This is a genomic window from Pseudomonas pergaminensis, assembly GCF_024112395.2.
Classification (GTDB): Bacteria; Pseudomonadota; Gammaproteobacteria; order Pseudomonadales; family Pseudomonadaceae; genus Aquipseudomonas; species Aquipseudomonas pergaminensis.
The window spans coordinates 1,377,768-1,606,267 of sequence record NZ_CP078013.2 but is presented as its reverse complement, the minus strand read 5'-3'; the positions used below and the strand labels follow the sequence as shown (position 1 = coordinate 1,606,267).

Genomic DNA, 228,500 nt, shown 5'->3' with positions numbered 1-228,500 from the left:
CGTCAACCCGGCTCATTCGTTCCCCGCTGCACCACCCACGCCAACGGCAACGTCACCAACAACACCCCCGCCAATACCGTCACGGCCACCGGTACGCCCAGCGTATCCCCCACCCCGCCAAACACCACCGGCGCCAGCGCACCGCCACCAATCGTGCCGGTGTAGAACACCGCAAATGCCTGCTCCCGCTTACCTCCACCCGCCAGGTCAGGCACGGCGCCGTACAACACCGACGACGTGCCATTGAGCACCAGTCCCAGCAGCGGCAACATCACCATCAGCGCGGTCAGCGGCACATACACCGCAGCGACGATCAGCAAGGCCGTGCTGCTTTCCGTCAGCCACACCGTCCTCATCATGCCGATGCGCGCGCCCAGGTAGCCGCACAATAACTTGCCGAACGCGCCACCAATAAACAGCAGGGTCAGGGCCAGGCCAATACCGGCCGTGCCCGCCCCTTTGGCTTGCAGCAAAAACGGCAGGAAGGTGAGAAAACCCATGCGCACGGCGCTGTCGAGAGTGCCAGTGAGGATCAATGCGCGCAGACCGCTGACAGAGCCGACTCCGGTAGAGGACTTGGTTTTTTGGGTCGCCACCGAGGCGTCCGGCTGGCTGGGAATCAACCACCACAACAGCCCCGCCGCCGCCAACCCCAACAACCCGAGAAGCGTAGCACTGGCGCGCCAACTGATGACCGTGAGCAACAAGCCGACCAGACCGGGAACCAGGGTCTTGCCAATGTCACCGGCGAAGTTGTACTGGGACAAAGCCTGCTTGATGCCGCCACCGTCCTCGTAAGCATCGCTGATCATCGAGGATGCCAGCGGGTGTTGCGTGCTTGCCCCCAAGCCGCCCAGCAAAAGCGCCAGCAGTAACATCACCAGTCCAGTGGCTTGACCCGCCACTAGATAAGCCGCACCGGCGAGCGCGGTTCCGCCAACCAGCAGCGGTACACGGCCCCAGCGTTTTGCCGCGCGGCTGGCCATAAGCTGGAATACGGCCATCATTCCTGAATAGGCCCCGCGCAGAAGTCCAACCTGGGCGTAGGACAGCGCGAACTGCGTCTGCCAGATCGGCAGCAGCACGTAGATGACGTCGGTAAGGCCATCATGCACGGCGTGGGCGCTGCAGCCAGCGATCAGCGTGCGGCGACGGGTTGACGAGGCGGGGGCGGGCACGGCGACGGTGTCGTTCATGGTGTCGGGATCAGTTCAGGTTTAGGGGGCTTCCAGCCGGTCAGGGCGATCAGCAAGGTCAGTATTTGGAAGGTGATAATCAGCACCACACACCCGGCCCAGCCCCAGCGCTCCCAGATCAACGCCGGGACAATCGCACCGCAACTGCCCCCCAGGTAATAGCACGTGAGGTACACGCCCACGGCGCCGGCCTTGTTGTCGCGGGCGGTAGCGGCGGTGAAGGCGTTGGCCGCCGCCTGGGCGAGAAACACACCAGTGGAACTGAGGGCCAGGCCCACCACGATGCACCACAACGAGGGCACCAGTGTCAGCGCTGAGCCGCTGATGCCGAGCACCGCGGCCACGCTCAGCAGTTCAGCGTGAGGTCGGGATTTGCTGAGGCGTCCGGCGATGGGAATCACGATGAGCGCCAGCAAGAACACCATGTAAAGCGTGCCCAACGCCGCAGGCCCGAGGTTGAATGGCGGTAATCCCAGGTACAAACCTGCGTAGGTAAACGCTGCAACTTGAGAGAACAACACGCAAAAACCGACAGCGTAAGCCGCCAGCAAGGGCTTGCGAAAAACGACCGAGAATGAGGACTGAACCCTCACCGAGCGCACACGACTGACAGGCAACAGGAATTGAATAAACCCACCCACCATCAGGCTCAGCACTGCCAGCAATTCAAAGGCTTCGCGCCAGCCTACGTATTCAGTCATCACCCCTGTGACAAAGCGCCCGGCGAACCCACCCAGCACCGTACCCGCCACATACAGGCTGGTGACCTCCGTTACCGTGCCGCCGCTCCAGCGGTCGCCGATATAGGCCACGCTGGTGGCAAACACCACCGGGATCAACATGCCTTCGACAAATCGCCACACCAGCACTTCGGCAAAGCTGTCGGCATAGGCGGTCATCAAGGCCGGCACCGCCAGCAGCAAGGCCGCCACGCTGATCACCGTGCGTTGCTCGAAACGGCCGGTCAGCCGGCTGACAAACGGCGCAGTGATCGCCACGGCCAGCGTCGTTACGGTGATGCTCCACCCCGCTGCCTTGGCGCTGATGTGAAACTGCGCGGCAAACGTCTGGAGAATGCTCTGGGTGGCATACAGGTTGAGGAACGCCGCGCAGCCACACAGGAACAGGGCAAGACGGGCACAATGCAGGCGCGGTTTCATGAAACCTCTCGTTTTATTTTGTGAGGTCTTTATAGAATGGCCGGCGGGTCCTGAACCAATACCGATTTCGGACCGATCAATACCCAAGGACCAGGATGCTCGACCTACGCAAGCTGCGTTACTTTCTGACGGTCGCTGAAGAACTGCACTTCGGCCGCGCCGCCATTCGCCTGCACCTGGCACAGCCGCCGCTGACGCGGCAGATCTCGGCGCTGGAAACGGAGTTGGGCTTCAAGCTGTTTGATCGCACCAGCCGCAGCGTCACCCTCACCGCCCAGGGCCGATCGTTCCTGCCCTACGCACGCAGCGTGCTGGAGCAGGTGGAATTGGCGCAGGTCATCGCCGGGAAGCTGGCGGCGGGCACTGCGGGGCAACTGGCACTGGGGTATGTCAGCTCGATCGCCCTGTCGGATTTGTTCAGCCAGGCGATCCAGGCATTTTCCCAGCGGTTTCCCGATGTGCAGTTGACCCTGGTGGAATGCGCCTCCGGCAGCCTGGGCGCGCACGTTGCGGACGGGCGGCTGGATATCGGGCTCAGTCGCCTGCTGCCACAGGGCGAAGAGGTGCATGCGCTGTCCCTGGGCGAAGAGCGCTTGGTGGCCGCCGTTTCCAGCGACAGCCCGCTGGCCCGTCAACCCAGCATCAACCTGGCGCAGCTGAGTGCCTACCCGTTGATTTTATTCCCAGCCGATTATGGCTCGGGGCTCAACCAGTCCATCGAACAGCTTTACCGCCACCACGGCCAGCCATTACGCCCAGGCCCGACCGGGCGTCAGATCACATCGATCATTGCGCTGGTGGCGGCCGGGCAAGGGGTGGCGTTGGTGCCGGCGTGTACGCAGAGCCTGATGAATAAAGGCGTGACTTACCGGCCGTTGGTGGAGGGGGATGCGTGTGCGCAATTGTTGGTGCTGACCCGGGCTGAAACAAAAAGTGTGCTAGTTGATGAGTTTCTCGCCGTCATTGCACAGATCGATGAATAGGTACTGCACCACCCGGAAGAAAAAAGCCGTTTGGGGTTCCTGGCGTCGGCAGCGCTGAAAGTGCTTCAGCAGGAACATTGATTAAGCCTATCCCTACAGGAACAAGAATATTCGCCTATCACTATGGGATACGCCTTCCCCAAAAACAGGACAACCCAGAATGCTCCCGCGCGGACAAAAAACGTCGAGGCCGGTCTTTAGAAAAGTCGTGGGGCTGGTGCTGATCATTCCACTGCTGGCCCCACTGATACCCTTGCCCCCCATAGGTCTCGGACGCCTTGTATCAATAGCGACCGTTGCCGGGTCCATCTATGGCGCGTGGTACGCAAGGCAGCATGCCAGTCGAGGTCTGACAATCGGCGCGACCATCATCGCTCTACTCAACCTTGGCTCACTGGTCGCATTGTCGACGCCCTCGATAGTCTGGTTTATCTTCCAGGTCTCCTGGGTCTATGGGTCGGGCAATTGGATTCACTGGCGTTTTTAGCCGCGTGGAACTCCATCGCAAGAAACAGGGTTCCCCCACGGTTTACAACACGGACAGTGACGCCATACAGCGTCAAGGATCAGGCCCATGCCCTACGAATACAAACTCATGCCCTCCCCCGTCGGCCAACTGACCCTGGTGGCGCGCAACGGCAAACTCGGCGCCATCCTGTGGGAAACCGAGCGCGCCAACCGTGTGCGTTTGGGTGAATTGCGCGAGGCCAATGACAGCCCGGTGCTGCTGGAAACCGAACGCCAGTTGCAGGAATACTTCGCCGGTACGCGCAACCAGTTCGAGCTGGAGTTGGACTTTTCCGGCACCGACTTCCAGAAGCGGGTCTGGCAGGCACTGCTGACGATTCCTTTCGGCGAGACCCGCAGTTACAGCCAGATCGCACAGCAGATCGGCAACCCGAAAGCCGTGCGCGCGGTGGGCGCCGCCAATGGGCGTAACCCGATATCGATCATTGCACCGTGCCACCGGGTAATCGGCGCGTCGGGCGGGTTGACCGGGTTTGCCGGGGGGCTGGAAGCCAAGCAGTATTTGCTCGCGCTGGAGGGCACGGGCCAAGCGGAGTTGGCCTTCTGAGGTAGCCGACGACAAAAACGTACAACTTTGTTCACCCAGCCAAATGTAAAAAGAAATTTCAAAGATTCCCTGCGGTCCATTAATTCATCACCTCTTCCAAAGGAAAAACGGTCATGAAATTCTCCGCAGTCTCCCAATCCCTGTCCCGTTGGGCGGGCAGCCCACGCACGTTCTACGCGGCGGTGGCGTTGATCCTGGCGTGGAGCCTGAGCGGGCCGTATTTCCACTACAACGACACCTGGCAGCTGATCATCAATACCTCGACCACCATCATCACGTTCCTGATGGTGTTCCTGATCCAGAACACGCAGAACCGCGACAACGACATCCTGCATATCAAGATTGATGAGCTGCTGCGCGTGTCCAAGGATGCACAGAATGCCGTGCTGAGCCTGGACGGGCTCGACCGTAAAGAACTCGAGAAACTGCGCAAGGAATACTGCAGCATCGGTGCGACGGGGAGCGTCAGCCTCAACAGCAGTTGCGGCGAGCACGCCGACGATGCTGCGCAGATCAAGACCGATTTGAACCAGGCATGAAAAAACGGCGGTTGGAGAAGCACCAACCGCCGTTTTTCAGTTCAGGTGACAGGCTCAACCGTCGCCTTGATGACCCTTGCCGTAGGTCGATGCCAATGCACGGGCTTTCTGCAGACGCTCTTCCAACTTGGGCAGCGTCTCATCCACCAGGGCTTTTATTTCTGGCACATCCGACGCTGCACCTTCCTTTTTGAACAGGGCGATGGCGTCCTCGTTTTCCTTGACCTGTTGCGCCGTGTAGGCCGCATCAAAGGAGTCGCCGTCCTTGAGTTCGGGCATCAGGGTTTCGGCTTTGTCGACGATCTTCTCGCGCGGCGCGACAGGCAGGTCGAGCTTCTTGGCGATGGCCGCCAGGTGCTGGTTGGCCAGGGTGCGCTCGTTGATCACCTCGATGGTGTAGTCCTTGATTTCCTGGGACGAGGTCTTGGCGTGGGCCATGCGACTGGTTTCGATATCGGCCATGCCTTTGGCCGAAGCCTGCTCGATGAATTCAGCAGGCGACTGGGCGAAAGCATTGCTGGCGCCGAGGCCCAGCAGCATCGCGAAACTGGCGGTGCGTAACCGGATAGCCATGCGGCTCATGATGGGTTCCTCCAGGGTAAAAATAGGTGCGGGGGAACACACCCCGCCCTCAATTCGAATTTTCAGGGCGGCAAAGGTTTAGAAAAAACTCGCCAGTGCGACGAACGGTCATCATCAAATCAGGCGGGTTTGCTGCCAAACAGGCCTGGCAATGCATGCGCTAGAGCGTTGATGGCGAAACCGATAAACATCACCCCGCAGAGTCTGGTGATCAGGATTTCATGGCGTTGATACACCGTGCGCACCCGTTGGGCACCGACCACACCGATCAGGATCGCGTAGGCCAGCAGCCCGCCGACAAAGCTCAGGAAGATCAGCGACGGTAGCATCGACCAAGTCAGCAACTCGGCACGGCTGGACAGCAACGCCGTGAATGTCGCCACCGCCACCGGGTACGCCTTGGGGTTGGTCAGGCCAAACACGATGCCATGCCAGAACGGATGCCGTGCAGCCCCTTGAGGCGCATCGCTGCTGCGGCGCTGGGTTCGGATCGCGCGCCAGCCAAGCCAGAACAAATACAGGCCACTGAGCACACCAAGCACATCAAACGCACTGCTGCCCACTTCCCGCGCGCCAACGATGGCGATCAGCGCTGTCGAGCACCACACCACGTCTCCCAGCAGGTGCCCGCACAGGAACCCTGCGCCGGCACGCCGGCCACGGGCGGCGCCGATGCCGAACACGGCCAACACCCCCGGCCCCGGCGTAATACCGTAGATAAAACCTGAAGCAAGCACGGCGAGCAGCAAGGATGGGGTCATGGGCGTGACTCAGACAGAGGGTTGAACAGTGAAGGGATTCTGCACGTTCCCGTGCTACGGGTAAAACTTCATTCCGGCATAGGGCTTGGCGCGACACGCTTGCAACCGCGAGGCCAGGTCGCCGACATGGGCTTCGAGCTTGTGGCCGTCCGGGTCGAGAAAATAGAACGAGGCACCTTCACTGCGGTTGTCGCGCCACTCCTGCACATCGCCCGCACGCAGGCGTGCCACCAGTGCACTGAAATCATCTGCAGCCACTGTGAACGCGTAATGGGTGTAGTCGGCCGCCGGCTGCGCAGTGCGCAATGGATCGAGCGACAAACATAACCACAGGCTCGGTAGCGAGAGGTAGGCGCCGGCGTCCCAGGTGGCGTCAAGTTGAAGTTGCAACAGTTGATGATAGAAGCGGACGCTGCGATCCAAATCGGTGACAGCGAGGGTGAGGTGGTTGAAGCCAGAAAGCATGGTGTTGTTTTCCTGTCAGCGGTGGCCTTTGGACAATACACCCTGCACCTGCCCAATTAACCACTGCAACCCCGAATCCCCTCCCCGGCGTGCGTGCCACGCCAATTCAAACGCAAACGATGGAATATGAAAGGGCGGCGGTACGGCCAGCAAGTGCTGGTGATCAATATTCAGCAAGCCACGCGTCGAGACGGTGAGGATCAGGTCGGTGCCTTGGATCAACTGCGGCGCTACGCCCCAGTGCGGCAGGCTGATTGCTACGTGTCGACGTTCACGAATCGCCGTCAGTGCCCGCTCGATTTCCGGTGTGCCGCTGCCACGCATTTCCAACAAGACATGGGGCCGTGACAGGTAGGTGGACAGATCCAATGTGCCGCTTGGCGACAGGCTGTTGCGGTCCACCAGGCAGATGTAGTGCTCGTCGAACAACGGCGTAGTACGCAGTTCTGCGGGCATGTCGGGGAAGACCCCCGCCGCCAGGTCAAGGTCGCCATTGAGCACACCTTCCACCATGCCTTCACGGCTGGCCTGGATAATTTGCAGATCGATACCTGGCGCTTCACCGCGCAGCATCCGCACCAGGTCGGGTAGGAAAATCGCCGCACTGTAGTCAGACATCGCCACACGAAACCTGCGTTTGGCCGACGCCGGGTCAAAGCGATTTGGCGCCAACAGGGCCTGCACCTGCGCCAGGGCCTCAGCCAGTGGCGCGGCCAACTCCAGCGCGCGAACCGTCGGCACCAGGCTACCGCCCTGGCGCACCAGCAGCGGGTCACCCAGCAGGTCACGCAAACGCGCCAGCGCATGGCTGACCGCCGGCTGGCTCAGGTGCAAGCGCTCGGCGGCACGGGTGACGTGTTGCTCGGTGAGCAAGGCGTCGAGGATCACCAGCAGGTTGAGGTCGATGCGGCGCAGATCATTCATCAGCTGCATGCTCGGCATAAGAACTTGGAATTTAAATTTGCGCGACGAATAGCCTAGAGTCCAGCAAAACCTCTGGGAGAGTGGACATGACGACATTGCATTGGGTGGGCCTGTTGGCGCTGGCGGTCGTCGCCGGGGCGGTGGTGCCGTTTCAAAGTGCGATCAACGCCAACCTCGGGCGCGGGCTCGGTCATCCGTTGTGGGCCACCCTGGCGTCACTGCTGGTGAGCATCATCGTGTTGCTGCCAGTGATTCTGGCCATGCGCTTGCCATTGCCAAGCCTGGCGTTTATCAGTCAGGCGCCGTTGTGGATGTGGGCCGGCGGCGCGTTTGGCGTGTGCTTTATTTCCCTGGCGTTGATGCTGCTCCCCAAACTGGGCGCGTCGGGGTTTATCGCGCTGGCCATGGCCGGGCAGATTCTGGCCTCGTTGGTGCTGGATCACTTCGGCCTGTTCGGTCTGGTGGAGCGCCAACTGACAACGCCCCGTGTACTGGGGGCGTTGTTGTTGATGGGCGGGGTGGCATTGATTCAGTTCAGCGCCACACCGGCCCGAGCGTTGGCCGCCGCTGGCTGATCAGCCTTTATCGAGCGTACGCAGTTTTTGCGGCAGGCCCCACAGCAGCAGCGCCGCCGCCAACAGCGCGCACACGCCGATCACATACAGCGCCGGGGTGGTGCTGCCGGTGAGGTCCTTGATGCGTCCCACCATCACCGGGCTGACAATGCCACCGAACTGCCCGAGGGTATTGATCACCGCAATACCGCCCGCGGCGCCTGCCCCGGCGCCGGCCAGCAACTTGGGTGGCAGGGTCCAGAAGGTCGGGATCGAGGCGATGATGCCCGCGCCCAGCATGCCCAGGGCAATAATCAGAAAGGTCGTGTGGTCGGCGAAAATGCCGGCACTGAAGAAGCCCACTGCCCCCAGCACCACTAGGCCGCAGACAAACTTGCGCCGCTCGCCGGTGGCATCCGACAGCCGCCCGATCACCACCATGCTGATCGCGCCGCACACATAAGGAATCGCCGTGAGCAGGCCGATCATCACCGGGCTCTGGGTACCGGCGCTGCGGATCAATTGCGGCGCCCAGAAGTTGAGGCCGTAGGACGCCACCTGGATCAGGAAGTAGATGAAGCCGAGCATCAGGAACCCAGGAATGCGGATTGCTGACAGCAGCGAGCCCCCGTGCTGGTTCGGCTCATGCTTGGCGATGCGACTGGCCAGCAAGGTTTTCTCCGCGGGTGTCAGCCAATGGGCATCTTCGATGCGGTCCTTGAGCAGCGTCAGCACCAGGAAGCCCAGGCCGATGCACGGCAAGCCGCCGAGCAGGAACAGCCAATGCCAGCCGCGCATCTGCAACACGCCGTCGAGGTGCTCCAGCACCAAGCCGGAGAACGGTGCGCCCACCAGGCCGGCAAAGGCCGACGCCAGGAACAGCATCGACGTGATGCGCCCACGGAAGTGCTGCGGGAACCACAACGTCAGGTAATACAGCACGCCGGGCGCAAAACCTGCCTCCATTGCGCCGATCAGGAAGCGCAGCACATAGAACTGCCATTCTGCCGTGACAAACACCATGGCTGCCGTCGCCAGCCCCCACGACATCATGATCCGCGCAATCCAGCGCCGCGCGCCGACCTTGTACAGCATCATGTTGCTTGGCACTTCGAAGATCACGTATCCCACCACGAACAACCCGGCGCCCAGGCCATAGGCGGTGTCGCTCAGGCTTAGGTCCGCTTGCAACTGGAACTTGGCAAAGCTGATGTTGATACGGTCAAAAAACGCGAACAGGTAGCACACCATGATCAGTGGCATCAGGCGCCAGGCGACCTTGCTGACCAGGGCTTTTTCGGCATCGATTTCAGCAGCCGGGCGCGCGCCGGCCTCCAACGTATTAGTGCTCATGGTTTCTCTCCAGCGGGCTGCTCACAGGCGCCCGATTGTTTTTGTTGTCTGGTGCGGTGCTACAGCGTGGCGATGTAGGCCGGCGGCGGATGCAGGTCGCCATTGCGCCCGGCCTTGGCCACCTGGCCAGGCAGTTCATGGCCCAACAGGGCCGGCAGACGGCGGGACATGTGCAGCAGGTGCGGCAGGTCGATGCCGGTGTGAATCCCGACCTCTTCGCACAGGTTGACCAAATCTTCAGTGCAGATATTGCCCGACGCCCCCGGTGCGAACGGGCAGCCGCCCAAACCGCCGAGCGCCGCGTCAAATCGACGGGCACCGGCCTCATAAGCGGCCAGCACGTTGCATAAACCCAGGCCGCGGGTGTTGTGAAAATGCAGGGTCAGGTCGCTGGCGGATACGCGCTGCAACACGCGCTTGACCAGGCGTTCCACTTGGCGTGGATTGGCCATGCCCGTGGTGTCGGCCAGGCTGATGCCCTGGATGCCCAGTTCAAGGTAAGCGTCAACGAATTGCAGCACGCGGTCTTCATCGATCTTGCCTTCAAACGGGCAACCGAACGTGGTGGCGATGCTGCCGTTGAGCCTCACAGGGTGGTCGGCGGCAACGCTGACGATCTCGCCAAACGCCGCCAACGACGCTTCACAGCGCATGCGCATATTGGCCAGGTTGTGGGTCTGGCTGGCGGACATCACCAGGTTCAGCTCGTCGGCACGGGATTCGATGGCACGCAGGGCGCCCTTGAGATTGGGGATCAGTGCGACATAGATAACACCCGGCTTGCGTTGGATGCCCTGGAACACTTGCTCGCCATCGCGCAATGCCGGAATGGCCTTGGGCGAGACGAACGAACCGGCTTCGATCCGTGAAAAACCGGCCAGGGAAAGCTGGTCGATCAAGGCGATCTTGTCCGCCGTTGCGACCCAGGTCGGCTCGATTTGCAGGCCGTCACGCGGGGACACTTCCTGCACGATCAGCGGGTCTGAATAGTCGGTGATCATTGCACCACTCCCGAGGTTTTCAGGCGTTGGATATCGGCGCCGGCCAGGCCCAGGCTGCCAAGAATTTCGTCGGTGTGTTGCCCCAGGGACGGGCCCTGCCAGTTCACGCCGCCAGGGGTGTCCGAGAGTTTGGGCACGATGCCGGGCATCTTCACCGACACACCGCCAGGCAACTCGGCATTGAGCAACATGTCACGCGCCTGGTAGTGCGGGTCACTGACGATATCCGCGACGGAGTAGATGCGCCCCGCCGGTACCTCTGCGGCTTCAAGCGCGCCGAGCACGTGATCGATGGGCAGGCTGCTGGTCCAGTGGGTGATCGCGGCGTCGAGCAGACCGCTTTGGGCGGCGCGCCCATCGTTGTGGGCAAACTCGGGCGCTTCGGCCAGGTCGGCGCGACCAATAGTGTGCATCAGGCGCTTGTAGATCGGGTCACTGTTGCCGGCGATCACCACGTAGGCACCGTCGGCTGTCAGGTAGGTGTTGGAGGGCGCAATGCCCGGCAAGGCACCGCCGCTGCGTTCGCGCACATGGCCAAGCATGTCGTATTCCGGCACCAGGCTTTCCATCAGGTTGAACACGCTCTCGGCCAGCGACACATCGACAATCTGCCCGTCGCCCTGCCCCGTCTTGACCCGCAGCAGCGACATCAGCGCGCCGATCACACCGTGCAACGACGCCAGGGAATCGCCCAGGCTCACGCCGACCCGCGCCGGTGGCGAGTTGGGGTTGCCAGTGGTGTAGCGGATACCGCCCATGGCCTCGCCGATGGCACCAAAGCCAGGGCGGTCGCGATACGGGCCGGTCTGGCCGTAACCGGAGATGCGCACCAACGTCAGCTTGGGGTTGAGAGCGTGCAGCACGTCCCAGCCGAGGCCGAGTTTCTCCAGGCCGCCGGGGCGCAGGTTTTCAATCAGCACGTCGGCGTCACCGAGCAATTGCTTGATCAGGTCCAGGCCTTCGGGCGACTTGAGATCCAGCGCCAGGGACTTTTTGTTACGCGATTGCAGGTACCACCACAGCGACGTGCCTTCGTGCAGCTTTCGCCATTTGCGAAGCGGGTCACCTTGGCCCATGGCCTCGATCTTGATCACCTCGGCGCCAAACTCGCCCATCAACCGGGCGGCGAACGGCGCGGCAATCAGGGTGCCGATCTCGATCACCTTGATACCGCTCAAAGGAGCCGTCATGGGGTGTACCTCTTATTCTTGGAATGTGACGCCAAGACTAGAGGGCAGGTGCAGGATAAATCCAACCGTCAGTTGGCAAGGAGCGTTCGCCAAACGCGAACACATTTGTACGAATCGGCTGACGGTCGATGAGTCCCTTGCGTGCTGCGGCGATTAAAGATCGCCATCGCCGGCAAGCCGGGCGCCTACAGGGGACCGCTGAGGTAGTCGAACAGCAGACGACTGACCGGGGACAACTGCGTCTTATCGCGCACCACCAGGATCAGACTACGGTCCGACCAGTCGTCCGTCAGCGGTACGGCATGCAGGCCCAGTGCGCGACCAAACAACTCGTAGGCCTTTTGTGGCAGGATCCCAATGCCCATGTTGGCCTGGACCATCCGGCACATGGCGTCGAACCCCGGCACATGAATGCGCAGGCGCAGCATCTTGCCCGCCTCGCGCGCGGCCGCATGGGTGCGCATATTGATGGAGCTGGCGGCGTGCAGGCCGACGTAATCGCTGTCGAGGGTTTCACTGAACGCCAGGGTTTCACGCTCTGCCAACGGGTGATCCGCCGGCATCAGCACCACCAGTTTGTCGCGTCGATACGTTACGCTGGGCAGGCCTTTGATGTCGGTGTCACTGGAACAAATCCCAAGGTCCGCCACGCCATCCAACACACCTTGAACCACACCTTTGCTGGGACGTTCTTCCAGGTCGGTTTTCACTTCGGGGTGCAGTTCGGAAAAGCCCCGCAGGTCTTCCGGAAGAAACTGAATAATTGCCGAAAGGTTGGCCAGCATTCGCACATAGCCGCGCACACCATGGCTGTGTTCGCCCAGTTCCAGGCCCATCTTCTCGACGTTGAACAGCATCTGCCGCGCATGGTGCAGCAAGGTTTCACCGGCTGCCGTCAGGTCCATGCCCTTGGCGCGGCGCACGAACAGGGTGACGCCCAGCACCTGCTCCAGCTCCATCAAGCGCTTGCTGGCAGCCGACACTGCAATGGCCTCACGGTTGGCAGCACGGGTGAGCGTGCCTTCCTCGAACACCGCCACAAACAACTGCAGCGTGATCAGGTCCAAGCGACGCACCAGACTCTTGTGCAACATCAGCGACGCTCGCTGGCCAGCCGATTGATCTCGGCCTGCTCCACCACCGGCTGCGGCGCACCCTGGCTGGCAGCCTGCAACATCGCCCGGCCTACGGTCTCGGTGCTCACCACCCAGCCTGGTTTCAGCCGCCGCACAAACGACAGCAATGGCCCGAGTACCGAATAAAACGACTGATACAACGGCGTCTTCGACCGCACGCCATGCAACGGCTGGATCACCCCAGGCCGAAACAGATACACCGCCTTGAACGGCAGGCGCAGCAAGGCATTCTCGGTCTTGCCCTTGACCCGCGCCCACATCGATTTACCCGCCTCGGAACTGTCGGTACCGGCACCGGACACATAGATAAACGTCATGTGTGGATTGAGCCGCGCCAACGTGCTGGCAGCGACCAGAGTGAGGTCATAGGTGAGGTGGGTGTACTTGACTTCATTCATCCCCGCCGATGAAACACCGAGGCAAAAGAAACACGCGTCAAAGCCTTGCAACAGGTTTTCCAGAGGCTGGAAATCCAGCATATCGCCGTGCAACACCTGGTGCAGCTTGCCGTGCTCCTGGGTCAAGGGCGTGCGGCCAACGGCGACGACTTCCTGAACGTCAGCGGCCAACAGGCACTCACGCAGGACACCCTGGCCGACCATGCCGGTGGCGCCGAATAACAGAACTCTCATAGGGGGGACCTCAGCGGCAAGCCGCAAGCTTCAAGCTCAAGTTGAGCACATCCAGCTCGTAGCTTACCGCTTGCAGCTTAAGGCTGCCCCTATCAAAACGCGTTGCGAAAGATCTCCTCGATCTGCCGCTGATCCGCCCGCCGAGGGTTGGTCAGGCCGCAGGCATCTTTCAGCGCGTTGGTCGCCAGCAAGGGAATGTCCTGCAACTTGGCGCCCAGTTCGCGCAATCCGGCGGGGATTTCGACGTCGTGGGCCAGGCTGCGAATGGCGGTGATGGCGGCCTGGGCCCCCTCTTCGTCGGTGATGCCCTTGATATCGGCGCCCAGCGCACGGCCCACATCGCTCAGGCGTTTGGCGCAGACGCTGGCGTTGAAGCTTTGCACATGGGGCAGCAACACTGCGTTGCACACGCCGTGGGGCAGGTCGTAGAAACCGCCCAGTTGGTGGGCCATGGCGTGCACGAAGCCCAGGGACGCATTGTTGAAGGCCATGCCGGCGAGGAACTGCGCGTAGGCCATGTTTTCCCGGGCGGCCTTGTCGCTGCCGTCGCGGACCGCCAGGCGCAGGTTCGCGCTGATCAGTTCGATGGCCTTGATGGCGCAGGCGTCGGTGATCGGATTGGCGGCGGTGGACACGTAGGCTTCGATGGCATGGGTCAACGCGTCCATGCCGGTGGCGGCTGTCAGGCCCTTGGGCATGCCGACCATCAGCGCCGGGTCGTTGACCGACAGCAGCGGCGTGACGTTGCGGTCGACGATGGCCATTTTCACGTGGCGGGTGTCGTCGGTGATGATGCAGAAGCGAGTCATCTCGCTGGCGGTGCCGGCGGTGGTGTTGATGGCCACCAGCGGCAGTTGCGGTTTGCTCGATTGGTCGACGCCTTCGTAGTCGCCGATATGCCCGCCGTTGGTGGCGCACAGGGCGATGCCCTTGGCGCAGTCATGGGGCGAACCGCCACCCAGGGACACCACAAAATCGCAGGCGCTCTGCTGCAGTAGCGCCAGGCCGTTCTCGACGTTTTCCACGTTGGGGTTGGGCTTGGCGCCGTCGTAGATCACCGAGTCAATGTCCTGCATCGCCAGTTTCTCGGCGATCATGCTCGCGACGCCCGCCTTGGCCAGGCCGGCGTCGGTGACGATCAATGCTTTGCGAAAGCCATAGTTGCGGATGGCGGTCATCGCTTCGTCGAGGCAGTCGGTGCCCATGATATTGACGGCGGGGATAAAAAAGGTGCTGCTCATGGCGAATCCTCAGAGGCTTTATGCCTACAGCATCAACCTGCGCCAGCCGCCGTATCTTGATCAGGATCAACGCCAACCCGTGATAAAGTCACCGTCCAGCCGATTTCGAGTAGACCCGCCGCAATGAAGGATTTCCAGGATAGTGACGCCCACCTTGAAGACTGGAGCGCCCTGCGCGCTGCCCACGACTTCAGCGGGATTCTGATCGGCAACGGCGCAAGCCGCACGATTTGGGAAGACTTCGCCTACGACTCACTGTTCGAAAACGCCCGCACCGTCGAAGAAAAGCCCCTGAGCCAATCCGAGCTCAGCGTGTTCGACGCCTTGCAAACCCGCAGCTTCGAGCAGGCGCTGGGCGCGTTGAAGACCACCAGCCGGGTCAACAAGGCCCTGGCGGTCAGCTCGGCGGCGCCGCGCAATCGTTACTACGCGATCAAGGAAGCGTTGATCAACACCATCCACGCCGTGCATATCCCGTGGCGCCTGGTGCAACCGTCGACGCTGGCGACGATCAACAGCGAGCTGGCGAACTACCCCACGGTGTTCACCACCAATTACGATTTGCTGAACTACTGGGCGATCCTGCACGCCCCCGGCATCGACGATTTGTTCCGCAGCGCCGACGCCAGCTTCGACCTGCGCAATACCCGTACCGACGCCACGCGCATCTTGTACTTGCACGGCGGCCTGCACCTGGTGCGTAACCTCGACGGTACCGCGCGCAAGTTGCCGACCACTGACAGCACCTTGCTCAGCAGTTTCGCGATCAACAACACTATCAAGACCCTGGACGACGTACCGCTGTTTGTCAGCGAGGGCAAGGTGGAAGAGAAGCTCAAGACCATCCGCAGTTCGGATTACCTGTCGTTCTGCTATGAGCAGTTGCTGAGCCATGAGGGAGCGTTGTGCCTGTTCGGGCACGAGCTGGGACCGCAGGATAAACACCTGGTGGACGCGATTCGCCAAGCCAATGTGACGACGCTGGCGATCTCGGTGTCGGGGCGCAGCGATGGGTTTATTCGTCAGCAGAAGCGGCGGTATTCGGAGTTGTTTGAGGGGGCTGGGGTGGCGCTGAAGTTCTTCGCGGCGCGTACGCACCCATTGGGCAATCCAGCGCTGTCAGTGCCTGTCGAACGCTGATTTTATAGGCGACGTCGATCCAATGTGGGAGCTGGCTTGCCTGCGATACAGGCACCTCGGTCTGTCAGCTGAACCGAGGTGATGCTATCGCAGGCAAGCCAGCTCCCACATTGAGTGTGTTCGCAACACGCGCGCGACATCATTCTTCCGAGCTGTGCACCACAACCAGCAATTGCGCCTGCACCGGCCCCACCGAGCGCAACCGATGAGGCTTCTGCGCATTGAAGTGCAGCGCATCGCCCCGCTCCAGGATCACGCGCTCGTTCATGAAATCCACTTCCACCTGGCCTTCATGCACAAACAGAAACTCTTCGCCCAGGTGCTCCTTGAAGGTCTTGTCGGTGAACTCCGCCGGCGGGTAGATGATGAACGGCAGCAGGCTGCGTTCGCTGACCTGATGGGCCAGCACCGCATAACCCGGTGATGTGTCCGGCCGCTCATGGCTGCGCACCAGGCTGTAGCTGTCGAGGCTGACGCTGTCTTCGCTGAACAACTCCTCGACCTTCACGTTCAACGCCTTGGCCAGTTTGAGCGCGGCGGCAATCGACGGCGTGTTGAGCCCGCGCTCGACCTTGGACAGGTAACTCTTGGTCATCCCGGACTTTTCGGCCAGGGCCTCCAAGGTGACGCCAAGTTTTTTTCTCAATAATTTCAAACGGATAGACATGCGCTGCGGTTAATCCATGCAGTAAGCGATGAGCTGTGCTTGCCAATGACACAAAGTGTCATATAGCATCGTTAGTGTCATTTGCAGCTACCGAGGGCACCCGATATGGCCAAGACATTAGCACTCCCGAAAGACCAACTGGTCAAGCAAGCACTGACCCAGATGCAAAACACCCTGGCGGATAATACGTGGACCGACCGGCAAAAGCTGGCGTTGACTTGCCGCATCCTCTTCGAAAACGGTCACGACTCCGGCCTGGCCGGGCAGATCACCGCGCGCGGGCCGGAACAGGGCACCTATTACACGCAGCAACTGGGCCTGGGTTTTGATGAGATCACTGCCAGCAACCTGTTGCTGGTGAACGAGGATCTTGAAGTGCTGGAGGGCCATGGCATCCCCAACCCGGCCAACCGTTTCCACAGCTGGGTGTACCGTGGGCGGCCGGATGTGAACTGCATCATTCACACGCACCCCACGCACATCGCCGCGCTGTCGATGCTGGAAGTGCCGCTGCAGGTGTCCCATATGGACCTCTGCCCGCTGTACGAAGACTGCGCCTTCCTGGAGGCCTGGCCGGGTGTGCCGGTGGGCAATGAAGAAGGTGAAATCATCACCACGGCACTGGGCGACAAACGCGCGATCCTGCTCTCGCACCACGGCCAGCTGTCCACCGGGGCGAGCATCGAGGAAGCCTGTGTGATCGCGCAGTTGATCGAGCGCGCGGCCAAGTTGCAGTTGCTCGCGATGGCAGCCGGCACCATCAAGCCAATCCTGCCGGAACTGGGGCGCGAGGCCCATGACTGGATCTCACGGCCCAAGCGCCAGGGCGCCGCGTTCAACTACTACGCCCGGCAGAACCTGCGTCAACACGCCGATTGCCTGAACTGACTTGCCTATTTTCGACCGGAGACCGTCCATGTCCAGCCCAACCATTCACGGCATCATCGGCTACACCATCACCCCGTTCAGCGCCGACGGCCAACGCATTGACCTCGACGCCCTCGGCCGCTCCATCGACCGCCTGATTGACGGCGGCGTGCACGCCATCGCGCCACTGGGCAGCACCGGTGAAGGTGCATACTTGAGCGACGCCGAGTGGGATGAAGTCAGCGCCTTCAGCCTGGCGAAAATCGCCCGGCGCGTACCGACCATCGTCAGCGTCTCGGACCTGACCACCGCCAAAGCCGTGCGCCGCGCCCGTTACGCCGAGGCCAATGGCGCCGATGCGGTGATGGTGCTGCCGGCGTCCTACTGGAAGCTCAGCGAAGCGGAGATCCTCGCCCACTACGCCGCGATCGGCGACAGCATCGGCGTGCCGATCATGCTCTACAACAACCCGGCCACCAGCGGCACGGACATGTCGGTGGATTTGATCCTGCGCATCCTCAAGCAGGTGGCCAACGTGACCATGGTCAAGGAAAGCACCGGGGATATCCAACGCATGCACCAGTTGCATCGCCACAGCGATGTGCCGTTCTACAACGGTTGCAACCCGCTGGCGCTGGAAGCCTTCGCGGCAGGCGCCAAGGGCTGGTGCACGGCAGCACCGAACCTGATCCCAGAGCTGAACCTGGCGTTGTATGAGGCGGTCTTGGCCAATGATCTGACCAAGGCGCGAGAGCTGTTTTACCGCCAGTTGCCCTTGCTGGAATTCATCCTCAAGGGTGGCTTGCCCGCGACGATCAAGGCCGGGCTGCGTCTGACCGGTCTGGAAGTGGGTGATCCACGTTTGCCAGTGTTCCCGTTGGGTGACGTGGGGATCGAACAACTGAAAGCACTACTGCGCTAACCCACGATCCCCTGTGGGAGCGGGCTTGCCCGCGAATGCAGTGTGCCAGCACCGGATAAATCGACTGACACACCGCTTTCGCGAGCAAGCCCGCTCCCACATTTTTTGCTGTGTACATCCGTAAAATAGAGACAAATGACAATGGTTCTCGATACCATTCACGACTTTCTCTAAGTCGTGCTTCGTCAAGAAGGATATCCATGTCTCGTCCCAAGCCCGACCCGTTGTCGGCCGATGCCTTTCGCGGGTTCTATACAGATATCCTGTATTTCCTGCGCAAACGCACGGACAACGCCAGCGACGCGGCGGACATGACCCAGGATGTCTTTACTCAGTGGCTGGACTACCGCGACCGGGCCAAGGTCGAGCAGCCACGGGCGTTTCTGTTCCAGATGGCGCGCAACCTGCTGCGTGATCACTGGCGCAAACAGAAGGTACGGCAGACCGCCCACTTTGACCCCGCCGAAATGGACGCCGAGCCGGTCACCGACGAGCAAAACGATCCCATGGCCGCCGCTCAACGCTTGCAACGCCTGGAACAGTTGAAAGAAGTCCTTGCTGAACTCTCGCCCCGCAGGCGAGAAGCCCTTATGCTGCACCGCTTCGAAGGCTTGAGCCAGGCGCAGATCGCCGAGCGCATGGGCATTTCGACCAGCATGGTGGAAAAGCACATCGCGTTTGCCCTGCTGCACTGCAAGCGACGCCTTCAACACGAACCCGGCACGGAGCAGCCAGAATGAACCGCCTGAGCGACACCGACGCCCTGGACATCGAAGACCGTGACGCCATTGATGCCCAAGCCGCCAGTTGGTTTGCCCGCAACCGCAATGACGCGGGGCGCGCCGACCGCAAGGCTTTTGCTGCCTGGCAAGCCGAGCCTGCCCATGCCCGCGCCTATGCCGAATTCGAACAACTGTGGGCAGACCTCGCCCAGTTGCAGCAACTGAACAAACCCGTGGCGCTGCCCCAGCGCAAACCGTCGGTATGGCGCCCTGCCCTGGCCGTGGCCGCCGCCCTGCTGTGCGCGGTGCTGGCCACTCATATCGGCGCGCCGCGCGAGCTTTATCACACTCAGGTAGCGGCCCATGCCAAAGGCATGCGCACCCTGGACCTGCCCGATGGCAGCACCTTGTACGTGAATGCCAACACCCGCGTGCGGGTCGATTTCAGCGCGTACCAGCGCATCGTGCACCTGGACAAGGGCCAGGTGTACATCGAAGTGGCCGCCGACAAGGAGCGGCCGCTGTTCGTGCAAGCAGGCGAAGCCCGTGTGCGCGTGGTCGGCACTGGCTTCGATGTACGCCGCAGCCAGCAACAACTGGTGGTCAGCGTCGCCCATGGGCAGGTCGCCTTCGAGCCGGATGCAAAAAGCCCCGTGAGCCTGTTGGGTGCACAGCAACGCGCGATCTACAGCTATGCCAAGGGCACGTTGCAGCAGCAAACCCTCACCGCTGAAGAAGTCGCCGACTGGCGCAGTGGACACTTGTCGTTTCGCAACCGCGAACTGGCCAGCCTGATCGATGAATTGAGCCTGTACCGCCCCCAGGCACCGCTGCAGGTCAGCAGCGCTGTGGCCCACCTGAAGGTCTCGGGCAATCTGGATGTGAATGATCCCGACGCCCTGCTCAACGCCTTGCCCGCCCTGTTGCCGGTAAAAACCGTGGCGTCGGCCGATGGCATCATGAGGATCGAACCGAGCAAATAACCCGACTGAATTCTTATTTGAGAATATTTTGCATCCGCAGGTGTGGATTTTTTTCCCTACCCCGTCTTCCTCCGGTCTGTACCTGATACGCACACCTTTTTGGCCATTTGGCCGCACCGGGGGATTTCATGTTTCGCGCGCCTTGCCACGCTTCGCACCTGTTTCTTCGACCGACGCTCATTGCCACTTGCCTGGTGTTCAGCCTCACTGCCCAAGCCGAGACATTCAAGCTGCCCGCCCAGGCACTGGCCACGTCCCTGAGCCAGGTGGCGCAACAGGCACAGATCCAACTGCTGTTCGACGAAGAGCTGCTCAAGAACGTGCATGCCCCTGCGCTCAATGGTGACTTCACACCAGAAGTGGCGATTCGTACCCTGCTGAAAAACGGCGAGTTCACCCTGATCAAGGTTGGCAGCACCTATGTGGTAAGACCCGAAGAGGCCAAGACCACCAATAGCGGCGTTGTTCAACTGGATGCACTGAGCGTGATCGGCACCGGTAACCAGGTCGACTCCATCACCGTGGGCCGCTCCACCCTGAGCCAAGCGGACATCGACCGCTACCAGCCCGATAACATTCCTTCGCTGTTGCAGACCCTGCCCGGGGTATCGATGGGCGGCTCACCCAAGCCGGGCGGCCAGACCATGAACATCCGCGGCATGGGCGATGCCGAAGATGTGCCGATGACCGTGGATGGCGCGGCCAAAAGCGGTTTCGAGCGTTATCAACAAGGCACCATCTTCATTGAGCCCGAGTTGATCAAAAGCATTGAGGTGGAGAAAGGCCCTTACTCGCCATTTACCGGTAACGGCGGTTTTGGCGGCACGGTCAACATGATCACCAAGGACGCACCCGACCTGCTCAAGGACGGGCAAAATGCCGGGGCGATGGTCAAATACGGCTACGCCAGCAACACCCACGAGCAGGTCTACACCGGCGCTGTGTATGGCCGCACCGACGACGGCCGCATGGATGGCCTGGTCTACCTGACCAAGCGCGACGGCGACGACCTCAAGCTGGCCGACACTCCGCCCGACCCGCGCAACCAATACCCGATCAACCCCAAACGCTTGCCCAACAGCGCGCAGGATGTCGAAGGCCAACTGTTCAAGTTCAACGCGTATTTCACCGACGAACACAGCATGGGCCTGTCTTACTCACGCGCCCAAAGCCAACGTATGACGCCGTTCTCGGCAAAGTCCTATCCATCACCCCCGACACAATCGGCTATCGACCGCTACGGCTACGCCACGGCCGTATCACGCTTCCTGGCCGACCGCGACACGGTGGACACCACCTGGTCGAGCAAGTACGAATACCACCCACTGAACAACCCGCTGATCGACCTGAAGCTGAGCTACTCGGAGTCCAATACCGACCAGACCGATGAGCGCGCCGAGAATGCCGTCATTAGCCTGGCTACCGGTGGACGCAAGATGGATACTTCCTACAAAGACCGCATCCTCGAACTGCGCAATACCAGCCTGCTGACCACCGGCGCGTTGGAACACGCGGTGACCACGGGCGTGCAGATCCGCAAGCACAAGCGTGAAACCGAAAGCTGGATGCCGGGTGCAACCTACAACACCGCCAGATACAACTATGGACACTTCCAGCCGTATTTCATGCCCCACGGCAAGGTCGATAGCAACGCGTTCTACATCCAGGACGCGATTACCCTGGGCGACGTGACCATCACGCCGTCCCTGCGTTACGACCACGTGCGCAACCGCGGCGAAGCCAACGATGCGCCGTACTACAGCAACCCGGACCCAAAAGTGGGCCACGACTACAGCGACCGTACCTACACCGGTTGGTCGCCACGCCTCGCTGCGTTCTGGAACGTGACCCCGGATGTGGCGTTCTTCGCCAGTTGGAACCGCACGTGGCGTGCGCCGGTGATCGATGAACAGTACGAAGTCCAGGGCGCTATCAGCACCCGCAGCGCCACCAGCCTGAACCTCGACCCTGAGCGCATTACGGCGATTACCGCGGGCAACGTCACCAACTTTTCGGGGCTCTTCACCCGCGAGGACAACCTGCAACTGCGCACCACGTTGTTCCATAACCGCATCGAAGACGAAATCATGAAGGCCACCGGCATCGGCTGCGAACGGCAACTGACAGTACCGGGCAGTATCGATTCGGTATGCAGTGACGCGGCATCCAGGACCAACTATCGCAATGTGGGTGGCATGACCATCAAGGGCTTCGAGTTGGAAAGCTACTATGACTCGACCTACCTGTTCGGTTCCCTGACTTACTCCTGGGCCACAGGCAAGCGCGACAACCCCTACACCAATCCCTGGGCGACCAACCTGCACGTATGGGCGCGGGATATCCCACCGGCAAAATGGGTGGTGGTGCTGGGTACCAAGATCCCGAGCTGGGACGCGCAGGTGGGCTGGCAGGGCCAGTTCGTACGCAAGACCGATCGCGTGCCCACCGATGTTTACGCGGGCGGTTTGAACTCCAGCATCGGCGACTTTATCTACGACCAGACGGAAAACGCCAGCTACGACACACAAGGCCTGTTCGCCAATTGGAAACCCCAGCAGGCCGGTCTCAAGGGCACAGAGATCAACTTCACCGTCGACAATCTGTTCAACCGCTTCTACCAACCTGCACTCAGCGGTGAAGGTGTCTACAGCCAAGGCCGCAACGCCAAGATCAGCATCACGCGCTTCTTCTGAAAAAACTGTACGGATAAATCCGCACCCAGCTGTAGGCCCGCAATCGGCGGGGGATGTGGCTAGATGGGCTTCCCTTGAAGCCCTCTAGATTTCGGTTCTTCCCCATGAGCTCGCGCGAAAACACCGGCATGGCCCTCGGCCTGCTGGGCGTCATCATCTTCAGCCTGACACTGCCCTTCACCCGTATCGTGGTGCAGGAAATCCACCCGTTGCTGAACGGCCTGGGCCGTGCGCTGTTCGCGGCGATTCCGGCAGCGGCGCTGTTACTGTGGCGCCGCGAACGCTGGCCCACCTGGCGCCAGGTGCGCGGGCTGTGCCTGGTGATCGCGGGGGTGATTCTCGGCTTCCCGGTGCTGTCGGCCTGGGCCATGCAAACGTTGCCGGCGTCCCATGGCGCGCTGGTCAACGGCCTGCAACCGCTGTGCGTGGCGCTGTATGCGGCGTGGCTGTCCCATGAGCGGCCGTCAAAAGCCTTCTGGGCCTGCGCGGCGCTGGGCAGTGCGTTGGTGTTGAGCTATGCGCTGATCACCGGGGCCGGCAGCATCCAGGCAGGTGACTTGCTAATGCTGGGTGCGATTGCCGTCGGCGGCCTGGGCTATGCCGAAGGGGGTCGCCTGGCCAAGGAAATGGGCGGCTGGCAGGTGATCTGCTGGGCGTTGGTGCTGTCAACGCCGGTGCTGATCGGCCCGGTGTGGTACCTGGCGGCGCAGCATCAGGGCGCGGTGTCGATGCGTGCGTGGTGGGCGTTTGGCTATGTGTCGCTGTTCTCGCAGTTCCTGGGCTTCTTTGCCTGGTACGCCGGGTTGGCCATGGGCGGGATCGCGCGGGTCAGCCAGATCCAGCTGTTGCAGATCTTCTTCACCATCGCGTTTTCGGCGTTGTTCTTTGGTGAACACATCGAGCCGATCACCTGGCTGTTTGCGTGTGGGGTGATCGTGACGGTGATGCTGGGGCGCAAGACGACGGTGCAGCCAGCCCCCATCATCAAGGCTGGCTCAGTCTAATGTGGGAGCTGGCTTGCCTGCGATGGCGGTGGTGACTGACACACCGCTATCGCAGGCAAGCCAGCTCCCACAGAGGACCGTGTTCACTTCAATTCAGGTAGCCATCGGCGCGCAGCAGGGTTTCCAGGCAGTGTTCGGTGATGTGGTAGAACGCTTTCAGCTCCTGGATTTTCTCCAGTAACTGCTCATTGTCCACCGGCTCGGCGCGCTTCACGGCAAGAATCATCTTGTTCTTGTTGGTGTGCTCCAGCGAGATGAATTCGAACACCTTGGTTTCATAGCCACAGGCTTCGAGGAACAGCGCACGCAAACTGTCGGTGACCATTTCCGCCTGCTGGCCCAGGTGCAGGCCGTATTGCAGCATGGGCTTGAGCAGCACCGGGCTCTGGATTTGCAGGCGGATCTGCTTGTGGCAGCACGGCGAGCACATGATGATCGACGCGCCGGAGCGGATGCCGGTGTGGATGGCGTAGTCAGTGGCAACGTCGCAGGCATGCAGGGCGATCATCACGTCCAGCTCGCTGGGCGCCACGCTGCGCACATCGCCACACTTGAACACCAGCCCAGGGTGTTCCAAGCGCGCGGCGGCGGTGTTGCACAGGGTCACCATGTCTTCACGCAATTCGACGCCCGTCACCTCGCCCTCGGCCTTGAGGGTGTTGCGCAGGTAGTCGTGAATCGCAAACGTCAGGTAGCCCTTGCCCGAGCCGAAGTCGGCAACGCGCACCGGCTGGTCCAGCTTCAATGGGGACGAGGTCAGCGCGTGGCTGAACACTTCGATGAACTTGTTGATCTGCTTCCACTTGCGCGACATCGACGGGATCAGCGCCTGCTTGGCGTCGGTGACGCCCAGGTCGGCGAGGAACGGCCGGCTGAGGTCAAGGAAGCGGTTCTTCTCGCGGTTATGCTCGGCCGACGGCGCTTCGCGCAATTGCTGCGGTTTACTTTTGAACAGTGAGCTTTTGTTTTTCTTGCTGTATTCCAACTGGGCTTCGTCGGTCAGTGACAGCAGGTGAGCGTTCTTGAACCGCGCCGGCAGCAGCTCGGCAATCGCCGCAACAGCGTCGGCCACTGGCAAATTCTTGGTGATATCGCGGGTCTTGTAGCGGTAGACAAAGGACAGGCACGCCTGCTCCTTGACCGTTACCGGCTTGATGATCAGCCGCTGCAGGTCAGCCTCGTCACCGACGTATTTGGCCAGCACCAGCTTGATAAAGGCATTCTGCGCGAGGCTTGCACTGAGCAGTTCAATGAACTGGGCGTGATGATCCGGTTGAGCAGTGACAGACATGAACAAAAACGCCTCGGGCAGGGAATGCCGGGCATTTTAGGGGGGATGGGGCGTCAGGGCACGGAGTTATTTGATCAACGGTCAATCAGCAGCCCCCCTCAAATGTGAACACTGGATGATGTGGTGTTCACAAAGGGGCTGGGTGTTGCCTGGATTATTCGAGTACGACCAAGCGATTCGGTAGTTCATTACGGGTTTGGGTCACCGGCACATGCACCTTGAGCAACTCGCCACAGGCTTCAATGCAGCTGATAAACCCCGCCAGTGTCTCGCCCTGCTTCACCTGCTGGGTAAACGCCGTGACGATCGAATCCCAACTGCTGTCATCCAGATGCTTGGAGATGCCGTCATCCACCAGGATCTCCACGTACCGCTCGGCCTCGCTGACAAAAATCAGCACGCCGGTGCTGCCCAGCGTGTGGTGCAGGTTCTGCTCCAGGAATTGACGGCGCGCCAGGTTCGACGCGCGCCAATGCCGTACCGAGCGCGGGATCAGGCGGGTGGTGACCTTGGGCAAACGGAACACCAGGCACAACACGATGAACGTCGCCCATTGCGCCAGCAGCAAGGTGTACATGGTCAGGTAGCCCGACAGGTAATGCACCACACCCGGCACCACCAGCGCGATCAGGCTGGCCCACAGCAGCGGGATGTAGGCGTAGTCATCGGCGCGGGCGGCCAGTACGGTCACCAGTTCCGCGTCGGTGGTTTTTTCCACCCGGGCGATCGCCTCCGCGACTTGGCGCTGCTCGTGTTCAGTCAGTAATGCCATGGTTGTAATTGCTCTCTAATTATTGTCATCACCAGCCGCCTGAAGCTCCACCGCCGCCGAAGCCGCCCCCGCCGCCCCGGAAACCACCGCCACCTCCCCCGCCGCCACCGCCGCGTCCGCTGCTGCTGAGAATCGCCAGCAGGATCGCGCCCACCGGCAGCCCCAGACGATTGCACAGCCACAACACGCCGATCAGCAGGATAAACAAGCCGATGGAAAACCCCGGATTATCCTTGGCAAAGTTGGCGTCCGCCACATGCGCCGGCACGGCCAGTGGTTCGCCGCCCACCACTTGCACCATCGCCGCCACACCGTCGCTAATGCCCTGGCTGAAATTGCCGGCCTTGAACTTGGGTGCAATCACCTGGTTGATGATCACCCACGACTGCGCGTCGGTGAGCACCCCTTCCAGGCCATAGCCGACTTCGATGCGCAATTTGCGCTCATCGCGCGCGACGATCAACAGCGCACCGTTGTCCTTGCCCTTCTGGCCGATGCCCCACTGGCGGCCCAACTGATAACCGAAGTCCTCAATGGGCACGCCCTGCAGGTCAGGCACGGTGACCACCACGATCTGGTCACCGGAGGTCTGCTCCAGCGCCTGCAACTGCTGTGTCAGCTGCTGGCGCGTGGTGGGGTCGATCATCTCGGCGGTATCCACCACCCGCCCGGTCAGCGCCGGGAAGGTCAGCGCCGCCTGGGCCATGCCCACGCAGGCCAACAGCCACAGCGCCAGGCCTATCCGTAATAAACGCATCGACACCTCAGTGCAGCTTTATTTGAACTTCACTTGCGGCGCTTTATCGGCGTCGGCACTGGTGGCCTCAAACGTGGCGCGGATCGGCAGGTCGCTGTACATCACGCTGTGCCACAGGCGGCCCGGGAAGGTGCGGATTTCGGTGTTGTAGGCCTGCACCGCCTGGATAAAGTCGCGGCGCGCCACGGCGATACGGTTTTCGGTGCCTTCAAGCTGGGATTGCAGGGCCAGGAAGTTCTGGTTGGCTTTCAGGTCCGGGTAGCGCTCGGACACCACCATCAAACGGCTGAGTGCGCCGCTCAAGCCATCCTGGGCTTGCTGGAACTGCTTGAGTTTTTCCGGGTTGTCGAGGGTGCTGGCATCCACTTGGATCGAGGTGGCCTTGGCCCGCGCTTCGATGACGGCGGTCAGGGTGTCCTGTTCATGGGCGGCATAGCCCTTCACCACTTCCACCAGGTTGGGGATCAGGTCGGCCCGGCGCTGGTACTGGTTCTGCACCTGGCCCCAGGCGGCCTTGGCCTGTTCGTCCAGGGTCGGGATGTTGTTGATGCCACAACCGCTCAGCACCGTGCCGATCAATAGCAAAACCGCGGCTTTCAAGCCCCAGCGGTAACCTTGTGCTGCTTGCATGGTGTTTCTCCTGCCCAATCTTGATGGAATGTGACGACTCACCCTATACACCACGCGCTTGGGGCATAATCCGCCACCACTGGCATGCATTGAGCCAATCAGCTACAAAGATGCCCAGCGCGAAAAAGAGTTCAGAGTGTGCTGCATTTATCTGAACAACACCCGAACAACAATAGACGCTCCCCACATTTTGGCCGCCAGCGTTCCCTGGATGCTGTGCAGTGAGCCGAAAAAGGATATTCATGAAAAAGCTGTGTTTGCTCGGCCTTGTTGCCACTCTGGCCAGTCACCCCGTATGGGCAGAAACAAAGCCTGCTGCGCTTAAAGACAAGGACGCCTTCGTCAGCGACCTGCTCAAGCAGATGACCCTGGATGAAAAGATCGGCCAATTGCGCCTGATCAGCATCGGCCCCGAGATGCCCCGCGAGCTGATCCGCAAGGAAATCGCCGCCGGCCGCATCGGCGGCACGTTCAACTCCATCACCCGCCCGGAAAACCGTCCGATGCAGGACGCGGCCATGCGCAGCCGCTTGAAGATCCCGATGTTCTTCGCCTACGACGTGATCCACGGCCACCGCACCATTTTCCCGATCAGCCTGGCCCTGGCGTCCAGCTGGGACATGGAAGCCATCGGCCGCTCCGGGCGCATCGCCGCCCAGGAAGCCGCCGCCGACAGCCTCGACATCACCTTCGCGCCGATGGTCGACATCTCCCGCGACCCACGCTGGGGCCGCACCTCCGAAGGGTTCGGTGAGGACACCTACCTGGTCTCGCGTATCGCCGAAGTAATGGTCAAGGCCTTCCAGGGCGTAAGCCCCGCGAATGCCGACAGCATCATGGCCAGCGTCAAGCACTTCGCCCTGTATGGCGCGGTGGAAGGCGGCCGTGACTACAACGTGGTCGACATGAGCCCGGTCAAGATGTACCAGGACTACCTGCCGCCATACCACGCGGCGATCAAGGCCGGCTCCGGCGGCGTGATGGTGGCGCTGAACTCGATCAACGGCGTGCCCGCCACCGCCAACACCTGGCTGATGAACGACCTGCTGCGCAAGGACTGGGGCTTCAAGGGCCTGGCCGTGAGCGACCATGGCGCGATCTTCGAGCTGATCAAGCACGGCGTGGCCAAGGACGGGCGTGAAGCCGCCAAGCTGGCGATCAAGGCCGGCATCGACATGAGCATGAACGACTCGCTCTACGGCAAGGAGCTGCCGGGGCTGCTCAAGTCCGGTGAAATCGAGCAGAGCGACATCGACAACGCCGTGCGCGAAGTGCTGGGCGCCAAGTACGACATGGGCCTGTTCAAGGACCCGTACCTGCGCATCGGCAAGGCCGAGGATGACCCGGCCGACACCTACGCCGAAAGCCGCCTGCACCGCGCCGATGCGCGCGACATCGCGCGCCGCAGCCTGGTATTGCTGAAAAACCAGAACAACACCCTGCCGCTGAAAAAATCCGCCACCATCGCCCTGGTCGGCCCGCTGGCCAAGGCGCCGATCGACATCATGGGCAGTTGGGCCGCCGCCGGTAAGCCGGAGCAGTCAGTCACCCTGCTCGACGGTTTGAACGCGGTGATCGGCGAGAAGGGCAAGATCATCTATGCCCGTGGCGCCAACATCACCAACGACAAGGCCGTGGTCGACTACCTGAACTTCCTCAACTTCGATGCACCGGAAGTGGTGGATGACACCCGCCCTGCCCAAGTGATGATCGACGAGGCGGTCAAGGCTGCCAAGGATGCCGATGTGGTGGTCGCCGCCGTGGGCGAGTCCCGTGGCATGTCCCACGAATCTTCCAGCCGCACCGACCTGAACATCCCGCAGAGCCAGCGTGACCTGATCAAGGCCTTGAAAGCCACCGGCAAGCCGCTGGTATTGGTGCTGATGAATGGCCGTCCCCTGTCGATTCTCGAAGAGACCCAACAGGCCGATGCGATCCTGGAAACCTGGTTCGCCGGCACCGAAGGCGGCAATGCCATCGCCGACGTGCTGTTTGGTGACTACAACCCTTCGGGCAAGCTGCCGATCACCTTCCCACGTTCGGTGGGGCAGATTCCGACCTACTACAACCACCTCACCATCGGCCGGCCGTTCACGCCGGGCAAGCCGGGCAACTACACCTCGCAGTACTTCGATGACACCACCGGCCCCCTGTTTCCGTTCGGGTATGGCTTGAGCTACACCACGTTCGGCCTGTCGGACATGGCGCTATCGTCCACCACACTGAACAAGACCGGCAAGCTCGACGCCAGTGTCACCGTGACCAACACCGGCAAGGTGGACGGCGAAACCGTGGTGCAGTTGTATATCCAGGACGTGGCCGGTTCGATGATCCGCCCGATCAAGGAGCTGAAGAATTTCCAGAAGGTCATGCTCAAGGCCGGTGAAGAGCGCACCCTGCACTTCACCATCACCGAGGAAGACCTGAAGTTCTACAACACCCAACTCAAGTTCGCCGCGGAACCGGGTGAGTTCAATGTGCAGATCGGACTGGACTCCCAGGACGTGCAGCAACAAACCTTCGAACTGCTCTGATCTAAAGCTGTAAACACAGTCCATGTGGGAGCTGGCTGGCCTGCGATAGCGGTGGAAAATTCACCACTGCTCTCGCAGCATAGGTATCAACACAACGTTGTTCCCCCCCCCAACACCAACCACGATGCGAAGCGAGCCGCTCTTGCTCTTGCTCTTGCTCTTGCTCTTGCTCTTGATCCTGCTTTTGATCTCAGGCGCCCCGTCAAACACGCTGGCCGGAATTCGACAGGGATTTGGGGGGTAAACCGGCAGGGATGCCGGTTTAGCCGCCCCGCGCCATGGATGGCGCGTGGCGGCGGCCCCCCAAATACCTGTCGGATTACGGGCACACCGAGCCTAGGCGAGGTGCCGAGTGTTGGGGCAAGAGCGTTTTGCTTACTTTTGCGCTTTTCAAAAGTGAGCCGCCGTAAGGGCGGAACCAACAGCAGCCTTTACCTAAATAACGGATATGTACCCGATCAGATCCAACATCCAGGTCGGCTGTCAGGCCGCCTTCGCGAGCAAGCCCGCTCCCACATTTTGATCGCGGGGCAACAGTTGTAGAGTGGTTGGCTGTCAGGCCGCTTTCGCAGGCAAGCCAGCTCCCACATTTGGATCGCGGGGCGACAGTGAGTTTGTAGTCGGCTGTGAGGCCGCCTTCGCAGGCAAGCCAGCTCCCACATTTTTGGATCGCGGGGGCGACAGTTAGTTTGTGGTCGGCTGTCAGGCCGCCTTCGCAGGCAAGCCAGCTCCCACATTTTTGGATCGCGGGAGGACAGTTAGATTGTGGTCGGCTGTGAGGCCGCCTTCGCAGGCAAGCCAGCTCCCACATTTTTGGATCGCGGGGGGACAGTGAGTTTGTGGTCGGCTGTCAGGCCGCTTTCGCAGGCAAGCCAGCTCCCACATTTTTGGATCGCGGGAGGACAGTTAGATTGTGGTCGGCTGTGAGACCGCCTTCGCAGGCAAGCCAGCTCCCACATTGGATTAGCGGCGCTCTCGCTAACCCCGTCGGTCGAGCAAATTCACCACCAACCGATCAATCCACCCCCACACCCGCTGCTTCACCCGCCGCCACAACGGCCGCGACTTCCACGCCTCCAGGCTCACCGCCTGGCTCTGCTCGAAATCCCGCTCGAAACTGCCCTCCACCGCCCGCGTCAGCTCAGGGTCCAGCGCTTCCAGGTTGGCTTCCAGGTTGAAACGCAAATTCCAGTGGTCGAAGTTGCACGAGCCGATGCTCACCCAGTCGTCCACCAGCACCATTTTCAAGTGCAGAAAGCACGGCTGGTATTCAAAGATCTGCACACCCGCACGCAGCAAGCGCGGGTAATAACGTTGCCCGGCATACCGCACGGACGGGTGATCGGTACGCGGGCCGGTAAGCAGCAAGCGCACATCGACGCCGCGCCCGGCGGCACGGCGCAAGGCACGGCGCACGCTCCAGGTCGGCAGGAAGTACGGAGTAGCCAGCCAGATACGCTGCTGGCTGCTGTTCAAGGCGCGGATCAGCGATTGCAGGATATCCCGGTGCTGGCGGGCATCGGCATAGGCCACGCGCCCCAGGCCTGGGCCGGTGGCCGGCACCTTGGGCAAACGCGGCAAACCGAAATGAGTGGCGGGCTTCCACTCACGGCGCGCGGCATTGGCGTGCCATTGGCGATCGAACAGCGCCTGCCAATCCAGCACCAACGGGCCACTGATCTGCACCATCACTTCATGCCAGTCGGCGGTGTCTTGCCCCGGCGTCCAGAACTCATCTGTTACACCCGTGCCGCCGACCACTGCGATTTCCTGGTCGATCAGCAACAGCTTGCGATGGTCGCGATACAAGTTGCGCATCCAGCGGCGCCAACTCAGGCGATTGTAGAACCGCAACTCCACGCCGGCGTCGGTCAGGCGTTTGCGCAGCCCGAGGGTAAACGCCAGGCTGCCGTAATCATCGAACAGGCAACGCACCCGCACACCCCGCTCGGCGGCCTGTACCAGGGCCTTCACCATGGCTTCGGCGCAGGCGCCGGCCTCGACCAGGTACAACTCCAGGTCAACCTGGTGTTCCGCCCGGGCAATGCCCACCAGCATCTGCGGGAAAAAATTCGGCCCGTCGATCAACAACTCGAAACGGTTGGCGCTGCGCCACGGGAACACCGCGCCGCTCACGTCAGCGCGCCGTAAAAATCAGCACCGCACCCACCGGCACCGACAGGCTGATCGACTTGAGCCCCGCCGCCTTACGCAGCGCCGCCACACCCGGCGCCAGGTCAAAGTCCTCGGCATGCACCACCAGCGGTTCCAGGGTTACCACTTGGAAACGCCGGTCATCCAGGCGTGTCGCCAGCAGTTCGGCGCTGTAGGTCTGGGTCTTGCCGTGCAGGGTCACGGATACTGGCAGGCGCAACTCCAACTGCGCGCCAGGCGCCAGGTCGTTGATAGGTTGCAGATTGATCTGCGCGTTGATCAGCGCATTGGGGAACGTCTTGATCTCGAACAGTTGATTGCGCATACGCTCATCGCGAAGCGGTATGCCGCTGTTGACCGACTCCAGCTCCACCTCCAGTTGCGCCGCGCCCTTGCTGTCGACCTTGCCGTGTAGCACCAGGAAGCGATGGACTTCAGCGATCTCGGTGTTTTTGGTGGTGACGAACGACAGGCGCGAGGACTCGTTGTCCAGGTACCAATCGGCGTGGGCAGGCACAGCGGCGCAGGTCAACAGTGTGAAAGCCAGTGGTTTGACATTGAACATAAAGACTCATGAGGCAAAAAACCTGCACGAACCTTAACTGCGCCGTGTGCCGGGCGCAATGGAATGGGTCGGTGGCGTGTCAGGGATTGAGGCGACAACCCTGGCGGTCGCCTAGCCATCGTGCACTGTGCGTACGCCCTAACCCGCTCGCCGTCACTTCACTGCGCTCCGGGTTGTCGCTGAACGCGCTGGTCGGCACGTACTGCTTCACATACCCCCGGCAATATTCGGCCGGGTTGTTCGCCACGTACCGGCACGAGCAGTACTCCTTGGCGGTGTAGGCCGCGATGATGTCGGGGAAGGCTTGCAGGTTGACGCGCTCATGCCAGATCCACCCCAGCAGGGCGAGCAACAGCAGCAGAAACAGGCTGGTAAACGGACGACGACGGATCATGGCTGCACCGCCGCCAGCACGCGTTTGAGCAGTTCGTTATGGCGATAGCTGCCGTCGCGGTCATCGCCGTAGCGCACGATCACCAAGTGTTCGTCGGGCATCACGTAAAGCGCCTGGCCCCAGTGGCCGAGGGCGGCGAAGGTGTCGGCGGGGGCATCGGGCCAGGGACGTGATGCGCCTTGATTGAGCCACCAATGGCCACCGGGGACGGCTTCGTCCTGGCCGGTTTTGTATTTATCGAACGGCTGGCGGTTGAAGGCGATCCAGTCTTTGGGCAGCAGTTGTTGATCACCCCAGCGACCATTGCTCGCCATCAGCAGGCCGACACGCGCCAGGTCGCGGGCGGTGAGGTAGGCGTAGGAAGACGCGACGAAGGTTTCGTCGGCGTCGGTCTCCCAGGTGGCATTACGAATGCCCAAGGGTTTGAACAGCGCATCCCACGGGTAACTCATATAAGCCTTGTGACCGAGCATGCCTTTGAGGGCAGCGGACAACAGGTTGGTGTCGCCGCTGGAGTAGCGAAAGACCTGGCCCGGGGCGCTGGCCGCCGCGGTGTCTGCGGCAAAGTCGGCCATATCAGCGCGGCCGCGGGTGTAGAGCATTGCCACCACCGAGGATTTCAACGGCGCGTATTCGTAGTCTTCCTGCCAGTCGAGGCCCGAGGCCCAGTGCAGCAGGTCGGCCATGGTCACGTTCGGATGCTGCTTCATCGGTGGATAGAAACGCGCCACCGGGTCGCTGAGTTTGAAACGGTTATCGCCGTAGGCCACGCCTAATACGGTGGCCATCAGGCTTTTACTGATGGACCAGGTGAGGTGCGGCGTGCTGGCGGTGGTGGGCGCTGCATAGCGTTCGTAGATGACCTCACCCTCACGGATCACCAGCAACGCGTCGGTGCGAATGCCTTGGCGGGTGGCGTCGTCGCGCGCCGGGAACGCGTAGGCGTCCAACGCATCGACAGCAGGGCCCGTGAGCGGTGTGCCCTTGGCCCATTCCTTATCGGGCCAGGTTTCGGCGTGAGCGGCAACGGTGACAAACAGCAGGGCAACACACAACAGGCCTCTGACCATGGACGCAAACTCAAGGGGGCATTCAAGCCCGCGAGCCTAGCCGAGGGTGATGACAGATTTGCGACAGGGATGGCTGTCATCCAAGCGTCACCATAACTTCATGGAGATGACACCGAGGCTACATAGCCTGACTTTGGACAACAAAGTCGACCGGCCGAAATCGTGGCCGGCACTCGGAGACTCGCCATGACTCAGATCGCCCGCATCAGCGACACCGGCAATGAACGCCGTCTGCAAGCCGAACGCCTGGTTGGCGCGCAGGCGTTGCAGGAAGCCCAGGCCCTGCGGTTCAACGTGTTCAGCGGCGAGTTCAACGCCAAGCTGAAAGGCGCTGAGCTGGGCCTGGACATGGATGACTATGATGTTCACTGCAGCCACATCGGCGTGCGGGATTTGAACAGCGGTCGACTCGTCGCCACCACCCGTTTGCTCGACCACCAGGCGGCCAGCACCCTGGGCCGGTTCTACAGCGAAGAAGAATTCAGCCTGCATGGCCTGCTGCACTTGCAGGGCCCGATCCTGGAGATCGGCCGCACGTGCGTCGACCCGGCCTACCGCAACGGCGGCACCATCGCCGTGTTGTGGGGCGAATTGGCCGAAGTGCTCAACCAGGGCGGCTACAGCTACCTGATGGGCTGCGCAAGCATCCCGATGCACGACGGCGGCATCCAGGCCCACGCGATCATGCAGCGCCTGCGCGAACGCTACCTGTGCAACGAACACCTGCGCGCCGAACCGAAAAAACCACTGCCGGCGATGGACCTGCCGTCCAACGTGATTGCCGAAATGCCGCCGCTGCTCAAGGCCTACATGCGCCTGGGTGCGAAGATCTGCGGCGAACCGTGCTGGGATGAAGATTTCCAGGTGGCCGACGTATTCATCCTGCTCAAGCGCGATGAGTTGTGCCCGCGTTATGCCCGCCACTTCAAGGCGGCCATGTAATGAGCCGCTTGCGCGTGTACGGGCGCATTGCCCGGGTACTGTTGGTGGTGGCGCTGGGCCTGAGCATGGCCAGTGTGTTTGGTGTGTTCGAACGACTGGGCATCGCCAACTCGATGGTGCGGCGCCAGCGTTGGTCACGCTTCTTCATGGCGCGACTGACCCACGCCCTGCCCTTTCGCGTGACGGTGCACGGTGAGTTGCCGCAAACCCCGATGCTGTGGGTGAGCAATCACGTGTCGTGGACCGACATTCCGCTGCTGGGCATGGTCACACCGCTGTCGTTTCTGTCCAAGGCCGAAGTGCGCACCTGGCCGGTGGCGGGCTGGTTGGCGGCCAAGGCCGGTAGCCTGTTCATTCGCCGGGGATCGGGTGACAGCCAGCTGATCCGCAAACAGATGACGCGCCATTTGGAGCAACAGCACCCGCTGCTGATGTTCCCGGAAGGCACCACCACCGACGGACGCAGCCTGCGCACCTTCCACGGGCGCTTGCTGGCCAGTGCGATCGATGCGCAGGTGTCGCTGCAGCCGGTGGCGATCCGTTATCTGCGTGACGGCCAAGTAGACCCGCTGGCGCCTTTTATTGGCGACGATGATTTGCTCTCGCACCTGATGCGCTTGTTCGCCAACGACCAGGGCGATGTGGAAATTCACGTGCTCACGCCGATTGCCTGCGCCGGGCAAGAACGCGCGGCGCTGGCGCATCAGGCGCAGCAGGCGGTGCAGAGGGCGTTGTTTGGGCCGTTGCCGGAAGCAGAAGAAGTTGATGCACGGCCGGCATTCGCCGCTTGAATTAAGTGAACACCGATCAAAATGTGGGAGCTGGCTTGCCTGCGATAGCGGTGGGTCAGCAATGCATGTATCAACTGGCAGGCTGCAATCGCAGGCAAGCCAGCTCCCACATTCAGACCTCAGTAGTCAGTTGAGCTTGGGCAAATTTTTGCAGTTCTGGATAGAACAACCGGAAGTCTTCGCTTAGCGGCTCATAAAGTTGACGCAACTCCTGCATCGCAAACCCCAACGCCTCCGGCTGTGTAAGCCGCCGCGAAATCCCCCGCAGCACCTGCTCCATCACCGCAAATTCTCGATACGAGCCCAACCAATCATCCGCTGCCATATAGGGCGCAATCTGCGCCAGTCGCCCGGGCAATTGCGGCTCGGCCGCCAGCACCCGGTACACCTGCGACGTGAAGCGCTCCAGCGGCTGGTCGGCATAGAGCGTCCAGTCCCGTGCCAGGCAGTGGTCGAAAAACACATCCAGGACGATCCCGGCATACCGCCGGCGAGTCAGGCTAAAGCGCGACAACGCCGCATCGACCAACGGATGGCTGTCGGTAAAACGGTCAATCGAGCGATGCAACTGGATAGCCGCTTCGATTTGCGGGCTGAACTGGCCCTGCAGGCGGCCTTTGACGAAGTCGCCATACAGGCTGCCCAGCAGTTGCGCAGGAAGTTGGCCGCCCAGGTGCAGATGTGCGAGATAATTCATGGCGCGCAGTCTATCACTGCCGTTAACGTATCGTTATAACCCGATATACCGATTGAGCCTAGGCTCAGATCAAAATCATATTGGTATATCGGGATAGACCGATTTAAAGTTCGCCTCATCGCGATATAACGCTTTACGAAACCGAGCACCTGCCATGTCCATCGACCTCGACGAAATAATAAAAGCCCTGGCACACCCAGTACGACGAGACATCCTCACCTGGCTGAAAGACCCAAAGGTGCAGTTCCCCGAGCAACTGCACAACCACGAATACGGCATCTGCGCCGGGCAGATCGATCAGCGCTGCGGCCTGTCACAGTCGACCGTATCGGCCCATCTGGCCACATTGCAACGGGCGGGGTTGATCAGCAGCCAGAAGGCTGGCCAATGGCACTTTTTCAAACGCAACGAGGACACCATCCAGGCCTTCCTCGCGGCGCTCATCACTGAACTCAGCGCTGACGACAACGCACCGCTGTAACAAGGAAACGCTAATGCCCCTCTCGCTACTCATACTGGCCCTCAGCGCCTTCGCCATCGGCACCACCGAGTTCGTCATCATGGGCTTGTTGCCCGATGTGGCGACGGACCTGGGCGTATCGATTCCCGGCGCTGGCTGGCTGGTCACCGGCTACGCCCTGGGCGTGGCCATCGGTGCTCCCTTCATGGCACTGGCCACCGCCAAGCTGCCACGCAAGGCGGCCCTGGTAGCGTTGATGGGGATCTTCATTATCGGCAACCTGCTCTGTGCCCTGGCCAGTGACTACAACGTGCTGATGTTTGCCCGTGTCGTTACCGCGCTGTGTCACGGTGCGTTCTTTGGTATTGGTTCGGTGGTCGCAGCCAACCTGGTGCCGGCCAACAAGCGTGCCTCGGCCGTGGCCCTGATGTTCACCGGCTTGACCCTGGCCAACGTGCTCGGTGTACCGCTGGGTACCGCACTCGGCCAGGAAGCAGGCTGGCGCTCGACCTTCTGGGCAGTGACGGTGATTGGTGTGGTGGCGTTGATCGGCCTGATCCGCTTCCTGCCCGCCAAGCGTGATGAAGAGAAACTCGACATGCGCGCCGAACTGGCGGCCCTCAAGGGCGCCGGCATCTGGCTGTCGCTGACCATGACCGCATTGTTTGCCGCGTCCATGTTCACCCTCTTCACCTATGTCGCGCCGCTGCTCGGCGATGTCACCGGCGTGTCGCCCAAGGGCGTGACCTGGACCCTATTGCTGATCGGCCTGGGCCTCACTGTCGGCAACATTATCGGCGGCAAACTCGCGGACAAGCGCCTGGCGGCAACCCTGATCGGCGTGTTCATCAGCATGGCAGTGGTCTCCACGGCACTGACCTGGACCAGCATCGCTGTGATTCCGACTGAAATCACCCTGTTCCTGTGGGCCACCGCCTCGTTCGCCGCAGTGCCTGCGCTGCAGATCAACGTAGTGACCTTCGGCAAGGCCGCACCGAACCTGGTGTCCACCCTGAACATCGGCGCGTTCAACATCGGCAACGCCCTCGGAGCCTGGGTGGGCGGCAGTGTAATCGCCCACGGTTTCGGCCTGACCAGCGTGCCGTTGGCCGCAGCGGCCCTGGCGATTCTCGCGCTGGTGGTGACCCTGATTACTTTCCGTCAGAGCGGCGATGCCGACCTGGCCCCTGCGACCAACTGATCCACTTCAAAGACAAAGGTGCTTTCCCCATGACGACTATTTTCGATCCAATCAAACTGGGCGACCTGGAACTGTCGAACCGTATCATCATGGCGCCGCTGACCCGCTGCCGTGCCGATGCCGGTCGCGTACCCAACGCGCTGATGGCCGAGTACTACGTGCAACGCGCTTCCGCCGGGCTGATCCTCAGCGAAGCCACCTCCGTGACGCCACTGGGCGTGGGCTACCCAGACACCCCGGGCATCTGGTCCAACGATCAGGTGCGCGGCTGGGCCAACGTCACCAAGGCCGTGCATGGCGCGGGCGGCAAGATCTTCCTGCAACTGTGGCACGTGGGGCGTATTTCCCATGAGTCGTACCTGAACGGCGAAACCCCGGTTGCACCGAGCGCGATCCAGCCCAAAGGCCACGTCAGCCTGGTTCGCCCACTGGCCGACTACCCGACCCCACGCGCACTGGAAACCGCTGAAATCGCCGACATCATCGACGCCTACCGCACCGGCGCCGAGAACGCCAAGGCCGCCGGTTTCGACGGCGTGGAAATCCATGGCGCCAACGGCTACCTGCTCGACCAGTTCCTGCAGAGCAGCACCAACAAGCGCACCGACCAGTACGGCGGCTCCCTGGAAAACCGTGCACGCCTGCTGCTGGAAGTGACCGACGCCGCCATCGAAGTCTGGGGCGCTGGCCGCGTGGGTGTGCACCTCGCACCGCGCGCCGACTCCCATGACATGGGCGACGACAACCTGGCGGAGACCTTCACCTACGTCGCCAGTGAATTGGGCAAGCGTGGCATCGCGTTTATCTGCTCCCGTGAGAAAGAAGGCGCCGACAGCCTCGGTCCACAACTCAAGAAGGCTTTCGGTGGCACCTACATCGCCAACGAACGCTTCACCAAGGACAGCGCCAACGCCTGGCTGGCCGAAGGTAAAGCCGATGCCGTCGCCTGGGGTGTGCCGTTCATTGCCAACCCGGATTTGCCAGCGCGCTTGAAGGCTGATGCGCCGCTCAACGAAGCACGTCCAGACACCTTCTATAGCAAAGGCCCGGTCGGCTACATCGATTACCCGACGCTGGCGCTGTAATGTAACGTGCTGAAACGAGAAAGCCCCGGCTCGCAGGAACCGGGGCTTTTTCATGGGCCAGGAAACACTCCTTCACAGCCCTGCAACAAAATCGCTACAAAATACTTAGTCGGCTACCTATCAACCGCCCGCCAGCCCGTATATAAAGTCACCCCACCTATCAGGCAAAAGGACGATTGACGGTCCTTGGGCTTTACTGTTGACACAACCTGATGCAATTACGCATTTTGTCTTAATTGCGCAGGCTTGGGCTCCAGCGCAGCATGTCCAGCCCGGCATCCACCCAGCGCTCGGCCTCCTGATGCAGTTGGAAGCTGTCGGGCACCAGGAGCCACTGGCCGATCAGACCGTTGATGTAGGCGTGGATGCACACTGCGCCACGGGCAGTGTCGAGATTTTCCGGAAGTTGCCCGCGATGGACCGCGTTACGCAATGTCAGGCCGATGCGCAGGTTGCACTCCAAGCTGTGGGTCTGACGCTGGCGGCGCATGTCGCACATTTCATCGGTGAATTCGCACTTATGGAACAAGATCTCGTTGATGCGCCGGGTTTTCGGGTCCAGGGCTACTTGATGAAACAAATGAATCAACAGCTTGCGCATGCAGCCCAGCGGGTCGAGTTCATCCTCGCTTTCACTGGCCCTGGCCAGTTCATCCAGCGGCTCATGCAGGGTGTCGAGCAGCGCCTGCAGCAAATCGGACTTGTTGCTGAAATGCCAATAGATAGCACCCCGCGTCACACCGGCCAGTGCGGCGATATCCGCCAGCGTGGTCCGCGCAACGCCGCGCTCGTAAAAGGCCTGCTCGGCGGCTTCGAGAATCTGGCTGCGCGTTTCCTGAGCTTCCTCTTTGGTGCGACGAACCATGGCAGTAAAACCTCAATCAGGGTACTTGGGACTATCGGTAACGCAGATTTAATAGGCGGTAACGATGATCTGAATAATTGTGGGACGGCACCGTCATGGGCACCGAACGTACTAAAATCGAGGCTTTGGGCGTTGCTTTGTCAACATTCCGCGAAGCCTGTCAAGAGTTTACAAACAACCATGAACGTAAGTATATTGCGTAGCAAGCTACTTATCTACTCACAGCTTGTTTTTTACCCTTCCACACTTCTTGTGCGCACCCTGCGCGCCTGACCCGAGGATCTTCATGCAACTTAAGCCAGCTGTTACCGCTCTGGTCACTGCCGTCGCCCTGGCATCGCTGCTCAGCGGATGTAAAAAGGAAGAAGCGGCTCCGCCCGCTCAAACCCCTCAGGTCGGCGTGGTCACCATTCAACCGCAAGCCTATACCCTGACCACCGAGCTGCCAGGCCGCACCACCGCCTACCGCATCGCGGAAGTTCGCCCACAGGTCAACGGCATCATCCTCAAGCGCCTGTTCAAGGAAGGCGCGGACGTGAAGGAAGGGCAACAGCTCTACCAGATCGACCCGTCGGTGTATGAAGCCACCCTGAAAAGCGCACAGGCCAGCCTGACCCAGACCAAATCCATCACCGACCGCTACAAGCAGTTGGTCGATGAGCAGGCCGTGAGCCGCCAGGAATACGACACCGCTGTCGCCAACCGCATGACCGCGGAAGCAAACGTTCAAACGGCCCAGATCAACGTGCGCTACACCAAGGTGTACGCGCCTATCTCCGGGCGTATCGGCCGTTCCTCGGTGACCGAAGGCGCGCTGGTCAGCAATGGCCAGGCCGACTCCATGGCCGTCATCCAGCAACTGGACCCGATCTACGTCGACGTCACGCAGTCTTCGGCCGAAATGCTGAAACTGCGCCGTGACCTGGAAAGCGGCCAACTGGAAAAAGCCGGCGCCAATGCCGCCAAGGTCAAGCTGACCCTGGAAGACGGCAGCGACTACGGCCAGGACGGCAAGCTGGAGTTCTCCGAAGTGTCGGTTGACCAGACCACCGGTTCCGTGACCCTGCGCGCCGTGTTCCCCAACCCTGACCACACGCTGCTGCCGGGCATGTTCGTGCACGCCCAGTTGCAGGCCGGTGTGAACAGCAAGGCCATCCTGGCACCCCAACAAGGCGTGACCCGTGATATCAAAGGTATCCCGACCGCCATGGTGGTGAACAAGGACAACAAGGTCGAGCAGCGTCAACTGGTGGCCAACCGCACTGCCGGCGCCTACTGGCTGGTGGAAAAAGGCCTGAACGCCGGTGACCGCGTGATCACTGAAGGCCTGCAATTCATCAAGCCGGGCATCGAAGTCAAGGTCAAGGACGCCGACAACGCCAAGCCTGCCGGTTCTGCTCCAGCTCCTGCTGCCGCTGCTGGCCAGGGGGAGTAACCCATGTCGAAATTTTTTATCGACCGTCCCATTTTCGCCTGGGTAATTGCCCTGGTGATCATGCTGGTCGGGGCACTGTCGATCCTGAAGTTGCCCATCAACCAATACCCGGCCATCGCGCCAACCGCCATCGACATCCAAGTGACCTACCCAGGCGCGTCCGCACAAACCGTGCAGGACACCGTGGTGCAGGTGATCGAGCAACAGCTCAACGGTATCGACAACCTGCGTTATGTCGCCTCGGACAGTAACTCCGACGGCAGCATGACCATCACCGCGACGTTCAACCAGGGTACCAACCCGGACATCGCCCAGGTTCAGGTGCAGAACAAGCTGAACCTGGCGACCCCACTGCTGCCGCAAGAAGTGCAGCAGCAGGGTATCCGCGTGACCAAGTCGGTGAAGAACTTCCTGATGGTGATCGGTCTGGTGTCGGAAGACGGCAGCATGACCAAGGACGACTTGTCCAACTACATCGTGTCCAACATCCAGGACCCGATCTCGCGTACCGCGGGCGTCGGTGACTTCCAGGTGTTCGGTTCGCAGTACGCCATGCGTATCTGGCTCGACCCGGCCAAACTGAACAACTACCAGTTGACCCCGGTAGACGTCAGCACCGCGATCTCGGCCCAGAACGTACAGGTGGCCACCGGTCAACTGGGCGGTTTGCCTGCCCTGCCCGGCACCCAGCTGAACGCGACCATCATCGGCAAGACCCGCCTGCAGACTGCCGAAGAGTTCGGCAAGATCCTCATGAAGGTGAATGCCGACGGTTCGCAAGTGCGCCTGCGTGACATCGCCCGCATCGAACTGGGCGGCCAAAACTACAGCATCAGTGCACAGTTCAACGGCAAGCCGGCTTCCGGCATGGCGATCAAGCTGGCATCGGGCGCCAACGCCCTGGACACCGCCAAGGCCATCCGTGCCACCGTGGCGTCCCTGGAACCGTTCTTCCCACCAGGCATGAAGGCGGTGGTGCCGTATGACACCACGCCAGTCGTAACCGAATCGATCTCCGGTGTAGTCCACACCCTGGTCGAGGCGATCGTGCTGGTGTTCCTGGTGATGTTCCTGTTCCTGCAGAACTTCCGCGCCACCATCATCACCACCATGACGGTACCGGTGGTATTGCTGGGTACCTTCGGGATCCTTGCCGCGTTCGGCTTCACCATCAACACCCTGACCATGTTCGGCATGATCCTGGCCATCGGCTTGCTGGTGGACGATGCCATTGTGGTGGTGGAAAACGTCGAGCGGGTCATGGCCGAGGAACACCTGTCGCCGAAAGAAGCGACGGTGAAATCCATGGGCCAGATCCAGGGCGCCCTGGTGGGTATTGCCCTGGTCCTGTCGGCGGTACTGTTGCCGATGGCGTTCTTCGGCGGCTCTACGGGTGTGATCTACAAACAGTTCTCCATCACCATCGTTTCGGCCATGGCGTTGTCGGTACTGGTTGCCCTGATCTTTACCCCGGCCTTGTGCGCCACCATGCTCAAGCCGATCGACCCGGAAAAGCACGGCCAACCCAAGCGTGGTTTCTTCGGCTGGTTCAACCGCACCTTCGACCGTGGCGTACTGAGCTACGAGCGCGGCGTGGGCAACATGATCAAGCACAAGTTTCCTGCATTCTTCGTGTACCTGATCATCTTCGCCGGCATGATCTGGCTGTTCACCCGCATTCCAAGCGCGTTCCTGCCAGAAGAAGACCAGGGCGTGATCTTCGCCCAGGTGCAGACCCCGGTCGGCTCTTCGGCTGAACGTACGCAGAAAGTCATCGACGACATGCGCGCCTTCCTGCTCCACGACAAGGAAGGCGAGCCAGGCGAAGGCAAGGCTGTGAAGTCGGTATTTACAGTAAACGGCTTTAACTTCGCCGGCCGTGGCCAGAGTTCGGGCCTGGCATTCGTGATGCTCAAGCCGTGGGATGAACGCGATTCGTCCATGTCGGTATTCGAGGTTGCCAAGCGTGCCCAGGGTTACTTCTTCGGGGCCTTCAAGGACGCTATGGTATTTGCCATCGTGCCGCCTTCGGTTCTGGAATTGGGTAACGCCACCGGTTTCGACGTGTTCCTGCAAGACCAGGGCGGTGTCGGCCACGAAAAACTGATGGAAGCGCGCAACCAGTTCCTCGGTGCGGCAGCGCAAAGCAAGATCCTGGCCGGTGTGCGTCCCAACGGCGTGAACGATGAGCCGCAGTACGAGCTCACCGTCGATGACGAGAAGGCCAGTGCCCAAGGTATTTCGCTGTCGAGCATCAACCAGACCCTGTCGATTGCCCTGGGTGGCAGCTACGTCAACGACTTCATCGACCGTGGTCGAGTGAAGAAGGTGTACGTGCAAGGCGAGGCCGCTGGCCGCATGTCCCCGGAAGACCTGGACAAGTGGTACGTGCGCAGCGACTCCGGGAAGATGGTGCCGATGTCGGCCATCTCCTCGGGCAAGTGGATCTTCGGTTCGCCGAAACTCTCGCGCTACAACGGTGTAGCGGCGATGGAAATCCTCGGTACCCCGGCTCCGGGCTACAGTACCGGTGACGCCATGGCCGAAGTCGAACGTATCGCCAAGGAACTGCCGGCGGGCGTGGGTTACGCCTGGACGGGCCTGTCGTACGAAGAACGTCTGTCCGGCTCCCAGGCGCCTGCGTTGTACGCCCTGTCGCTGCTGGTAGTGTTCCTGTGCCTCGCGGCCCTGTACGAAAGCTGGTCGATCCCGATCGCGGTGGTACTGGTCGTGCCGCTGGGCGTGGTGGGTGCGTTGATCGCCACCAGCATGCGCGGGCTCTCCAACGACGTGTTCTTCCAGGTGGGCCTGTTGGTGACGGTGGGCCTGGCGGCGAAAAACGCCATTCTGATCGTGGAGTTCGCCAAAGAGCTTCACGAACAGGGCAAAGGCATCGTCGAGGCGGCCATCGAGGCGTCGCGCATGCGTCTGCGGCCGATCATCATGACCTCCATGGCGTTCATCCTCGGCGTACTGCCGCTGGCGATCTCCTCGGGCGCCGGTTCAGGCAGCCAGCACGCGATCGGTACCGGCGTAATTGGCGGTATGATCACGGCCACTGTCCTGGCGATCTTCTGGGTGCCATTGTTCTTCGCAACCGTATCCGCTGCTGGCGAACGTAAAAAGACTGACACTACTGAAACTCCTAAAGAGGCTGGCCAATGAGCAAGTCGCTACTTTCCCTAGCCGTCACGGCATTCGTGCTCAGTGGCTGCTCGCTGATACCTGACTATCAGCGCCCCGAAGCGCCGGTGGCCGCGCAGTTCCCGCAGGGGCCGGCGTATTCGTCGGCCCAGGCGCCGAACCAGGCCGCTGCCGAGCAGGGCTGGAAGCAGTTTTTCCATGACCCTGCCCTGCAACAGCTGATCCAGACCGCGCTGGTGAACAACCGTGACCTGCGCGTTGCGGCCCTGAACATCGACGCGTATGCCGCGCAGTACCGCATCCAGCGTGCCGACCTGTTCCCGGCCGTGTCGGCCAATGGCAGCGGCAGCCGCCAGCGTGTGCCGGCCCGTGCCTCGCAGACCGGCGAAGCGAACATCACCAGCCAATACTCGGCCACCCTCGGGATCAGCTCCTATGAGTTGGACCTGTTCGGCCGCGTGCGCAGCCTGAGTGAAGAAGCGCTGCAGAAGTACTTCGCCACTGAAGAAGCACGCCGCAGTACCCAGATCAGCCTGGTGGCCAGCATGGCCAATGCCTACCTGACCTGGCAGGCCGACAAGGAACTGCTCAAGCTGACCCAGGACACCCTGGGCGCGTTCGAGCAGAGCTTCAAGCTCACCTCGCGCAGCAACGAAGTCGGCGTGGCCTCGGCCCTCGACCTGAGCCAGGCGCGCACCTCGGTGGAAAACGCCCGCGTGCAACTGGCCCGGTATACCCGCCAGGTTGCCCAGGACGAAAACAGCCTGACCCTGCTGCTAGGCACCGGCCTGCCGGCGAATATCGCCAGCAAGCCGCTGTCGGATGACCTGCTCAGCGAAGTGCCGGCCGGCTTGCCGTCGGACCTGCTGCAACGTCGCCCCGACATCCTGCAGGCCGAGTACAACCTCAAGGCCGCCAACGCCAATATCGGCGCGGCCCGTGCAGCGTTCTTCCCGAGCATCAGCTTGACGGCCAACGCCGGCACCCTGAGCCCGGACCTCGGCGGCCTGTTCAAAGGCGGCTCGGGCACCTGGTCGTTCGCCCCGCAGATCAACATCCCGATCTTCAACGCCGGCAGCCTGCGCGCCAGCCTGGACTACTCGAAGATCCAGAAAGAGATCAACGTGGCGAACTACGAGAAGGCGATCCAGACCGGCTTCCAGGAAGTCTCCGACGGCCTCGCCGCGCGTGAAACCTACAAGCAGCAACTGGAGGCCCAGCGTGGCTTCGTCGCGGCCAACCAGGATTACTACCGCCTGGCCGAACGTCGCTACCGCATCGGTGTCGACAGCAACCTGACGTTCCTCGATGCCCAACGCCAGCTGTTCAGTGCCCAGCAATCGCTGATCACCGACCGCCTGGCGCAGCTGACCAGCGAGGTCAACCTGTACAAGGCCCTCGGCGGTGGCTGGAACGAGCAGACCGCGAAGAACGAGCCGTTGAAAGAAGAAGCACCGGCGTTGAAGTTGTTCTGATAGCGCTGTTGTAAACAAAAAAACCGCTTCCCTCACCGGAAGCGGTTTTTTTATGCCTGCCTTTTAATACCACCGAAACACCGCTATCCCCGGCAAGCCGTTTCCTATAAACCTGCGAGGCTTTACCACCTTGCTTTCTCTTCAACCTTTCAGGGTAAAATTGGTAACAGATTCTTACAGACCACAGAGGGAGCTTGTCGTAATGATCGTAGGAATCGACCTGGGAACCACCAACAGTCTCGCTGCAGTCTGGCGCGGTGACGCCGCCGAATTGGTGCCCAATGCCCTTGGCCAGTTGCTGACCCCCAGCGTGGTCGGGCTGGATGATCAAGGCCGTGTCCTGGTAGGCCAGGCTGCCAAAGAGCGCCTGCACACCCACCCGCACCTGACCACTTCGCTGTTCAAGCGCTTCATGGGCAGTGCCACCGAAGTGCGCCTGGGCGACCGCTCGTTCCGTCCGGAAGAACTCTCCGCGCTGGTGCTCAAAAGCCTGAAGGAAGACATCGAGCGTACGTACGGCCACACCGTTACCGAAGCCGTGATCAGCGTGCCCGCGTATTTCAGCGACGGCCAACGCAAGGCCACGCGCATTGCCGGCGAGCTGGCGGGGCTCAACGTTGAAAAACTGATCAACGAACCCACCGCTGCCGCCCTCGCTTACGGCCTGCATCAGCGCGACAAAGAAACCTCGTTCCTGGTCTTCGACCTCGGCGGCGGCACCTTTGACGTGTCGATCATCGAGCTGTTCGACGGTGTGATGGAAGTCCGCGCCAGCGCCGGCGACAACTTCCTTGGCGGCGAAGACTTCGACACCCTGTTGCTCGAACATTTCGTCGACAGCCAGCGCAACGCCCAAGGCTTCCCGCCCACCAGCAGCGTGCTGCAAGCCCTGCGCCGCGAAGCCGAACGGGTGCGCAAAGCCCTGGGCCAGGACGACAGTGCCGAATTCGCCCTGCGTGTCGACGGCCAGCAATGGGTGAAAACCATCACCCAGCAGGAACTGGCCAAGCTTTACACACCGCTGCTGGAACGCCTGCGCGCGCCGATTGAACGGGCCCTGCGTGATGCGCGGATTCGTGTCGGCGACCTGGATGAAATCCTGTTGGTGGGCGGTACCACGCGCATGCCGTTGGTACGCAAACTCGCCGCCGGTCTGTTTGGCCGCTTCCCGTCCATCAGCCTCGACCCGGACCAGGTGGTCGCCCATGGCGCCGCGATCCAGGCGGCCCTCAAGGCGCGCTCTGCGGCACTGGAAGAAGTGGTGCTGACCGATGTGTGCCCTTACACCCTCGGTATCGAAACCTCGAACCAGTACGGTGGCCATATCGAAAGCGGGCACTACCTGCCACTGATCGAACGCAACAGCAGCGTGCCGGTGAGCCGCGTCAAAAGCGTGGTCACCCTTCACGACGACCAGACCCGCGTACTGCTCAAGATCTACCAAGGCGAAAGCCGCCTGGTCAAAGACAACATCGAACTGGGCCAACTGGATATCCCAGTGCCCAAGCGCAAAGCCGGTGAAGTCTCGCTGGATGTGCGTTTCACCTACGACAACAACGGCCTGCTGGAAGCCCAGGTGAGCATCCCGCTGACTGGCGAGCAGCACTCGCTGGTGATCGAGAACAACCCAGGCGTGCTCAGCCCGGAGGAGATCCAGCAACGCCTGCAAGCCTTGGCGCAGTTGAAGGTTCATCCGCGCGACCAACAGGTCAACACTGTACTCACGGCGCGCCTCGAGCGCCTTTATCAGGAAAACCTCGGCGAACTGCGCGAGCAACTCGGGCATTGGGCCGCGCAGTTCCAGCAAGTGCTCGACACCCAGGACGAGCGCCGCATCCGTGAAGCCCGCAGCGAACTGACCCGTCAACTTGAGCAGCTCGACAACGGGTTCTGGCGCTGAGGAAACACGACATGGAGTGTTGGACCGTACTGCAACTGCCGGAAGACGCCGACGAGCGCACCATCAAGCGCACCTATGCGCGGCTGCTGAAAAGCTGCCGGCCGGATGACGATGCTGCCGGCTTCCAGCGACTGCGCGAAGCCTATGAAGAGGCGCTGGCCTACGCACGCTGGCGGGTTGACGCCGAAGAAGAGCAAGAGAGCGTCCAGGCGCCGGTGGCCGAAGCAGCCTACGGCAACCTGAATGACCTGGCCGAACTGATGAATATCAGCCAGGTCCGCCCTGCGCTTTTCGAGACGCCTGCACCCGACCCGGCCCAGGCGTTGCTCGACGGCCTCAACGCGCACAACCTCGACCACCGCTGGGCCCAGGCCCTGCAACAGGGCTGTACCGATGCATTCCAGACCGGCCTGTTGCGTCATTGCTTCGAAGCGCCGGGCGAGCGCAGCGCCATCGCCCGTTGGGCGGTGCAACACCTGGAATGGCTGACGCCGTGGCAACAGGTGACCATGACACCATGGCAGCACGAAGCGCTGACCGGCGAGCTGCTGCAGGACTACCGCCGCACCCTAGAGGAACGGCTGGAGCAAAAGGCCGAGCGCGAGTTCATCACCCAGCTCACGCACTACAACAACCAGCCGTGGCTGCGGGTGTTCGACCTGCAACAGCAGTGGCAACGCATCATCCTGCACCTGCTCCACGACACCACCTGGAGCGTGCCGTTGTTCGAGCGGGTGTGCCAGGCGTTCGGCTGGGACGACCAGAAAGGCGTGTTCCCGGAGCCGGCGTGGATGTGGCGCGAACTGGTGTCGCGCTGTGAGCAGGAAAGCTTCTACACCCACTTGCAGGAGAAGGCCCAGGACCCGCGGCGCACCTCAGCCGATGCCCTGGCGGCGCGCCTGTTACTGACGCCCATGACCGCCACCCAACACAAACGCATGATCGACGGGTTTGGCGAAAACGAGTGGAATGCCAGCCAGCACTTGGCCGAAACCCTGACCTGGCGCTACCCGCAACTGGTCGAGCGCTTGCCTCGGGCCGACCTGTTCTTCTGGCGCAAATACGTACCCCGGCCGATTTACACCCAGGTGTTCATCCGACTGTGGGCCCTTTTCGCCCTGGGGCTTGGCCTGAGTATCGCCCACGACAAACCCGACCGGATGGATGGGATGTCGCTGGTGATTTTCATGCTGATGGCGTTTGTGCCAGCGGCCATTGGCTTTCGCGTCACTCAACTGTGGGCCTCAATGAGCTCTACCTACCGGGTGGTGGATGTGTGGCTGAGCGAGTACCTGATCCCCAAGCGGCTCAACCCCAACGACTACTGGCTGGTGATTCGCCACGGCGTGCCACAGTTGGTCATGCTGGGAGCCTGCGGCTTGATGCTTGGCGTGCTGGGCATGGTCACCTACGCCGGCATGGTCCTGATCAACCTCCTGCACAAAAAACGCATCGGTCACATGAGCGTTAAATTCAGCCAAGGCTACCCGTGGCTGAATGGCTTGCACTGGGCCTTCTGGAGCCCGTTGCAAGCGATGTTCCTAGTGGTGATGGTGGCGCTGATCGTGGCTGCGCAGCACTACTTGCCGCAAGTGCCCTGGACCCACTTCGACCTGCCCAAGCGCTAACCCCTCATGCCGGGCCCGAGCGCCCGGCAACTTGCGTTCGATCATCGCCCACAACCCGCTCTCCCCCACTTTCATCGCCCCCGCACCGCCGCGCACCATGGCCGCCACCTGCATAAACCCAATAACAACAGGTCCGACACCATGAGCACTTTCCACCCGCGCCGGCTGCTGCTGGCTACCGCTGTCGCCAGCCTTGCCCTCCCCGTTGTCGCCGAGGAGCACGGCTTTCTCGAAGACGCCAGCGCCAACCTCAACCTGCGCAATTTCTTCTTCAACCGCAATTACACCAACCCCACCAAGGCCCAAGGTGGCGCGCAGGAGTGGACGCAGAGTTTCATCCTCGACGCCAAGTCCGGCTTTACCCAGGGCACCGTGGGGTTCGGCGTAGATGTGCTGGGGCTGTATTCGTTGAAGCTGGATGGCGGACGCGGCACCGGCGGCACCCAGCTGTTGCCGCTGGACCATGACGGCCGCCCTGCGGATGAATTCGGACGGCTGGGGGTGGCGTTCAAGGCGCGCATTTCCAAGACCGAAGTGAAGGTCGGCGAATGGATGCCGGTGCTGCCGATCCTGCGCTCGGACGATGGCCGCTCCCTGCCGCAGACCTTGCGCGGCGGGCAGATCACCTCCAAGGAAATCGACGGCCTGACCCTCTATGGCGGCCAGTTCCGCGCCAACAGCCCGCGTGACGACAGCAGCATGAGTGACATGTCGATGTTCGGTAAAACCGCGTTCACCTCCGACCGCTTCAACTTCCAGGGCGGCGAGTATGCGTTCAACGACAAGCGCACCCAGATCGGCCTGTGGAATGCCCAGCTCAAGGACATCTACAGCCAGCAGTTCGTCAACCTGATCCACAGCCAGCCCATCGGCGCCTGGACCCTGGGTGCCAACCTCGGCTTTTTCTACGGCAAAGACGACGGCAGCGCCCGCGCTGGCAACCTGGACAATAAAACCTGGTCCGGCCTGTTCTCCGCCAAATACGGCGGCAACACCTTCTACGTCGGCCTGCAAAAGCTCACCGGCAACAGCGCCTGGATGCGCGTCAACGGCACCAGCGGCGGCACCCTGGCCAACGACAGCTACAACAGCAGCTACGACAATGCCCAGGAAAAATCCTGGCAAGTGCGCCACGACTACAACTTCGCCGCCCTCGGCGTGCCCGGCCTGACCCTGATGAACCGCTACATCAGCGGCAGCAACGTGCACACCGGCACCCTCACCGACGGCAAGGAATGGGGCCGCGAAACCGAAGTGGGCTATACCGTGCAAAGCGGCGTGGCCAAAAACCTCAATGTGCGCCTGCGTAACTCCAGCATGCGCCGCGACTACAGCAACAATGAGTTCGACGAAAACCGGTTGATCGTCAGTTACCCGATAAGCCTGCTGTAAACCATCATTGACCTTGCTGTATGGTGCGCGCCTGCCGCTGCTGAGCTGAATCAGCAGCGGCTTTCATTCGAGCCCGCGCACACCATGAAATCCTTCGCTTATGCGTCCGCCCTCCTAGCCCTGGCCCTGAGCCTCAGCGGCTGCATCGGCGCGCCCATTGCCCTCACGCCGCAAACCGAGCAACGCCTGCAAGCCCAGGCGCCGATCCGCTTCCTGCTGACCTTCGATGACGGCCCGAGCGCGTCGGGCTACAACAACCCGAGCCGGTCGGTGATCGCCGACCTGGCGCAGAACCCGGTGCTGCCGGGGATCAAGGCGGTGTTCTTCTTGCAGACCGAAGCAGCCCGTTCCGGCGGCAGCGCAAGGGGCCGCAAGACCATGCAGCGCGAGTATGCGGCCGGTCACATCCTGGCCTTCCACACGGCCACGGGGTTTCACACCAACCACCGCTGGCTGAACGATGCCGAACTGGAAAGCACCCTCAGCCAAGGCGCCGCCGATATTGCCGCGATCACAGGCGCGCCGCCGGTGCTGGTGCGCCCGCCGTTCTGGAATTACGACCGCCGTACCTTCGCCGCTTACCAGCGCCATGGCATGCACGTATTACTGACGGACCTGAGCGCCAATGACGGCAAGATCTGGGGCTTCAACGGCAGCCCGCGCCGCCGGGCCAATTTATACCGGCAACTGTCGGTGGTGCGCGAGCGCATTGCGTTGGGTGAGTTGCCGACAGTGGACGGGGTGATACCGGTGGTGGTGACCTTCCACGACATCAACCGCTACACCGCGCGGCATATGCAGGAGTACTTGCAGATCCTGCTGGACAGCGCCCGGATCAACGGCATGAAGACTGCCGCCGAGCCCTTCTACACCGACACCGCCCAGCTACAGCGCGCGGCGTTGGCGCGTACGGTCAAGGAGGTGAGTGAAGAGGTGCATCTGCCAGGCGTGTGGAATTGGGTGTGGGACGCCGACTCCCACTGATTTTTGAAACCCTGTAAAGATTAACTGTGGGAGCGGGCTTGCTCGCGAATGCGATGTGTCAGTCAGCACAGGTATTAACTGAACCACCGCTTTCGCGAGCAAGCCCGCTCCCACATTTTGACTGTATTTCAACTCAGTCAGCCTAGCGCGACTCGATACCCAGCTCATCCCACACCGACTCCGCCAAGTGGAACGTGGCATTCGCCGCGGGGATCCCGCAGTAGATCGCGCTCTGCATGAGCACTTCCTTGATCTCGGCGCGGGTCACGCCGTTGCTGGCGGCGGCGCGCAGGTGCAGCTTGAGTTCTTCGCTGCGGTTCATGCCGATGAGCATGGCGATGGTGATCAGGCTGCGGGTATGCCGTGGCAGGCCGGGACGGGTCCAGATATCACCCCAGGCGTGGCGGGTGATCATTTCCTGGAACTCGCTGTTGAACTCGGTCAGGGCATTGAGGCTGCGGTCGACATGGGCATCGCCCAGCACTTCACGGCGCACCTGCAGGCCCTCGGCATAACGTTGTTTCTCGTCCAAAACAAATTCTCCGTATTCAAATCGATTACTTGTGGTGAGCGGGCTTGTCCCGCGCTGGGCTGCGCAGCGGTCCTTAAACCTGATAACTCCGGGCTCATCTGAAAAGGTGTGTTGCCTTCATTGGGGACGCTTCGCGCCCCAGCGCGGGGCAAGCCCGCTCACTACAGTAGGCGCCCTTGCCACAGGTTTAGTGCGCCAGCAGAAATTCCAGCACACGGTCACTGAACGCCGCGCCCGCCTGTACGTTCGACAGGTGCGCCGCATAGAACTCGGCGTACTCGGCACCCTGCACATGGTTTTGGATAAAGTGACCGCCGGCCGGCGGTGTGACGGCATCTTCAGTGCCGGCAACGATCAGGGTCGGGACTTTGATTGAAGCCAGTTGCTCACGGAAATCAGCATCACGCACCGCCGCACAGTTGGCGGCGTAACCTTCAGGCGAGGTCGCTGCGAGCATGTCGGTGATCTGCTTGGCCTGGTGTGGGTTGGCCGCCGCGAAATCAGCAGTGAACCAGCGCGCAATCGATGCGTCGCGCAGCGCGACCATCGCTGCCGCGCCATCACGCAGCACCATCTCGATGCGCGGGTTCCACACTTCGGGCGTGCCGATCTTGGCGGCGGTGTTGCACACCACCAGGCGCTGCAGGCGCTCGCCCGCGTTGATGCCCAGCCATTGGCCGATCAGGCCGCCCATGGACAAGCCGCAGAAATGTGCACGTTGAATATCCAGCGCATCCAGCAACGCGATCACATCGCGACCCAGTTGCTCGATGCTGTAAGGACCCGCCGTGACCAGAGACTTGCCATGGCCACGGGTATCAAAACGCAGCACGCGAAAATGTTGGGTAAAGGCCGGAATCTGGATGTCCCACATATGCAGGTCGGTGCCCAATGAATTGGACAGCACCAGCACGGGCGCATCCACGGGCCCATCCAATTGGTAATGCAGTTCGCCATCGGCGAGATGTACAAATGCCACGGTGGTCTCCTCAAGCAAAGTGTTCGGCTACAGCGCGGGTGACCCAGGTTTGCGCCAGGCCCAGGTAATGGGCCGGGTCGAGCAGGCGGTCCAATTCGGCCGCTGACAGCTCGGCAGTGATCTGCGGTTCATCCGCCAGTACCGCACGCAAGTGCCGCCCCTCGGCGACAGCACGCTTGCAGCATTGCTCCAGCAGGTGGTGTGCCGTTTCCCGGCCCAGTCGCTGGGCGAGCACGATGCTCACGGCTTCAGCCAACACCAGGCCCTGGGTCAGGTCGAGGTTTTGCGCCATGCGCTGCGGGTCGACTTCCAAGCCTTCGCTGACCAGCAAAGCCTGTTGCAGTGCACCCGACACCAGGCGACAGATCTCCGGCAAGGTTTCCCATTCGGCATGCCACAGGCCCAGGCTGCGCTCGTGTTCCTGGGGCATGGCGCTGAACATCGTCGCCACCAGGCCCGGCACACGGGTGGCCGTGCTGATCAGCACGGCTGCGCCCACCGGGTTGCGTTTGTGCGGCATGGTGGAAGAACCGCCCTTGCCCGGCGCCGAAGGTTCGAAAACTTCCGCCGCTTCGGTCTGCATCAACAGGCTGATATCGCGGCCCAATTTACCCAGGCTGCCAGCGATCAAACCGAGCACGCTGGCGAGTTCGACCAGGCGATCGCGCTGGGTGTGCCAGGGTTGCTCGGGCAGGCTCAGTTGCAACTCCGCTGCCAGCGCCTGGGCCACGGGCATTGCCTGCTCGCCAAGCGCTGCCAGGGTGCCGGACGCACCACCGAATTGCAGCACCAGCAGGCGCGGCTTCAGCTCTGCCAGGCGCTGGCGACTGCGGGTCACGGCCCCCAGCCAACCGGCGATTTTCATCCCCAGGGTGACCGGCGTCGCATGCTGCAGCCAGGTCCGCCCCGCCAAGGGCACACCGGCATAACGCTGGGCCTGGCTGGCAAGAATGTCGCCCAGGCGTGCCAGGTCCGTTTCGATCAATGCAACCGCTCGCCGCAGTTGCAGCACCAGGCCGGTGTCCATCACATCCTGGCTGGTCGCGCCCAGATGCACGTAGCGCTCGGCCCCGGCATCTTCACTGGCAATCAACTTGCCCAGCGCCTTCACCAGCGGAATCGCCGAATTCCCCGCCGTGGCAATCGCCACGCCCAGGGCATCCACGTCGTACAGCGACGCCAGGCATGCCTGGGCGATGGGTGCGACAGCCGCCTGGGGAATCAAGCCGACCTGGGCCTGGGCCCGGGCCAACCCGGCTTCAAAATCCAACATGCCCTGCAAGCGTCCCTGGTCGCAGAACACCTCGGCCATGCTGTCCGCCGTGAAGTAAGCGTCGAACAATTGATTGCTCGTGCGCAGTGTCATAACCCTTCCCTTACAAATCGTGGTGCAAGTACGCCGCCTGTTTCGGCAAGCGCAAGCTGAACAGGAAGGCCACCGCCATCATGGCGGTGACGTACCAATAGAAAGTGTTTTCCATGCCCATGGACTTCAGGCCCAGGGCCACGTATTCCGCCGAACCCCCGAAGATCGCGTTGGCCACCGCATACGCCAGGCCAACGCCCAGGGCGCGCACTTGCGGCGGGAACATTTCGGCTTTCACCAGGCCGCTGATCGAGGTGTAGAAACTCACGATGGCCAGGGCCAGGGTGATCAGCACAAAGGCCAGGAACGGGCTGCTGACGGTTTTCAGGCTGAGCAGGATCGGCACCGTGCACAGGGTGCCCAGCGCGCCGAACCACAGCATCGAGTTACGACGGCCGATCTTGTCGGCCAGCATGCCGAACAGCGGCTGCATGCACATGTAGAGGAACAGCGCGCCGGTCATGATGTAGCTGGCGGTCTTGGCGTGCATCCCGGCGGTGTTCACCAGGTATTTCTGCATGTAGGTGGTAAAGGTGTAGAAAATCAGCGAGCCACCGGCGGTGTAGCCGAGCACGGTGATAAACGCCGCCTTGTGGTCACGGAACAACGCGGCGATGCTGCCGGCGTCCTTGTCCTGGCGGGTTTCCTTGCTGGTGGTTTCCTTGAGGGTGCGACGCAGCAGCAGCGAGATCACTGCCGCAATAGCGCCAATCACGAACGGAATCCGCCAGCCCCAGGCGCGCAATTCTTCTTCGGTGAGGATCTGTTGCAGGATCACCACCACCAGCACTGCCAGCAGTTGCCCGCCGATCAGGGTCACGTACTGGAACGACGCGAAGAAACCGCGCTGGCCCTTGAGCGCGACTTCACTCATGTAGGTCGCGGTGGTGCCGTATTCGCCCCCCACCGACAGGCCCTGGAACAAGCGCGCGACCAGCAGCAACGCCGGCGCCCAGGCGCCGATGTCCTTGTACGTCGGGAGGAAGGCGATGACCAGGGAGCCGGCACACATCATCAGCACCGAGATCATCATCGAATTCTTGCGGCCATGTTTATCGGCCACCCGGCCAAACAGCCAGCCGCCGATAGGACGCATCAGGAAACCGGCAGCGAACACACCGGCAGTGTTGAGCAGTTGGACCGTGGGGTCGTCCGACGGGAAAAACGCCGGCGCAAAGTAGATGGCGCAGAAGGCATAGACATAAAAGTCGAACCATTCGACGAGGTTGCCGGAGGAGGCCCCGACGATCGCAAAAATCCGTTTGCTGCGTTCTTCTCCGGTGTAGTGACTCGTTGTTGTTGTCATGATTTTTCACTCAGTGGGAACGTGTGTAGCCTAGACATACTTTGCAACAAGCTCGTTCCGCAACAAGACTTTTAGGTATGTCGTGCCTGTGAGGGCCTCTTCGCGGGCAAGCCCGCTCCCACAGTTGACCGCATTCCAGAGTTGAAACTCGATCGAATGTGGGAGCGGGCTTGCCCGCGAATGCTCTCAAGCCAACTCAATAATCAAAGAACACTGTTTCCCGGTCTGTGCCCTGCAAAATCACATTCCACTGATGCACACCCTCTGCATCCTGCTTGGCAATCAAGGTTTCGCGCCGATCTGCCGGCACACACGCCAACAACGGGTCATCCCCATTCAGCGCCTCACCGTCAAAGTAAATCCGCGTCAGCAAGTGCTTCACCAAGCCCCTGGCAAACACCAGCACCACCAGGTGTGGCGCCTGGGTCGTGCCTTTCAGGCCCGGCACAGCGCCCGGCTTGATGGTGGTAAAGCGAAACCGCCCTTCGGCATCCACCGGCACCCGGCCGAAGCCTTCGAAGTTCGAGTCCAGCGCTTTGTCCTGCTCATCTTCGGGATGGTCGTACTTGCCGGCGGCGTTGGCCTGCCAGACTTCGAGCATGGCGTCATTGACGACATCGCCGTTGCCATCCACCACCAGCCCGCTGATCGCCACACGCTCGCCAAGGGTGGCGGCCACGGTGAGGTCTTCGCGGTTCAGCCAGGTCAGGCCGATGTGGTAGTACGGCCCGACGGTGTGGGACGTGGTCGCGTTGAGTGTCATCTCATTTCTCCATCGGCGTGGCGTCGCGGCCGCGCAGGACGATGTCCCAGCGGTAGCCGAGGGCATAGGAAGGAATGGTTTTTTCCAGGTCGAAGCTGGCGATCAAACGTTGCTTGGCCGAAGTGTCCGGCACGCAGTTATAGATCGGGTCGTATTCCAGCAGCGGGTCGCCGGGGAAATACATCTGCGTCACCAAGCGCGTCAGCACACTCGGGCCGAACAGCGAAAAGTGGATATGCGCCGGGCGCCACGCGTTGTGGTGGTTGCCCCACGGGTAGGCGCCGGGCTTGATGGTCTGGAACTGGTACCAGCCATCGGCGTCGGTGACGGTGCGGCCGGTGCCGGTGAAGTTCGGGTCCAACGGCGCGTCGTGCACGTCGCGCTTGTGGTTGTAGCGGCCGGCGGCGTTGGCTTGCCAGATCTCGACAAGGATGCCCGGCACCGGCAGGCCGTTTTCGTCGAGCACACGGCCGTGGATGATGATGCGTTCGCCCTGGGGCTCGCCTTCATGCTGGGCGGTGAGGTCGTTGTCCTTCTCATTGACGCGCTCGGCGCCGATGGTCGGGCCGGTAATTTCCGACAAGGAATGGGGCAGGAACACCAGGGGCTGCGACGGCGAACGCAGGTTCGTCGACTGGTAGGCCGGGTGCAGGTAATCAGGTTGAGTGCCCGCTTGCGGGCGCCGGTATCCGGGCTTGTCACTCATGGAGCAATCCTCTCTTATTAGATGCGTTCAATCGCCAGGGCCAGGCCTTGGCCAACACCGACACACATGGTCGCCAGGCCTTTGCTGCCACCGGTTTTTTCGAGTTGGTGCAGGGCCGTCAGCACCAGCCGCGCGCCGCTCATGCCCAGCGGGTGGCCGAGGGCGATAGCGCCGCCATTCGGGTTGACCTGGGGCGCGTCGTCGGCGATGCCCAGTTCACGCAGCACGGCCAGGCCTTGGCTGGCGAAGGCCTCGTTGAGTTCGATCACATCGAAATCGGTCACGGCCAGGCCAAGGCGCTCGACCAGCTTACGCACCGCTGGCACCGGGCCGATGCCCATCACGCGCGGTGCGACACCGGCGCTGGCCATGCCCAATACGCGGGCGCGGGCGGTCAGGCCATGTTTCTTGACCGCTTCGGCGGAGGCCAGGATCAGCGCCGCCGCACCGTCGTTCACGCCCGAGGCGTTGCCAGCGGTGACGGTTTTGTCCGGGCCGTTGACCGGTTTTAGCTTGGCCAGGGCTTCCAGGGTGGTGTCACGTGGATGCTCGTCGTGCTCCACCACGGTTTCGCCTTTTTTATGCGCAACCCGCACCGGCACGATCTCTTCGGCGAAAAAGCCGGCGGCCTGGGCCGCAGCGGTGCGTTGCTGGCTGCGCAGGGCGAAGGCGTCTTGGTCGGCGCGGGACACCTTGTAGTCGTCGGCCACATTGTCGGCGGTCTGCGGCATCGCATCCACGCCGTACTGCGCTTTCATCAGCGGGTTGATAAAACGCCAGCCGATGGTGGTGTCTTCCAGCTTCATGTTGCGTGAGAACGCCGCGTCGGCCTTGCCCATCACGAACGGCGCGCGGGACATCGACTCGACGCCACCGGCGATCGCCAGTTCCATTTCGCCGCTGGCAATCGCGCGGAAGGCCGTGCCGATCGCGTCCATGCCCGAGGCGCACAAGCGGTTGAGGGTCACACCCGGAATGCTTTCCGGCAGGCCCGCCAGCAACAGCGCCATGCGCGCCACGTTGCGGTTGTCTTCGCCGGCCTGGTTGGCGCAGCCGAGGAACACTTCATCGACGGCCTGCCAGTCCACAGAGGGGTTACGTTCAATCAGGGCCTTGATCGGCAGCGCCGCCAAATCATCGGCACGCACGGTGGACAGGCCACCGCCGAAACGGCCGATGGGGGTACGAATGGCATCACAGATAAATACGTCGCGCATCAGGCTTCTCCCGGCGCTTGGCCATGGGCGGCCGCGGTGCGTGCTTCAAGGTCACGCAGGGCGGTCAGCTCTACTTCAGTCGGTTCGGCGGTGGTGTCGACCTGGTCGGCAAAACGAATCGCCCAACCGGTGGCCGCCACCACTTGCTCACGGGTCACGCCAGGGTGCAGCGCGGTGACCACGAATTCATGGGTGCCCGCTTCCGGTTCCATAATGCACAGGTCGGTAATGATCCCTACAGGCCCCGCGCCCGGCAGACCCAGGCGTTTGCGCGAGTCGCCGCCTTCGCCGTGGCCGACCGAGGTGATGAAGTCCAGTTTGTCGACAAACGAACGCGCCGACTGCTTGAGGATGATCAGCACGCTCTTGGCCGAGCCAGCAATTTCCGGCGCCCCACCGGCACCCGGCAGGCGCACTTTGGGCTGGTGGTAGTCACCGACCACGGTGGTGTTGATGTTGCCGAAGCGATCGACCTGGGCCGCGCCGAGAAAGCCCACATCGATGCGCCCGCCTTGCAGCCAATAGCGAAAGATCTCACCGGTCGGTACGACAGTGTCGGCGGTTTCCGCCAGTTCACCATCACCGATGGACAGCGGCAGTACCGACGGTTTGGCGCCAATCGGGCCGGACTCGTAGATCAGCACCACATCCGGCGACGAGGTCAGGCGCGCCAGGTTGGCCGCCTTGGACGGCAGGCCGATGCCGACGAAGCACACGGAGCCATTCTTGAGGCGACGCGCGGCGGCGACGGTCATCATTTCATTGGTCGAGTAAGCCATTACTTGGCCTCCTGCGCGGTGGCCAGCTTGGCCTGGAATTCGGTGAAGTCGGCAGTGCCGTGGATGTATTCGTTGATCCAGGCGGTAAAGGTCTCACGGTCGCGGGCGATCGGGTCCCACGCCTGGTAGAAGCGATTGTCACGCTCGTTGTAGCCGTGAGCGTAGGACGGATGCGCGCCACCGGGAACATGGCACACCGCAGTCAGGGCCCAGGTCGGCAGCACGCAACTGTTCATGGGCGCGTTGAGGTCGTCGACGATTTCCTCGACGGTGACGATGCAGCGCTTGGCCGCCAGGGCCGCTTCCTTTTGCACGCCAAGGATGCCCCACAGCAACACGTTGCCCTTGCGGTCGGCTTTTTGTGCGTGGATCACGCTGACATCCGGACGCACCGAGGGCACCGCCGCCAGCACTTCACCGGTGAACGGGCAGGTCACGGTCTTGATCAGTGGGTTGACCTTGGGCAGGTCGGAACCGGCGTAGGCACGCAGCACCGCAAAAGGCAGGCCTGATGCACCGGCGACATAGGCATTGGCCAGGTCGGCGTGGCTGTGCTCTTCAATTTCCAGCGGTTGCGGCCATTGCTTCTCGACCGCGTCACGCAGGCGATGCAGGGAGCCCACACCTGGGTTGCCACCCCAGGAGAAAATCAACTTGCGGGCGCAGCCAGCACCGATCAACTGGTCGTAGATCAGGTCAGGCGTCATACGCACCAGCGTCAGGTCTTTCTTGCCCTGACGAATGATTTCATGACCCGCTGCCGTAGGGATCAGATGGGTGAAGCCTTCCAGCGCGACGGTATCGCCGTCGGTCACGAATTGCTTCACCGCGTCATGCAGCGCGAGGATTTCAGCCATGGGGTTCGGGCTCCCAGTGTTGATCGAAAAAGGCGCTGAGGTGGCGCCGAAGTGCTTGAAGATTAAGCCGGGGAAATGGGCCGAACAATCCGATAATCGACTCAGTGTTCGATTATCGAACGGATTGTTGCCTGGCTAATAATCTGGAGGAACGCGGTCAATGTGGGAGCTGGCTTGCCTGCGATGGCATCGCCGCAGTGTCACTTGCCTAACGAGTCGCCTGCATCGCAGGCAAGCCGGCTCCCACCGGAAAAGCGGCCATGATCAGGTAGCATCGGCGTGGCTGACCATTCCTTTGATAACGACAGCGGCCGTGGCCAACGCGGCGGGGATCACCAGCGCGGTGAGCACCTGCTCGAAGTTCCAGCCCAGGCCGAGCAAGGTCGCGCCCATCCATGCCCCCAGGATCGCGCCGAAGCGGCCGATACCCAGCATCCACGACACGCCCGTGGCGCGGCCCTGGGTCGGGTAGAAGCGTGCGGCCAGGGACGGCATCGCCGATTGCGCACCGTTGACGCACATCCCGGCCATCAGCACCAGGGTGGCAAGCAAGGTGATATTGCCCAGGCTCTGCCCTACTGCGTAGGCAAACACCCCGGCCAGCAGGTAGAACGTGCCGATGACCTTGTGGGGGTTGAAGCGGTCCATGGCCCACCCCACGCCCACCGCGCTCAACACGCCGCCGAACTGGAACAGCGCGCCGATGAACGCCGCTTGTTCCATGCTGGCGCCGCTGTCGCGCATCAGGGTCGGCAACCAGCTGGTGAGCAGGTACACGATCACCAAACCCATGAAATAGGTGAGCCACAGCAGCAAGGTGCCGGCGCTGTAGGTGCCGGAGAAGATCACCGCAAACACGTTGCGCGCCTTGACGGTTTTCTGCTCGGGGACGCTGAAATGGCTGGCCTGGGCAACGATAGAGGGCTCGATGGGGGACAAGGTTTTGCGCACCTTGTCGGTCCCCCGGTTACGCACCACCAGGTAACGCGCCGATTCCGGCAGCCACACCAACAACACCAACGCCAGGATCAACGGCAGGATGCCGCCGATGAGTAGCAGGCTGTGCCAGCCGAACGCCGGGATCAGCTTGGCCGAGATAAACCCGCCCCCGGCCATGCCCAGGTTGAAGCCGCAGAACATGCTGGTCACCAGCAGCGACTTATGGCGTTCGGGGGTGTACTCCGACAGCAGCGTTGTCGCATTCGGCATGCCCGCGCCCAGACCCAGCCCGGTGAGGAAGCGCAGCACCAGCAGTTGGTCGACGTTGCTGCTGTAGGCCGAGGCCAGGCTGAACGCGCCAAACACCAGCACCGCGCCCACCAGCACCACTTTGCGACCGAAACGATCCGCCAGGGGGCCAGAACCCAGCGCGCCGAAGACCATGCCGATCAACGCGGCGCTCATCACCGGGCCGAGGCTGGCGCGGTCGATGCCCCAGTCCTGGGACAGCGCAGGCGCGATGAAGCCCATGGCGGCGGTGTCGAGGCCATCGAGGAACACGATCAGGAAACACAGGATCACCACGCGCCACTGGTAGCGTGACAGTGGCTGGGTGTTGATGAAGGACTGGACGTCCAACGTAGTACCGACAGAGGGCTGATTCATTATTTTTATTTCCACACCGATGGCGGGCTGACGACCTGGGGTCGTCGTTATTATTGGACGGCGCTCAAAGCGCTGCCGCACATTAATAAGCCAGGGGAAACAGCGTCAATTGACCAAACCGGGATCTGTGCGGTCACCGAACAGCTTAGGCAAACAGCTGCGCGCTCAACTCGCGGCTGGCGCTGAGCATGCTCGGCAGGAAGCGTTGTTCCAGCTCGCCGCGGCTGACCCGGCCGGCGTGGGTGCTGACGTTCAACGCAGCCAGCACCTGGCCGGAGGCGTCATAGACCGGCACGGCAATGGAACGCAGGCCCTGTTCGAGCTCCTGGTCGACGATGCACCAGCCCTGCTGACGCACTTGTTGCAGGCATTCGAACAGCGCCTCGGGCGTGGTCAGGGTGCGGCTGGTCTTGGTTTGCAGGTCGGCATGGTCGAGGTAATCCTGCAGCGAGGCGTCGTCCAGCGCCGCGAGCAGGATGCGGCCCATGGAGGTGCAATAGGCCGGCAGCCGGCCACCCACCGACAGGTCCACGGAAATCAGGCGCTGAGTGGTGGCCGAACGGGCGATGTAGAGAATGTCGTCGCCTTCGAGGGTGGCCATGTTGCAGGCTTCGTGGAGTTGCTCGCTCATGCGGTCCAGATAAGGCTGGGCCGACACCGCCAGCGGCGTCGACGACAGGTAGGCGTGGCCCAGGGTCAAGACTTTGGGCAACAGCGAATAGGTCCGCCCGTCGGTGGTGGCGTAGCCCAGCTTGATCAAGGTGTGCAGGCAACGGCGCACGGCGGCGCGGGGGATTTCGGTACGGTGGCTGATCTGCGCGATGGTGAGGTGGCGCTTGCGCTCCTGAAACGCCTGCACCACGGCCAGGCCACGGGCCAGGGAGGTCATGAAGTCCGGATCACCGGTAAACGCCTGGATGCGCTTGGCCGGCGAAGCAACGATCGGCGGCGCCACTGACGCGAAGGAATTGCGCAATTGATCGTTCATGTCGGGATCCTTTCTCTTATTGTCAACCGCAGGGAGGTTTGGCTGCTATTACAAGCCGCGTCAGCCGGGATGCACAAGGCAGGGCCAACAACATTGTGCGATTATCGGACGATCAATCGATTATCGCAATTTGCCGGCGGACAGCCATGGCTGGGGTGCAGGGCTGTTTGAAATTAAGCGGTGCTTAATAACCTCCGAAGTTGCGTGAATTTATGACGCCAATATTTGCGCAGGTACCCAAGGGGCCGTGTAACAAAACGCTCACACAAAGTTGATGGTTTTTAACTTTATGCTGATAGTGTTATTCAAATGCGCCGCTATAATGCACTCTATGCGCAGGTCCGCCCGGTTGCATGATCGGAACCGGAGCTCGCCAGGCACTGCACGGGCCGTGCAGTGTCGATTGCAACTACCTGCCCCGAATGACTGCACTCAACAAGTGCCGCCCTTGCCTATTCCGAAGTTGGACGTTTCTACGGATCAACTTGGGACACCCCGAGGGCGCATTCCGGCATAACGCTGCAACGTATTTACTCTCAACTCAATTAGGTAACAATGTGACGAAAGATGAACTGCGCGCGGAACTTGAGCGCCAGGAGCAACGTTACAAGGACGTTTACGGCGGGGAAGTCACCACCTACGCCGCCCAGCCTGAACCTGAACGCAAACCATGGCGTAAACGAGCCAGCCTGCTCGACCAGGCATTTGCCCAGGAAATCCAAAAGATTGAACAGGAACTCAAAACCGAAGAGCCATAAGCAATTCGGTCTGAGCCTCAAGGTTTGGCCTCGGCTGCTGGCACATCGCTAGCAGCCGGCCACCTTGCATACCACTGCCGTCTGTAAAATTTCATACAAATGTTTCAGGGATGACGATTTTGTGACAATCCCCCGCCCTCGCCCCCCTGCGCTTTATAAATCAAAGACTTGCCAGAGCCCCGAAAACCCTGGGATGCACGCGTTTTCCCGATTTTTTTTCAGGGAAGATTGTTACCGATGAGCAGCTAGTGCATCGATTACTGAGGTTTTCTGGCATAATCGCGCCCCCTTACGACCGGGTCAGAAAACCTTCATGATCGATTTATTCAGCGGACTGGATGCTTGGGTTCTCGTGAGCCTGTTGCTCGCCCTGGCCTTTGTCCTCGCCTTCGAGTTCATCAATGGCTTTCATGACACCGCTAACGCGGTGGCCACAGTCATCTATACCAAAGCCATGCCGCCACACCTGGCCGTGTTCTTCTCCGGGGTGTTCAACTTCCTCGGCGTGTTGCTCGGGGGTGTCGGTGTCGCCTACGCCATCGTGCACTTGCTGCCGGTGGAGTTGCTGATCAATGTGAACACCGGCCATGGCCTGGCGATGGTCTTCTCTTTATTGGCAGCGGCGATCACCTGGAACCTGGGCACCTGGTACTTCGGTATCCCGGCCTCCAGTTCCCACACCCTGATCGGTTCGATCCTCGGTGTCGGCCTGGCCAATGCCCTGATCAACGACATCCCCCTGGCTGACGGTGTGAACTGGCAGAAAGCGGTGGATATCGGTGCCTCCCTGGTGTTCTCGCCGATGGCCGGCTTCCTGGTCGCAGCCCTGGTGCTGATCGGCCTGAAGTGGTGGCGCCCGCTGTCGAAGATGCACAAGACCCCGGACCAGCGCCGCAAGCTCGATGACAAGAAGCACCCGCCATTCTGGAACCGCCTGGTCCTGGTGATCTCCGCCATGGCCGTGAGCTTCGTGCACGGCTCCAACGACGGCCAGAAAGGCATCGGCCTGATCATGCTGGTGCTGATCGGTATCGTGCCGGCACAGTTCGTACTCGACTTGGGCAGCACCACTTACCAGATCGAACGTACTCGCGATGCGACCGTGCACTTGAGCCAGTTCTACCAGCGCAACAACGCCACGCTTGGCGAGTTCCTGGCCCTGGGCAAAAGCGTGAAGGACGATCTGCCAGGCAAGTTCCAGTGCAACCCGCAGCAGACCGAGCCGACCATCAACGCGCTGGTCGACACGTTGAAGGGCGTGTCCGACTATCACTCGCTGAGTGCTGACCAGCGCATTGAAGTGCGTCGCTATCTGCTCTGCCTGGACGACACCGCGAAGAAAGTCGGCAAGCTGCCAGGCCTGGATGCCCGTGAGAAATCCGACCTCGACAAGCTGCGCAAAGACCTGACCGCCACCACAGAATATGCACCGTTCTGGGTAATCCTCGCCGTTGCACTGGCCTTGGGCCTAGGCACCATGGTGGGCTGGAAGCGTGTGGTTCTGACCATCGGCGAGAAGATCGGCAAGCAGGGCATGACCTATGCCCAGGGCATGTCGGCGCAGATCACCACCGCAACCATGATTGGCTTTGCCAACATCTTTGCGCTGCCGGTATCCACCACCCACGTACTGTCGTCGGGTGTGGCCGGTACCATGGTCGCAAACAAAAGCGGCCTGCAAGGCGGCACCGTGAAGACCATCCTGATGGCCTGGGTGCTGACCCTGCCCGCCACCGTGGCCCTGTCGGCCGGGTTGTTCTGGCTGGCGTCCAAGGCGCTGGGTAGCTGATAACCCGGCGGTAATAAAAAAGGTGCAATCCGCGAGGGTCGCACCTTTTTTTATGTTCGTATTTCTGTAGGCGCTGGCTTGGCGGCGAAGGGCCTAAAGGCGCCATGCTTTTCCAGACATATCGCTTGATCGTTAACGACCATCGCCGGCAAGCCGGCTCCTACAAGTCATCGTGTTAATTCAAGGCAAAAAAAAGGGCGACCGAAGTCGCCCAAAATGCCTTGCGTGCCCATGTAATCCGGAAAGACTTACGGTTTTTTACGCTTGTTCGCGTCTTTCCAGATAAAAAATCCAAACCCTACAAAAAACATCACCATGAGGCTTACAGTCAGCACTCCGGCAAACACCACATTATCGAAAAACATGACCGGCCTCCTGCACTTGCCCTGTTGCGATAGGGCTAAGTTAATGGAGAAGGCGGGTTGGAAAATTGACGGGGATCAATGTCGCCCGCGACGGGGCGTAAAGAAGGGCAATAACTGACCTGCATCAATGGATGCAGGCTGTTTCAACGCTTTTTTGGCTTGTTCTTCGGCTTTTTCTTCACTTTGCCCAGTGGCATGGCCTGTTCGAATGCCTGGCGCACTTCATTCAGGCGCTTGTCATTGAGGTCATGCACGCGCTTGGCACGTTCGGCATTCAGGTCGATCAGCTTGTCGTCTTCACTCATGGCTTGGCTTACGTCGTGGAGGGAATGGCTCAATAATGCGGCCTCCCCCGCCCGACGGCAAATCAACCGGCGACAAAAGGCAGGCCATCGCCCAAAATCGGCACTTTCCACCCAAATCAGGAGGCGCACCCGGTGGCACTGCACAACGACCTTCCGCCGCTGCTGGCCCTGCGTGCCTTCGAGGCCGTCGCGCGGCATCTGAGTTTTATCAAGGCGGCGAACGAGTTGTCGGTCACCCAAAGTGCCCTCAGTCATCAGGTGCAGAAACTAGAGCAGCACCTGGGTAAACCGCTGTTTATCAGACGCACCCGCGCCATCGATCTGACTACCGACGGCCAACAGTACTACGACGAAATCCGCCCAGCACTCGACGCCATCGCCGCCGCCACTCGCGCCCAGAGAACGGCGCCCAGCACCACCGTGCTGCGCGTCGGCCTGTTGGCCTCCTTCGCCACCCTGTGGCTGGCGCCACGCCTGGCCGCCTTTCTAAACCGTTATCCGCATATCCAGGTGGAGTTGTTGCCGGCGATCCAACTGGCCAACGTCGCTGGCGCCGAAGTTGACCTGGCCATCCGCTACGGCAAGGGCGACTGGCCCGACGTGCAGGCCACGCGATTGATGCCGGAAGTCATCTCCCCGGTGTGCAGCCCGACGTTCAAGGCCCTGCATGACAGCCCGCTGCTGATGGCGACATCGCACCGGCCATTTGAATGGACCGATTGGTCCGAGCACTACCAGGTCGACCTCACCCGCAACCCCCGCGTAATGCTGCACGACTACAACATCGTGGTCGAAGCCGCCGTGGCCGGCCAAGGCATTGCCATGGGCCGTCATCGCCTGATCGAGCGTCGGCTGCAGGACGGCAGCCTGGTGGAAGCCTTTGATTGGCCGCCCTATCACAGCGACATCGGCTATTGGCTCATCGCCCCCCAAGGCGCTACCAGCGAAGCCGCTGCGTGTTTCAGCCAATGGCTGAAGGAGGCCTGCGCCGACGCGTGAGTTTTTTCGATACGTCGCGTGAGATCTATCCGTTTGTCGCCCATCGCCACACCTCACATGCTGGAACCTCCTGAACAGAGAGGTTTCATCATGAGCGACTCCCTCCGCCAACGCGTGCAAGCCCTGGGCCTCACACTGCCCACACCCAGCCAGCCGATTGCCAACTACATCAACCATGTCGTGAGCCAGCACCACCTGTTCGTGTCCGGGCAAATCCCCCTGGTGGATGGCAAACCGGCTTATGTCGGTCGGCTGGGCGAGTCCATCAGCGATGACGAAGGCGCACACGCGGCAGAGCTGGCCGCCCTGGGCTTGCTCGGGCAGTTGAGCGATGCCCTCGGTGATGACCTGTCGCGCCTGGTGCGTACCGTGCGCCTGGGGGTGTTTATCGCCAGCAGCGGCGACTTCAAGCAACAAAGCGTGGTCGCCAACGGTGCCTCCAACCTGCTGGTCAACGCCCTCGGCGAGAAGGGCCGGCACGTGCGCACCGCCGTGGGCGTCTCCAGCCTGCCCGCCGGTGTGGCCGTGGAGGTTGATGCACTGTTCGAGCTGCGCCCGTGAGCCCGCTCGACGTCCAGCAGTTACGGGATGAAACGCCTGGCTGCCAGTCCGGCATCGTGCACTTCAACCCAGCCGGCGCCTCCCTGCCCAGCCAGGCGACTCTCGACACGATCATCGAGCAACTGCAGCGGGAGGCCCGCGACGGCCCGATGGAGGCCGGCGAACATGGCGCAGTGCTGATGGAAAAAGCCCGTCGTGCCGCCGCGCAACTGCTTAACGCCCCCGCCTCATCCATCGCATTTGCCAGCAGTGGCTCGACCGCCTGGAGCATGGCATTCCAGGCCTTGGGGCCCTGGCAGCCGGGCGATCGCATTCTCGTGGGCCGCCACGAATGGGGGGGCAACCTGGCGAGCATGGACCTGGCGGTGCAAGCCGGCGCCCGGATAGAAGTCATCCCCTGTGATGAAAGCGGCGCCGTGTGCCCGCTGGCGCTGGAGTCGATGATCGATGCCAGGGTGAAGTTGATCGACCTCACCTGGCTCCCGGCCAATGGCGGGCTGATCAACCCTGCCCAAGCCATTGGCGACGTGGCCAGGCGTCACGCCATCCCCTACTTCATCGACGCCGGACAAGCCGTGGGCCAAGTGCCGGTGGATGTGCAAGCGCTGCAGTGCGATGTGCTCAAGTCGGCGGGGCGCAAACACCTGCGTGGGCCGCGTGGCACGGCGCTGCTCTATGTGCGACCAGACTTTCTTGAGCGATTGAACCCTGCCCAGCGTGACGTGTTTTCAGCGCCATGGACGGCTCAAGGCTTTGACCTGCGCAATGATGCACGGCGCTTTGAAACCAGCGAAACATCCTTCGCCTTGCTGGCGGGGCTGGGCAATGCGCTGCAGGAGATGAATCGACTGGGCATCGAGCGCGTCTGGGAGAGGGTTTCGCAGACCAGCGCGCAAATCCGCGAAGCGTTGCAAGGGATTGAGGGTATTACCCTGCACGACCTGGGGACTCGTCAATCCGGCTTGATCGCCTTCAACCTGGCTGGTTGGGATGCCTTTGAACTCAAGCGGCGCCTGGGGTTGAAGCGCATTAACATCGGGGCCAACGGTGTCGCGTACACGCCGCTGGACATGCAGGCGCGGGGCCTGGAAAGCGTGGCGCGGATTTCAGTCAGCCCGCTCAACAACGAGCACGATATCGAGTTGCTGATAGCCGCCCTACGGGAATTGCGCGACTAAACCTCGACGTCCACCCACAAGCCCTGGCGCGGCGCATCTTCGATCAACGGCACCACCGGCACGGTGTTGTCGGCGTTGAGCAGGTCCCCCGGAATGGCCAGGTGCTGCTCCGGGTCTTCGTCGGCCTCGCGCCGGCGTTTCTGCTGTTCTTGCTGGCGCCGTTGTTCTTCACGCAGCAAAAAGGTCGAGGTCTCGGCATCGCCCTTTTTCAAGTCGATCGTGCTCTCGTTGGAGCCCGGCTGAACGGGTACCACGGGCGGGATATCCGGCTTCTGGCGCACCGGATCGAGTTGTGACGTCACCGGCACAACGCTGACGGGCAACATGGGTGGCAGCATAATGATTATTCTCCTGATCAACAGGCTTTCGGCGGGTTGCAGGGCGACTTGAGTACAGGCTCGCCAACCTGTGACCCAGTCGACACTCGCAAGTGCCCGCCACCCGTCGATTCGGCCTCCGATACGCCGCGCCAAGGGAGTAGTTTTTCTCAGAGTCCTTGGGCGTGGGGGCTTGTTCCGTTAAGATAGTCGGCTTTTTCACGGCGGGAGTCAGGCAGCATGGCGCAGCAGTATCAACCGGGGCAACGCTGGATTAGTGACAGCGAAGCAGAGCTGGGGTTAGGCACCGTTCTGGCACAGGACGGCCGCTTGTTGACCGTGCTCTATCCGGCCACTGGCGACACCCGCCAGTATGCGCTACGGAATGCGCCCCTCACTCGCGTGAGGTTTTCGCCGGGCGACTCCATCACCCATTTCGAAGGCTGGAAAATGACCGTGCAGGAAGTCGACGACGTCGATGGCCTGCTGGTGTACCACGGCCTCAATGGGCAGAACGAGCAGGTCACCCTGCCGGAAACCCAACTCTCCAACTTCATCCAGTTCCGCCTGGCCAGCGACCGTCTGTTCGCCGGCCAGATCGACCCGCTGGCCTGGTTCTCGCTGCGCTACCACACCCTGGAACACACCAGCCGCCAGTTGCAGTCCTCGCTCTGGGGCCTGGGTGGCGTGCGTGCGCAACCTATTGCTCACCAACTGCACATCGCCCGCGAAGTCGCTGACCGTATCGCGCCACGGGTTTTGCTGGCCGACGAAGTGGGGCTGGGTAAAACCATCGAAGCCGGCCTGGTGATCCATCGTCAGTTGCTGTCGGGCCGCGCCAACCGCGTGCTGATCCTGGTCCCGGAAAACCTGCAGCACCAATGGCTGGTGGAAATGCGCCGCCGCTTCAACCTGCAGGTTGCGCTGTTCGACGAAGAACGCTTTATCGAAAGCGATGCCACCAACCCGTTCGAAGACACCCAGTTGGCGCTGGTCGCACTGGAGTGGCTGGTGGACGACGAGAAGGCCCAGGACGCGTTGTTCGCTGCGGGCTGGGACCTGCTGGTGGTCGACGAAGCTCACCACCTGGTGTGGCACGAAGACAAGGCCAGCCCCGAGTACTCGCTGGTTGAACAACTGGCCGAAGTGATCCCGGGCGTGCTGCTGCTTACCGCCACCCCGGAACAATTGGGCCAGGACAGCCACTTCGCGCGCCTGCGCCTGCTCGACCCGAACCGCTTCCACGACCTCGCCGCCTTCCGTGCCGAAAGCGAGAACTATCGCCCGGTCGCCGAAGCCGTGCAGGAGCTGCTGGACAAGGGGCGTCTCTCCCCTACGGCGCACAAGACCATCCAGGGTTTCCTCGGCAACGAAGGTGAAGCCCTGCTCACCGCCGTCAACGATGGCGACACCGAAGCCAGCGCACGCCTGGTGCGTGAGTTGCTCGACCGCCACGGCACTGGCCGCGTGCTGTTCCGCAACACCCGCGCCGCGGTTCAAGGCTTCCCGGAGCGCAAACTGCACGCCTACCCGTTGCCGAACCCGGACGAGTACCTGGAGTTGCCGCTGGGCGAACACGCCGAGCTGTATCCGGAAGTCAGCTTCCAGTCGCAGCCGGACGTCGAAGAAGAAAACCGCTGGTGGCGCTTCGACCCACGGGTGGAGTGGCTGATCGACCAGCTGAAAATGCTCAAGCGCACCAAGGTCCTGGTGATCTGTGCCCACGCCGAAACCGCCATGGACCTGGAAGACGCCCTGCGCGTGCGCTCCGGCATTCCGGCCACGGTGTTCCACGAGGGCATGAACATCCTCGAGCGTGACCGCGCCGCCGCCTACTTCGCCGATGAAGAGTTTGGCGCCCAGGTGCTGATCTGCTCGGAAATCGGCAGTGAAGGCCGCAACTTCCAGTTCTCCCACCACTTGGTGCTGTTCGACCTGCCGTCCCACCCCGACCTGCTGGAACAGCGGATCGGCCGTCTGGACCGGATCGGCCAGAAGCACGTGATCGAACTGCACGTGCCGTACCTGGAAACCAGCCCGCAAGAGCGCCTGTTCCAGTGGTACCACGAAGCGCTGAACGCCTTCCTAAACACCTGCCCGACCGGCAACGCCTTGCAGCACCAGTTCGGCCCACGCCTGCTGCCGCTGCTGGAAAATGCCGATGACAGCGAGTGGCAAGCTTTGATCGACGAGGCCCGTGCCGAGCGCGAGCGTCTTGAAGAAGAGCTGCACACTGGTCGCGACCGCCTGCTGGAACTCAACTCCGGCGGCGCGGGTGAAGGTGATGCGCTGGTCGAGGACATCCTGGAGCAAGACGACCAGTTCGCCCTGCCGATTTACATGGAAACCCTGTTCGACGCGTTCGGCATCGACAGCGAAGACCATTCGGAAAACGCGCTGATCCTCAAGCCCAGCGAAAAAATGCTCGACGCCAGCTTCCCCCTGGGCGACGACGAAGGTGTGACCATCACCTACGACCGCAACCAGGCGCTGTCGCGCGAAGACATGCAGTTCATCACCTGGGAACACCCGATGGTGCAGGGCGGCATGGACCTGGTGCTGTCCGGTTCGATGGGCAACACCGCCGTGGCACTGATCAAGAACAAGGCGCTGAAGCCGGGCACGGTGTTGCTGGAACTGCTCTACGTGAGTGAAGTGGTGGCCCCGCGTTCGCTGCAACTGGGTCGCTACCTGCCACCGGCCGCCCTGCGCTGCCTGTTGGATGCCAATGGCAACGACCTGTCCAGCCGCGTGTCGTTTGAAACCCTCAACGACCAGCTGGAAAGCGTGCCACGCGCCAGCGCCAACAAGTTCATCCAGGCCCAGCGCGATCAGCTGACGCCACGGATCAACGCCGGTGAAGAGAAGATCACCCCGCGCCACGCCGAGCGTGTGGCCGAGGCCAAGCGTCGCCTGGCGGCGGACACCGACGAAGAACTGGCGCGCCTGACCGCGTTGCAAGCGGTCAACCCGACCGTGCGTGACAGCGAGCTGGTTGCCCTGCGCACCCAACGTGAGCAAGGCTTGGCCATGCTGGACAAGGCGGCGCTGCGACTGGAAGCGATTCGGGTGTTGGTGGCGGGCTGATCACCGCCCTGCTCCGCCAATAAAGAAGGCCCGCGCAATGCGGGCCTTTTTTTTGCCTTGAAGGCCCTTTCGCAGGCAAGCCAGCTCCCACATTTGAATGTATTCACAAATCAAAATGTGGGAGCTGGCTTGCCTGCGAAGGCGGCACCTCGGTCTCAAGCCGTCGCCGCGGACGCCGGCACCTCAACCACCCCCAACCCATCCTTCATCCGCTGGGCATCGCGCACAAAACTGCGCGACGCCTGGAACAGAAACAGCATGGTCAGGAACAACGCCACCGGAATCAGGTACATGGCGTCATGCAACCCCACCGCCTTGTAAGCCTCGGTCATCTGCTCCGCCCCCGCCGCATACATCGCCGAGTGGGCAAAGTGATCGGACAGGCCCCCGACAACGATCGGCCCCATGCCGCCGCCCAGCAAATACAGCCCGGCAAAAAACAGCGCCATTGCCGTGGCCCGCAGGCGCGGTTCGACCACGTCCTGGATCGCCGTGTACACGCAGGTGTAGAAGTTATAGGCGAACAGCCAACCCACACTGAACAGCGCCACGAATACGCCGATCTCGATGCGCCCTGCGTGCAACGCCCAGGCTGTGGTCACGGTGGAGATGACCAGGCTGAACGCGGCGAACAACAGCCGGCCGTTGGCGACACGCTGGTGGATCTTGTCGGCGATCCAGCCACCCAGGGTCAGGCCGACCAGGCCGGTGATCCCCACGATAACCCCGGTGGCGACCGCTGCTTCTTGCAACGGCATCAGGAAGTAACGCTGCAACATCGGCACCAGGAACGAGTTACACGCGTACGTGGCGAAGTTGAAGCACAGCCCGGCCAACACCAGCCACAAGAAGGTCGGCACCGCCAGTACGCGGCGGATCGGGCGGTCGACGCGTTCCTGGGAGACTTGCACGGTTTCTGCCGCACCGCGCTTGGGTTCCTTGATGTAGAACATGAACACCGCGAGGATCAGCCCCGGCACCGCCGCGATAAAGAACGGTGCGCGCCAGCTGTCGAACGCCTTGACCATCCAGCCGATGGTGAAGAATGCCAGCAACAGCCCCAACGGCAGGCCCAGCATGAAAATCCCCATGGCCCGCGCGCGGCGGTGCGCCGGGAACAGGTCGCCAATCAGCGAATTCGCGGCCGGCGCATAGCTGGCTTCGCCGATGCCAATGCCCATGCGCACCAGCAAAAACGTCCAGAAACTGCCAACCATACCGTTGACCGCCGTCAGCCCGCTCCAGGCGAACAGGCCCCAGCCCATGAGTTTGCTGCGCGAGCCGGTATCGGCCAGGCGCCCGAGCGGCAACCCCGCAATGGCGTAGACGATGGTGAAGGCGGTGCCGATGATGCCGAGCTGAAAGTCGCTCAGGTGCCATTCCATGCGGATTGGCTCGATGATAATCGCGGGAATGGTGCGATCGAAGAAATTGAACAGGTTGGCGAGGAACAGCAGGAACAGAATGCGCCAGGCATTCGCCGCTTGGGTCGAGTTCTGCATGGGTCCGTCTCTTTTATTGTTATGAGAGCTGCGATGCCCGATGCATCCTGCCCGGTACCTGCAACATAGTCAGGCAGGGCCCGGTTGTCTGTAATGATTCGTAAAGCTGATAGGGCATGATTTCGCCCGAAAGCACGGGACTTTGCCTACAAAAATATAAGTGCGCGCCCCCCTTCCCAACGGCCATGGCACGGATAGAATGGCAAGCCTTCCGTAGCATCCCCCCTTACTTTTTCTTATCGATGACGCCCATGTCCGAAGCCAGTCCGTGTCTGAATTGCGGTGCCTGCTGTTCACACTTTCGTGTGTCTTTCTTCTGGGGAGAGTGCGCCTCGTCGGGGGGCACGGTGCCCGATGACCTGGTGGTACAGATCAACCCCACCCGCGTGGCAATGATCGGCACCGACCAGAAACCCGCGCGCTGCTGCAGCCTTGAGGGTGAAGTGGGCCAAGGCACTCGCTGCACGATCTACGAACAGCGCTCAAGTGTGTGCCGCGAATTCGAGTCCTCGTGGTACCAGGGCGTGCAAAACGTCGATTGCGATGCCGCGCGGGCAGCGTTTGGCCTGGCGCCGCTGGAACCACCGTTCGAGCTGGAACTGCCTATCAGCGCTTAGCACCAAACGCTATGGACGGCATGCCAAAATCGTAGAAAAGCAAAGTGCCATTACTTACTGGCGAATTCTCCTACGCGTCTACACTGGTCGTAATAGGTCATCGCCTTGTGCAGTGACGTGACACTATGACGGGACATGCTATGGAATGGCTGGGTCTTCACTTTTTCACCGCGCTTCCAGAGAGCGGGCACCTACTTCTCAATTGCAGTCATAACCCCTTCCTGGTGCTGCTGGCGTATCTGGTTGCATGCGCGGCAGGCTTTGGCACGCTGGACATGGCTGAACGTGTCGGTCATGTCGAGGACCCTACCGCGCGTCGCCACTGGCGCTGGCTGGGTGCCGGCTGCCTGGCCGGTGGAATCTGGTCCACCCACTTCATCAGCATGCTGGCCTTCCAGGCGCCCATCACGATTCACTACGAACTCTTGATGACCTTCGCGTCCTTGCTGATCGCCTTGATCGCGTCGCTGATCGCCATGCAAACCCTCAGTCACTCTGCCTTGCGCTTTCACCAGTATTTGCTGGCGTCAGTCTGGATGGGGATCGGCATTGCCTTGATGCACTACGTGGGTATGTCGGCCATGCGGTCCCAGGCCCAGTTGTATTTCGACTCGGGACTCTTCCTGGCCTCGGTGGGCATCGCCATGGGCGCCAGCCTGGCTGCATTGCTGCTGTCGAGTTACCTGCGCACCGGCTCAGGCGTGTTTCATCAATTACTCAAGTATGCCGCGAGCCTGGTCCTGGGCGCGGGGATCCTGAGCATGCATTTTACTGGCATGGCCGCCATGCAATTGATCGTCCCCACTGGCGCTGACCTCTCGTTGCCGGTGGACAACAACCCCATCCAGCTGGGGCTGTCGGTGGCGGTCATCACGCTGCTGGTGATCGGCAGCAGCATCAGCGCCGCCCTGGCCGACAAAAAGCTGCAACACAAGGAACGCGACCTGCGCCGGGTCAATGCCCTGCTCAGCGAACTCGACCAGGCCCGCGCTTCATTGCAACAGGTCGCTCATTACGACGCCCTCACCAGCCTGCTCAATCGCCGGGGTTTCAACCAGATCTTTGCGGAGAAACTCGCCGAAAAAACCGCCTCTCACGGCATGATGGCGGTGATCTTCCTCGATATCGACCACTTCAAGCGCATCAACGACAGCCTCGGGCATGACGCCGGCGACCAATTGCTCACCGTGCTGGCCGGGCATATCAAGGGTTCGGTGCGCAGCCACGCCGATGTGGTGGCACGGTTTGGCGGCGATGAGTTCTGCATCCTGATCAGCATCCACCACCGCGATGAAGCCCGGCACCTGGCTCAACGCATCATGCAGCAGATGAAAGAACCCATCGAGCTGGCCGGCCGACGCATGGTGATGACCACCAGCATCGGCATCAGCCTGTTCCCCGATGACGGCCTGACCTGTGAAGAACTGCTGAAAACCGCCGACCTGGCGCTGTACCAGTCCAAGGATACCGGGCGCAACAGCCTGAACTTCTTCAGTTCCAACCTGAAGACCCGCGCCTTCCTTGAACTGCAATTGGAAGAAGAATTACGCGGCGCCCTGCGCACGCGCAATCAACTGGTCTTGTTCTACCAACCGATCTTTGACCTGAAACTGGGCAAGGTCACGCGGCTGGAAGCCCTGGTGCGCTGGCAACACCCACAGCATGGGTTGCTGGCCCCAGACCGCTTTATCGGCATCGCCGAAAGCAACGGACTGATCGCCGAACTGGACCACTGGGTATTGCGCCAAGCCTGTCATGACCTGAGCCTGCTGTCTGACCGTGGCTACACCGACCTGACCATGTCGGTGAACTGCTCGGCCCTGAACCTGGCCCGTGATGAGCTGGCGGATGAAATCGAAGATGCGCTGCGCTTCAGCGGGATCGGCGCCAATCGCCTGGAGCTGGAGGTCACTGAAAATGCGCTGATGGGCAATATCAGCAGCACCCTGGCGTTGCTGCGGCAAATCCGTGCGCTGGGCGTATCGCTGGCGATCGACGACTTCGGCACCGGCTATTCGTCCCTCGCCTACCTCAAGCGCCTGCCACTCAACACGTTGAAGATCGACCGTTCATTTATCCAGGACATTCCCAAATCCACCGCCGACATCGAGATCGTCCAGGCGATTATCGGCATGGCCCACACCCTGCACTTGCAGGTGGTCACCGAAGGCGTGGAAACCCAGGCCCAATTCGAATTGCTGCTCAAACATGGCTGCGATTACGTCCAGGGTTACCTGCTGAGCCCGGCGGTACCGGCGAGCGACATCATCGGGGTTATGCAAGGCGTCAACACGCGCAACCCGCTCTACCCGCACAGCCAGGCGGGCAACAAGGACACCAGCGCACCTAAAGCCCCCTCCCCCACACTCGGTGGCTCCACGTCCATCGTCAGGCCAATTCGCTGACGCCGAATCTTTGGCATTTCGCCATCATTCGCCTAAAGAACGCCGACAAACGGCCGATTCATCGGAGTCCGGCCAGGTTTTCCCCGAAAACACTAGGGTTAAACCCACTCGCCTAGGACAAGGACGCACTGTAAAGTCGCGAACTCCCATTTCGTGATGGCTATTTGATATTTTCAGCCATCCGCCCAGGCACATGGCGCACAATGACTTCTAAAAATAACTCTGCCACCGTGGTATCCGACGTGTTGCTCCCAGCTCCTGCGGACAAACCCTCAGGTTCAAAGTCATTGAGCACCGCCCGCCCGCTGGCCACCCAGCAATACCTGTACTTCACCGAAACCAATACCGACCGCATCCTCGACAACCTCGACAGCCTGCGCGACATGGTGTTCCCACGCCCGCCTCATTTGGAAGGTGACAGCGATCCGCGCAACGAGCAGGAATTTCCCTCGGTGTGCCTGATCGGCCTGGGCCGTTGCGGTTCGAACATCGCGCTGGATGTGGCGGAACTGGTGTACAACGCGCGCAAGTTCTACCTGAACGAATTCAGCAACGAAGACAAGTCGCCAGACAAGGGCTACAGCCCCGCCCAGTGGATCCGCAACAACCTGCGCCTGGGCAGCGGTAAGGCCAGTAAACCGGTGTTCCTGGTGGAACCGTTGGTGATGCTCGGCGACCTGGACAAAGACATCGCCGGGCGCATCCGTTTCTCGCGCAAGGGCGAGAAAAGCGGTTTCCTGCGCGACTACAGCAAGATGAAAATCATGGACCTGTCGGAAGTCCATGCCGGCGGCGCCGGTAACGCGCCGATCCTCGGCCAGTACCTGGCCAAGATCATTCTCAATAAAGACACCCAGCGTTTTTCCAGCCCCGACTGGAAGATGATCCACTCGTACCTGATCGACTCCTGCGGCATCAAGGCCAACCAGTCGCGCCTGTACTTCTCGATCTTCAGCGCCGGTGGCGGTACCGGTTCGGGCATGGCCTCGGAATTCGGCCTGGCCCAGCAACACTCGTACATGAACAAAACCTTCGACACCAAGCCCGCCGACGAGCACGACAGCAAGAGCGGCCACGCCTTTGTGTTCGAGCCAATCTTCACCAGCGGCATCTGCGTGCTGCCGAACATCTCCGACCACCGCAGCGAAATGTCCGAGGCGCTGCACATCAATGCCGGGCGGCTACTGTGCAAGTACCTGTCGGAAGAGTGGGATTTCTCATACAACTTCGCCAATGAAGACAGCAGCGAAGCCAGCGTGAAGGGGCGGATCCGGCCGTGGAACGCGATGATGCTGATCTCCAACGACATCATGCGTTACGCCGAAGAAAGCGATGACGGCAATATCCAGAACATTGACGTCAATGCCATGGAAAAACACGCCAACCAGTACATTTCCCAGCAGATCTTCAACATCCTCACGGCCCAGGCCGTGACCACTGACTACGACCAGAACTACTTCCGTCGCGCCGGTATCGACATCGGCGAAACCATCCGCCTGGATGCCAACGACCTGTTCATGAGCCTGGCCGGCCCGGTGGCGATTGCCTACGCCGAGTCCGTGGTCCCGGAAACGCCGGCACCGTCGAATGACAAATTCAAGGTCTTCGAAAAAGAGCCACAGCGCCTGAACATCGACGACCTGTTCTTCCGCTCCATCGACCTGCCGCACTTCAACAAGGTCACCCAGGCCATCGAAGGCATCAGCCTGCTGCCGATCGAATCCAAGCGTTACAAGGCCTCCCTGGAGCAGTACAAAAACTCCGGCTACGACGCCGCCGCGCTGCATGACCTGCACTTCTTCAAGAACTGCTCGTCGGTGGTGTCGATCGTGTCGTTGCCCAAGGACTACAAGCTGTCCTACATGGACCTGAACCGGCTCAAGACCCACCTCAACAGCCTGTTCCCCAACACCACCCTCAAGCGCTACGCCCTGGTGATCGGCGCCTCGGCCAACCTGTCGCTGACCACCCTGATCGCGAAAAGCCCGTGCCTGTCGGATGACTTCCTCACGTTGATCGTGGCCTTTATCAAACGCTGCTTTGCGCGCAACCCGTACCGCTTCGATGACACCCTGGACAACTCGATCCTGGACTTCATCATCCACGAGGACTTTGACGAAGACCGTATCGACGAGTTGCTCAACGAATTCGAGAACCCGGCAAAGATCCTTGATACCAACTGGTACGCGATCAAGCCGATGTATGAGAAGAAGTACCGCGAGTTGATCAACGACAAAGAGAAGTTTGTGTCGATCAATGACATTCGCCTGTCACGGGATTGCGTGAAAAAATCGATCAAGTACCTGCGTGAGATTTACCGTCATCGCATCGGCAAGACCAAGGTGATCTCGCTGAACAACCATACCGGCAAGACCGGCTAATGCCTTGCGACGGCGCCATTGAGCGCCGTCGCAGTTTCACTGGGCCCGGCGTTGCCGCAGGTAGTCGACGATGGCTCGCTCGTCTGCGGACTTTGCAGGCCGGGGCAATTGCTTCGGCCATCCAGCGTTGTGGGCGCCGAAGAACTGCCGTTGCTCAGCCTCATCCCAATCGCGCATTTCACGCGATGCCGACTCCCACCAGCCCTGTCGACACACGTCGTAATAGGGATGCTCAGGCGCAGCACTGCCGTAGAGCAGGTCGCGCCCCACCCTTTTCACGTGTTTGCGCTGATTGCGCAATTTCCATTTGATGCGCAGCCGCTGCCAGGCTGACGGCACTGGCTTGAACTGCGGTACGTCCAGGCAACGCGCAACCAGTTCGGGGCTGAAGGTTTCACCGTGAAGGCTGAAAAAGTGCGCGTGCATGGCGTGGAAAAAGCGCTTGTCGGCGTAATAGTGATGAACGAACTTCCTCGACTCACGCACCGTCTGGCCGCGCATCGCAAAGGAAATCGCGACCTGCTCGATGGTGTGAATATCGAATGAATCCTGGGTCCACTCATCGATCAAGCGGATCGAGGCTTCAAGCATCGGCATGTCGGTATCACGGATACCGCAAAGGCCACTGTTGTAGAGCTTGAAGCTGTTGCTGGCAGACACACCCTGGGCATGCAGGTGCGTGCCCAGCTTGAGGTAGTCCGGGCGCTTGCAGACGTAGCTCCAGTCGTACTCGAACTCGTCCATCACATACTGGCCAGGCTTGATGAGTTCAAACACGCGGTGAGGGGACTTGAGGAACAGCGTGTCGGTGTCGACGAACAGCGTTTTGTCCGCCAGCTTCAACCCTTGGGCAATTGCACAGGCTTTGCGCCGGTGGAGATAGCCGTTTTCACCCTGCCATTGGGTCAGGGTCGCGTCATCCAGCGCTACGGTTTCCACCGGCCAGCCGATAAAATCCTGGGGACGATCGGTCATGACCCGGATGCACAGCGACTCGCCCGGCTTGAGCTGCGCCAGGGCAGTGAGCATGCTGAATTTGGCTTCGCGCCGGTAAACATCTTGTTTACCGTAGATAAGGTAAAGCAACTGGTGCGAGGGTTTTGCTGAAGGAGGCAGCGCTGACGGCATGAGGGGCTCCAGATAACAGGCTGCGCACTTTACCGGAATTTCAGCGCTTCCTACGTCCCGACCTGACAATCACCCGGTTTTTTAAACAATGGGAAACAATTCTCCCGCCCATTCAGGCGTGGAAAAACTGTTCCCATGACGTGCGCGTCACCCTGAGCTGTGACCTTTCTTCACGGCAAGATGCCATCACGGCGCCAGCGGTTACTCCGCTACACACTTTCCAAGCACAAAATCGCGCACCTTTTTAGTGCTCAGCTCGTCGGAAACGCCCTTTCCTGGATCAGGATCCACGGCGAAACCACCACCGCCCACAAGCTCGGATCGCGCTCCACCAGGTCCAGCGCCCGCGTCGCAGACACTTCGCCAAGGCTACCTGCGGCCAGCCAGGCAGCGACTTTGTCGCGGTTGTCCTCGGCCATGCCTTCGGCCGCTTCGATCAAATCCAGGCCAGCGTCGACCCACAATAGGGCACCCTTGGCAAAGAACGGCTCAAGCTCCTTCCAGGAAATTTCGGCGGTTTCACCGAGCAGCTTGGCATAGAGGGTGCTAGGTTCTTGCGTCATGGGAGTTCACCTTGGGAAAAAATCGGCGCAATCATAACGTCGTGTCCCCTGCGGAAAAACCCAGTTGCAAATGAGTCATCGATTGAAAGTGTCAGGAAAGCCAAGGATTGCCCGAAACTCTGGCATCACCTCGCCGCAATTCTGTCTTTTTCTTTCATTTAAGCGACACACCCGGGTTTTGCCCCCAGCAGCCAGCTTTTCAAGCGATCAACCGGCGCTCTACACTGTACCGGTACAGTTGCCAGGGCACTGCCGGGGGATATCCGAGATATCTGATCCGGTTCTGCAGCTCACAAGGCCGCTAGAACTATAAAAAATACAACAGTAAGAGTGGAGCACTATGAATAAGGCTACTAAGCAGATTTCCAAACTGTTTGCCGCTATGGTCCTGGCTGGGGTTGCCGGCCATTCGTTCGCAGCCGACACCATCAAGATCGGCATCGCAGGCCCGAAGACCGGTCCCGTGACGCAATACGGCGACATGCAATTCATGGGTGCCAAGCAAGCCATCGCCGACATCAACGCCAAGGGCGGCGTCGACGGCAAAATGCTTGAAGCCAAGGAATACGACGACGCTTGCGATCCTAAACAAGCCGTTGCCGTCGCCAACAAAGTGGTCAACGACGGCGTCAAGTTCGTGGTCGGCCACCTGTGCTCCAGCTCCACTCAACCCGCCTCCGACATCTATGAAGACGAAGGCGTGATCATGATTACCCCGGCTGCCACCAGCCCGGAAATCACCGCACGTGGCTACAAGCTGATCTTCCGCACCATCGGCCTGGACAGCGCCCAAGGCCCGGCAGCCGGCAACTACATCGCCGACCACGTGAAGCCGAAAATCGTCGCTGTACTGCACGACAAACAGCAGTACGGTGAAGGCATCGCGACCGCCGTTAAACAGACCCTCGAGAAAAAAGGCACCAAGGTTGCCGTCTTCGAAGGCCTGAACGCCGGTGACAAAGACTTCTCCTCGATCATCCAGAAGCTCAAGCAAGCCAACGTCGACTTCGTCTACTACGGCGGCTACCACCCTGAGCTGGGCCTGATCCTGCGCCAAGCCAAGGAAAAAGGCCTGAACGCCAAGTTCATGGGCCCAGAGGGCGTCGGCAACGACTCCATCTCGCAAATCGCCCAGGGCGCTTCCGAAGGCCTGCTGGTGACCCTGCCTAAATCCTTCGACACCGACCCGGCCAACAAAGCCATCGTTGAAGAGTTCGCCAAGAACAAACAGGACCCGACCGGTCCGTTCGTGTTCCCAGCCTACTCGGCCATTGAAGTGATCGCCGGCGGTATTACCGCTGCGAAGAGCGAAGACACCGCCAAAGTGGCAGCCGCCATCCACGCGGGCACCTTCAAGACCCCTACCGGCGACCTGAGCTTCGACGCCAAGGGCGACCTGAAGGACTTCAAATTTGTGGTCTACGAATGGCACTTCGGTAAACCAAAAACCGAAGTTTCCCCTCAGTAAGCCAGGCGTTACTGGTCCAACAAGCCCACTGTGAGAGCAGTGGGCTTTGTTTTACGAGGTTTATGGGCCTGACACCCGCGATCCGGGCGCTGGCTCACCTGAAAATCTTAAAACCGTCACCAGCGGTTCGCTGGCAAACGCTTTGTGCAAATGTGCTCATAGAACACAGCACAGGGCCGGAACATGACTCCACCAGTGAAATGCGTATCGGGTTTTTAGGAGCGTTGTAATGCCTGAGATCTATCATTTTTTCCAGCAGCTGGTTAATGGCCTGACCATTGGCAGCACCTATGCCTTGATAGCCATTGGCTACACAATGGTCTACGGCATCATTGGAATGATTAACTTCGCCCATGGCGAGGTGTACATGATTGGTTCCTACGTGGCCTTTATCGCCCTTGCCGGGTTGGCCATGATGGGTATCCACTCCCTGCCGCTGTTGATGACCGCTGCGTTCCTTGCGTCGATCGTCGTGACCAGTGCCTATGGCTACAGTATCGAGCGGGTTGCCTACCGTCCCTTGCGTGGCAGCAACCGTTTGATCCCGCTGATTTCCGCGATCGGCATGTCGATTTTCCTGCAGAACACCGTATTGCTGTCCCAGGACTCCAAGGATAAATCCATCCCCAACCTGATCCCGGGGAGCTTCTCCTTTGGCCCGGGCGGTGCGGAAGAGGTCCTGATTTCCTACATGCAAATCCTGGTTTTCGTCGTCACCCTGGTGGCGATGCTGGGCCTGACCCTGTTCATCTCCCGCTCCCGTCTGGGGCGCGCCTGCCGGGCCTGCGCCGAAGACATCAAGATGGCCAACCTGCTGGGCATCAACACCAACAACATCATCGCCCTGACCTTCGTAATCGGCGCCGCACTGGCAGCCGTCGCGGCGGTGCTGCTGAGCATGCAGTACGGCGTGATCAACCCCAACGCCGGATTCCTGGTGGGCCTCAAGGCTTTTACCGCGGCGGTATTGGGCGGCATCGGCAGTATCCCGGGCGCCATGCTCGGTGGCCTGGTGCTGGGTGTGGCTGAAGCCTTTGGTGCCGATATCTTCGGCGACCAGTACAAGGACGTCGTGGCGTTCGGCCTGTTGGTTCTGGTGCTGTTGTTCCGTCCGACCGGCATCCTGGGCCGTCCGGAGGTTGAGAAAGTATGAGCAGATATCTTAAATCGGCGTTTTTCAGCGCGCTGTTGGTTTGGGCGGTTGCGTTCCCCGTACTCGGCCTCAAGCTGAGCATTGTCGGCATCAACCTGGAAGTGCATGGCACCGGTCCCGTGACCCTGACCATCATCGCCCTGTGCTCGGTGCTGATGTTCCTGCGCGTGCTGTTCACCCAGCAGGTCGGTGCCCTGTTCAAGGGCAATCGTGGGCCGTTGGTGTCGCCAAAGGTCAGCCAATTCCTGACCCTGCCACGCACCCAGCGCTACATCATCATTGCCCTGATCATCGCCGCATTGATCTGGCCGTTCTTCGGCTCGCGCGGCGCGGTCGACATCGCCACCCTGATCCTGATCTACGTGTTGCTGGGCCTGGGCCTGAACATCGTGGTCGGCCTGGCCGGCCTGCTCGACCTGGGTTACGTGGGCTTCTACGCCGTGGGTGCCTACACCTACGCACTGCTCTCGCATTACCTGGGTTGGAGCTTCTGGATCTGCCTGCCACTGGCGGGTATGGCGGCGGCCACGTTCGGCTTCTTGCTGGGCTTCCCGGTGCTGCGCCTGCGCGGTGACTACCTGGCGATCGTGACCCTGGGCTTCGGTGAAATCATCCGTCTGTTCCTGCGCAACCTCACCGATATCACCGGCGGCCCCAACGGCATCAGCAGCATCCCCAAGCCGACGTTCTTCGGCCTGTCGTTCGACCGCACCGCCGCCGAGGGCATGCAGACGTTCCACGAATACTTCGGGATCGACTACAACCCGGTGAGCAAAGTGGTGTTCCTGTACCTGGTGGCGCTGCTGCTGGCACTGGCGGCTCTGTTCGTGATCAACCGCCTGCTGCGCATGCCCATCGGCCGCGCGTGGGAAGCGCTGCGCGAAGATGAGATCGCCTGCCGCGCACTGGGCCTGAACCCGACCATCATCAAGCTCTCCGCCTTTACCCTGGGTGCTGCGTTCGCCGGTTTCGCCGGCAGCTTCTTCGCCGCGCGCCAAGGCCTGGTGACCCCCGAGTCGTTCACCTTCATCGAGTCGGCGATCATCCTCGCCATCGTCGTATTGGGTGGCATGGGCTCGCAACTGGGCGTGATCCTGGCCGCGATCGTGATGATCCTGCTGCCGGAAATGATGCGTGAGTTCAGCGAATACCGCATGTTGATGTTCGGCGCCATGATGGTGCTGATGATGATCTGGCGCCCGCAAGGCCTGCTGCCCATGCAACGTCCACACATGGAGCTGCGCAAATGAGCCGCGAGATCCTGAAAGTCGAAAACTTGAGCATGCGCTTTGGCGGCTTGCTGGCGGTCAACGGCGTGGCCCTGACCGTGAAAGAAAAACAGGTGGTTGCGCTGATCGGCCCCAACGGCGCCGGCAAGACCACCGTATTTAACTGCCTCACCGGTTTCTACAAGCCGAGCGGTGGCAGCATCCTGCTGGACGGCCAGCCGATCCAGGGCCTGGCCGGTCACGAGATCGCCCGCAAGGGCGTGGTGCGGACCTTCCAGAACGTGCGGCTGTTCAAGGACATGACGGCGGTCGAGAACCTGCTGATCGCCCAGCACCGTCACTTGAACACCAACTTCTTCGCCGGCCTGTTCAAGACCCCCGCGTTCCGCAAAAGCGAGCGCGAGGCCATGGAGTACGCGGCGTACTGGCTGGACAAGGTCAACCTCACCGAGTTTGCCAACCGCCCTGCCGGCACCCTGGCGTATGGTCAGCAACGTCGCCTGGAAATCGCCCGCTGCATGATGACCCGCCCGCGGATCCTCATGCTCGACGAGCCGGCCGCCGGCCTGAACCCCAAGGAAACCGAAGACCTCAAGGCGCTGATCAGCGTGTTGCGTGAAGAAAACAACGCCACGGTGTTGTTGATCGAACACGACATGAAACTGGTCATGAGCATTTCCGACCACATCGTGGTGATCAACCAGGGCACGCCTTTGGCCGACGGGACGCCGGAGCAGATCCGCGACAATCCTGAAGTGATCAAAGCCTATTTGGGGGAAGCGTAAAATGCTGCAATTCGAAAACGTTTCCACTTTCTACGGCAAGATCCAGGCCCTGCACAGCGTCAACGTGGAAGTGCGCCAGGGTGAGATCGTCACGCTGATCGGCGCCAACGGTGCCGGCAAATCGACCTTGCTGATGACCCTGTGCGGTTCGCCGCAGGCCCACAGCGGCAGCATCCGCTACATGGGTGAAGAGCTGGTGGGCCAGCAGTCGTCGCAGATCATGCGCAAGAGCATCGCGGTGGTGCCGGAAGGCCGTCGTGTGTTCTCACGCCTGACCGTGGAAGAGAACCTGGCCATGGGCGGGTTCTTCACCGACAAGGGCGATTACCAGGAGCAGATGGACAAGGTGTTGCACCTGTTCCCTCGGCTCAAGGAACGCTTCAGCCAGCGCGGCGGCACCATGTCCGGCGGCGAGCAGCAAATGCTCGCCATCGGTCGTGCGCTGATGAGCAAGCCCAAGCTGTTGCTGCTGGACGAACCTTCACTGGGCCTGGCGCCGATCATCATCCAGCAGATCTTCGACATCATCGAACAGCTGCGCAAGGACGGTGTGACGGTGTTCCTCGTTGAGCAGAACGCCAACCAGGCCTTGAAGATTGCTGACCGCGCCTATGTGCTGGAAAACGGCCGGGTGGTGATGCAAGGAACTGGCGAACAGTTGCTGACCGATCCGAAGGTGCGTGAGGCATATCTGGGCGGCTAAGGTTTTATTGCTGAAGGAACCGGCTTGAACAATGTGGGAGCGGGCTTGCTCGCGAATGCGGTGGATCAGTCAACGATGCAGTGACTGACATACCGTATTCGCGAGCAAGCCCGCTCCCACATTTGTTTTGCGTGAAGCGAAATTTTTAATTTTTTTGAAGCCGGTGTAACGAATTCCATCCCCCCCTCTCTAGTGGTACAAGCAGGCATTCAAGCCCGCCAACTCAACCCACTGCTGGAGATGCACCATGACTACCAAACTGTCCGCCGCTACCCTCGTCCTGGCCCTTGGTTCCGCCTTGAGCCTGTCCGCCCTGACCACCACCGCCCACGCTGCCGACGACATGCAGAAATGCTTCGGCGTCGCCGAAGCCGGCAAGAACGATTGCGCCGCGGGCGCCGGCACTTCGTGCGCCGGTACCTCGAAAACCAAAGACCAGGCCAACGCCTGGAAACTGGTCCCCGCCGGCACCTGCCTCAAGACCCCAAGCTCCACCTCGCCGACCGGCTTCGGCCAGGAAGCTGCCTTCACCGCCAAGTCCTGATCCCTCGCAAAACCTGAGTACTGATGATGACTCTTTCATCCCTGCAAGCCATCTCCCAGGCTCAGGCGCCCGGCCTCCCGCGCCGGGTCGGGCTGGGGCTCAAGCATGAGCACTTCGTTGAAGTGCTCGAGACCTCGCCCGCTATCGGTTTTTTTGAAGTGCACGCCGAAAACTACATGGTGGCCGGCGGCCCGTTTCATCATTACCTGGGGTTGATCCGCGAACAGTACCCGCTGTCATTGCACGGCGTGGGCCTGTCCATCGGCGGCGAAGGCCAGTTGGATACGGAGCACCTGGCGCGGTTGGCCACGCTGATCGAACGCTATCAACCCCACTCTTTTTCCGAACACCTGGCCTGGTCGAGCCACGGCCCGGTGTTCCTCAATGACCTGCTGCCCCTGGCCTATGACAGCGCCACCCTGCAACGGGTGTGCGAACACATCGACCAGATACAGAGCACCCTCAAGCGGCCGATGCTGTTGGAGAATCCGTCGACCTACCTGCAATTCCAACGCTCCACCCTGGACGAGACGGACTTCATCAGCGAAATCATCCGTCGTACCGGCTGCGGCTTGTTGTTGGACGTGAACAACGTCTACGTGTCCTGCATCAACCATCAGCGCGATCCAGCGTCCTACCTCGAAGGCCTGCCGTTGCACGCCGTCGGTGAGATTCACCTGGCTGGATTTGCTGAAGACACTGACAACCTCGGTGATCGCTTGCTGATCGACGACCACGGTGCGCCGATTGATAACGCCGTGTGGCAGCTGTACGAAAAAGTACTGGCTCAAGTCGGCCCGATGCCAACCCTGATCGAACGTGACAACCAACTGCCGGCATTCAGCGTACTGCTGGCCGAGGCTCAACAGGCCGAAAGGCATCTGGCGCAGGTAAGCCCATGAGCCTTCACGACGACTTCTCTGCAGCCTTGCTGACACCGGAACAAGCCTGCCCCGATGGCCTGTTCAGCAGCAATGGTGCCGACCCGGCCAGCCGTTTCGCGGTGTATCGCAACAATGTGCACAGCTCGTTGATCAACGCATTGGCGGCGGCTTACCCGGTCACACTGCAACTGGTGGGCGAGGCGTTTTTCCGCGCCATGGCGAGCCTGTATGTGCAGGCGCACCCGCCTATCAGCCCGGTGATGAGTGAGTACGGCGGCGCGCTCGCCGAGTTCATCCAAGGCTTTGAACCCGCGCAAAGCGTGCCCTACCTGGCGGACATCGCCCGGCTGGAGCGCTTGCGCGTCCGTGCCTATCACGCCGCCGATTGCCAGGCACTGGATCAGCAGGCCGTCCTCCTGGCGCTGCAGGGTCAAGCCGACCTGGGGACCCTGCGCCTGCACCTGCATCCGTCGCTGGCCACGCTCAATTCACCCTACGCGGTGGTGGCAGTGTGGGCTGCGCACCAGACCGAGGGCGGCCTGGCCACCCTGAACCCCTGGCATCCCCAGGGGGCGCTGGTGCTGCGCCAGGGGCTGGAGGTCAAGGTATTTGCCATCGACCCTGGCTCGGTGGCGTTCATCAACAGCCTGGCGCATGGCAACACATTGGGAACCGCCGTGGAGCATGCGCTGGAAGCATCCGCCGAATTTGACCTGCACCAATGCCTGACGCTGCTGATCAGCCACAACACCCTCACTCATTTGCACCTGGAACAAAAGGTATCGCCATGAACACTCGCCCCTCGTGCCTGATCAAACGGCTCATCGCGCTTTTCGAACAAATCCCCTACAGCCTGATCGCCTTTGTCGCGCGCTTTTCCATTGCCGCCGTGTTCTGGAAATCCGGGCAAACCAAAGTTGAAGGCTTTGCCGTTGATTTGATCAGCGGCACCTTCCAATTCGGCGAACCGAAACTGGCAGCCTCGACATTGCCGCTGTTTCGCAGCGAGTACCACGTGCCGTTGTTGTCGCCGGAAGTGGCGGCGCATATGGCTGCGTTTGCCGAGCATTTTTTCCCGGTGCTAATCCTCGTGGGCTTCGCCACGCGCTTTTCGGCCTTGGCCCTGATCGGCATGACCCTGGTGATTCAGCTGTTCGTCTACCCAGACGCCTACCCGACCCATGGCACCTGGATTGCGCTGCTGTTGCTGCTGGTGGCCAAAGGGCCAGGACGCCTGTCCATCGATCACCTGATCGCCCGTCGCTACGCCTAGAGCCGGTCCAGTGCCTCGCCGCTGCGCTTGAACCAATCCACCAAGTAGTCGGCCAACACCTGGGTGCGACGTGGCAGGCCGCCCTGATAGGGATGCACCAGGTACATCGGCATGCTCCGCGTCTGATAGTCACGCAGGAGCCAGCGCAAACGGCCGTCAGCCAATTCCGCCGGCAGCACGTAGGACGGCAGGCGCGCGATACCGGCGCCCACCAACGCGGCCTTTTTCAACAGGTTGTAGTGGTTGGAGGCGAACGTGCCGCTGACCCGCACCCGCAGCAATTCATGCTGCTGGTGGTACAGCCACTCCTCGCGGCCACTGTAGTGGCTGTTAAGCAAACAGGTATGCCCGGCCAGGTCGGCCGGCGTCTGGGGTTCGCCATGCTGTTCAAGGTAAGCCGGGCTCGCGCAGGTCATCTCATGCCAGGCCAGCAACGGCTTGGCCACCAGACGCTCGTTTTCGATCGCGCCTAAGCGCACCCCCAGGTCAAACCCGTCCCGCGCCAGGTCCCGGTAGCTGTTGTTAAGCTCCAGTTCGATCTGCACCTGGGGATATTGCTTGGAAAACTCCAGCAGTAAGCCGTCGAAGAAGGTTTCGCCCAGCGACACCGGAACGGTCATGCGCACCGGCCCTGCCAGATCATCCTTGAGCCGGGCCAATGCCTGACGGGCGCGATCCACCTGCACCACCAATGCCTGGGCCTGGGGCAGCAACGCCGCACCCGCGGCGGTCAGGCTGAGTTTGCGCGTGGTGCGGTGCAGCAACACCACGGCAAACCGCGCCTCCAACTGGCTGATACGCTTGGACAACTGCCCTTTGCTGCAGCCCAGTTGCTCGGCAGCCACGGTGAAACTGCCAGCGTCGATCAGCACGGCAAACGCCGCCAAGTCATCCATCTCGCTCATGGATTGTTTCCATTTGAAAACCAAAGGTTGCCTATTAGCGCGTTTATCCATCGGAAAAGCCACTCTAGACTGAACCCTCACTTACCCCTGGAGGAACAGCACCATGAAAATCCTATTGATTGGCGCCAGCGGCACCGTCGGCTCGGCGGTCAAGGCGGAACTGGCTCAGCGTCACGACGTGATCAGCATCGGCCGCAACAGCGGCGACTTCCAGGTGGATATCAGCGACAGCGCATCGATCCGCAAACTGTTCGAACAAACCGGCAGGTTCGATGCGCTGATCTGCGCAGCGGGCAGCGTCAACTTCGTGGCCTTGCCGGAAATGAACGAATCCGACTTCGAACTGGGCCTGCGCGACAAGCTGATGGGCCAGGTCAACCTGCTGTTGATCGGCCGCGACTACGCCAACGATGGCGCCTCGTTTACCTTCACCAGCGGCATTCTGAACCGCGACCCGATCCGCACCGGCGCCTCGGCTGCGCTGGTCAACGGCGCCATTGACGCCTTTGTGAAAGCGGCGGCGATCGAATTGCCACGCGGGCTGCGCGTCAACGCCGTGAGCCCGACTGTCCTGTTGGAAGCCATGGACAGCTATGCACCCTACTTCCGCGGCTACAAACCGGCTCCCGGCGCCGACGTGGCGTTGGCCTACGCCAAAAGCGTGGAAGGCCTGCAAACCGGTCAGACGTTTATCGTTGGCTGAACAGGTTGGGCTGTCAGAATAGACTGAAGCTGGCGAGCGGGGTTGTGATGCAGCGCCGGCCTGCGTAACGTGGCGGCACTTGTCTGGAGACCGATAATGCGTGCCGCCCATACCCTTGCTTTGTTTGCCTTGCTCCCCCTGTTCGCCGCCTGCCAGATGTTCGAAAGCGAGCCGGCCAAGCCGTCTCTCGCCGGGCTGACCCGCATGCAGGGCGAACTCACGGCGGTCGGTGGCAAACTGCTGTTCCAACCGTGCAATGACCAACGCAACTACGTGGTCAACGACACCGGCGGCACCAGCATCCTGCAGGAGGCGGCCTCCCTGGCCGGCCAGCAAGGCGCGCTGTTCGCCGACCTGCGCGGCCAGTTCTCTGGGGTTGCCACGGGCACCCAGGGCAGCGTGGACCTGCAGCAACTCTATCGTGTCGAACGCTCGACCTCGGCCTGCGACGACCCGGACTTCAAGCGCATGATCCTGCGCGCCAACGGCCACAAGCCGGCCTGGGCGATGAACGTCACGGCCAAGGGCATGGTGCTGGAGCGCGAAGGCCAGCCACCGCTGGCGGTGCCGTATGTGGAAGAACAGATCGGTGACGGTCGCTTCAACCTGATGACCGAAGCCAACAACCAGCATGTCGAACTCTGGGTGGCCCCGCAGCGTTGCGTCGACCCGGTCAGCGGCAGCCTGCAGCACATGACCGCCGAGTTGCGCGTCAACGGCCAGGTGCAACGGGGTTGCGCCGCGTTTGGCGGTTCCCGCGACGACTGACTTGGCCCCGCGCTGTTTTAACATGACGGGAAACGGTCATTGGGGCTTATAATCGCCGGTTTGCAAAACAGCCGGCCTCTTTGCCCGCCGCCTACCGGATCCCGTCATGTTACGAATCACCGAACTCAAGCTGCCCATCGACCATCCCGAAGAAGACCTGCGGCCTGCCATCGTGCAGCGCCTGGGCATCGCCAGTGATGACCTGCTCGATTTCACCCTGTTCAAACGCAGCTACGATGCGCGCAAGAAATCCTCGGAGCTGTGCTTCATCTACACCATCGACTTGAACGTCAAGGGCGAAGCCGCCCTGCTGCTCAAGTTCGCCGATGACCGCAACGTCAACCCGGCGCCGGATGTCAGCTACAAGGTCGTGGGCCAGGCACCACAGGGCCTCACAGAACGCCCGATCGTGGTCGGCTTCGGCCCCTGCGGGATCTTTGCCGGGTTGTTGCTCGCGCAGATGGGCTTCAAGCCGATCATCCTCGAGCGCGGCAAGGAAGTGCGCCAGCGCACCAAAGACACCTGGGGCCTGTGGCGCAAGAGCGTGCTCAACCCTGAGTCCAACGTGCAGTTCGGTGAAGGCGGCGCCGGGACCTTTTCCGATGGCAAGCTGTACAGCCAGATCAAAGACCCGAAATTCCATGGCCGCAAAGTCTTGCACGAGTTCGTCAAGGCTGGTGCGCCGGAAGAAATCCTCTACGTCAGCAAACCGCATATCGGTACCTTCCGCCTCACCGGCGTGGTCGAAAACATGCGCGAGCAGATCATCGCCCTGGGCGGTGAAGTGCGCTTCGAGCAACGGGTGACCGACGTATTGATCGAAGACGGCCAGTTGAACGGCGTGGTTGTCGATGGCGGCGAGCAGATCCTTTCCAAGCACGTGATCCTGGCCCTGGGCCACAGCGCCCGCGACACCTTCCGCATGCTCCACGACCGTGGCGTGTACATGGAAGCCAAGCCGTTCTCGGTGGGTTTCCGTATCGAACACCCGCAATCACTGATCGATGCCGCGCGCCTGGGCAAATACGCCGGGCACCCGAAACTCGGCGCCGCCGACTACAAGTTGGTGCACCACGCCAAGAACGGCCGTTCGGTCTACAGCTTCTGCATGTGCCCAGGCGGCACGGTGGTAGCGGCGACCTCCGAGCCCAATCGCGTGGTCACCAACGGCATGAGCCAGTACTCGCGTAACGAGCGCAATGCCAACTCCGGCATCGTGGTCGGCATCACCCCCGAGGTGGACTATCCCGGTGGCCCGCTGGCCGGTATCGAGTTGCAGGAACGCCTGGAATCCCACGCCTATATCCTCGGTGGCAGCAACTACGAGGCGCCGGCGCAGCTGGTGGGTGATTTCATCGCGGGCAAGCCGTCCACGGCCATCGGCAGTGTGGAACCCTCCTACAAGCCAGGCGTGTCCCTGGGCGACCTGGCCCTGGCCTTGCCGGACTTCGCCATCGAAGCGATCCGTGAAGCACTGCCGGCCTTCGAGAAGCAGATCAAGGGCTACTCGCTGTACGACGCCGTGTTGACCGGTATCGAGACGCGCACCTCATCGCCGCTGCGGATTACCCGTAACGAATCGATGCAAAGCTTGAACGTAAAGGGCCTGTTCCCGGCCGGTGAAGGCGCGGGTTATGCCGGTGGGATTCTGTCCGCCGGTGTGGACGGGATTCGGATTGCCGAGGCGTTGGCGCGGGATATGTTGGGCCTCGAAGCCTGACACCTGCCCCTGTAGAAGCCCGGCTTGCCGGGCCCTACAGGTTAGATGTTGGCGCGCAGAATGCTGTCCGGCAACGCCTCGCCCCGCTCGACACTGGCCGCAACGGCCGCGATCAATCCATCCACCGCATACCCCTGCCCCGCCAACCAGGCCGGATCGTAATAGGTCGTGGCATATCGCTCTCCCCCATCACACAAGATCGCCACGATCGAGCCCGACTCCCCCGCCACTTTCATTTGCTGCGCCGCTACCAGGGCGCCAATCAGGTTGGTCCCGCTGGAACCGCCGACCCGTCGCCCCAGCCGCTCGGCGAGGTAATGCATGGCCGCCAGTGAGAGTGCGTCCGGCACTTTGACCATGGCATCAATCACCTTGGGCAAGAATGACGCTTCGACCCGTGGCCGGCCAATGCCTTCGATGCGCGAACCGCAGTCCAGGCGCAAACTCGCGTCGCCACTCTGATAGAAATCGAAAAACACCGAACGCTCGGCATCGGCACATAACACACGGGTGCAATGCTGGCGGTAGCGCACATAACGACCAAGGGTCGCGGTGGTGCCGCCGGTGCCGGGGCTGGAGATCAGCCAGCTCGGCTCCGGATGTTGCTCGAAGCGCATTTGCTGGAAGATCGACTCGGCAATGTTGTTGTTCGCCCGCCAGTCGGTGGCACGCTCGGCGTAGGTGAACTGGTCCATGAAGTGACCGCCGCTTTCCCGCGCCAGGCGCTCGGATTCGGCGTAGATCTGCGTCGGATCCTGTACCAGGTGGCTGTGACCGCCATAGAAGGCGATCTGTGCGATTTTTTCCTGGGAGGTGGTGGCTGGCATCACCGCAATAAACGGCAAACCCAACAGACGCGCAAAGTAGGCCTCGGAAATGGCCGTCGAGCCGCTGGACGCTTCGATCACCGGCGCACCCGGCTTGAGCCAACCATTGCACAGCGCGTAGAGGAACAGCGAGCGAGCCAACCGGTGCTTGAGGCTACCGGTGGGGTGGCTGGACTCGTCCTTGAAATACAATTCGATACCCGGCAAACCCGGCAACGGCAAGGGGATCAGATGGGTGTCAGCGCTGCGCTGGAAGTCCGCTTCAATGATGCGAATGGCTTCGCGGGCCCAGGGACGGTGGTCGCTCATGAGGGAGTTCTCTAAGGATTTCAGCCCCAATCTTAGGATGTTTCCTACACTGCACACAGATACAGTGAAGACTCAATTGGACACACAATTGCTAGGCTTTGGCGCAACGCCATCCACCCTCATCTCTTATAACAAATAAGAATATAACTTTTGTTTTAACAACTAACGGTACGGGTTAGGGTACCCACCTATTGAACCTTGATTGGAGAGCATCCCTTGCCTCTGCGTAGCACTTTCACCCGTTTCTTCCAGCTGGAAGCCGCCAGCGGTCTGTTATTGATCGCCGCTGCCGCTTTGGCGCTGATCATCAACAATTCACCCTTGTCGCACCTCTACGGCGCGTTTCTTGACGTGCCGGTGGTGGCGCAGATCGGCGCATTGAAAATCGCCAAGCCAGCCCTGCTGTGGATCAACGACGGCCTGATGGCCCTGTTCTTTCTGCTGATCGGCCTGGAGGTCAAGCGCGAGTTGCTCGACGGCCACCTGTCCAAGCCCTCGCAAGTGGTGCTGCCGGGTGCAGCCGCCATCGGCGGCATGGTGGTGCCGGCGCTGATCTACTGGGCAATCAACAAGGACTACCCCGCCGCGCTTTCCGGCTGGGCGATTCCCATGGCCACCGACATTGCCTTCGCCCTGGGCGTGCTGGCCCTGCTGGGCAAGCGTGTACCGGTGTCGCTGAAGCTGTTCCTGATGACCCTGGCAATTATTGACGACCTGGGCGCGATCATCGTGATCGCCGTGTTCTATTCCGCCGACCTGTCCGGTGCTGCCTTGGCGGGCGCAGGTGCCTGCCTGGTTGCCTTGATCGCAATGAACCGCCTGGGTGTGATCAAGCTCGGGCCGTACCTGATCATCGGACTGATCCTGTGGGTGTGCGTACTCAAGAGCGGTGTCCACGCCACGCTCGCCGGTGTGACCCTGGCCTTCTGTATCCCGATGCGCACCAAGAACGCCGAGCCATCGCCGCTGCTGACGCTGGAACATGCCCTGCACCCGTGGGTGGCCTACGGCATCCTGCCGTTGTTCGCCTTCGCCAACGCCGGCGTGTCCCTGACCGGTGTCAGCCTGGAAAGCTTCACCCACCATGTACCGATGGGCATCGCCGCCGGCCTGTTGATCGGCAAGACCGTCGGCGTGTTCGGCCTCACCTGGCTGGCCATCAAGGCTGGCCTCGCCACCCTGCCCAGCGGCGCGAACTGGGGCCAGGTGTTTGGCGTAGCGATCCTGTGCGGCATTGGCTTCACCATGAGCCTGTTTGTCGGCTCCCTGGCGTTTGTGCCGGGTGCCAGTGAGTTTGCTGGTGAAGACCGGATGGGGATTCTGACGGGATCGATTCTGGCGGCGTTCATTGGTTATGCGGTGACGGCGATGGCGAGTCGTAAGAAAATCTGACCTTATTTGCAGGCGCCGGCCATTTCAAGCCGGCGTCTGATTTCCCCGTTCACTCAGCATATCTACCCTTCTCAGACTCCCCCTACATCCCCCCTTCTTGACTTGGCCTAACGTCGTCTTCCGGCTTTTATGCCGGACGTCGTTATACAACAAGCCAGGAGGGCACAATGGCAAACAAAAAGGACGTATACCAAGTTTGGCGATGTTACGGGACTGGCACCGGTGGATACCGACGTCTGGAGCCCATGAACGAAGCCGAATTGGCGGGCCGGGCAGTGAGCCAGCAACAAGCTCAGAGGGAAGTAATCGACCGGCAGATAGCAGAAGAAGCACGCTTTCTGGTTAAGCCGCTACCCCCTCAGGTACCTAAGGAAGGTTGCGTATTTGCTAAGTCCTGCAATTTACCGGACGCAATCATCGATTATCACGAACCGACCGGTTATGTGCCTCTTGATAGGTTAAGAGACTATGCCGAATACGCACTGCTGGGTGGGATAGAAGCAGACAGTTCCGGTCGGCTGAGATTGGGAATGATCGGTGGCAGTCCTCTGCCGGCAGGATTTGGAGGGCTATCGCTTGGTGGCGTCGCCACGGCTGGCAGCGTGGGCACAGTCGCCACAGCGAGTGTCAGCACGGTGGGCACCGCCTTTTTGGCAGGCATAGTTGCACTCGTATGGCCCTCCAATCTCGGCGACAGCGCGCTTTACAGCGAAGATCAATTGCGCTCCATGGCCAGGGCGCGTACGCGGGTACGCTTGCATATCGAGCAACGCGATGACGGTACGCTCAAGGGATACGCTTTCTATACGGGAAAGAACCACGACTGGGAAATGGTCGATGTGGTGCAGTTTCAGATACGGCATGCGCACTACGTTGCCGACTTGGGTGATGGGGTTGAGCTGATCTGGACGCCTGCTACCGACCCCGCCAGTACACTCGGCATACCTGCATTGGAAGCGGCGCCATCGACGCCGCACATATGGGTATATCCGCCCACCGAGCAAGCCGCCGATATAATTGTCGACCCGATTTATCCACCTGAGTACAGGGATTTCATCCTGGTATTTCCGGCGGATTCAGGGGTCAGGCCGCTGTATATCGTCGTTAGCTGGAAGTATGAGGACGCGCCCTATCACAGCAAAAAGGGGAATTCAGTTAAAAGTAAACGCCCTGAAAATGGGCTGGATTCGCTTAATGAATCGATAGAGGTAAATCCGCCGAATTCGCGACGACGTATAGCGATTGATCCGCATACAAATGAGTTTGTAGTGATAGATCGTACTGCTGAAGGTGCCTATCACGCCCACGTAAGACCTTGGAGCGGCTTACGACAAGAAATGAAAAACGCCTTGATCAGAGCTGGGAAAACCAACCGCAAAGGCAAAATCCTGGGAGATACAAAATGACAATGCGATACCACGACCCATCACTGGAACACGATGAAGCAGTACGCTATCTAGCAACATCAGATGTCAGCAAAGTGACGGAGGCATTGATTTCGATTGGGCTTGATGAACCGAATGGCGACTGGGCAGAACATACCTGTCTCCAATTTATCGAACACCCTGACGACGAGATTTCAGCGGCAGCAATCGTAGCTATTGGACACATCGCACGTCGATTCGGGGCATTAGATATGACAAAGGTCACGCCGGCGTTGGAACAGGCAAGACGCAGGTCGCCGTCTCTGTCGGCTGCGGTGAATGACGCAATGGATGACATAGAAATGTTCACCTGAAGCCCAACCCCTTCGGATTCTGTCGCCGCGTCCTATGAGTATGCGAGCCGAGCGTAAAATCTGGTCCGCAATAAAACCGCCCTGCTAAGGCGGTTTTTTATTGCCGGCGTTTTTGTATGTAACCCGCCCGCCACCGGCTAGACGCCCGCCCCTAAAACCAAAAACCCCAACCGGTCACCCGGTTGGGGTTTTGTGTTTCCAACGCCGACGTTTAGCGAGTAACGCGGCTGGTACCATCGACGGTCATGATGCGTACGCGGTCGCCGATGCGGAAGATTTCATTCTCCTGCACGGCCTGCACGTAGGCGCGCATGCTGCCGTCGTCTTCGCGAACGGTGATTTCCACACCCTGGGTGCGGGTCAGGCCTTCTTCGGTGGCCGAACCCAGCAGCCCGCCAGCGACGGCGCCGATCACGGCGGTCACGATGCTGCCACGGCCGCCGCCGATAGCGCTGCCGCCAACGCCGCCGATGACGGCGCCAGCCGCGCCGCCGATTGGGGTCTTGGTACCTTCGATTTTCACCGGACGCAGGGATTCAATGGTACCCATGCGCACGGTCTGTACACGACGCGCTTCGTCACGGGAGTACGAGTCGCCGGTCAGACTCGAGGCGCAGCCACCCAGCAGCAACGACAGGGTGGTAAAGCAGGCAACCAGTAAAACGGACTTACGCATAGCATCAACTCCAAAGGACAGGTGTTCATTAAACGCTGCGGCTTGACGCCTGTCACGGCAAGCCCCGCAGAAAATTGCTTTCATTCAGCCTTAGTACAGACTGCCCGCACCAGAAAACTCGACGAACGGTAGCTCTTCTCTCGTAGCCAGGTCCCTCATGGATTACTTCATCATTGTAGTCACAACCCTTGCCGGCCTGTATTTCCACGGCTGGTTGTACCTGCGCATCCGGCGCTGGATCGACCGTGACCTGGCACTGTCCCTGGCGGGCGATGATCCGCACAAGCGTGCCTTCATGCTCACGCAACTGGAGCAGGCCCGTGCGTTGAAGATCAAACGGTCTGAGTTGCCGGACTGGCTGAAGAATGCGGCGCAACAGTACACGCCCGGAGTCTCTGTTCAAGAGACTTCGGGGTGATGGGCAACATTCAAGCGAAGTGACGAAAGGTGCAGCTCAGGGCGCCAGACGCTCGCGCGTCCACTGCGAATCTTGCAGGCGGTAGTTGAGGCGGTCATGCAGGCGGCTGGCGCGGCCTTGCCAGAACTCGATGCGCTCGGGCAACAGGCGATAGCCACCCCAGTGCTCCGGGCAGTCGGGCTGGGTATCACTGAAGCGCTGCTCGGTAGCCTTGAGCAGGTCCTGCAGCTCTTCGCGGTCACGAATGACTTGGCTCTGCGGAGAGGCCCAGGCCCCCAGGCGGCTGCCCAGCGGGCGGACCTGGTAATAAGCGTCCGACTCCTCGGGCGTGACCTTGACCACCCGACCTTCAATGCGCACCTGGCGCTCGAGGGTCGGCCAGAAGAAGGTCATGGCTGCGAACGGCCGCGCCGCCAGCTGTTGACCCTTGGCACTCTGATAGTTGGTAAAGAAGGTAAAGCCCTGCGCATCCAAGCCCTTGAGCAACAGGATGCGGCAGTGCGGGCGACCGTCCTGGTCGACGGTGGCCAGGGTCATGGCGTTGGCCTCCACCGGTGGCTGCTCGGTTTTCACCGCGTCGGCAAACCACTGGTGGAACAAGGCAAACGGCTCGCTCGGGGCCTGGGCCTCGCTCAAGCCGTCCCGTGTGTAGTCACGGCGCATATCGGCCAGTGCCTGGGTCATGCGGCTTTATCCTTCTGGTTCAGCAGATCAGTTTTTCGCCTGGTCATTCGCCGGCGCAGCGGCCTTGGCCTTGGCTGGAGCCGGTTTTTTCGCAGCGGGCTTGGCCGGGGCTTTTTTGGCCGCAGGCTTGGCTGCCGCTTTTTTCGCGGCTGGCGCCTTTTTAGCCGGTGCCTTGGCGGCCGGGGCCGGGGCTGGAACGTCCTGCACTGCAACCATTTCGGCGACAGGCGGGGTTTTGCCCGACTGGTACTTGCTCAGCAGCGCCAGCATGGTGGTGCGCTGGGTGAACATGATTTCCATGCGACGGTTCAGGGCACGGCCCTGGTTGCTGTCGTTGGCCGCTCGTGGCATCAGGTCACCCATGCCGCGCAGCATCAGACGGTCTTGCTTCAAGCCGCTGAGGCTGAAGATCGAGGCGATGGATTGCGCGCGCTCCTTGGTCAACGCCTGGCTGGCCGGGGCGGTGCCGGTGGCATCGACGTGGCCGAGTACCAGTACGGCGGTCTTCGGATCGGCTTCAACGGCCTTGGCCACACGGGTGAACGGGCCGAGGGTGACGGGCAGCAACATGGCCGGGCGTTTCGGGTTGTAGGAGCCGTCGACCGGGGCGATCACCACCAGCACGTTGTCACGACGCTCGAGTTGCAGGTTGCTGTCCTTGATGGCAGCACGCAGGCGCGGCTCATAGTCGTCCAACCAGGCTTGGGTGATTTTCGGATCGGGCATCGGCACGTTGGTCACGTCGACCTTGGCCAATGGCTTGGGCTTGCTTTCGAACGGCCACCACCAGTGGGTTTCGGTGTCGTTCTTGGCAACCGTAGGGGCAGGTTCTGCGGCCTTGAGGTCGGCTTTCAGGTCGGCCTTGGCATCGGCAGCCTTTTCGTCGGCGGTCTTGGAAGAGAATGGCCACCAGCTGGAGCCGGTGTCAGCCTTGGCGGCTGGAGCCGGGGCTGGCGCAGCAGCCGCAGCGGCTACCGGTGCGGCAGGCTTGGCGCCGGCAGCTGGCTTGGCGTCAGGTTTGGCCTCTGGCTTGGCGTCGGCTTGGGTCACTGCATCCTTGGTCGCGGCCTTATCAGATCCAAATGACCACCAATGCCCACCCTCGGCATCATTTTGTGGAGTTTGTGCGCAGCCGGTAATAGTGAGGCATAGCGCCAGTGCCAAGGACTTGTTCGATAACATGAGATATCCACAAAATGAGAAAAGAAACGGGGGTCTGGATGACCCGTTAAACAGACGCTTACAGAACATTAAAGTTACATCATTTCGTTCAGCGCCTTCTTATAGTTGCCTTTGTAACAAAAAAACGTGAAACAGCAAGGGGTTTACAGACAACCGGCCAATATTCCGACCAACTTCTGCGCCCGTGGGTCCATAAGTACATAAGGCCCCAATGTATTAGTCACGAAACCAAATGCTACATCGTGCTCAGGGTCGGCAAACCCCACCGAGCCACCGGCGCCAGGATGCCCGAATGCACGCGGGCCAAGGCCGAACGTGGCGTTGGGCAGCTGCGGCTGGTCCAACATGCAGCCCAGGCCAAAACGGGTGTGTGTCAATAATGTTTTATCCGGCCCGATACTGTGTTCGCGGGTCAATTGTTCGAGCATGTCGGCTTCAAGCAAACTACCGTCCAGTAATCCACTATAAAAACCCGCCAGGCTGCGCGCATTACCGTGACCATTCGCCGCTGGCTGCTGCATACGGCGCCATTCAGGTTTATTAGTGCTGGTCAGAATAGACGGTGGATTGGCAAATGCACGCGTGGTCATGGCCGCCGGTTCACGCATCATTACTTGCAGTAAACGTTGTGCGGCTTCATCGCCCATATTGCCTTTGCTGCGCGCTATATGTGCAACGCGGTAAAACTCTTCATCCGCCAGCCCCACGTGGAAGTCCAGCCCCAATGGCCGCGCCACCCGCGCGACAATGGACTCTCCCGGCCCACGACCATCGGCACGCCGCAGCAATTCACCGACCAGCCAGCCGTAGGTGATGGCCTCGTAGCCGTGGCCTTGGCCCGGCGTCCACCACGGGGCTTCGGCGGCCAACGTATCGACCATCAGTTGCCAGTCGTAGAGAGCCTCGGTGGGCAGCATTTCGCGGATCGCCGGCAACCCGGCCTGGTGGCAGAGCAACTGGCGCAGGGTGATGGCCTCTTTCCCGGCGGCAGCAAATTCAGGCCAGTAGTGGGCGACCGGCGCATCGAGTTGCAATTTGCCTTCGGCCACCAATTGCAGAGCCGTGACCGCCGTAAAGGTCTTGGTGCAGGAAAACAGGTTGACGATGGTGTCGCTGTGCCAGGCCTCGGCCCCGTCCTTGTCGGCGGTGCCGGCCCACAGGTCGACGACGGTTTCGCCACCGATCTGGACGCAAAGCCCGGCACCACGCTCCTGTGGGTCATCGAACAACGCGGCGAAGGCTTCACGTACCGCTTCGAACTGGAGTTCGTAATGACCCTGAATCTGCACCTGAGCGCCCTCGAAAAACATCGAAAAAAGTGGCCGACATTGTTCCAGCCCTTGTAGGTTTTGTGAACCCGTCAGCACTCAATCAATGACCATTTCCGGAGTGCCCGCCCGCGTGCCCGGCGCCCTGCCCCGGGCCTTTGCCCTCATGCCCGGCCCGGCCACCCTCGCTTTCACGCGCGGCGCCTGCCGCCTTGGCCTTTTCCGCTTCCTTGCCCAGTTGGTCGACCGCCGCCAGGTTGCTTTTGCGCACGCTCTCGACAAAGCCCTGGAACGGGATGTCAGTAATGCCCACCAAGCCAAAATGGCCGTTCTCACCGTCCAGTAGGCGTCCGGTCACCGGTTGGTCCAGGTACTGGAACCAGTGCACGCCGACAATCGACGGCTCGGCCATGGCCTGCTTGAGGAAATTGCCGTAGGCCACGCCACGGTCGTCTTCCTTGGCCAGTTGGGTCACGCCACCCCAAAACGGTCCACGGTCAGCCGAGCCGAAGTTGAATTCGGTGATCAGTACCGGCTTGTCCAACGCCCGCAAGGCGGCGAAGTCGTAACCGTCCTGAGGTTTGAGGGTGTACATGTTGAAACTCAACACATCGCAGTACTGCGCACAGGAGGCCACGGCTTCCGGCGTGCTGACCGCGTAACGGCCGCCCAACAGCAGTTGGTTGGGGGCATGCCATTTCAGCGAGTCGGAGATGGTCTTGAAGTAGGCATCGGCGAAGGTCTTCTGGAAGTATTTAAAGTCAGCTTCGATTTCCGGGTGCTCGGCGTTGGGCATAGGCGGTTCGAAGCCCGGGTCTTCCATCAGCTCCCAGCCCTTCAAATCGATGCCCCAGGCTTTCGACAAACCTTCTTCGTTACGGTACTTGTCGCGCAACTGCTTGAGAAACGCGCGCTTGGCCGGTACATCGGTGGTCATGCGCAAGGTGCCGTAGGCCAGGGCGTAGCGGGACTTGGGATCATCACCAGGGCCGGCCCAAGCCAGCTCGTTGTCGGCAAAAAAGCCGATCAACCACGGGTCATCACGGTGATCGCGGGCAGCAATCGCCACGGCGCGCTCGGTGGCCATGGCGAAGCGGGGGTCGAACGGGTCGGGCATGCCGCCCCACCAGTCGGTGCCGGTGCTGATGCTGGCGTAGTCGCCGACAATCGACAGCGGCAAGGTGTAGGGCACGCGGTCGGCGGTGGCCAGATCATCATCGCTCCAGTTGCCGACGGTGTTGAAACCCCACGCCTGCAAGCGGTCGAGGGTGTGGGTCACCCAGCGCTTCTGGTCAAACCCGTCACCGCCATACGTGCGCTGCAGATTGGCGCCGTAAAAGTCATACCAACGCCCGGCAGCAAAACCGCGCCCTTCGCCCGCGCCGTTGCCGGTGCGGTTGTCGCTGCTGCCGTAGTACTTGTCGAAAGGCTCGCCACCCTTGGGCAACGCCGCGAACATCCATTCTCGGCCTGCCACGTAGGTCTGGCTGTTGTCCGGGGCCACGGTATTGACGCCCAGTGAGTAGAACGGGTGCCCCTCCGGCGTCACCAGGTACCAGCGCCCGTCGCGTTTCTCGGTGCGGAAAAACCCGCTGGCGTCGAAGGCCGGGCCTTTGTTCCAGCCGCCATATTGGTCCAGCGCGGATTTGTCCCGCGTGGCCAGCCAGCCCTGGAGCTGCTGTTGTTCCTTGGCGGCGGCGGCCTTGAGTTGCTCGTCGCTGCTGACTTTTTCCGGCCAGCGCGCTCGGGTGGATTGACCGTAGGCGTCCACCAACTCGCTATAGGCCGCCTTAATCACCGGTTCGCTGTCCTGCACGCCAAAGCGCTCCAGCAGGATGCTCTGGGCGGCATTGGGCTTGATCATCGACAAGGTCACCGAAACCACCTGGCTGCGGTCGATCTCGCCGGCGCTGCTGGCCAGTAACACGCGCTGGCCGTCCACGGTGATCGGCATCGGCGGGCCGGCCTTCATGCCCTGGCTCAGCGGCGAGTTGGCCTGCAGCGGCACCAGCAGGGTCTGGGCCGGGCCGGCAGGCAGGTCAACGCGGCTGACCAGGGTACGGCCATCACTGCTCTGCACCTTGACGTAGAGCGTCAGCGCCCAGTCCATCGCACTCTGGATGCGCAGGCTCATGGCGCCCGACTGGGACCAGTCCCAGGCACCGGTTTGCGGGCTGAGAACCAGGCTCGGCTCAGCAGCCGGGTTGAACGTAATGCGGCGAAGCACCTCGCCTTCGGGGGTTTGTTCGGCGTTGTATTGCGGCAGGCTGGCGTCCTGGGTCGCCACCTTGACCACATCGGCAGGCCGGACGAAGTTGAACAGGGTCTGTTGCCCGGCAGGCGCGGCCATTGAGGGCGCGGCGAGCAGCAAGGCAAAAAGGGCGGGCAGCGTGCGAATCATACGAACAAGGTTCTCCCAGACGGCCGGTGAATGGCCTGATGACATAATTGAGATAGACCACGAAGTGGGCGTATTCGCCCACGGTGGCTTAAGAAATTTCGCGCCTGAACGGCGGCAAGGCATTGAGGATAGCCTTGCCATAGCGTTGGGTGACCAAACGACGGTCGAGCAAGGTGATGGTGCCCCGGTCCTCTTCGGTACGCAGCAAGCGACCGCAGGCCTGGACCAGCTTCAAGGAAGCGTCCGGCACCGAGATTTCCATGAACGGGTTACCACCCCGTGCCTCGATCCATTCGGCCAAGGCCGCCTCGACCGGATCGTCCGGCACCGAGAACGGAATCTTGGCGATCACCACATGCTCACAGTAGGCGCCGGGCAAGTCCACGCCTTCGGCAAAACTCGCCAGGCCGAACAGTACGCTGGAGTCCCCACCATCGACGCGCGCCTTGTGTTTGTTCAGGGTTTCCTGCTTGGAGAGGTTGCCCTGGATAAACACCTGCTTGCGCCAGTCACGGTCGAGGCCGTCGAACACGTCCTGCATCTGTTTGCGTGACGAGAACAGCACCAGCGTACCGCGTGAACCTTCCACCAGCTCCGGCAGGTCACGGATGATCGCGGCGGTGTGGGCCGCCGCATCCCGTGGGTCGGCCTTGAGGTCCGGCACCCGCAGCACACCCGCGTCGGCATGATGGAACGGGCTCGGCACCACTGCAGTGACGGCCTTTTTCGGCAGGCCGGCACGCATGCGGAAGCGGTCGAAAGTACCCAGGGCGGTCAATGTGGCCGAGGTTACCAGGCAGCCGTAGGCCACGTTCCACAGGTTGCGTCGTAGCATTTCGGCGGCCAGGATCGGGCTGGCGTTGACCTCGATATCGAACAACGCACCGCTTTCCGACAGGGTCAGCCAGCGCGCCATGGGCGGGTTGTCTTCCGGGTCTTCGACGGTGAAGGCGGTCCACAACTCCCAATTGCCCTGGGAGCGCGACAGCAGGCTGCCGAACAGCGGGTACCATTCCTCGGCCTGGTTGCTGGCGATGCCGATGTTGACCTCGCCGTCCATGCCTTCCTTGAGCAAATCGGTGAGACGGGTGAAGAGGTCGGTCAGGCGTGAAAAGCCCTTCTTCAGCTCGATGCCCATTTCGCGCATGTGCTCGGGGATCAGCCCGCCGACAAAACGGTGACGGGGCCGCTCACGGCCCTCGACGTCTTCGCCGGGCTTGAAGTCGGCCACCTGCTCGCAGGCGCTGAACATGAATTGCTGCTGGGTCTTGATCTCCCGCGCCAGTTCCGGCACCTGTTCGATCAGCTTGCCAAGGTCGCCGGGCAGCGGATGCTGGGCCAGCAACTTGGTGAGGTTCTTCGCGGTGGTTTCCAGCCAGTCGGCGGTGGAGCGCAGCCGCGTGTAGTGAGCAAAGTGGCCGATGGCCTTGTCGGGAAGGTGGTGCCCTTCGTCGAAGACATAGAGGGTGTCACGCGGATCCGGCAATACCGCACCGCCGCCCAGGGCCAGGTCGGCCAGGACCATGTCGTGGTTGGTGACGATCACATCGACCTTGCCCATGCCTTCACGGGCCTTGTAGAAGGCGCATTGGCCGAAGTTGGGGCAATGGCGGTTGGTGCACTGGCTGTGGTCGGTGGTCAAGCGCGCCCAGTCGGCGTCTTCGAGGGCGGTGGGCCAGCTGTCGCGGTCACCGTCCCATTTATTGCCGGCCAGTTTCTCGATCATGCTGGTGAACAGCTTCTGGCTGGCCTCATCGACCTCGATCTTGAAGCCTTCTTCTTCGAACAGTTGGGCCGTCGCGGTTTGCGCGTGGCCTTCCTGCAGCAATACGTCGAGCTTGGACAGGCACATGTAGCGCCCACGGCCCTTGGCCAGGGCGAAGGTAAAATTCAGGCCACTGTTGCGCATCAGGTCAGGCAGGTCTTTGTAGACAATCTGCTCCTGCAGGGCGACGGTGGCGGTGGCGATCACCAGGCGCTTGCCGGCGGCCTTGGCGGTGGGGATTGCGGCCAGGCTGTAGGCCACGGTCTTGCCGGTACCGGTGCCGGCCTCGACAGCCACGACCGCGGGTTCACCCTCGCGGCGACCCTCGTCGTCGGTGTCGATATCCCCGAGGACCTTGGCCACTTCGGCGATCATCAGGCGTTGGCCGTAGCGCGGTTTCAAGCTCTTGGCTTCGAGAAAACGCGAATAGGCGCCCTGGATCGTGGTTTTGAGTTCAGTGCTGATCATGGATAGTCGGGCGCAAAAAACGCTGGATAAATTTTCAGTGGTTCGGATCGGCCGCTATCATACCCCGCTAATTAATCCCGCGCAGAACGGAGTACCACAATGACCGCGTTTAGCCTCGCTTACACCCTGCATGTATTGGCCGCCCTGATCTGGGTCGGCGGTATGTTTTTCGCCTGGATGATCCTGCGCCCCGCCGCTGTGGCGGCACTTGAAGGCCCTGCCCGACTCAAGCTGTGGGCGAATGTGTTTCAACGTTTTTTTGTATGGGTGTGGGTGGCGGTGGCGGTTTTGCCGATCAGCGGCATCGGCCTGCTGCAGTTGCGCTTCAGCGGGTTTGAGACGGCGCCCCGTTATGTGCAGGTGATGATGGGCTTGTATCTGGTGATGACGGCGTTGTTTATCCGTATCCAGGCGTTGAAATTCCCGGAATTGCGCACGGCGGTGGCGGCGGAGGATTGGCCGGCGGGTGCTGCGGTGCTGGGGCAAATCCGCAAATTGGTGGGGATCAATCTGATCGTGGGGTTGGTGGTGGTGGCGATTGCTTCGGCTCGGCCGATGTTCTAAGGGTGTTCTTTAGGGCCTCTTCGCGGGCAAGCCCGCTCCCACAGTTGACCGAGTTCCAACATGAGAATGCGGTCGAATGTGCGAGCGGGCTTGCCCGCGAAGACGTCAGCCCAAACGACTCACAGCCGCTGAATGGTCACAGTGCCCGCAGGCCCAGCCGGCCCCGGCTGCCCTTCCAACCCCGGGCGGCCCTTCTCTCCACCGTCGGCGCGGTACACCAGGCAGCCCTTCGACTGCCCGCCTTTACCAGGCTTGCCCGCCGTACCGGCCAAACCGCCCGCACCGCCATCGACCCAGACTTTGATCTGCTGCGCCGGGAAGTCCTGCGGCAACTCGACCCGCACTTGCGCCCCCGCCGCGCCTGGCAAGCCATCGCCGCCGTTATCACCATTGGCACCACGACCGGCTGAGCCCCAGGTGCAGCCCGGATCCTCGCCGTTGGCGCCATCGAGCCCGGCATAACCTTGGGCACCGGCGCCGCCACGGGCGTCCACCGAGAGTTCTTCTGCTGCCAGCGAATTGATGCGCAAGGTCAGGTCACGCCCAGCCTTGGCGGGTTTTTCATGGGTGCCGGGAGCGCCGCGTGAGGTGATCTGGCTGCCGTGATCCAACTGCGCATGACGCACCTGCAATTGCAGGGCGGTGTTACCGGGAACGATGGCGATACGCGCGTCGCGGCCCAGGTGCAGTTCGTCCACAGTGACTTGGCTGAGGGTAGCCGGAATCAGCAACGTACCGTAGTCCGCCACGTCCAGGCGCTCCAGTTGCAACACACTGGTGCTGCTGGGCAGGCGCATCAATGAGTTGGTTTCAACACTGACGCTCTGGGCCAGGGCAACGGGGCTGACCAACAGGGCCAACAATAAAACCTTACGCATCATGGAGCTCCCCTAAATTTTTCAAAAACATTTCTAGTTTTTCTTTGGACGCACAGTAACGACTTCCACAGGCGCTTTGCCAGTGAAGGATCAAAAAAGTTAATAAAGGAGGAGGATTGGCAGCAATGCCCCTGTGGATCCCACAGGGGCAAGGGCCGTCAGCGGTTAATCTGGATTTCCGTGCGGCGGTTCAAGGCGCGGCCTTCAGCGGTTTTGTTGTCGGCTACGGGGTGGCTCTCGCCCGCACCGGTCACCGATACAAAATTGCTGCGCGGTACACCGGCGCCGATCAAGTAATCGGTCACCGAGTGGGCGCGTTTTTCCGAGAGTTTCTGGTTGTAGGCGTCTTTGCCGACGCTGTCGGTATGGCCACTGACCCGCAGTTGGGCGGTCGGGGCTTCCTGTTTCAAGCGTGTGGCAACGGTGTCGAGCTTGGTTTTGTCCGCCGCCGTCAACTGGGCCGAATCGAACTGGAAGTGCACATCACGGATCACGATGGTTTCTTCCTTGACCACCACGACCTCCTCAACCACCGCTGGAGGCGCTACGGGTGGGCAGCCATCGGCATCGACTTGCACACCTTTCGGCGTGCCCGGGCACTTGTCGCGGCTGTCCGGCACGCCGTCGCCATCTTCGTCGCCATCGCCGTGTACCCAGCAATAGGCGCCAGCCATGCCGCCCACCAGCAACGCGCCATAGCCTGCGTAGGCCGAGCTTTCAGTGGCACCGATCGCCGCACCGGTCACGCCGCCAACAGCGGCGCAGGTGGGCCAATCGGTTTTTTGCAAACCTGCGCAACCTGTCAATACTCCGGTTAGCAGAACCAAGGGTAGAGCTGTCCGCATGATGCTCATCTGATTTCTCCTGAGGGGATCGGCGGGGGCCGATGGGTGGAGTAAAGACGGCTCTTTTCAACTGCGCCACTACGCCGCGCCCCTGTATTCATTGAGGATCGTCGTGTTTGTCGGACTTTTCGCAGCCACCCGCTCTAGGCCCGCACGCTCAGCCGCGCTAGTCTCTACGGTCTTGATGTGAGGATCTCTGATGACCGCCGGTATTTCTGCCCGTACCCCCCAGCAAGCGCTGGCCGCCTTGCTCGACCTGCACCAGCCCAAACGCCTGCTGCTGTTGGGCGCCAGCCAGTTCCCGGCGCTGGAGGCTTTTCAAAAAGCCCATCCGGATACCCAGGTGTCCGTCGCGGCACCGGGCGCGTTGCCTACAGAGCTTGCCGCACAGCGATTTGACCTGGCACTGGTGGTGGACTGCCTGGAGCACCTGTCAAAACCGCAAGGCCTGACCCTGCTTGGCGGCATCCGTAACCTGAATGCCAGCCGCATTGCGGTGTTGGTGGACCTGGGCGCCTGCGACTGGAAAGACACCGACTTCTTCTCCCTGGCCCTGCAGGCCGGCGAGCGTTTCCAGCGTGACGAGCAGGTTCTGACGCTGTTTACCTACGATCTGCTTGACTATAAGCAAGTGCCGGACTGGCTCAACGCCCGCTTCTGGGCCAACCCGGAAAACTTTGGAAAGTATTGGTGGTAACCCGATGAGTACATCCATTTGCCCTTGCGGCAGTGGCAACCTGCTGGATGCCTGCTGCGGCCATTATCACGCCGGGCACCCGGCGCCCTGCGCTACCGCGTTGATGCGCTCGCGCTACAGCGCCTACGTCCTGGGCCTGGTGGACTACCTGGTCGCCACCACCCTGCCCGCCCAACAACCGGGCCTGGACCGCAACGCCATCGCCGCCTGGAGTGCCCAGAGCACCTGGCTCGGCCTTGAGGTGGAAAGCTCGGAGGTGTTCGGCGGCCAGCCGGAACACGCGTTCGTGACCTTCACCGCGCGCTGGCATGACAGCAACGGTGAACATAGCCACCGCGAGCAGTCCTCTTTCGTACAGAATGACGGGCGCTGGTACTTCATCGACCCGACGGTGGAGGTGAAGGCCGGACGCAACGATGCCTGCCTGTGCGGCAGTGGGCAGAAATTCAAGAAGTGCTGTTCCAGCTACCTCTAACCACCACAGGACTCACGCCATGCTCCGGATGTACAGCTTGATGCTGGCGTTGACCCTTGGCCTCACCGGTTGCGCGTCGTGGTTCGAAGACGATTCGCCGCCGCCTCATGTCTCCCTGGTGAAAGTCGAGGTGGTGCGCGCCAAGCTGCTGGAGCAGAAGTTCAAGCTGTACTTTCGCGTGGACAACCGCAACGACGACGACCTGACCGTGCGCGGCCTGATCTACAAAGTCAGCCTGGGCGACTTTGTGCTGACCGAGGGGGAATCCAACGAATGGCTGACCGTACCGCCGCGCAGTCATAAGTTTTTCCGCGTGTCGGTGCGCACCAACCTCTGGCCGCAGATCCGTGATGTGGTGCAGATGTTGAAAAAACCCGACCAGCCTGTGCCGTATCGCCTGGAAGGTGAGTTGAAAACCGGATTATTCATCGGTTATGACGTGCAGGTGAACCACAATGGCGAGATAATCCCCGGCGATTTTATTCCGGAGCGACATCGATGACTCAGCAACCCCATGTCCATGGTCCTGACTGCAACCACGATCACGATCACCATGATCACGACCACGGCCATGTCCACGGCCCAAACTGCGGCCACGCTCACCAGGAGCCGGTGCGCAATGCCTTGAAGGACGTGGGTCGCAATGATCCTTGCCCGTGCGGCAGCGAGAAGAAATTCAAGAAGTGCCACGGGGCCTGATGCCCCAACCTGTGACGGGCTTGTTGTGGTGAGCGGGCTTGTCCCGCGCTGGGCTGCGAAGCAGCCCTAAAAACTGACCACGCGTTGTATCTGTAATACTGCCGCGGCCTTAATGGGGCCGCTGCGCAGCCCAGCGCGGGACAAGCCCGCTCACTACATAACCCCCTGCGCGAACCTCAGGATCTGCGTCGGAACTGCAACTCCACTTCCAGCCCGTCTCCCTCCCGATTACGCAAACTCAACCGCCCGTCATGCGCCTTGGCGATGGTGTGAGCGATGCTCAAACCCAAGCCATACCCGCCGGTCTCGGCGTTGCGTGAGCCCTCCACGCGGTAGAACGGCTCCATCACTTGTTCGAGTTGCTCCTGGGGAATCCCCGGGCCACGGTCGCTGATGACAATCTTCAAGCTGTCCGCCTGATCGTCGATGCGCACCACCACGTCGGTGCCATAACGCAGCGCATTTTCCAGCAGGTTCTGCACACAGCGCTTGAGGCTGCGGGCATACCCCGGCATTGGCTGTTTCGCACGCCCCTCGATCCGTACGTGTTCACCCACATCTTCCGCATCCGCCTGCAAGCTTTGCAGCAAGGCATTGATATCGATGTTTTGTCGCGCCTCGTTGATTTCGCCGCTGCTGACAAAATCCAGCGTACTGGAGACCATATGCTCCATTTCCTCCAGGTCGCTGCGAAAACGCTCCTTGGTGCGATTGTCCTCAAGCATCTCGGTGCGCAGGCGCAGGCGTGTGATGGGTGAGCGCAGGTCGTGGGAAATGGCCGCAAGGAACCGCGTGCGCTCGGCAATGTTGGCGATCAGCCGCTGTTGCATCGCATTGAAGGCTTGGGCTGCGCGGCGCACTTCGGTGGGGCCGTCCACTGACAACGGCGGGCGCTGGATATCCCGGCCCAAGGCCTCGGCCGCCTTAGCCAGTGCATTGAGCGGGCGGATGGCCAGGCGTACGGCGACCAGGGCAATCACCACCAGCACCAGCACCCGCAACAGATAAATGCGCATGACGTAGTCGAACAACAGGTCCAGCGGCGAAGTGCTGGTCCAGCCCTGTTCCTCGCTGGCATCCACCTGCAACCAGCGCCCATCGGGCAGGCGCAAGTCGATCAGGAATTGCCCCACCACCGGCTTGGAGCCGAGCAAGGTCGACAGCCCGGCGGTGTGCCCATCGCCATCCACCAGGGACAGGCGCAACAAGATCAGGGTGTGGGCGTACCCGGTTTTTTCCGATAGCACTTTCTTGATCAGCCGTTCGGTGGGCCGGTCGCTGTCCTTGAGGGTGCTGGGTGTATTGCTGGCTTGGTCGCTGAGGGTCAGGCGGAAGGTCGGCGTGTCGAGCAGCTTGATCAGCAGGTCCGACTGTTGCGGGTCGCTGTGCACCAGGCGTACCACGTCGGCCAGGCGCGTGGCGATCAACCGCGCGGGGATTTCCAGCACCTGCCCATGGCGCCGGTCGTACCAGATGCTGCTGGTCAGGGCCTGCGCCGCAAGCATGCCGCTGACCAGGATCAGCACCAACCGCCCGAACAGCGAACGCGGCAGCAGTCTCACGATTCCAGCACCACGTCGTCGGCGGTGAGCATGTAGCCTTCGTTGCGCACGGTCTTGATCAGACCCGCCGGCAGTTGCGAGCGCAGGCGACTGACACACACATCGATGGAACGGTCGAACGGCGTGCTGTCCTTGTCGAACACGTGATTGAGCAGAAAATCGCGGCTCAGCGGGCGATTGGGGTGCTGCAACAGCAGGCGCAACACGCGGTAATCTGAATTGCCGAGGCTGACCACCACGCCCTCCGGCGAGAGCAATTGCCGCGCCCGCGTGTCGAGCTGCCAGCCGGCGAAACGAATACTTGGCGCTTCATCCAGGCGTGCGCGGTCGGGAAAGCTCTGCACCCGACGCAGCACCACCTTGATGCGCACCAGCAGCTCACGCGGGTCAAACGGTTTGGGCAGGTAGTCGTCGGCGCCGATTTCCAGGCCGACGATGCGGTCGATCAACGAGCCTTTTGCCGTGAGCATCACCACCGGCGTGTTTGAGTTCACCCGCAGTTCGCGGCACAGGCTCAGGCCGTCTTCGCCGGGCAGCATCAGGTCGAGGACGATCAGGTCGATGACATTCAGCGCCAGGCGCCGGCGCATTTCCTTGCCGTCGGCGGCAGTGGACACCTGGAAGCCGGCATCGCTCAGGTAGTCGCAGAGCAACTGGCGGATTTGCGGGTCGTCATCAACGATCAGCAGGTGGTCTTGCTTGGCCATGGGCAGTCAATCCGAAAAACAATGAAACGCAGCAAATAGCCGAAAGTTCAGCCAGCAGCACGCGCAAATGTAATGGAATGTTGTAGGAAACCATAATCACGCATCAGCGATACAAACCTGGGGTATGGCAGGCGAAATCGCTCTTTAGACTACCGAACCTAAATGAGAGTAATTGTAATTTAGACTCGGAAGTTGCCCATGTCATTGCCCACACCTCGCAGCCACACGCTGCACACCACCCTGGCACCGATGTTCGGTTTGTTGGCTGCCGGCAGCGTTGCCCCGGTTGCCTTGGCGGATGCGCCAACGGCCACCTCCAACGACTCGGTGCTGAGCCTGCCGGAAATCAAGGTCGATGGCGAAGCCACTTCCACCTTCAAAGTGGACCGGGTGACCTCGGCGAAAATCAGCCAGCCGCTGCTGGACGCGCCGCAAAGCGTGACCATCGTGCCGCAGCAGGTGCTCAAGGAGCAGAACGCGCAGACCTTGCAGGAAGTGTTGCGCAACGTGCCAGGCATTACCTTTATGTCGGGTGAGGGCAACCTGGGCTGGGGCGACCTGTTTTCGATTCGCGGATTTTCTTCCGAGCAGAGCCTGACCGTCGACGGCGTGCGCGATGCGGGCATGTCGACGCGCACCGATACGTTCAACCTGCAACAGGCGGAAGTGTTCAAGGGCACCGGGTCCATCGAGTCCGGGGTGTCTGCCGTGGGTGGCAGCGTCAACCTGGTCAGCAAGGAAGCGCACCTGGGCGATGCCAACAAAGTCTCGGCCGGGATCGGCACCGACAGCTACCGCCGCCTCACGGCCGACCTCAATAAACAGCTGAACGACACCAGCGCCGTGCGCATCAACCTGATGAAGCACTACAACCAGGTGGCCGAGCGCGACGACATGGACTATGACCGCTGGGGCATCGCCACCTCGTTCGGCTTCGGCCTGGGCACCGATACGCGGTTCTTCGTCGACACCTTCTATCAGAAAGACACCAATACCCCAGACGGCGGCGTGCCGATCCAGCGTGGGACAAATGGCGACCGCATGCCGGGCGTGAAACGCTCCAACTGGTACGGCGACTCCAGCCTCTATACCCAAGAAAACAAAACCACCTCGCTCACGGCACGCTTCGAGCATGACTTCGACTGGAACGACGCCAACCTGCGCAACCAGACCCGCTGGGAACGCAGCGACAATTTTGCCGTGCTCTCCCCGGCGCGCTTCTTCGCTGCCAACGCCAATGGCCAGAAGACCTGCACCGGCACGCGCTGTGCGACCCTGGGCTACACCGGTGTAGGCCCTATCAGCCAAGTACCGGGCAGCACGGTGAATGCCTACACCGACTACGTGAATAACAGCAACACCGCCTACGGCATCCTGCGCGGCAGCGACTTCGGCCTGTCCAAGCGCTACACCATCCTCGACAACCAGACCGACTTCAATTTCAACCTCACCACCGGCAGCCTGCAGCACGCGGTGGTCAGCGGCCTTGAGTTCTATCACGAGACCTACGGCGGGCTGAAACGTAACGCCAAAGTGCCGGCTGGCGACATGCTCTTCGACATGAACGACCCCAGCCACAGCTTCGCCAGCACCTACGTGACCAAAGGCGAAGGCGACCCGCGCTCGGTGATCGACAACGCCGGTCTCTACCTGGGCGACACGATCACCCTCAACGAGCAGTGGCAAGTGCTGGGGTCGCTGCGCTACGACAACTGGCGTGCGCAAACCCGCCAGCGCGGCCAGGCCACGATCAGCAGTACCGACGGTGCCGTCAGCGGTCGGGTCGGCGCGGTGTTCAAGCCGTTGCCCAACGGCAGCCTCTATGTATCCTACAGCGAGGCGGCGCAGCCGTCGGCGTTGGGTGCGTCGACCAACAACCAGATCTACGGCGCAGCGACTACCAGCAACTACAGCCCGGCCAAATCGAAGACCTACGAACTGGGCACCAAGTGGGACATCGCCCACGACAGGCTCAACGTCACGGCGGCGATCTTCCGCACCGAACTGGACAATGCCTGGGAATACCAGGACGGCGAATCCGCTCCGGTACGCGCCCTGCCCGCCAAACGGGTCGACGGTATCGAGTTGGGCCTGCAAGGCAATATCACCCCGCGCTGGACTGCTTACAGTGGTTTTTCGGCACTCAAGAGCACCCAGACCAAAGGCATCAACAAAGGCGCCGAAGCCAAGAACGTGCCCGACCTGACCGCCAACCTGTGGACCACCTACGCCGTCACCGACGCCCTGAGCCTCAGCTACGGCGAGCAATACGTGGGTCGACGCCGCTACACCGACAATAAATACGTCGGTGGCTTGAACAACAACAGCAGCTACGCCAACGGCCCGTCCGGCGTGTATGCGATCTACACCCGCGACCACGAAAAAGCCCCCGGCTACTGGCTGAGCAACCTGGCCGCGCAATACAAGGTGAACAAGGACACCACGGTCAACCTCAACCTCAACAACGTGTTCAATAAGTTTTATTACAGCCAGGTCGGCGCGTCCCTCGACGGCTTCCAGCTCTACGGCATCCCAGGCGCCGGGCGCACCCTCACCGCCAGCGTCGACTATGAGTTCTGACCCGTGCTGATCGAAATCCCGGCATTGCTCAGTGCCAGCGAAGTCGACACCACCGTGGCCGCCTTGCTCGATCAGCCCTGGGTGGACGGCAGGGTGACGGCCGGGCAGCGCTCGGCCATGGCGAAAAACAACCGGCAGTTATCGCAGGATTCGCCGGTGGCCATTCGCATTGGCGAACAGATCCTGGCGCGGCTATCGGACAACGCGCTGTTTATGTCCGCCGCCTTGCCCAAGCGCATCTACCCGCCGTTGTTCAACCGCTACAGCGGCGGCGAGGCGTTCGACTGGCATATCGACAATGCCATTCGCGGCCTCAAGGGCGTGCGCGAACGGGTGCGCACCGACATCTCCGCCACCCTGTTCCTGGCCGACCCGGCCCGCTATGACGGCGGCGAACTGGTGATCCGCGACACCTTCGGCGAGCACGCGGTGAAGCTGCCCGCCGGCCACCTGCTGATCTATCCCGGCAGCAGCTTGCACAAGATCAACCCGGTGACGCGTGGCGAGCGCCTCGCCAGTTTTTTCTGGATCGAAAGCCTGGTGCGCGAAGACAGCCAGCGCCAGTTGCTATTGGACATGGACGTCGCCATCCAGACCCTCACCGCCCAACACGCCGACCACCACGCGCTGCTGCAACTGAGCGGCGCTTATCACAACCTGTTGCGGCGCTGGAGCGATGTCTGATGCGCCGCCTTCACCTGGAGTCCCTGCCATGTTGAAACCCCGTCACCTGCTCAAGCTGGGTGTGCTGTTCGGAGCCCTGGTCCTTGGCCACGCTGAAACCGCTGCCGCCCATGAAGTCACCGACGTGCTGGGCCGCAAGGTCGAAGTGGCTGACACCGTAAAGCGCGTTGTCCTAGGTGAAGGCCGGCTGATTTCGGCGTTTGCGTTGCTGGACAAGGACGCGCCCTTCCAGCGCATCGTCGGCTGGCAGAACGATTTGCGCCTGCTCGACCAACACACCTACAACGCCTACGTGGCGAAATTTCCCACAGTGAAAGACATCCCGTTGATCGGGCAAGCGTCGGAACAAAGCGTCAGCGCCGAGGAAATCCTTTCGCTGAAACCTGACCTGGCAGTGTTCAGCATTTCCGGTCACGGCCCCACCGAACACAGTCCGGTCGCCGATGTGCTGGCCAAGGCGGGCATTCCGGTGGTGTTCGTCGACTTCCGCATCAACCCGGTGCAGGGCACTCACACCAGCATGACTGCGCTGGGCCAGGCATTGGGGCGTGAAGCCCAGGCCAAGGCGTTCCTGGGTTTCTATGACCAGCACATCAAGGTGATCACCGATGCGGTCGCCACCTTGCCGGCGGGGCCGCGCCCGAGTGTGTTCCTCGAACTGCTGGCCGGCGTTTGGCAAGCGCCGGGGCATACCACCGGCAAGAGTGGCATGGGCGAACTGATCGCACTGGTCGGCGGGCGCAATATCGCCGCTGGCGTGGTGCCGGGTGCGTTGGGCGATATCAGCGTCGAGTACGCGCTCAAGGCCGACCCGGATGTGTATATAGCCACCGGCAACCGCCAGCCCGGCTTGATCTTGGGCGCGGGTGTTGGCGCAGATGAAGCCCACGAGGCGCTGGACCGGGTATTGGCGCGTCCCGAATTCGCCAATCTTCGTGCAATCCGTGAGGGCAATGCCCACGGCCTGTGGCATGACTTCTATAACTCACCGTACAACCTGCTGGCGATTGAATCGTTGGCCAAATGGGTGCACCCAGAGCTGTTCGCCAAGCTGGATCCGCAGGCGACCATGAACCAGATCAACGCGCAATTCCTGAGGATGCCGTTGCAGGGTGCCTATTGGATCGACAGCAAGCCCAAGTAACGTTTATCGCCCTATTGGAATGCAGTCAGTGTGGGAGCTGGCTTGCCTGCGAAAGCGGTGTCTCTGTCACCTCATTCAGTGACTGACACTCCGCTATCGCGGGCAAGCTCGCTCCCACATTTAGATCTTTATTGTTTTCGAAATTGTGTGAGCCCAATGACCACTCAAACCCTCGACCTTGCCAGCGCCACCCACGGCTACCGTCGCCTGTTGGCGCGGCGCGCCTGGCTGCTGGGCCTGCTCGGTACGGCGCTGGCGTGCGCCATCCTCGTGGACCTTGCCAGCGGCCCCTCGGGTATGGGCCTGCTGGCCTTGCTCGACGGCATCCTGCACCCCTCGCACCTGAGCGCCACCGACCAGGTGATCATCTGGAACGTGCGCCTGCCCTACGCGCTGATGGCGGTGTTGGTCGGGTGCGCGCTGTCGCTGGCCGGGGCCGAGATGCAGGCGATCCTCAACAACCCGCTGGCCAGCCCGTTTACCCTCGGCGTGTCGTCGGCGGCGGCGTTGGGGGCGTCATTGGTGATTGTGTTTCCGGTGACCACCCTGTGGGTGTCGGCCAATACCGCGATTTCCCTCTCGGCCTTCATCTTCGCTGCGGCGTCGGTGTTTTTGCTGCAAGCCATGTCACGCCTGCGTGGCGCAGGGGTAGAAAGCCTGGTGTTGTTCGGCATCGCCCTGGTGTTCAGTTGCAACGCGGTGGTCGCCCTGTTGCAACTGGTGGCCACCGAAGACGTGTTGCAACAGTTGGTGTTCTGGACGTTGGGCAGTGTGACCCGCGCCAACTGGGACAAGCTCGGCATCCTGGCGCTGGTGGTCGCGGTGGTGCTGCCGTTTTCCTTTGCCGCCGCACCGCGCCTGACCCTGTTGCGCATGGGTGAAGACCGCGCGCAAAGTTTTGGCGTGGACGTGAAGCGCCTGCGGTTTTTCTCGTTGCTGCGCATCAGCCTGCTGTCGGCCACCGCCGTGGCCTTTGTAGGCACCATCGGTTTTATCGGCCTGGTAGGTCCGCATATCGCGCGGATCCTGGTGGGCGAAGATCAACGCTTCCTGTTGCCGGCCAGCGCCCTGACCGGCGCGTTGCTGCTGTCGCTGTCGTCGATTGCCAGCAAGCTGATCATGCCCGGCGTGATAGTGCCGGTGGGGATTGTCACCGCCTTGGTGGGCGTACCGATTTTCGTGGTGTTGGTGTTCAAGCGGGGGAGGCAGTTATGAGTGCAGGCTTATCGGTACACAACGCCAATGTGAGTTACGGGCGCCGGCAGATCGTGCACGACCTGAGCCTGCCCACCCTGCCCCACGGCAGCCTGACCGCTCTGATCGGCCCTAACGGCGCGGGCAAGTCCACCCTGCTGCGTGCCGTGGCCGGGCTGGAAAAGATGCAAGGCGTTGTACGATTGGGTGACCTTGACCTGTCGGCCATGTCTGTCGCCGAGCGCGCGCGGCGGGTGACCTACATGCCGCAGAACCTGCCGCCAGGCCTGAGCCTCAGCGTGATGGAAAGCGTGATCGCCGCCTTGCGCGTGGCCAATGTCGAGGGCACTGCGCTGTCCAGCGATGCCTGCCTGCGCGAAGCGTTCGAGGCGTTGCAGCGTATTGGTATCGCGCATTTGGCCGATGAGCTGTTAAGCACGCTCTCCGGTGGCCAACGCCAATTGGTCAGCCTCGCCCAACTCATCGCGCGTCGCCCGCAGGTGATGCTGCTGGACGAACCCACCAGCGCCCTCGACCTCAATTACCAACTGAAAGTCATGGATTGCGTGCGCGATTTGGTGCGCGAACACAACCTGATTGCCGTGGTGGTGCTGCACGACATCAGCCTCGCCGCACGCTACGCCGACCATATTGCCGTGCTGCGCCAGGGACGCTTGTATGCCAGCGGTGCAGCGAACGACGTGCTTAACCCACTGCTGTTTGCCGAGGTGTATCGCGTGCGGGCACGCATCGAGCGCTGTTCGCAGCACACCGTGCAGGTGTTGGTGGACGGCGCCTTTTAATTTGCTTCTAAGGGTATGCGCAAATGTTTCATTGAATTTTCGCACACCCAACATTACCTATACCTACAGGCATTCGCTCAAGCATCACCACTTTTGGAGAGCTTCATGATCGACCTGTATTACTGGACCACCCCCAACGGTCACAAAGTATCGCTGTTCCTGGAAGAAGCCGGCCTGCCCTATAAGGTGCACCCGATCAATATCGGCCAGGGCGAACAGTTCAAGCCTGACTTCCTGAAGATCGCTCCCAACAACCGCATTCCAGCCATCGTCGATCAGGATCCGACCGACGGTGGCGCGCCGATTTCGCTGTTTGAATCCGGCGCCATCCTGTTGTACCTCGCGGAAAAAACCGGCCAGTTCATTCCCAAAGACCTGCGTGGTCGCCAGGAAGCGCTGCAATGGCTGTTCTGGCAAATGGGCGGCCTGGGCCCGATGGCCGGCCAGAATCATCACTTCAGCCAGTTCGCGCCGGAGAAAATCCCCTACGCGATCAAGCGTTATGTGGACGAAACCGCGCGTCTTTACGGCGTGCTCGACCGGCGCCTGGCGGACCGTGCGTTCGTAGCGGGTGAGGACTACAGCATCGCCGATATGGCGATCTACCCATGGATTGTTTCCCACAAGTGGCAGAGCCAGCGCCTGGAAGACTTCCCACACCTGCATCGCTGGTTCAACAGCATCAAGGAGCGGCCGGCAACAGTGCGCGCGTATGAGCTGGTGCAGAAAGTGAACCCGCCCAAATCCTGAGTTGAAGCCTTGCTCGGTCCAAATGTGGGAGCGGGCTTGCTCGCGAAGGCGATCTGTCAGTCGACATATTCAGTGACTGACACTCCGCCTTCGCGAGCAAGCCCGCTCCCACATTATTCTGTGCAAGACTCAAGATCTAACGGTTAACCCAAACTCCCGCTTGCGTCGTTTCGCCGCGCTCACTAACGTAGCGCCTTTACTGACGCTACCCCCGCAGGAGCTTTGCCATGGCCTCGCCAGCCCTCTCACATTTTCTTCCCCGGTTCGGCGTTGCCGCGGCAGTGGCCAGTGCATTAAGCCTGGCCGGTTGCCAGCTCCAGAGCACCCAGGACACCCTGCCCCCGGTCGCTGGCGTACAGCCGCTCAAAGGCTTGGCGCAGAACGTATCGGTACGCCGCAATGCCCAGGGCATGCCGTTGATCGAAAGCAACACCTTCCACGACGCGCTGTTCAGCCTCGGTTATGTGCACGCCAGCGACCGCATCACCCAGATGGTCACCCTGCGCCTGCTGGCCCAGGGCCGCCTGGCAGAAATGTCCGGGCCCGAGGTGCTGGATGTCGACCGCTTCATGCGTGCGGTCAACCTGAAAAAAAGCGCCGGCGAGTTGTATAACGCGTCGAGTCCGCGCCTCAAACGCTTCTTCGAAGTGTATGCGCGTGGCGTCAATGCCTACCTGTTCCGCTACCGCGACAAGCTGCCGCCAGACCTGGCACAGACCGGCTACAAGCCCGAGTACTGGAAGCCGGAAGACTCGGCACTGCTGTTCTGCCTGCTGAATTTCAGCGAATCGGCTAACCTGCAGGAAGAAATTTCGTCGCTGGTGCTGGCGCAGAAAGTCGGCGTCGACAAACTCGCGTGGCTCACCCCAAGTGCGCCGGACGAAGCGATCCCGCTGGCCGAGGCCGAGAAACTCAAGGGCGTGAACCTGGGCCAGATCACCGGCTTGGCCGGGCTCGACGCGGTCGGCCAGCAACTGAGCAGCCTCAATTCACTGGCGGTGACCACGTCGAGCAACTGGGCGATCGGCCCACAACGCAGTCGCAGTGGCAAAAGCCTGCTGGCAGGCGACCTCGCCGCCCAGCCGCAAGCACCGTCTCCGTGGAGCTACGTGCAGATCCGCGCACCGAAGTACCAGGCCGTGGGCACCTCGATTGCCGGCCTGCCGACCCTGCTGTCCGGTTTCAACGGCAAGGTCGCGTGGAGCATGAGCACAGTCAAGGGCGACACCCAGGACCTGTTCCTGGAAAAAGTCAGACGCCAGGGCAGCGCGTTGTACTACGAGAACAACGGCAAATGGCTGCCGGCCGGCGTGCGTAACGAAACCTTCTTCATCAAAGGCCAACGCTCGATTCGCGAAGTGGTGTACGAAACCCGTCACGGCGCCCTGCTCAACAGCAGCCAGGCGCTGACCACCGGCCTGGGCCTGGCCTTGCAAACTGCCGACTTCAAGGACGACAAGAGCCTGGATGCGTTCTTCGACCTGTCCCGCGCGCAGAACGCCGGCAAGGCCTCGGACGCAACCCGCGAGATTCGCGCCATTGCGCTGAACATGGTGTTTGCCGACGCCAGCAACATTGGCTGGCAAGTCACTGGCCGCTTCCCCAACCGCCGCGAAGGCGAAGGCCTGCTGCCCTCGCCGGGCTGGGACACGCGCTTCGATTGGGACGGTTACGCCGACGCGATGCTGCACCCCTATGACCAGGACCCGGCCCAAGGCTGGATCGGCACCGCCAACCAGCGTACCGCGCCGCGCGGTTACGGCATGCAGCTGTCCAACTCGTGGGACGCCCCGGAACGCAGCGAGCGCCTGGCGCAATTGGCCAATGCCGGCAAGCATGACAGCCGCAGCGTGATTGCCATGCAGTACGACCAGACCACCACTTTTGCTGCCAAGCTCAAGACCCTGTTCCAGGCACCGGGTATGGCCCAGCCGCTGAAACAGGCGATTGACGCGCTGCCTGCCGCCGACCAGGCCAAGGCACGTGAAGTGCTGGCTCGTCTGATGGCGTTCGACGGTCGCCTGGCGTCCACCTCCGCCGACGCGGCGCTCTACGAGCTGTTCCTGCAGGAAAGCACCAAGCAGATCTTCCTCGACGAACTCGGCCCGGAAAACAGCGCCAGCTGGAAGGCTTTTGTCAGCAATGCCAGCCTGTCCTACGCCGCCCAGGCCGACCACTTGCTGGGCCGTGAAGACAGCCCGTTCTGGGATGACGTGCGCACCCCGCAGAAGGAAGACAAACCGGCGATCCTCGCCCGCAGCCTGGCCGCTGCGATCACTGCCGGTGATAGCCAATTGGGGGCCGATCACAAGGCCTGGCAGTGGGGCAAACTGCACACCACCACTTGGAAAAACACCAATGGCCAGGTGATTCGCGGCCCACTGGCGTCCGGTGGCGACCACAACACCTTGAACCCGGCGCCGTACAGCTGGGGCCAGGACTTCACCACCACCCAGGTACCGGCACTGCGCATGATCGTCGACTTTGGCCAGGTGGAACCGATGATGGGCCAGGGTGGCACCGGCCAGTCCGGCAACCCGGCCAGCCCGAACTATGCCAACGGCATCGACCCGTCGCTCAAGGCGCAATACCTGAGCTTCCCGATGCAACCGCAGAACTTCGAGAAGGTGTATGGGAAGGCTCGGTTGACCCTGACGCCGGGCAAATAATCCGGCAAGTGTGGGGCGGGTTTTTACTGTGGTGAGCGGGCTTGCCCCGCGCTGGGGCGCGAAGCCGCCCTAAAACCAGGCGACCTGTTTCTGACTGGAAGCATGCGTTGACTGGATTGGGGCCGCTTCGCGCCCCAGCGCGGGGCAAGCCCGCTCACCACAACAAGCCCGCTCACTACAATAGTTAATCGAACTTCTCATCGCCCGCCCGCCTCCTACCTGATAAGCCCATCGCCCCCGGCACGCCCATGGACCTTGTCATCGCCCGCCCCGAAGGCCTCTACTGCCCCGCCGGAGATTTCTACATCGACCCCTGGCGCCCGGTGGAGCGCTCGGTCATCACCCACGCCCATGGCGACCACGCCCGCACCGGCAACCAGCACTACCTGGCGGCAGCCCCCGGCGAAGGCATCCTGCGTTCACGGCTGGGCCAGGACATCAACCTGCAGACCCTGGCCTACGGCGAGACACTGGTTCACCACGGCGTCACCTTGAGTTTTCACCCCGCCGGGCATGTCTTGGGTTCGGCCCAGGTGCGCCTGGAATACCGGGGCGAAGTCTGGGTCGCATCCGGTGACTACAAAGTCGAGCCCGACGGCACCTGCGCGCCCTTCGAACCGGTGCGCTGCCATACCTTTATTACCGAGTCGACCTTCGGCCTGCCGATCTACCGCTGGCAGCCCCAGGCGCAGATCTTCGCCGGGATCAACGATTGGTGGCAGGCGAATATCGCCGCCGGCAAGGCCAGCGTGTTGTTCTGTTACTCCTTCGGCAAGGCCCAGCGGATCCTGCATGGCATCGACGCCAGCATTGGTCCGATCCTCAGCCACGGCGCGGTCGAGCCGTTGAACCGGGTGTACCGCGAGGCCGGCATCTATATTCCTGAAACCCTCTACGCCGGTGACTTCAAGAAAACCGACCCGCTGTTGCGCCAGGCCCTGATCATCGCCCCGCCGTCCGCAGGCGGCAGCAGTTGGATCAAGCGTTTCGGCGACTACAGCGACGCCTTCGCCAGCGGTTGGATGCGCCTGCGTGGTACCCGTCGGCGGCGCGGGGTCGACCGTGGCTTCGTGCTTTCGGACCACGCCGACTGGCCCGGCCTGTTGTGGGCCATCGAGCAAACCGGCGCCGAGCGGGTGATGGTTACCCACGGTTCCGTTGGCGTGTTGGTGCGCCACCTGCGGGAAAAAGGCCTGGATGCTCAGGGTTTCACCACTGAATACGGCGATGACGAAGAGGAGGCCAGCGCATGAAGGCCTTCGCCGAGCTGTACGCCAACCTCGACGCCACCACCTCCAGCAACGCCAAGCTGGCCGCGCTGCAAGCCTACTTCCGCGATGCTGCGCCGGAAGATGCGGCCTGGGCCGTGTATTTCCTTTCCGGCGGACGCCCTCGGCAACTGGTGCCGACGCGCCTGCTGCGGGACATGGCCACTGAAGCATCGGGTATCGAGCCGTGGTTGTTTGAAGAAAGCTACCAATCAGTGGGCGATCTGGCAGAAACCATTTCCCTGCTGCTGCCGGAATCTACCTACACCTCGGAGGACGGCCTGGCGGTGTGGCTGGAGGAAAAACTCCTGCCCCTGCGTGGCTTGCCGCCCTTGGAATTGGCCGAGCGTCTACCTGCGTTATGGGCGCAACTGGATCAACCCAGCCTGATGGTCTGCATCAAGTTGATCACCGGCAGCTTCCGTGTGGGCGTGTCCAAGCTACTGGTCACCCGCGCCCTCGCCGCAATGGCCGATCTGGACAGCAAGCGCGTGGCGCAACGGATGGTGGGCTACACCGATCTGTCTAACCGTCCTACGCCGCAGGGTTATCTCAAGCTCATCGCCGCCGAATCGCCCGACGAACATGCGCAACGCGGCGGGCAGCCTTATCCGTTTTTTCTCGCCCATGGTTTGGCGCAACCAGTGGAGCAATTCAACGATTTGCTTGGCTCTCCCGCCGACTGGCAAGTGGAATGGAAGTGGGATGGCATCCGCGCGCAGTTGGTGAAACGTGACGGCCGCCTGTGGATCTGGTCGCGTGGCGAAGAATTGGTGACTGAGCGCTTCCCCGAACTGCATAGCTTGGTAAGCGGCTTGCCCGACGGCACGGTGATCGACGGCGAAATCGTGGTGTGGAAAGACGCGGTACAGCCGTTCGCGCTGCTCCAACAACGGATTGGGCGCAAGACCCTGAGCAAAAAAGTGCTGGAGGACGCGCCAGTTGCGGTGCTGGCTTACGACCTGCTGGAACATCAGGGCGACGATTGGCGCAACCACACCCAGGCTGAGCGTCGCACGCAACTTGAGCAGGTAATTGACCAGTGCAACCAGCCGGTATTACTGGCATCTCCCCTGTTGACCGGTGCAACCTGGGAAGAACTGGCCGAACAACGCGAAGCCTCGCGCAGTCTCGGTGTGGAAGGCATGATGCTTAAAGCACGCGATGGCCTGTACGGCGTGGGCCGTACCAAGGACATGGGCGTGTGGTGGAAGTGGAAGGTGGACCCGTTCAGCGTCGATGCGGTGTTGATCTATGCCCAACGCGGTCATGGTCGACGCGCCAGCCTCTACAGCGACTACACGTTTGCCGTGTGGGACGGCCCGCCCGGCAGCGAACGCACGCTAGTGCCATTCGCCAAGGCCTACTCCGGCCTGACCGACGAAGAGATGCGCAAGGTCGATGCGATTGTGCGCAAGACCACGGTGGAAAAGTTCGGCCCGGTGAGCAGTGTTACCCCGAGCATGGTGTTCGAACTGGGGTTCGAAGGCATTGCCCTGTCCAAGCGGCACAAGAGTGGGATTGCGGTGCGGTTTCCACGGATGTTGCGGTGGCGGCAGGATAAAACCGTGGAAGACGCTGACAACCTCGCCACCCTGCAAGACCTCCTGACCTGATTCCTGGTTAAAAATGGCACAAATCCTTGTGGGAGCTGGCTTGCCTGCGATGGCGGCGTGTCAGTGAAAAATGAATTCGCTGATCCACCGCCATCGCAGGCAAGCCAGCTCCGACATTATTGATCTGCGCCAGAACCAAATTGGTGCACTGTTTTTTGCGCGCCCATTTTCGGGCATCTCCTACACTCAGCTCTCCCTTGTCCCACCTTTTAAAACGACCATTCGGAACTACATTCGGAACTATGGTGCAGAAATTGCTACTTGTGATCCGTCTGACACCGTTCAGTAACAGTCCTAAACGCGCCACAAGCGCTTATCTTGGTTTCCAGGGATTACATAATGAAAAAAGCATTGCTGACCCTTTCTGCACTGGCTCTGTGCATGGCCGCAGGTACCGCGCTGGCCAAGGAATACAAGGAACTGCGTTTTGGTGTCGATCCGTCCTACGCGCCGTTCGAATCCAAGGCCGCCGACGGCAGCCTGGTAGGCTTCGATATCGACCTGGGCAATGCGATCTGCGCCGAGCTGAAAGTGAAGTGCAAGTGGGTCGAAAGTGATTTCGACGGCATGATTCCAGGCCTCAAGGCCAACAAGTTCGACGGCGTGATTTCGTCCATGACCGTGACCCCGGTGCGTGAAAAGGCCATCGACTTCTCCAGTGAACTGTTCTCCGGCCCGACTTCGCTGGTGTTCAAGAAAGGTGCTGGCTACTCGACGCCTGAGTCCCTCAAGGGCAAATCCGTGGGTTACGAGCAAGGCACCATCCAGGAAGCCTACGCCAAGGCCGTACTGGATAAAGCCGGTGTGACCACCAAGGCCTACGCCAACCAGGACCAGGTGTATGCCGACCTGACCTCCGGGCGTCTCGACGCATCCGTGCAGGACATGCTGCAAGCCGAACTGGGCTTCCTGAAATCGCCGGCAGGCGCCGGTTATGAAGTCAGCGCAGCCATCGACGACCCATTGCTGCCGTCGAAAACCGCCATCGGTATCAAAAAAGGTAACACTGAGCTGAAGGCGCTTTTGGATAAAGGTATCAAAGCGTTACACGATGATGGCACCTACGCCACCATCCAGAAGAAACACTTTGGCGATCTGAACCTGTACAGCGGCAAATAATGCCTGGAGCGCCCTTCCCCTGGAGGGGCGCTTTTTTATCGCCATAGGTCCTGATTTATGTTCGAAGAATTGTTGCAAACCCTCGGGTTGAGCGCGCTCAGCCTGAAGGGTTTCGGCCCGCTGTTGCTGCAAGGCACCTGGATGACCATCAAGTTGTCGGTGCTGTCGCTGGCCGTCAGCGTATTGCTGGGGCTGATTGGCGCCAGCGCCAAACTTTCCAGCCTGCCCTTCCTGCGCATCCCCGCCCAGCTCTACACCACGCTGATCCGCGGAGTGCCCGACCTGGTGCTGATGCTGCTGATTTTCTACAGCCTGCAAACCTGGTTGACCGGCCTCACCGACTTCATGGAATGGGAATACATCGAGATCGACCCATTCAGCGCCGGGGTGATCACCCTGGGCTTTATCTACGGTGCGTACTTCACCGAGACCTTTCGCGGCGCGATCCTCGCGGTACCGCGCGGCCAACTGGAAGCCGCCACGGCTTATGGGCTAAAGCGCGGCCAGCGGTTTCGCTACGTGACCTTCCCGCAGATGATGCGCTTTGCCTTGCCGGGTATCGGCAATAACTGGATGGTGATGCTCAAGGCCACGGCCCTGGTGTCGATCATCGGCCTGGCCGACCTGGTCAAGGCGGCCCAGGACGCCGGCAAGAGCACTTACCAGCTGTTCTATTTCCTCGTACTCGCCGCGCTGATCTACCTGTTGATCACCAGCGCGTCCAACTTTGTCCTGCGCCGCCTTGAACGTCGCTACTCCGCCGGCGCCCGGGAGGCCGTACGATGATCGAACTCTTGCAGGAATACTGGCGCCCCTTCCTTTATAGCGACGGCCAGCACATCACGGGGCTGGCCATGACGATGTGGCTGCTCACCGCAGCCCTGGTCATCGGCTTCCTGGTGTCGATCCCGCTGTCCATCGCCCGTGTGTCGCGCAAGCGCCTGGTGCGCTGGCCGGTGCAGTTCTACACCTACCTGTTTCGGGGCACGCCGCTCTATATCCAGTTGCTGATCTGCTACACCGGCATCTACAGCATCGCCGCCGTGCGCGAGCAGCCGTTGCTGGATGCGTTTTTCCGCGATGCGATGAACTGCACCATCCTGGCGTTTGCTCTCAACACCTGTGCCTACACCACGGAGATCTTCGCCGGGGCGATCCGCAGCATGGCCCATGGTGAAGTCGAGGCGGCCAAGGCCTACGGCTTGAGCGGCTGGAAGTTGTACGCCTATGTGATCATGCCGTCGGCGTTGCGTCGTTCGCTGCCCTACTACAGCAATGAAGTGATCCTGATGCTGCACTCGACCACGGTGGCCTTCACCGCGACGATCCCGGACATCCTCAAAGTGGCGCGGGATGCCAACTCGGCTACTTTCATGACCTTTCAATCATTCGGTATCGCTGCGCTGATCTACCTGACCGTGACCTTTGCCCTGGTCGGTCTGTTTCGTCTGGCAGAGCGCCGCTGGCTGGCTTTCCTCGGGCCGAGCCATTAAGCAGCTTTTCATTTTCAGGAGCATTCATGCGGCATCACGTCCATGAGCTGATCGCGCCGGTGCCAGGCACGGCGCGGCAGATTCACAGTTTTCACTTCGGCCCGGAACAGGCCGAGGGCAAGATCTACATTCAGTCATCGCTGCATGCCGATGAGCTGCCGGGCATGCTGGTGGCCTGGCACCTCAAGCTCCGCCTGGCAGAGTTGGCAGCAGCCGGGCGCCTGCGCAGCGAGATCGTGCTGGTGCCCATCGCCAATCCGGTGGGCCTGGAGCAGGTGTTGATGGATATCCCGCTGGGCCGCTACGAGCTGGAGAGCGGGCAAAACTTTAATCGCCTGTTTGTCGACCTCAGTGAAGCGGTGGGTGACCAGATCGAGGAACGGCTGGGGGACGATCCCCGGCGAAACGTCGAGCTGGTGCGCTCCGCGCTGTCCTCCACCCTCGCCGCGCAGCGTGCCGACACCCAATTGCAATCCCAACGCCTGGTGCTGCAACGCCTGGCCTGCGATGCCGATATGGTGCTGGACCTGCACTGCGACTTCGAAGCGGTGGCGCACCTGTACACCACCCCCGAGGCCTGGCCGCAGGTGGAGCCGTTGGCGCGCTATATCGGTTCGGAGGCCAATTTGCTCGCGACCGATTCCGGCGGACAATCCTTCGATGAGTGTTTCACCCTGGTGTGGTGGCAGTTGCAGCAACGTTTCGGCGAGCGTTTCCCGATCCCCATGGGCAGCTTTTCGGTCACCGTCGAGCTGCGCGGCCAGGGTGACGTCAACCATGGCCTGGCGAGCCTCGACTGCCAGGCGATCATCGATTACCTGATTCACTTCGGCGCCATTGCAGGCGATGCCGCACCGCTGCCCGACCTACCCTACCCGGCCACGCCGCTGGCCGGCGTTGAACCGGTGGCGACCCCGGTGGGCGGCCTGCTGGTGTTCAGCGCCCTGCCGGGTGAATACCTGGAAGCCGGGCAACTGATCGCCGAAATCATCGACCCCATTTCCGACCGCGTAACGCCCGTGCACTGCCAAAAGGCCGGCCTGCTTTACGCCCGTTCGCTGCGCCGCATGGCCACTGCCGGGATGGTCATCGGCCATGTCGCTGGCACCGAGGCCTACCGCAGCGGCTATCTACTTTCGCCTTAAGGATGCATGCCCCATGTACAAATTGACCGTTGAAGGCCTGCATAAAAGCTATGGCGACAATGAGGTGCTCAAAGGTGTTTCGCTCAAGGCCAAGACCGGCGACGTGATCAGCCTCATCGGCGCCAGCGGCTCGGGCAAGAGCACCTTCTTGCGCTGTATCAACTTCCTGGAAACGCCCAACGACGGCGCCATGACCCTCGACGGCCAGCCGATCCGCATGGTCAGTGACCGCCACGGCATGCGCGTGGCCGATGACGCCGAACTGCAGCGCTTGCGCACGCGCCTGGCCATGGTCTTCCAGCACTTCAACCTGTGGAGCCACATGAGCGTGCTGGAAAACATCACCATGGCCCCGCGCCGGGTGCTGGGTTGCAGCAAAAAGGACGCCGAAGACCGCGCCCGTCGCTACCTGGACAAGGTGGGTTTGCCGGCGCGCGTGGCCGATCAATACCCCGCGTTCCTGTCCGGCGGCCAGCAGCAACGCGTCGCCATCGCCCGCGCCCTGGCGATGGAACCGGAGGTCATGCTATTCGACGAACCCACCTCGGCCCTCGACCCGGAATTGGTGGGTGAAGTATTGAAGGTCATCCAAGGCCTGGCCGAGGAAGGCCGCACCATGATCATGGTGACCCACGAAATGAGCTTCGCGCGCAAAGTATCGAGCCAAGTGCTATTTCTGCACAAAGGCCTGGTGGAAGAACAAGGCGCACCCGAGGACGTGCTGGGTAATCCGAAGAGTGAGCGTTTGCAACAGTTCCTGAGTGGTAACCTGAAATAATCTGTAGGAGCCGGCTTACCGGAGAAGAGCATAGGTATCCACGCAACCCTGAAGCCCCAGCGCAACCCACGACGCGAAGCGAGCCGCCCTTGATCTTGATCTTGATCTCGCTTTTGATCTTAGGCGCCCCGTCAAACACGCTGGCCGGAATTCGACAGGGATTTGGGGGGTAAACCGGCAGGGATGCCGGTTTAGCCGCCCCGCGCCATGGATGGCGCGTGGCGGCGGCCCCCCAAATACCTGTCGGATTACGGGCACACCGAGCCTAGGCGAGGTGCCGAGTGTTGGGGCAAGAGCGTTTTGCTTACTTTTGCGCTTTTCAAAAGTGAGCCGCCGTAAGGGCGGAACCCATAGCAGCCGTTACCCAAATAACGGATATGTACTCGGTCTGATCCAACATCCCGGTCGGCTGTCAGGCCGCCTTCGCTGGCAAGCCAGCTCCCACATTTGGATCGCGGGGCAGCAGTTAGAGAGTGGTCGGCTGTGAGGCCGCCTTCGCAGGCAAGCCAGCTCCCACATTTTTAGATCGCGGGGGGACAGTTGGAGAGTGGTCGGCTGTCAGGCCGCCTTCGCAGGCAAGCCAGCTCCCACATTTTTGGATCGCGGGGGGGCAGTTAGATTGTGGTCGGCTGTCAGGCCGCTTTCGCAGGCAAGCCAGCTCCTACAGTTGGATCGCGGGGCAGCAGTTAGAGAGTGCTCGGCAGTTAGGCCACCCTCGCCGGCAAGCCAGCCCCTACAAGGATTGCGTTAAACCTTTGATGCCCGGTGAAGGTCTGTGGAATAGACCTTCCAGAGTTCAGCCACCGCATGGCAAAACCCGTCGACTTCGCCAAACAATGGTTCGCCACTAAAGGCTGGAAGCCGTTCGCCTTTCAAAAAGACGTCTGGGCGGCGGTCAAGGGCGGCCAGTCAGGGCTGCTGCATGCCAGCACCGGCGCGGGTAAAACCTACGCACTGTGGTTCGCCGCCCTCAATCGCTTCGCCATGACTCGCCCACCCGCTACAGGTAAACGCAAACCACCCGCTGAGCCGCTGACGGTACTGTGGATCACGCCTATGCGTGCCCTCGCGGCCGACACCGCCCGAGCCCTGGAGGCGCCGCTTGAAGCCTTGCAGATTCCCTGGAGTGTCGGCCTGCGCACCGGCGATACCAGCAGCAGCGAGCGCGCCCGCCAGACCCGTCGCCAGCCCACCGCACTGATCACCACACCGGAAAGCCTGACCCTGATGCTGGCACGCGCCGACAGCGAAGTCAGTCTGGCGCACCTGCGCATGGTGGTCGTGGATGAATGGCACGAATTGATTGGCAACAAGCGCGGCGTGCAGCTGCAACTGGCACTGGCGCGGCTGCGGCGTTGGCATCCGGATGTGATGGTGTGGGGTATCTCAGCGACCTTGGGCAATCAATCCCACGCCTTGGAGGTATTGGTCCCACAAGGTGGCGGGGTCAATGTGCAAGGGAAAACGGCTAAACAATTGAAGGTCGACACCTTGCTGCCACCCGTCGCCGAGCGTTTTCCCTGGGCCGGGCACATCGGCCTGAAGATGCTGCCCCAAGTGGTGGCTGAGGTGGACGCCAGCAGCAGTTGCCTGGTGTTTACCAATACGCGGGCGCAGTCGGAAATCTGGTATCAGGCGATATTGGACGCACGCCCTGACTGGGCTGGGGTAATCGCCCTGCACCATGGCTCACTGTCGAGAGAAACCCGCGATTGGGTAGAACGAGCATTGAAAGACGGCCAGCTCAAGGCCGTGGTGTGCACATCGAGCCTGGACCTGGGGGTGGATTTCCTGCCGGTGGAACGGGTGCTGCAGATCGGCTCTGCCAAAGGCGTGGCGCGCCTGATGCAACGCGCCGGGCGTTCGGGGCATGCACCCGGGCGCCCCTCGCGGGTGACGCTGGTGCCGACCCACAGCCTGGAGCTGGTGGAAGCCGCAGCGGCCCAGGACGCGATTGCCCAGCGGCGCATTGAAGCGCGCGAATCACCGCACAAGCCATTGGATGTGCTCGTACAACACTTGGTCAGCATGGCGCTCGGCGGCGGCTTTACGCCCGACGCGTTACTGGCCGAAGTGCGCGGTGCCTGGGCCTATCGCGACCTGACGGACGAAGACTGGGCGTGGGCCCTGGGGTTTGTGCGCCATGGCGGCTTGTCGCTGACGGCCTACCCGGATTACCGCCGCGTGGAGCCGGACGAGCACGGCATCTGGCGTGTACCCGATGCGCGGCTGGCGCGTCGTCATCGGATGAGCGTCGGCACGATTGTCAGCGATGCCAGTATCCAGCTGAAATTCTGGAGCAAGGGCGGTGGCGGCAAGAACCTGGGGAGCGTCGAGGAAGGCTTTATCGCGCGGCTCAAGCCGGGTGATGGCTTCTTGTTCGCGGGGCGATTGCTGGAGTTGGTGCGGGTGGAAAACATGACCGCCTATGTGCGCCGCAGCACCGCCAAAAAGGCTGCGGTGCCACGCTGGAATGGGGGGCGCATGCCGCTTTCCAATGAGCTGGCGCAAGCCGTGGTCGAGCGTTTTGATGCGGCGGCGCACGGGCACTATGAAGGCCCGGAAATGCAGGCGGTGCAAACCCTGCTGCAAACACAGTTGCGCTGGTCGGGCCTACCGACACGCGAGCATTTGCTGGCCGAGGCGCTGAAGTCGCGAGAGGGGTGGCACCTGTTTCTGTATCCATTCGCCGGGCGCCAGGTGCACTTGGGCCTGGCAAGTCTACTGGCATGGCGGGTGAGCCAGCAGCAGGCCGTGACGTTTTCGATTGCCGTCAATGATTACGGGCTGGAGTTGTTGAGCGCCACCGCCGTGGATTGGCCGGTGTTGCTGAATGACGCGCTACTGAGCCCTGAGCATTTGCTGGAAGATGTGGCGGCCAGCCTGAATGCCGGGGAGTTGGCCCTGCGCCGCTTTCGCGAAATCGCCCGCATCGCCGGGTTGGTGTTTGCCGGTTATCCAGGAGCGCCGAAAAGTACACGGCAAGTGCAGGCCTCCAGCGGATTGTTCTTTGAGGTGTTCAAGCAATATGACCCGCAGAACCTGCTGCTGACCCAGGCCGGGGAAGAAGTCCTGCGCGACGAGTTGGATATTCATCGGCTGGAAGCGACATTGCGTCATCTTTCAGCGCTCAAACGCGACCTGCACCTGATTGAACGGCCTACGCCTTTGGCCTTTCCGCTGCTGGTGGAGCGAATGCGCGAAAGCTTGAGTTCGGAAAAACTCTCGGAGCGCATTGCGCGGATGGTCAAGGACCTGGAAAAAGTCGCGGATAACGGGAAGCGCTGATGCATTGCTCACTGACGCTTGAGGGTGAAGAGTTGTGGCTGCTGGCGGAAAAGGCCGTGTATTGGCCTGCGCGCCAATGCCTGCTGATTGCCGATGTACACTTCGGCAAGGCTTCTGCCTATCGCAGCCTGGGACAGCCGGTGCCACAAGGGACTACCACCGAGAACCTGCAGCGCCTGGATCGGTTGCTGTGTGCGCTACCGTGCGCGCAGGTGATGTTTCTCGGCGATTTCCTGCACGGCCCCGGGTCGCACGCCAGCGGCACCCTGAGCGCGCTGAGAGCCTGGCGCGCACGCCATCCCGACGTGTCGATGACCCTGATTCGCGGCAATCACGACAAACGCGCAGGGGACCCGCCTGTCGACTTGAGGATTGAGGTCGTCCCCGAGCCACTCCTGATGGGTCCCTTCGCCCTGCAGCACGAACCGGACGCCCATCCCAGCCATCATGTACTGGCTGGGCATGTTCATCCGGTGTATCGCCTGCGCGGCAAGGGTCGGCAGAGCCTGCGGCTGCCGTGCTTCCAGATCGGCACGCGGGTCAGCTTGCTGCCGGCGTTTGGCGCGTTTACCGGTGGCTTTGCGGTGGAACAGATCGATGACGGTCGAGTCTTTGTGATCGGCGACCACGAGGTATGGCCAGTGCGGTGACCGGCCTCCCAGGTATCAGGCGACAGGCGCGGGCGGCGGCTCGTCCGGCAGGGTTGGCTCACCGGGCTCGGTGGGTTGTGGGTAATCCGGCTCGGGTTGGCCTGGGATGCCGCCTGCATAAGCAGGATCGGCCATCAGGGACCAGGCCAGAACGCCAATCTGATTGGGTTCAAGCCGGGCAAGTTCTGCGCTGATTCGCGGGTCGATCTTCATAAGGTACTCCTCAAGCGTGGCTCGACGCGTTTTACACGCGCCGAGGCAGTACACCTAGATAGAGTCACTTTCTGCAGACTAATTCCCTTTGCACGTAAGACCTTTCGATCAAGCGCGTGGGAGGGTGACGCCGCGCTGGCCTTGGTACTTGCCTGCGCGGTCTTTGTAGGACACTTCACAGTCCTCGTCGGACTGCAGGAACAGCATCTGCGCCACGCCCTCGTTGGCGTAGATCTTCGCCGGCAAGGTGGTGGTGTTGGAGAATTCCAGGGTCACGTGGCCTTCCCACTCCGGCTCAAGCGGCGTCACGTTGACGATGATGCCGCAACGCGCGTAGGTGCTCTTGCCCAGGCAGATGGTCAGCACGTCGCGGGGAATACGGAAGAATTCCACGGTGCGCGCCAGGGCGAAAGAGTTGGGCGGAATGATGCACACGTCGCTTTTGACGTCGACGAAGCTCTTTTCGTCGAAGTTCTTCGGGTCGACGATCGCGGAATTGATGTTGGTGAACACCTTGAATTCATCGGCGCAGCGCACATCGTAGCCGTAGCTGGAAACGCCGTAGGAAATCACAGGGGCATCGCCTTGGCCACGGATCTGGCGCTCGACGAACGGTTCGATCATGCCGTGCTCTTGCGCCATGCGGCGAATCCACTTGTCCGATTTGATGCTCATGGCGGGTGTCCTGAATAGCGAGGTGGAAAAATTCTGTTGGGCATCTTACCGGGGCCGGCGTTGGGGTTCAAAGGCCACAAGGCTTTTCTTGACGAATGCGCCTGCTCCTATAAGCCACAGCCAGTGGGGCCGGGACCCGCATAGCCGTACAGGGTGACTGGAAATACCACCGCCAGTCACGAAATTGGAGAAACCTTCGGAAATACCATTGGCACGTTCCGGAAAAAGGGTTAAGGTGGCGCCACTGTGCTGCTTGTGTCACTGAGAATCTCTACACGATATGTTGAATTTCGATCCAACCATCTCCAAGAATTTTTCCTGCTCTTTGCACTCAGTCTCGGCCAGGGCTTTTCCTGAGTCGCAGTTAACTTTGTCCAAGGAGATACACCATGTCTAATCGCCAAACTGGTACCGTTAAGTGGTTCAACGATGAAAAAGGCTTCGGCTTCATCACTCCACAATCCGGTGACGACCTGTTCGTTCACTTCAAAGCTATCCAATCCGACGGCTTCAAAAGCCTGAAAGAAGGCCAACAGGTTTCTTTCATCGCTACCCGCGGTCAGAAAGGCATGCAAGCTGAAGAAGTTCAAGTTATCTAACTTGTACTGACTTAGTCGAAAAGACCCCGCCCTTAAAAGCGGGGTTTTTTTATGCGTGGGATTCGGTGCTACACCCTCCCCTGTAGGAGCCAGGCTTGCCGGCGATGGCGGTCTTGAGGGCCTCATCGCCGGCAAGCCGGGCTCCTACAGGGGCAGTTGTTGGCAACGAATGCTCAGCGCACAGCAAAACGCCCGGTGCATTCCCATGCACCGGGCGTTTTGTCATAGCGGTCTTATCAATCGTTACTGAAACAACGACTCACTCGACAAGCCATTCTTCTCCAGGATCTCACGCAAGCGCTTGAGCCCTTCCACCTGGATCTGCCGCACCCGCTCACGGGTCAGGCCGATCTCCAGGCCTACGTCCTCCAAGGTGCTGCTCTCATGGCCGCGCAGGCCGAAGCGGCGAATCACCACCTCACGCTGCTTGTCCGTGAGTTCCGACAGCCACTGGTCAATGCTCTGGGAAAGATCATCGTCCTGCAACAGCTCGCAAGGATCTGTAGGGCGATCATCCGTCAGGGTATCCAGCAGGGTTTTATCCGAATCCGGACCCAGCGAGACATCGACCGAAGACACGCGCTCATTCAAGCCGAGCATGCGTTTGACCTCCCCTACCGGTTTCTCCAGCAGGTTGGCGATCTCTTCGGGCGAAGGTTCATGATCGAGTTTTTGGGTAAGCTCACGCGCCGCCCGCAGGTAGACGTTGAGCTCCTTGACCACATGGATCGGCAACCGGATCGTGCGGGTCTGATTCATGATCGCCCGTTCGATGGTCTGGCGAATCCACCAGGTGGCATAGGTTGAAAAGCGGAAGCCCCGCTCAGGGTCGAACTTCTCCACCGCCCGGATCAAGCCCAGGTTGCCTTCCTCGATCAAGTCCAACAGGGACAGCCCGCGATTGACGTAGCGCCGGGCGATTTTCACCACCAGTCGCAGGTTGCTTTCAATCATGCGCTTGCGCCCAGCCGGGTCGCCCTTTTGCGACAAGCGCGCAAAATGGACTTCTTCTTCGGGGGTCAGCAGAGGGGAAAAACCGATTTCATTGAGGTACAGCTGAGTCGCATCGAGCGCCCGTGTGTAGTCAATGTACTTATGTTGCTTTAACGCGGTGGAGTTCTTGGATTTGGTGCGAACTGAAGGTACAGCAGGTCCCTCATTCGACATCGATTCCGTAGCGATACCGGTCTCCATAAGGAGAACCTCATCGTCGATGTCAAACTCCGGCACTTCTTTACTGAGAGCCATTGTTATAGTCCTTTGGTGAGTTCGACCTCAAGCTCAAGCGACGCCTTTATCCTTGGCAACGCTGGAGCCTGTTCCTTCTACGTGAGGGAACAGGCTGTGCAACACATCAACGACGGGGTAGGAATTGCAGTGGATCTACAGGCTTCCCTTGACGGCGAATCTCAAAGTGCAGTTTCACCCGGTCTGTACCAGTTGACCCCATTTCGGCAATTGTCTGTCCGACTTTGACCTGCTGCCCCTCCCGAACCAACAGCCTACGGTTATGGCCGTAAGCACTGACGTAGGTATCGCTGTGTTTGATGATGACCAGCTCGCCGTAGCCCCGTAAACCACTCCCGGCGTACACCACTGTCCCATCAGACGCAGCTAAAACAGGCTGTCCCAAATCCCCGGCGATATCAATGCCTTTATTCAAACTACCGTTTGAAGAGAATTTTCCAATCAGCACCCCGTTTGAGGGCCATCCCCAACCGGTCGGCGCCGGTCCGGCAGGTGGCAACGGCGCGGGTGCCGGCTTGGCCGCAGGCGCAGGCGCAGCGGTGCCCGCAGGCCGGGTGATGATCGTGGTTTTGCTCGAAGAAGATGGCGAAGATCCAGTGTTTGTCACAACTGCCGTAGGCGCTGAACCGGTACGACCGTCGAAGCGAATCGTCTGGCCGGGATGTATCGTGTAGGGCACAGGAATATTGTTACGAGCTGCGAGCGCCTTGTAGTCCCAGCCATAGCGGAAGGCAATCGAGAACATCGTATCGCCCTTGCGCACTACATATTGCCCGGTCGTCACCGTCGGTTTTTGCGGCGCCGCATTATTACGGTCAACCACCCGCGCGCCGCTGCTTGGCGAGCTGGAACACCCTGCCAGTACGGAACTGAAGACGAGGCCAAGCACCAGTCGATGAAAGCTTGTTTTACTCATACGCTGCGCAAGACCTGTGAGACTCACCCGCCGCTCCCTTTGTGGTGGCTGAACATGAACGCCTGTATCAGGCTTGAAATATGACGCAAGTATAACTGGGCATTGGCGTTTTACCGGCACACGTCTGAAACCCATCAATCAGCGTGTTGAATCGTGGCGCCGATCATGTTGACTCAATAGACCCCGCTGTAAGACACATCCCCGCCAGCAGAATTCACCGCCGGCAGAAATTGATCAGGCCAGCGGGCCATTGAGCAACGGCACAAAACGAACGGCCCCCAGTACATGCCGGGAAAAGCCTTCGTCTTCACGGATAATGAGCATCAACTGTTGCACTTCACCGGAGCCCACCGGGATTACCAGGCGCCCGCCGGGAGCGAGCTGATCGAGCAGTGCTTGCGGAACGTCGGTGGCCACGGCGGTCACGATGATGCCGTTGTAAGGCGCCAGCGCCGGCCAGCCTTCCCAGCCATCGCCCCAACGGAAGACCACGTTGCGCAGGTTCAGCTCCACCAGGCGCTCCTTGGCGCGGTCTTGCAACACCTTGATGCGCTCCACCGAGAATACCCGCTCCACCAGTTGCGCCAGCACGGCGGTCTGGTAGCCGGAGCCGGTGCCGATTTCCAGCACCTTGTCCAAAGGCCCCGCCGCCAGCAGCAGCTCGCTCATGCGCGCCACCATGTACGGCTGGGAGATGGTCTGGTTGTGGCCGATGGGCAGTGCCGTGTCTTCGTAGGCACGGTGGGCCAGGGCTTCATCGACAAACAGGTGCCGCGGCGTGCGCCGGATCACTTCCAGCACCTGGGCGTTGGACAAGCCCTCTTCGTACAAGCGCTGGATCAGGCGTTCGCGGGTACGCTGGGACGTCATCCCGATACCCCGGCGCAGCAAGTCGTCTTGTTCACGGCCCATCAGCGCAGCCCCTCCAGCCAGCCATCGAGACCACTGAAGGCATCACTGAAGGTACGGTCAAACTGCAATGGGGTAATCGACACATAACCTTGCATCACCGCATGAAAGTCCGTGCCCTCTCCGCCGTCTTCGGCATCACCTGCTGCGGCGATCCAATAGCCTTCCTTGCCACGCGGGTCGACCACCTTCATCGGCGCCGCCGCACGGGCACGATGGCCCAGGCGCGTCAGCTGGATGCCGCGAATGTGATCAAGGGGCAGGTTGGGAATATTGACGTTGAGCACTGTGCGCGGCGGCAGGTTCAGGGAGCCATGGGCCTCCACCAGCTTGCGTGCGAAATACGCAGCGGTGGGCAGGTTGTCCAGTTGGCGCGAGGCAAACGAAAAAGCGAACGCGGTACGCCCCAGGAAACGCCCTTCAAGCGCTGCCGCCACGGTACCGGAATACAGCACGTCATCTCCCAGGTTTGCACCCAGGTTGATGCCCGACACCACCAGATCCGGCTCCTGCTCCAGCAGGCTGTTGATCGCCAGGTGGACGCAGTCGGTGGGGGTGCCGTTCACACTGATAAAGCCATTGGCCAGGACTTGCGGGTGCAGCGGACGGTCGAGCGTCAGCGAACTGCTGGCGCCGCTCTTGTCCTGGTCGGGGGCAACCACCACGCACTCGGCATAATCTTCCAGCGCAGCATAGAGCGCGGCAAGGCCGGGTGCGGTGGCACCGTCATCGTTTGATATCAGAATACGCATGGGTTGTCCGTCTGCCCCACCGGCACCAGATCAACAAGCTCGCGCACCAAGGCAGTGGCGAAGCATCCGGCCGGCAGGACGAATTCCAATTGCAGAATGTCCAGCGAGGGATAATGCCACGTCAAACCGCCAATGGGCAGTCGCAGAATGCGACGTTCCTGGCTCATGCCCGCATTCACCAGCCAATCGCGCAGGTCGGCTTCATCGGCGGCAACCGCCTGTTCCAGCTCAAAGGTTGCACCACTGGCAGGTGAATCACCTTCGCCCCACTGGGGGCCGGTCGGGTGCAGGTCCAGGATCGCCAGGCGCGGGTCACTGCATTCGGCTTCGCCTGCCGGGAAAAAACTGCGGCTGTCGGTAAACGCCAACAGGTCACCGACTTGGGCTCGCTGCCAGGAGCCGTCGGCCACACGTGCCGCCAGCACCTTGTTGAACAGGAAACTGCGCGCCGTGGACAGCAGGCGTGAACGCACATTGCGCTGCTCCGGCAAGGCTTTGCGCGCGGCCCACTCACGGGCATCGACGACGTTACCGCCGTTATGACCAAAGCGCTGGGCACCGAAATAGTTGGGAATGCCATGCTGGGCAATCAGCTGCAACCGTGCGTCGAGGGCGGCGGTATCACCGGCCAACTGCGTCAGGCGCAAGGTGAAACCATTGGCCGAGTGCGCGCCGCGCTGCAACTTGCGTTTATGGCGAGCGGTCTTGAGGATCTTGAGGGTGTCGTTTTGCGCAGCGCTCATGTCCGGGTCGGACTTGCCTGGCAGCTGCACGCTGAACCATTGGCGGGTCAACGCCTGGCGATCCTTGAGCCCGGCATAGCTGACGGTGCGCAACGGCACGCCTGCCGCCTTGGCGATACGCCGCGCGGCTTCCTCGGTGTTGAGACCACGCTTCTCCACCCACAACCAGAGGTGCTCGCCCTCGCCGGTCAACGGGATATCCAGCACTTCGTCAACCTGGAAGTCTTCGGCGGTCGCCTTCAGGACCGCGCAGCCCAGGGCCTCGCCATAGGCCCGTGGCCCCAACAGTTGCAGATCATTCATGCGCGCAGCAACAAGGCAACGGAGTGCACGGCGATGCCCTCTTCACGACCGGTGAACCCGAGCTTTTCGGTGGTGGTGGCTTTCACGTTCACTTGATCCAGTTCAATTTGCAGATCCGCCGCGATCAACGCGCGCATCGACTCGATATGGGGAGCCATCTTCGGCGCCTGGGCCACGATGGTGTTGTCGACGTTGCCGACCTTCCAGCCCTGGGCATGGATCAGGCCGACCACATGGCGCAGCAATACACGGCTGTCCGCGCCCTTGAAGGTCGGGTCGGTGTCCGGAAAGTGCTTGCCGATATCGCCCAACGCCGCCGCGCCGAGCAAGGCATCGCTCAAGGCATGCAACACAACGTCGCCGTCGGAATGAGCCAGCAAACCATGGTGGTGAGCAATGCGCACGCCGCCCAAGGTAATGAAATCGCCTTCAGCGAAACGGTGCACATCGTAGCCGTGGCCAATACGCATAAAAAAACGCCCCGATTTAATTCAGGGCGTGATTCTACCTACTTTTGCCTCACATTAACCGAGCAAAGCACGGCCATGGTGTCGCAAATGATCTTCGATGAAGCTGGCGATAAAGAAGTAGCTATGGTCGTAGCCGGGTTGCAGGCGCAGTTCCAACGGATGGTTGGCGGCCTTGGCCGCTTGCTGCAGGGCTTCAGGCTTGAGTTGCACGGCGAGGAAATCGTCGCGGTCGCCCTGATCCACCAGCAGTGGCAGCTTTTCCGAGCCTTCGCTGATCAGCACGCAGGCGTCCCACTCGCGCCATTTTGAGCGTTCTTCGCCCAAATAACGCGAGAAGGCTTTCTGGCCCCACGGGCAATCCATTGGGTTGTTGATCGGCGAGAACGCCGACACCGACTGGTAACGCCCAGGGTTACGCAAGGCGCACACCAGCGCTCCGTGGCCACCCATGGAGTGGCCACTGATGCCGCGTTTGTCCGACGCCGGGAAATGCGCTTCAACCAACGCAGGCAATTCCTGCACCACGTAGTCATGCATCCGATAGTGCTTGGCCCAAGGTTCCTGCGTGGCATTCAGGTAGAAGCCTGCGCCGAGGCCGAAGTCCCAGGCGTTGTCCGGATCACCCGGCACGCCTGGCCCACGCGGGCTGGTGTCTGGCGCAACGATGATCAACCCCAGCTCGGCGGCCATGCGCTGGGCGCCGGCCTTCTGCATGAAGTTCTCATCGGTGCAGGTAAGCCCGGACAGCCAGTACAACACCGGCAACTTGCCGCCCTGCTCCGCTTGCGGCGGCAGGTAGACGGCGAAGGTCATGTCGCAACCGAGCACATCGGAATGATGCTTGTAGCGTTTATGCCAGCCGCCGAAGCTTTTCTGGCACGACAGGTTTTCCAGACTCATGGCCGACCTCAGAAGTGGATGACGGTACGAATGCTCTTGCCTTCGTGCATCAGGTCAAACGCTTTGTTGATGTCTTCCAGGCCCATGGTGTGGGTGATGAAGGTGTCCAGCGGGATCTCGCCGGCCTGGGCCATTTCCACGTAGCTCGGCAGTTCGGTACGGCCGCGCACGCCACCAAATGCCGAACCGCGCCAGACGCGGCCGGTCACCAACTGGAATGGACGGGTGGCGATTTCCTGGCCGGCACCGGCCACGCCGATGATCACCGACTCGCCCCAGCCTTTGTGGCAGCACTCGAGGGCGGCACGCATCAGTTGCACGTTACCGATGCATTCAAAGGAGAAGTCCACGCCGCCGTCAGTCAGGTCGACGATCACGTCCTGGATCGGACGATCGTAGTCTTTCGGGTTGATGCAGTCGGTGGCGCCCAATTGCTTGGCGATCTCGAATTTCGCCGGGTTGATATCGATGGCAATGATGCGGCCAGCCTTGGCCTTGACCGCGCCGATCACCGCCGACAGGCCAATGCCGCCTAGGCCGAAGATGGCCACGGTGTCGCCCGGCTTGACCTTGGCGGTGTTGATCACCGCACCGATACCCGTGGTGACGCCGCAACCGAGCAGGCAGACTTTTTCCAGTGGTGCTTCTTTAGGAATCTTGGCCACGGAAATTTCTGGCAGCACGGTGTACTCGGAAAAGGTCGAGGTGCCCATGTAGTGGAAAATCGGCTGGCCCTTGTAGGAAAAACGCGTAGTGCCGTCCGGCATCAGGCCTTTGCCCTGGGTGGAACGGATGGCCTGGCAGAGGTTGGTCTTGCCCGACAGGCAGAATTTGCACTTGCCGCATTCCGGGGTGTACAGCGGGATCACATGGTCGCCGACAGCCACCGACGTCACGCCTTCGCCGATCGCTTCAACCACGGCACCGCCTTCGTGACCGAGGATCGACGGGAAGATACCTTCCGGGTCCGCGCCCGACAGGGTGTAAGCGTCGGTATGGCACACGCCGGACGCGACTACGCGCAACAGCACTTCGCCCGCCTTGGGCATGGCCACATCCACTTCGACGATCTCCAGGGGCTTCTTGGCTTCGAAGGCTACGGCGGCGCGGGACTTGATCATCCGGGTTTCTCCAGGGAGTTAAAAACTGAGACGTAGAGTGTAAAACATGGCTATCTGATTAATAATCCAGGCCAAAGCAAAACTTTATTGCTGTACAGGGACAATCGCCATGCTGGAAAACCGCTGGGAAGGCATCGATGAGTTTGTCGCGGTGGCCGAATGCAGCCAGTTCACCGCAGCAGCGGAACGGTTGGGGGTGTCTTCATCGCACATCAGCCGGCAGGTCGCACGCCTGGAAGAACGCCTGCAAACGCGATTGCTGTATCGCAGTACGCGCAAGGTGACCCTGACCGAAGCGGGCCAGACCTTCCTGCAACACTGCCAACGCCTGCAGGATGGTCGCGAAGAGGCCCTGCGTGCGGTGGGCGATCTCACCAGCGAGCCCAAGGGCATGTTGCGCATGACCTGCGCGGTGGCGTACGGCGAGCGCTTCATCGTGCCGCTGGTCACACGGTTCATGGGGTTGTACCCGCAGTTGCGGGTGGATATCGAGTTGAGCAACCGCCAACTGGACCTGGTGCACGAAGGCCTCGACCTGGCCATTCGCCTGGGGCGCTTGCAAGATTCGCGCATGGTTGCCAGCCGACTGGCGCCGAGGCGCATGTACCTGTGCGCGTCGCCGTCCTACTTGGCGCGGTATGGTCGGCCACATAGCTTGTCGGAATTGAGTCGGCATAACTGCCTGATCGGCAGCTCGGATATCTGGCAACTAGCCCAGGACGGGCGGGAATTTTCTCAACGTGTGCAGGGAAACTGGCGCTGCAACAGTGGGCAGGCGGTGCTGGATGCAGCGTTGCAGGGTGTCGGGTTATGCCAACTGCCGGACTATTACGTGCTGGAGCATCTGCACAGTGGTGCGCTGGTGTCGTTGCTGGAGGCGCATCAACCGCCGAATACGGCGGTGTGGGCGCTGTATCCGCAGCAGCGGCATTTGTCGCCGAAGGTCAGGAAGTTGGTGGATTTCTTGAAGGAGGGGCTGGCTGGGCGGCCGGAGTACAGCCAGTAATTATTGGCTGTTTGCGCCGGTCTCTTCGCAGACAAGCCTGCTCCCGCATTGACTGCATTCCTGCAGGGTAAACGCGGTCAAATGTGGGAGCTGGCTGCCTGCGATGAAGTCGACGCGGTTTAACTGCCTACCCGCGATTCGCCCAGCGCAGCCGCAACCACTCCAGATCTTCCGGCCGGGTCACCTTGATATTGTCCGAGCGCCCTTCGATCAGGCGCGGCGCCTGGCCGGACCATTCCATGGCTGATGCTTCATCGGTGATGACTGCATCCGCCACCAGGCTGTCGGCCAAGGCACGGTGCAAAGCACCCAGGCGGAACATCTGCGGCGTGTAGGCCTGCCAGATCAGGCTGCGGTCGACGGTTTCCACAATGCGACCGTGCTTGTCGGCGCGCTTGAGGGTGTCGCGGGCCGGCACGGCCAATAGGCCACCGACCGGGTCATCCGCCAGTTCAGTCAAGAGTTTGTCGAGATCGTCACGGCTCAGATTGGGACGCGCAGCGTCGTGCACCAATACCCAGTCGTCGTCATGGGCGCCCAGGGCATTGAGTTGCAGCAAGGCATTGAGCACCGAGCCCGAGCGCTCCGAACCGCCGTCCGCACGCTGGATACGCGGGTCTGCAGCACAGGCCAGGGTCGGCCAATAAGGATCATCAGTCGCGAGACCGACCACCAGCCCCTTGAGGTTCGGATGGTCGAGAAAACAGCCGAGGCTGTGTTCGAGAATTGTGCGCCCGCCCAGTTGCAAGTATTGCTTGGGACGGTCCGCAGCCATACGGGCACCGACGCCCGCGGCAGGAATCACGGCCCAGAAGGCCGGCAAACGGTCACTCATTGGGCCAACTGGTAGAGGGTTTCGCCCTCCTTGACCATGCCCAGTTCATGACGGGCCCGCTCTTCAACGGTCTCCGTGCCTTTTTTCAGCTCAAGCACCTCGGCATCGAGGACGCGATTGCGTTCCAGCAGGCGTTCGTTTTCGGCGTGCTGGTCGGCAATTTGCTGGGTCAGGTCTTTTACCTGCGCAAAGCTGCCATTACCCACCCATAGGCGGTACTGCAGGCCAGCCAGCAACAAGAGCAAGACGAGGAACAACCAATTGGGACTGCGCATCGAATATCGGGTATCCAGTGAAAAAAGACCGCCATGCAAAACTTTTGCAGCAACTGATAGCACGAAGCCTGGAAAAACCAGGCTTGTGCTTGATAGCCATCAGATTAGCGTCGAATTACACACTGTCGTGAGTTTTCCGACGCAATCCGCCGACCTTTTACCATTTTTACCACGTAGCGATCAGCCGCGAAACTCGCCGCGACCGTTGTACTTGGCCTTGCCAGCCAGTTGCTCTTCGATACGCAGCAATTGGTTGTACTTGGAAACGCGGTCGGAACGGCACAGGGAACCGGTCTTGATCTGGCCTGCCGAGGTGCCCACGGCCAGGTCGGCAATGGTCGAATCTTCGGTTTCGCCGGAGCGGTGCGAGATCACGGCCGTGTAGCCCGCAGCCTTGGCCATCTGGATGGCTTCCAGGGTTTCGGTCAGGGTGCCGATCTGGTTGAACTTGATCAGGATAGAGTTGGCGATCTTTTTATCGATGCCTTCTTTCAGGATCTTGGTGTTGGTCACGAACAAGTCGTCGCCCACCAGTTGGATCTTCTCGCCGATCTTGTCGGTGAGGATTTTCCAGCCGTCCCAGTCGGACTCGTCCAGGCCGTCTTCGATCGAGATGATCGGGTAGCGCTGGGTCAGGCCCTTCAGGTATTCCGCGAAACCTTCGGAGTTGAACACTTGGCCTTCGCCGGACAGGTTGTATTTACCGTCCTCGTAGAACTCGCTGGCCGCGCAGTCCAGGGCCAGGGTCACGTCGGTGCCCAGCTTGTAGCCAGCGTTGGCGACGGCTTCGGAGATCACTTTCAGTGCATCTTCGTTGGACGCCAGGTTCGGTGCGAAACCACCTTCGTCACCCACTGCAGTGCTCAGGCCACGGGCCTTCAGCACAGCCTTGAGGTGATGGAAAATCTCGGTGCCCATGCGCAGGCCTTCGGAGAAGGACTTGGCGCCAACCGGCTGCACCATGAATTCCTGAATGTCGACGTTGTTATCAGCGTGTTCGCCACCGTTGATGATATTCATCATAGGCACCGGCATCGAGTAGACACCTGGGGTACCGTTGAGGTTGGCAATGTGAGCGTACAGCGGCAGGTCCTGGTCCTGAGCAGCGGCCTTGGCGGCTGCCAGGGACACGGCGAGGATGGCGTTGGCGCCCAGGCTGCCTTTGTTTTCGGTGCCGTCGAGCTTGATCATCGCGTGGTCCAGGGCTTTCTGGTCCAGCGGGTCCTTGCCCAGCAACAGGTCACGAATCGGGCCGTTGATGTTGGCTACAGCCTTGAGTACACCCTTGCCCAGGTAACGGCTCTTGTCGCCATCACGCAGTTCCAGCGCTTCGCGCGAACCGGTGGAAGCACCGGACGGCGCGCAGGCGCTGCCGATGATGCCGTTATCGAGAAGCACGTCGGCTTCGACGGTGGGGTTGCCACGGGAGTCGAGAACTTCACGACCTTTGATGTCGACGATTTTTGCCATTGTTGTAAACACTCCAAAGTTGACGAAAACGACGCAGCTGAAGGAAATCTTTTGACCGACCGCAAGGGTGGAACAACGAGGCAGGCTTGCAGACGACAAGGCTCAGGCCCGCAGGCCTGAGCGTAAAGCGTGGGAAATTCTACCGGAGAAACGAAGCTTACGCGGTCTCTACCGTCGGAAAACTCTTGACCAGTTCGTCCAACTGCTTGAGCTGGGCCAAGAACGGCTCCAGCTTGTCCAGGCGCAGGGCGCATGGGCCATCGCACTTGGCGTTGTCCGGGTCCGGGTGGGCTTCCAGGAACAGGCCCGCCAGGGACTGGCTGATGCCCGCCTTGGCCAGGTCCAGCACCTGGGCACGGCGCCCACCCGCGGAATCGGCGCGACCACCGGGCATTTGCAGCGCGTGAGTCACGTCGAAGAACACCGGGTATTCGAACTGTTTCATGATGCCGAAACCGAGCATATCCACCACGAGGTTGTTGTAGCCGAAGCTCGAACCACGCTCGCAGAGGATCAACTGGTCGTTACCCGCTTCCACGCACTTGTTCAGGATGTGTTTCATTTCCTGAGGCGCGAGGAACTGGGCTTTCTTGATATTGATCACAGCGCCGGTCTTGGCCATCGCGACCACCAGGTCGGTCTGGCGCGACAGGAAGGCCGGCAACTGGATGATGTCGCACACCTCGGCGACCACGGCGGCCTGTTCAGGCTCGTGGACGTCGGTGATGATCGGCACGCCGAAGGCTTGCTTGATGTCCTGGAAGATCCGCATGCCTTCTTCAAGGCCTGGGCCGCGATAGGAGGTCACGGACGAACGGTTGGCCTTGTCGAAGCTGGCCTTGAACACGTAGGGGATACCGAGTTTCTCGGTGACCTTGACGTACTCTTCACAGACCTGCATCGCCATGTCGCGGCTTTCCAGCACGTTCATGCCGCCGAACAGCACCATGGGCTTGTCGTTGGCAATCTCGATGTCGCCTACGCGAATGATCTTCTGGGCCATCAGGTTTACGCCTTCTTCTGATGTTGCGTCAGTGCAGCTTTGACGAAACCGCTGAACAACGGGTGACCGTCGCGCGGCGTCGAGGTGAACTCAGGGTGGAACTGGCACGCCACGAACCATGGATGATCCGGCGCCTCGACCACTTCAACCAACGCGCCGTCACCGGAGCGACCGGAAATTTTCAGGCCGGCCTCTTTGATCTGCGGCAGCAGGTTGTTGTTCACTTCGTAGCGGTGACGGTGACGCTCGACGATCACGTCCTTGCCGTAGCAATCGTGAACCAGCGAGCCCGGTTCCAGCAGGCAATCCTGCGCGCCGAGGCGCATGGTGCCGCCCAGGTCGGAGGCTTCGGTACGGGTCTCGACGGCACCGGTGGCATCTTCCCACTCGGTGATCAGGCCGACGACCGGGTGACCGCTCTTGCTGTCGAACTCGGTGGAGTTGGCGTCTTTCCAGCCCAGCACGTTACGGGCGAACTCGATAACGGCCACTTGCATGCCCAGGCAGATGCCCAGGTACGGAACCTTGTTTTCACGGGCGTACTGCACGGCCGTGATCTTGCCTTCCACGCCACGCAGGCCGAAACCGCCTGGGACGAGGATCGCGTCCACACCTTCGAGCAGCGCGGTGCCCTGGTTCTCGATGTCTTCGGAGTCGATGTAGCGCAGGTTGACCTTGGTACGGTTGCTGATACCGGCGTGGCTCATCGCTTCGATCAGGGACTTGTACGCGTCCAGCAGTTCCATGTACTTGCCGACCATGGCGATGGTGACTTCGTGCTCAGGGTTGAGCTTGGCGTCGACCACGGCTTCCCACTCGGACAGGTCCGCGCCATTGCATTGCAGGCCGAAACGCTCGACCACAAAATCGTCCAGGCCTTGCGAGTGCAGGATGCCCGGGATCTTGTAGATAGTGTCGGCGTCTTCCAGCGCGATTACCGCACGTTCTTCAACGTTGGTGAATTGCGCGATCTTGCGACGCGAGGAAATGTCGATCGGGTGATCGGAGCGGCATACCAGCACGTCCGGCTGCAGGCCGATGGAGCGCAGTTCCTTGACCGAGTGCTGGGTAGGCTTGGTTTTGGTTTCGCCGGCGGTGGCGATGTACGGCACCAGGGTCAGGTGCATCAGCATCGCGCGCTTGGCGCCGACTTCGAAACGCAACTGGCGGATGGCTTCGAGGAACGGTTGGGACTCGATGTCACCCACGGTGCCGCCGATCTCGACCATGGCCACGTCGGCATCGCCGGCACCCTTGATGATGCGGCGCTTGATTTCGTCGGTGATGTGCGGGATTACCTGGATGGTTGCACCCAGGTAGTCACCACGACGCTCCTTGCGCAGCACGTGCTCGTAGACACGACCGGTGGTGAAGTTGTTGTTCTGGGTCATGGTCGTGCGGATGAACCGCTCGTAGTGGCCCAGGTCCAGGTCAGTCTCGGCGCCGTCGTGGGTGACGAACACTTCACCGTGCTGGAACGGGCTCATGGTGCCCGGGTCAACGTTGATGTACGGGTCCAGCTTGAGCATGGTGACCTTAAGTCCCCGCGCCTCCAGGATGGCCGCCAATGAAGCGGAGGCAATGCCTTTCCCCAATGAAGAAACAACACCGCCCGTGACGAATATGTAGCGCGTCATGAAAAACCCTAGAAGTCTGCGTTAAAGCGGTCCGAGCCGCCGGGGAAAGCGAAGGAAGGCCGAAGCCCCCGATCACCTGCATTAATCACAGTGCACCTTTCAAAAAAACCGCCGCGTGGTGACAGACCAGCAATGAAGCACCGGTACGTTGATCGCTACACATTTTTTGGAATCGCCCAGCAAAGACTGCTTGGTAATCGGCAACTGCTGCGATTCAGTCGAATCCACAGAAGTTGTATCAAGAAGGGAGCGTAGTCTACCGGAAAGGCTCTATCAGCTCAAACCTTGATCGCAGGTCTGTGGCATCCAATGTAAATGCCAGTCATCACTCGGTGCAGGCCAGAGTCCCGCGAGGCTGGGCGCACCCAGCAATTGCTGGCCTTGGTACAGCAGCGGCAATCTGCCACGGACGAAGCCTGGCAAGCCACTTTCGTTAAGCAGGCGCTTCAAGTCACGCCGACCGCGACCTGGCACATCGATGATTTCGCCACCCTGGCGGTAGCGAATCTGCAGCGGACCTTCAGGCGCCTCGCCAATCAGCTTTAGCTGACCATTGCCGGGTAACTCTAGTGGGTTTTGCGGATCGGGCCAGCTCACCGCTGCGTCGGAAAATTCCGATCCTGTAGACGGCAGCCACCAGATGCGCTGGCCACACCGGTGCAACTCGCCGTCGGCCAAGCGCCATAGGGGCTGTGCATCGCCCTTGGCGTCACGCAGGGAGTGCCAACCGGCCCAGTGGTCGCTGTCGGGCAAGCGGGTCAGTGGCGCCAGCCAATGGCGCAGGGCATTGCGTTGGCGGGCGTCGGACAGCTCGCACAGCGGCGCAAGTGCCAAGGACGGCAGGTGCAGCCAGGGAAATGGCGAAGCCTGGCCGGCAGCACGCAGGTCCAACTGTGCCAACTCTTCCAACAACCCCTGCGCCTCACTCAGGTGCTCGGCGGTGCGGCCCAGGTTGGCAACAGCCTGGGGCCAGCGCGCCGTCAACGCAGGAAACACGCGGTGACGCAGGTAATTACGGGAGAACCGCGGATCGGCGTTGGAAGGATCCTCAATCCATTTGAGTTGATGCTCGTGGGCATACGCCTCCAATGCTTCGCGGGATACATCGAGCAACGGTCGTACCAGGTAGCCACCGGCCAAAGGACGCTGCGCCGGGATCGCCGCCAGACCGCGTACACCCGCCCCGCGCAATAGGCGGAATAACAAGGTTTCCGCTTGATCATCGCGATGCTGGCCCGTCAACAACACCTGCCCTGCCCCGGTCACCTCGGTGAATGCCTGGTAACGCGCGTCACGGGCAGCACGTTCAAGGCTGGCGCCAGGTTGTACCTGCACGCGCATCACGCGCAACGGCAGGCCGAGGGCGTCGCAGATCGACTGGCAGTGAGCAGGCCACACGTCGGCGGCAGCTTGCAGGCCATGGTGGACATGGACAGCGTTGAGGGGGGGCAGGGTTTCGGTGTTGGCCAGATGGGCCAGGAGATGCAGCAAGACGGTGGAATCAAGGCCACCGGAGAATGCGATGTGCCAGGCCGGGGCGTTGCGCCAGGGTGACAGAGCTTGCAGGAGTTTGGCGGGAAGAGATGTTTTCATCACAGGTTACCGCCGCAAATCTGGAATACGTTAGCCAAGCATACACAAAGCAAATGTGGGAGCGGGCTTGTGTGGGAGCGTGGCTTGCCCGCGATGCAGGCGCCTCGGTTTTGCAGTTGCACCGAGGTGATGCTATCGCAGGCAAGCCAGCTCCCACACAAGCCGGCTCCCACATTGGGTATTGCTGGGTCTTACAGACCGTAGCTCATCAGGCGCTCATAACGACGGGCCAGCAGCGCGTCGTTATCCAGCTTCTTGAGCATTGCCAGTTGCGAGCCCAGCTCGGCGCGGATAGTCGCCGCCGCAGCAGCCGGGTCACGGTGGGCGCCGCCCAAAGGCTCGGCGATCACTTTGTCCACGATACCCAGGCCTTTGAGGCGATCAGCGGTGATGCCCATGGCTTCGGCAGCATCTGGTGCCTTTTCGGCGGTTTTCCACAGGATCGAGGCGCAACCTTCCGGCGAGATCACCGCGTAGGTCGAATATTGCAGCATGTTCAACTGGTCGCAGACGCCGATGGCCAGCGCACCACCGGAACCACCTTCACCAATCACAGTGGCGATGATCGGGGTTTTCAGGCGGGACATGACGCGCAGGTTCCAGGCGATAGCCTCGCTCTGGTTGCGCTCTTCTGCGTCGATACCTGGGTAGGCGCCCGGGGTATCGATGAAGGTCAGGATTGGCATCTTGAAGCGCTCGGCCATTTCCATCAGTCGGCAAGCCTTGCGGTAGCCTTCCGGGCGCGGCATGCCGAAGTTGCGGCGGACTTTCTCGCGCACTTCACGGCCCTTCTGGTGACCGATCACCATCACCGGCTGGTCGTCCAGGCGAGCGATACCGCCCACGATGGCCGCGTCGTCGGAGAAGTGGCGGTCGCCATGCAGCTCTTCGAACTCGGTGAAGATGTGCTGAATGTAGTCCAGGGTATAGGGACGGCGCGGGTGGCGGGCCAGGCGCGCAATCTGCCAGCTGGTCAGCTTGCCGAAGATGTCTTCGGTGAGCGTGCTGCTCTTGTCTTGCAGGCGAGCGATCTCATCGCCGATGTTCAGCGAATTGTCATTGCCGACCAGGCGCAGTTCTTCAATCTTGGCTTGCAGGTCAGCGATCGGCTGTTCGAAATCAAGAAAATTCGGGTTCATAAGCGTCCGTCTTGGGTCGACGGCCAGGGCGTGCCTGGCCAGCCGGTTGTCTATTCGCGCCCTACCTTAAGGGAGAGGCGCGTTTAGGTCGAGATTAAATGTTTAGTCGAGATCAGACATCTCTGACCGTCAACGGTATTGGAGGAAGACGTTGTCTCGCCCGAACTGGTCACGCAAAGCTTGAATCAAGCCATCTGCGGGATCAATTCGCCAGGTCTCGCCAAACTGCAACATGGCCTTGGCGTCATTGCCGGTGTACTCCATGGTCACCGGGCACGCGCCGCGGTGGCGTTTGAGCAGGTCGCCCAACCAGCGTAGCTGATCGCCCTTGAGCGCTTCGGTTTTCACCTTCAAGCGCAAGCTTTCGGCCAAATTGGTGCGCGCATCTTCCATGCTCATCACCCGCTTGATCCGCAGGCGCAGGCCGCCGGAGAAGTCATCGTTGCTGACCTCCCCTTCCACCACCACCATCGCGTCGGTCTGCAACAGCGACTGCGCGGAATGGAACGCGTCGGCAAACAGCGACGCCTCGATACGGCCCGAACGATCGTCGAGGGTGATGAACCCCATCTTGTCGCCCTTCTTATTCTTCATCACCCGTAGGGCGATGATCATGCCGGCGACGGTCTGCGTGTCCCGCGCTGGCTTCAGGTCGATAATGCGCTGACGAGCGAACCGGCGGATCTCACCTTCGTATTCGTCAATCGGGTGACCGGTGAGGTACAGGCCCAAGGTATCTTTCTCGCCCTTGAGACGTTCCTTGAGCGTCAGTTCCTTGGCCTTGCGATGGTTGCCGTAGACGTCTGCGTCTTCTTCGACGAATAACCCGCCAAACAGGTCGGCATGACCGCTGTCATGGGTACGCGCGGTCTGCTCGGCGGCTTTGATCGCTTCTTCCATGGCGGCGAGCAATACCGCGCGGTTGCGGTCGATATTGGCCTGGTAGGCCTTGGGCTCATCATGGAAATACGGGCCGAGACGGTCGAGTGCACCGCTGCGGATCAGGCCGTCGAGTGTCCGTTTGTTGATGCGCTTGAGGTCCACCCGTGCGCAGAAGTCGAACAGGTCTTTGAATGGCCCGTCCAGGCGCGCTTCGGTGATGGCTTCCACCGGGCCTTCGCCGACGCCCTTGATCGCGCCCAGGCCATAGATAATGCGGCCTTCGTCGTTCACCGTGAACTTGAACTCCGAAGCGTTCACGTCCGGCGCATCGAGGCGCAGCTTCATGGTGCGCACTTCTTCGATCAAGGTCACGACCTTGTCGGTGTTGTGCATATCCGCCGACAGTACCGCAGCCATGAACGGCGCCGGGTAGTGGGCTTTCAGCCAGGCGGTCTGGTACGACACCAGGCCGTAGGCGGCGGAGTGGGATTTGTTGAAGCCGTAACCGGCGAATTTCTCTACCAGGTCGAAGATGTTACCCGCGAGGTCCGCGTCGATATTGTTGGTCGCGCAGCCCTCAATGAAACCGCCGCGCTGCTTGGCCATTTCCTCGGGTTTTTTCTTACCCATGGCTCGACGCAGCATGTCCGCGCCACCCAGGGTATAACCGGCCATCACCTGGGCGATCTGCATCACCTGTTCCTGATACAGGATGATGCCGTAAGTCGGCGCCAACACGGGCTTGAGGCCTTCGTATTGGTAGTCCGAGTGCGGGTAAGCCAGTTCGGCACGGCCGTGCTTACGGTTGATGAAGTCGTCCACCATGCCCGATTGCAGCGGGCCTGGACGGAACAAGGCCACCAATGCGATCAAGTCTTCGAGGCAGTCGGGCTTGAGCTTTTTGATCAGCTCTTTCATACCGCGCGACTCAAGCTGGAACACCGCCGTGGTCTCGGCTTTTTGCAGCAGGGTGTAGGTCGGCTTGTCATCCAGCGGGATGAAGGCGATATCCAGCGGTTCCTCACCGACCTTGGCGCGGTCGCGGTTGATGGTCTTGAGCGCCCAGTCGATGATCGTCAGGGTCCGCAGGCCGAGGAAGTCGAACTTCACCAGGCCGGCCGCCTCCACGTCATCCTTGTCGAACTGGGTTACCAGGCCATCGCCCTCTTCGTCGCAGTAGATCGGCGAAAAGTCAGTGAGCTTGGTGGGTGCGATCACCACGCCACCGGCGTGTTTACCGACGTTACGCACCACGCCTTCGAGCTTGCGCGCCATGTCCCAGATTTCGGCGGCTTCTTCATCGACCTTGATGAAGTCGCGCAGGATCTCTTCCTGCTCGTAGGCTTTCTCCAGGGTCATGCCGACTTCGAACGGGATCATCTTCGACAGGCGATCCGCCAGGCCGTAGGACTTGCCCTGCACGCGTGCCACGTCGCGGATTACAGCCTTTGCGGCCATGGAACCGAAGGTGATGATCTGGCTTACTGCGTTGCGGCCATATTTCTCGGCCACGTACTCGATCACGCGGTCACGGCCGTCCATGCAGAAGTCGACGTCGAAGTCGGGCATGGAAACCCGTTCCGGGTTAAGGAACCGTTCGAACAGCAGGTCATATTCCAGCGGGTCGAGGTCGGTAATTTTCTGCACGTAGGCAACCAACGACCCAGCACCTGACCCCCGGCCCGGACCTACCGGTACGCCGTTGTTCTTGGCCCACTGGATAAAGTCCATCACGATCAGGAAGTAACCGGGGAAGCCCATCTGGATGATGATATCCAGCTCGAAATTCAGCCGGTCAACGTAGACCTGACGCTTGGCGTCGTAATCCTCGGTGGTGTCCTTGGGCAGCAGAACGCTGAGGCGCTCTTCCAGCCCGTCGAAGGACACCTTGCGAAAATACTCATCGATGGTCATGCCATCGGGAATCGGGAAGTTGGGCAGGAAGTGCTTGCCCAGCTTCACTTCGATATTGCAGCGCTTGGCAATCTCGACGGAGTTTTCCAGTGCCTCGGGCAGGTCGCTGAACAACTCGGCCATCTCTTCGGCGCTTTTGAGGTACTGCTCCTCGCTGTAGTTCTTCGAGCGACGCGGGTCATCCAGGGCCCGGCCTTCGCCGATGCATACGCGGGTTTCGTGGGCTTCGAAGTCTTCCTTCTTGATGAAGCGCACATCGTTGGTCGCCACCAGCGGCGCGCCCAGCTTGTCGGCCAGGGCCACGGCGGCGTGCAGATGCTCTTCATCGTTGGGGCGGTTGGTACGCTGGACTTCCAGGTAGAAACGATCAGAGAAGACCTGCATCCACTCCTTGGCCAGTACTTCGGCTTCTTGAGGGTTGCCACCCAGCAGCGCGATACCGATCTCGCCCTCTTTGGCGGCCGACAGCATGATCAGGCCTTCGCTGGCCTCGGCGACCCATTCGCGCTCGATAATGATCGAGCCATTACGCTGGCCGTCGATAAAGCCACGGGAAATCAATTCGGTGAGGTTGCGATAACCCACGCCGTTCATCGCCAGCAGGCTGATGCGGCTCAGGGGGTTATCCGGGTCTTTGTTGGACAGCCACAGGTCGGCGCCGCAAATCGGCTTGATACCGGCGCCCATGGCGTTCTTGTAGAACTTGACCAGGGAACACATGTTGTTCTGATCGGTAACCGCTACCGCAGGCATGTTCATGCCCACCAGGGTTTTGACCAGCGGTTTGATCCGTACCAGGCCGTCGACCAGGGAGTATTCAGTGTGCAGGCGTAGGTGAACGAATGAAGCCGGCATAGTGATCCTGTCTAGAAACGTGGAGACAACAAGGCCCGGATTGTACCGGGCCTTGGCAAAAACATCAGCCTTGCGACTAAACCTCGCTGAAGCTCTCGCGCAGCTCGTAAGCCTGGCGCACTGGGGCGAACGAGCGGCGGTGGATCGGCGTCGGGCCAAGGCGAGCCAGGGCTTCCAGATGAACGGGCGTCGGGTAGCCTTTATGACCGCCGATGCCGTAGCCGGGGTAGATCAATTCGAACGCAGCCATTTCCCGGTCACGACTGACTTTGGCCAGGATTGACGCGGCGGCGATGGCAGGCACCTTGCTATCACCCTTGACCACCGCCTCGGAAGGCATGGCAAGCTTGGGGCAGCGGTTACCGTCGATCATCGCCATTTTCGGGGTGATGTGCAGCCCCTCGACTGCACGCTGCATGGCCAGCATGGTGGCGTGCAAAATGTTCAGCTGGTCGATTTCTTCAACTTCAGCCCGGGCGATATGCCAGCTCAGGGCTTTCTCACAGATCTCGTCGTAGAGTTTTTCGCGGCGCGCTTCGGTGAGTTTCTTCGAGTCGTTGAGACCGAGGATCGGGCGGTTTGGATCGAGGATCACTGCCGCCGTGACCACGGCGCCGCACAAAGGCCCGCGCCCGACTTCGTCAACACCGGCCACCAGTTCGTGGGCTTCGGCAACCAGGCTGAAATCCAGGCCCATCTGCGTCGTCATAAGGCTTCCTGTTGCTTGCCGATCAGGGTCAATACGGCGTCGGCTGCCTGGTTCGACGCATCACGACGCAGGGTGCGGTGGATGTCGTCGAAGCCGCGGGTCTGTTCTTCGCCGCCGTCGATCAAGGGTAGTAAAGTTTGCGCCAGGGCCTCGGGCGTTGCATCGTCCTGCAACAACTCCGGCACCAACAGGCGCTGGGCCAGCAGGTTGGGCAGGGAGATGTAAGGGCTTTTGACCATGCGCTTGAGGATCCAGAAGGTCAGCGGCGCCAGGCGGTAGGCCACCACCATCGGGCGCTTGTACAGCAAGGCTTCCAGAGTGGCCGTACCCGAGGCGATCAGCACCGCATCACAGGCGGCCAGGGCCAGGTGTGACTGACCATCGAGCAAGGTCAACGGCAGGTTGCGACCTTCCAGCAGTGTTTCGATCTGCGCGCGACGTTGCGGGCTGGCGCAAGGCAGCACGAAACGTATGCCCGGCTTCAAGGCCAGCAGACGTTCGGCAGCATCGAAAAACACCGAGGCCAGTCGCCCCACTTCGCCACCACGGCTGCCAGGCATCAGCGCGACCAGCGGGCCGTCGGGCAAGCCCAGCTCGGCACGCGCGGCCGCGCGATCAGCCTGCAGGGGAATCGCGTCGGCCAGGGTATGCCCGACAAACCGCACCGGCACGCCCTTTTCTTCGTAGAACCGGGCCTCGAACGGCAGCAAGGTCAGCATCAGGTCGCAGCCCTCGCGGATCTTGAGCACGCGCTTCTGCCGCCACGCCCAGACGGACGGGCTGACGTAGTGCACGGTCTTGATGCCGGCCTGGCGCAGTTTGAGTTCGATATTGAGGGTGAAGTCCGGCGCGTCGATGCCGATGAACACATCGGGCTTTTCTTCGATCAAGGTCTGGATCAGCAGCTTGCGACGGGCCAACAACTCGCGCAGGCGACCCAGCACCTCGACCAGCCCCATGACCGACAGACGCTCCATGGGGAAGTAGGAGGTGAGCCCTTCAGCCTGCATCAGCGGGCCGCCGACACCGATGAATTCCACCGCCGGGTGCTGGGCCTTGAGGGCCCGCATAAGGCCTGCGCCCAGAATGTCGCCGGAAGCTTCCCCGGCCACCAGCGCGATACGCAGATTAGCCATGATTAGCGGGTGATGCCGCGAGTCGACGCCTGGATCGAGTCGCGGAACACCGCGACTTCCGGGAACAGCGCTGCCGGCTCGGCCAGTTGAGTCAACGCCTGGTCGACCGTGAGCCCTTGACGATAAACCACCTTGTAGGCACGGCGCAGGGCGTGGATCGCGTCTTCGCTGAACCCGCGACGGCGCATGCCTTCGAAGTTCATGCTGCGGGCTTCGGCCGGGTTGCCGAATACCGTAACGAACGCCGGAACATCCTTGCCGATGGCAGTGCCCATGCCGGAAAAGCTGTGGGCGCCGATATGGCAGTACTGATGCACCAGGGTGAACCCGGACAGGATCGCCCAATCGTCAACGTGCACATGGCCCGCCAACGCGGTGTTGTTGACCAGGATGCAGTGGTTGCCAATGACGCTGTCGTGACCGATATGGGCATAGGCCATGACCAGGTTGTGATCACCCAGCGTGGTCTCGGCCCGGTCCTGCACAGTGCCACGGTGAATGGTCACGCCTTCACGGATGATGTTGTGATCACCGATTACCAGGCGTGTCTCTTCACCCTTGTACTTCATGTCCGGGGTGTCTTCGCCTACCGAGGAGAACTGGTAGATGCGATTGTGTTTGCCAATGCGGGTCGGACCCTTGAGGATCACGTGCGGCCCGATGACAGTCCCCTCGCCGATTTCCACACCTGCGCCGATGATCGACCAGGGGCCGACCTCAACGTCGGCGGCCAGAACGGCCGACGGATCGATGATTGCGCGAGGGTCAATCAAACTCATAGTTTGCGTTCCGCACAGATGATCTCGGCGGAGCACACCGGCTTGCCGTCCACCGAGGCCTGGCATTCGAACTTCCAGATCTGGCGCTTGCAGCTGATGAACTTGGCTTCCAGGATCAACTGGTCACCCGGGGTCACCGGGTTGCGGAAACGCAACTTGTCGGAGCCCACGAAATAGTAAAGCGTGCCGTCGGCAGGCTTGAGGTCGAGCATTTTGAAACCAAGGATACCGGCAGCCTGGGCCATCGCTTCGATGATCAACACGCCCGGCATGATTGGATGCGCGGGAAAGTGACCGTTGAAGAACGGTTCGTTGATGCTGACATTCTTATAGGCACGAATGCGCTTTTCCTCGACGTTGAGGTCCACTACACGGTCCACCAACAGGAACGGGTAACGGTGAGGCAGGTATTCGCGAATCTCGTTGATGTCCATCATTTCGGGGGGAAGCCTGTAATAAAGATTGGGGGCGGGCGAACTAAAAGCACGCCCCGCTAGCAAATCAAGGAGGCAGTCTAGCGGCTGTGCACACTTGATATGGAAATGGTATCAGCCTTCTGATGAAGCATTACCGCCAGGGGTCACGTCCCCAACACGCTTTTCCAGCTGTTTGAGGCGTCGAGCCATGTCGTCGAGCTGCCTCAACCGTGCTGCACTCTTGCGCCATTCAGCCGCAGGCTGCATGGCGGTACCGGACGAATAGGCCCCGGGCTCGGTAATCGAGTGGGTGACCATGGTCATGCCGGTGATGAAAACGTTGTCGCAAATTTCGATATGCCCCACCAGCCCAACGCCACCGGCGAGCATGCAGTGCTTGCCGATCTTGGTGCTGCCGGAGATACCCACGCACGCCGCCATGGCGGTGTGATCGCCAATCTGTACGTTGTGGGCGATCTGGATCTGGTTGTCGAGCTTCACACCGTTACCGATCACGGTATCGGCCAGGGCCCCGCGATCGACAGCCGTGTTCACGCCAATTTCCACGTCGTCGCCGATCAGTACGCCGCCGACCTGGGCAATCTTGTTCCAGATGCCCTTGGCATTGGCAAAGCCAAAACCTTCACCGCCGATCACGGCACCCGACTGGATGACGACGCGCTCACCGATACGCACATCGTGGTACAGGGTCACGCGCGGTGCCAGCCAACCGTCTGCGCCAATCTCACAGCGCGCGCCGATAAAGCAATGGGCACCCACGGTGACACCCGCCCCAATGCGTGCGCCGCTCTCGATCACCGCAAAGGCGCCGACGCTGGCCGCAGGGTCAACCTGGGCATCATCGGCGATCACCGCAGACGGATGAATACCGCTGGCGGCCTTGGGCTTGGGATCGAACAGGTGCGACACCCGCGCATAAGCCAGGTAGGGGTCAGGCACCACCAGCGCATCCCCGGCAAACCCTTCGGCGTCAGCAGCTTTCAGCAACACGGCTGCGGCTTGGCTGTCGACCAGGTATTTACGGTATTGGGGGTTTGCGAGGAAGCTCAACTGAGCTGGGCCAGCCTCCTGCAAGGTGGCTAGCCCAGTAATTTCTTTCTCCGGGGAGCCACGCAAGGTGGCCCCCAGGAACTCGGCCAACTCGCCGAGCCTGATAGTCGCGGTCATGGCTTACTTCAGCTGGTTCATGCGCTCGATCACCTGGCGGGTGATGTCGTATTGAGGCTTGACGTCGATTACAGCGCCACGCTCAAACACCAGGTCAAAGGCACCTTTCTTGATGACTTCTTCCACAGCGCTGTCGAGTTTCGGCTTCAGCTGTTTCAGCATTTCACGGTCAGCAACAGCCTTGGCTTCGTTCAGCTCCTTGGACTGGAACTGGTAGTCACGGGCCTTTTGCTTGAATTCAAGCTCCAGACGCTCGCGCTCGCCTTGCTGCATCTTGTCGCCACCGGCAACCAGGCGGTCCTGGATGCCCTTGGCGCTGCTTTCCAGGGTCTTGAGCTTGGTCAGTTGCGGACCGAACTTCTTCTCGGCGTCCACGGCGTACTTCTTGGCCGCATCGGATTCCAGCAGGGCCATCTGATAGTTCAGCACGGCGATTTTCATTTCGGCGAAGGCCGGGGTCGCTACCAGCACGGTTGCCAGCAGAACCAATTGAGTCAACTTACGCACGATGTACTCCTACAGAATCCGTTGTCGTTATCTTGGGTCAGACGCTTAGAACGTCTGGCCGAGGGAGAATTGGAAAATCTGGGTTTCAGCGTTATCCGGTTTCTTGATCGGCATGGCCAGAGCAAAGCTCAATGGGCCAAGCGCAGTCACCCAGGTCACACCCACACCCACGGAGCTTGCCAGGTTACTGAGGCTCACGTCGTTGCACTGTGTGTCGGACTTAACGCCGCTCGGGTTACGGATCTGCTCGCACTTGGAGTCGAACACGTTACCCACGTCCCAGAATACCGACGTACGCAGGGAACGCTGATCTTTCACGAACGGCAGCGGGAACAGGATCTCCGCACCACCCTGGATCAACACGTTACCACCGAACGGCAGCGGGTCATTGTCAGAGTCAGCCACAGTACCCTGGTTACCGGTTACACCCACACCACGGCTTGGTGTACCACGTGGGCCCAAGGTGCTGTCCTTGAAGCCACGTACGGAGTTGAAGCCACCCGCGTAGTAGTTCTCGTAGAACGGTAGACCATTGGTGGAACCATAACCATCGCCATAGCCCAACTCGGTGTGCAGGCGCATGGTGTAATTGTCGCTCAACGGCGTGAACAGCTGGCCACGGTAGTCGAGCTTGAAGAACGACAGGTCACTGCCCGGCGTGGTGGTTTCCAGGGTCAAGCTCTGGGAATGACCACGGGTAGCCAGTACACCTTTGTTCAGGGTCGACTCGGACCAGCCGGCAGACGCCTTGAAGTTCAGGAACTTGTCGCCTTCACGACGGGTGAAGTCAAAGATTTCGTCCACGGTGTATACACCGGTCTTGATCTCATCCTGTTGCGCAGTCAGGCCGAAGGTCAGGCGCGAGGTCTCGCTGATCGGGTAACCAACGTTGACACCGGCACCGAGGCTGTCGATCGCATAGCTTGCAACGTCAACGTCGAGGTCTTTGTAGTCGGTGGTGCGGTAGAAGGCGTTGTAGCCCAGGCTCACACCGTCAGCAGTCCAGTAGGGGTCGGTGTAACCGAAGTTGTATCGGCTCTGGTATTCGCTTCGCGTCAGGCCGATGGACACACGGTTACCGGTACCCAGGAAGTTGTTCTGGGTGATCGAACCACCGAGGATCAGACCGGCGCTCTGTGCGAAGCCGACACTGGCGGTGATGGAACCCGATGCTTGTTCTTCAACGGCGTAGTTCACGTCGACCTGGTCATCCACACCCGGTACAGCCGGGGTTTCGACGTTGACTTCCTTGAAGAAGCCCAGGCGCTCGAGACGGGTCTTGGACTGGTCGATCAGGTAGGTCGACGCCCAGCCACCTTCCATCTGACGCATTTCACGACGCAGTACTTCGTCCGCAGACTTGGTGTTGCCGCGGAAGTTGATACGGTTCACGTAGGCACGCTTGCCCGGGTCGACGACAAAGGTGATGTCCACGGTGTGGTCATCATCGTGCGGCGTCGGTACGCCATTGACGTTGGCAAAGGTATAGCCTTCGTTACCCAGGCGGCGGGTGATCAGTTCGGAAGTGGTGGTCATCAGCTTGCGCGAGAACACCTGGTCTTTCTGCACCAGCAACAGCGCCTTGACCTGGTCTTCAGGCACTTTAAGGTCGCCGCTCAGTTTTACGTCACGAACCTTGTATTTCTCGCCTTCGTTGACGTTGACGGTGATGTAGACGTGCTTCTTGTCCGGGGTGATGGACACCTGGGTCGAAGCGATATCCATATTGATATAGCCACGGTCCAGGTAGTAGGAACGCAGGCGTTCCAGGTCACCGGAGAGTTTTTCACGGGCGTACTTGTCATCGTTCTTGAAGAACGACAGCCAGTTGGTGGTCTTGAGTTCGAACAGGTCGATCAGGTCGTCATCAGCGAACTTGGTATTGCCCACCACGTTGATGTGCTGAATCGCCGCCACGGTGCCTTCGTTGATGTTGACCTTGAGGCCGACACGGTTACGCGGCTGCGGGACCACTTCCGTTTCCACGGTCGCAGAATAACGACCCTGGGCAACGTACTGGCGTTGCAGCTCGTTACGCACACCTTCGAGGGTGGCGCGCTGGAAGATCTCGCCTTCGGCCAGGCCGGATTGTTTCAGACCTTTCATCAGGTCTTCAGTAGAGATCGCCTTGTTGCCTTCGATCTCGATACTGGCGACGGAAGGTCGCTCGACCACGGTGATGACCAGGACGTTACCTTCGCGACCCAGTTGGATGTCTTGAAAGAAACCGGTTTTGAACAGCGCACGAGTGGATTCCACCAGGCGACGGTCATCAGCCTGTTCCCCAACGTTCAACGGCAAAGCACCAAAGACGCTACCTGCGGAAACCCGCTGGAGGCCGTTGACGCGAATATCGGAGATAGTGAAGGACTCGGCGTGAACTTCGGCGATCATCAATACGGTGAGAACCGCAGTTAGCAGCAGACGTTTCATGAAGTCCTTTCTTATTCCAACTGGCAATAAACAAACTGCCGCAAAATGCGGCAGATTCGCAATTCAGCGAAGCGTTACAGTCGACCCAGATCGTTGACCAAGGCTAATAACATCACCCCGACCACCAAACTGATACCGATCTGTATCCCCCAACCCTGCACCCGATCCGACAAGGGACGACCACGCGCCCACTCGACCAGATAAAACAACAGATGCCCCCCATCCAATACTGGAATGGGCAGCAAATTCAGAACGCCCAGGCTAATACTCAGATAAGCCAGGAAATTCAGGAAATCCGCGACACCCGACTGGGCAGAAGCGCCCGCCACTTTAGCAATGGTTATCGGTCCACTCAAGTTTTTTACCGAGAGCTCGCCGAACAACATTTTCTTGAGGGATTCGAGGGTCAGCACGCTCATGGTCCAAGTGCGTTTCGCACCCTCGCCAATCGCCGCCAACGGCCCGTAGCTCACCTCGCGCACCATCGATGGCGGCCAGTCGACACCTTTGACCCCGGCACCCAGGTAACCCCCGGCCGCCTTGGCTTCCCCACGAACCGACAAGGTCACAGGGACGTCGATTTGAGCACCGTCGCGCTCAACTTTCAGCACAATTTTGGTATCAGGCCGTACACGAACCAGATCGACCACCTGCTGCCAGTCACCCAATGGCTGGCCATCGAGGGCCAACAGGCGATCGCCGGTCTTGAGGCCGGCGGCCTGGGCCGGACCTTTCGGATCCAGCTCGGCAAGCACCGGTGGCAGGGCCGGACGCCATGGACGTATGCCCAGGGACTTGATCGGGTCAGGCTCGTCAGCGCCCTTGAGCCAATGGTCGAGGGCCAGTTCACGCGGGGTCTCGGTGGTGGAATCCTGCTCGCGCACCACGACATTGACGATGCCGCTTTCACCCAGGCGACGCACCAACTGCAAATTGACCGCGCCCCAACCGGTGGTGGGTTCGCCATCAATGGAAACAATTTCTTGCCCGGCAACCAGCCCGGCCTTGGCGGCAATACTGTCTGACTCGACCGCGCCGATCACCGGACGGACCTGCTGGCTGCCCAACATGGCCAGGACCCAGAAGAACACCATCGCCAACAGGAAATTGGCGATCGGGCCGGCAGCGACAATGGCGATACGCTGACGAACGGTCTTGCGGTTGAAGGACTGGTCCAACTGATCCGCCGGAACTTCGCCTTCACGCTCATCGAGCATCTTGACGTAGCCGCCCAACGGGATGGCCGCAATCACGAACTCGGTGCCACGGCGGTCGTGCCAGCGCACCAGCGGCATGCCGAAACCGACGGAGAAGCGCAATACCTTGACGCCGCAACGACGCGCCACCCAGAAGTGGCCAAATTCGTGGAAGGTAACCAGCACACCCAGAGCAACCAGGGTGCCGACAATCATGTAAAGCGCACTCATCTAATTTCTCCGCATTCCAATCCAGTGCCTGAAGGCTCAAAGCCGCCTGCAGACTAACGCGCGTTGCGGTTCAACCATTGTTCCGCCAGGGCCCGAGCCTTGGCATCGGCCTCGAATACCGCCCCCAGGTCGCTCACCGCCACGACCGGCTCGAGCGCCAGGACGTCCTCGATGATACTCGCGATCTGCGGAAAGCGGATGCGCCGTTCGAGAAACGCCGCCACGGCCACTTCGTTGGCCGCATTCAGCATCGCCGGCGCGCTGTTACCCGCCTCGGCCGCTTGCCGCGCCAGGCGCAGGCAAGGAAAGCGCTGCTCGTCCGGCGCCTCGAAATCCAGGCGAGCCACGGCGAACAGGTCCAGGGGCGCCACGCCGGAATCAATCCGCTCCGGCCAGGCCAGCGCATTGGCAATCGGCGTGCGCATATCGGGGTTGCCCAACTGCGCCAGGACCGAACCATCCACGTAGTCGACCAGGGAATGAATCACACTTTGCGGGTGAATCACCACCTCGATCTGATCCGGGCGTGCATCGAACAGCCAGCAGGCCTCGATCAACTCAAGGCCCTTGTTCATCATACTGGCCGAATCCACGGAGATCTTGCGCCCCATGGACCAGTTCGGGTGAGCGCACGCCTGGTCGGGCGATACGTGCTCCAGCTCATCCAGTGGTGTTTGCCGGAACGGACCACCCGAGGCGGTCAGCAGGATTCGACGCACACCCACCTGGCTCAAGCCGCGCGCGTAGTCGCCGGGCATGCACTGGAAGATCGCGTTGTGTTCACTGTCGAGGGGCAACAGCACGGCGCCGCTTTTGCGCACCGCCTGCATGAAGAGTGCGCCGGACATGACCAGCGCTTCTTTATTGGCCAGCAGGATCTTCTTGCCAGCGTCAACGGCCGCCAGGGTGGGACGCAGACCCGCAGCGCCTACGATAGCCGCGACCACAGTGTCTACCTCGGCATCGGCCGAAACCTGGCACAACCCCTCCTCGCCCACCAATACTTGAGTCGCGAGCCCGGCAGCCCGCAGATCATCCTGCAGCCCCCGTGCCGCAGCGGCTTCTGGCACCACCGCGAAACGCGGCGCATGGCGCACGCACAAGGCCAGCAGTTCGCTCAGGCGGGTAAACCCGGTGAGTGCGAAGACCTGGTAGCGATCAGGGTGACGCGCAATCACGTCCAGGGTGCTCAGCCCCACCGAGCCGGTTGCCCCCAGCACGGTCACTTGTTGCAGGCGGCTCACGAAGCAGTCATCCACAGCAGGACAGCAAAGATCGGGATGGCTGCGGTCAAGCTATCGATGCGGTCCAGCACACCGCCATGACCCGGCAGCAGGTTACTGCTGTCCTTGATCCCGGCCTGGCGCTTGAACATGCTTTCAGTGAGGTCACCCACCACCGAAATGAACACGACGATGGCCGTGGCCAACAGCGCCAGGAAAATCTCCTTCGCCGCCCAGCCACGCACGATACCGACGACCAGCGCGATCACCAGCGTCAACGCCAGCCCGCCATAGACCCCTTCCCAGCTCTTGCCCGGACTGACCGCCGGCGCCAGCTTGCGCTTGCCGAAGGCCCGACCGGAAAAGTAGGCGCCGATATCAGCCCCCCAGACCAGCACCATGACCGCCAGGATCAGCCAGTTACCCAGTGGATAACGCTTGATCTCCACCAGCCCTTGCCATGCCGGCAGCAGGATCAGCAAACCGATCACCAGCTTGCAGGCAACACTGGACCATTGGCTGCTGGTGCGCGGATAGGTCAACACCAGGAACGTTGCCAGCGCCCACCACAGCACCGCCGCCCCCAACACCCACGGCGCAATGTCCGGCAGGATGTACAGGAGAAACGCCAGGGCAGCCACGACCGCGGCATACACCACGCGTGGCAACTGGGCACTGAAACCCGCCAGGCGCGCCCATTCCCAGGCACCGAGGGTGACGACCAGGCCGATAAACAGCGCAAAGCCGGAACCGTCGAGCAGGAAAAACCCACACAAGGCGATCGGCAACAGGATCAGTGCTGTGATGATTCGTTGTTTAAGCATTTAAACCCGGGCTCCAGCTTCGATCTGCTCGCTCGTTTTACCGAAGCGACGCTGACGGGAAGCGAAATCGGCCAGCGCATTGCGCATGGCATCGTGTTTGAAGTCCGGCCAGAACAGGTCGGAGAAGTACAGCTCGGTGTAGGCCAACTGCCACAACAGGAAATTGCTGATGCGGTGCTCGCCACCGGTACGGATGCACAGGTCCGGCAACGGCAGGTCGCCGGTGACCAGGCAGGTTTGAAGCAGTTCGGGCGTGATGTCATCGGGCCGCAGATGACCGGCCTGTACTTCACGCGCCAGGCGTTGTGCGGCCTGGGCGATGTCCCACTGGCCACCGTAGTTGGCTGCGATCTGCAGCACAAAGCGGTTTGCGCCAGCAGTGATAGCCTCGGCTTCGCGCATGGCAGCTTGCAGCTCCGGATGGAAACGTGAGCGATCGCCAATGATGCGCAGGCTGATGTTGTTGTCGTTGAGGCGCTTGGCCTCACGACGCAGGGCCTTGAAGAACAGGTCCATCAAGGCACTGACTTCTTCGGCGGGCCGCTGCCAGTTCTCACTGGAGAAGGCAAACAAGGTCAACACTTCGACCTTGGCCTCGGCACACACCTCGATCACAGCCCGTACCGCATCGACACCCGCTTTATGCCCGGCAACACCCGGCATAAAGCGTTTCTTCGCCCAGCGATTATTCCCATCCATGATGATCGCGACATGGCGCGGCACCACAGAGGGTACAGTCTGCTTGGTCTTTTCCATGAAGGTGTCCTGACCCCTTATACGGCCATCAGGTCCTTTTCTTTTTCTTCCGTGGCCTTGGTGATCTGGGCCTCGGCATCCTTGGTCAGCTTGTCGATGTCAGCAGTGGCACGACGCTCTTCGTCTTCGCTGATTTCCTTGTCCTTGACCAGCTTCTTCAGGTCACCCAAGGCATCGCGGCGGATGTTGCGCACAGCAACACGAGCATCTTCGGCAGCGCTGCGTGCCTGCTTGGTGAAGCCCTTGCGGGTTTCCTCGGTCAGGGCCGGCATGGAGATCAGCAGCAACTCACCCAGGTTGGTCGGGTTGAGGTTCAAGCCAGCGCTCTGGATAGCCTTGTCGACAGCAGCCAGCATATTGCGCTCGAAAGCCACGACCTGCAGGGTGCGCGAGTCTTTAACGGTGACGTTGGCCACACTGCTCAGCGGGGTGTCGGCACCGTAGTAAGGCACCATCACGCTGCCAAGGATGCTCGGGTGCGCCTTGCCGGTACGAATCTGGCCGAATGCGTGGCTCAGAGACTCCAGGGATTTCTGCATACGCGCTTGGGCGTCTTTCTTGATTTCGTTGATCATTGTTGGCCTTCCTCGATCAGAGTCCCTTCTGCGCCGCCGTGTACGATATTCAGCAGGGCGCCGGGCTTGTTCATGTTAAATACGCGCAGCGGCATCTTGTGGTCGCGGCACAGGCAAATAGCCGTCAGGTCCATCACGCCCAGCTTGCGATCCAGTACTTCATCGTAGGTCAGATGATCGAACTTCTCGGCATGCGGGTCTTTGAATGGGTCTGCGGTGTACACACCGTCTACCTTGGTGGCCTTGAGCACCACGTCGGCATCGATCTCGATAGCACGCAGGCACGCTGCCGAGTCGGTGGTGAAGAACGGGTTACCCGTGCCAGCGGCGAAGATCACCACTTCCTTGGCGTTCAGGTGGCGCATGGCCTTGCGGCGGTCATAGTGATCGGTCACGCCGACCATGGAAATAGCCGACATCACGATAGCCGAGATATTGGCGCGCTCCAGGGCGTCGCGCATGGCCAGGGCGTTCATCACAGTGGCCAGCATGCCCATGTGGTCGCCGGTGACCCGATCCATACCGGCCGCACTCAGTGCCGCGCCGCGGAACAGGTTGCCGCCACCGATCACCAGGCCGACCTGTACGCCGATACCGACCAGTTGGCCGACTTCCAGCGCCATGCGGTCGAGCACCTTGGGATCGATCCCGAACTCTTCCGAGCCCATCAGGGCCTCGCCGCTAAGCTTGAGTAGAATGCGTTTATAGCGAGCCTGATAACCACTGCCCTGCTGAGCCATTGCGAATCTCTCCTGCGGCGTATTTTTTAAAAATTCTTGGCGAGCCGTTTACGGCTTGCGTTCACTCTAGCTGGACGCTGCTACAGCGCCATCGGAACACGGCTTTGTAAGCCAGTTCCGAGGGGAAGCCAATTAAAATCAGCCTTCCCATTTGAAAAGAGGCTGCGCGCGTGAGCGGGCAGCCTCTTTCGGGCGACAGTTGAAAACTGTCTTATTGCTTGGCGGCAGCCAGCTGGGCAGCAACTTCTTCAGCAAAGTTGTCGACCGGCTTCTCGATGCCTTCGCCTACTTTGTAGTAGGTGAAGGAAACGATTTCAGCACCGGCCTTCTTGGCCAGTTCGCCAACCTTGATTTCAGGGTTCTTGACGAACGCCTGCTCAACCAGGCTTGCTTCGGCCAGGAACTTGCTGATACGGCCTTTGACCATGTTCTCAACAATGTTTTCTGGCTTGCCTTTGATTTTTTCTTCGTTCAGCTGCAGGAACACAGCTTTTTCACGCTCGATCGCTTCGTCAGAAACTTCCGAAGGCAGCAGGAACTCAGGGTTGCTGGCAGCAACGTGCATAGCGATGTCTTTGGCCAGCTCAACGTCGCCGCCTTTCAGAACAACAGCTACGCCGATTTTGTTGCCGTGCAGGTAACCACCAACCACATCACCTTCAACGCGAGTCAGGCGACGGATGTTGACGTTTTCGCCAACCTTGCCGACCAGTACCAGGCGAGCAGCTTCTTGAGCTTCGATCAGAGGCTCAACGGTAGTCAGCTTGTCAGCGAATGCTTTTTCAACGCTGGCAGCAACGAATGCCTTGAAGTCGTCCTGCAGAGCCAGGAAGTCGGTCTGCGAGTTCACTTCCAGCAGAACGGCGGATTTACCGTCTTCTTTCAGAGCGATTGCGCCTTCAGCAGCTACGTTGCCTGCTTTCTTGGCAGCCTTGATGGCGCCGGAAGCACGCATGTCGTCGATGGCTTTTTCGATGTCGCCGCCGGCCTTGGTCAAGGCCTTTTTGCAATCCATCATGCCTTCGCCGGTACGCTCACGCAGTTCTTTGACCAACGCTGCAGTAATCTCTGCCATTTCAAAATCCTCTTGGATAGGTTTTCAACCATTCCACCCGATCAAACGGGCGATCAATTCTTCCCGAATTACCCTTGTAGGCCGCTGCACGTTACAGATGATGCAGTTGCGCTGCCGACAAATGGTTTTCGAGGTGGCAAAAAGGGGGCCAAGCCCCCTTTTTGCTTACTGAGTCAACGCCAGGGCGCTAATTACTCAGCGGCAGCTACCGGAGCTTCTTCAACGAACTGCTCGGTACCACCAGCAACGTGGTTGCGACCACGGATTACAGCGTCAGCCATCGAACCCATGTACAGCTGGATAGCGCGGATTGCGTCATCGTTGCCTGGGATGATGTAGTCAACGCCTTCCGGGCTGCTGTTGGTATCGACTACGCCGATAACCGGGATGCCCAGCTTGTTGGCTTCGGTGATCGCGATGCGCTCGTGATCAACGTCGATAACGAACAGTGCGTCAGGCAGACCGCCCATGTCCTTGATACCACCCAGGGAACGATCGAGCTTTTCCAGGTCACGGGAGCGCATCAGCGCTTCTTTCTTGGTCAGCTTGGCGAAAGTACCGTCTTCGGCTTGCACTTCAAGGTCACGCAGACGCTTGATGGAAGCACGGATGGTTTTGAAGTTGGTCAGCATGCCGCCCAACCAGCGGTGATCGACGTACGGCGAACCGCAACGTGCTGCTTCTTCAGCAACGATCTTGCCAGCGGAACGCTTGGTGCCGACGAACAGAATCTTGTTTTTGCCCTGGGCCAGGCGCTCTACGAAAGTCAGCGCTTCGTTGAACATTGGCAGGGTTTTTTCAAGGTTGATAATGTGGATCTTGTTACGCGCGCCGAAAATGTATTTACCCATTTTCGGGTTCCAGTAACGGGTCTGGTGACCGAAGTGCACACCGGCCTTCAGCATATCGCGCATGTTGACTTGGGACATGATAGTTCCTTAATAAGTCGGGTTTGGCCTCCACGTATCCCAATGACCAACCAGCGGCATCAAGGCCTCCGGCACCCAGGTCATCGTGTCGACACGTGTGTGGATTTAAGCTTTGCGGGGTATCCCCGGAAAGCGGCGCATTTTATACCACAGCATCGGCAAAAACGGAACACGCAATCACATTTGGAGCCGGACGCTTTGGTGTAACCCCTTGAATAGAGCCGAGATAGCCCTACCTTATAGAGAGAAGCGATCATCAGAGGCTCATGATTTGACGCCATCGTCTGTTAGAATCGCGTTTTTTGTGGCTTGTGCGAATTCTGTAACCTTTTGTCGCACGCCCGTAAACCGTATTGATTTCAGCGCGTCGCGCTAGAGAGAGCCTGTATGACCGTTAGCTTGAAAACCGCCGAAGACATCGCTGGCATGCGCATCGCCGGCAAACTGGCTGCCGACGTGCTGGAAATGATCGCCGAACACGTCAAGCCCGGCGTTACCACCGAAACCCTCAACCAGATCTGCCACGACTATATTGTCAACGTGCAGGGCGCCATTCCTGCGCCGCTGAACTACAAGGGCTTCCCCAAGTCGATCTGCACCTCGGTCAACCACGTGGTCTGCCACGGGATTCCGGGTGACAAGCCGTTGAAGGACGGCGACACCCTGAACATCGACGTCACCGTGATCAAGGACCGCTACTTCGGCGATACCAGCCGCATGTTCCACGTCGGCAACGTGCCGGTGTGGGCCGAGCGCCTATCCCAGGTGACCCAGGAATGCATGTACAAGGCCATCGAAATCGTCAAGCCTGGCTGCCGCCTGGGCGACATCGGTGAAGTGATCCAGAAGCACGCCGAAAAGAACGGCTTTTCGGTGGTGCGCGAATTCTGCGGCCACGGCATCGGCACCGTCTTCCACGAAGAGCCGCAGATCCTGCACTACGGCCGTGCCGGCACCGGCATGGAACTGAAGGCCGGCATGACCTTCACCATCGAGCCGATGATCAACCAGGGCAAGGCCGACACCAAAGTGCTGGGCGACGGCTGGACCGCGATCACCAAGGATCGCAAGCTCTCGGCCCAGTGGGAGCACACCCTGCTGGTCACCGAAACCGGCTACGAGATCTTCACGCTGCGTGCGGACGACACGATCCCCCGCGTTTCCGCGTAAGGATCACCCAGGTTTTCCCCCACTGTGTTGTGACTGACTGTTAGATAGAAAGGAAAACCGATCGATGCCCCAGGTGGATCCCGAACTCTTTGACCGTGGCCAGTTCCAGGCCGAACTGGCCCTGAAGGCGAGCCCTATCGCCGCGTTCAAGAAAGCTATCCGCCAGGCCCGCGAGGTGCTCGACGAGCGCTTTCGCAGTGGCCGGGACATTCGCCGGCTGATCGAGGACCGCGCCTGGTTTGTCGATAACATTCTGCAAAAGGCTTGGGAACAGTTCAGTTGGAGCGAAGACGCCGACATCGCCCTGGTGGCGGTCGGCGGCTACGGGCGTGGCGAGTTGCACCCCTACTCCGATATCGACCTGCTGATCCTGCTGGACAGCGCCGACCATGAGATCTTTCGCGATTCCATCGAGCGTTTTCTGACGCTGTTGTGGGACATCGGCCTGGAAGTCGGCCAAAGTGTGCGTTCAGTGGACGAATGCGCCGAAGAGGCCCGCGCCGACCTCACCGTGATCACCAACCTGATGGAAAGCCGCACTATCGCTGGCCCCGAGCGCCTGCGCCAGCGCATGCTCGAAGTCACCAGCACCGCGCACATGTGGCCAAGCAAGGACTTCTTCCTGGCCAAGCGTGCCGAGCAAAAGGCCCGGCACCACAAGTACAACGACACCGAATACAACCTGGAACCCAACGTCAAAGGCTCGCCGGGCGGGCTGCGGGACATCCAGACGATTTTGTGGGTGGCCCGTCGCCAATACGGCACCCTCAACCTGCGCGCCCTGGCGGGCGAAGGCTTCCTGGTAGAGAGCGAAAACGCTCTGCTGGCCTCGTCGCAGGAATTCCTCTGGAAGGTACGCTACGCACTGCACATGCTCGCCGGGCGCTCCGAAGACCGCCTGCTGTTCGACCACCAGCGCTCCATCGCCACCCTGCTGGGTTTTGAAGGCGAGGACGCGAAGACCAGCATCGAAAGCTTCATGCAGCAGTATTACCGGGTGGTCATGAGCATTGCCCAGCTCAGCGACCTGATCATCCAGCACTTCGAAGAAGTGATCCTGGCCCCCGAGGATGAAGCGCCGCCACAGCCGATCAACTCGCGCTTCCAGCTGCATGATGGCTACATCGAGGCGCGCAACGACAATGTGTTCCGTCGCACGCCGTTCGCCATGCTGGAAATTTTCGTGCTGATGGCCCAGCAGCCGGAAATCAAGGGCGTACGCGCCGATACCATCCGCCTGCTGCGGGAAAACCGTCACCTGATCGACGATGATTTCCGTAACGACATCCGCAACACCAGCCTGTTTATCGAACTGTTCAAGTGCAAGATCGGTATCCACCGCAACCTGCGGCGCATGAACCGCTACGGCATTCTCGGGCGTTACTTGCCGGAGTTCGGCTTTATTGTCGGGCAAATGCAGCACGACCTGTTCCACATCTATACCGTGGACGCCCACACCCTGAACCTGATCAAGCACCTGCGTAAGCTGCAGTACACCCAGGTGTCAGAGAAATTCCCGCTGGCCAGCAAACTCATGGCCAAGCTGCCCAAACCCGAGCTGATCTACCTGGCCGGCCTGTACCACGACATCGGCAAAGGCCGGCATGGCGACCATTCCGAGATCGGCGCCGTGGATGCCGAGGCCTTCTGCCAGCGCCACCAGTTGCCACTTTGGGACAGCCGGCTGATCGTCTGGCTGGTGCAGAACCACCTGGTGATGTCGACCACTGCCCAGCGCAAGGACTTGTCCGACCCGCAGGTGATCCACGACTTTGCGCAGATCGTCGGCGATGAAACCCGCCTCGATTACCTGTACGTGCTGACCGTCTCCGACATCAACGCCACCAACCCGACGCTGTGGAACTCCTGGCGTGCCAGCCTGCTGCGCCAGCTCTACACCGAGACCAAGCGTGCCTTGCGTCGCGGCCTGGAAAACCCGGTGGACCGCGAAGAGCAGATCCGCCGCACCCAGAGCGCCGCCCTGGATATCCTGGTGCGCGGCGGCAACGATCCGGACGATGTCGAGCAACTGTGGTCGCAACTGGGTGACGATTATTTCCTGCGCCACACCGCCGGCGACGTGGCCTGGCACAGTGACGCGATCCTGCAACAGCCTGCCGATGGCGGCCCGCTGGTGCTGATCAAGGAAACCACCCAGCGCGAATTCGAAGGCGGCACGCAGATATTCATCTACGCCCCCGACCAGCACGATTTCTTCGCCGTGACCGTGGCCGCCATGGACCAGCTCAACCTGAACATTCATGACGCCCGGGTCATCACCTCCAGCAGCCAGTTCACCCTCGACACCTATATCGTGCTCGACACCGACGGCGACTCGATCGGCGACAACCCAGTGCGGGTGAAAAAGATCCGCGAAGGCCTGACCGAGGCCCTGCGCAACCCTGACGACTACCCGACCATCATCCAGCGCCGGGTACCGCGCCAACTCAAACACTTTGCGTTTGCGCCACAGGTGACCATTTCCAACGACGCCCAGCGTCCGGTCACGGTACTGGAACTCAGCGCCCCGGATCGCCCAGGCCTGTTGGCCCGTATTGGTGGAATCTTCCTGGAGTTCGACCTGTCGTTGCAGAACGCCAAGATTGCGACCCTCGGCGAGCGCGTGGAAGACGTGTTCTTTATTACCGATGCCGACAACCAGCCGCTGTCCGACCCGGAGCTGTGCCTGCGCCTGCAGGAAGCCATCGTCCAACAGCTAAGCGTCACCCAGGAACCCGGCGTCGAACTGACGCGCCTGACCATATGAATTTTTAACTTTGTAAACACGCCCTTTGTAGGAGCTGGCTTGCCGGCGATGCGAACACCTTGGTGTATCAGGTGCACCGACGCGATGCCATCGCTGGCAAGCCAGTTCCTACACGGTCTGTGTACACCGTCATAGAGGCTTACATGAACAACGCCCTGAACCAACTGCAGCCCTACCCGTTCGAGAAATTGCGCGCCTTGCTGGGCAGCGTCACGCCGAACCCGGACAAGCGCCCGATCGCACTGTCCATCGGCGAACCCAAGCACACATCGCCAACGTTCGTGGCTGAAGCACTGAGCAATAACCTCGACCAGATGGCGGTGTACCCGACCACGCTGGGCATCCCGGCCCTGCGCGAGGCCATCGGCGCCTGGTGCGAGCGCCGCTTCAACGTGCCCAAGGGCTGGCTCGACCCGGCGCGCAATATCCTGCCGGTGAACGGCACCCGTGAAGCGCTGTTCGCCTTCACCCAGACCGTGGTCAATCGTGGTGATGACGCGCTGGTAGTCAGCCCGAACCCGTTCTACCAGATCTACGAGGGCGCAGCGTTCCTGGCCGGGGCCAAGCCACACTACCTGCCATGCCTGGACGCCAATGGCTTCAACCCGGATTTCGACGCGGTGTCGCCGGACATCTGGAAACGCTGCCAGATCCTGTTCCTGTGCTCCCCCGGCAACCCGACCGGCGCATTGATCCCGGTCGACACCCTGAAAAAACTCATCGCCCTGGCCGACGAATACGACTTCGTCATCGCCGCCGACGAGTGCTACAGCGAACTCTACTTCGACGAACAAACCCCGCCACCCGGCCTACTGAGCGCCTGCGTCGAACTGGGTCGCCAGGACTTCAAACGTTGCGTGGTGTTCCACAGCCTGTCCAAGCGCTCCAACCTGCCCGGCCTGCGTTCCGGGTTCGTGGCCGGCGACGCCGAGATCCTCAAGGCTTTCCTGCTGTACCGCACCTACCACGGTTGCGCGATGCCGGTGCAAACCCAGCTGGCCAGTATCGCGGCCTGGCAGGATGAAGCCCACGTGCAGGCCAACCGTGACTTGTACCGCGAGAAATTCGATGCGGTGCTGGCGATCCTCAAGCCGGTACTGGATGTGCAGAGCCCGGATGGCGGCTTCTATCTGTGGCCGAATGTGAACGGCGACGATGCCACGTTCTGCCGCGATCTGTTCGTGGAAGAACACGTGACCGTGGTGCCAGGTTCGTACCTGTCCCGTGAAGTGGACGGCACCAACCCCGGCGCCGGACGCGTGCGTATGGCGCTGGTTGCGCCGCTGGCGGAATGTGTCGAGGCAGCCGAACGGATCAAGGCATTCATCACCCGTCGACACTGATCAACGAGGCCCGTTTGCACGCTGTAGTACACGGGCCTTCGCAGCGAAACATCTGCTAGTGACTACAGGGGAACGTTCCTGCAGCTTGAGTGAATAAGGAGTGGTCTTCGTCTTTATTCACAGCAGGAAAAAACCATGATCATTGCGAACAGCTCTCCTTTTCTTCATTCCCCCCTCCCCAACGAAGAAGCACCAGGCGCCAGTCGCTCAAGAACGCGACGTAATGTTGGCGAACCCGGCACGTATTGGCCACAGAACAGCACGATTAAAATCGCTCTGTACGGCTACGACATGAATGGGCCCTGGGTACAGGCCGTGAAGAACGCCGCCAACCAATGGCTGCCGCATATCAATCTCAAGTTCGAGTTTGTATCGGGAGAGGAAGGCGACGTGCGGATTTCGTACCGCCCACTGAGTCAACCTGCCGGCTCTGATTTGGGTACGAACGCGAGGCATACTCCTCCCGGGGAGCCGACTATGCATCTACCTGCAGACCCTACGGACCCAGACTTCGAAAAGACCGTAATTCATGAGTTCGGGCATATGCTGGGCGCTCGCCATGCCCATCAGCACCCGGATTCCAACATTCCATGGAACGTCCCCCAGACTTACGCCTATTACGGCCGGCTAGGCATGAGTGAAGAAAGTGTGCGCAGCAATATCCTCCCCCTCCCACGTAGCGACGCCTACTCGCTCCTTCCTTACGATGGGGATTCGATCATGCACTATCACATCGATCCGGAGGTGACGGACGGGTCTTGGGCGCAATCGGAATCTTATTCGCTCAGCGAGGGAGATAAAGCCTGGGCAAGAAATGCTTACCCTAGGACAGGGCAGGCAGAGTAATCATTCATCTTATAGACCCCAAACTCGGCTTATTCATATTCAAATCCGTCGTCATATACCTCTGAGCGTCAGCATCTGCTGCCCAAAGCTGATCGCATAGTGCAATCCACTCTGTCTCTCAAGTAACGGCTAACGTTCAGCAATAGATTCTCCGGAACCAAAGACATCAAGAGAACAACAATGCACACAGCACCCACCTGCCCCATTTTCAACCACGCAGGATTGGTCATCGAGGACAGGACAATGACCCGTATCGCACACTCACACCCCCCTATGCTTACAAACGCTTTCACTGCGCACACACCCCGTGACACTTCGAACAATGACGCAAGTATCAATACGCAACCCCTGAGTAGAAAAAAACGGGGTATTGCTGAGACTGCAAACCTTTGGCCTCAAAACTCAACACTTAAAATCTCGTTATACGGCTTAGACGAAAAGACCAAAAAGCTTATAAAAGAGGAAGCCAGCAAACTCCTACCCCACATCAATCTAAAGTTCGAATTCACAGACGAACGTGGAGGAGACATAAGAGTCACCCTGTTCAAGGGTACATGGTCTGCCGTCGGCACCGAGGCAAAAACTTTGCCGGTCGACGAACCCACCCTGTCTTTCGACAGAGGACTGATTGACACCCCCGAAGACCGTGGGCTAATAAAACATGAATTTATGCATGCACTCGGCGTGCACCATGAACATCAGCACCCCGACAGGGTTCTACCTCCTGAAGTACAGCTAGAGTATGAGGACCTTAAACAACGCGTAGACGCGCTAGAGAGAAAAAAAGAGGTCGCGATCAAAAGCGGGGACAAATGGGATTTGAAGAACGCAGAAAAAGAACTCAAACCCTTAAAAGAAAAATTAGAGCAAATGACCCGCGACAAAATAAACATTATCAACCCTGATACCTCGACCCTCACAGACTACGACCCTGGTTCGATAACGGGTTATTGGCCCACCCCCAGAACCGAAGAGCTCTCAGACGGAGACAAAGAACTTCTGCGCTTACTCTATCCACCCAACACCGCACCGTCAGAGGCTCACACAATAATCGCCCCTTTACCGCTGGCAACTACACTCATACGTTTCCTGATAGAAGAAGCGAATTGAGCAACGCTCATTTAACGCTGCCCAAATTCGCCTCACTCATATCCAGATCCGCCAACACCTCCCGCAACACGTCATCACCAATCTGGTGATGACGGCTAAGGCTATACAACTCCAATCGCTGCGCCCTGAGCGCCTTCAGTCGTAGCTTGCGCTCAAGCAGGTCCATCTGCTGCGCCAACGCCTGGGCTTCAGCAGAATCGTTGAACACTTCCAACTGATGGCGATATTCCGACATCAGGCGGGCCTTGAGTTCAGTAGCGAGTGCGGCCTGGGCGGCATCCTGGGTTTCGGCTTCAGCGGGCTCCTCCGCTTCAAGGGCGTGGATTGCCGCGACGGCAGTTTTCTTCCAGGCTTCACGCACTTCCTTGTGGCGTTTTTCATCAGGACTTTTTTCGATACCACGCAACAACAGCGGCAAAGCGATACACGCTGCAATCAGCGACAGCAAGATCACCCCGGCAGCAATGAAGATCAGCAGGTCGCGTTCGGGAAAGTCCTGGCCCGGCGCCAGCAGCAAAGGCACCGACATCACACCGGCCAAGGTCACCGCCCCGCGCACACCGCCAACGGTCAACAGCCAGCAGGAACGGGCGGTCGGCACCAGCGTCAGCTCGCTTTTGCCGCGAATCCTGCGTAACAGCCCGGACAGCCGCCAGATGCTCTGCACCCAGATAAAACGCAGCACCACCAAAACCAGGAAGATCGCAATCACATCCAGGCAGCGATAAAACAGCGCCGGCCACAGCGTCGGCTCATGGCTGACCACCGCCTTGATGATGTCCGGCAGTTGCAGGCCCAGCAGCAAGAAAATCAGACCGTTGAAGGCAAACTCCAACAGCGACCACACGCTGCGGTTAAGCAAGCGCGTGCTGGTCTGGCGCGGCAGCAGGTCGAGCCAGCTTTGCATCATGCCCGCCGCCACCGCTGACAAAATGCCCGAGGCGCCCAAGCGCTCGGCCAGCACATAGGCGGCAAACGGCAGCAGCAACATGAACACCACGTGGGTCGCTGGATCATCCCAGCCGCGGGCAATCATCCAGGCGCGCAAACGGCCGACCAACCAGCTCAGGGCCACGCCGACCGCCAGGCCACCCACGGCCACCAGGACAAAGGTCAGGCTCGCGTCCGCCAGGGAAAACACCCCCGTCAACGCCGCCGCCAGGGCGAACTTGAACGTTACCAGGCCCGAAGCATCGTTCATCAAGGCTTCGCCCTGGAGCATATGCATCAGCGGTGTGGGGAGACGGTTTTGGGCAATGGCCGACACCGCCACGGCATCCGTCGGCGACAACACGGCCGCCAGGGCGAAGGCCACCGGCAACGGGATCGTAGGCAATATCCAATGGATGAAGTAGCCCGCACCGACCACCGTGAACAGCACCAGCCCCACCGCCAGCGTCAGGATCGGCCCACGCAGCCGCCACAACTCACGCTTGGGCATGCGCCAACCGTCGGAGAACAACAATGGCGGCAGGAACAGAAACAGGAACAGCTCCGGGTCCAGCGCCACATGCAGCCCCAGCGTGGGCCAGGCCAGCAAGGCACCCGCGGCGATCTGCACCAAAGGTAAGGGTAACGGAATGACGCGCCCGACAAGGCGTGAAACGCTGACCAGCATCAGCAGGATAAGAACGGTGTAGGCGGTTTGCATAAAGCGGGGTTCCCGGGCAATCGACTTGCAACGACACACATCAGGCAACAACTCACCGTTGAAGTGCCATATTACCCAGCTATGTTACCGCCCATGCTGCCTGCGGGCATTGGCACATAAGTCGCACGCCAGCATGACGAGGGGCACCGGCCCGCTGGTCGTGGCATAATCCATGACCTTTAATTTTCACTTGGTCCAAAGGGGGGCAATTCCTTGACCGCTTCAAGCAAAACGTTGCACCTTTTCGGCATCAAAGCCTGCGACACCATGAAAAAGGCGCGCACCTGGCTCGATGAGCACGGCGTCAGCTATGAGTTCCACGACTACAAAACGGCCGGTATCGACCGCGAACACTTGACCCAATGGTGCAACGAGCACGGTTGGCAGGTGGTTTTGAACCGTGCGGGCACCACCTTTCGCAAACTCGAAGACGAACGCAAAGCCGATCTCGATCAGTCGAAAGCCATTGAATTGATGCTCGCACAACCTTCGATGATCAAGCGCCCAGTGCTCGATCTCGGTGACAGAACCCTGATTGGCTTCAAGCCAGATAGTTATTCGGCGGCCCTCAAGTAGGCCAGCCCTTTCCATTTTTGTAGAGGTAACAGCATGTCCAATTCCCTGTTCAGCCTGGGCTTCGGCGTCGGCACTCAGAACCGCCAAGGTGCTTGGCTGGAAGTGTTTTACGCACAACCGTTGCTTAACCCATCGGCTGAAATTGTCGCCGCCATCACGCCGATCCTCGGTTACACCGAAGGCAACCAGGCAATCACGTTCACCGTCACCCAGGCCCTGCAACTGGCTGACGCGCTCAAAGGTGTCGACGCCGCCCAAGCCGCGCTGCTGAGCCGCCTGGCTGAAAGCCACACCCCGCTGGTCGCCACCCTGTTGGCCGAAGACGCCGCGCTGACCTCCACCCCCGAGGCCTACCTCAAGCTGCACCTGCTGTCCCATCGCCTGGTCAAGCCACACGGCCTGAGCCTGGCCGGTGTGTTCCCGCAGCTGCCGAACGTAGCCTGGACCAGCCAGGGCGCGATCGACATCAACGAACTGGCCGAGCGCCAGCTCGAAGCGCGCCTGCGTGGCGAGTTGCTGGAAGTGTTCTCGGTGGACAAGTTCCCGAAAATGACCGACTACGTCGTGCCGAGCGGCGTACGTATTGCTGACGCCGCGCGTATCCGCCTGGGTGCCTATGTGGGCGAAGGCACTACCGTGATGCACGAAGGTTTCGTCAACTTCAACGCCGGTACCGAAGGCCCGGGCATGATCGAAGGCCGTGTATCGGCTGGCGTCTTCGTCGGCAAGGGTTCGGACCTGGGCGGCGGTTGCTCTACCATGGGCACCCTGTCGGGCGGCGGCAACATCGTGATCAAGGTCGGCGAAGGCTGCCTGATCGGCGCCAACGCCGGTATCGGTATCCCGCTGGGCGACCGCAACACCGTCGAATCGGGCCTGTATGTCACCGCTGGCACCAAGGTCGCACTGCTGGACGAGCAAAACCAACTGGTCAAAGTGGTCAAGGCCCGTGAACTGGCTGGCCAGCCGGACCTGCTGTTCCGCCGCAACTCCGAGACCGGTGCCGTGGAGTGCAAAACCCACAAATCGGCCATCGAACTGAACGAAGCGCTGCACGCTCACAACTAAGCAGCCACTCGATGCCACTAGCGGGCCCCTACCCTGGGGCTCGCTTATACGAGTCTTGAACACCATGCTAGTGCCCTCCCCCTGGCGCGCCGATTTCCCGGCCATCGCCACCCTGCAACGGCAAGACCAGACCTACCTGGACAACGCCGCCACCACGCAAAAACCCCAGGCCCTGTTGGATGCCATCAGCCATTACTACGCCAACGGCGCAGCCAATGTGCACCGTGCCCAGCATTTGCCAGGTGCCCATGCGACCCAGGCGTTCGAAGACAGTCGCAGCAAAGTCGCGCAGTGGTTGAACGCAGGCGACAGTGGGCAGATCGTGTTCACTCACGGCGCTACTTCTGCGCTGAACCTCCTGGCCTATGGCCTTGAGCACTTATTCAATGCGGGCGATGAGATTGTCATCAGCGCCCTGGAACACCACGCCAACCTGCTGCCTTGGCAGCAACTGGCCAAACGTCGCGCCGCCACGCTGGTGGTGTTGCCGCTGGACGATGACGGCGTGATCGACCTGCCCGCCGCAGCCGAGCTGATCGGCCCACGCACGCGTCTGCTGGCGGTGAGCCAGCTGTCCAACGTGCTCGGCGCCTGGCAGCCGCTGGAGGCCTTGTTGGCGCTTGCCCGGCCACACGGCGCCTTGACCGTAGTCGATGGCGCCCAAGGCATCGTCCACGGCCGTCACGATGTGCAGGCGCTGGGCTGCGATTTCTATGTGTTTTCCAGCCATAAACTCTATGGCCCGGACGGCGTCGGGGTGCTGTTCGGCCGCGATGAAGCCCTGCATCACCTGCGTCACTGGCAGTTTGGCGGCGAGATGGTGCAACAGGCGGACTACCACAGCGCCAGCTTTCGCCCGGCGCCGCTGGGTTTCGAGGCCGGTACACCGCCGATTGCCAGCGTGATTGGCCTGGGCGCCAGCCTGGATTACCTGAGTTCGCTGGACCAGCAGGCCGTCGTTGCCCACGAAGCGGCGCTGCATGATTACTTGTTGCGCGGGCTCAACGCGCGCAATGGCGTGCGCATACTCGGTTCACCGCAGGTCGCGCTGGTGAGTTTTGTCGTAGAGGGCGTGCATAACGCTGACCTTGCGCACTTGCTCACCGAGCAAGGTATTGCCGTGCGCGCCGGCCATCACTGCGCGATGCCCCTGCTCAAGGCGATGCACCTGTCGGGAGCCATTCGCGTGTCCCTGGCGTTGTATAACGATTCCGATGACCTGGAACGCTTCTTCGAAGCGCTGGACCAATCCCTGGATATGCTGCGATGAGCTTGCCGATAGAGGCCGTTGCCGCACTTGAAGCCTTCCAGGCCGTCGGCAGTTGGGAGCAGCGCGCACGGATGCTGATGCAATGGGGCGAGCGGCTGCCGCCATTGGCGGATGAAGACAAGGTCGACGCCAACCTGGTGCAGGGCTGTGAAAGCCTGGTGTGGCTAGTGGGGCGTTTGGAGGATGGCCACTGGCAGTTTGTTGCGAGCAGCGATGCGCGGATGATTCGAGGGTTGGTGGCGTTACTGCTGGCGCGGGTCAATGGGTTGTCGACGGCTGAGTTGCAGGCGGTTGACGTGCCCGACTGGTTTGCACAGTTGGGGCTTTCCCGCCAACTGTCACCGTCGCGCAGCAATGGCCTGAATGCGGTCTTGCAGCGCATGCGGGCATTAAGCCTTGCACAAAACTAAATGTGGGAGCGGGCTTGCTCGCGAAAGCGCGGCGTCAGTAGATACATGATTGACTGAACCAGCGCATTCGCGAGCACGCCCGCTCCCACATTTGGGTCTATGTTCAGCAGTGAGATCTAGGCGGGTTTGACCCGCTCGGATGGCCTGCGCACCCCGGCCACAATTTTGTCCACCGCCTTGGTCGCCGCGACCATGCCAAAGGTGGCCGTCACCATCATCACCGCGCCAAATCCGCCCGCGCAGTCCAGCTTCACGCCGTCTCCGACAAAACTCTTCTGCAAACAGATGCTGCCGTCCGGCTTGGGATAGCGCAGTTGTTCGGTGGAAAACACGCACGGCACGCTGTAGTGGCGGGTCACGGTGCGTGAGAAACCGTAGTCGCGACGCAAAGTGGAGCGCACTTTCGAGGCCAGCGGGTCATTGAAGGTGCGGTTCAGGTCGCAGACTTGGATCAGCGTCGGGTCAATCTGCCCACCAGCGCCGCCGGTGGTGATGATCTGGATCTTGCGGCGCTTGCACCAGGCAATCAGCGCGGCCTTGGCATTCACCGCGTCGATGCAGTCAATCACGCAGTCGATGTTGGGCGTGATGTACTCGGCCATGGTGTCGCGGGTCACGAAGTCCGCCACCGCATGCACGGTGCAATCCGGGTTGATACCACGCAAGCGCTCGGCCATGACTTCGACCTTGGGCTTGCCCACGGTGCTGTCCAGCGCGTGCAACTGGCGGTTGCTGTTGCTGACGCACACGTCGTCCAGGTCAAACAGCGAGATCTCGCCCACCCCGCACCGGGCCATGGCTTCCGCTGCCCACGAACCTACGCCGCCGACGCCGACGATCGCCACATGGGCCGCTTTCAAGCGTTCCAGGCCTTCAATGCCATACAAGCGGGCGACGCCTGCAAACCGCGGATCTTCTGTACTCATGACCATTACCCCAAAAACCGGCGCGCATTATAGTGCTACGCAGCGACAAGTTCGAAGCTTCAAGCTACAAGTTAAGAACTAAGATGGTCTTTCGCGGACTAATGTCCGGTTTTTCTCTGCTTGCTGTACGGTCAGGGAAGGGCCGGTGTAGGATGCGCGCCGTTCGGCGCAGGCCGACACCTCTCTTCGTTCCACACCCTTTGGAACCCGAAATAGCCATGGCATCGCGTAAATTTGGACTCAACCTGGTGATCGTGCTGGCAATCGCCGCGCTGTTCACCGGTTTCTGGGCGCTGATCAACCGCCCCGTCACCACTCCCAACTGGCCTGAACAGATCTCCGGTTTTTCCTACTCGCCGTTCCAGCAAGGCCAGTACCCACAGAAAGGTCAGTACCCGACCGACGACCAGATGCGTCGCGACCTCGAGATCATGAGCAAGCTGACGGACAACATCCGTACTTACTCGGTCGATGGCACCCTGGGTGACATCCCCAAGTTGGCCGAAGAATTCGGCCTGCGCGTGACCCTCGGGATCTGGATCAGCCCGGATCTTGAGCGCAACGAGCGGGAAATCCAGCGCGCCATTGAAATTGCCAACAGCTCGCGCAGTGTGGTGCGGGTGGTGGTCGGCAACGAAGCCCTGTTCCGTGAAGAAATCACCCCAGAAGCCCTGATTGTGCTGCTCGACCGGGTGCGCGCTGCTGTGAAAGTGCCGGTGACTACGTCCGAGCAGTGGCACATCTGGGAAAAGAACCCGCAACTGGCCAAGCACGTCGACCTGATCGCCGCGCACATCCTGCCGTTCTGGGAATACATTCCCATGGACAAGGCCGGCCAGTACGTCCTCGACCGCGCCCGCGACCTGAAGAAAATGTTCCCGAAAAAGCCGCTGCTGCTGTCGGAGGTTGGCTGGCCTAGCAACGGGCGCATGCGCGGTGGCAATGAAACGTCCCCTGCCGACCAGGCGATCTACTTGCGCACTCTGGTGAACAAACTGAATCGCCAAGGCTTCAACTACTTCGTGATCGAGGCGTTCGATCAGCCGTGGAAAGTCAGCGACGAAGGCTCGGCCGGCGCGTACTGGGGCGTGTACAACGCCGCACGCCAGCAGAAATTCAACTTTGACGGGCCGGTGGTGGCAATTCCACAGTGGCGCGTGCTGGCCATCGGTTCGGTGGTGCTCGCATTGCTGTCCCTGACGCTGTTGATGATCGACGGCTCGGCCCTGCGCCAGCGTGGTCGTACCTTCCTGACCTTTATCGCGTTCCTCTGCGGTTCGGTGCTGGTGTGGATCGGCTACGACTACAGCCAGCAATACAGCACCTGGTTCAGCGTAACCGTCGGTATCCTGCTGGCCCTCGGCGCCCTGGGCGTTTTTATCGTGTTGCTGACCGAAGCCCACGAACTGGCGGAAGCGGTGTGGACCCACAAGCGTCGGCGTGAATTCCTGCCGGTCGAGGGGGATTCGGACTACCGCCCAAAAGTGTCGATCCACGTGCCGTGCTACAACGAGCCGCCGGAGATGGTCAAACAGACCCTCGACGCCCTGGCCGCCCTGGATTACCCGGACTACGAAGTCCTGATCATCGACAACAACACCAAGGACCCGGCGGTGTGGGAACCGGTGCGCGACTATTGCGAAACCCTCGGTCCGCGCTTCAAGTTCTTCCATGTCGCGCCCCTGGCCGGTTTCAAGGGGGGTGCGCTGAACTACCTGATCCCGCACACCGCCAAGGACGCCGAAGTGATCGCCGTGATCGACTCCGACTACTGCGTATCACCGAACTGGCTCAAGCACATGGTCCCGCACTTCGCCGACCCGAAAATCGCCGTGGTGCAGTCGCCGCAGGATTACCGCGACCAGAACGAAAGCACCTTCAAGAAGCTCTGCTATGCGGAATACAAGGGCTTCTTCCATATCGGCATGGTCACCCGCAACGACCGTGACGCGATCATCCAGCACGGCACCATGACCATGACCCGTCGCTCGGTGCTTGAAGAACTGGGCTGGGCCGACTGGTGCATCTGCGAAGACGCCGAACTGGGCCTACGTGTGTTCGAGAAAGGTCTGTCGGCGGCGTATTACCACGACAGCTACGGCAAGGGCCTGATGCCGGACACCTTTATCGACTTCAAGAAACAGCGTTTCCGCTGGGCCTACGGGGCGATCCAGATCATCAAGCGCCACACCGCCAGCCTGCTGCGCGGCAAGGACACCGAGCTGACCCGTGGCCAGCGCTACCACTTCCTCGCAGGCTGGCTGCCGTGGGTGGCGGATGGCATGAACATCTTCTTCACCGTGGGCGCCCTGTTGTGGTCGGCGGCGATGATCATCGTGCCGACGCGGGTCGACCCGCCGTTGCTGATTTTCGCGATCCCGCCGTTGGCGCTGTTCGTGTTCAAGGTGGGCAAGATCATCTTCCTCTACCGCCGTGCGGTGGGTGTGAACCTCAAGGACGCGTTCTGCGCAGCCTTGGCGGGTCTGGCGTTGTCCCACACCATCGCCAAGGCGGTGCTGTATGGCTTCTTCACCACCAGTATTCCGTTCTTTCGTACACCGAAAAACGCGGATAACCACGGCTTCTGGGTAGCGATTTCCGAAGCCCGCGAAGAAATGTTCATCATGTTGCTGCTGTGGGGCGCGGCACTGGGGATCTACCTGGTGCAGGGCTTGCCGAGCAATGACATCCGCTTCTGGGTGGTGATGCTGCTGGTGCAGTCGCTGCCGTATGTGGCGGCGCTGGTCATGGCGTTCCTGTCGTCGCTGCCGAAACCGGCGCCGAAGGCCGAGCCGGCGACGGTTGAGTAAAAACTTGCGCAATGCACTAAACGGCGGCCTCTGGCCGCCGTTTTGCTATAAGATAACGGCCGTTTTGTTGGATCAGGCAAGCGCCGATTGCCTTATGTGGGAGCGGGCTTGCTCGCGAATGCGGTGTTTGCGCCAATACATGCGTAGCTGACACTCCGCATTCGCGAGCAAGCCCGCTCCCACATTAGAATTTCGCCATTTCAAGTTCTGTATTCCACATTCGCCCTGCGCCCATTACACGCTTTCCGGAGTTCCCCCATGACGGCCCACGCCGACCTTTCGCCGACCCTTCAACTTGCCATCGACCTGATCCGTCGGCCCTCAGTGACGCCGGTCGACGCCGATTGCCAGAAGCTGATGATGCAGCGCCTGGGCGACGCCGGTTTTGCGCTTGAGCCAATGCGCATTGAAGACGTGGACAACTTCTGGGCCACTCACGGCAAGCACGACGGCCCGGTGCTGTGCTTTGCCGGCCACACCGACGTGGTGCCGACCGGCCCGGTGCAAGCCTGGCAGAACGACCCGTTCGACGCGTTGATCGATGAAAACGGCATGCTTTGCGGGCGTGGCGCAGCAGACATGAAAGGCAGCCTGGCCGCGATGCTGGTGGCGTCGGAGCGTTTTGTCGCCGACTACCCGGACCACAAGGGCTCGGTCGCTTTCCTGATCACCAGCGATGAAGAAGGCCCGGCGCACCATGGCACCAAGGCCGTGATCGAACGCCTGGCCGCACGCAAGGAGCGCCTGGACTGGTGCATCGTCGGCGAACCTTCCAGCACCACGCTGGTGGGCGATGTGGTCAAGAACGGCCGTCGCGGCTCCCTCGGCGCCACCCTGACCGTACGCGGTGTACAGGGTCACGTGGCCTACCCGCACCTGGCGAAGAACCCGATCCATCTTGCCGCACCGGCCTTGGCCGAACTGGCCGCCGAGCATTGGGATGACGGCAACACGTTCTTCCCGCCGACCAGCTTCCAGATCTCCAACCTCAACTCCGGCACCGGCGCGACCAACGTGATCCCGGGCGACCTGACGGCAGTGTTCAACTTCCGCTTCTCCACCGAATCCACCGTTGAAGGCTTGCAACAGCGGGTTGCCGAGATCCTCGACAAGCATGGCCTGGACTGGCACGTGGACTGGGCCCTGTCAGGCCTGCCGTTCCTCACCGAACCCGGCGCGTTGCTGGATGCGGTGTCGGCGAGCATCAAGGCGATCACCGGGCGTGAGACCAAGGCGTCCACCAGCGGTGGCACTTCGGATGGGCGCTTCATCGCCACGCTGGGCACCCAGGTGGTCGAACTCGGCCCGGTCAACGCCACGATCCACCAGGTCAACGAGCGCATACTGGCCAGCGACCTCGATGTATTGACCGAGATCTACTACCAGACCCTGATCAAGTTGCTCGCCTGATGCTGGCCTGCCCCATTTGCAGCGCCCCGCTGAACGCGGTGGACAATGGCGTGGCGTGCCCGGCCGGGCACCGTTTCGACCGCGCGCGCCAGGGTTACCTGAACCTGTTGCCGGTGCAGCACAAGAACAGCCGCGACCCGGGCGATAACCTCGCCATGGTCGAAGCCCGTCGTGATTTTCTCAACGCCGGGCACTACGCCCCGGTGGCCAAGCGCCTGGCGGAACTTGCCGCAGAACGCGCGCCGCAGCGCTGGGTGGATATCGGTTGTGGCGAGGGTTACTACACCGCGCAAATCGCCGACGCCCTGCCCCACGCCGATGGCTACGCCCTGGATATCTCCAAGGAAGCCGTCAAGCGCGCGTGCAAGCGCAACCCGGGGCTGACCTGGTTGATTGCGAGCATGGCCCGCGTGCCATTGGCGTCAGGCAGTTGCCAGTTTCTTGCCAGCGTGTTCAGCCCATTGGACTGGGAAGAGGCCAAGCGCCTGCTCAGCCCCGGCGGCGGCCTGATGAAGGTCGGCCCGACCAGCGGCCACCTGATGGAACTGCGTGAGCGCCTGTACGACGAAGTGCGCGAGTACACCGACGACAAGCACCTGGCCCTGGTGCCCGACGGCATGAGCCTGGCCCACAGCGAGACGCTGGAATTCACCCTGAGCCTGGCCGAGCCCCAGGACCGAGCGAATTTGCTGGCGATGACACCCCACGGCTGGCGCGCCAGTGCCGAGCGCCGTGCCGAGGTCATCGAGGCCGCCGAGCCGCTGCAGGTCACGGTGTCGATGCGCTACGATTATTTCGTGCTTCAATAACCGACTTTTAAGCATCCGCGAATGGATTTTCGAATCCCGCAACGAGGAACATCCATGCGCCAACCTGATATCGAGATTTACCTGAAGGACGCCGACGTCGACTACAAGGCCATCGCCGCTTGGCTGGGCGCCGCTCTGGGTCCTTGCACCGACTGGGTCCAGAAAGGCCAGACCTACAAATGCAAGGCCGGCAACGTGCCCGTGACCTGGCTCCCCAAAGCCGTGGGCAAATGGAACAGCCTGTACCTGGAAAGCGACCAGACGCCGTGGGACGACGATATCGCCTGCGCCCGCGCCGCGTTTGCCGCGCTGAACGTCGAAGTGCGTTGCGCGCCGGGTACGTGGGTCGAGGAAGAAGGTGAAGAAAGCGCTGATACCTGGATTCGCATCAGTGAAGACGGTGAAGAGCAGATCACCTGGAAAACCGCATAAGCCTGAGGTGTGAACCCAATCAAACTGTGGGAGCTGGCTTGCCTGCGATAGCATCACTGTGGTCTAGCTGATAGACCGAAGTGTCTGCATCGCAGGCAAGCCAGCTCCCACATGGGTTCAGCGGTGTAACAACGTCCGCGTTAAAGCCCCACCACATCCTCCGCCTGCAAGCCTTTCTCGCCCGTCACCACGGCGTATTCCACCTGCTGGCCCTCGGCCAGGGAGCGGTGGCCTTCACCGCGAATGGCGCGGTAGTGCACAAACACATCCTTGCCGTCTTCGCGTTGAATGAAGCCATAGCCCTTTGCATCGTTGAACCACTTCACATTGCCGGTTTCGCGCGTTGCCATCTGTTTTGCTCCCACATGCTTTTTATTGTTGAGTCGCTCGCATTGAACTGCCGAGTATAAGACAGGCTCAAAAACGATCAACTCAAGTTTACATCGCTGCTTTTTTGCCGATTTTCGGCGAATACGGCACACTACCCGCCCGAGCGCCTGCTCGGTTTTTTCCACTTGAAGCAGCACGCCTATGACCCGCTCCCCGTTCCGCCGTCTAGTGTTTGGCACCTTGCGCCGACTGTTGTACCTCTGGGTTCGCTCGGAGACGATCAACCAGTCGTCCCTAACCCTCAACCTGGACCGCAGCCGGCCGGTGTTCTACGTCCTGCAATCGCCCTCCCTCACCGAATTGGCCGTGGTCGATGCCGAGTGCACCAAGGCCGGCCTGCCGCGCCCGGTGCTGCCGGTCTCGGTCGGTCCGTTGATGGAACCGGCGGCGTTCTTCTACCTCACGCCGGAACCGGACTGGCTCGGCCGCCAGGACAAGCGCGGCGCGCCGCCGACCCTGACCCGCCTGGTCGACACCCTCAGCGAACACGCCGAAGAGAATGCACAAATCATTCCGGTCAGCGTGTTCTGGGGCCAGTCGCCCGAAAGCGAGTCCAGCCCGTGGAAGCTGTTGTTTGCCGACAGCTGGGCCGTCACCGGGCGTCTGCGTCGCTTGTTGAGCATCCTGATCCTGGGTCGCAAGACCCGTGTGCAATTCTCTGCGCCTATCAATCTGCGTGAATTGATCGAGCACAATAAAGGGCACGAACGCACTGTGCGCATGGCCCAGCGCATCCTGCGTGTGCACTTTCGTAACCTGAAGACGGCGGTGATCGGCCCCGACCTGTCCCACCGTCGCAACCTGGTGAAGGGCCTGGTCAACATGCCATTGGTGCGCCAGGCCATCATCGACGAAGCCGAGCGCGAAAAAATCAGCCCGGAAAAAGCCAAGGCCCAGGCCCTGCGCTACGGCAACGAAATCGCCTCGGACTACACCTACACCGCGATCCGCTTCCTCGAAGTGGTGCTGAGCTGGTTCTGGAACAAGATCTACGACGGCATCAAGGTCAATAACATCGAAGGTGTGCAAAAGGTTGCCCAGGGTTACGAGGTAATCTATGTGCCGTGCCACCGCAGCCATATCGACTACCTGCTGCTGTCCTACCTGCTGTTCAAGAACGGCCTGACCCCGCCACACATCGCCGCCGGTATCAACTTGAACATGCCGGTGATCGGCAGCCTGCTGCGCCGTGGCGGTGCGTTTTTCATGCGCCGCACCTTCAAGGGCAATCCGCTGTACACCTCGGTGTTCAACGAATACCTGCACACCTTGTTCACCAAGGGCTTCCCGGTGGAGTACTTCGTCGAAGGCGGACGCTCGCGCACCGGGCGTATGCTGCAGCCAAAGACCGGCATGCTGGCGATTACCCTGCGCAGTTTCCTGCGCTCCTCGCGCATGCCCATCGTGTTTGTGCCGGTGTACATCGGTTATGAGCGCGTGCTCGAAGGCCGCACCTACCTTGGCGAGCTGCGTGGCGCGAGCAAGAAAAAAGAATCGATCTTCGATATTTTCAAAGTGGTCGGCGCGCTCAAGCAACGCTTTGGCCAGGTCGCGGTCAACTTTGGCGAGCCGATCAAGCTGGCCGAATTCCTCGACAGTGAACAGCCGGATTGGCGCTCCCAGGAACTGGGCCCGAACTACAAGCCGGCCTGGCTCAACGAGACCACCAACCGCCTCGGCGAACAGGTGGCGCGCCACTTGAACGAAGCCGCGGCGGTAAACCCGGTGAACCTGGTGGCGCTGGCATTGCTGTCCACCACACGCCTGGCCCTGGACGAACAAGCCATGGCCCGCCAGTTGGACCTGTACCTGGCGCTGTTGCGCCGGGTGCCCTATTCGCAGCACACCACCTTGCCCGAAGGTGATGGCCTGGCGCTGATCAAACACGTCAAGGACATGGACCTGCTGTCGGAACAGAGCGATGCCCTGGGTAAGATTCTGTACCTGGACGAGCAGAACGCCGTCCTGATGACGTACTACCGCAACAACGTGCTGCACATCTTTGCCCTGCCGGCGCTGCTGGCAAGTTTCTTCCAAAGCACCTCGCGCATGAGCCGTGAGCAGATCCTGCGCTACAGCCACGCGCTGTACCCGTACCTGCAATCGGAACTGTTCATTCGTTGGTCACTGGAAGAACTCGATACGGTGATCGACCAATGGCTGGAGGCCTTTGTCGAGCAAGGCCTGCTGCGTTTCGAGAACAACGTGTACCTGCGCCCGGCCCCGAGCTCGCGGCACTTTGTGCTGCTGACGCTGCTGTCCAAGAGCATTGCCCAGACCCTGCAACGCTTCTATATGGCCATCTCACTGCTGCTCAACAGTGGCCAGAACAGCATCAGTGCCGAAGAACTGGAAGACCTGTGCACGATCATGGCCCAGCGCCTGTCGATCCTGCATGGGCTCAACGCCCCGGAGTTCTTCGACAAGAGCCTTTTCCGACATTTCATCCAGACCTTGCTGGAGCAAGATGTGCTGCGCCGCGACGAGTCTGGCAAGTTGAGCTACCACGACCTGCTCGGCGAACTGGCCGAGGGCGCGGCCAAGCGCGTGCTGCCAGCGGAAATTCGCCTGTCGATCCGCCAGGTCGCCCTGCACCGTGTCGATGGCGCGGCCGAAGCACCTGTCGAACCTGAAGAAAGCCGCTAGATTTAAGAAGGCGCCGGTTGGATGCCGGCGCCGCTGAAAAGGAGCTGTACCATGAAAAAGATCATCCTCCTGGGCCTCACCGCCCTGCTCGGAGCCTGCCAGTCCATGAGCCCCACGCCCAAGGCCAGCCTCGATGGCGAAGTGTTCTACCTGCAACGCATCGCCCTGCCGCCGGCCGCGACCCTGAGTGTCAGCCTGCAAGACGTTTCCCTGGCGGATGCACCGGCTGTGACCCTCGCCGAGCAGAAAGGCCCGGTCAAGGGCCAGGTGCCGCTGCCCTTTCACCTGAGCTACGACCCGGCGCAAGTCAAACCCGGCCACAGTTACTCGGTGAGCGCTCGCATCGAACTGGATGGCAAGCTACTGTTTATCACCACCGAACAGCACTCCGTGCAGCTCAATGGCCAGGACCCGCAACCGCTGCGCCTGCGCGTTGATGCAGTGGCCCACTGATAGCCAACAGAACATAAGCCCTACCAAAAGGAAGCGTCCATGCTCCGTAACTCCCTTCGTTTGACTGCCCTGTGTGCCGGCCTGTTGCTCGGTGCCAACGCCATGGCCCTGGACTTGAGCAGCCTGTCCCAGGGTGACGCCAGCGGCGGCCTCAAGGACGCCCTGACCCAAGGCGCGCAGATTGCCGTGAAGCAACTGGGCGTACCCGGTGGTTTCAGCAACAACCCGGAAGTGAAGATCGGCCTGCCAGGCAAGCTGGGCAAAGTCGCCGACAAACTGAAAATGTTCGGCATGGGCGACCAAGTCACCCAGCTGGAAACCAGCATGAACAAGGCTGCCGAAACCGCCGTGACCCAGGCTCAGCCGATCCTGGTCAACGCCGTGAAGAACATGAGCGTCACGGACGCCAAGGGCATCCTCAGCGGTGGCCAGGATTCGGCCACCCAATACTTGAACAAAAGCAGTCGCGAACAGATCCGCGCCAAGTTCCTGCCAATCGTCAAGGCCGCTACTGACAAGGTCGGCGTGGCCCAGCAGTACAACGCTTTGGCCGGCAAGGCTGCAGCCTTCGGCGCGGTGGACGCCAAGAGCGCCAACGTCGAGAACTACGTGACTGAACAGGCGCTGGACGGCTTGTTCAAGATGATTGCCAAGCAGGAAGAAACTATCCGCGAGAACCCGGCGGCGGCGGCCACCAGCCTGGCGAAGAAGGTATTCGGAGCGCTGTAACCCTCGCATCACCGTTGAACCACTGCGCCAAGGCCGCTTGTACGGGGCCTTGGCGCAATGCTGTCAGGCTTACACCACTTCTTTCCTGACTCTGAACCATGCCGCGTACAACGCCGGCAGGAACAACAGCGTCAGCGCGGTTGCCACAATCAACCCGCCCATGATCGCCACGGCCATCGGCCCGAAGAACACACTGCGTGACAGCGGGATCATTGCCAACACTGCCGCCAAAGCCGTCAGCACAATCGGGCGGAAGCGTCGCACGGTGGCTTCGATGATCGCCTGCCACGGTGCCAGGCCCGCCTTGATGTCTTGTTCGATCTGGTCCACCAGGATCACCGAGTTACGCATGATCATCCCGGACAGGGCGATGGTTCCCAGCATGGCCACGAAGCCGAAAGGCTGGCGGAAGACCAGCAGGAACAGCGTCACACCGATGAGCCCAAGCGGGGCGGTCAGAAACACCATCGCCGTGCGTGAGAAGCTGCGCAGTTGCAGCATCAGCAAGGTCAGCACCACCACGATGAACAGCGGCACACCGGCTTTTACCGAGTTCTGGCCACGGGCAGAGTCCTCGACCGTACCGCCGACGTCCAGCAGGTAGCCATCCGGCAGCTCGGCACGCACACCTTCAAGGCTCGGCAGGATCTGCTGGACCAATGTCGCCGGTTGCTCCTTGCCACAGATATCCGCACGGACCGTCACCGTCGGCAGACGATTGCGGTGCCAGATGATGCCTTCTTCGAAGCCATATTCGAGGGTGGCGATCTGCGACAGCGCCACGCTTTTGCCATTGTCGGTCGGCACCGCCAGGCTTGGCAGCAGAGACAGTTCGGTGCGCTCATGCACGGTGCCGCGCAGGAGAATTTCGATCAACTCATTGTCCTCCCGGTATTGACTCACGCTGGAACCGGTCAACGAACTCTGCAGGAATTTCGACAGGTTGGCCGTACTGACGCCGAGGGCTCGGGCACGGTCCTGGTCAATATTGAGGTAGACGATCTTGCTCGGCTCCTCCCAGTCCAGGTGCACGTTGACCACATGGGTATTCTCGCGAACCTTGGCCGCCACTTTGCGCGCGAGGGCGCGGACTTCCTCGATGTGTTCACCGGTCACCCGGAACTGTACCGGGTAGCCCACGGGTGGGCCGTTTTCCAGGCGGGTCACCCGTGAACGCAGATCGGGAAATTGCTCGTTGAGGGTTTCGATCAGCCAGGTGCGCAGGCTTTCGCGCTCCTCGATGGTTTTCGCCAGCACCACAAACTGGGCGAAGCTGGCGGCTGGCAGTTGCTGATCCAGCGGCAGGTAGAAACGCGGCGAACCAGTCCCCACGTAGGCCACGTAGTTGTCGATGCCTGCGTGGTGCTTGAGCAAAGCTTCCAGGCGTTTGACCTGCTCGGCGGTGTTGCTCAGGGAGGCGCCTTCGGCAAGTTTGAGATCAACCATCAGTTCCAGGCGACCGGACGCCGGGAAGAACTGTTGTGGTACGAAGCGGAACAGCGCCACCGAGCCGATAAACAGCAGCAGGGTGAGGACGATTACCGTCTTGCGCCGCCGCACGCACCACTCCACCAAACGTCTTACGCGCTGGTAGAACGGCGTGCCGTAGGGATCCGGACCATCGGTGCCGTGCTTGGCTGCATGAATCTTCGCCAGGTCTGGCAGGAGTTTTTCCCCCAGGTAGGGCACGAACACTACGGCAGCGACCCACGAAGCCAGCAACGCGATGGTCACCACCTGGAAGATCGAGCGTGTGTATTCGCCGGTGCTCGACTGCGCCGTGGCAATCGGCAGGAAACCCGCGGCGGTGATCAATGTGCCGGTGAGCATCGGGAACGCGGTGCTGGTCCAGGCAAAGCTGGCGGCCTTGAGCCGGTCGTAGCCCTGCTCCATTTTGATCGCCATCATCTCCACGGCGATGATCGCGTCATCCACCAGCAAGCCGAGCGCCAGCACCAGCGCGCCCAGGGAAATCTTGTGCAAGCCGATGCCGAGGTAGTACATGGTGGCAAACGTCATTGCCAGAACCAGCGGAATCGCCAGGGCCACCACCATGCCGGTGCGCACGCCCAGAGAGAAGAAACTCACCAGCAACACGATGGCCAGCGCTTCGGCCAGTACCTGCACGAATTCGCCGACGCTGGTCTTCACCGCCGCCGGTTGGTCCGACACCTTGCGCAGCTCCATGCCGGCCGGAAGGTTCTTCTGCAGGCGTGCGAATTCGCCTTCCAGGGCTTTGCCCAAGACCAGTATGTCGCCACCGTCACGCATGGCGACGGCCAGGCCGATCGCGTCTTCGCCCATGTAGCGCATGCGCGGTGCCGGTGGGTCGTTGAAGCCACGGTGGATATCAGCCACATCACCGATGCGGAAGGTGCGATCACCCACACGGATCGGGAAGTTGCGGATCTCTTCCACAGTCTTGAAGTTGCCCGACACCCGCAGTTGCACGCGCTCGCTCGGGGTTTCAAAGAAGCCTGCGGTGGAGACCGCATTCTGTTCCTGCAAGGCTTGCTGCACCGCCGCCAATGGCAGGCCGAGGGTGGCCAGCTTGAGGTTGGACAGCTCGATCCAAATTTTTTCATCCTGCAGGCCAAGCAACTCGACCTTGCCCACATCCGCGACGCGCTGCAGTTGAATCTGGATGCGGTCGGCGTAGTCCTTGAGCACCGCGTAGTCGAAACCGTCGCCGGTCAGTGCGTAGATGTTGCCGAAGGTGGTGCCGAATTCATCGTTGAAAAACGGCCCCTGGATATCCGGCGGCAAGGTCTGGCGAATGTCGCTGATCTTCTTGCGCACCTGGTACCACAGCTCGGGAATCTGCGCCGAGTGCATGGCGTCACGGGCCATGAAGGTGACCTGGGACTCGCCGGGGCGCGAGAAGGAGACGATGCGTTCGTACTCACCGGTCTCCATGAGTTTTTTCTCGATGCGCTCGGTAACTTGCCGCGAGACTTCCTGGGCCGTAGCGCCGGGCCAGTTGGTCTTGATCACCATGGCCTTGAAGGTGAACGGCGGGTCTTCGCTCTGCCCCAGCTTGGAGTAGGACAATGTGCCGACAACCGCCAGCAGGATCATCAGGAACAGTACGATCTGGCGATTGCGCAACGCCCATTCGGAAAGATTGAAACCCATCGGGGACTACTCCTTGGCCGCCAGATTCACCACACGGTTGGAGCGATCCACCGGCCGCACCTGCTGGCCTTCGTGGAGCACATGCACACCCGCAGCAATCACCCAATCGGTCGGGGCCAGGCCTTCCAGGACCGGGACGGATTTTTCACCAAAGGCGCCAATGCGCACCGGCACACGGGTGATGGAGTTGTCCGGCTGCACACGCCAGACGTAGGACGCACCGTTCTCCGCACTGAGGGCCGACAGCGGCACCGACAGCGGAACAACACCGTCGGCCTGTATGAAAACGCGCGCGCTTTGGCCCAATTCGGCCGGGACCTTGCCACCGATGAATGCCACACGTGCGGCGAAGGTGCGCGACTTCGGATCGGCTGCCGGCGACAGCTCGCGAATGCGCCCGCTGAAGCGTTGATCGGGCTGGCTCCACAGCTCGACCGACACCGGCTGGCCGATCTTGAAGCGGCCAAAACCTTGCTCCGGCAAGCTGATCAGCACTTCACGCTCGCCATCGGTGGCCAGGGTAAATACGGTCTGGCCGGCAGACACCACTTGGCCGACTTCTACCGCACGCTTGGCAACCACCCCGTCCTGGGGCGCACGCAATACGGCATAGCCGGCCTGGTTGCTGGCCACGTCGAACTCGGCCTTGATCTGCTTGAGGCGTGCTTCACCGGATCTATAGAGGTTTTCGGAATTGTCGTACTGAGAGCGGCTGACCATCTGACGGTCCATCAGAGTCTTGTAGCGGTCGCGTTCGGCCCGCACCAGGCTCAGGTTGGCCTCGGCGGCGGCGACTTGGGCTCGGGTCGCTTCCAGTTGCAGGCGCACGTCCTGAGGATCGAGCTCTGCCAGCGCCTGGTTGGCCTTGACGCGTTCGCCCTCTTCCACCAGCCGCTTGCTGACTTTGCCGCCAATGCGAAAGGCCAGGTCCGGCTCAAAGCGTGCGCGCACTTCGCCGGGGTAGCTGTCCATCGACTGCGCAGAAGGCTGTGGCTGCACTACCATGGCCGGGCGGATGGTAATCTGGGCCGCTTCTTCATGGCCGCAAGCGGCCAACAGCAAGACCAAACTGACAGGCAAAGCAAAGGGCAGGAAAGTACTGCGCATGCTGTAGGACCTTTCGCAAGTAGAGCTAGGAATAATTATACTGGCGGGTATGGTATTAATACCAAACTCGCCAGTCCAGTATTAAAGGTGAAAATGTCCGACAATCCTGTAAACACCAATAGCCCCGGGCGCCCCAAGGACATGGCAAAACGCCAGGCAATCCTCGAAGCAGCGAAAAATCTGTTTTTGAGCAATGGCTACGCCAGTACCAGCATGGATGCGGTGGCACTGGAGGCCGGCGTGTCGAAACTGACCGTGTACAGCCACTTCAACGATAAAGAGACCTTGTTCACCGCCGCTGTGGTGGCCAAGTGCGAAGAACAACTGCCGGTGATGTACTTCGAGCTGCCCACGGGCATGCCCGTGGAAACCGTATTGTTGAACATCGCGCGGGGGTTCCATCGCCTGATCAATAGCGAAGAGTCAGTCAACCTGCATCGCCTGATGATGACCACCGGCAATCAGGACGTGAAACTCTCGCAGATCTTCTTCGAGGCAGGCCCCATGCGCATGTTGCAGGGCATGGAACGCCTGCTCAGCAAGATCGACCAGAGCGGCGCGCTGAGCATCGACAAACCGTTCACGGCAGCCGAACACTTCTTCTGCCTGCTCAAGGGCACGGCGAATTTTTGCCTGCTGTATGGCTGCGGCGGGCAACTGAGCGAAGAAGCCGCCGAAGCCCATGTGCAGGAGGTGGTGGGGTTGTTTATGCGGGCTTATAGGAGAGAGGCAGCGGTAAGTTGTTAGCTGCAAGCTGCAAGTTGAAAGCACTTTAGCTTGCAGCTTGTGGCTTAAGGCTTGAGTGCTTTTTTAGGGTAGATGTCATACCGGCTGGACTTGCCATCCAACGCATGGCTCGGCTTGGGCCCCTCAATGCACGGCGCCTTGCGCGGACGCTTGACCACCACCCGGTGACTGGCCAGGGCCAGGGCGGCCGCCAACAGCGCCGGAGCGTCTGGATCATCCCCCACCAGCGGCCGGAAAAGGCGCATTTCCTTCTTCACCAGCGCAGTTTTCTCACGATGCGGAAACATCGGGTCGAGGTAGATCACCTGCGGCGGCTCGCCTTCCCAATTGCGCATCACGTCGATGGAGTTGCCCTTGAGCAGCGTCATGCGTGCCACGATCGGCGCCACCTCGAAATCATCCGCGCCACGCGCCAGCCCGTCTTCAAGCAATGCGCCGATCAGCGGCTGACGCTCGATCAGGCTCATCTCGCAGCCCAGGCTCGCCAGCACAAAGGCGTCCTTGCCCAGACCTGCCGTGGCGTCCAGCACCCGTGGGCGCACGCCTTGGGCGATGCCGACGGCCTTGGCGATCATCTGCCCGCTGCCGCCACCATACAAACGCCGATGTGCCGCGCCCCCTTCCACAAAGTCCACCCGCACCGGCCCAGGCGCATCAGGCCCGAGCTGTTGCAACTGCAGGCCATGCTCCCCGACTTGCAGGGAAAAGTCCGCATCCGCCACCTGCAACGGCAGCCCCAACAGAGACGCCCACTGCTCGGCACGGGCCTTGAAACCGTCGCCCAAGGCCTCGACCTGTATGCGGCTGGCCGCTGGTTGTTCGCTCATCAATCGCTACGCTCAAAAATATTAAGGATCGGCAAATACCGGCCGATAAAAACAACAGTCAGGTATTTTGCCAGAGCTGAGCGTCGACCGAGAAAAATGTCAGACATTCTTCCCCTAACCATCGGTGTACTGCCGACCCACAACCACTACGGCCTGCGCAATACTCAAGCGCTGGCCGGGGTGAGTCATGTGTGGCAGGACTTCTTCGCCCGGGCGCTGGCCGAGCAGCTTGGCGATACGCCGGACGCGCTCGCCGTGCAGGTGCCTGCACCAGCGGACCCAGCGGTAGAACCCAGCGCCGGCGCCGACCTGTTGTCGCAGATCCTCACCCAACGTGAGTGCGACGTGAAAGACACCGAAATCGCCCCCCCTGAACCGCTGTTCCTGCCGATCGCCGAGCTCGAGGCCGACTTGCTGCCACCGGCCGCCCCGCCGTTCCCGGAAGAAGAGATCGTCGCCCAGCAGCGCCAGCAGAATTTCGAAAGCGGCTGGGTGCGCCCGATTGTGCTGACCGCCGGCCAACCGTTGCCAGAGCCTGGCCCGGCACCGGAACCTCGCCCTCTGCACCTGCCCATCGCCGAATTCGAACTGGACCTGCTGCCACCTGCTGCCACGCCGTACCCGACCGAAGAACTGGTGGCGCAACAAAAAGCCTTGGACTTCGATTACTACTGGGCGCGCCCGCTGGTCACCCAGAACCTGCGCCTGGCCGCCTGACCCTCAGCGACACACCCACCAACGCCCCATATCCAGATGGAAATGGTTGCGGTGCGCGGCGTTGTAGTCCGGGCTCAACACCACATTGAAATCATCGCAGGCGCTGTCGCGGACCTGACGCAGAAACCGCGCCTTGTCGCCCTCCCCTGGCCAGTCCTTGAGCACGTTGATGCTGCGCCCATCCGCCAGGCGAAAGCCGGCAATGTCCAGCGCATTGGCCGACGCGTGCTGGCTGAGTCGCCCCTCGGCACGGTTGTAGATATTGCGGCAGGCAAAGCTGCCCAGGTGATCGACCCGCGTCACCGCCTGGCCGAATATCGCCTGGGCCGCCGGTTGCACACTGTGGCGCTCGAACAGCGCAAACGCCACCGCCAATGGGCAACTGGCAAGGAAGCTGCTGCTCAGCCCCACCGCAGCGCCCTGAACGCGCAAAGTATTGCGCAAGGGGCACGCGGCATCCGCCGGCGAGTCCGCCTGATGGCTGACGCGCAGGCCCGAGGTTTCCAGCACCTGGTCGCACAGCGCCGGGTCATCCTGCAGGCGGCCCAGCTTGTAGCGGGTCAAGAAGTTGGGGTTGGCGCGCACGTCCAGCGGTGCCCATGGGTTCCAATCGGCCGGCAGTGGCACCCATCCACGCCAGGCACCCACGGCAACGGCACCCGCCAGGATCAGCAACACGCCCATCACTTTGAAAAAGCGCACCGCTTAGTCCTTGAAGAACTGGTTGGCCTGACTGAACGGCATCTTGCGCTCGGTAAAGGTGAACGTGCCCAGTTCATAGACTTCCTGGGCAGCGCGATAGAACTCACCATAGGCGGCCAGCGCCAGGGCCGAGCCAACGCTGATGCGCCGCACACCCATCTCGCTGAGCTGCGCGACGCTCAGGTTCAAGCCGCCGGACATCAACACATTCACTGGCTTGGGCGCCACCGCCTTGACCACCGCCAACACTTCCTCGGCAGTGCGCAGGGCCGGCGCGTACAGCACGTCGGCACCGGCCTCGGCGTAGGCTTGCAGGCGGCAGATGGTGTCGGGCAGATCCAGGCGGCCATGCAGGAGGTTTTCCGCACGGGCCGTCAGGGTGAAAGGGAATGGCAGGCTGCGCGCGGCAGCCACCGCGGCTTCCACACGCTCGACGGACAGGTCGAAGGGATAGATCGGGTCGACGGCAATGCCCGTGGCATCTTCGATGGAGCCGCCAACGATCCCGCTAGCCGCAGCACGCAGGATGGTCTGGGCGCAGCCTTCAGGGGTGTCACTGAAGCCATTTTCGAGGTCGGCCGCCACCGGCAACGTTGTGGCCTTGGCGATCATACTGGCATTGATCAACGTGTCTTCCAGGGACAGCGCGCCTTCTGCATCTGGCCGCGCCAGGCTGAACGCGTAGCCCGCGCTGGTGGTGGCCAGCGCTTCAAAACCCAGGCTGGCCAGCATGACGGCGGAGCCTGCGTCCCACGGGTTTGGCATCACGAACGCGCGGTCACGCTCATGCAAGGCCTTGAAGGTTTCGGCGCGAAGGGTTTGAGCATCCATGTCGGGCTCCTGGCGGGAAAAGGAGCCCTAGAGTAACCCCAGTTGCTCCGCTTCGGGGGCTCGATCCAAGGTCGGCAGCGGCGGCAGGCCGGGTAGACGCGCCATCAACTGGTCGTGAAAGCGCAGCGCCAATTGCGCGGCGAGGCGGTTATCCGAGGTGTGCAGGAACACGTAGGGGGTGCGCCCTTCTTCGATCCAGCCGGCGACCTTTTCCACCCATGGCACCAAAAATGGGTCGTTGGCTTCCAGTTCGGGATGACCGATAAACCGCACTTGGGGAAACTGCGTCAGCGCCGCCGGTCTTGGCGGCACCTTGGGCTTTTTCGATTGGGCGTGCAGCACGGCGGCCGTGGTGGAGGTGCAACTGAACAGTGCGCGCGGGTCCAGGCAGATACGCTCCACACCTCGGTCACGCAGCAAGCGGTTGAGCATGCGCTCGGCATCGCCCTTGGCGAAGAACGCCTGATGGCGTACCTCCACTGCCATTGGCCGCTCCAGGCCATCAATGAAACCTGCCAGCTCTCCCAGGCGCTGCGGTGTGAACGTCGCGGGCAGTTGCAACCACATCGGCGAGACGCGCTCCCCCAACGGGCTCATCAAGCCCACAAAGCTTTGCGCAGCCGGCAGCTGTTCAATCAGGTTGCCGCTATGGCTGATATCACCGGGAAATTTGGCCGTGAAGCGGAAATCGTCGGGCATGATTTCAGCCCAGCGTTGCACCGTGGCGGCCGAGGGGCGAGCGTAGAACGTGGTATTGCCTTCAACCGCATTGAAGACTTGGGAATAGAGCGCGAGGTAATCGCTGGAGCGGGCATCGGCGGGGTACAGGTACTCGCGCCAGGCGTTTTCACTCCAGGACGGGCAACCGAGGTAGTAAGGCAGACGCATCAGATGTGGATGTCGAGACCCAGCACTTCCATATCCCATTCGACAAAACCGGCGGTGGTCAGGTAGCTGGCCAGGGCGTTGGCGACGCTTTTGCTCATGGAGCGCGGGAAGACCATGTCTTGCTGACGGGCGGGAAGACCGCTGATACGAGCTTGAGAGTTGGCCTGCGCATCGGCCTGGACGTCGATGAAGTCCGGTGAATCCTCGACCGACTCGTCTACCGTGACGTTTGCCTTACGCGGCTTGCGTTTGATTGGGTAAGACTGTGAGGAAAAGCCATCAATACGCATGGGCGCGAACTCGCTATCAGTAATGGCATTTTGGCAGCATCGTCCATGGTGCGCAAATGCTCTGGTGATAACTAGAACACATAATTTGAAAAAGGTTTAAAACCAGGGCCAAATTCTGACGATTGGTGAACTTAGCACCAAATTGCCATCATTTTTGACGTCAAATAATCCCGCGCTCGGCCTTGGTCTGCGCCACTTTATCGCGCAGGTACACAGGCGCTGCCTGATCTGCGGGAATCGCCTCACCGCGCTCGAAGGCGAAGCGCGCGAGGGTCAACAAATCTTCAGCGTGAGGCAACATCGTCGCGTCCTGGCCCACCAAGGGCACAGCGATGCGCTCGCCATAACCCCAACCGGTGCCAGCACCGAACCAGTCACCGCTGGCATCGTCCGGGAGTACAGACGCTTGCGGCGGCTGCACGGCTTCCACACCCACCAGGCGCATCTCGCCCGCCGTTTCGCGGTAGCAGCCCCAATAGACTTCATCCATGCGCGCATCGATGGCCGCCGCCACCTGGTGGGCACCGTGTTCACGCAAGGCGCGCTGGGCCAGCACGGCAAGGTTGGACACCGGCAACACCGGACGCTCCAACGCGAATGCCAGGCCCTGCACCACGCCGATGGCAATGCGCACACCGGTAAATGCACCCGGGCCACGGCCGAAGGCGATGGCATCCACCGCCGCCAGGGTGGTCCCGGCGTCTTCGAGCAGTTGCTTGATCATGGGCAACAGCTTCTGCGCGTGCAGGCGCGGAATCACCTCGTAGTGGCTTGTTACCTTGCCATCGTGCAGCAGGGCAACGGAGCAAGCTTCAGTCGCGGTGTCCAGGGCCAGCAGGGTGCTCATCGGTGTGGGTGTCCAAGTCGAAAAAAAGTGCGCCAGTATAAACAACAACGGCCCGCAAGCGGGCCGTTATCCTTGAAGCCAGTCGAGGGATCAGCTCAGTGCTTGCAGCACTTTGGCAGTGATCGCTTCAACCGAGCCGACGCCAGGAATGTGGCTGTACTTCGGCTTGCCCTGGGCGGCGGACAGCTTCTGGTAGAAGTCCACCAGCGGTTTGGTCTGGGAGTGGTAGACCGACAGGCGATGACGCACGGTTTCTTCGGTGTCGTCTTTACGCTGCACCAGGTCTTCGCCGGTCACATCGTCCTTACCTTCCACTTTAGGCGGGTTGTAGACAGTGTGGTACACGCGGCCAGAGGCTTCGTGAACGCGACGCCCGGCAATGCGCTGGACGATCTCTTCATCTTCAACCGCGATTTCGACCACGGCATCCAGCTCGACGCCGGCCTTCACCAGGGCTTCAGCCTGGGGAATGGTGCGTGGGAAGCCGTCGAACAGGAAACCGTTCTTGCAGTCTTCCTGGCTGATGCGTTCCTTGACCAGGTTGATGATCAAGTCATCGGAAACCAGGCCACCGCTGTCCATCACGCTCTTGGCGATCAGGCCCAGCTCGGTGCCAGCCTTGACGGCCGCACGCAGCATGTCGCCGGTGGAGATTTGTGGAATTCCGAATTTTTCAGTGATGAACTTTGCCTGAGTACCTTTACCGGCCCCGGGAGCTCCCAGCAGAATGACGCGCATCGATGTGCTCCTCAATTTTTTATAGAGATGACGCTCGGATTCGCCGCGGGGGGCCAATCGCGTAAAAATAGAATTCGGGCCGCCCAAACGGCCAAAGGCTGATCAAGATACACAGCAGGCCTTAAGCACACAAGCCGCCAAAAGTCGCAGGAACCCGCGCCGTGCATGCGTCATAGGTAGGGTGTGCCTGGGTGCAACCCGGCCCTGTAAACGTTGACCGCCCCTTTCAGGGCGGTCGTTTCGGTTGGCTCGCAAGCCGTTGAGAACACGTAAAAAACCCTAGCCGGTGTTACGCAAACCGGCGGCAATACCGGCCACGGAGACCAGTAGCGCCTGTTCCAGAGGGCTGTCCTGTGCCGCTTCCTGCTGGCGCGAGCGGGCCAGCAACTCGGCCTGCAACAGGTGCAAGGGGTCGAGGTAGGTGTTGCGCAGGCGGATAAACTCCAGGGTATCAGGGCTATGGGCCAGCAGTTGCGACTGGCCAGTCAGGCCAAGCACCACGCTGCACGCCTGCGACAATAGGTCGCGCAGATGCGCACCCAATGGCAGCAGGTCGGGCTGCACCAGGCGCTCGTCATACAGGCGGGCGATGTCGGCATCGGCCTTGGCCAGCACCATTTCCAGCATGTCGATGCGGGTACGGAAGAACGGCCACTGCTCGCGCATTTGCCCCAGCAGCTCGCCTTCGCCGCGCTCCAAGGCCTTGCTGAGTGCCGCTTCCCAGCCGAGCCAGGCGGGCAGCATCAAGCGGGTCTGGGTCCAGCCGAAAATCCACGGGATCGCGCGCAGGCTTTCAATACCGCCCGCCCGACGCTTGGCGGGGCGACTGCCCAACGGCAAGCGGCCCAGTTCCTGTTCCGGGGTGGACTGGCGGAAATACTCGACGAACTGCGGATTTTCCCGCACCACGGCGCGATAGGCGCTGACCCCGTCCGCTGCCAATTCGTCCATCAAATGGCGCCAAGCCGGCTCGGGCGGCGGCGGAGGCAAGAGCGTCGCCTCCAAGACAGCGGCCAGGTAAAGGTTGAGGTTCTGCTCGGCGATATCCGGCAACCCGAACTTGAAGCGAATCATCTCGCCCTGCTCAGTGGTGCGGAACCGCCCCGCCACCGAACCCGGCGGCTGCGACAGGATCGCCGCATGCGCCGGGCCGCCGCCACGGCCCACGGTGCCTCCGCGACCGTGGAACAACAGCAGCTCCACTTGTTGCTCGCGGCAAATGTCCACCAACCGCTCCTGCGCCCGGTATTGCGCCCAGGCGGCGGCGGTAGTGCCGGCATCCTTGGCCGAGTCCGAATAGCCGATCATCACTTCCTGCGGCCCCTGCAAACGCGCGCGATAGCCTGGCAGCAGCAACAATTGCTCGATCACCGGGCCGGCATTGTCCAGGTCGGCCAGGGTCTCGAACAGCGGCACCACGCGCATTGGCCGTTGCACGCCCGACTCTTTAAGCAGCAGTTGTACCGCCAACACGTCCGACGCAGCACCCGCCATGGAGATGACGTACGAGCCCAACGATGCAGCGGGGGCTGCGGCCACTTCCTTACAGGTGTTGAGTACTTCGGCGGTGTCGGCCGAGGGTTTGAAGTAGCTCGGCAGCAGTGGTCGACGATTGGCCAGTTCCTTCATCAGGAAGCTGATACGCGTCGCTTCGTCCCAGTCTTCGTAACGACCGAGGCCGAGGTAATCGGTGATTTCAGTCATGGCGGCCGAATGACGGCTGGAGTCCTGGCGCACATCCAGGCGCACCAGGAACAGACCGAACGTCACTGCACGCCGCAGGCAATCGAGCAGCGGGCCATCGGCGATCACGCCCATGCCGCACTCGTGCAACGACTGGTAGCACAGCTCCAGCGGCTCCAGCAGGTCGCGGTTGTTCTGCAGCACTTCGCCAGGCGCGGGCGTGCTGCTGCTCAGCGCCGTGTGGGCCCATTGGCGCGTGGCCCGCAGGCGTTCGCGCAATTGCTTGAGCAGGGCGCGATAGGGTTCGACGCTGTCACCGACCTTGGCCTGCAATGCCGGGCTGGCTTGCTGCATCGACAGCTCGGAAGCCAGGTGGTCGATGTCGCGCAGGTACAGGTCGGCCGCCATCCAGCGCGCCAGCAACAACACTTCCCGGGTGACCGGCGCGGTGACATTCGGGTTGCCGTCACGGTCACCGCCCATCCACGACGCAAAGCGGATCGGCGCCGCCTCCAGGGGCAAGCGCAGGCCGGTGGCGGCGTGCAGGGCCTGGTCGGCCTTGCGCAGGTAATTGGGAATGGCGTGCCACAGCGAATGTTCGATGACCGCAAAGCCCCACTTGGCTTCGTCCACCGGCGTGGGCCGGGTGCGGCGGATTTCTTCGGTGTGCCAGGCCTCGGCGATCAAGCGTTGCAGGCGCTGGCGGATCTGCTCGCGCTCCGCTGAGGTGAGGTCGCGGTGATCCTGCAGCGCCAGTTGGGCGGCGATGGCATCGTATTTCTGGATCAGGGTGCGGCGCGCCACTTCAGTAGGGTGGGCGGTGAGGACCAGTTCGATCTCCAGGCGCCCCAACTGGCGGGCCAGGGATTCGTTGCTGTGGCCTTCGGCTTGCAGACGCGCCAGCAGCTCAGGCAATACGCGGGATTCAAAGGGCGCCGGTTGCGACTCATCGCGCCGGTGAATCAGTTGGTATTGCTCGGCGATGTTGGCCAGGTTGAGGAACTGGTTGAAGGCCCGGGCGACGGGCAGCAGTTCGTTTTCCTGCAACTGATTCAGACGGGAGCTCAGCTCATCCCCCGCCGCCTTGTCGGAAATGGCTCCGCGGCGGTCAGCCTTGGCGCCTTTGCGGATCTGCTCGATCTTGTCGAGAAAATCATCGCCGTACTGGTCTCGAATGGTGTTGCCCAACAGCTCACCCAGCAGGTGAACATCCTCACGCAAGCGTGCATCGATATCACTCATCAGCCAATCTCCAGCCAGAAATCCGGGACGCGCAGGTCTGCCAGAGTGCCGCCAGCATCGTTTTATGACAAGACTTTAAACCTTGTGAGTTGCAGCTAGTCTCAACACTGAGTCGCCTGTGTTTATCCATGCACGCGACTGGTCACTCATCACTGCCTGCCATCGCGGGCTCCATTGAGGTTGCCATGAAAATCCGAGAACTGGCCCAGCATTGGGAAGAGAACGCCAAGGGTCGCTTGACCAAGACCGAGTACGCCATCCACCTGGACGTGGAGTCTGCCGCGAGGCTGGCGGCGATTGCCGAAATGTACCCCAAGCGCCAAACCGAAGAATTGCTCGGCGAGCTGATCGGCGCCGCCCTTGAAGAGCTGGAAGCCAGCTTTCCCTACATCAAGGGCCAGCAGGTGGTCGCCACCGACGAAGAGGGGGACCCGCTGTACGAAGACGTCGGCCCTACCCCGCGCTTTTTGACGCTGTCGCGACGCTATCTGCATGACTATCTGCATGATATGTCGGCCAGCAGCGACGAACAGAAACACTGAAGCCACTCCAGCAAAACCCTTGTACGCCGGGCCCTTCGCGGGCCAGGCGTACCGCTGCGCAACGCAGAAGTTCCAACTTTTTTACCCTGACCAATCAGTCAGATATTTTTTTAGGCAAATCGCCATCTTCTCTGAACTTTTGAAAAAAGCCTCCGGTCACAGCCAGTAAGCCATCACTTGGAACGGTCGTTTTAAAGGGCAATTTGTGCTTTACCGCCAAGGCCCCAACCGCTGACCAGTGACATGGATTTTGATGTATTTCAGGAGTTATCCAATGGAGTTGAAGACGATGAAGACCAGCACTGCCAAATCCTCGTTTAACCATCTGCGCGGGCTCAAATTGGCCGCGCTGGCAATCGGCACCAGCTTCGTTCTGGCAGGTTGCGCCGGTAACCCGCCGACCGAGCAGTACGCGGTGACCCAGTCCGCAGTGAACAGCGCTGTCAGCGCCGGCGGCACCGAGTACGCGGCTGTAGAAATGAAGTCGGCCCAGGACAAGCTCAAGCAAGCCGAGATTGCCATGCACGACAAGAACTACGACGAAGCCCGCCGCCTGGCTGAACAAGCCGAGTGGGACGCTCGCGTCGCAGAGCGCAAATCCCAGGCCGCCAAGGCTGAACAAGCTGTGAAGGATTCCCAGAAGGCTGTTGATGAGCTGCGTAAGGAAGGCATGCGCCCGGCTGCTATCCAGCAGAAGTAAGACGCACCCCTTGACCGCATCGCACCTGATATCGAATTGAAAGGACGACACGACTATGCGTAAACAATTGATGATCCCTGCCCTGCTGGCGATGAGCGTTGCACTGGCGGCCTGCTCCACCCCGCCTAACGCGAACCTGGAAAACGCACGGACCAACTTCTCGGCCCTGCAGACCAACCCGCAAGCCACCAAGCTGGCGGCACTGGAAACCAAGGACGCCAGCGAATGGCTGGACAAGGCTGACAAGGCCTACCGCGACAAGGAAGACGAGAAGAAAGTCGACCAGTTGGCCTACCTGACCAACCAGCGCGTTGAAGTAGCCAAAGACACCATCGTGCTGCGCGAATCCGAAGCCAAGCTGAAAAATGCCGGTGACGAACGTGCCCGCGCCCTGCTGGACGCCCGTGATGCACAGATCAAGCAACTGCAAGACAGCCTGAATGCCAAGCAGACCGATCGCGGTACCCTGGTAACGTTCGGTGACGTGCTGTTCGCCACTAACAAATCCGACCTGAAATCCAGCGGTCTGGTGAACATCACCAAACTGGCTCAGTTCCTGCGCGACAACCCGGACCGTAAAGTGATCGTCGAAGGCTACACCGACAGCACCGGTTCCGACTCTTATAACCAGAGCCTGTCCGAGCGTCGTGCGTCTTCCGTGCAACGCGCACTGGCTCAGCAAGGCGTGGACATTTCGCGCATCGTGACCCAGGGTTATGGCAAGGAATACCCGGTTGCCGATAACGGCAGCGTTTCGGGCCGTGCCATGAACCGCCGCGTTGAAGTGACCATCTCCAACGACAACCAACCGGTCAAGCCACGGTCTTCCGTCGCTAACTGATCGATAGGTGCAAAAAAAGCCCCGCCTGAATAGGCGGGGCTTTTTCGTTGTGTCTGACCCCAGGCGAAAGCTCTTCAGCACTTGATAACTGACTTAATTACTAGAGTAACCCGCTGTACGATTGCCGTTCTGCCCCGAATTAATGTAACTGCTAAAGCCCCCGGAGTTACCGTTATTGCCATAGTTACCTTAATTGCCATAGTTGCCATGGCTACCGTGACGATTGGGTGAAGTCACCCGCAGCCCATCTATCTCATTACCATTGCGCCCATGATTTTCATAGCGACTATGTGCGCCACCATTTCCGTTATTGCCATAGTTACCATGATTGCCGTTATCACCGCCGCCATACCGGCTGCCCCACGCACGTTGCTCGGCCGCAGGCCTCCAAGCCTGTTCATCGGGATAACGTGCGTAAAATGCATTGCGGTATTCATAGTGCGAGGCTAATAGCTGAGTCATCTTGACACCTTCTCTATTCCAGTAGACTGATGGGTTACACGTTCGCAATATAATAAGCGGCACTGTTCAGTCCGAATTACATCACCCCCATTAATTGGTGCCTTATTGGCAACCGGTTCATTTCGAATATTCTAGAAAATAAGTCAACGTTTGAAAGGGTGCGCCACTGCTTCAGGGCTGATTACCTTGCCTCAGGCCATTACGGGAAGGCCCGGCGCCTGCGGCGATTCGTTGATTACCGTTTATTCCGTGGTTGGAATAACCACTGTGACTCCCGCTGTTACCGTTATTTCCGTAGTTACCAAAATTGCCGTTATTCATGCTGCCATGGCCGCTATTGACATGCACACCCACTTGAGCTGACTTCACATCCCTGACGCTCACGTAGTGAATGTTGAAGATGTAGTTGTTATGGGTGACTGTAAGCGGCCGCTTCGATTCCAGCGGCTGACGCCAAGGTGCTCGCCCCATGTGCTGGGCTATCCCGCGATTCGGCGCTTGAATGCCGGCATACCTGGGTCGCTGGCTCGGTTGATAACTGGGGTAATGGCTTGCGTTGCCGCCACGGCTCCAGCCCATACTCTGTCCCGTGACAACGTTCCATGCCGTGGACATGGTCGTGAGGGTGTTCATGACTGCCGTGTTCATCAACGAGTCCAATCTCATCGCTATACTCCAAATGTAATTTCCCACGCGCCGGATTTAATCTCCTGACCGATATAGCAGTGGTCTCCCGCCGCTATCAGTTCCGTGCGGTATACCTTGGTAATAAATGATGGAGTGGCGCGACCCGCTTTCTCACTGATGCTGATGGATCAATTGAGCAGAAATAAAAAACCCACCAGAAGCGGTGGGTTTTTTCACGTTTAGAATGTGATCGGACGCTTATCGTTCTCGAAACCCGCACCTGCAGGTTTCTCTTTGCACTGCTCCCCCTGTTCCTTTTGCGCGATGTCATCGATGCCCCCGCCAAGTGCTTCAACCAGCGCCTGCATCCTGGACATTTCCAACCACCTGTCTATCGCACTTATCTCACCCAACTTGACCATGACTCTCCCCTTGCTGGCGGTCCGCGACGACCCATCACGAACGTTGACGAGCCATTGAGTGGTCGGTCAGGCAAAACGGTTCCAAATATTTCAGACGCGATGCGCCCGGATCACTGCTGGAGCTGTGGTGTCTCCTGGCCCATGCACCGCACCGCCTGTTTCTTATTATTCACCAGCACACCGCTCAGGCCTTTCTGCTCGGTGTCGAACATCACCAGCACGCCATCCACACACTGTGCCACTTGCGCTGCCGGGGTCAGGGAGATCTTGTAGTCCTCGCCTGGCACGGTCTTGAGCAGGGTGAAATCGCTGAGCAGCAACGCATCTTCCGGCTTGGCGAAGTGCAGGTAGCCGTAGTACCACAAGCAACCGACGGTACCGATGATGGTGCCGATGCCGGTGAGGATCAGCGGGATCATGTTGCGTTCTTCGCTCATTGCGGGTTCTCTGATGAATCAACGTTAGGAATGGGGTAATTCGGAATTTCGCCCAGGCGACGCAAACCGTTGAAGTGTTGCGGGTCATCCAGGTAGCGCAGCATCACGGTTTGCCAGGTCTTGTCGGCAAAGGTCTGTACATGCCCGCCCCGGGTCAGTTGCAATACCCTGGGTGGTGGCGCGGCCTGGTACAGGCGGATGCCATTGGCCACGGGCACGATCGGGTCATCCAGGCTGTGGAACAACAGCTTCGGCACACCCGTCAGCTGGGGCATGGCATGGATCGCACTGTCGGCGTCCGGGACCAGCCAGGACAGCGGCACCTGAAACGGCCATGTTAACCACGAGGTGCTCAGGGCGAATTGTCCTACGTCACGATAACTGGCAGGCACGCCGTCCAGCACCAACGCCTTGAGCTGGGCTTGGCGCTCCGGGTGAGCGGCCAGGTAGTGCACCGCCAACGCCCCGCCCAGGCTTTGACCGAGGACTATCAGCGGCTGGCCCTGGGTTTCAGGCGCCTTGTCGATCCAACTGAACGCCGCGTCCACATCCTGATAGATCGCGGGTAACGAGGGCTTGCCTTCCGACAAGCCATAACCGCGATAGTCCAGCAGCAGCACTTGGTAGCCTTGCTCCGGCAACCACCAACTGCCACCGAGGTGCCAGGCCAGATTGCCGCCGTTGCCATGCAGGTGCAGCACCGTGCCCTTGAGCGGCACACCAGGCTTGGCCGGCAACCACCAGGCGTGGAGCTTCACACCATCGGCGGTGGTCAAGGTGACGTCGCGATATTGCAGATGGGCTTTTTCCGGCGTGAATGGCAGGCCGGGTTCGGGGTAGAACAGCAGTGAGCTGCAGCCGTTCAATGTGAGTAGCAGGCAAAGAATGCCGAGGATTCTCATCCGTTGAAGCCTCGCTATTATTCGAAATTTTAAATCTTTCAGAGATTCAAATGTGGGAGCGGGCTTGCTCGCGAAAGCCGTGTATCAGTCAACTTATGTATATCTGATGTACCGCTTTCGCGAGCAAGCCCGCTCCCACAGGTCGATCCGGTTTGGTCAAAGGATATTCGAGTAATCCGCCTCGATCCGGTCCAGGCTCAAGTGGTTGAGGAAGTTGGAGAAGCACATCCACGCCGCCAGCGCGTTCATGTCACGGAACTGCTCGGGCAGGTACTTGGGCGGCACCACCAGGCCTTCATCGACCAGTTGGCGCAGGGTACGCATGTCTTCCAGGGTGGTCTTGCCGCAGAACAGCAGCGGCACTTGTTCCAGCTTGCCTTTGCGCACGGCGAGCTGGATGTAGTTGTAGACCATGATAAAGCCCTTGAGGTAGGACAGGTCCTTGGTAAACGGCAGACCGGTCGGCACCGAGCCACGGAATACGCGACTGGCGTTGCCATAGCTTTCGGCCATCTCAAAGCCTTGCTCGCGGAAGAACTCGAACACCTGCAGGAAGTCGGCGCCCTCTTCCACCATGTGGATAGCGCGGGTGCGGTTGGTCAGCTTGCGCAGGCGACTCGGGTAGGAGGCGAAGGTGATGATCTCCATCAGGATCGCCAGGCCTTCCTGGGTCACGGTGGACGACGGCGGGCCCTTGGACAGGAAGGTGCAGATCGGCTGGTTCTGGCCATTGAGGGTGGTGCCCACGTGCACCAGGCCCTCATGCACTTCCAGGGCGCGAACGTCGCGGTCGTTGAACATCGCGTCGGCGCGGATCTTGATGTAGTCGGCACCCGCCGCGGCGTCGGCGACGATACCGTCGGACTCGAACACGCGGATGGTTTCTTCGGCCTCGCCGAACACCTTGTTCAGGCGAGTTTGCAGCAAGGCGACGGCGTCCTTGGCGGTGAGGGTCTTGGCCTCATCCTTCAAGTCGCCACGTCCATCGATGTTGTTCAGGTAGTCAGACAGCATCAGGCCCAGGTCGGCCAAGGTCGGGTCGCCGGCGTGAAACGCATCGGAGGCCGCGCCGTACAGCTCCTGGGAAATCAGGCCGAAATCCTCGGTGCCGCGCGCTTCGAGCATGCGCACCACCATGCGGTATTCCTTGCACATGCGGCGCATGATCTGCCCCACCGGGCTGAACTGGCCGAGACGGCGGGTGATGTCACGCTCGATGTTCTGGAATTCCAGCTTCACCGCGCTGGAGTCGAAGGACAGTGGCCGATTGAGGTAGTAGTCGCGGTTCACCGCCGGCATTTCCTTGCCCTTGGCCTTGAGGAATCCCTGGCGAATGTTTTCGTCCCACTTCACGGCGTCGAGGACGCGAATCGGTGTTTGCGCCAGCACAATGCGATCAGACAAGGTGCGTATCGTCTGCTGGTAATCGTCCACCCGGTGCTTCCCCTTTAAACGTTATTTGCCCGCGCGCCGGTAGCGCACGGCTTCCACGAATACATCGGCATTGGCCGGGTCATCCAGGTACGCAAACACCTGGTCCAGAGGGCTGTCCACCAGCACCCCGGCGCCTTCGACGGTTTGCACAGTACTGCCATGCAGTGACTTTTGGCCTATCGCTTGATGAATCTGCTCAAGGTCGAGGTTGTAGACCACCAATTCGTGCTTTTCGTCGATTTCAAACCCAGCGAGAATGAAATGCCCACCCAGCTTGGCCGGCAACGGCGCCGACAGGTACCAGCGATCACCATGGCGCGACACACTGAACAGGTACTCATCACGCTGCTGCGGCTTGGCTGTAGGGTAGCTTACGGCTTTGTAGCGGTGTTCACCGACGCGCGTGATTCGCAGGTTGAGCGGCTCGCCCCAGGCATTCTTGCTCGACCACTGGCCCAGCAGGGCTGGCGGTGCGGCTTCATGGGCCGGCAGCGGGTCCTTGAAGGTCACCAGGCAACCGCTGAGCAGCAGGAACGACAAGGCGATTACAACCCTACGCCAGGTTTTCATTGGACATCCCCCGGTGTCAGACCGAGGCCAACACCAAATGCATGTAACGCTTGAGGATCTCAAGCATCTCTTCACCGGTCAGAGGCTCTGCGCCGCCCAGCAGGCCCTGATATTCCATCCGACTGATTATCGCCGTCAACACTTTGGCATCCTGCTGTGGCTCACGCGAGCCCAACACCTGGAAAAACTGCCCCGTGCCCTGCAACAGAATCTGCTGGTGGGAGCGCACCAGTTCCGCCAGGCGCGGGTTGAGCAAGGCTTCCTGGCGGAACGCCTGCTCGGCCATCAAGTGTTCACGGCGATTGGTCAGTTGGCGCTGCACGTAGTCGGCGGTCAGCCGTGCGATGTCATCGGCCAGTTGCGAGCGTGACTGCGGGCTGCCATCACCGTAGGCGACCATTTCACGCAGCAGGCCCTCGTTACGCACCCACAACTTGCCCATGAAGGCGGCGCTGCGCTCGACGTATTGGGCGAAGGTATCGGTGAGCAGGTCATCGATGTCCTTGAAATAGTAGGTGGTGGCCGACAACGGCACCCCCGCCTCCGCCGCCACCGCGCGATGGCGCACGGCCCGCACGCCGTCACGCACCACAATGCGCATGGCCGCATCGAGAATGTCTTGCCTGCGCTGCTCACTGCCCCGACGGCTGGCCTTGCGGCCCTGGTACTGGACGCTTTCAACCACGGCAGCAGCAATGCCAGCGGCGCCTTCTTGAGCCATTACGCGGTTCACGACACACATCCTTGAAAAGATCAAAACCTGGCGCTGTTTGCTTGACGCTTATAGACGCCCCATAAAAAAGCCGCCTTATAAAAGGCGGCTTCGGATTTCGCTACGGTTACGCTTGTGGCCGCATGTGCGGGAACAAGATCACGTCGCGGATCGACGGCGAGTTGGTCAGCAGCATCACCAGGCGGTCGATGCCGATCCCTTCACCGGCGGTTGGCGGCATGCCGTATTCCAGGGCACGCACGAAGTCAGCGTCGTAATGCATGGCTTCGTCGTCGCCGGCGTCCTTGTCCGCCACCTGGGCCATGAAGCGCTCGGCCTGGTCTTGCGCATCGTTGAGCTCGGAATAGGCGTTGGCGATTTCACGCCCACCGATGAACAGCTCGAAGCGGTCGGTGACGTTCGGGTTGTCATCGTTGCGACGGGCCAGCGGCGACACTTCGAACGGGTACTGGGTAATGAAGTGGGGCTGTTCCAGCTTGTGCTCGACCAGCTCTTCGAAAATCATCACCTGCAATTTGCCCAGGCCTTCGAAGCCCAGCACCTTGGCACCGGCTTTCTTGGCGATCGCACGGGCCTTGTCGATGTCGTTCAGGTCGTCGGCGGTCAGCTCAGGGTTGTACTTGAGGATCGAGTCGAATACCGACAGGCGCACGAAGGGCTCGCCGAAGTGGAACACTTTGTCGCCGTACGGCACGTCAGTGCTGCCCAGGACCAACTGCGCCAGTTCGCGGAACAGTTCTTCGGTGAGGTCCATGTTGTCTTCGTAGTCGGCGTAGGCCTGGTAGAACTCCAACATGGTGAATTCTGGGTTGTGACGGGTCGAGACACCTTCGTTACGGAAGTTGCGGTTGATCTCGAACACTTTCTCGAAGCCGCCAACCACCAGGCGCTTGAGGTACAGCTCCGGCGCGATACGCAGGAACATTTCCATGTCCAGCGCATTGTGGTGGGTTTCGAACGGTTTGGCTGCGGCACCACCGGGGATGGTTTGCAGCATCGGCGTTTCCACTTCCAGGAAGTCACGCTTCATCAGAAAGCTGCGGATGTGGGCGATGACTTGCGAGCGCACGCGGAAGGTCTGGCGCACGTCTTCGTTGACGATTAGGTCAACGTAGCGCTGGCGATAGCGCTGTTCGGTGTCGGTCAGGCCGTGGTGCTTGTCCGGCAGCGGGCGCAGGGATTTGGTCAGCAGGCGCACGCTGGTCATTTCAACGTACAGGTCGCCCTTGCCGGAACGGGCCAGGGTGCCTTCGGCGGCAATGATGTCGCCCATGTCCCAGGTTTTCACCGAGGCCAGGGTTTCTTCGGACAGGGTCTTGCGGTTGACGTAGACCTGAATGCGACCGGTCATGTCCTGGATCACCATGAACGAGCCACGGTTGAGCATGATGCGACCTGCCACCTTGACCGGGATCGCAGCCTCTGCCAGCTCTTCCTTGGTCTTGTCCGCGTACTGCTTCTGCAAGGCATCGCAGTAGTTTTCGCGGCGGAAGTCGTTGGGGAAGGCATTGCCCTTGGCGCGCTCGGCAGCAAGCTTTTCCTTGCGCAGGGCGATCAGGGCGTTTTCTTCCTGTTGCAGGGCTTGCGGGTCGAGTTGTTGGTCGCTCATGTCTTTTGAAATTCCATCACAGATACGTTTTCCCCAGCCTTCGGCTGGGGATCGCGGGCAAGCCCGCTCCTACAAGGTTCTTTAGAGGCCGGATTTCAGGCTGGCTTCCAGGTATTCGTCGATATCGCCGTCGAGCACCTTGTCACAGTCGCTGCGTTCGATGTTAGTGCGCAGATCCTTGATCCGCGACGCATCCAGCACATAAGAGCGGATCTGGTGACCCCAGCCGATATCCGACTTGGTGTCTTCCAACGCCTGTGACGCGGCGTTGCGTTTCTGCATTTCCTGCTCGTACAACTTGGCCCGCAGCATTTTCATGGCGGTGTCCTTGTTGGCGTGCTGGGAACGTTCGTTCTGGCAGCTGACCACGGTGTTGGTCGGTACGTGGGTGATACGTACGGCCGAGTCGGTGGTGTTCACGTGCTGGCCACCGGCACCGGAGGAACGGTAGGTGTCGATACGCAGGTCGGCCGGGTTGATCTCGATCTCGACCTTGTCGTCGATCTCTGGCGAGACAAACACCGCAGAGAACGAGGTGTGGCGACGGTTGCCGGAGTCGAACGGGCTCTTGCGCACCAGGCGGTGCACGCCGATCTCCGTGCGCAACCAGCCAAAGGCGTATTCACCCTTGATATGCACGGTCGCGCCCTTGATACCGGCGACTTCACCGGCGGACAGTTCCATGATGGTCGCTTCGAAACCGCGCTTGTCAGCCCAGCGCAGGTACATGCGCAGCAGGATGTTGGCCCAGTCCTGCGCCTCGGTGCCACCGGAACCGGCCTGGATGTCCAGGTAGGCGTTGTTCGGGTCCATTTCGTGGCTGAACATGCGGCGGAATTCAAGCTTGGCGAGGTTTTCCTCGAGACGGGCCAGCTCGGCGACGACATCGCCCACTGCGCCTTCGTCGTTTTCTTCGACGGCCATGTCCAGCAGGTCACGGCAATCGGCCAGACCGGTGTTCAGTTCGTCGAGGGTATCGACGATCTGCGCCAGCGCAGCGCGCTCGCGGCCCAGTTCCTGGGCGTATTCGGGTTTGTTCCAGACACTCGGATCTTCAAGCTCGCGATTGACTTCGGTCAGACGCTCATGCTTTTGATCGTAGTCAAAGATACCCCCGAATAGTTTCGGAGCGCTCGGACAGGTCCTTGATGGTGTTAAGGATCGGGTTGATTTCCATGGCGGGCAGCACTCGTTGGCGAACTTTTGAAAGCCGGCGAGTATAACGGGAAATGGGGGGGAGCGGCAGCCCGCTTGGCGAAAAGGCGTTGGGGGTGGGCTTTACGGGGTACATATCCGTTGCTGCGGTAACGGCTGGTATTGGTTCCGCTCTTACAGCGGGTCACTTTTGAAAAGAGCCCAAAAGTAACCAAAAGGCTCTTGCCCCAACACTCGGCACCTCGCCTAGGCTCGGTGTGCCCGTAATCCGACAGTGATTTGGGGGGCCGCCGCCACGCGCCATCCATGGCGCGGGGCGGCTAAACCGGCATCCCTGCCGGTTTACCCCCCAAATCCCTGCCGAATTCCGGCCAGCGTGTTTAACGGGGCGCCTAAGATCAAGATCAAGATCAAAAGCAAGAGCACAGCGGCCTGACAGCCGGCTTGAGTGGTGTAGAGCAAAAGCAAAGGCAAACGCGGTTCATCGTAGGAGCCGGCTTGCCGGCGATGGTCGTTAACGATGATGGGGATACATCTGGATAAACGCGGCGATCTCACGTTTTTCGCCGGCAAGCCGGCTCCTACAATGGACCACGTATCCACGATGCGAAGCGAGTCGCTCTTGATCTTGATTTTGATCTTAGGCGCCCCGTCAAACACGCTGGCCGAACGCAGGCTTGAATCCGTGGGTAACCCGGCAGGACGCCGGGTTAGCCGCGCTGGGCCAAGGATGGCCCAGCGCGGCGGCCCACGGATTCAAGCCGGAGTGAGGGCACACCGAGCCTAGGCGAGGTGCCGAGTGTTGGGGCGAAGCGTTTTTGGTTACTTTTTGCGCTTTTCAAAAAGTGACCCGCTGTAAGAGCGGAACCAATACCAGCCGTAACCGCAGCAACGGATATGTACACAGCAGCGCTAAGCCCTACTCAATCCCCACCTGATTCCGCCCATTATGCTTAGCCGTATACAACCCCTTATCCGCCGCCATGATCAATTGACGACAATCCGTCCCCTGCACCGGCGTCATAGTCGACAGCCCAATACTGATAGTCAGACTCGCCCCCTCAGTCGGCGCGTTGTGCGGAATCTTCAGAGCAGCCACCGCCATGCGCAGCTTCTCGGCCACCAACCGCGCCCCGCCCGGCGAGGTGTTAGGCAGCACCAGGGCAAACTCCTCACCGCCATAGCGCGCCGGCAAATCCGAAGGCCGACTGCTCGCCTCACGAATGGTCGCCGCCACCTTGCGCAACGCCTCATCCCCTTCAACGTGCCCAAAACTATCGTTATAGGTCTTGAAGAAATCCACATCAATCATCAACAACGACAACTGAGTCTGGTCACGCATGGCCCTACGCCATTCCAGTTCCAGGTATTCGTCAAAGTGGCGACGGTTAGACAGCCCGGTGAGGCCGTCGGAGTTCATCAACCGTTGCAGCACCAGGTTGGTGTCCAACAATTGCTGTTGGCTGACCCGCAGCGCGCGGTACGCCGCATCCCGTTGCAACAGGGTCATGTAGGAGCGCGAGTGATAGCGGATACGCGCCACCAGTTCGATATTGTCCGGCAGCTTGACCAGGTAATCGTTGGCCCCCGCCGAGAACGCCGCGCTCTTGATCAGCGGATCTTCCTTGGTGGAAAGCACGATGATCGGGATGTTCTGCGTGGCCGGATGGTTGCGGTATTCGCGTACCAGGGTCAGGCCGTCAAGGCCAGGCATCACCAGGTCCTGCAGGATAACGGTCGGTTTGATACGGATCGCCTGGGCGATGGCCTGGTGGGGGTCGGCGCAGAAATGGAAGTCGATGTTTTCTTCATGGGCCAGACCACGCCGCACGGCTTCGCCGATCATGGCCTGGTCGTCGACCAGCAACACCATGGCGGCGTTTTCGTCGGTCTTGATGTCGTCGATCTGTAAATCATTCATGTGCAGTCACCTGAATTACTGCCTGCAAGCCGGTGCTGCGAGAGGTCGTGTTCATTTGGCAAAGACCTCCAGCAATCGGGGCGCAATTCTATCCAGTGGGCGAATTTCAACAGCAGCATCAATCGCCGCCGCCGCTTTGGGCATGCCATACACCGCCGAGCTCTGCTGATCCTGGGCGATGGTCAAATAACCTTGTTCACGCAGCAACTTGAGGCCCTGGGCCCCGTCGCGCCCCATGCCGGTCAGCAGTACACCGACGGCATCGCCATTCCAGTGGCTGGCCACGCTTTCGAAGAACACGTCGATCGAAGGCCGGTAAATCTCGTTCACCGGCTCTGCGGTATAGGCTAGCGTGCCATTCTTCAATAAACGAATGTGGTGGTTGGTGCCGGCCAGCAGCACCACGCCGCTTTGCGGGGGCTCGCCTTCGCGGGCCAGGCGTACCGGCAGGCCGGAGGCGCTGCTCAGCCACTCGGCCATGCCAGCGGCGAACACCTGGTCCACATGCTGCACCAGCACGATGGCGGCGGGGAAGTCGCGAGGTAAGCCCTTGAGCAGGATTTCCAGGGCAGCCGGGCCGCCCGCCGAAGAGCCGATGGCCACCAGGCTCTGGCGTTTTCCCGAGGAACGCTGCGGCGCGGTTTCGGCGCGCACGCGGCTGCCGCGCTGGCCGATCAGCCAGCCGATGTTGAGGATCTTGCGCAACAGCGGTGCCGCCGCATCCTTGGGGTTGCCCACGCCGAGGGTCGGGGTGTCCACCACGTCCAGGGCACCGTGGCCCATGGCCTCGAAGACCCGGCTCACGTTGGCCTGGCGGTCGACGGTCACGATAACGATGGCGCACGGGGTCTCGGCCATGATCTGGCGAGTGGCTTCCACACCGTCCATCACCGGCATGATCAAGTCCATCAGGATCAGGTCCGGCGTCAGTTCGGCACAGCGCTGCACCGCTTCCAGGCCATTACTGGCCACCCACACCACCTCGTGCGCTGGCTCGAAGCTCAAGGCGCGGCGCAAGGCCTCCACTGCCATGGGCATGTCATTGACGATCGCAATCCTCATGCCCGTGCGCCTCCGATCAGTTCCACCACGGCGTCCAACAGGGCGTCATCGTGGAAACTGGCTTTGGCTAAATAATAGTCGGCGCCGGCATCCAGTCCACGACGTCGGTCTTCTTCACGATCTTTATAAGACACCACCATCACCGGCAACGATTGCAGGCGACTGTCACGGCGCAAGAGTGTGACCAATTCAATACCGTCCATGCGAGGCATATCAATATCAGTGATCAACAGGTCAAAGTCTTCGGAACGCAAGGCGTTCCAGCCGTCCATGCCATCGACCGCCACGGCCACTTCATAACCACGATTAAGTAACAATTTGCGTTGCAGCTCACGCACGGTCAGCGAGTCATCGACCACCAGCACCCGCTTGCGCGGCGCCTCGGTGGTTTGCTGGCTGCGCCGGGCAATACGCTCCAGACGGCCGGTGTTGAGCAGTTTGTCCACCGAACGCAGCATGTCTTCCACGTCGACGATCAACACCACCGAGCCGTCATCCAGCAAGGCACCGGCGGAAATATCCTGGACCTTGCCCAGGCGATCATCCAGCGGCAACACCACCAGCGTACGCTCGCCGATAAAGCGCTCCACGGCAATCCCGTACACCGCATCGCGCTCGCGGATCACCACCACTTTCAAGGTTTCTGACGGGGCCTGCCCCGCCGGGCGCTGCAACAACTGGCTGGCGGCGACCAGGCCGACATGCCGGCCCTCGTGCCAGAAATGCTGGCGACCTTCCAGCTGCACAATGTCATCCGGCGCCAGGTCGCACATGCGTTCGATATGGGCCAGCGGGAACGCATAGGCTTCCTCGCCAACTTCCACCACCAGGCTGCGCACCACCGACAAGGTCAGCGGCACTTCCAGGTGAAAACGACTGCCCTGCCCCGCCGTCTGTTCCAGCACCACTGCGCCGCGCAGTTGGCGGACCATGTGCTGCACCGCATCCAGGCCGACCCCGCGCCCGGACACTTCGGTGACCTTGTCGCGCAGGCTGAACCCCGGCAGGAACAGGAACGTCAGCAACTCTTCTTCGCTCAGGCGCAGGGCGGTTTCCACCGGCGACAAGTGCCGGTCGACGATGGTGCCGCGCAGGCGCTCCAGGTCGACGCCATTGCCGTCATCGCTCAGTTCCAGCACCAGCAAACCGGCCTGATGAGAGGCGCGCAGGCGGATCAAGCCTTCGGCCGGCTTGCCCGCCAACAGGCGTTGCTCAGGCATTTCGATGCCGTGGTCGACGGCATTACGCAATAAATGAGTGAGCGGCGCTTCGAGTTTTTCCAGCACGTCACGGTCGACCTGGGTCTTTTCGCCCTCGATCTCCAGGCGCACCTGCTTGCCGAGGCTGCGGCCGAGGTCGCGGACCATGCGCACTTGCCCGGCCAGCACATCGGCAAACGGACGCATGCGGCACGCCAGCGCAGTGTCGTAGAGCACTTGGGCGCGCTGCCCGGCCTGCCAGCCAAACTCGTCCAGCTCGGCGGTTTTTTCCGCCAGCAGGGCCTGGGCTTCGCTGAGCAGTCGGCGCGTGTCGGCCAGGGCTTCCTGGGCTTCGTGGTTCAGGGCCTGGGTCTTGAGTTGCCCGTCCAGAGTGTCCAGTGCGCGTACGCTCTGGCTTTGAATGCGTTTGAGGCGCTGCAGGCTGGCCAGGTACGGCTTGAGCCGCTGGGTTTCCACCAGGGATTTGCTCGACAGGTCCAGCAGGCTGTTCAAGCGCTCGGCAGTCACCCGCAGTACGCGCTCGCCGCCTTCGGTCATGCGCTTGCCTTGGCGCGGTGGCTCGCTGGTCACCGGCGGCGCGGGCTCGGGTTCCGGCGGCAGTTCTTCGACCACGGGCGCAGGCGCAGGCTCTGGCGCGGTCGGTTTAACCGGCGCCTGGGACGGATCCAGCAGGCGCTCCATCAACGCCACGTAGGCTTCGATGTCCGCCGGCCCCACGTCATTGCCGGGTGTAGCGATGCGCATCAGCAGGTCGGTGCCTTGCAGCAGCGCATCAATATGCTCAGGTTGCAGGTACAGGCGGCTTTCCTGGGCGCTGACCAGGCAATCCTCCATGACGTGGGACACGCTGACGCCAGCGTCCACCCCAACAATGCGGGCGGCGCCCTTGAGCGAATGCGCCGCGCGCATGCAGGCTTCAAGCTGGTCGGCCTGGGTCGGGTTGCGCTCCAGGGCCAGCAGGCCCGCGTTCAGTACCTGGGTCTGCGCATCGGCTTCCAGGCTGAATAGTTCCAGCAGCGAGGCATCGCGCATCTGGTCGGGGGTCATGTGAGGCTCCGGGTCACGGCGGACAACAATTGCGCCTCGTCCAGCCAACGCAGGCTGCGGCCTTTCCACTGCAACACACCTTGGGTGTAGCGCGCGCTGGCCTGGGTGCCCGAGGCGGATGCTGCCTTCAAGGTGCGCTCATCGATGGCGTGAATTCCGTCGACTTCATCCACCGGCACCACCACCGGGCCATCCTGGGCAGCGATGATCAGCATACGCGGCATGATCCGCCCACCGCTGGCGCCATTGCCGATAGCGTCCAGACCCAGCAACTCCACCAGCGACAGGCACGCTACCAGCGCGCCGCGCACGTTGGCCACGCCGAGCAAGGCGCGCGAGCGCTGATGGGGCAGCGAGTGAATCGGTTGCAGCGGCGCGACTTCCACCAGGCAGCGGGTGGCAATGCCCAGCCATTCTTCGCCGAGACGGAACATCAACAGCGACCGGGTGACCACATCCTCGTCCACCTCGACCGCCGCGTGCGGTCGATGCGCGTCCTGCTGCAAGGCGTAACGGTCGAGCAAACGCGTGGCGGCCGCCGAGTACACCGAACAGTTACGGCAATGGATATGGTCTGCCAGCAAGGGGCAGGACTTGTCGCCGTGGATGCCGATACGGTTCCAGCAATCGTCGATGGCCTGGGTGTCGGCCAGGGTCAGGTCCAGGCCCGCGGTGTCGAGCGCGTCGGTGCTACTCATCGTTTGGACTCACTGTCAGCTCGCTCACTCCGGGCGGCCCGCGCCTGCAAGCGGCGCGCCCCCGCACTGTCGCCCTGGGACTCGAGCAACGCGGCCAGGTGCATCAAGGCCTGCGGATGCTGAGGTTCCAGGTACAAGGCTTTTCGATAATAGCGCTGGGCTTCCAGGGCGCTGCCGGCCACGTCGCTGAGCAGCCCCAGCCAGTAGAACACCTGGGCGGCGGGCGGGTGACTACTCAAGTAACGTTCGCAGGCTGCACGGGCCTCGGCACTTTTGCCTTCGTTGGCCAAGGTGGCGATCTGGCTGAGCAAGTCGCCTGCGTCGGACGGCGGCGCCTTGATCGGCACCACCTGGGCACTCGCAGAGGTAAACGGTCGCAGCTTAGGGGCAATCGGCGCGGTGCTGCGTTGCGGCAATGGCGCGGGCATCGGCTTGAACGCGGGTTCAGGCTGGGCCGGCTCGGCATGCCGGCTGAACGCAAAGGACTGCGGCACACCGATCGAACGCATGCCATGGCGCCCCAGCAGGCTGCCCTCGGCGGGGCCGATAAAGAGCACGCCATCCACGTGTGTCAGGCCCTTGAGCACGTCGAACACTTGCTTCTGGGTCGGCTGGTCGAAGTAGATCAGCAGGTTGCGGCAGAACACAAAGTCATAGCTCGGCTCATTGGCCAGCAGCGCCGGGTCGAGCAGGTTGCCGACTTGCAGGCGCACCTGTTCGCGCACGCGGTCGGCCAGGTGATAGCCGTCGCCATACTCCGTGAAGTGGCGGTCGCGAAAACCGATATCCCCCCCGCGAAACGAGTTCTTGCCGTACACCGCACGTCGCGCGCGCTCCACCGACAGCGGGCTGACGTCCATGCCCTGCACTTTGAACTGGTGCGGCGCAAGGCCGGCGTCCAGCAGCGCCATGGCAATCGAATAGGGCTCTTCGCCGGTGGAACACGGCAGGCTGAGGATACGCAGTGCGCGCATCTGCTTGATTTCCGCCAGGCGCGCCTTGGCCAGGCGAGCCAGGGTCGCAAAGGATTCGGGGTAACGGAAAAACCAGGTTTCGGGGACGATCACCGCTTCGATCAGCGCCTGCTGCTCATCGACGGAGCTTTGCAGGTGCAGCCAGTAGTCGCCGACCGTTTGTGCATTGACGGCCTGGCTGCGCTGGCGCACCGCACGCTCGATGATGGCTTCGCCGACCGACGCGACGTCCAGGCCGATGCGCTCTTTAAGGAAGGCAAAGAAACGCGGGTCGTGGCTCATACGCGCAGCTCGGCAGAAAACAGCACGGCGCGCACGTCATCGGTGAGCAGTTCGTTGACGCCGATCCACTGCATCAAGCCCAAGGCATCTTCACGCACCAACCCCAGGTATGGCGCCTCGCGGTTGTCCAGGCCGTAGGTCTTGAACTCGCCAAGGTCGCAACGCAGGGTGTCGGTGGCTTGTTCCAGGATCAGCCCCAGCCAGCGGGCTTCAACCCAGGGCTGCGGCTGGTAATTGACCAGCACCAGGCGCGTGCTGGTACGGGCCTGCGCCGGTTGGCCGAAGGTCAGGGCGCAGAGGTCGATGACCGGCACCAGCGCGCCACGGTGGGCAAAGATGCCCGCCACCCACGCCGGCGCATGGGCAATGGGTTTGAGCGGCACGCGCGGCAGGACCTCGGCAATTTCCGTGGCCCTGAGGGCGAAGCGCTCGTCGCCGATGTGGAACACCAGGAACAACGCCTTTTTCGCTGCCGGGACGGCGCCGCGTTTAGCCGCGAGGTCGCTCATCAGACTTTGAAACGCGACACGCCGCTGCGCAGACCGACCGCGACCTGGCTCAGCTCGTCAATGGCAAAGCTGGCCTGGCGCAGGGACTCCACGGTCTGGCTGCTGGCATCGCCCAGTTGCACCAGGGCGTGGTTGATCTGCTCGGCACCGGTGGCCTGGGCCTGCATGCCTTCATTGACCATCAACACCCGTGGCGCCAGCGCCTGCACCTGATGGATGATCTGCGACAGTTGCTCGCCCACTTGCTGCACTTCGAACATGCCGCGGCGCACTTCTTCAGAGAACTTGTCCATGCCCATCACGCCCGCCGACACCGCCGACTGGATCTCGCGCACCATCTGTTCGATGTCGTAGGTGGCCACGGCAGTCTGGTCGGCCAGGCGCCGCACTTCGGTGGCGACCACGGCGAAACCACGGCCGTATTCGCCAGCCTTTTCGGCCTCGATGGCGGCATTGAGCGACAGCAGGTTGGTCTGGTCGGCGACCTTGACGATGGTCACCACCACTTGGTTGATGTTGCCGGCCTTTTCATTGAGGATCGCCAGCTTGGCGTTCACCAGGTCGGCGGCGCCCATCACCGAGTGCATGGTCTCTTCCATGCGCGCCAGGCCTTGCTGGCCGGAACCGGCGGCGACCGATGCCTGGTCGGCGGCGGTGGACACTTCGGTCATGGTGCGCACCAGGTCCTTGGACGTGGCAGCGATCTCGCGGGAGGTGGCGCCGATCTCGGTGGTGGTGGCCGCGGTTTCGGTGGCAGTGGCCTGTTGCTGCTTGGAGGTGGCGGCGATCTCGGTCACCGAGGTGGTCACCTGCACCGACGAGCGCTGGGCCTGGGACACCAGGGCGGTCAGCTCGGTCATCATGTCATTGAAGCCGGTTTCGACGGCGCCGAACTCGTCCTTGCGCTCCAGGTTCAGGCGTTTGCTGAGGTCGCCGTCGCGCATGGTTTCGAGGATGTCGACGATGCGCTGCATTGGCGCCATGATCGCGCGCATCAGCAGCAGGCCGCACAAGCCGGCGGCGAGAATGGCGATGACCAGCGACACGGCCATGCTGATCTTGGCCGACAGCACCGACTCGTCGATCGCCGCCGTGGCCCGGTCAGACACGTTCTTGTTTTCAGTAATGATGTCGTTGAGCTTCATGCGCCCTTCGGTCCAGATCGGCGTCAATTGCTCTTCCAGCAATGTGCGCGCACCCGGCAGGTCATTGGCGTCGACGCGCTCGAGTACCTGGCTCAGGACTCTATTGTAATTGATGTGCGCCGCCTTGAAGTTATCGAACTCCATGCGATCGGCCTGGCCATGAATGGTTTTTTCATAGCTGGCCATCTGCTGTTCAATACGCGCTTCGAACGACTTGTAGTCCGTCTTATCGGTATTGGTGAAGGTTTTGTCGTCGCGCAGGCCGATGATGTCGATGGTCTGCAAATAGCTATCGACCCAGGCGCTGCGGATCATCGAGCTGAGGTACACCCCTGGCACCGCATCGTCCCGGACCGCTTCCTGGCTGGCTTCGATCTTCAGCAACCGTGAGTAGGACACCACGACCATCAGCAGCATGATCGCGATAATGACCGCAAAGCTCGCCAAAATCCGTTGGCGCAAGGTCCAATTCTTCACAGTAATTCCTCGAAGGGCCATTCAAATGGGGGGAGTATAGCTGAGCACAAGCCCTCATTTATCAACGGGTTTTGATGTAGCACCCGCAGAATGCAAAAACACCCCGGGCCATGGCGGCAACCGGGGTGTTCGTGGTCAATGACAGGCTCAGAGGGTGGCTTGGCGCACCTGTTTCTCCAGCTCCAGCTTCAAGCCTGGCTCCAGTTTCAGTTGGCGTGCCAGCTCGTCGAGGTAGGCCTTCTCCATGAAGTTTTCCTCGTCCACCAGCATCACGCTGGCGATGTACATCTCAGCCGCCATCTCCGGCGTGCCGGCAGCGCGCGCCACGTCAGCAGGGTCCAGGGGCTTGTTGAGTTCGGCGTGCAGCCAGCTTTGCAGCTCGCGGTCGTTATCGAGCTTGGTGAATTCGCCTTCGATCAGCTCGCGTTCGCGCTCGTCCACATGGCCGTCGGCCTTGGCGGCGGCGACCAGCGCCTTGAGGATGCCTTGGCTGTGTTGCTCGACCTGCGCCGGTGGCAGGCGGTCGATGGTCTGCGGCTCGCCCTGGGGCGCATTGGCCTGGTTGGCCTGCCAGTTGCCGTAGGCTTTATAGGCGATCACGCCCAATGCCGCCAGGCCGCCGTAGGTCAGGGCTTTGCCACCGAATTTGCGCGCTTTCTTGTTGCCCAGCAGCAGGCCCATGGCACCCGCTGCCAGCGCGCCGCCCCCAGCACCACCCAGCAGGCTGCCCAGGCCACCACCGCCGAGCAACCCGCCCAGCGCGCCTTTGTCGTCCTGTTTACGCTGGCCGCCAGCCTTGTTGTGCAGCATGTCCTGGCCAGACTTGAGCAACTGATCGAGCAATCCACGGGTATTCATTCGTAGCCTCCAGACACTAGGGTTCATAAGACCAATAGGCTCCCAGCGTAAAACTAAGTGCCAAAAAGCCTCGATCTAGAGTGCTTCCAGATGTAACGCGGTCGCCCTTCACTTAAATCGATATACACTCGAACAAATCTATAAAAACACCCCACTGGTAATTCCAGCATGATGACCTTGCGTCAAATCCGGCACTTTATCGCCGTGGCCGAGACCGGCTCGATCTCCGCCGCCGCGCAGACGGCGTTTATTTCCCAGTCCACCTTGACCCTGGCGATCCAGCAACTGGAGCAGGAAATCGGCGTCAACTTGTTCAACCGTCACGCCAAGGGCATGACCCTGACCCACCAGGGCCATCAACTTCTGCGCCAGGCGCATCTGATCCTTGCCACCGTCGACAACGCCAAGCGCAGCCTGCAGCAGAGCACCGACCAGGTCGCCGGCCAGTTGATCATCGGCGTCACCAGCCTGGTGGCCGGTTACTACCTCGCCGACCTGCTCACACGCTTCCAACGTGCCTACCCCAACGTGGAGATCCGCGTCATGGAGGATGAGCGCCCGTACATCGAGCATTTGCTGGTCAGCGGCGAAATCGACGTGGGCGTGCTGATCCTCTCCAACCTCGAAGACCGCCACGCCCTGCAAACCGAAGTGCTCACGCACTCCCCTCACCGCCTGTGGCTGCCGGCGCAGCACGCGCTGCTGGAACACGACAGCATTAACTTGGCCGATGTGGCACGTGAACCGCTGATCCAGCTGAACGTCGACGAGATGGGCCACAACGCACAGCGCCTGTGGGCCGGCGCAGGCCTGCAACCTCGTGTGACCCTGCGCACCGCTTCCACCGAAGCCGTGCGAAGCCTGGTGGCGGCGGGCCTCGGCGTGTCGATCCAGCCGGACATGACCTACCGCCCCTGGTCGCTTGAGGGCGACATCATTGAAGCGCGCCCGATTGCCGACCTCAGCCAGACCCTCGACGTGGGCCTGGCTTGGCGCCGTGGCACCGCACGGCCTGCGCTGGTCGACCCGTTCCTCACCGTCGCCCGTGAACAGCCCCACCCGCGCAAGCCATCTATTTAATCGAATGCTGCATTCAGTATTTAGTATTTGTTGACCTCGCGCCTGACCTCTAGTCTCTGTTCATCCCCTAAGAGAAGGTCAGGCGCCTTGTAAGAGAACGCCCATGGCCACACAAGAAAAGAGATCGCGAAAAATGTCCGGCGCGCCCACCCCGCTGCTCACTGCGTT

At 61.0% G+C, this 228,500-nt stretch carries 211 protein-coding genes and 1 pseudogene (1 of these 212 only partly in view); 96 read left to right on the top strand and 116 right to left on the bottom strand.

Translation table 11 applies throughout. From position 1 onward, the window contains the following. Positions 1-2: 2 nt before the first annotated feature. Together KUA23_RS07220 and KUA23_RS07215 are read right to left on the bottom strand one after the other, a co-directional pair. Positions 3-1,196 carry an MFS transporter gene (locus KUA23_RS07220; protein ID WP_252993646.1) on the bottom strand — a complete coding sequence of 398 codons (1,194 nt, stop codon included), beginning with the start codon at positions 1,194-1,196 and terminating at the stop codon, positions 3-5. Next, positions 1,193-2,356, bottom strand: a complete 1,164-nt coding sequence (locus KUA23_RS07215; RefSeq protein ID WP_078047321.1) for an MFS transporter — start codon at positions 2,354-2,356, stop codon at positions 1,193-1,195. The genes KUA23_RS07220 and KUA23_RS07215 overlap by 4 nt, the downstream gene beginning before the upstream one ends. Positions 2,357-2,451: 95 nt before the next feature. Here KUA23_RS07215 and KUA23_RS07210 point away from each other — a divergent pair, with 95 nt between their 5' ends. The 4 genes and pseudogenes from KUA23_RS07210 (at position 2,452) to KUA23_RS07200 (ending at position 4,953) form a co-directional block, all read left to right on the top strand. Continuing rightward, positions 2,452-3,339, top strand: coding sequence for a LysR family transcriptional regulator (locus tag KUA23_RS07210; RefSeq protein WP_078047320.1), 888 nt, complete (start codon positions 2,452-2,454; stop codon positions 3,337-3,339). Further along, positions 3,340-3,420: pseudogene (locus KUA23_RS30240) on the top strand (type II toxin-antitoxin system HicB family antitoxin); the annotation flags it as partial. A 493-nt stretch (positions 3,421-3,913) separates the two neighbouring features. Beyond that, positions 3,914-4,414 (top strand): methylated-DNA--[protein]-cysteine S-methyltransferase, encoded by a 501-nt coding sequence (locus KUA23_RS07205; RefSeq protein ID WP_099492519.1) that lies wholly within the window; start codon positions 3,914-3,916, stop codon positions 4,412-4,414. 113 nt (positions 4,415-4,527) lie between these two features. After that, positions 4,528-4,953: a low affinity iron permease family protein gene (locus tag KUA23_RS07200; RefSeq protein WP_252993645.1), complete on the top strand. Its 426-nt coding sequence runs from the start codon at positions 4,528-4,530 to the stop codon at positions 4,951-4,953. A gap of 54 nt (positions 4,954-5,007) precedes the next feature. Here the strand turns inward: KUA23_RS07200 and KUA23_RS07195 are convergent, their stop codons facing one another. From KUA23_RS07195 to KUA23_RS07180, 4 genes are all read right to left on the bottom strand, one after another. After that, positions 5,008-5,535: a DUF4142 domain-containing protein gene (locus KUA23_RS07195; RefSeq protein WP_005785958.1), complete on the bottom strand. Its 528-nt coding sequence runs from the start codon at positions 5,533-5,535 to the stop codon at positions 5,008-5,010. Between the two features lie 119 nt (positions 5,536-5,654). Beyond that, on the bottom strand, positions 5,655-6,296 hold the full coding sequence (locus KUA23_RS07190; protein WP_099492518.1) for a LysE family translocator: 642 nt from the start codon (positions 6,294-6,296) through the stop codon (positions 5,655-5,657). A gap of 54 nt (positions 6,297-6,350) precedes the next feature. Beyond that, positions 6,351-6,761, bottom strand: coding sequence for a fosfomycin resistance glutathione transferase (gene fos, locus KUA23_RS07185; protein ID WP_252993644.1), 411 nt, complete (start codon positions 6,759-6,761; stop codon positions 6,351-6,353). Between the two features lie 15 nt (positions 6,762-6,776). Continuing rightward, positions 6,777-7,694 (bottom strand): LysR family transcriptional regulator, encoded by a 918-nt coding sequence (locus KUA23_RS07180; protein ID WP_252993643.1) that lies wholly within the window; start codon positions 7,692-7,694, stop codon positions 6,777-6,779. Positions 7,695-7,771: 77 nt separating this feature from the next. Between KUA23_RS07180 and KUA23_RS07175 the strand changes: the two genes are divergently transcribed. Then, on the top strand, positions 7,772-8,260 hold the full coding sequence (locus KUA23_RS07175) for a DMT family transporter (RefSeq protein WP_252993642.1): 489 nt from the start codon (positions 7,772-7,774) through the stop codon (positions 8,258-8,260). On the opposite strand, the gene KUA23_RS07170 is transcribed toward KUA23_RS07175, so the two are convergent. From KUA23_RS07170 to yiaY, 6 genes are all read right to left on the bottom strand, one after another. After that, positions 8,261-9,592: an MFS transporter gene (locus KUA23_RS07170; RefSeq protein ID WP_078047312.1), complete on the bottom strand. Its 1,332-nt coding sequence runs from the start codon at positions 9,590-9,592 to the stop codon at positions 8,261-8,263. 59 nt (positions 9,593-9,651) lie between these two features. After that, a complete protein-coding gene (locus KUA23_RS07165) occupies positions 9,652-10,593 on the bottom strand; it encodes a hydroxymethylglutaryl-CoA lyase (protein ID WP_078047311.1) in 942 nt (313 codons plus the stop codon). Then, positions 10,590-11,783 (bottom strand): CaiB/BaiF CoA transferase family protein, encoded by a 1,194-nt coding sequence (locus tag KUA23_RS07160; protein ID WP_099492514.1) that lies wholly within the window; start codon positions 11,781-11,783, stop codon positions 10,590-10,592. Before KUA23_RS07160 ends, KUA23_RS07165 begins: the two co-directional genes overlap by 4 nt. Positions 11,784-11,968: 185 nt before the next feature. Next, entirely contained in the window at positions 11,969-12,877 is a 909-nt protein-coding gene (locus tag KUA23_RS07155; protein ID WP_252993641.1) for a LysR family transcriptional regulator, read from the bottom strand. Further along, positions 12,877-13,551 carry an NAD(P)H-binding protein gene (locus KUA23_RS07150; protein ID WP_252993640.1) on the bottom strand — a complete coding sequence of 225 codons (675 nt, stop codon included), beginning with the start codon at positions 13,549-13,551 and terminating at the stop codon, positions 12,877-12,879. The genes KUA23_RS07155 and KUA23_RS07150 overlap by 1 nt, the downstream gene beginning before the upstream one ends. Positions 13,552-13,643: 92 nt before the next feature. Continuing rightward, complete coding sequence (yiaY, locus tag KUA23_RS07145) at positions 13,644-14,792, bottom strand: L-threonine dehydrogenase (protein ID WP_078047307.1); 1,149 nt, start codon at positions 14,790-14,792, stop codon at positions 13,644-13,646. Positions 14,793-14,915: 123 nt separating this feature from the next. Here yiaY and KUA23_RS07140 point away from each other — a divergent pair, with 123 nt between their 5' ends. Continuing rightward, entirely contained in the window at positions 14,916-15,932 is a 1,017-nt protein-coding gene (locus KUA23_RS07140; protein ID WP_099492510.1) for a DUF4917 family protein, read from the top strand. A gap of 139 nt (positions 15,933-16,071) precedes the next feature. Here KUA23_RS07140 and KUA23_RS07135 read toward each other — a convergent pair whose 3' ends face one another. Further along, complete coding sequence (locus KUA23_RS07135) at positions 16,072-16,599, bottom strand: helix-turn-helix domain-containing protein (protein ID WP_099492509.1); 528 nt, start codon at positions 16,597-16,599, stop codon at positions 16,072-16,074. A gap of 105 nt (positions 16,600-16,704) precedes the next feature. Here KUA23_RS07135 and KUA23_RS07130 point away from each other — a divergent pair, with 105 nt between their 5' ends. From KUA23_RS07130 to KUA23_RS07105, 6 genes are all read left to right on the top strand, one after another. Further along, positions 16,705-17,487 carry an aldolase gene (locus tag KUA23_RS07130; RefSeq protein ID WP_252993639.1) on the top strand — a complete coding sequence of 261 codons (783 nt, stop codon included), beginning with the start codon at positions 16,705-16,707 and terminating at the stop codon, positions 17,485-17,487. A gap of 28 nt (positions 17,488-17,515) precedes the next feature. Next, a complete protein-coding gene (locus tag KUA23_RS07125; RefSeq protein WP_252993638.1) occupies positions 17,516-18,388 on the top strand; it encodes a dihydrodipicolinate synthase family protein in 873 nt (290 codons plus the stop codon). 200 nt (positions 18,389-18,588) lie between these two features. Next, entirely contained in the window at positions 18,589-19,128 is a 540-nt protein-coding gene (locus KUA23_RS07120; protein ID WP_078047302.1) for an RNA polymerase sigma factor, read from the top strand. Further along, entirely contained in the window at positions 19,125-20,093 is a 969-nt protein-coding gene (locus tag KUA23_RS07115; RefSeq protein WP_100491335.1) for a FecR family protein, read from the top strand. The genes KUA23_RS07120 and KUA23_RS07115 overlap by 4 nt, the downstream gene beginning before the upstream one ends. Positions 20,094-20,221: 128 nt before the next feature. Beyond that, positions 20,222-22,786: a TonB-dependent receptor gene (locus KUA23_RS07110; RefSeq protein WP_252993637.1), complete on the top strand. Its 2,565-nt coding sequence runs from the start codon at positions 20,222-20,224 to the stop codon at positions 22,784-22,786. A gap of 104 nt (positions 22,787-22,890) precedes the next feature. Further along, entirely contained in the window at positions 22,891-23,790 is a 900-nt protein-coding gene (locus KUA23_RS07105) for a DMT family transporter (protein ID WP_252993636.1), read from the top strand. A gap of 88 nt (positions 23,791-23,878) precedes the next feature. On the opposite strand, the gene KUA23_RS07100 is transcribed toward KUA23_RS07105, so the two are convergent. The 4 genes from KUA23_RS07100 to KUA23_RS07085 form a co-directional block, all read right to left on the bottom strand. Then, positions 23,879-25,081, bottom strand: a complete 1,203-nt coding sequence (locus tag KUA23_RS07100; protein ID WP_252993635.1) for a class I SAM-dependent methyltransferase — start codon at positions 25,079-25,081, stop codon at positions 23,879-23,881. A 154-nt stretch (positions 25,082-25,235) separates the two neighbouring features. Next, entirely contained in the window at positions 25,236-25,853 is a 618-nt protein-coding gene (locus KUA23_RS07095) for a TPM domain-containing protein (RefSeq protein WP_078047298.1), read from the bottom strand. Positions 25,854-25,881: 28 nt separating this feature from the next. Then, a complete protein-coding gene (locus tag KUA23_RS07090; protein WP_306428770.1) occupies positions 25,882-26,610 on the bottom strand; it encodes a TPM domain-containing protein in 729 nt (242 codons plus the stop codon). Between the two features lie 18 nt (positions 26,611-26,628). Next, positions 26,629-27,240, bottom strand: coding sequence for a LemA family protein (locus tag KUA23_RS07085; protein WP_025855347.1), 612 nt, complete (start codon positions 27,238-27,240; stop codon positions 26,629-26,631). 242 nt (positions 27,241-27,482) lie between these two features. Here KUA23_RS07085 and bglX point away from each other — a divergent pair, with 242 nt between their 5' ends. Then, positions 27,483-29,774, top strand: a complete 2,292-nt coding sequence (bglX, locus tag KUA23_RS07080) for a beta-glucosidase BglX (RefSeq protein ID WP_100491338.1) — start codon at positions 27,483-27,485, stop codon at positions 29,772-29,774. Between the two features lie 978 nt (positions 29,775-30,752). Here bglX and KUA23_RS07075 read toward each other — a convergent pair. The 4 genes from KUA23_RS07075 to KUA23_RS07060 all read right to left on the bottom strand — a co-directional run bounded on the left by KUA23_RS07075 (position 30,753) and on the right by KUA23_RS07060 (position 33,957). Beyond that, positions 30,753-31,910, bottom strand: coding sequence for a phospholipase D-like domain-containing protein (locus KUA23_RS07075; protein ID WP_252993634.1), 1,158 nt, complete (start codon positions 31,908-31,910; stop codon positions 30,753-30,755). A 1-nt stretch (position 31,911) separates the two neighbouring features. Further along, on the bottom strand, positions 31,912-32,493 hold the full coding sequence (locus KUA23_RS07070; RefSeq protein WP_078047294.1) for a YceI family protein: 582 nt from the start codon (positions 32,491-32,493) through the stop codon (positions 31,912-31,914). 79 nt (positions 32,494-32,572) lie between these two features. Then, a complete protein-coding gene (locus KUA23_RS07065) occupies positions 32,573-32,887 on the bottom strand; it encodes an amidase (RefSeq protein WP_078047293.1) in 315 nt (104 codons plus the stop codon). Then, positions 32,884-33,957: a serine hydrolase domain-containing protein gene (locus KUA23_RS07060; RefSeq protein WP_252993633.1), complete on the bottom strand. Its 1,074-nt coding sequence runs from the start codon at positions 33,955-33,957 to the stop codon at positions 32,884-32,886. Before KUA23_RS07060 ends, KUA23_RS07065 begins: the two co-directional genes overlap by 4 nt. 186 nt (positions 33,958-34,143) lie before the next feature. Between KUA23_RS07060 and olsB the strand changes: the two genes are divergently transcribed. Then, positions 34,144-34,899 (top strand): L-ornithine N(alpha)-acyltransferase, encoded by a 756-nt coding sequence (gene olsB / locus KUA23_RS07055; RefSeq protein WP_252993632.1) that lies wholly within the window; start codon positions 34,144-34,146, stop codon positions 34,897-34,899. Continuing rightward, complete coding sequence (locus KUA23_RS07050; RefSeq protein ID WP_252993631.1) at positions 34,899-35,690, top strand: lysophospholipid acyltransferase family protein; 792 nt, start codon at positions 34,899-34,901, stop codon at positions 35,688-35,690. Before olsB ends, KUA23_RS07050 begins: the two co-directional genes overlap by 1 nt. Before the next feature lie 112 nt (positions 35,691-35,802). Here KUA23_RS07050 and KUA23_RS07045 read toward each other — a convergent pair whose 3' ends face one another. After that, positions 35,803-36,387 carry an acyl carrier protein phosphodiesterase gene (locus KUA23_RS07045; protein ID WP_099493783.1) on the bottom strand — a complete coding sequence of 195 codons (585 nt, stop codon included), beginning with the start codon at positions 36,385-36,387 and terminating at the stop codon, positions 35,803-35,805. A gap of 154 nt (positions 36,388-36,541) precedes the next feature. Here KUA23_RS07045 and KUA23_RS07040 point away from each other — a divergent pair, with 154 nt between their 5' ends. From KUA23_RS07040 to KUA23_RS07030, 3 genes are read left to right on the top strand one after another with little or no spacing between them, the layout of a single operon-like run. Further along, positions 36,542-36,868 carry an ArsR/SmtB family transcription factor gene (locus KUA23_RS07040; protein WP_099493782.1) on the top strand — a complete coding sequence of 109 codons (327 nt, stop codon included), beginning with the start codon at positions 36,542-36,544 and terminating at the stop codon, positions 36,866-36,868. A gap of 13 nt (positions 36,869-36,881) precedes the next feature. Further along, positions 36,882-38,048 carry an MFS transporter gene (locus KUA23_RS07035; protein ID WP_078047288.1) on the top strand — a complete coding sequence of 389 codons (1,167 nt, stop codon included), beginning with the start codon at positions 36,882-36,884 and terminating at the stop codon, positions 38,046-38,048. Positions 38,049-38,077: 29 nt separating this feature from the next. Further along, positions 38,078-39,133: an alkene reductase gene (locus KUA23_RS07030; protein ID WP_078047287.1), complete on the top strand. Its 1,056-nt coding sequence runs from the start codon at positions 38,078-38,080 to the stop codon at positions 39,131-39,133. Positions 39,134-39,365: 232 nt separating this feature from the next. On the opposite strand, the gene KUA23_RS07025 is transcribed toward KUA23_RS07030, so the two are convergent. Then, positions 39,366-39,998 carry a TetR family transcriptional regulator gene (locus KUA23_RS07025; protein WP_078047286.1) on the bottom strand — a complete coding sequence of 211 codons (633 nt, stop codon included), beginning with the start codon at positions 39,996-39,998 and terminating at the stop codon, positions 39,366-39,368. Between the two features lie 286 nt (positions 39,999-40,284). On the opposite strand from KUA23_RS07025, the gene KUA23_RS07020 reads away from it, so the two are divergent. From KUA23_RS07020 to KUA23_RS06990, 7 genes are all read left to right on the top strand, one after another. Further along, a complete protein-coding gene (locus tag KUA23_RS07020; protein WP_078047285.1) occupies positions 40,285-41,433 on the top strand; it encodes an efflux RND transporter periplasmic adaptor subunit in 1,149 nt (382 codons plus the stop codon). Between the two features lie 3 nt (positions 41,434-41,436). Continuing rightward, complete coding sequence (locus tag KUA23_RS07015) at positions 41,437-44,598, top strand: efflux RND transporter permease subunit (RefSeq protein WP_078047284.1); 3,162 nt, start codon at positions 41,437-41,439, stop codon at positions 44,596-44,598. Next, on the top strand, positions 44,595-46,052 hold the full coding sequence (adeC, locus tag KUA23_RS07010) for an AdeC/AdeK/OprM family multidrug efflux complex outer membrane factor (protein WP_252993630.1): 1,458 nt from the start codon (positions 44,595-44,597) through the stop codon (positions 46,050-46,052). Before KUA23_RS07015 ends, adeC begins: the two co-directional genes overlap by 4 nt. A 202-nt stretch (positions 46,053-46,254) precedes the next feature. Next, positions 46,255-47,952: a molecular chaperone HscC gene (locus KUA23_RS07005; RefSeq protein WP_078047282.1), complete on the top strand. Its 1,698-nt coding sequence runs from the start codon at positions 46,255-46,257 to the stop codon at positions 47,950-47,952. 11 nt (positions 47,953-47,963) lie between these two features. After that, positions 47,964-49,580, top strand: a complete 1,617-nt coding sequence (locus KUA23_RS07000; protein ID WP_252993629.1) for a J domain-containing protein — start codon at positions 47,964-47,966, stop codon at positions 49,578-49,580. 141 nt (positions 49,581-49,721) lie between these two features. Continuing rightward, positions 49,722-50,972 (top strand): OprD family porin, encoded by a 1,251-nt coding sequence (locus KUA23_RS06995; RefSeq protein WP_100491345.1) that lies wholly within the window; start codon positions 49,722-49,724, stop codon positions 50,970-50,972. Between the two features lie 84 nt (positions 50,973-51,056). Beyond that, entirely contained in the window at positions 51,057-51,956 is a 900-nt protein-coding gene (locus KUA23_RS06990) for a polysaccharide deacetylase family protein (RefSeq protein ID WP_068935542.1), read from the top strand. A gap of 142 nt (positions 51,957-52,098) precedes the next feature. On the opposite strand, the gene pcaC is transcribed toward KUA23_RS06990, so the two are convergent. The 11 genes from pcaC to pcaR all read right to left on the bottom strand — a co-directional run bounded on the left by pcaC (position 52,099) and on the right by pcaR (position 63,054). Beyond that, a complete protein-coding gene (gene pcaC, locus KUA23_RS06985; protein ID WP_252993628.1) occupies positions 52,099-52,488 on the bottom strand; it encodes a 4-carboxymuconolactone decarboxylase in 390 nt (129 codons plus the stop codon). A gap of 187 nt (positions 52,489-52,675) precedes the next feature. Further along, positions 52,676-53,467 (bottom strand): 3-oxoadipate enol-lactonase, encoded by a 792-nt coding sequence (gene pcaD / locus KUA23_RS06980; protein WP_252993627.1) that lies wholly within the window; start codon positions 53,465-53,467, stop codon positions 52,676-52,678. Between the two features lie 10 nt (positions 53,468-53,477). Further along, positions 53,478-54,833, bottom strand: coding sequence for a 3-carboxy-cis,cis-muconate cycloisomerase (locus KUA23_RS06975; RefSeq protein WP_099493775.1), 1,356 nt, complete (start codon positions 54,831-54,833; stop codon positions 53,478-53,480). Positions 54,834-54,843: 10 nt separating this feature from the next. Then, positions 54,844-56,139 (bottom strand): MFS family transporter, encoded by a 1,296-nt coding sequence (locus tag KUA23_RS06970; protein ID WP_078047277.1) that lies wholly within the window; start codon positions 56,137-56,139, stop codon positions 54,844-54,846. Positions 56,140-56,335: 196 nt separating this feature from the next. Continuing rightward, positions 56,336-56,902, bottom strand: coding sequence for a protocatechuate 3,4-dioxygenase subunit alpha (pcaG, locus tag KUA23_RS06965; RefSeq protein ID WP_252993626.1), 567 nt, complete (start codon positions 56,900-56,902; stop codon positions 56,336-56,338). 1 nt (position 56,903) lies between these two features. Then, positions 56,904-57,608 (bottom strand): protocatechuate 3,4-dioxygenase subunit beta, encoded by a 705-nt coding sequence (pcaH, locus tag KUA23_RS06960; protein ID WP_078047275.1) that lies wholly within the window; start codon positions 57,606-57,608, stop codon positions 56,904-56,906. Positions 57,609-57,625: 17 nt separating this feature from the next. Then, the gene (pcaF, locus tag KUA23_RS06955; protein ID WP_252994259.1) at positions 57,626-58,828 is read right to left on the bottom strand and encodes a 3-oxoadipyl-CoA thiolase; all 1,203 of its coding nucleotides are present in this window, start codon (positions 58,826-58,828) and stop codon (positions 57,626-57,628) included. Continuing rightward, the gene (locus KUA23_RS06950; protein WP_025855318.1) at positions 58,825-59,604 is read right to left on the bottom strand and encodes a CoA-transferase subunit beta; all 780 of its coding nucleotides are present in this window, start codon (positions 59,602-59,604) and stop codon (positions 58,825-58,827) included. The genes pcaF and KUA23_RS06950 overlap by 4 nt, the downstream gene beginning before the upstream one ends. Next, positions 59,604-60,461 carry a CoA transferase subunit A gene (locus KUA23_RS06945; RefSeq protein WP_252993625.1) on the bottom strand — a complete coding sequence of 286 codons (858 nt, stop codon included), beginning with the start codon at positions 60,459-60,461 and terminating at the stop codon, positions 59,604-59,606. The genes KUA23_RS06950 and KUA23_RS06945 overlap by 1 nt, the downstream gene beginning before the upstream one ends. A 264-nt stretch (positions 60,462-60,725) precedes the next feature. After that, entirely contained in the window at positions 60,726-62,066 is a 1,341-nt protein-coding gene (gene pcaK, locus KUA23_RS06940; RefSeq protein WP_078047272.1) for a 4-hydroxybenzoate transporter PcaK, read from the bottom strand. A 145-nt stretch (positions 62,067-62,211) separates the two neighbouring features. Beyond that, complete coding sequence (pcaR, locus tag KUA23_RS06935) at positions 62,212-63,054, bottom strand: pca regulon transcriptional regulator PcaR (protein ID WP_078047270.1); 843 nt, start codon at positions 63,052-63,054, stop codon at positions 62,212-62,214. A 557-nt stretch (positions 63,055-63,611) separates the two neighbouring features. Between pcaR and KUA23_RS06930 the strand changes: the two genes are divergently transcribed. Together KUA23_RS06930 and KUA23_RS06925 are read left to right on the top strand one after the other, a co-directional pair. After that, entirely contained in the window at positions 63,612-63,812 is a 201-nt protein-coding gene (locus KUA23_RS06930) for a hypothetical protein (protein ID WP_003189295.1), read from the top strand. A 313-nt stretch (positions 63,813-64,125) separates the two neighbouring features. Continuing rightward, positions 64,126-65,601 carry an inorganic phosphate transporter gene (locus tag KUA23_RS06925; protein WP_099493772.1) on the top strand — a complete coding sequence of 492 codons (1,476 nt, stop codon included), beginning with the start codon at positions 64,126-64,128 and terminating at the stop codon, positions 65,599-65,601. Between the two features lie 248 nt (positions 65,602-65,849). Here KUA23_RS06925 and ccoM read toward each other — a convergent pair whose 3' ends face one another. After that, positions 65,850-65,966 (bottom strand): cytochrome c oxidase subunit CcoM, encoded by a 117-nt coding sequence (gene ccoM / locus KUA23_RS06920; RefSeq protein WP_275957920.1) that lies wholly within the window; start codon positions 65,964-65,966, stop codon positions 65,850-65,852. 143 nt (positions 65,967-66,109) lie between these two features. Continuing rightward, entirely contained in the window at positions 66,110-66,304 is a 195-nt protein-coding gene (locus KUA23_RS06915) for a hypothetical protein (protein WP_141537463.1), read from the bottom strand. A gap of 99 nt (positions 66,305-66,403) precedes the next feature. Between KUA23_RS06915 and KUA23_RS06910 the strand changes: the two genes are divergently transcribed. The 3 genes from KUA23_RS06910 (at position 66,404) to KUA23_RS06900 (ending at position 69,009) form a co-directional block, all read left to right on the top strand. Next, positions 66,404-67,270 (top strand): LysR substrate-binding domain-containing protein, encoded by an 867-nt coding sequence (locus KUA23_RS06910; RefSeq protein WP_078047268.1) that lies wholly within the window; start codon positions 66,404-66,406, stop codon positions 67,268-67,270. 90 nt (positions 67,271-67,360) lie between these two features. After that, complete coding sequence (locus KUA23_RS06905) at positions 67,361-67,831, top strand: RidA family protein (RefSeq protein WP_078047267.1); 471 nt, start codon at positions 67,361-67,363, stop codon at positions 67,829-67,831. Then, on the top strand, positions 67,828-69,009 hold the full coding sequence (locus KUA23_RS06900) for an aminotransferase class V-fold PLP-dependent enzyme (protein ID WP_346356383.1): 1,182 nt from the start codon (positions 67,828-67,830) through the stop codon (positions 69,007-69,009). The genes KUA23_RS06905 and KUA23_RS06900 overlap by 4 nt, the downstream gene beginning before the upstream one ends. Here KUA23_RS06900 and KUA23_RS06895 read toward each other — a convergent pair. Next, the gene (locus KUA23_RS06895; RefSeq protein ID WP_078047265.1) at positions 69,006-69,347 is read right to left on the bottom strand and encodes an aspartate-semialdehyde dehydrogenase; all 342 of its coding nucleotides are present in this window, start codon (positions 69,345-69,347) and stop codon (positions 69,006-69,008) included. The two genes, KUA23_RS06900 and KUA23_RS06895, sit on opposite strands and share 4 nt — an antisense overlap. 219 nt (positions 69,348-69,566) lie before the next feature. Between KUA23_RS06895 and rapA the strand changes: the two genes are divergently transcribed. Beyond that, entirely contained in the window at positions 69,567-72,413 is a 2,847-nt protein-coding gene (rapA, locus tag KUA23_RS06890) for an RNA polymerase-associated protein RapA (protein WP_252993624.1), read from the top strand. Positions 72,414-72,568: 155 nt separating this feature from the next. Here rapA and KUA23_RS06885 read toward each other — a convergent pair whose 3' ends face one another. Beyond that, complete coding sequence (locus KUA23_RS06885) at positions 72,569-73,915, bottom strand: spinster family MFS transporter (RefSeq protein ID WP_078047263.1); 1,347 nt, start codon at positions 73,913-73,915, stop codon at positions 72,569-72,571. Positions 73,916-74,166: 251 nt separating this feature from the next. On the opposite strand from KUA23_RS06885, the gene KUA23_RS06880 reads away from it, so the two are divergent. The 3 genes from KUA23_RS06880 to KUA23_RS06870 all read left to right on the top strand — a co-directional run bounded on the left by KUA23_RS06880 (position 74,167) and on the right by KUA23_RS06870 (position 79,318). Then, positions 74,167-74,532, top strand: a complete 366-nt coding sequence (locus KUA23_RS06880) for a YkgJ family cysteine cluster protein (RefSeq protein WP_078047262.1) — start codon at positions 74,167-74,169, stop codon at positions 74,530-74,532. Between the two features lie 140 nt (positions 74,533-74,672). Then, a complete protein-coding gene (locus tag KUA23_RS06875; RefSeq protein ID WP_100491352.1) occupies positions 74,673-76,937 on the top strand; it encodes a putative bifunctional diguanylate cyclase/phosphodiesterase in 2,265 nt (754 codons plus the stop codon). A 203-nt stretch (positions 76,938-77,140) separates the two neighbouring features. After that, on the top strand, positions 77,141-79,318 hold the full coding sequence (locus KUA23_RS06870) for a hypothetical protein (RefSeq protein WP_252993622.1): 2,178 nt from the start codon (positions 77,141-77,143) through the stop codon (positions 79,316-79,318). A 36-nt stretch (positions 79,319-79,354) separates the two neighbouring features. Here KUA23_RS06870 and KUA23_RS06865 read toward each other — a convergent pair whose 3' ends face one another. Together KUA23_RS06865 and KUA23_RS06860 are read right to left on the bottom strand one after the other, a co-directional pair. Continuing rightward, on the bottom strand, positions 79,355-80,446 hold the full coding sequence (locus tag KUA23_RS06865; protein ID WP_078047259.1) for a hypothetical protein: 1,092 nt from the start codon (positions 80,444-80,446) through the stop codon (positions 79,355-79,357). 251 nt (positions 80,447-80,697) lie between these two features. Beyond that, positions 80,698-81,009 carry a DUF2288 domain-containing protein gene (locus KUA23_RS06860; protein WP_078047258.1) on the bottom strand — a complete coding sequence of 104 codons (312 nt, stop codon included), beginning with the start codon at positions 81,007-81,009 and terminating at the stop codon, positions 80,698-80,700. A gap of 340 nt (positions 81,010-81,349) precedes the next feature. On the opposite strand from KUA23_RS06860, the gene KUA23_RS06855 reads away from it, so the two are divergent. The 9 genes from KUA23_RS06855 to KUA23_RS06815 all read left to right on the top strand — a co-directional run bounded on the left by KUA23_RS06855 (position 81,350) and on the right by KUA23_RS06815 (position 89,048). Then, complete coding sequence (locus KUA23_RS06855) at positions 81,350-82,477, top strand: branched-chain amino acid ABC transporter substrate-binding protein (RefSeq protein ID WP_028619258.1); 1,128 nt, start codon at positions 81,350-81,352, stop codon at positions 82,475-82,477. Positions 82,478-82,706: 229 nt separating this feature from the next. After that, the gene (gene livH / locus KUA23_RS06850; RefSeq protein WP_003172375.1) at positions 82,707-83,630 is read left to right on the top strand and encodes a high-affinity branched-chain amino acid ABC transporter permease LivH; all 924 of its coding nucleotides are present in this window, start codon (positions 82,707-82,709) and stop codon (positions 83,628-83,630) included. Beyond that, a complete protein-coding gene (locus tag KUA23_RS06845; protein WP_078047257.1) occupies positions 83,627-84,880 on the top strand; it encodes a high-affinity branched-chain amino acid ABC transporter permease LivM in 1,254 nt (417 codons plus the stop codon). The genes livH and KUA23_RS06845 overlap by 4 nt, the downstream gene beginning before the upstream one ends. Continuing rightward, entirely contained in the window at positions 84,877-85,644 is a 768-nt protein-coding gene (gene livG, locus KUA23_RS06840; protein WP_005785832.1) for a high-affinity branched-chain amino acid ABC transporter ATP-binding protein LivG, read from the top strand. Before KUA23_RS06845 ends, livG begins: the two co-directional genes overlap by 4 nt. Position 85,645: 1 nt before the next feature. Next, positions 85,646-86,347, top strand: a complete 702-nt coding sequence (locus KUA23_RS06835) for an ABC transporter ATP-binding protein (protein WP_010212366.1) — start codon at positions 85,646-85,648, stop codon at positions 86,345-86,347. Positions 86,348-86,594: 247 nt separating this feature from the next. Continuing rightward, positions 86,595-86,891 carry a BufA1 family periplasmic bufferin-type metallophore gene (locus tag KUA23_RS06830; RefSeq protein ID WP_012722651.1) on the top strand — a complete coding sequence of 99 codons (297 nt, stop codon included), beginning with the start codon at positions 86,595-86,597 and terminating at the stop codon, positions 86,889-86,891. 23 nt (positions 86,892-86,914) lie between these two features. Next, positions 86,915-87,793 carry an MNIO family bufferin maturase gene (gene bufB / locus KUA23_RS06825; protein WP_078047256.1) on the top strand — a complete coding sequence of 293 codons (879 nt, stop codon included), beginning with the start codon at positions 86,915-86,917 and terminating at the stop codon, positions 87,791-87,793. Further along, a complete protein-coding gene (locus KUA23_RS06820) occupies positions 87,790-88,566 on the top strand; it encodes an HvfC/BufC N-terminal domain-containing protein (protein ID WP_078047255.1) in 777 nt (258 codons plus the stop codon). Before bufB ends, KUA23_RS06820 begins: the two co-directional genes overlap by 4 nt. Then, on the top strand, positions 88,563-89,048 hold the full coding sequence (locus KUA23_RS06815; protein WP_099493764.1) for a DoxX family protein: 486 nt from the start codon (positions 88,563-88,565) through the stop codon (positions 89,046-89,048). The genes KUA23_RS06820 and KUA23_RS06815 overlap by 4 nt, the downstream gene beginning before the upstream one ends. On the opposite strand, the gene KUA23_RS06810 is transcribed toward KUA23_RS06815, so the two are convergent. After that, complete coding sequence (locus KUA23_RS06810; RefSeq protein WP_078047253.1) at positions 89,045-89,953, bottom strand: LysR family transcriptional regulator; 909 nt, start codon at positions 89,951-89,953, stop codon at positions 89,045-89,047. The two genes, KUA23_RS06815 and KUA23_RS06810, sit on opposite strands and share 4 nt — an antisense overlap. A gap of 103 nt (positions 89,954-90,056) precedes the next feature. Here KUA23_RS06810 and KUA23_RS06805 point away from each other — a divergent pair, with 103 nt between their 5' ends. From KUA23_RS06805 to KUA23_RS06795, 3 genes are all read left to right on the top strand, one after another. Next, positions 90,057-90,656: a short chain dehydrogenase gene (locus tag KUA23_RS06805; RefSeq protein WP_078047252.1), complete on the top strand. Its 600-nt coding sequence runs from the start codon at positions 90,057-90,059 to the stop codon at positions 90,654-90,656. A gap of 96 nt (positions 90,657-90,752) precedes the next feature. Further along, complete coding sequence (locus tag KUA23_RS06800) at positions 90,753-91,424, top strand: COG3650 family protein (RefSeq protein ID WP_214496495.1); 672 nt, start codon at positions 90,753-90,755, stop codon at positions 91,422-91,424. A 106-nt stretch (positions 91,425-91,530) separates the two neighbouring features. Further along, complete coding sequence (locus KUA23_RS06795) at positions 91,531-93,144, top strand: NAD(P)/FAD-dependent oxidoreductase (RefSeq protein ID WP_252993621.1); 1,614 nt, start codon at positions 91,531-91,533, stop codon at positions 93,142-93,144. A 41-nt stretch (positions 93,145-93,185) separates the two neighbouring features. Here KUA23_RS06795 and KUA23_RS06790 read toward each other — a convergent pair whose 3' ends face one another. After that, positions 93,186-94,280 carry a PLP-dependent cysteine synthase family protein gene (locus KUA23_RS06790; protein WP_078047249.1) on the bottom strand — a complete coding sequence of 365 codons (1,095 nt, stop codon included), beginning with the start codon at positions 94,278-94,280 and terminating at the stop codon, positions 93,186-93,188. Positions 94,281-94,496: 216 nt separating this feature from the next. Between KUA23_RS06790 and nhaA the strand changes: the two genes are divergently transcribed. The 3 genes from nhaA (at position 94,497) to KUA23_RS06775 (ending at position 97,410) form a co-directional block, all read left to right on the top strand. Continuing rightward, positions 94,497-95,672, top strand: a complete 1,176-nt coding sequence (nhaA, locus tag KUA23_RS06785) for a Na+/H+ antiporter NhaA (RefSeq protein ID WP_078047248.1) — start codon at positions 94,497-94,499, stop codon at positions 95,670-95,672. A 167-nt stretch (positions 95,673-95,839) separates the two neighbouring features. Further along, complete coding sequence (locus KUA23_RS06780) at positions 95,840-97,078, top strand: S-type pyocin domain-containing protein (RefSeq protein ID WP_078047247.1); 1,239 nt, start codon at positions 95,840-95,842, stop codon at positions 97,076-97,078. Further along, a complete protein-coding gene (locus tag KUA23_RS06775; RefSeq protein ID WP_078047246.1) occupies positions 97,075-97,410 on the top strand; it encodes a hypothetical protein in 336 nt (111 codons plus the stop codon). The genes KUA23_RS06780 and KUA23_RS06775 overlap by 4 nt, the downstream gene beginning before the upstream one ends. A gap of 211 nt (positions 97,411-97,621) precedes the next feature. Here KUA23_RS06775 and KUA23_RS06770 read toward each other — a convergent pair whose 3' ends face one another. Continuing rightward, positions 97,622-98,086, bottom strand: coding sequence for an outer membrane lipoprotein (locus tag KUA23_RS06770; protein WP_003189251.1), 465 nt, complete (start codon positions 98,084-98,086; stop codon positions 97,622-97,624). 157 nt (positions 98,087-98,243) lie between these two features. On the opposite strand from KUA23_RS06770, the gene KUA23_RS06765 reads away from it, so the two are divergent. Continuing rightward, a complete protein-coding gene (locus KUA23_RS06765; RefSeq protein ID WP_078047245.1) occupies positions 98,244-98,504 on the top strand; it encodes a hypothetical protein in 261 nt (86 codons plus the stop codon). Positions 98,505-98,540: 36 nt separating this feature from the next. On the opposite strand, the gene pdxH is transcribed toward KUA23_RS06765, so the two are convergent. From pdxH to dinG, 5 genes are all read right to left on the bottom strand, one after another. Then, a complete protein-coding gene (gene pdxH / locus KUA23_RS06760) occupies positions 98,541-99,188 on the bottom strand; it encodes a pyridoxamine 5'-phosphate oxidase (RefSeq protein WP_099493756.1) in 648 nt (215 codons plus the stop codon). A 27-nt stretch (positions 99,189-99,215) separates the two neighbouring features. Then, positions 99,216-100,370: an OmpA family protein gene (locus tag KUA23_RS06755; RefSeq protein ID WP_252993620.1), complete on the bottom strand. Its 1,155-nt coding sequence runs from the start codon at positions 100,368-100,370 to the stop codon at positions 99,216-99,218. Between the two features lie 143 nt (positions 100,371-100,513). Next, entirely contained in the window at positions 100,514-101,659 is a 1,146-nt protein-coding gene (locus KUA23_RS06750; protein WP_252993619.1) for a serine hydrolase domain-containing protein, read from the bottom strand. 82 nt (positions 101,660-101,741) lie between these two features. Next, positions 101,742-104,039, bottom strand: coding sequence for a beta-galactosidase (locus KUA23_RS06745; protein ID WP_252993618.1), 2,298 nt, complete (start codon positions 104,037-104,039; stop codon positions 101,742-101,744). A gap of 88 nt (positions 104,040-104,127) precedes the next feature. Next, on the bottom strand, positions 104,128-106,272 hold the full coding sequence (dinG, locus tag KUA23_RS06740) for an ATP-dependent DNA helicase DinG (protein ID WP_010212383.1): 2,145 nt from the start codon (positions 106,270-106,272) through the stop codon (positions 104,128-104,130). 99 nt (positions 106,273-106,371) lie between these two features. Between dinG and KUA23_RS06735 the strand changes: the two genes are divergently transcribed. Continuing rightward, entirely contained in the window at positions 106,372-106,836 is a 465-nt protein-coding gene (locus KUA23_RS06735; RefSeq protein ID WP_078047241.1) for a CopD family protein, read from the top strand. A gap of 119 nt (positions 106,837-106,955) precedes the next feature. Here the strand turns inward: KUA23_RS06735 and KUA23_RS06730 are convergent, their stop codons facing one another. Both KUA23_RS06730 and KUA23_RS06725 read right to left on the bottom strand, forming a co-directional pair. Next, positions 106,956-107,714 (bottom strand): hypothetical protein, encoded by a 759-nt coding sequence (locus KUA23_RS06730; RefSeq protein WP_100492497.1) that lies wholly within the window; start codon positions 107,712-107,714, stop codon positions 106,956-106,958. Between the two features lie 158 nt (positions 107,715-107,872). Beyond that, positions 107,873-108,568 (bottom strand): PA1041 family peptidoglycan-binding anchor lipoprotein, encoded by a 696-nt coding sequence (locus KUA23_RS06725; protein ID WP_078047240.1) that lies wholly within the window; start codon positions 108,566-108,568, stop codon positions 107,873-107,875. Between the two features lie 190 nt (positions 108,569-108,758). On the opposite strand from KUA23_RS06725, the gene KUA23_RS06720 reads away from it, so the two are divergent. Genes KUA23_RS06720 through KUA23_RS06705 form a run of 4 tightly spaced genes read left to right on the top strand, consistent with a single transcriptional unit; the run spans position 108,759 to position 110,430 of the window. Continuing rightward, positions 108,759-109,256, top strand: coding sequence for a DUF6231 family protein (locus KUA23_RS06720; protein WP_010212387.1), 498 nt, complete (start codon positions 108,759-108,761; stop codon positions 109,254-109,256). 4 nt (positions 109,257-109,260) lie between these two features. Next, positions 109,261-109,731 (top strand): YchJ family protein, encoded by a 471-nt coding sequence (locus tag KUA23_RS06715; protein WP_028619236.1) that lies wholly within the window; start codon positions 109,261-109,263, stop codon positions 109,729-109,731. A gap of 19 nt (positions 109,732-109,750) precedes the next feature. After that, a complete protein-coding gene (locus KUA23_RS06710) occupies positions 109,751-110,233 on the top strand; it encodes an LEA/WHy family protein (RefSeq protein ID WP_078047238.1) in 483 nt (160 codons plus the stop codon). Then, complete coding sequence (locus KUA23_RS06705; RefSeq protein ID WP_003189235.1) at positions 110,230-110,430, top strand: SEC-C metal-binding domain-containing protein; 201 nt, start codon at positions 110,230-110,232, stop codon at positions 110,428-110,430. The genes KUA23_RS06710 and KUA23_RS06705 overlap by 4 nt, the downstream gene beginning before the upstream one ends. A 176-nt stretch (positions 110,431-110,606) precedes the next feature. Here the strand turns inward: KUA23_RS06705 and KUA23_RS06700 are convergent, their stop codons facing one another. Beyond that, positions 110,607-111,992 carry an ATP-binding protein gene (locus tag KUA23_RS06700; protein ID WP_252993617.1) on the bottom strand — a complete coding sequence of 462 codons (1,386 nt, stop codon included), beginning with the start codon at positions 111,990-111,992 and terminating at the stop codon, positions 110,607-110,609. Continuing rightward, positions 111,989-112,699, bottom strand: coding sequence for a response regulator (locus KUA23_RS06695; RefSeq protein WP_028619233.1), 711 nt, complete (start codon positions 112,697-112,699; stop codon positions 111,989-111,991). Before KUA23_RS06695 ends, KUA23_RS06700 begins: the two co-directional genes overlap by 4 nt. Before the next feature lie 198 nt (positions 112,700-112,897). Between KUA23_RS06695 and KUA23_RS06690 the strand changes: the two genes are divergently transcribed. The 16 genes from KUA23_RS06690 (at position 112,898) to pdeM (ending at position 133,880) form a co-directional block, all read left to right on the top strand. Then, positions 112,898-115,279, top strand: a complete 2,382-nt coding sequence (locus KUA23_RS06690; RefSeq protein ID WP_252993616.1) for a TonB-dependent receptor — start codon at positions 112,898-112,900, stop codon at positions 115,277-115,279. A gap of 3 nt (positions 115,280-115,282) precedes the next feature. Continuing rightward, a complete protein-coding gene (locus KUA23_RS06685) occupies positions 115,283-115,963 on the top strand; it encodes a Fe2+-dependent dioxygenase (protein ID WP_252993615.1) in 681 nt (226 codons plus the stop codon). A gap of 28 nt (positions 115,964-115,991) precedes the next feature. After that, positions 115,992-117,107: an ABC transporter substrate-binding protein gene (locus KUA23_RS06680; RefSeq protein ID WP_252993614.1), complete on the top strand. Its 1,116-nt coding sequence runs from the start codon at positions 115,992-115,994 to the stop codon at positions 117,105-117,107. Between the two features lie 156 nt (positions 117,108-117,263). Continuing rightward, complete coding sequence (locus KUA23_RS06675) at positions 117,264-118,322, top strand: FecCD family ABC transporter permease (protein WP_099493751.1); 1,059 nt, start codon at positions 117,264-117,266, stop codon at positions 118,320-118,322. After that, positions 118,319-119,104: an ABC transporter ATP-binding protein gene (locus tag KUA23_RS06670; RefSeq protein ID WP_252993613.1), complete on the top strand. Its 786-nt coding sequence runs from the start codon at positions 118,319-118,321 to the stop codon at positions 119,102-119,104. The genes KUA23_RS06675 and KUA23_RS06670 overlap by 4 nt, the downstream gene beginning before the upstream one ends. A gap of 105 nt (positions 119,105-119,209) precedes the next feature. Beyond that, complete coding sequence (locus KUA23_RS06665; RefSeq protein WP_100491363.1) at positions 119,210-119,854, top strand: glutathione S-transferase N-terminal domain-containing protein; 645 nt, start codon at positions 119,210-119,212, stop codon at positions 119,852-119,854. A gap of 227 nt (positions 119,855-120,081) precedes the next feature. Continuing rightward, positions 120,082-122,523, top strand: coding sequence for a penicillin acylase family protein (locus KUA23_RS06660; RefSeq protein WP_252993612.1), 2,442 nt, complete (start codon positions 120,082-120,084; stop codon positions 122,521-122,523). A gap of 248 nt (positions 122,524-122,771) precedes the next feature. After that, entirely contained in the window at positions 122,772-123,776 is a 1,005-nt protein-coding gene (locus tag KUA23_RS06655) for a ligase-associated DNA damage response exonuclease (protein WP_078047228.1), read from the top strand. Continuing rightward, positions 123,773-125,407: an ATP-dependent DNA ligase gene (locus tag KUA23_RS06650; RefSeq protein WP_252993611.1), complete on the top strand. Its 1,635-nt coding sequence runs from the start codon at positions 123,773-123,775 to the stop codon at positions 125,405-125,407. Before KUA23_RS06655 ends, KUA23_RS06650 begins: the two co-directional genes overlap by 4 nt. 339 nt (positions 125,408-125,746) lie before the next feature. Then, positions 125,747-126,526: a transporter substrate-binding domain-containing protein gene (locus KUA23_RS06645; protein ID WP_027604451.1), complete on the top strand. Its 780-nt coding sequence runs from the start codon at positions 125,747-125,749 to the stop codon at positions 126,524-126,526. Positions 126,527-126,583: 57 nt separating this feature from the next. After that, positions 126,584-127,312, top strand: coding sequence for an ABC transporter permease (locus KUA23_RS06640; RefSeq protein ID WP_025855156.1), 729 nt, complete (start codon positions 126,584-126,586; stop codon positions 127,310-127,312). Further along, complete coding sequence (locus KUA23_RS06635; RefSeq protein ID WP_078047226.1) at positions 127,309-128,019, top strand: ABC transporter permease; 711 nt, start codon at positions 127,309-127,311, stop codon at positions 128,017-128,019. Before KUA23_RS06640 ends, KUA23_RS06635 begins: the two co-directional genes overlap by 4 nt. Before the next feature lie 26 nt (positions 128,020-128,045). Beyond that, complete coding sequence (locus tag KUA23_RS06630) at positions 128,046-129,164, top strand: succinylglutamate desuccinylase/aspartoacylase family protein (RefSeq protein WP_346356382.1); 1,119 nt, start codon at positions 128,046-128,048, stop codon at positions 129,162-129,164. 13 nt (positions 129,165-129,177) lie between these two features. Continuing rightward, a complete protein-coding gene (locus tag KUA23_RS06625) occupies positions 129,178-129,942 on the top strand; it encodes an ABC transporter ATP-binding protein (RefSeq protein WP_012722621.1) in 765 nt (254 codons plus the stop codon). Between the two features lie 807 nt (positions 129,943-130,749). Further along, a complete protein-coding gene (locus KUA23_RS06620) occupies positions 130,750-133,230 on the top strand; it encodes a ligase-associated DNA damage response DEXH box helicase (protein ID WP_214496509.1) in 2,481 nt (826 codons plus the stop codon). Beyond that, positions 133,230-133,880: a ligase-associated DNA damage response endonuclease PdeM gene (pdeM, locus tag KUA23_RS06615; RefSeq protein ID WP_252993610.1), complete on the top strand. Its 651-nt coding sequence runs from the start codon at positions 133,230-133,232 to the stop codon at positions 133,878-133,880. The genes KUA23_RS06620 and pdeM overlap by 1 nt, the downstream gene beginning before the upstream one ends. 15 nt (positions 133,881-133,895) lie before the next feature. On the opposite strand, the gene KUA23_RS06610 is transcribed toward pdeM, so the two are convergent. Both KUA23_RS06610 and dcd read right to left on the bottom strand, forming a co-directional pair. Then, the gene (locus KUA23_RS06610) at positions 133,896-134,093 is read right to left on the bottom strand and encodes a hypothetical protein (RefSeq protein WP_010212420.1); all 198 of its coding nucleotides are present in this window, start codon (positions 134,091-134,093) and stop codon (positions 133,896-133,898) included. A 108-nt stretch (positions 134,094-134,201) separates the two neighbouring features. Beyond that, entirely contained in the window at positions 134,202-134,768 is a 567-nt protein-coding gene (gene dcd, locus KUA23_RS06605; RefSeq protein ID WP_034109068.1) for a dCTP deaminase, read from the bottom strand. A 389-nt stretch (positions 134,769-135,157) separates the two neighbouring features. Between dcd and KUA23_RS06600 the strand changes: the two genes are divergently transcribed. Beyond that, a complete protein-coding gene (locus tag KUA23_RS06600; protein WP_002554837.1) occupies positions 135,158-135,367 on the top strand; it encodes a cold-shock protein in 210 nt (69 codons plus the stop codon). Positions 135,368-135,610: 243 nt separating this feature from the next. Here the strand turns inward: KUA23_RS06600 and rpoS are convergent, their stop codons facing one another. The 8 genes from rpoS to KUA23_RS06560 all read right to left on the bottom strand — a co-directional run bounded on the left by rpoS (position 135,611) and on the right by KUA23_RS06560 (position 142,729). Next, positions 135,611-136,615, bottom strand: coding sequence for an RNA polymerase sigma factor RpoS (gene rpoS / locus KUA23_RS06595; protein WP_252993609.1), 1,005 nt, complete (start codon positions 136,613-136,615; stop codon positions 135,611-135,613). A 106-nt stretch (positions 136,616-136,721) separates the two neighbouring features. Continuing rightward, on the bottom strand, positions 136,722-137,558 hold the full coding sequence (locus tag KUA23_RS06590) for a peptidoglycan DD-metalloendopeptidase family protein (protein WP_099493742.1): 837 nt from the start codon (positions 137,556-137,558) through the stop codon (positions 136,722-136,724). A 207-nt stretch (positions 137,559-137,765) separates the two neighbouring features. Next, positions 137,766-138,401, bottom strand: a complete 636-nt coding sequence (locus KUA23_RS06585) for a protein-L-isoaspartate(D-aspartate) O-methyltransferase (RefSeq protein WP_010563544.1) — start codon at positions 138,399-138,401, stop codon at positions 137,766-137,768. Positions 138,402-138,442: 41 nt separating this feature from the next. Further along, complete coding sequence (gene surE / locus KUA23_RS06580) at positions 138,443-139,192, bottom strand: 5'/3'-nucleotidase SurE (RefSeq protein WP_078047221.1); 750 nt, start codon at positions 139,190-139,192, stop codon at positions 138,443-138,445. Beyond that, positions 139,180-140,238: a tRNA pseudouridine(13) synthase TruD gene (gene truD / locus KUA23_RS06575; protein WP_252993608.1), complete on the bottom strand. Its 1,059-nt coding sequence runs from the start codon at positions 140,236-140,238 to the stop codon at positions 139,180-139,182. The genes surE and truD overlap by 13 nt, the downstream gene beginning before the upstream one ends. Further along, entirely contained in the window at positions 140,235-140,708 is a 474-nt protein-coding gene (gene ispF, locus KUA23_RS06570) for a 2-C-methyl-D-erythritol 2,4-cyclodiphosphate synthase (RefSeq protein ID WP_078047219.1), read from the bottom strand. Before ispF ends, truD begins: the two co-directional genes overlap by 4 nt. A 54-nt stretch (positions 140,709-140,762) precedes the next feature. After that, complete coding sequence (gene fghA, locus KUA23_RS06565; protein WP_252993607.1) at positions 140,763-141,608, bottom strand: S-formylglutathione hydrolase; 846 nt, start codon at positions 141,606-141,608, stop codon at positions 140,763-140,765. Between the two features lie 8 nt (positions 141,609-141,616). Then, positions 141,617-142,729 carry an S-(hydroxymethyl)glutathione dehydrogenase/class III alcohol dehydrogenase gene (locus KUA23_RS06560; RefSeq protein ID WP_078047217.1) on the bottom strand — a complete coding sequence of 371 codons (1,113 nt, stop codon included), beginning with the start codon at positions 142,727-142,729 and terminating at the stop codon, positions 141,617-141,619. A 109-nt stretch (positions 142,730-142,838) separates the two neighbouring features. On the opposite strand from KUA23_RS06560, the gene KUA23_RS06555 reads away from it, so the two are divergent. Then, complete coding sequence (locus KUA23_RS06555; protein ID WP_078047216.1) at positions 142,839-143,735, top strand: LysR substrate-binding domain-containing protein; 897 nt, start codon at positions 142,839-142,841, stop codon at positions 143,733-143,735. 127 nt (positions 143,736-143,862) lie between these two features. Here KUA23_RS06555 and ispD read toward each other — a convergent pair whose 3' ends face one another. The 23 genes from ispD to rpsB form a co-directional block, all read right to left on the bottom strand. Beyond that, positions 143,863-144,570: a 2-C-methyl-D-erythritol 4-phosphate cytidylyltransferase gene (gene ispD / locus KUA23_RS06550; protein ID WP_252993606.1), complete on the bottom strand. Its 708-nt coding sequence runs from the start codon at positions 144,568-144,570 to the stop codon at positions 143,863-143,865. Then, positions 144,567-144,845: a cell division protein FtsB gene (gene ftsB, locus KUA23_RS06545; protein WP_003172294.1), complete on the bottom strand. Its 279-nt coding sequence runs from the start codon at positions 144,843-144,845 to the stop codon at positions 144,567-144,569. The genes ispD and ftsB overlap by 4 nt, the downstream gene beginning before the upstream one ends. 180 nt (positions 144,846-145,025) lie before the next feature. Further along, on the bottom strand, positions 145,026-146,315 hold the full coding sequence (gene eno, locus KUA23_RS06540; RefSeq protein ID WP_003189193.1) for a phosphopyruvate hydratase: 1,290 nt from the start codon (positions 146,313-146,315) through the stop codon (positions 145,026-145,028). A gap of 157 nt (positions 146,316-146,472) precedes the next feature. Beyond that, the gene (gene kdsA / locus KUA23_RS06535) at positions 146,473-147,318 is read right to left on the bottom strand and encodes a 3-deoxy-8-phosphooctulonate synthase (RefSeq protein ID WP_010212442.1); all 846 of its coding nucleotides are present in this window, start codon (positions 147,316-147,318) and stop codon (positions 146,473-146,475) included. A gap of 5 nt (positions 147,319-147,323) precedes the next feature. Next, positions 147,324-148,955, bottom strand: coding sequence for a CTP synthase (gene pyrG, locus KUA23_RS06530; RefSeq protein WP_010212443.1), 1,632 nt, complete (start codon positions 148,953-148,955; stop codon positions 147,324-147,326). Positions 148,956-149,228: 273 nt separating this feature from the next. Next, positions 149,229-150,548, bottom strand: a complete 1,320-nt coding sequence (gene tilS, locus KUA23_RS06525; protein ID WP_252993605.1) for a tRNA lysidine(34) synthetase TilS — start codon at positions 150,546-150,548, stop codon at positions 149,229-149,231. Between the two features lie 191 nt (positions 150,549-150,739). Further along, positions 150,740-151,687, bottom strand: coding sequence for an acetyl-CoA carboxylase carboxyltransferase subunit alpha (locus tag KUA23_RS06520; protein WP_252993604.1), 948 nt, complete (start codon positions 151,685-151,687; stop codon positions 150,740-150,742). A gap of 129 nt (positions 151,688-151,816) precedes the next feature. Further along, positions 151,817-155,338, bottom strand: coding sequence for a DNA polymerase III subunit alpha (gene dnaE / locus KUA23_RS06515; RefSeq protein WP_252993603.1), 3,522 nt, complete (start codon positions 155,336-155,338; stop codon positions 151,817-151,819). A 76-nt stretch (positions 155,339-155,414) separates the two neighbouring features. Further along, positions 155,415-156,047 (bottom strand): ribonuclease HII, encoded by a 633-nt coding sequence (gene rnhB / locus KUA23_RS06510; RefSeq protein ID WP_078047211.1) that lies wholly within the window; start codon positions 156,045-156,047, stop codon positions 155,415-155,417. Next, positions 156,044-157,183, bottom strand: a complete 1,140-nt coding sequence (lpxB, locus tag KUA23_RS06505) for a lipid-A-disaccharide synthase (RefSeq protein WP_099493739.1) — start codon at positions 157,181-157,183, stop codon at positions 156,044-156,046. Before lpxB ends, rnhB begins: the two co-directional genes overlap by 4 nt. Positions 157,184-157,185: 2 nt before the next feature. After that, positions 157,186-157,962 (bottom strand): acyl-ACP--UDP-N-acetylglucosamine O-acyltransferase, encoded by a 777-nt coding sequence (gene lpxA, locus KUA23_RS06500; protein ID WP_016976867.1) that lies wholly within the window; start codon positions 157,960-157,962, stop codon positions 157,186-157,188. Then, complete coding sequence (fabZ, locus tag KUA23_RS06495) at positions 157,959-158,399, bottom strand: 3-hydroxyacyl-ACP dehydratase FabZ (protein WP_003172281.1); 441 nt, start codon at positions 158,397-158,399, stop codon at positions 157,959-157,961. The genes lpxA and fabZ overlap by 4 nt, the downstream gene beginning before the upstream one ends. A 111-nt stretch (positions 158,400-158,510) precedes the next feature. Further along, positions 158,511-159,566, bottom strand: a complete 1,056-nt coding sequence (gene lpxD, locus KUA23_RS06490; RefSeq protein ID WP_078047209.1) for a UDP-3-O-(3-hydroxymyristoyl)glucosamine N-acyltransferase — start codon at positions 159,564-159,566, stop codon at positions 158,511-158,513. A gap of 3 nt (positions 159,567-159,569) precedes the next feature. Next, positions 159,570-160,073: an OmpH/Skp family outer membrane protein gene (locus tag KUA23_RS06485; protein ID WP_003219314.1), complete on the bottom strand. Its 504-nt coding sequence runs from the start codon at positions 160,071-160,073 to the stop codon at positions 159,570-159,572. Between the two features lie 45 nt (positions 160,074-160,118). Beyond that, on the bottom strand, positions 160,119-162,506 hold the full coding sequence (bamA, locus tag KUA23_RS06480; protein ID WP_078047208.1) for an outer membrane protein assembly factor BamA: 2,388 nt from the start codon (positions 162,504-162,506) through the stop codon (positions 160,119-160,121). Positions 162,507-162,580: 74 nt separating this feature from the next. Then, positions 162,581-163,933, bottom strand: coding sequence for a sigma E protease regulator RseP (gene rseP / locus KUA23_RS06475; protein WP_252993602.1), 1,353 nt, complete (start codon positions 163,931-163,933; stop codon positions 162,581-162,583). Positions 163,934-163,986: 53 nt separating this feature from the next. Next, positions 163,987-165,177 (bottom strand): 1-deoxy-D-xylulose-5-phosphate reductoisomerase, encoded by a 1,191-nt coding sequence (ispC, locus tag KUA23_RS06470; protein ID WP_252993601.1) that lies wholly within the window; start codon positions 165,175-165,177, stop codon positions 163,987-163,989. Next, positions 165,174-165,980 (bottom strand): phosphatidate cytidylyltransferase, encoded by an 807-nt coding sequence (locus tag KUA23_RS06465; protein WP_078047205.1) that lies wholly within the window; start codon positions 165,978-165,980, stop codon positions 165,174-165,176. Before KUA23_RS06465 ends, ispC begins: the two co-directional genes overlap by 4 nt. Next, positions 165,981-166,736: a polyprenyl diphosphate synthase gene (uppS, locus tag KUA23_RS06460; protein WP_016974405.1), complete on the bottom strand. Its 756-nt coding sequence runs from the start codon at positions 166,734-166,736 to the stop codon at positions 165,981-165,983. Positions 166,737-166,753: 17 nt separating this feature from the next. Then, positions 166,754-167,311, bottom strand: coding sequence for a ribosome recycling factor (frr, locus tag KUA23_RS06455; RefSeq protein ID WP_025855128.1), 558 nt, complete (start codon positions 167,309-167,311; stop codon positions 166,754-166,756). After that, the gene (gene pyrH, locus KUA23_RS06450) at positions 167,308-168,051 is read right to left on the bottom strand and encodes a UMP kinase (RefSeq protein WP_003172271.1); all 744 of its coding nucleotides are present in this window, start codon (positions 168,049-168,051) and stop codon (positions 167,308-167,310) included. Before pyrH ends, frr begins: the two co-directional genes overlap by 4 nt. Before the next feature lie 211 nt (positions 168,052-168,262). Then, positions 168,263-169,126 carry a translation elongation factor Ts gene (gene tsf, locus KUA23_RS06445; RefSeq protein ID WP_078047204.1) on the bottom strand — a complete coding sequence of 288 codons (864 nt, stop codon included), beginning with the start codon at positions 169,124-169,126 and terminating at the stop codon, positions 168,263-168,265. 191 nt (positions 169,127-169,317) lie between these two features. Beyond that, the gene (rpsB, locus tag KUA23_RS06440; protein ID WP_003189158.1) at positions 169,318-170,055 is read right to left on the bottom strand and encodes a 30S ribosomal protein S2; all 738 of its coding nucleotides are present in this window, start codon (positions 170,053-170,055) and stop codon (positions 169,318-169,320) included. 387 nt (positions 170,056-170,442) lie between these two features. Between rpsB and map the strand changes: the two genes are divergently transcribed. From map to KUA23_RS06415, 5 genes are all read left to right on the top strand, one after another. Then, positions 170,443-171,225, top strand: coding sequence for a type I methionyl aminopeptidase (gene map, locus KUA23_RS06435; protein WP_016975842.1), 783 nt, complete (start codon positions 170,443-170,445; stop codon positions 171,223-171,225). A gap of 64 nt (positions 171,226-171,289) precedes the next feature. Beyond that, entirely contained in the window at positions 171,290-173,992 is a 2,703-nt protein-coding gene (locus KUA23_RS06430) for a [protein-PII] uridylyltransferase (protein WP_078047203.1), read from the top strand. Positions 173,993-174,135: 143 nt separating this feature from the next. Continuing rightward, positions 174,136-175,335: a succinyldiaminopimelate transaminase gene (gene dapC / locus KUA23_RS06425; protein WP_078047202.1), complete on the top strand. Its 1,200-nt coding sequence runs from the start codon at positions 174,136-174,138 to the stop codon at positions 175,333-175,335. A 135-nt stretch (positions 175,336-175,470) separates the two neighbouring features. After that, positions 175,471-176,181, top strand: coding sequence for a matrixin family metalloprotease (locus KUA23_RS06420; RefSeq protein WP_252993600.1), 711 nt, complete (start codon positions 175,471-175,473; stop codon positions 176,179-176,181). A 243-nt stretch (positions 176,182-176,424) separates the two neighbouring features. Further along, a complete protein-coding gene (locus KUA23_RS06415) occupies positions 176,425-177,291 on the top strand; it encodes a M12 family metallopeptidase (RefSeq protein WP_252993599.1) in 867 nt (288 codons plus the stop codon). Between the two features lie 7 nt (positions 177,292-177,298). Here the strand turns inward: KUA23_RS06415 and KUA23_RS06410 are convergent, their stop codons facing one another. Next, a complete protein-coding gene (locus KUA23_RS06410; protein WP_078047199.1) occupies positions 177,299-178,942 on the bottom strand; it encodes a Na+/H+ antiporter in 1,644 nt (547 codons plus the stop codon). A gap of 267 nt (positions 178,943-179,209) precedes the next feature. Here KUA23_RS06410 and KUA23_RS06405 point away from each other — a divergent pair, with 267 nt between their 5' ends. The 4 genes from KUA23_RS06405 to KUA23_RS06390 all read left to right on the top strand — a co-directional run bounded on the left by KUA23_RS06405 (position 179,210) and on the right by KUA23_RS06390 (position 182,266). After that, positions 179,210-179,518 (top strand): arsenate reductase, encoded by a 309-nt coding sequence (locus tag KUA23_RS06405; RefSeq protein WP_229999207.1) that lies wholly within the window; start codon positions 179,210-179,212, stop codon positions 179,516-179,518. A gap of 33 nt (positions 179,519-179,551) precedes the next feature. Further along, on the top strand, positions 179,552-180,586 hold the full coding sequence (gene dapD / locus KUA23_RS06400; RefSeq protein ID WP_078047198.1) for a 2,3,4,5-tetrahydropyridine-2,6-dicarboxylate N-succinyltransferase: 1,035 nt from the start codon (positions 179,552-179,554) through the stop codon (positions 180,584-180,586). Positions 180,587-180,650: 64 nt separating this feature from the next. Further along, a complete protein-coding gene (locus tag KUA23_RS06395; RefSeq protein ID WP_099493732.1) occupies positions 180,651-181,856 on the top strand; it encodes an aminotransferase class V-fold PLP-dependent enzyme in 1,206 nt (401 codons plus the stop codon). After that, positions 181,853-182,266, top strand: a complete 414-nt coding sequence (locus KUA23_RS06390) for a SufE family protein (protein WP_078047196.1) — start codon at positions 181,853-181,855, stop codon at positions 182,264-182,266. The genes KUA23_RS06395 and KUA23_RS06390 overlap by 4 nt, the downstream gene beginning before the upstream one ends. A gap of 116 nt (positions 182,267-182,382) precedes the next feature. Here KUA23_RS06390 and tcdA read toward each other — a convergent pair whose 3' ends face one another. Next, a complete protein-coding gene (gene tcdA, locus KUA23_RS06385) occupies positions 182,383-183,192 on the bottom strand; it encodes a tRNA cyclic N6-threonylcarbamoyladenosine(37) synthase TcdA (RefSeq protein ID WP_065877359.1) in 810 nt (269 codons plus the stop codon). A 218-nt stretch (positions 183,193-183,410) separates the two neighbouring features. On the opposite strand from tcdA, the gene KUA23_RS06380 reads away from it, so the two are divergent. The 4 genes from KUA23_RS06380 to KUA23_RS06365 all read left to right on the top strand — a co-directional run bounded on the left by KUA23_RS06380 (position 183,411) and on the right by KUA23_RS06365 (position 188,653). Continuing rightward, complete coding sequence (locus KUA23_RS06380; RefSeq protein ID WP_099493730.1) at positions 183,411-186,002, top strand: glycosyltransferase; 2,592 nt, start codon at positions 183,411-183,413, stop codon at positions 186,000-186,002. A gap of 258 nt (positions 186,003-186,260) precedes the next feature. Then, entirely contained in the window at positions 186,261-187,412 is a 1,152-nt protein-coding gene (gene dapE, locus KUA23_RS06375; protein ID WP_099493729.1) for a succinyl-diaminopimelate desuccinylase, read from the top strand. Next, positions 187,412-188,221, top strand: coding sequence for a putative RNA methyltransferase (locus KUA23_RS06370; RefSeq protein ID WP_252993598.1), 810 nt, complete (start codon positions 187,412-187,414; stop codon positions 188,219-188,221). Before dapE ends, KUA23_RS06370 begins: the two co-directional genes overlap by 1 nt. A 54-nt stretch (positions 188,222-188,275) precedes the next feature. Beyond that, positions 188,276-188,653, top strand: a complete 378-nt coding sequence (locus KUA23_RS06365) for a hypothetical protein (RefSeq protein WP_012722582.1) — start codon at positions 188,276-188,278, stop codon at positions 188,651-188,653. Between the two features lie 140 nt (positions 188,654-188,793). On the opposite strand, the gene KUA23_RS06360 is transcribed toward KUA23_RS06365, so the two are convergent. Next, entirely contained in the window at positions 188,794-189,003 is a 210-nt protein-coding gene (locus tag KUA23_RS06360; RefSeq protein ID WP_003219353.1) for a cold-shock protein, read from the bottom strand. 181 nt (positions 189,004-189,184) lie between these two features. On the opposite strand from KUA23_RS06360, the gene plsB reads away from it, so the two are divergent. From plsB to KUA23_RS06345, 3 genes are read left to right on the top strand one after another with little or no spacing between them, the layout of a single operon-like run. Next, positions 189,185-191,689 carry a glycerol-3-phosphate 1-O-acyltransferase PlsB gene (plsB, locus tag KUA23_RS06355; RefSeq protein ID WP_252993597.1) on the top strand — a complete coding sequence of 835 codons (2,505 nt, stop codon included), beginning with the start codon at positions 189,185-189,187 and terminating at the stop codon, positions 191,687-191,689. A 51-nt stretch (positions 191,690-191,740) separates the two neighbouring features. Beyond that, on the top strand, positions 191,741-192,142 hold the full coding sequence (locus KUA23_RS06350) for a YbaY family lipoprotein (RefSeq protein ID WP_252993596.1): 402 nt from the start codon (positions 191,741-191,743) through the stop codon (positions 192,140-192,142). 39 nt (positions 192,143-192,181) lie between these two features. Continuing rightward, a complete protein-coding gene (locus tag KUA23_RS06345) occupies positions 192,182-192,871 on the top strand; it encodes a DUF4197 domain-containing protein (protein WP_071496953.1) in 690 nt (229 codons plus the stop codon). 69 nt (positions 192,872-192,940) lie between these two features. Here KUA23_RS06345 and KUA23_RS06340 read toward each other — a convergent pair whose 3' ends face one another. Both KUA23_RS06340 and KUA23_RS06335 read right to left on the bottom strand, forming a co-directional pair. Next, entirely contained in the window at positions 192,941-196,006 is a 3,066-nt protein-coding gene (locus KUA23_RS06340; RefSeq protein ID WP_252993595.1) for an efflux RND transporter permease subunit, read from the bottom strand. Positions 196,007-196,012: 6 nt separating this feature from the next. Further along, on the bottom strand, positions 196,013-197,113 hold the full coding sequence (locus tag KUA23_RS06335; protein ID WP_214496524.1) for an efflux RND transporter periplasmic adaptor subunit: 1,101 nt from the start codon (positions 197,111-197,113) through the stop codon (positions 196,013-196,015). 93 nt (positions 197,114-197,206) lie between these two features. Here KUA23_RS06335 and KUA23_RS06330 point away from each other — a divergent pair, with 93 nt between their 5' ends. Beyond that, a complete protein-coding gene (locus KUA23_RS06330) occupies positions 197,207-197,860 on the top strand; it encodes a TetR/AcrR family transcriptional regulator (RefSeq protein WP_078047188.1) in 654 nt (217 codons plus the stop codon). A gap of 44 nt (positions 197,861-197,904) precedes the next feature. Here KUA23_RS06330 and KUA23_RS06325 read toward each other — a convergent pair whose 3' ends face one another. Next, on the bottom strand, positions 197,905-198,687 hold the full coding sequence (locus KUA23_RS06325) for a class I SAM-dependent methyltransferase (RefSeq protein WP_078047187.1): 783 nt from the start codon (positions 198,685-198,687) through the stop codon (positions 197,905-197,907). Positions 198,688-198,783: 96 nt separating this feature from the next. Here KUA23_RS06325 and KUA23_RS06320 point away from each other — a divergent pair, with 96 nt between their 5' ends. Then, positions 198,784-199,404 carry an energy transducer TonB gene (locus KUA23_RS06320; protein WP_078047186.1) on the top strand — a complete coding sequence of 207 codons (621 nt, stop codon included), beginning with the start codon at positions 198,784-198,786 and terminating at the stop codon, positions 199,402-199,404. A gap of 3 nt (positions 199,405-199,407) precedes the next feature. On the opposite strand, the gene KUA23_RS06315 is transcribed toward KUA23_RS06320, so the two are convergent. The 7 genes from KUA23_RS06315 to ppc form a co-directional block, all read right to left on the bottom strand. Beyond that, positions 199,408-200,088 (bottom strand): extensin-like domain-containing protein, encoded by a 681-nt coding sequence (locus KUA23_RS06315; RefSeq protein WP_250883449.1) that lies wholly within the window; start codon positions 200,086-200,088, stop codon positions 199,408-199,410. A gap of 21 nt (positions 200,089-200,109) precedes the next feature. After that, positions 200,110-200,937, bottom strand: a complete 828-nt coding sequence (locus tag KUA23_RS06310) for an isocitrate lyase/PEP mutase family protein (protein WP_252993594.1) — start codon at positions 200,935-200,937, stop codon at positions 200,110-200,112. Between the two features lie 27 nt (positions 200,938-200,964). After that, a complete protein-coding gene (locus KUA23_RS06305; protein ID WP_252993593.1) occupies positions 200,965-201,825 on the bottom strand; it encodes a DUF72 domain-containing protein in 861 nt (286 codons plus the stop codon). Continuing rightward, positions 201,825-202,115, bottom strand: coding sequence for a hypothetical protein (locus KUA23_RS06300; protein ID WP_078047182.1), 291 nt, complete (start codon positions 202,113-202,115; stop codon positions 201,825-201,827). The genes KUA23_RS06305 and KUA23_RS06300 overlap by 1 nt, the downstream gene beginning before the upstream one ends. Before the next feature lie 160 nt (positions 202,116-202,275). Next, positions 202,276-202,962 carry a tRNA (adenosine(37)-N6)-threonylcarbamoyltransferase complex dimerization subunit type 1 TsaB gene (gene tsaB / locus KUA23_RS06295; protein ID WP_214496528.1) on the bottom strand — a complete coding sequence of 229 codons (687 nt, stop codon included), beginning with the start codon at positions 202,960-202,962 and terminating at the stop codon, positions 202,276-202,278. Positions 202,963-203,052: 90 nt separating this feature from the next. Further along, entirely contained in the window at positions 203,053-203,700 is a 648-nt protein-coding gene (gene adk, locus KUA23_RS06290; RefSeq protein ID WP_010212617.1) for an adenylate kinase, read from the bottom strand. Positions 203,701-203,979: 279 nt separating this feature from the next. Beyond that, on the bottom strand, positions 203,980-206,625 hold the full coding sequence (gene ppc / locus KUA23_RS06285; protein ID WP_099493719.1) for a phosphoenolpyruvate carboxylase: 2,646 nt from the start codon (positions 206,623-206,625) through the stop codon (positions 203,980-203,982). A 185-nt stretch (positions 206,626-206,810) separates the two neighbouring features. On the opposite strand from ppc, the gene KUA23_RS06280 reads away from it, so the two are divergent. The 3 genes from KUA23_RS06280 (at position 206,811) to lptF (ending at position 208,708) form a co-directional block, all read left to right on the top strand. Further along, on the top strand, positions 206,811-207,167 hold the full coding sequence (locus KUA23_RS06280) for a pilin assembly protein (protein ID WP_252993592.1): 357 nt from the start codon (positions 206,811-206,813) through the stop codon (positions 207,165-207,167). A gap of 289 nt (positions 207,168-207,456) precedes the next feature. Next, positions 207,457-207,867 carry a DUF4398 domain-containing protein gene (locus tag KUA23_RS06275; protein ID WP_173390380.1) on the top strand — a complete coding sequence of 137 codons (411 nt, stop codon included), beginning with the start codon at positions 207,457-207,459 and terminating at the stop codon, positions 207,865-207,867. A 55-nt stretch (positions 207,868-207,922) separates the two neighbouring features. After that, complete coding sequence (gene lptF, locus KUA23_RS06270) at positions 207,923-208,708, top strand: lipotoxin F family OmpA-related lipoprotein LptF (RefSeq protein ID WP_078047179.1); 786 nt, start codon at positions 207,923-207,925, stop codon at positions 208,706-208,708. Between the two features lie 189 nt (positions 208,709-208,897). Here the strand turns inward: lptF and KUA23_RS06265 are convergent, their stop codons facing one another. The 18 genes from KUA23_RS06265 to KUA23_RS06180 form a co-directional block, all read right to left on the bottom strand. Further along, complete coding sequence (locus tag KUA23_RS06265) at positions 208,898-209,170, bottom strand: hypothetical protein (RefSeq protein WP_252993591.1); 273 nt, start codon at positions 209,168-209,170, stop codon at positions 208,898-208,900. Positions 209,171-209,341: 171 nt separating this feature from the next. After that, positions 209,342-209,818 carry a hypothetical protein gene (locus KUA23_RS06260; RefSeq protein WP_214496532.1) on the bottom strand — a complete coding sequence of 159 codons (477 nt, stop codon included), beginning with the start codon at positions 209,816-209,818 and terminating at the stop codon, positions 209,342-209,344. Positions 209,819-210,036: 218 nt separating this feature from the next. Beyond that, on the bottom strand, positions 210,037-210,219 hold the full coding sequence (locus KUA23_RS06255) for a hypothetical protein (RefSeq protein ID WP_099493717.1): 183 nt from the start codon (positions 210,217-210,219) through the stop codon (positions 210,037-210,039). A 110-nt stretch (positions 210,220-210,329) separates the two neighbouring features. Next, positions 210,330-210,656 carry a PA3694 family proteiin gene (locus KUA23_RS06250; protein ID WP_069022076.1) on the bottom strand — a complete coding sequence of 109 codons (327 nt, stop codon included), beginning with the start codon at positions 210,654-210,656 and terminating at the stop codon, positions 210,330-210,332. Further along, the gene (locus KUA23_RS06245) at positions 210,653-211,558 is read right to left on the bottom strand and encodes an alpha/beta hydrolase (protein WP_078047177.1); all 906 of its coding nucleotides are present in this window, start codon (positions 211,556-211,558) and stop codon (positions 210,653-210,655) included. The genes KUA23_RS06250 and KUA23_RS06245 overlap by 4 nt, the downstream gene beginning before the upstream one ends. A gap of 156 nt (positions 211,559-211,714) precedes the next feature. After that, complete coding sequence (locus KUA23_RS06240; RefSeq protein ID WP_078047176.1) at positions 211,715-212,992, bottom strand: flavohemoglobin expression-modulating QEGLA motif protein; 1,278 nt, start codon at positions 212,990-212,992, stop codon at positions 211,715-211,717. Positions 212,993-213,013: 21 nt separating this feature from the next. Beyond that, a complete protein-coding gene (locus tag KUA23_RS06235; RefSeq protein WP_078047175.1) occupies positions 213,014-213,562 on the bottom strand; it encodes a hypothetical protein in 549 nt (182 codons plus the stop codon). 16 nt (positions 213,563-213,578) lie between these two features. After that, a complete protein-coding gene (locus KUA23_RS06230; protein ID WP_252993590.1) occupies positions 213,579-214,295 on the bottom strand; it encodes a TetR/AcrR family transcriptional regulator in 717 nt (238 codons plus the stop codon). A gap of 106 nt (positions 214,296-214,401) precedes the next feature. Further along, positions 214,402-215,904 carry a lysine--tRNA ligase gene (gene lysS, locus KUA23_RS06225; protein WP_078047173.1) on the bottom strand — a complete coding sequence of 501 codons (1,503 nt, stop codon included), beginning with the start codon at positions 215,902-215,904 and terminating at the stop codon, positions 214,402-214,404. Between the two features lie 81 nt (positions 215,905-215,985). Further along, positions 215,986-217,081 (bottom strand): peptide chain release factor 2 gene (gene prfB / locus KUA23_RS06220; protein WP_099493714.1). Its coding sequence is split into 2 segments (ribosomal slippage): positions 215,986-217,008 and positions 217,010-217,081, totalling 1,095 coding nucleotides; the frame shifts between segments, so codons are not numbered across the junction. An 897-nt stretch (positions 217,082-217,978) separates the two neighbouring features. Next, the gene (locus KUA23_RS06215; protein WP_078047172.1) at positions 217,979-218,980 is read right to left on the bottom strand and encodes a response regulator; all 1,002 of its coding nucleotides are present in this window, start codon (positions 218,978-218,980) and stop codon (positions 217,979-217,981) included. Between the two features lie 51 nt (positions 218,981-219,031). Beyond that, complete coding sequence (cheB, locus tag KUA23_RS06210; RefSeq protein ID WP_078047171.1) at positions 219,032-220,042, bottom strand: chemotaxis response regulator protein-glutamate methylesterase; 1,011 nt, start codon at positions 220,040-220,042, stop codon at positions 219,032-219,034. After that, entirely contained in the window at positions 220,039-222,309 is a 2,271-nt protein-coding gene (locus KUA23_RS06205; RefSeq protein ID WP_078047170.1) for a hybrid sensor histidine kinase/response regulator, read from the bottom strand. Before KUA23_RS06205 ends, cheB begins: the two co-directional genes overlap by 4 nt. Next, positions 222,306-223,007: a chemotaxis protein CheW gene (locus KUA23_RS06200; protein WP_252993589.1), complete on the bottom strand. Its 702-nt coding sequence runs from the start codon at positions 223,005-223,007 to the stop codon at positions 222,306-222,308. Before KUA23_RS06200 ends, KUA23_RS06205 begins: the two co-directional genes overlap by 4 nt. Beyond that, a complete protein-coding gene (locus KUA23_RS06195) occupies positions 223,004-224,263 on the bottom strand; it encodes a CheR family methyltransferase (RefSeq protein ID WP_252993588.1) in 1,260 nt (419 codons plus the stop codon). The genes KUA23_RS06200 and KUA23_RS06195 overlap by 4 nt, the downstream gene beginning before the upstream one ends. Continuing rightward, entirely contained in the window at positions 224,260-224,772 is a 513-nt protein-coding gene (locus KUA23_RS06190) for a chemotaxis protein CheW (RefSeq protein WP_078047167.1), read from the bottom strand. Before KUA23_RS06190 ends, KUA23_RS06195 begins: the two co-directional genes overlap by 4 nt. Next, positions 224,772-226,394, bottom strand: coding sequence for a methyl-accepting chemotaxis protein (locus KUA23_RS06185; protein ID WP_078047166.1), 1,623 nt, complete (start codon positions 226,392-226,394; stop codon positions 224,772-224,774). The genes KUA23_RS06190 and KUA23_RS06185 overlap by 1 nt, the downstream gene beginning before the upstream one ends. Before the next feature lie 147 nt (positions 226,395-226,541). Then, positions 226,542-227,252, bottom strand: coding sequence for a tellurite resistance TerB family protein (locus KUA23_RS06180; RefSeq protein WP_078047165.1), 711 nt, complete (start codon positions 227,250-227,252; stop codon positions 226,542-226,544). A gap of 168 nt (positions 227,253-227,420) precedes the next feature. Here KUA23_RS06180 and KUA23_RS06175 point away from each other — a divergent pair, with 168 nt between their 5' ends. Together KUA23_RS06175 and KUA23_RS06170 are read left to right on the top strand one after the other, a co-directional pair. Next, a complete protein-coding gene (locus tag KUA23_RS06175) occupies positions 227,421-228,332 on the top strand; it encodes a LysR family transcriptional regulator (protein ID WP_252993587.1) in 912 nt (303 codons plus the stop codon). Between the two features lie 133 nt (positions 228,333-228,465). Next, positions 228,466-228,500: the 5' portion of a gamma-aminobutyraldehyde dehydrogenase gene (locus KUA23_RS06170; protein WP_252993586.1), read on the top strand. Its footprint extends 1,423 nt past the window's final position; only the first 35 of its 1,458 coding nucleotides appear in the window; it begins with the start codon at positions 228,466-228,468; its stop codon lies off the right edge, out of view.

Excerpts from the sequence above, each read along its gene's own strand:
- KUA23_RS07190 (WP_099492518.1), bottom strand. The coding sequence starts at position 6,296 with ATGACCCCATCCTTGCTGCTCGCCGTGCTTGCTTCAGGTTTTATCTAC.
- KUA23_RS06995 (WP_100491345.1), top strand. The coding sequence starts at position 49,722 with ATGAGCACTTTCCACCCGCGCCGGCTGCTGCTGGCTACCGCTGTCGCC.
- adk (WP_010212617.1), bottom strand. The coding sequence starts at position 203,700 with ATGCGCGTCATTCTGCTGGGAGCTCCCGGGGCCGGTAAAGGTACTCAG.
- KUA23_RS07065 (WP_078047293.1), bottom strand. The coding sequence starts at position 32,887 with ATGATCCGTCGTCGTCCGTTTACCAGCCTGTTTCTGCTGCTGTTGCTC.
- KUA23_RS06845 (WP_078047257.1), top strand. The coding sequence starts at position 83,627 with ATGAGCAGATATCTTAAATCGGCGTTTTTCAGCGCGCTGTTGGTTTGG.
- eno (WP_003189193.1), bottom strand. The coding sequence starts at position 146,315 with ATGGCAAAAATCGTCGACATCAAAGGTCGTGAAGTTCTCGACTCCCGT.
- KUA23_RS06315 (WP_250883449.1), bottom strand. The coding sequence starts at position 200,088 with ATGGGCGTGTTGCTGATCCTGGCGGGTGCCGTTGCCGTGGGTGCCTGG.
- ispD (WP_252993606.1), bottom strand. The coding sequence starts at position 144,570 with ATGAGTGACCGTTTGCCGGCCTTCTGGGCCGTGATTCCTGCCGCGGGC.
- KUA23_RS06895 (WP_078047265.1), bottom strand. The coding sequence starts at position 69,347 with ATGCTGCCACCCATGTTGCCCGTCAGCGTTGTGCCGGTGACGTCACAA.
- KUA23_RS06800 (WP_214496495.1), top strand. The coding sequence starts at position 90,753 with ATGCGTGCCGCCCATACCCTTGCTTTGTTTGCCTTGCTCCCCCTGTTC.
- KUA23_RS06865 (WP_078047259.1), bottom strand. The coding sequence starts at position 80,446 with ATGCCGTCAGCGCTGCCTCCTTCAGCAAAACCCTCGCACCAGTTGCTT.
- KUA23_RS06670 (WP_252993613.1), top strand. The coding sequence starts at position 118,319 with ATGAGTGCAGGCTTATCGGTACACAACGCCAATGTGAGTTACGGGCGC.
- tsaB (WP_214496528.1), bottom strand. The coding sequence starts at position 202,962 with ATGAGCACCCTGCTGGCCCTGGACACCGCGACTGAAGCTTGCTCCGTT.
- KUA23_RS07070 (WP_078047294.1), bottom strand. The coding sequence starts at position 32,493 with ATGTTCAATGTCAAACCACTGGCTTTCACACTGTTGACCTGCGCCGCT.
- KUA23_RS06410 (WP_078047199.1), bottom strand. The coding sequence starts at position 178,942 with ATGCAAACCGCCTACACCGTTCTTATCCTGCTGATGCTGGTCAGCGTT.
- tcdA (WP_065877359.1), bottom strand. The coding sequence starts at position 183,192 with ATGAGTACAGAAGATCCGCGGTTTGCAGGCGTCGCCCGCTTGTATGGC.
- KUA23_RS06610 (WP_010212420.1), bottom strand. The coding sequence starts at position 134,093 with ATGAAGATCGACCCGCGAATCAGCGCAGAACTTGCCCGGCTTGAACCC.
- KUA23_RS06380 (WP_099493730.1), top strand. The coding sequence starts at position 183,411 with ATGGCATCGCGTAAATTTGGACTCAACCTGGTGATCGTGCTGGCAATC.
- pyrH (WP_003172271.1), bottom strand. The coding sequence starts at position 168,051 with ATGGCTCAGCAGGGCAGTGGTTATCAGGCTCGCTATAAACGCATTCTA.
- KUA23_RS06190 (WP_078047167.1), bottom strand. The coding sequence starts at position 224,772 with ATGAGCGACCTCGCGGCTAAACGCGGCGCCGTCCCGGCAGCGAAAAAG.
- lpxB (WP_099493739.1), bottom strand. The coding sequence starts at position 157,183 with ATGGCTAATCTGCGTATCGCGCTGGTGGCCGGGGAAGCTTCCGGCGAC.
- KUA23_RS06970 (WP_078047277.1), bottom strand. The coding sequence starts at position 56,139 with ATGACAACAACAACGAGTCACTACACCGGAGAAGAACGCAGCAAACGG.
- KUA23_RS06215 (WP_078047172.1), bottom strand. The coding sequence starts at position 218,980 with ATGAATGATTTACAGATCGACGACATCAAGACCGACGAAAACGCCGCC.
- KUA23_RS06415 (WP_252993599.1), top strand. The coding sequence starts at position 176,425 with ATGACCCGTATCGCACACTCACACCCCCCTATGCTTACAAACGCTTTC.
- KUA23_RS07215 (WP_078047321.1), bottom strand. The coding sequence starts at position 2,356 with ATGAAACCGCGCCTGCATTGTGCCCGTCTTGCCCTGTTCCTGTGTGGC.
- KUA23_RS07000 (WP_252993629.1), top strand. The coding sequence starts at position 47,964 with ATGGAGTGTTGGACCGTACTGCAACTGCCGGAAGACGCCGACGAGCGC.
- KUA23_RS06720 (WP_010212387.1), top strand. The coding sequence starts at position 108,759 with ATGACCGCCGGTATTTCTGCCCGTACCCCCCAGCAAGCGCTGGCCGCC.
- lpxD (WP_078047209.1), bottom strand. The coding sequence starts at position 159,566 with ATGACCGCGACTATCAGGCTCGGCGAGTTGGCCGAGTTCCTGGGGGCC.
- KUA23_RS06695 (WP_028619233.1), bottom strand. The coding sequence starts at position 112,699 with ATGGCCAAGCAAGACCACCTGCTGATCGTTGATGACGACCCGCAAATC.
- KUA23_RS06390 (WP_078047196.1), top strand. The coding sequence starts at position 181,853 with ATGAGCTTGCCGATAGAGGCCGTTGCCGCACTTGAAGCCTTCCAGGCC.
- ftsB (WP_003172294.1), bottom strand. The coding sequence starts at position 144,845 with ATGCGCAGTCCCAATTGGTTGTTCCTCGTCTTGCTCTTGTTGCTGGCT.
- KUA23_RS07085 (WP_025855347.1), bottom strand. The coding sequence starts at position 27,240 with ATGCAAGCAGCACAAGGTTACCGCTGGGGCTTGAAAGCCGCGGTTTTG.
- KUA23_RS07030 (WP_078047287.1), top strand. The coding sequence starts at position 38,078 with ATGACGACTATTTTCGATCCAATCAAACTGGGCGACCTGGAACTGTCG.
- pdxH (WP_099493756.1), bottom strand. The coding sequence starts at position 99,188 with ATGACCCAGGCACTGGCCGATATGCGCCGTGACTACACACGGGACGGC.
- KUA23_RS06320 (WP_078047186.1), top strand. The coding sequence starts at position 198,784 with ATGTCAGACATTCTTCCCCTAACCATCGGTGTACTGCCGACCCACAAC.
- livH (WP_003172375.1), top strand. The coding sequence starts at position 82,707 with ATGCCTGAGATCTATCATTTTTTCCAGCAGCTGGTTAATGGCCTGACC.
- lpxA (WP_016976867.1), bottom strand. The coding sequence starts at position 157,962 with ATGAGTTTGATTGACCCTCGCGCAATCATCGATCCGTCGGCCGTTCTG.
- KUA23_RS06205 (WP_078047170.1), bottom strand. The coding sequence starts at position 222,309 with ATGACCCCCGACCAGATGCGCGATGCCTCGCTGCTGGAACTATTCAGC.
- KUA23_RS07090 (WP_306428770.1), bottom strand. The coding sequence starts at position 26,610 with ATGCGTTTATTACGGATAGGCCTGGCGCTGTGGCTGTTGGCCTGCGTG.
- KUA23_RS06520 (WP_252993604.1), bottom strand. The coding sequence starts at position 151,687 with ATGAACCCGAATTTTCTTGATTTCGAACAGCCGATCGCTGACCTGCAA.
- KUA23_RS06600 (WP_002554837.1), top strand. The coding sequence starts at position 135,158 with ATGTCTAATCGCCAAACTGGTACCGTTAAGTGGTTCAACGATGAAAAA.
- KUA23_RS06975 (WP_099493775.1), bottom strand. The coding sequence starts at position 54,833 with ATGACACTGCGCACGAGCAATCAATTGTTCGACGCTTACTTCACGGCG.
- KUA23_RS06365 (WP_012722582.1), top strand. The coding sequence starts at position 188,276 with ATGCGCCAACCTGATATCGAGATTTACCTGAAGGACGCCGACGTCGAC.
- KUA23_RS06730 (WP_100492497.1), bottom strand. The coding sequence starts at position 107,714 with ATGCGTAAGGTTTTATTGTTGGCCCTGTTGGTCAGCCCCGTTGCCCTG.
- KUA23_RS06815 (WP_099493764.1), top strand. The coding sequence starts at position 88,563 with ATGAACACTCGCCCCTCGTGCCTGATCAAACGGCTCATCGCGCTTTTC.
- KUA23_RS07015 (WP_078047284.1), top strand. The coding sequence starts at position 41,437 with ATGTCGAAATTTTTTATCGACCGTCCCATTTTCGCCTGGGTAATTGCC.
- KUA23_RS07095 (WP_078047298.1), bottom strand. The coding sequence starts at position 25,853 with ATGGCATTACTGACTGAACACGAGCAGCGCCAAGTCGCGGAGGCGATC.
- KUA23_RS06990 (WP_068935542.1), top strand. The coding sequence starts at position 51,057 with ATGAAATCCTTCGCTTATGCGTCCGCCCTCCTAGCCCTGGCCCTGAGC.
- KUA23_RS06180 (WP_078047165.1), bottom strand. The coding sequence starts at position 227,252 with ATGAATACCCGTGGATTGCTCGATCAGTTGCTCAAGTCTGGCCAGGAC.
- KUA23_RS06665 (WP_100491363.1), top strand. The coding sequence starts at position 119,210 with ATGATCGACCTGTATTACTGGACCACCCCCAACGGTCACAAAGTATCG.
- KUA23_RS06835 (WP_010212366.1), top strand. The coding sequence starts at position 85,646 with ATGCTGCAATTCGAAAACGTTTCCACTTTCTACGGCAAGATCCAGGCC.
- pcaR (WP_078047270.1), bottom strand. The coding sequence starts at position 63,054 with ATGAACGATCAATTGCGCAATTCCTTCGCGTCAGTGGCGCCGCCGATC.
- KUA23_RS06650 (WP_252993611.1), top strand. The coding sequence starts at position 123,773 with ATGAAGGCCTTCGCCGAGCTGTACGCCAACCTCGACGCCACCACCTCC.
- KUA23_RS06245 (WP_078047177.1), bottom strand. The coding sequence starts at position 211,558 with ATGAGAATCCTCGGCATTCTTTGCCTGCTACTCACATTGAACGGCTGC.
- cheB (WP_078047171.1), bottom strand. The coding sequence starts at position 220,042 with ATGAGGATTGCGATCGTCAATGACATGCCCATGGCAGTGGAGGCCTTG.
- KUA23_RS07210 (WP_078047320.1), top strand. The coding sequence starts at position 2,452 with ATGCTCGACCTACGCAAGCTGCGTTACTTTCTGACGGTCGCTGAAGAA.
- KUA23_RS07130 (WP_252993639.1), top strand. The coding sequence starts at position 16,705 with ATGGCCAAGACATTAGCACTCCCGAAAGACCAACTGGTCAAGCAAGCA.
- KUA23_RS06755 (WP_252993620.1), bottom strand. The coding sequence starts at position 100,370 with ATGTTATCGAACAAGTCCTTGGCACTGGCGCTATGCCTCACTATTACC.
- kdsA (WP_010212442.1), bottom strand. The coding sequence starts at position 147,318 with ATGGCCCAGAAGATCATTCGCGTAGGCGACATCGAGATTGCCAACGAC.
- KUA23_RS07200 (WP_252993645.1), top strand. The coding sequence starts at position 4,528 with ATGAAATTCTCCGCAGTCTCCCAATCCCTGTCCCGTTGGGCGGGCAGC.
- KUA23_RS06790 (WP_078047249.1), bottom strand. The coding sequence starts at position 94,280 with ATGAGCGACCACCGTCCCTGGGCCCGCGAAGCCATTCGCATCATTGAA.
- KUA23_RS06370 (WP_252993598.1), top strand. The coding sequence starts at position 187,412 with ATGCTGGCCTGCCCCATTTGCAGCGCCCCGCTGAACGCGGTGGACAAT.
- lptF (WP_078047179.1), top strand. The coding sequence starts at position 207,923 with ATGCGTAAACAATTGATGATCCCTGCCCTGCTGGCGATGAGCGTTGCA.
- map (WP_016975842.1), top strand. The coding sequence starts at position 170,443 with ATGACCGTTAGCTTGAAAACCGCCGAAGACATCGCTGGCATGCGCATC.
- KUA23_RS06335 (WP_214496524.1), bottom strand. The coding sequence starts at position 197,113 with ATGCGCAGTACTTTCCTGCCCTTTGCTTTGCCTGTCAGTTTGGTCTTG.
- KUA23_RS07115 (WP_100491335.1), top strand. The coding sequence starts at position 19,125 with ATGAACCGCCTGAGCGACACCGACGCCCTGGACATCGAAGACCGTGAC.
- KUA23_RS07100 (WP_252993635.1), bottom strand. The coding sequence starts at position 25,081 with ATGTCTGTCACTGCTCAACCGGATCATCACGCCCAGTTCATTGAACTG.
- KUA23_RS06340 (WP_252993595.1), bottom strand. The coding sequence starts at position 196,006 with ATGGGTTTCAATCTTTCCGAATGGGCGTTGCGCAATCGCCAGATCGTA.
- KUA23_RS06830 (WP_012722651.1), top strand. The coding sequence starts at position 86,595 with ATGACTACCAAACTGTCCGCCGCTACCCTCGTCCTGGCCCTTGGTTCC.
- KUA23_RS06310 (WP_252993594.1), bottom strand. The coding sequence starts at position 200,937 with ATGGATGCTCAAACCCTTCGCGCCGAAACCTTCAAGGCCTTGCATGAG.
- adeC (WP_252993630.1), top strand. The coding sequence starts at position 44,595 with ATGAGCAAGTCGCTACTTTCCCTAGCCGTCACGGCATTCGTGCTCAGT.
- KUA23_RS06560 (WP_078047217.1), bottom strand. The coding sequence starts at position 142,729 with ATGATCAAGTCCCGCGCCGCCGTAGCCTTCGAAGCCAAGAAGCCCCTG.
- KUA23_RS06300 (WP_078047182.1), bottom strand. The coding sequence starts at position 202,115 with ATGCGTATTGATGGCTTTTCCTCACAGTCTTACCCAATCAAACGCAAG.
- ccoM (WP_275957920.1), bottom strand. The coding sequence starts at position 65,966 with ATGTTTTTCGATAATGTGGTGTTTGCCGGAGTGCTGACTGTAAGCCTC.
- KUA23_RS06660 (WP_252993612.1), top strand. The coding sequence starts at position 120,082 with ATGGCCTCGCCAGCCCTCTCACATTTTCTTCCCCGGTTCGGCGTTGCC.
- KUA23_RS06860 (WP_078047258.1), bottom strand. The coding sequence starts at position 81,009 with ATGACGCAAGAACCTAGCACCCTCTATGCCAAGCTGCTCGGTGAAACC.
- fos (WP_252993644.1), bottom strand. The coding sequence starts at position 6,761 with ATGCTTTCTGGCTTCAACCACCTCACCCTCGCTGTCACCGATTTGGAT.
- KUA23_RS06640 (WP_025855156.1), top strand. The coding sequence starts at position 126,584 with ATGTTCGAAGAATTGTTGCAAACCCTCGGGTTGAGCGCGCTCAGCCTG.
- KUA23_RS07155 (WP_252993641.1), bottom strand. The coding sequence starts at position 12,877 with ATGTTGCACAAGAGTCTGGTGCGTCGCTTGGACCTGATCACGCTGCAG.
- lysS (WP_078047173.1), bottom strand. The coding sequence starts at position 215,904 with ATGAGCGACCAACAACTCGACCCGCAAGCCCTGCAACAGGAAGAAAAC.
- yiaY (WP_078047307.1), bottom strand. The coding sequence starts at position 14,792 with ATGAGCAGCACCTTTTTTATCCCCGCCGTCAATATCATGGGCACCGAC.
- KUA23_RS06280 (WP_252993592.1), top strand. The coding sequence starts at position 206,811 with ATGAAAATCCGAGAACTGGCCCAGCATTGGGAAGAGAACGCCAAGGGT.
- KUA23_RS06745 (WP_252993618.1), bottom strand. The coding sequence starts at position 104,039 with ATGATTCGCACGCTGCCCGCCCTTTTTGCCTTGCTGCTCGCCGCGCCC.
- KUA23_RS07040 (WP_099493782.1), top strand. The coding sequence starts at position 36,542 with ATGTCCATCGACCTCGACGAAATAATAAAAGCCCTGGCACACCCAGTA.
- fabZ (WP_003172281.1), bottom strand. The coding sequence starts at position 158,399 with ATGATGGACATCAACGAGATTCGCGAATACCTGCCTCACCGTTACCCG.
- KUA23_RS07165 (WP_078047311.1), bottom strand. The coding sequence starts at position 10,593 with ATGATCACCGACTATTCAGACCCGCTGATCGTGCAGGAAGTGTCCCCG.
- dapD (WP_078047198.1), top strand. The coding sequence starts at position 179,552 with ATGTCCAATTCCCTGTTCAGCCTGGGCTTCGGCGTCGGCACTCAGAAC.
- KUA23_RS07045 (WP_099493783.1), bottom strand. The coding sequence starts at position 36,387 with ATGAATTATCTCGCACATCTGCACCTGGGCGGCCAACTTCCTGCGCAA.
- KUA23_RS06795 (WP_252993621.1), top strand. The coding sequence starts at position 91,531 with ATGTTACGAATCACCGAACTCAAGCTGCCCATCGACCATCCCGAAGAA.
- rseP (WP_252993602.1), bottom strand. The coding sequence starts at position 163,933 with ATGAGTGCGCTTTACATGATTGTCGGCACCCTGGTTGCTCTGGGTGTG.
- rpsB (WP_003189158.1), bottom strand. The coding sequence starts at position 170,055 with ATGTCCCAAGTCAACATGCGCGATATGCTGAAGGCCGGTGTGCACTTC.
- KUA23_RS06625 (WP_012722621.1), top strand. The coding sequence starts at position 129,178 with ATGTACAAATTGACCGTTGAAGGCCTGCATAAAAGCTATGGCGACAAT.
- ispF (WP_078047219.1), bottom strand. The coding sequence starts at position 140,708 with ATGCGTATTGGCCACGGCTACGATGTGCACCGTTTCGCTGAAGGCGAT.
- KUA23_RS06780 (WP_078047247.1), top strand. The coding sequence starts at position 95,840 with ATGGCAAACAAAAAGGACGTATACCAAGTTTGGCGATGTTACGGGACT.
- KUA23_RS06945 (WP_252993625.1), bottom strand. The coding sequence starts at position 60,461 with ATGGCTGAAATCCTCGCGCTGCATGACGCGGTGAAGCAATTCGTGACC.
- KUA23_RS06395 (WP_099493732.1), top strand. The coding sequence starts at position 180,651 with ATGCTAGTGCCCTCCCCCTGGCGCGCCGATTTCCCGGCCATCGCCACC.
- KUA23_RS06820 (WP_078047255.1), top strand. The coding sequence starts at position 87,790 with ATGAGCCTTCACGACGACTTCTCTGCAGCCTTGCTGACACCGGAACAA.
- KUA23_RS06325 (WP_078047187.1), bottom strand. The coding sequence starts at position 198,687 with ATGAGCGAACAACCAGCGGCCAGCCGCATACAGGTCGAGGCCTTGGGC.
- bufB (WP_078047256.1), top strand. The coding sequence starts at position 86,915 with ATGATGACTCTTTCATCCCTGCAAGCCATCTCCCAGGCTCAGGCGCCC.
- livG (WP_005785832.1), top strand. The coding sequence starts at position 84,877 with ATGAGCCGCGAGATCCTGAAAGTCGAAAACTTGAGCATGCGCTTTGGC.
- KUA23_RS06805 (WP_078047252.1), top strand. The coding sequence starts at position 90,057 with ATGAAAATCCTATTGATTGGCGCCAGCGGCACCGTCGGCTCGGCGGTC.
- KUA23_RS06715 (WP_028619236.1), top strand. The coding sequence starts at position 109,261 with ATGAGTACATCCATTTGCCCTTGCGGCAGTGGCAACCTGCTGGATGCC.
- olsB (WP_252993632.1), top strand. The coding sequence starts at position 34,144 with ATGACTCAGATCGCCCGCATCAGCGACACCGGCAATGAACGCCGTCTG.
- KUA23_RS06255 (WP_099493717.1), bottom strand. The coding sequence starts at position 210,219 with ATGGTCAAGTTGGGTGAGATAAGTGCGATAGACAGGTGGTTGGAAATG.
- rpoS (WP_252993609.1), bottom strand. The coding sequence starts at position 136,615 with ATGGCTCTCAGTAAAGAAGTGCCGGAGTTTGACATCGACGATGAGGTT.
- KUA23_RS06305 (WP_252993593.1), bottom strand. The coding sequence starts at position 201,825 with ATGCGTCTGCCTTACTACCTCGGTTGCCCGTCCTGGAGTGAAAACGCC.
- frr (WP_025855128.1), bottom strand. The coding sequence starts at position 167,311 with ATGATCAACGAAATCAAGAAAGACGCCCAAGCGCGTATGCAGAAATCC.
- tilS (WP_252993605.1), bottom strand. The coding sequence starts at position 150,548 with ATGAAAACATCTCTTCCCGCCAAACTCCTGCAAGCTCTGTCACCCTGG.
- KUA23_RS06175 (WP_252993587.1), top strand. The coding sequence starts at position 227,421 with ATGATGACCTTGCGTCAAATCCGGCACTTTATCGCCGTGGCCGAGACC.
- dapC (WP_078047202.1), top strand. The coding sequence starts at position 174,136 with ATGAACAACGCCCTGAACCAACTGCAGCCCTACCCGTTCGAGAAATTG.
- KUA23_RS06690 (WP_252993616.1), top strand. The coding sequence starts at position 112,898 with ATGTCATTGCCCACACCTCGCAGCCACACGCTGCACACCACCCTGGCA.
- KUA23_RS06905 (WP_078047267.1), top strand. The coding sequence starts at position 67,361 with ATGAGCGACTCCCTCCGCCAACGCGTGCAAGCCCTGGGCCTCACACTG.
- KUA23_RS07105 (WP_252993636.1), top strand. The coding sequence starts at position 22,891 with ATGAGCTCGCGCGAAAACACCGGCATGGCCCTCGGCCTGCTGGGCGTC.
- KUA23_RS06265 (WP_252993591.1), bottom strand. The coding sequence starts at position 209,170 with ATGACTCAGCTATTAGCCTCGCACTATGAATACCGCAATGCATTTTAC.
- KUA23_RS07140 (WP_099492510.1), top strand. The coding sequence starts at position 14,916 with ATGAAGGATTTCCAGGATAGTGACGCCCACCTTGAAGACTGGAGCGCC.
- KUA23_RS06870 (WP_252993622.1), top strand. The coding sequence starts at position 77,141 with ATGACTTCTAAAAATAACTCTGCCACCGTGGTATCCGACGTGTTGCTC.
- KUA23_RS07050 (WP_252993631.1), top strand. The coding sequence starts at position 34,899 with ATGAGCCGCTTGCGCGTGTACGGGCGCATTGCCCGGGTACTGTTGGTG.
- bamA (WP_078047208.1), bottom strand. The coding sequence starts at position 162,506 with ATGAAACGTCTGCTGCTAACTGCGGTTCTCACCGTATTGATGATCGCC.
- truD (WP_252993608.1), bottom strand. The coding sequence starts at position 140,238 with ATGAATGATCTGCAACTGTTGGGGCCACGGGCCTATGGCGAGGCCCTG.
- uppS (WP_016974405.1), bottom strand. The coding sequence starts at position 166,736 with ATGGAAAAGACCAAGCAGACTGTACCCTCTGTGGTGCCGCGCCATGTC.
- KUA23_RS06770 (WP_003189251.1), bottom strand. The coding sequence starts at position 98,086 with ATGCGTAAGTCCGTTTTACTGGTTGCCTGCTTTACCACCCTGTCGTTG.
- KUA23_RS06875 (WP_100491352.1), top strand. The coding sequence starts at position 74,673 with ATGGAATGGCTGGGTCTTCACTTTTTCACCGCGCTTCCAGAGAGCGGG.
- KUA23_RS06885 (WP_078047263.1), bottom strand. The coding sequence starts at position 73,915 with ATGCAGAACTCGACCCAAGCGGCGAATGCCTGGCGCATTCTGTTCCTG.
- KUA23_RS07060 (WP_252993633.1), bottom strand. The coding sequence starts at position 33,957 with ATGGTCAGAGGCCTGTTGTGTGTTGCCCTGCTGTTTGTCACCGTTGCC.
- KUA23_RS07205 (WP_099492519.1), top strand. The coding sequence starts at position 3,914 with ATGCCCTACGAATACAAACTCATGCCCTCCCCCGTCGGCCAACTGACC.
- KUA23_RS06345 (WP_071496953.1), top strand. The coding sequence starts at position 192,182 with ATGCTCCGTAACTCCCTTCGTTTGACTGCCCTGTGTGCCGGCCTGTTG.
- KUA23_RS06635 (WP_078047226.1), top strand. The coding sequence starts at position 127,309 with ATGATCGAACTCTTGCAGGAATACTGGCGCCCCTTCCTTTATAGCGAC.
- KUA23_RS06680 (WP_252993614.1), top strand. The coding sequence starts at position 115,992 with ATGTTGAAACCCCGTCACCTGCTCAAGCTGGGTGTGCTGTTCGGAGCC.
- KUA23_RS07195 (WP_005785958.1), bottom strand. The coding sequence starts at position 5,535 with ATGAGCCGCATGGCTATCCGGTTACGCACCGCCAGTTTCGCGATGCTG.
- KUA23_RS06200 (WP_252993589.1), bottom strand. The coding sequence starts at position 223,007 with ATGAGTAGCACCGACGCGCTCGACACCGCGGGCCTGGACCTGACCCTG.
- rapA (WP_252993624.1), top strand. The coding sequence starts at position 69,567 with ATGGCGCAGCAGTATCAACCGGGGCAACGCTGGATTAGTGACAGCGAA.
- KUA23_RS06810 (WP_078047253.1), bottom strand. The coding sequence starts at position 89,953 with ATGAGCGAGATGGATGACTTGGCGGCGTTTGCCGTGCTGATCGACGCT.
- KUA23_RS06430 (WP_078047203.1), top strand. The coding sequence starts at position 171,290 with ATGCCCCAGGTGGATCCCGAACTCTTTGACCGTGGCCAGTTCCAGGCC.
- KUA23_RS06360 (WP_003219353.1), bottom strand. The coding sequence starts at position 189,003 with ATGGCAACGCGCGAAACCGGCAATGTGAAGTGGTTCAACGATGCAAAG.
- KUA23_RS06655 (WP_078047228.1), top strand. The coding sequence starts at position 122,772 with ATGGACCTTGTCATCGCCCGCCCCGAAGGCCTCTACTGCCCCGCCGGA.
- pcaH (WP_078047275.1), bottom strand. The coding sequence starts at position 57,608 with ATGAGTGACAAGCCCGGATACCGGCGCCCGCAAGCGGGCACTCAACCT.
- KUA23_RS06645 (WP_027604451.1), top strand. The coding sequence starts at position 125,747 with ATGAAAAAAGCATTGCTGACCCTTTCTGCACTGGCTCTGTGCATGGCC.
- KUA23_RS06585 (WP_010563544.1), bottom strand. The coding sequence starts at position 138,401 with ATGACGTCCCAGCGTACCCGCGAACGCCTGATCCAGCGCTTGTACGAA.
- KUA23_RS07175 (WP_252993642.1), top strand. The coding sequence starts at position 7,772 with ATGACGACATTGCATTGGGTGGGCCTGTTGGCGCTGGCGGTCGTCGCC.
- pcaG (WP_252993626.1), bottom strand. The coding sequence starts at position 56,902 with ATGACACTCAACGCGACCACGTCCCACACCGTCGGGCCGTACTACCAC.
- KUA23_RS06555 (WP_078047216.1), top strand. The coding sequence starts at position 142,839 with ATGCTGGAAAACCGCTGGGAAGGCATCGATGAGTTTGTCGCGGTGGCC.
- pdeM (WP_252993610.1), top strand. The coding sequence starts at position 133,230 with ATGCATTGCTCACTGACGCTTGAGGGTGAAGAGTTGTGGCTGCTGGCG.
- KUA23_RS06705 (WP_003189235.1), top strand. The coding sequence starts at position 110,230 with ATGACTCAGCAACCCCATGTCCATGGTCCTGACTGCAACCACGATCAC.
- KUA23_RS07135 (WP_099492509.1), bottom strand. The coding sequence starts at position 16,599 with ATGTCTATCCGTTTGAAATTATTGAGAAAAAAACTTGGCGTCACCTTG.
- dcd (WP_034109068.1), bottom strand. The coding sequence starts at position 134,768 with ATGAGCATCAAATCGGACAAGTGGATTCGCCGCATGGCGCAAGAGCAC.
- KUA23_RS06465 (WP_078047205.1), bottom strand. The coding sequence starts at position 165,980 with ATGCTTAAACAACGAATCATCACAGCACTGATCCTGTTGCCGATCGCC.
- KUA23_RS07150 (WP_252993640.1), bottom strand. The coding sequence starts at position 13,551 with ATGAGAGTTCTGTTATTCGGCGCCACCGGCATGGTCGGCCAGGGTGTC.
- rnhB (WP_078047211.1), bottom strand. The coding sequence starts at position 156,047 with ATGACGACGCAGATGGGCCTGGATTTCAGCCTGGTTGCCGAAGCCCAC.
- KUA23_RS06260 (WP_214496532.1), bottom strand. The coding sequence starts at position 209,818 with ATGAACACGGCAGTCATGAACACCCTCACGACCATGTCCACGGCATGG.
- KUA23_RS06405 (WP_229999207.1), top strand. The coding sequence starts at position 179,210 with ATGAAAAAGGCGCGCACCTGGCTCGATGAGCACGGCGTCAGCTATGAG.
- KUA23_RS07180 (WP_252993643.1), bottom strand. The coding sequence starts at position 7,694 with ATGCAGCTGATGAATGATCTGCGCCGCATCGACCTCAACCTGCTGGTG.
- tsf (WP_078047204.1), bottom strand. The coding sequence starts at position 169,126 with ATGGCAGAGATTACTGCAGCGTTGGTCAAAGAACTGCGTGAGCGTACC.
- KUA23_RS07160 (WP_099492514.1), bottom strand. The coding sequence starts at position 11,783 with ATGACGGCTCCTTTGAGCGGTATCAAGGTGATCGAGATCGGCACCCTG.
- KUA23_RS06330 (WP_078047188.1), top strand. The coding sequence starts at position 197,207 with ATGTCCGACAATCCTGTAAACACCAATAGCCCCGGGCGCCCCAAGGAC.
- fghA (WP_252993607.1), bottom strand. The coding sequence starts at position 141,608 with ATGAGTCTGGAAAACCTGTCGTGCCAGAAAAGCTTCGGCGGCTGGCAT.
- KUA23_RS07220 (WP_252993646.1), bottom strand. The coding sequence starts at position 1,196 with ATGAACGACACCGTCGCCGTGCCCGCCCCCGCCTCGTCAACCCGTCGC.
- KUA23_RS06725 (WP_078047240.1), bottom strand. The coding sequence starts at position 108,568 with ATGAGCATCATGCGGACAGCTCTACCCTTGGTTCTGCTAACCGGAGTA.
- KUA23_RS06775 (WP_078047246.1), top strand. The coding sequence starts at position 97,075 with ATGACAATGCGATACCACGACCCATCACTGGAACACGATGAAGCAGTA.
- KUA23_RS06350 (WP_252993596.1), top strand. The coding sequence starts at position 191,741 with ATGAAAAAGATCATCCTCCTGGGCCTCACCGCCCTGCTCGGAGCCTGC.
- KUA23_RS06630 (WP_346356382.1), top strand. The coding sequence starts at position 128,046 with ATGCGGCATCACGTCCATGAGCTGATCGCGCCGGTGCCAGGCACGGCG.
- ppc (WP_099493719.1), bottom strand. The coding sequence starts at position 206,625 with ATGAGTGATATCGATGCACGCTTGCGTGAGGATGTTCACCTGCTGGGT.
- dapE (WP_099493729.1), top strand. The coding sequence starts at position 186,261 with ATGACGGCCCACGCCGACCTTTCGCCGACCCTTCAACTTGCCATCGAC.
- pyrG (WP_010212443.1), bottom strand. The coding sequence starts at position 148,955 with ATGACGCGCTACATATTCGTCACGGGCGGTGTTGTTTCTTCATTGGGG.
- KUA23_RS07035 (WP_078047288.1), top strand. The coding sequence starts at position 36,882 with ATGCCCCTCTCGCTACTCATACTGGCCCTCAGCGCCTTCGCCATCGGC.
- KUA23_RS06235 (WP_078047175.1), bottom strand. The coding sequence starts at position 213,562 with ATGAAAACCTGGCGTAGGGTTGTAATCGCCTTGTCGTTCCTGCTGCTC.
- KUA23_RS06925 (WP_099493772.1), top strand. The coding sequence starts at position 64,126 with ATGATCGATTTATTCAGCGGACTGGATGCTTGGGTTCTCGTGAGCCTG.
- KUA23_RS06420 (WP_252993600.1), top strand. The coding sequence starts at position 175,471 with ATGATCATTGCGAACAGCTCTCCTTTTCTTCATTCCCCCCTCCCCAAC.
- KUA23_RS07005 (WP_078047282.1), top strand. The coding sequence starts at position 46,255 with ATGATCGTAGGAATCGACCTGGGAACCACCAACAGTCTCGCTGCAGTC.
- KUA23_RS07110 (WP_252993637.1), top strand. The coding sequence starts at position 20,222 with ATGTTTCGCGCGCCTTGCCACGCTTCGCACCTGTTTCTTCGACCGACG.
- KUA23_RS07020 (WP_078047285.1), top strand. The coding sequence starts at position 40,285 with ATGCAACTTAAGCCAGCTGTTACCGCTCTGGTCACTGCCGTCGCCCTG.
- KUA23_RS06195 (WP_252993588.1), bottom strand. The coding sequence starts at position 224,263 with ATGAGCCACGACCCGCGTTTCTTTGCCTTCCTTAAAGAGCGCATCGGC.
- KUA23_RS06620 (WP_214496509.1), top strand. The coding sequence starts at position 130,750 with ATGGCAAAACCCGTCGACTTCGCCAAACAATGGTTCGCCACTAAAGGC.
- KUA23_RS06855 (WP_028619258.1), top strand. The coding sequence starts at position 81,350 with ATGAATAAGGCTACTAAGCAGATTTCCAAACTGTTTGCCGCTATGGTC.
- pcaK (WP_078047272.1), bottom strand. The coding sequence starts at position 62,066 with ATGAATCAGCCCTCTGTCGGTACTACGTTGGACGTCCAGTCCTTCATC.
- KUA23_RS07170 (WP_078047312.1), bottom strand. The coding sequence starts at position 9,592 with ATGAGCACTAATACGTTGGAGGCCGGCGCGCGCCCGGCTGCTGAAATC.
- bglX (WP_100491338.1), top strand. The coding sequence starts at position 27,483 with ATGAAAAAGCTGTGTTTGCTCGGCCTTGTTGCCACTCTGGCCAGTCAC.
- KUA23_RS06675 (WP_099493751.1), top strand. The coding sequence starts at position 117,264 with ATGACCACTCAAACCCTCGACCTTGCCAGCGCCACCCACGGCTACCGT.
- KUA23_RS06765 (WP_078047245.1), top strand. The coding sequence starts at position 98,244 with ATGGATTACTTCATCATTGTAGTCACAACCCTTGCCGGCCTGTATTTC.
- KUA23_RS06275 (WP_173390380.1), top strand. The coding sequence starts at position 207,457 with ATGAAGACCAGCACTGCCAAATCCTCGTTTAACCATCTGCGCGGGCTC.
- surE (WP_078047221.1), bottom strand. The coding sequence starts at position 139,192 with ATGCGTATTCTGATATCAAACGATGACGGTGCCACCGCACCCGGCCTT.
- KUA23_RS06710 (WP_078047238.1), top strand. The coding sequence starts at position 109,751 with ATGCTCCGGATGTACAGCTTGATGCTGGCGTTGACCCTTGGCCTCACC.
- plsB (WP_252993597.1), top strand. The coding sequence starts at position 189,185 with ATGACCCGCTCCCCGTTCCGCCGTCTAGTGTTTGGCACCTTGCGCCGA.
- KUA23_RS07025 (WP_078047286.1), bottom strand. The coding sequence starts at position 39,998 with ATGGTTCGTCGCACCAAAGAGGAAGCTCAGGAAACGCGCAGCCAGATT.
- dinG (WP_010212383.1), bottom strand. The coding sequence starts at position 106,272 with ATGATCAGCACTGAACTCAAAACCACGATCCAGGGCGCCTATTCGCGT.
- KUA23_RS06880 (WP_078047262.1), top strand. The coding sequence starts at position 74,167 with ATGTCCGAAGCCAGTCCGTGTCTGAATTGCGGTGCCTGCTGTTCACAC.
- KUA23_RS07120 (WP_078047302.1), top strand. The coding sequence starts at position 18,589 with ATGTCTCGTCCCAAGCCCGACCCGTTGTCGGCCGATGCCTTTCGCGGG.
- dnaE (WP_252993603.1), bottom strand. The coding sequence starts at position 155,338 with ATGCCGGCTTCATTCGTTCACCTACGCCTGCACACTGAATACTCCCTG.
- KUA23_RS06735 (WP_078047241.1), top strand. The coding sequence starts at position 106,372 with ATGACCGCGTTTAGCCTCGCTTACACCCTGCATGTATTGGCCGCCCTG.
- KUA23_RS07125 (WP_252993638.1), top strand. The coding sequence starts at position 17,516 with ATGTCCAGCCCAACCATTCACGGCATCATCGGCTACACCATCACCCCG.
- KUA23_RS06950 (WP_025855318.1), bottom strand. The coding sequence starts at position 59,604 with ATGGCTTACTCGACCAATGAAATGATGACCGTCGCCGCCGCGCGTCGC.
- KUA23_RS06250 (WP_069022076.1), bottom strand. The coding sequence starts at position 210,656 with ATGAGCGAAGAACGCAACATGATCCCGCTGATCCTCACCGGCATCGGC.